The 230,686-nt window shown below is 49.3% G+C and carries 225 protein-coding genes, 1 tRNA gene, 1 other RNA gene and 2 riboswitches (1 of these 229 cut by a window edge); of the genes, 105 read left to right on the forward strand and 122 right to left on the reverse strand.

The features are described 5' to 3' along the window. Positions 1-68 precede the first annotated feature (68 nt). The 9 genes from ABE504_RS23075 to ABE504_RS23115 all read right to left on the reverse strand — a co-directional run bounded on the left by ABE504_RS23075 (position 69) and on the right by ABE504_RS23115 (position 10,746). The gene (locus ABE504_RS23075) at positions 69-1,781 is read right to left on the reverse strand and encodes a hypothetical protein (RefSeq protein ID WP_430093195.1); all 1,713 of its coding nucleotides are present in this window, start codon (positions 1,779-1,781) and stop codon (positions 69-71) included. A 38-nt stretch (positions 1,782-1,819) separates the two neighbouring features. Beyond that, entirely contained in the window at positions 1,820-3,118 is a 1,299-nt protein-coding gene (locus tag ABE504_RS23080; protein ID WP_430093197.1) for an efflux RND transporter periplasmic adaptor subunit, read from the reverse strand. A 12-nt stretch (positions 3,119-3,130) separates the two neighbouring features. Continuing rightward, a complete protein-coding gene (locus ABE504_RS23085; RefSeq protein WP_430093199.1) occupies positions 3,131-6,262 on the reverse strand; it encodes an efflux RND transporter permease subunit in 3,132 nt (1,043 codons plus the stop codon). Between the two features lie 114 nt (positions 6,263-6,376). Continuing rightward, positions 6,377-7,771, reverse strand: coding sequence for a HAMP domain-containing sensor histidine kinase (locus tag ABE504_RS23090; RefSeq protein ID WP_430093202.1), 1,395 nt, complete (start codon positions 7,769-7,771; stop codon positions 6,377-6,379). Beyond that, positions 7,768-8,445 (reverse strand): response regulator transcription factor, encoded by a 678-nt coding sequence (locus ABE504_RS23095; RefSeq protein WP_430093205.1) that lies wholly within the window; start codon positions 8,443-8,445, stop codon positions 7,768-7,770. The genes ABE504_RS23090 and ABE504_RS23095 overlap by 4 nt, the downstream gene beginning before the upstream one ends. A gap of 46 nt (positions 8,446-8,491) precedes the next feature. Beyond that, the gene (queC, locus tag ABE504_RS23100; protein WP_430093779.1) at positions 8,492-9,190 is read right to left on the reverse strand and encodes a 7-cyano-7-deazaguanine synthase QueC; all 699 of its coding nucleotides are present in this window, start codon (positions 9,188-9,190) and stop codon (positions 8,492-8,494) included. Positions 9,191-9,247: 57 nt separating this feature from the next. Then, positions 9,248-9,928: a 7-carboxy-7-deazaguanine synthase QueE gene (locus ABE504_RS23105; RefSeq protein ID WP_430093208.1), complete on the reverse strand. Its 681-nt coding sequence runs from the start codon at positions 9,926-9,928 to the stop codon at positions 9,248-9,250. After that, complete coding sequence (queD, locus tag ABE504_RS23110) at positions 9,928-10,401, reverse strand: 6-carboxytetrahydropterin synthase QueD (protein WP_430093211.1); 474 nt, start codon at positions 10,399-10,401, stop codon at positions 9,928-9,930. The genes ABE504_RS23105 and queD overlap by 1 nt, the downstream gene beginning before the upstream one ends. An 87-nt stretch (positions 10,402-10,488) precedes the next feature. Beyond that, positions 10,489-10,746, reverse strand: a complete 258-nt coding sequence (locus ABE504_RS23115; RefSeq protein WP_430093781.1) for a hypothetical protein — start codon at positions 10,744-10,746, stop codon at positions 10,489-10,491. A 220-nt stretch (positions 10,747-10,966) separates the two neighbouring features. On the opposite strand from ABE504_RS23115, the gene ABE504_RS23120 reads away from it, so the two are divergent. Continuing rightward, positions 10,967-11,596, forward strand: a complete 630-nt coding sequence (locus ABE504_RS23120; protein ID WP_430093214.1) for a nitroreductase family protein — start codon at positions 10,967-10,969, stop codon at positions 11,594-11,596. Between the two features lie 66 nt (positions 11,597-11,662). On the opposite strand, the gene ABE504_RS23125 is transcribed toward ABE504_RS23120, so the two are convergent. Then, complete coding sequence (locus ABE504_RS23125) at positions 11,663-12,757, reverse strand: hypothetical protein (protein ID WP_430093217.1); 1,095 nt, start codon at positions 12,755-12,757, stop codon at positions 11,663-11,665. Positions 12,758-12,910: 153 nt separating this feature from the next. Between ABE504_RS23125 and ABE504_RS23130 the strand changes: the two genes are divergently transcribed. Beyond that, positions 12,911-12,997, forward strand: coding sequence for a YjcZ family sporulation protein (locus ABE504_RS23130; protein ID WP_241243089.1), 87 nt, complete (start codon positions 12,911-12,913; stop codon positions 12,995-12,997). Between the two features lie 56 nt (positions 12,998-13,053). Here ABE504_RS23130 and ABE504_RS23135 read toward each other — a convergent pair whose 3' ends face one another. From ABE504_RS23135 to ABE504_RS23165, 7 genes are all read right to left on the reverse strand, one after another. Further along, the gene (locus ABE504_RS23135) at positions 13,054-14,508 is read right to left on the reverse strand and encodes a glycosyltransferase (RefSeq protein WP_430093220.1); all 1,455 of its coding nucleotides are present in this window, start codon (positions 14,506-14,508) and stop codon (positions 13,054-13,056) included. Beyond that, positions 14,477-16,318: a hypothetical protein gene (locus tag ABE504_RS23140; protein WP_430093223.1), complete on the reverse strand. Its 1,842-nt coding sequence runs from the start codon at positions 16,316-16,318 to the stop codon at positions 14,477-14,479. The genes ABE504_RS23135 and ABE504_RS23140 overlap by 32 nt, the downstream gene beginning before the upstream one ends. A gap of 118 nt (positions 16,319-16,436) precedes the next feature. Beyond that, positions 16,437-17,237 carry a Cof-type HAD-IIB family hydrolase gene (locus ABE504_RS23145; protein WP_430093226.1) on the reverse strand — a complete coding sequence of 267 codons (801 nt, stop codon included), beginning with the start codon at positions 17,235-17,237 and terminating at the stop codon, positions 16,437-16,439. A 46-nt stretch (positions 17,238-17,283) separates the two neighbouring features. After that, complete coding sequence (locus tag ABE504_RS23150; protein WP_430093229.1) at positions 17,284-24,321, reverse strand: CARDB domain-containing protein; 7,038 nt, start codon at positions 24,319-24,321, stop codon at positions 17,284-17,286. A gap of 16 nt (positions 24,322-24,337) precedes the next feature. Next, positions 24,338-25,381 (reverse strand): S-layer homology domain-containing protein, encoded by a 1,044-nt coding sequence (locus ABE504_RS23155; protein ID WP_430093232.1) that lies wholly within the window; start codon positions 25,379-25,381, stop codon positions 24,338-24,340. A 210-nt stretch (positions 25,382-25,591) separates the two neighbouring features. Beyond that, entirely contained in the window at positions 25,592-26,344 is a 753-nt protein-coding gene (locus ABE504_RS23160) for a pseudouridine synthase (protein ID WP_430093235.1), read from the reverse strand. Between the two features lie 3 nt (positions 26,345-26,347). Then, positions 26,348-27,880, reverse strand: coding sequence for an RsmB/NOP family class I SAM-dependent RNA methyltransferase (locus ABE504_RS23165; RefSeq protein WP_430093238.1), 1,533 nt, complete (start codon positions 27,878-27,880; stop codon positions 26,348-26,350). A 153-nt stretch (positions 27,881-28,033) separates the two neighbouring features. On the opposite strand from ABE504_RS23165, the gene ABE504_RS23170 reads away from it, so the two are divergent. After that, complete coding sequence (locus ABE504_RS23170; protein WP_430093241.1) at positions 28,034-28,543, forward strand: thioredoxin family protein; 510 nt, start codon at positions 28,034-28,036, stop codon at positions 28,541-28,543. A gap of 69 nt (positions 28,544-28,612) precedes the next feature. Here the strand turns inward: ABE504_RS23170 and ABE504_RS23175 are convergent, their stop codons facing one another. The 8 genes from ABE504_RS23175 to ABE504_RS23210 all read right to left on the reverse strand — a co-directional run bounded on the left by ABE504_RS23175 (position 28,613) and on the right by ABE504_RS23210 (position 36,772). Continuing rightward, positions 28,613-29,029 (reverse strand): DUF309 domain-containing protein, encoded by a 417-nt coding sequence (locus ABE504_RS23175; RefSeq protein ID WP_430093244.1) that lies wholly within the window; start codon positions 29,027-29,029, stop codon positions 28,613-28,615. Between the two features lie 3 nt (positions 29,030-29,032). After that, the gene (locus tag ABE504_RS23180) at positions 29,033-29,830 is read right to left on the reverse strand and encodes a GTP pyrophosphokinase (RefSeq protein ID WP_430093246.1); all 798 of its coding nucleotides are present in this window, start codon (positions 29,828-29,830) and stop codon (positions 29,033-29,035) included. Between the two features lie 25 nt (positions 29,831-29,855). Continuing rightward, positions 29,856-30,950, reverse strand: coding sequence for a quinone-dependent dihydroorotate dehydrogenase (locus ABE504_RS23185; protein WP_430093250.1), 1,095 nt, complete (start codon positions 30,948-30,950; stop codon positions 29,856-29,858). Positions 30,951-31,101: 151 nt separating this feature from the next. Further along, on the reverse strand, positions 31,102-31,935 hold the full coding sequence (locus ABE504_RS23190) for a PRD domain-containing protein (RefSeq protein ID WP_430093253.1): 834 nt from the start codon (positions 31,933-31,935) through the stop codon (positions 31,102-31,104). A 17-nt stretch (positions 31,936-31,952) separates the two neighbouring features. After that, the gene (locus tag ABE504_RS23195) at positions 31,953-33,395 is read right to left on the reverse strand and encodes a PTS transporter subunit EIIC (RefSeq protein ID WP_430093784.1); all 1,443 of its coding nucleotides are present in this window, start codon (positions 33,393-33,395) and stop codon (positions 31,953-31,955) included. Positions 33,396-33,537: 142 nt separating this feature from the next. Continuing rightward, positions 33,538-34,377, reverse strand: a complete 840-nt coding sequence (locus tag ABE504_RS23200) for a carbohydrate ABC transporter permease (RefSeq protein WP_430093256.1) — start codon at positions 34,375-34,377, stop codon at positions 33,538-33,540. 40 nt (positions 34,378-34,417) lie between these two features. Continuing rightward, a complete protein-coding gene (locus ABE504_RS23205; RefSeq protein WP_430093258.1) occupies positions 34,418-35,305 on the reverse strand; it encodes a carbohydrate ABC transporter permease in 888 nt (295 codons plus the stop codon). A gap of 102 nt (positions 35,306-35,407) precedes the next feature. Next, positions 35,408-36,772, reverse strand: coding sequence for an ABC transporter substrate-binding protein (locus tag ABE504_RS23210; protein WP_430093260.1), 1,365 nt, complete (start codon positions 36,770-36,772; stop codon positions 35,408-35,410). A gap of 362 nt (positions 36,773-37,134) precedes the next feature. On the opposite strand from ABE504_RS23210, the gene ABE504_RS23215 reads away from it, so the two are divergent. Further along, positions 37,135-37,278 carry a hypothetical protein gene (locus ABE504_RS23215; RefSeq protein ID WP_164716666.1) on the forward strand — a complete coding sequence of 48 codons (144 nt, stop codon included), beginning with the start codon at positions 37,135-37,137 and terminating at the stop codon, positions 37,276-37,278. A gap of 160 nt (positions 37,279-37,438) precedes the next feature. On the opposite strand, the gene ABE504_RS23220 is transcribed toward ABE504_RS23215, so the two are convergent. From ABE504_RS23220 to ABE504_RS23250, 7 genes are all read right to left on the reverse strand, one after another. Continuing rightward, on the reverse strand, positions 37,439-38,977 hold the full coding sequence (locus ABE504_RS23220) for a L,D-transpeptidase family protein (protein ID WP_430093265.1): 1,539 nt from the start codon (positions 38,975-38,977) through the stop codon (positions 37,439-37,441). Positions 38,978-39,107: 130 nt separating this feature from the next. Then, positions 39,108-40,727, reverse strand: coding sequence for a stalk domain-containing protein (locus tag ABE504_RS23225; RefSeq protein WP_430093268.1), 1,620 nt, complete (start codon positions 40,725-40,727; stop codon positions 39,108-39,110). 30 nt (positions 40,728-40,757) lie between these two features. Continuing rightward, positions 40,758-42,617 carry a FecR domain-containing protein gene (locus ABE504_RS23230; RefSeq protein WP_430093271.1) on the reverse strand — a complete coding sequence of 620 codons (1,860 nt, stop codon included), beginning with the start codon at positions 42,615-42,617 and terminating at the stop codon, positions 40,758-40,760. Positions 42,618-42,639: 22 nt separating this feature from the next. Next, the gene (locus tag ABE504_RS23235) at positions 42,640-44,490 is read right to left on the reverse strand and encodes a CHASE2 domain-containing protein (protein WP_430093274.1); all 1,851 of its coding nucleotides are present in this window, start codon (positions 44,488-44,490) and stop codon (positions 42,640-42,642) included. Positions 44,491-44,657: 167 nt separating this feature from the next. Further along, positions 44,658-44,891: a ferredoxin gene (locus tag ABE504_RS23240; protein WP_126141398.1), complete on the reverse strand. Its 234-nt coding sequence runs from the start codon at positions 44,889-44,891 to the stop codon at positions 44,658-44,660. 65 nt (positions 44,892-44,956) lie between these two features. Next, on the reverse strand, positions 44,957-45,460 hold the full coding sequence (mobB, locus tag ABE504_RS23245) for a molybdopterin-guanine dinucleotide biosynthesis protein B (protein ID WP_430093278.1): 504 nt from the start codon (positions 45,458-45,460) through the stop codon (positions 44,957-44,959). A 6-nt stretch (positions 45,461-45,466) separates the two neighbouring features. Next, positions 45,467-46,765: a DNA polymerase IV gene (locus ABE504_RS23250; RefSeq protein WP_430093281.1), complete on the reverse strand. Its 1,299-nt coding sequence runs from the start codon at positions 46,763-46,765 to the stop codon at positions 45,467-45,469. Between the two features lie 222 nt (positions 46,766-46,987). Between ABE504_RS23250 and cimA the strand changes: the two genes are divergently transcribed. Then, positions 46,988-48,607, forward strand: a complete 1,620-nt coding sequence (gene cimA, locus ABE504_RS23255) for a citramalate synthase (protein ID WP_430093283.1) — start codon at positions 46,988-46,990, stop codon at positions 48,605-48,607. A 48-nt stretch (positions 48,608-48,655) separates the two neighbouring features. Here cimA and ABE504_RS23260 read toward each other — a convergent pair whose 3' ends face one another. Next, positions 48,656-49,249, reverse strand: a complete 594-nt coding sequence (locus ABE504_RS23260; RefSeq protein ID WP_430093285.1) for a TlpA disulfide reductase family protein — start codon at positions 49,247-49,249, stop codon at positions 48,656-48,658. A gap of 132 nt (positions 49,250-49,381) precedes the next feature. On the opposite strand from ABE504_RS23260, the gene ABE504_RS23265 reads away from it, so the two are divergent. Next, the gene (locus tag ABE504_RS23265) at positions 49,382-50,686 is read left to right on the forward strand and encodes an MFS transporter (protein ID WP_430093287.1); all 1,305 of its coding nucleotides are present in this window, start codon (positions 49,382-49,384) and stop codon (positions 50,684-50,686) included. Between the two features lie 38 nt (positions 50,687-50,724). Beyond that, on the forward strand, positions 50,725-51,153 hold the full coding sequence (locus ABE504_RS23270) for a Mov34/MPN/PAD-1 family protein (protein WP_430093290.1): 429 nt from the start codon (positions 50,725-50,727) through the stop codon (positions 51,151-51,153). Here ABE504_RS23270 and ABE504_RS23275 read toward each other — a convergent pair. From ABE504_RS23275 to ABE504_RS23285, 3 genes are read right to left on the reverse strand one after another with little or no spacing between them, the layout of a single operon-like run. After that, a complete protein-coding gene (locus ABE504_RS23275; RefSeq protein ID WP_430093293.1) occupies positions 51,147-51,881 on the reverse strand; it encodes an exonuclease domain-containing protein in 735 nt (244 codons plus the stop codon). The two genes, ABE504_RS23270 and ABE504_RS23275, sit on opposite strands and share 7 nt — an antisense overlap. A 43-nt stretch (positions 51,882-51,924) precedes the next feature. Next, positions 51,925-53,001 carry a DUF294 nucleotidyltransferase-like domain-containing protein gene (locus tag ABE504_RS23280; protein WP_430093295.1) on the reverse strand — a complete coding sequence of 359 codons (1,077 nt, stop codon included), beginning with the start codon at positions 52,999-53,001 and terminating at the stop codon, positions 51,925-51,927. A 37-nt stretch (positions 53,002-53,038) separates the two neighbouring features. After that, the gene (locus ABE504_RS23285; protein ID WP_430093297.1) at positions 53,039-54,427 is read right to left on the reverse strand and encodes an ammonium transporter; all 1,389 of its coding nucleotides are present in this window, start codon (positions 54,425-54,427) and stop codon (positions 53,039-53,041) included. Positions 54,428-54,742: 315 nt separating this feature from the next. Between ABE504_RS23285 and ABE504_RS23290 the strand changes: the two genes are divergently transcribed. After that, entirely contained in the window at positions 54,743-55,183 is a 441-nt protein-coding gene (locus ABE504_RS23290) for a MerR family transcriptional regulator (RefSeq protein WP_126141408.1), read from the forward strand. A gap of 21 nt (positions 55,184-55,204) precedes the next feature. Next, positions 55,205-55,894: a zinc metallopeptidase gene (locus tag ABE504_RS23295; protein ID WP_430093300.1), complete on the forward strand. Its 690-nt coding sequence runs from the start codon at positions 55,205-55,207 to the stop codon at positions 55,892-55,894. Positions 55,895-55,947: 53 nt separating this feature from the next. On the opposite strand, the gene ABE504_RS23300 is transcribed toward ABE504_RS23295, so the two are convergent. Next, positions 55,948-56,832: a LysR family transcriptional regulator gene (locus tag ABE504_RS23300; RefSeq protein WP_430093302.1), complete on the reverse strand. Its 885-nt coding sequence runs from the start codon at positions 56,830-56,832 to the stop codon at positions 55,948-55,950. Positions 56,833-56,940: 108 nt separating this feature from the next. On the opposite strand from ABE504_RS23300, the gene tpx reads away from it, so the two are divergent. Beyond that, entirely contained in the window at positions 56,941-57,459 is a 519-nt protein-coding gene (gene tpx / locus ABE504_RS23305) for a thiol peroxidase (RefSeq protein WP_430093304.1), read from the forward strand. Positions 57,460-57,510: 51 nt separating this feature from the next. Here the strand turns inward: tpx and ABE504_RS23310 are convergent, their stop codons facing one another. Both ABE504_RS23310 and ABE504_RS23315 read right to left on the reverse strand, forming a co-directional pair. Continuing rightward, the gene (locus tag ABE504_RS23310; protein ID WP_430093306.1) at positions 57,511-57,900 is read right to left on the reverse strand and encodes a DUF1499 domain-containing protein; all 390 of its coding nucleotides are present in this window, start codon (positions 57,898-57,900) and stop codon (positions 57,511-57,513) included. Between the two features lie 163 nt (positions 57,901-58,063). After that, the gene (locus tag ABE504_RS23315) at positions 58,064-59,416 is read right to left on the reverse strand and encodes an Nramp family divalent metal transporter (RefSeq protein WP_430093307.1); all 1,353 of its coding nucleotides are present in this window, start codon (positions 59,414-59,416) and stop codon (positions 58,064-58,066) included. Positions 59,417-59,706: 290 nt separating this feature from the next. Here ABE504_RS23315 and xylB point away from each other — a divergent pair, with 290 nt between their 5' ends. Beyond that, a complete protein-coding gene (xylB, locus tag ABE504_RS23320) occupies positions 59,707-61,230 on the forward strand; it encodes a xylulokinase (RefSeq protein ID WP_430093787.1) in 1,524 nt (507 codons plus the stop codon). A 52-nt stretch (positions 61,231-61,282) separates the two neighbouring features. On the opposite strand, the gene ssrS is transcribed toward xylB, so the two are convergent. The 3 genes from ssrS to ABE504_RS23335 form a co-directional block, all read right to left on the reverse strand. After that, a non-coding RNA gene (ssrS, locus tag ABE504_RS23325) (6S RNA) lies at positions 61,283-61,464 on the reverse strand. Positions 61,465-61,515: 51 nt separating this feature from the next. After that, positions 61,516-62,394: a YesL family protein gene (locus ABE504_RS23330; RefSeq protein ID WP_430093310.1), complete on the reverse strand. Its 879-nt coding sequence runs from the start codon at positions 62,392-62,394 to the stop codon at positions 61,516-61,518. Positions 62,395-62,749: 355 nt separating this feature from the next. After that, a complete protein-coding gene (locus ABE504_RS23335) occupies positions 62,750-64,339 on the reverse strand; it encodes a DEAD/DEAH box helicase (protein ID WP_126141415.1) in 1,590 nt (529 codons plus the stop codon). Positions 64,340-64,627: 288 nt separating this feature from the next. Between ABE504_RS23335 and ABE504_RS23340 the strand changes: the two genes are divergently transcribed. The 6 genes from ABE504_RS23340 (at position 64,628) to ABE504_RS23365 (ending at position 68,858) form a co-directional block, all read left to right on the forward strand. Continuing rightward, positions 64,628-65,164 carry a DUF4178 domain-containing protein gene (locus ABE504_RS23340; protein ID WP_430093312.1) on the forward strand — a complete coding sequence of 179 codons (537 nt, stop codon included), beginning with the start codon at positions 64,628-64,630 and terminating at the stop codon, positions 65,162-65,164. Positions 65,165-65,216: 52 nt separating this feature from the next. Beyond that, on the forward strand, positions 65,217-65,894 hold the full coding sequence (locus ABE504_RS23345; RefSeq protein ID WP_430093315.1) for a DUF4247 domain-containing protein: 678 nt from the start codon (positions 65,217-65,219) through the stop codon (positions 65,892-65,894). Positions 65,895-66,045: 151 nt separating this feature from the next. Next, on the forward strand, positions 66,046-66,870 hold the full coding sequence (locus ABE504_RS23350) for a YitT family protein (protein WP_430093318.1): 825 nt from the start codon (positions 66,046-66,048) through the stop codon (positions 66,868-66,870). A gap of 124 nt (positions 66,871-66,994) precedes the next feature. After that, positions 66,995-67,189, forward strand: a complete 195-nt coding sequence (locus ABE504_RS23355) for a hypothetical protein (RefSeq protein WP_430077101.1) — start codon at positions 66,995-66,997, stop codon at positions 67,187-67,189. A 121-nt stretch (positions 67,190-67,310) separates the two neighbouring features. Next, positions 67,311-67,538, forward strand: a complete 228-nt coding sequence (locus ABE504_RS23360; RefSeq protein ID WP_430093320.1) for a Sec-independent protein translocase subunit TatA/TatB — start codon at positions 67,311-67,313, stop codon at positions 67,536-67,538. Between the two features lie 144 nt (positions 67,539-67,682). Then, positions 67,683-68,858: a putative glycoside hydrolase gene (locus ABE504_RS23365; protein WP_430093323.1), complete on the forward strand. Its 1,176-nt coding sequence runs from the start codon at positions 67,683-67,685 to the stop codon at positions 68,856-68,858. A gap of 72 nt (positions 68,859-68,930) precedes the next feature. Here ABE504_RS23365 and ABE504_RS23370 read toward each other — a convergent pair whose 3' ends face one another. Further along, entirely contained in the window at positions 68,931-75,374 is a 6,444-nt protein-coding gene (locus ABE504_RS23370; RefSeq protein WP_430093325.1) for an Ig-like domain-containing protein, read from the reverse strand. A gap of 237 nt (positions 75,375-75,611) precedes the next feature. Here ABE504_RS23370 and ABE504_RS23375 point away from each other — a divergent pair, with 237 nt between their 5' ends. Next, positions 75,612-76,565, forward strand: a complete 954-nt coding sequence (locus ABE504_RS23375; RefSeq protein WP_430093326.1) for a D-2-hydroxyacid dehydrogenase — start codon at positions 75,612-75,614, stop codon at positions 76,563-76,565. A 339-nt stretch (positions 76,566-76,904) separates the two neighbouring features. Here the strand turns inward: ABE504_RS23375 and serS are convergent, their stop codons facing one another. From serS to ABE504_RS23400, 5 genes are all read right to left on the reverse strand, one after another. Next, positions 76,905-78,221, reverse strand: coding sequence for a serine--tRNA ligase (gene serS, locus ABE504_RS23380; protein ID WP_430093328.1), 1,317 nt, complete (start codon positions 78,219-78,221; stop codon positions 76,905-76,907). Between the two features lie 290 nt (positions 78,222-78,511). Beyond that, positions 78,512-79,480, reverse strand: a complete 969-nt coding sequence (gene pfkA, locus ABE504_RS23385) for a 6-phosphofructokinase (RefSeq protein ID WP_430093331.1) — start codon at positions 79,478-79,480, stop codon at positions 78,512-78,514. Positions 79,481-79,526: 46 nt separating this feature from the next. Next, positions 79,527-80,552 carry a tetraprenyl-beta-curcumene synthase family protein gene (locus ABE504_RS23390; protein WP_430093790.1) on the reverse strand — a complete coding sequence of 342 codons (1,026 nt, stop codon included), beginning with the start codon at positions 80,550-80,552 and terminating at the stop codon, positions 79,527-79,529. Positions 80,553-80,586: 34 nt separating this feature from the next. Beyond that, complete coding sequence (locus ABE504_RS23395; RefSeq protein WP_430093333.1) at positions 80,587-81,228, reverse strand: hypothetical protein; 642 nt, start codon at positions 81,226-81,228, stop codon at positions 80,587-80,589. 28 nt (positions 81,229-81,256) lie between these two features. Further along, positions 81,257-81,571 carry a hypothetical protein gene (locus ABE504_RS23400; RefSeq protein WP_430077109.1) on the reverse strand — a complete coding sequence of 105 codons (315 nt, stop codon included), beginning with the start codon at positions 81,569-81,571 and terminating at the stop codon, positions 81,257-81,259. A gap of 164 nt (positions 81,572-81,735) precedes the next feature. Here ABE504_RS23400 and ABE504_RS23405 point away from each other — a divergent pair, with 164 nt between their 5' ends. The 3 genes from ABE504_RS23405 to ABE504_RS23415 all read left to right on the forward strand — a co-directional run bounded on the left by ABE504_RS23405 (position 81,736) and on the right by ABE504_RS23415 (position 85,077). Further along, positions 81,736-83,061: a multi antimicrobial extrusion protein MatE gene (locus ABE504_RS23405; protein WP_430093336.1), complete on the forward strand. Its 1,326-nt coding sequence runs from the start codon at positions 81,736-81,738 to the stop codon at positions 83,059-83,061. Positions 83,062-83,090: 29 nt separating this feature from the next. Continuing rightward, the gene (locus ABE504_RS23410; RefSeq protein ID WP_430093339.1) at positions 83,091-84,272 is read left to right on the forward strand and encodes an MFS transporter; all 1,182 of its coding nucleotides are present in this window, start codon (positions 83,091-83,093) and stop codon (positions 84,270-84,272) included. A 157-nt stretch (positions 84,273-84,429) separates the two neighbouring features. Next, positions 84,430-85,077, forward strand: a complete 648-nt coding sequence (locus ABE504_RS23415) for a nitroreductase family protein (RefSeq protein ID WP_430093341.1) — start codon at positions 84,430-84,432, stop codon at positions 85,075-85,077. A gap of 57 nt (positions 85,078-85,134) precedes the next feature. Here the strand turns inward: ABE504_RS23415 and ABE504_RS23420 are convergent, their stop codons facing one another. Further along, positions 85,135-87,354, reverse strand: coding sequence for an MMPL family transporter (locus ABE504_RS23420; protein ID WP_430093343.1), 2,220 nt, complete (start codon positions 87,352-87,354; stop codon positions 85,135-85,137). A 110-nt stretch (positions 87,355-87,464) separates the two neighbouring features. Here ABE504_RS23420 and ABE504_RS23425 point away from each other — a divergent pair, with 110 nt between their 5' ends. Next, positions 87,465-88,082: a TetR/AcrR family transcriptional regulator gene (locus ABE504_RS23425; protein WP_430093345.1), complete on the forward strand. Its 618-nt coding sequence runs from the start codon at positions 87,465-87,467 to the stop codon at positions 88,080-88,082. Between the two features lie 162 nt (positions 88,083-88,244). On the opposite strand, the gene ABE504_RS23430 is transcribed toward ABE504_RS23425, so the two are convergent. Beyond that, positions 88,245-88,442 (reverse strand): cold shock domain-containing protein, encoded by a 198-nt coding sequence (locus tag ABE504_RS23430; protein ID WP_126141432.1) that lies wholly within the window; start codon positions 88,440-88,442, stop codon positions 88,245-88,247. A 127-nt stretch (positions 88,443-88,569) separates the two neighbouring features. Next, positions 88,570-89,286: a methyltransferase domain-containing protein gene (locus ABE504_RS23435; RefSeq protein ID WP_430093348.1), complete on the reverse strand. Its 717-nt coding sequence runs from the start codon at positions 89,284-89,286 to the stop codon at positions 88,570-88,572. Positions 89,287-89,509: 223 nt separating this feature from the next. On the opposite strand from ABE504_RS23435, the gene ABE504_RS23440 reads away from it, so the two are divergent. From ABE504_RS23440 to ABE504_RS23460, 5 genes are all read left to right on the forward strand, one after another. Next, a complete protein-coding gene (locus ABE504_RS23440; RefSeq protein ID WP_126141434.1) occupies positions 89,510-89,755 on the forward strand; it encodes a hypothetical protein in 246 nt (81 codons plus the stop codon). 302 nt (positions 89,756-90,057) lie between these two features. After that, the gene (locus ABE504_RS23445) at positions 90,058-90,894 is read left to right on the forward strand and encodes a TerC family protein (RefSeq protein ID WP_430093350.1); all 837 of its coding nucleotides are present in this window, start codon (positions 90,058-90,060) and stop codon (positions 90,892-90,894) included. A gap of 85 nt (positions 90,895-90,979) precedes the next feature. After that, positions 90,980-91,162 carry a hypothetical protein gene (locus ABE504_RS23450; RefSeq protein ID WP_430093353.1) on the forward strand — a complete coding sequence of 61 codons (183 nt, stop codon included), beginning with the start codon at positions 90,980-90,982 and terminating at the stop codon, positions 91,160-91,162. Positions 91,163-91,430: 268 nt separating this feature from the next. Then, positions 91,431-93,221: an oligoendopeptidase F gene (gene pepF, locus ABE504_RS23455; protein ID WP_430093356.1), complete on the forward strand. Its 1,791-nt coding sequence runs from the start codon at positions 91,431-91,433 to the stop codon at positions 93,219-93,221. Positions 93,222-93,285: 64 nt separating this feature from the next. Then, a complete protein-coding gene (locus tag ABE504_RS23460; RefSeq protein ID WP_430093359.1) occupies positions 93,286-93,603 on the forward strand; it encodes a LapA family protein in 318 nt (105 codons plus the stop codon). Between the two features lie 4 nt (positions 93,604-93,607). Here ABE504_RS23460 and ABE504_RS23465 read toward each other — a convergent pair whose 3' ends face one another. Further along, positions 93,608-94,417, reverse strand: coding sequence for a DUF92 domain-containing protein (locus ABE504_RS23465; protein WP_430093362.1), 810 nt, complete (start codon positions 94,415-94,417; stop codon positions 93,608-93,610). Positions 94,418-94,596: 179 nt separating this feature from the next. On the opposite strand from ABE504_RS23465, the gene ABE504_RS23470 reads away from it, so the two are divergent. Further along, positions 94,597-95,760, forward strand: coding sequence for an HD domain-containing phosphohydrolase (locus ABE504_RS23470; protein ID WP_430093365.1), 1,164 nt, complete (start codon positions 94,597-94,599; stop codon positions 95,758-95,760). Positions 95,761-95,834: 74 nt separating this feature from the next. Further along, complete coding sequence (locus tag ABE504_RS23475; RefSeq protein WP_430093367.1) at positions 95,835-95,981, forward strand: hypothetical protein; 147 nt, start codon at positions 95,835-95,837, stop codon at positions 95,979-95,981. A gap of 291 nt (positions 95,982-96,272) precedes the next feature. Here ABE504_RS23475 and ABE504_RS23480 read toward each other — a convergent pair whose 3' ends face one another. Continuing rightward, complete coding sequence (locus ABE504_RS23480; protein ID WP_430093369.1) at positions 96,273-96,899, reverse strand: fumarylacetoacetate hydrolase family protein; 627 nt, start codon at positions 96,897-96,899, stop codon at positions 96,273-96,275. A gap of 20 nt (positions 96,900-96,919) precedes the next feature. After that, entirely contained in the window at positions 96,920-98,212 is a 1,293-nt protein-coding gene (locus ABE504_RS23485) for a CapA family protein (protein WP_430093370.1), read from the reverse strand. A 152-nt stretch (positions 98,213-98,364) separates the two neighbouring features. On the opposite strand from ABE504_RS23485, the gene ABE504_RS23490 reads away from it, so the two are divergent. Further along, positions 98,365-99,132, forward strand: a complete 768-nt coding sequence (locus tag ABE504_RS23490; protein WP_430093792.1) for a metallophosphoesterase family protein — start codon at positions 98,365-98,367, stop codon at positions 99,130-99,132. Between the two features lie 81 nt (positions 99,133-99,213). Next, positions 99,214-99,435 carry a hypothetical protein gene (locus ABE504_RS23495; protein WP_430093373.1) on the forward strand — a complete coding sequence of 74 codons (222 nt, stop codon included), beginning with the start codon at positions 99,214-99,216 and terminating at the stop codon, positions 99,433-99,435. A 138-nt stretch (positions 99,436-99,573) separates the two neighbouring features. Here ABE504_RS23495 and ABE504_RS23500 read toward each other — a convergent pair whose 3' ends face one another. Beyond that, positions 99,574-100,209: an O-methyltransferase gene (locus ABE504_RS23500; RefSeq protein WP_430093375.1), complete on the reverse strand. Its 636-nt coding sequence runs from the start codon at positions 100,207-100,209 to the stop codon at positions 99,574-99,576. A 137-nt stretch (positions 100,210-100,346) separates the two neighbouring features. Between ABE504_RS23500 and ABE504_RS23505 the strand changes: the two genes are divergently transcribed. Then, the gene (locus ABE504_RS23505) at positions 100,347-101,486 is read left to right on the forward strand and encodes a THUMP domain-containing class I SAM-dependent RNA methyltransferase (RefSeq protein ID WP_430093378.1); all 1,140 of its coding nucleotides are present in this window, start codon (positions 100,347-100,349) and stop codon (positions 101,484-101,486) included. Between the two features lie 96 nt (positions 101,487-101,582). Here the strand turns inward: ABE504_RS23505 and map (ABE504_RS23510) are convergent, their stop codons facing one another. The 5 genes from map (ABE504_RS23510) to ABE504_RS23530 all read right to left on the reverse strand — a co-directional run bounded on the left by map (ABE504_RS23510) (position 101,583) and on the right by ABE504_RS23530 (position 106,834). Further along, positions 101,583-102,329 (reverse strand): type I methionyl aminopeptidase, encoded by a 747-nt coding sequence (gene map, locus ABE504_RS23510; RefSeq protein WP_430093380.1) that lies wholly within the window; start codon positions 102,327-102,329, stop codon positions 101,583-101,585. A 96-nt stretch (positions 102,330-102,425) separates the two neighbouring features. Next, positions 102,426-103,109: a Crp/Fnr family transcriptional regulator gene (locus ABE504_RS23515; protein WP_430093383.1), complete on the reverse strand. Its 684-nt coding sequence runs from the start codon at positions 103,107-103,109 to the stop codon at positions 102,426-102,428. Positions 103,110-103,135: 26 nt separating this feature from the next. After that, positions 103,136-104,248: an HD-GYP domain-containing protein gene (locus ABE504_RS23520; protein ID WP_430093386.1), complete on the reverse strand. Its 1,113-nt coding sequence runs from the start codon at positions 104,246-104,248 to the stop codon at positions 103,136-103,138. A gap of 284 nt (positions 104,249-104,532) precedes the next feature. Continuing rightward, a complete protein-coding gene (locus ABE504_RS23525; RefSeq protein WP_430093389.1) occupies positions 104,533-106,005 on the reverse strand; it encodes an amidase family protein in 1,473 nt (490 codons plus the stop codon). A 418-nt stretch (positions 106,006-106,423) separates the two neighbouring features. Next, on the reverse strand, positions 106,424-106,834 hold the full coding sequence (locus ABE504_RS23530) for a hypothetical protein (RefSeq protein WP_430093392.1): 411 nt from the start codon (positions 106,832-106,834) through the stop codon (positions 106,424-106,426). A 193-nt stretch (positions 106,835-107,027) separates the two neighbouring features. On the opposite strand from ABE504_RS23530, the gene ABE504_RS23535 reads away from it, so the two are divergent. Further along, complete coding sequence (locus ABE504_RS23535) at positions 107,028-107,282, forward strand: hypothetical protein (RefSeq protein WP_430093395.1); 255 nt, start codon at positions 107,028-107,030, stop codon at positions 107,280-107,282. Positions 107,283-107,343: 61 nt separating this feature from the next. Here the strand turns inward: ABE504_RS23535 and ABE504_RS23540 are convergent, their stop codons facing one another. From ABE504_RS23540 to ABE504_RS23560, 5 genes are all read right to left on the reverse strand, one after another. Beyond that, positions 107,344-107,469, reverse strand: coding sequence for a hypothetical protein (locus ABE504_RS23540; protein WP_430093398.1), 126 nt, complete (start codon positions 107,467-107,469; stop codon positions 107,344-107,346). Beyond that, positions 107,459-107,851 carry an SMU1112c/YaeR family gloxylase I-like metalloprotein gene (gene gloA2 / locus ABE504_RS23545; RefSeq protein ID WP_430093400.1) on the reverse strand — a complete coding sequence of 131 codons (393 nt, stop codon included), beginning with the start codon at positions 107,849-107,851 and terminating at the stop codon, positions 107,459-107,461. The genes ABE504_RS23540 and gloA2 overlap by 11 nt, the downstream gene beginning before the upstream one ends. A gap of 72 nt (positions 107,852-107,923) precedes the next feature. Further along, complete coding sequence (locus ABE504_RS23550) at positions 107,924-108,838, reverse strand: exopolyphosphatase (RefSeq protein ID WP_430093403.1); 915 nt, start codon at positions 108,836-108,838, stop codon at positions 107,924-107,926. Between the two features lie 104 nt (positions 108,839-108,942). Next, positions 108,943-109,248: a hypothetical protein gene (locus tag ABE504_RS23555; RefSeq protein ID WP_430093406.1), complete on the reverse strand. Its 306-nt coding sequence runs from the start codon at positions 109,246-109,248 to the stop codon at positions 108,943-108,945. 102 nt (positions 109,249-109,350) lie between these two features. Beyond that, positions 109,351-109,443, reverse strand: a riboswitch (cyclic di-GMP riboswitch). Between the two features lie 121 nt (positions 109,444-109,564). After that, on the reverse strand, positions 109,565-110,788 hold the full coding sequence (locus ABE504_RS23560) for an MDR family MFS transporter (protein ID WP_430093408.1): 1,224 nt from the start codon (positions 110,786-110,788) through the stop codon (positions 109,565-109,567). Between the two features lie 183 nt (positions 110,789-110,971). Here ABE504_RS23560 and ABE504_RS23565 point away from each other — a divergent pair, with 183 nt between their 5' ends. Continuing rightward, positions 110,972-111,862: a TIGR01777 family oxidoreductase gene (locus ABE504_RS23565; RefSeq protein ID WP_430093411.1), complete on the forward strand. Its 891-nt coding sequence runs from the start codon at positions 110,972-110,974 to the stop codon at positions 111,860-111,862. A 66-nt stretch (positions 111,863-111,928) separates the two neighbouring features. Continuing rightward, positions 111,929-112,426, forward strand: coding sequence for a glutathione peroxidase (locus ABE504_RS23570; protein WP_430093414.1), 498 nt, complete (start codon positions 111,929-111,931; stop codon positions 112,424-112,426). Positions 112,427-112,471: 45 nt separating this feature from the next. On the opposite strand, the gene ABE504_RS23575 is transcribed toward ABE504_RS23570, so the two are convergent. After that, complete coding sequence (locus ABE504_RS23575) at positions 112,472-112,696, reverse strand: DUF1450 domain-containing protein (RefSeq protein WP_430093417.1); 225 nt, start codon at positions 112,694-112,696, stop codon at positions 112,472-112,474. Beyond that, complete coding sequence (locus ABE504_RS23580) at positions 112,696-112,998, reverse strand: iron-sulfur cluster assembly accessory protein (protein WP_430093420.1); 303 nt, start codon at positions 112,996-112,998, stop codon at positions 112,696-112,698. The genes ABE504_RS23575 and ABE504_RS23580 overlap by 1 nt, the downstream gene beginning before the upstream one ends. A 215-nt stretch (positions 112,999-113,213) precedes the next feature. On the opposite strand from ABE504_RS23580, the gene ABE504_RS23585 reads away from it, so the two are divergent. The 5 genes from ABE504_RS23585 to ABE504_RS23605 all read left to right on the forward strand — a co-directional run bounded on the left by ABE504_RS23585 (position 113,214) and on the right by ABE504_RS23605 (position 118,650). Then, positions 113,214-113,573 (forward strand): winged helix-turn-helix transcriptional regulator, encoded by a 360-nt coding sequence (locus ABE504_RS23585; protein WP_241242808.1) that lies wholly within the window; start codon positions 113,214-113,216, stop codon positions 113,571-113,573. Between the two features lie 38 nt (positions 113,574-113,611). Continuing rightward, positions 113,612-114,361 carry a type I methionyl aminopeptidase gene (gene map / locus ABE504_RS23590; RefSeq protein ID WP_430093422.1) on the forward strand — a complete coding sequence of 250 codons (750 nt, stop codon included), beginning with the start codon at positions 113,612-113,614 and terminating at the stop codon, positions 114,359-114,361. A 14-nt stretch (positions 114,362-114,375) separates the two neighbouring features. Continuing rightward, the gene (ytvI, locus tag ABE504_RS23595) at positions 114,376-115,488 is read left to right on the forward strand and encodes a sporulation integral membrane protein YtvI (RefSeq protein WP_430093424.1); all 1,113 of its coding nucleotides are present in this window, start codon (positions 114,376-114,378) and stop codon (positions 115,486-115,488) included. Positions 115,489-115,677: 189 nt separating this feature from the next. Continuing rightward, complete coding sequence (locus ABE504_RS23600) at positions 115,678-117,924, forward strand: FAD-dependent oxidoreductase (RefSeq protein WP_430093426.1); 2,247 nt, start codon at positions 115,678-115,680, stop codon at positions 117,922-117,924. 546 nt (positions 117,925-118,470) lie between these two features. Then, the gene (locus tag ABE504_RS23605) at positions 118,471-118,650 is read left to right on the forward strand and encodes a hypothetical protein (RefSeq protein WP_430093428.1); all 180 of its coding nucleotides are present in this window, start codon (positions 118,471-118,473) and stop codon (positions 118,648-118,650) included. A gap of 130 nt (positions 118,651-118,780) precedes the next feature. On the opposite strand, the gene ABE504_RS23610 is transcribed toward ABE504_RS23605, so the two are convergent. From ABE504_RS23610 to ABE504_RS23635, 6 genes are all read right to left on the reverse strand, one after another. Next, the gene (locus ABE504_RS23610) at positions 118,781-118,996 is read right to left on the reverse strand and encodes a hypothetical protein (protein WP_430093430.1); all 216 of its coding nucleotides are present in this window, start codon (positions 118,994-118,996) and stop codon (positions 118,781-118,783) included. 113 nt (positions 118,997-119,109) lie between these two features. Continuing rightward, a complete protein-coding gene (locus ABE504_RS23615) occupies positions 119,110-119,985 on the reverse strand; it encodes a M14 family metallopeptidase (RefSeq protein WP_430093432.1) in 876 nt (291 codons plus the stop codon). 176 nt (positions 119,986-120,161) lie between these two features. Further along, positions 120,162-120,971 (reverse strand): glutamate racemase, encoded by an 810-nt coding sequence (racE, locus tag ABE504_RS23620; RefSeq protein WP_430093433.1) that lies wholly within the window; start codon positions 120,969-120,971, stop codon positions 120,162-120,164. 107 nt (positions 120,972-121,078) lie between these two features. Further along, a complete protein-coding gene (locus ABE504_RS23625) occupies positions 121,079-122,053 on the reverse strand; it encodes a polysaccharide deacetylase family protein (RefSeq protein ID WP_430093435.1) in 975 nt (324 codons plus the stop codon). Positions 122,054-122,142: 89 nt separating this feature from the next. After that, a complete protein-coding gene (locus ABE504_RS23630) occupies positions 122,143-122,562 on the reverse strand; it encodes a disulfide oxidoreductase (RefSeq protein WP_430093436.1) in 420 nt (139 codons plus the stop codon). A 52-nt stretch (positions 122,563-122,614) separates the two neighbouring features. After that, a complete protein-coding gene (locus tag ABE504_RS23635; RefSeq protein WP_430093438.1) occupies positions 122,615-124,645 on the reverse strand; it encodes a glycoside hydrolase family 15 protein in 2,031 nt (676 codons plus the stop codon). A 172-nt stretch (positions 124,646-124,817) separates the two neighbouring features. Between ABE504_RS23635 and ABE504_RS23640 the strand changes: the two genes are divergently transcribed. Together ABE504_RS23640 and ABE504_RS23645 are read left to right on the forward strand one after the other, a co-directional pair. Then, positions 124,818-125,492: a helix-turn-helix domain-containing protein gene (locus tag ABE504_RS23640; protein ID WP_430093441.1), complete on the forward strand. Its 675-nt coding sequence runs from the start codon at positions 124,818-124,820 to the stop codon at positions 125,490-125,492. 193 nt (positions 125,493-125,685) lie between these two features. Next, positions 125,686-126,819 carry a phosphodiester glycosidase family protein gene (locus tag ABE504_RS23645; RefSeq protein ID WP_430093442.1) on the forward strand — a complete coding sequence of 378 codons (1,134 nt, stop codon included), beginning with the start codon at positions 125,686-125,688 and terminating at the stop codon, positions 126,817-126,819. An 82-nt stretch (positions 126,820-126,901) separates the two neighbouring features. Here the strand turns inward: ABE504_RS23645 and ABE504_RS23650 are convergent, their stop codons facing one another. Beyond that, a complete protein-coding gene (locus ABE504_RS23650; RefSeq protein ID WP_430093445.1) occupies positions 126,902-127,237 on the reverse strand; it encodes a YtxH domain-containing protein in 336 nt (111 codons plus the stop codon). A 7-nt stretch (positions 127,238-127,244) separates the two neighbouring features. Beyond that, positions 127,245-127,697 (reverse strand): DUF948 domain-containing protein, encoded by a 453-nt coding sequence (locus ABE504_RS23655; protein ID WP_430093447.1) that lies wholly within the window; start codon positions 127,695-127,697, stop codon positions 127,245-127,247. Between the two features lie 228 nt (positions 127,698-127,925). Between ABE504_RS23655 and ABE504_RS23660 the strand changes: the two genes are divergently transcribed. Both ABE504_RS23660 and ABE504_RS23665 read left to right on the forward strand, forming a co-directional pair. Further along, positions 127,926-128,561, forward strand: coding sequence for a bifunctional 4-hydroxy-2-oxoglutarate aldolase/2-dehydro-3-deoxy-phosphogluconate aldolase (locus ABE504_RS23660; protein WP_430093795.1), 636 nt, complete (start codon positions 127,926-127,928; stop codon positions 128,559-128,561). Between the two features lie 160 nt (positions 128,562-128,721). Further along, positions 128,722-128,967 (forward strand): hypothetical protein, encoded by a 246-nt coding sequence (locus ABE504_RS23665; RefSeq protein ID WP_430093450.1) that lies wholly within the window; start codon positions 128,722-128,724, stop codon positions 128,965-128,967. 142 nt (positions 128,968-129,109) lie between these two features. On the opposite strand, the gene ABE504_RS23670 is transcribed toward ABE504_RS23665, so the two are convergent. Next, entirely contained in the window at positions 129,110-129,742 is a 633-nt protein-coding gene (locus ABE504_RS23670; protein WP_430093452.1) for a helix-turn-helix transcriptional regulator, read from the reverse strand. 159 nt (positions 129,743-129,901) lie between these two features. Between ABE504_RS23670 and ABE504_RS23675 the strand changes: the two genes are divergently transcribed. The 6 genes from ABE504_RS23675 (at position 129,902) to ABE504_RS23700 (ending at position 136,250) form a co-directional block, all read left to right on the forward strand. Next, positions 129,902-130,576, forward strand: a complete 675-nt coding sequence (locus ABE504_RS23675; protein WP_430093455.1) for a response regulator transcription factor — start codon at positions 129,902-129,904, stop codon at positions 130,574-130,576. Next, on the forward strand, positions 130,573-132,399 hold the full coding sequence (locus ABE504_RS23680) for an ATP-binding protein (RefSeq protein ID WP_430093457.1): 1,827 nt from the start codon (positions 130,573-130,575) through the stop codon (positions 132,397-132,399). The genes ABE504_RS23675 and ABE504_RS23680 overlap by 4 nt, the downstream gene beginning before the upstream one ends. Before the next feature lie 105 nt (positions 132,400-132,504). Then, the gene (locus tag ABE504_RS23685) at positions 132,505-133,173 is read left to right on the forward strand and encodes a GDSL-type esterase/lipase family protein (RefSeq protein WP_430093459.1); all 669 of its coding nucleotides are present in this window, start codon (positions 132,505-132,507) and stop codon (positions 133,171-133,173) included. 31 nt (positions 133,174-133,204) lie between these two features. Then, positions 133,205-134,611: an MBOAT family O-acyltransferase gene (locus tag ABE504_RS23690; protein WP_430093461.1), complete on the forward strand. Its 1,407-nt coding sequence runs from the start codon at positions 133,205-133,207 to the stop codon at positions 134,609-134,611. 26 nt (positions 134,612-134,637) lie between these two features. Continuing rightward, positions 134,638-135,786, forward strand: coding sequence for a DHHW family protein (locus tag ABE504_RS23695; RefSeq protein WP_430093797.1), 1,149 nt, complete (start codon positions 134,638-134,640; stop codon positions 135,784-135,786). Then, complete coding sequence (locus ABE504_RS23700) at positions 135,783-136,250, forward strand: DUF4358 domain-containing protein (protein ID WP_430093463.1); 468 nt, start codon at positions 135,783-135,785, stop codon at positions 136,248-136,250. The genes ABE504_RS23695 and ABE504_RS23700 overlap by 4 nt, the downstream gene beginning before the upstream one ends. Positions 136,251-136,355: 105 nt before the next feature. On the opposite strand, the gene ABE504_RS23705 is transcribed toward ABE504_RS23700, so the two are convergent. Beyond that, complete coding sequence (locus ABE504_RS23705; protein WP_430093465.1) at positions 136,356-136,787, reverse strand: DUF86 domain-containing protein; 432 nt, start codon at positions 136,785-136,787, stop codon at positions 136,356-136,358. A 313-nt stretch (positions 136,788-137,100) separates the two neighbouring features. On the opposite strand from ABE504_RS23705, the gene ABE504_RS23710 reads away from it, so the two are divergent. Beyond that, entirely contained in the window at positions 137,101-138,156 is a 1,056-nt protein-coding gene (locus ABE504_RS23710) for an acyltransferase (protein WP_430093467.1), read from the forward strand. A 20-nt stretch (positions 138,157-138,176) separates the two neighbouring features. Here the strand turns inward: ABE504_RS23710 and ABE504_RS23715 are convergent, their stop codons facing one another. Together ABE504_RS23715 and ABE504_RS23720 are read right to left on the reverse strand one after the other, a co-directional pair. Then, positions 138,177-140,192: a hypothetical protein gene (locus ABE504_RS23715; protein ID WP_430093470.1), complete on the reverse strand. Its 2,016-nt coding sequence runs from the start codon at positions 140,190-140,192 to the stop codon at positions 138,177-138,179. A 158-nt stretch (positions 140,193-140,350) separates the two neighbouring features. Next, a complete protein-coding gene (locus tag ABE504_RS23720) occupies positions 140,351-141,016 on the reverse strand; it encodes a tetratricopeptide repeat protein (protein ID WP_430093472.1) in 666 nt (221 codons plus the stop codon). A gap of 107 nt (positions 141,017-141,123) precedes the next feature. Between ABE504_RS23720 and ABE504_RS23725 the strand changes: the two genes are divergently transcribed. After that, complete coding sequence (locus ABE504_RS23725) at positions 141,124-141,387, forward strand: hypothetical protein (RefSeq protein WP_430093473.1); 264 nt, start codon at positions 141,124-141,126, stop codon at positions 141,385-141,387. Between the two features lie 34 nt (positions 141,388-141,421). Here the strand turns inward: ABE504_RS23725 and ABE504_RS23730 are convergent, their stop codons facing one another. Next, on the reverse strand, positions 141,422-143,245 hold the full coding sequence (locus ABE504_RS23730) for an ABC transporter substrate-binding protein (RefSeq protein ID WP_430093475.1): 1,824 nt from the start codon (positions 143,243-143,245) through the stop codon (positions 141,422-141,424). Positions 143,246-143,359: 114 nt separating this feature from the next. Between ABE504_RS23730 and ABE504_RS23735 the strand changes: the two genes are divergently transcribed. Then, positions 143,360-143,509: a hypothetical protein gene (locus tag ABE504_RS23735; RefSeq protein WP_430093478.1), complete on the forward strand. Its 150-nt coding sequence runs from the start codon at positions 143,360-143,362 to the stop codon at positions 143,507-143,509. Here the strand turns inward: ABE504_RS23735 and ABE504_RS23740 are convergent. Continuing rightward, positions 143,487-144,002, reverse strand: a complete 516-nt coding sequence (locus ABE504_RS23740; RefSeq protein ID WP_430093480.1) for a VanZ family protein — start codon at positions 144,000-144,002, stop codon at positions 143,487-143,489. The two genes, ABE504_RS23735 and ABE504_RS23740, sit on opposite strands and share 23 nt — an antisense overlap. A gap of 13 nt (positions 144,003-144,015) precedes the next feature. Further along, a complete protein-coding gene (locus ABE504_RS23745) occupies positions 144,016-144,303 on the reverse strand; it encodes a hypothetical protein (protein ID WP_430093482.1) in 288 nt (95 codons plus the stop codon). 145 nt (positions 144,304-144,448) lie between these two features. On the opposite strand from ABE504_RS23745, the gene ABE504_RS23750 reads away from it, so the two are divergent. Continuing rightward, a tRNA-Ala gene (locus ABE504_RS23750) sits at positions 144,449-144,521 on the forward strand. 179 nt (positions 144,522-144,700) lie between these two features. Here ABE504_RS23750 and ABE504_RS23755 read toward each other — a convergent pair. The 11 genes from ABE504_RS23755 to ABE504_RS23805 form a co-directional block, all read right to left on the reverse strand. Next, positions 144,701-145,888: a tyrosine-type recombinase/integrase gene (locus ABE504_RS23755; protein ID WP_430093485.1), complete on the reverse strand. Its 1,188-nt coding sequence runs from the start codon at positions 145,886-145,888 to the stop codon at positions 144,701-144,703. Between the two features lie 49 nt (positions 145,889-145,937). Then, positions 145,938-146,294: a DUF2538 family protein gene (locus tag ABE504_RS23760; RefSeq protein WP_430093488.1), complete on the reverse strand. Its 357-nt coding sequence runs from the start codon at positions 146,292-146,294 to the stop codon at positions 145,938-145,940. Positions 146,295-146,489: 195 nt separating this feature from the next. Then, positions 146,490-146,672: a helix-turn-helix domain-containing protein gene (locus ABE504_RS23765; protein ID WP_430093491.1), complete on the reverse strand. Its 183-nt coding sequence runs from the start codon at positions 146,670-146,672 to the stop codon at positions 146,490-146,492. A 106-nt stretch (positions 146,673-146,778) separates the two neighbouring features. After that, positions 146,779-146,988 (reverse strand): helix-turn-helix domain-containing protein, encoded by a 210-nt coding sequence (locus ABE504_RS23770; protein WP_430093493.1) that lies wholly within the window; start codon positions 146,986-146,988, stop codon positions 146,779-146,781. Between the two features lie 291 nt (positions 146,989-147,279). Further along, entirely contained in the window at positions 147,280-147,609 is a 330-nt protein-coding gene (locus ABE504_RS23775) for a hypothetical protein (protein ID WP_430093495.1), read from the reverse strand. 26 nt (positions 147,610-147,635) lie between these two features. After that, a complete protein-coding gene (locus ABE504_RS23780) occupies positions 147,636-147,944 on the reverse strand; it encodes a hypothetical protein (protein WP_430093498.1) in 309 nt (102 codons plus the stop codon). Between the two features lie 214 nt (positions 147,945-148,158). Then, entirely contained in the window at positions 148,159-148,287 is a 129-nt protein-coding gene (locus ABE504_RS23785) for a hypothetical protein (RefSeq protein WP_430093500.1), read from the reverse strand. 485 nt (positions 148,288-148,772) lie between these two features. Next, positions 148,773-149,462, reverse strand: coding sequence for a hypothetical protein (locus ABE504_RS23790; protein ID WP_430093502.1), 690 nt, complete (start codon positions 149,460-149,462; stop codon positions 148,773-148,775). Between the two features lie 264 nt (positions 149,463-149,726). Beyond that, positions 149,727-150,185: a DNA N-6-adenine-methyltransferase gene (locus ABE504_RS23795; RefSeq protein WP_430093504.1), complete on the reverse strand. Its 459-nt coding sequence runs from the start codon at positions 150,183-150,185 to the stop codon at positions 149,727-149,729. 237 nt (positions 150,186-150,422) lie between these two features. Continuing rightward, a complete protein-coding gene (locus ABE504_RS23800; RefSeq protein WP_430093506.1) occupies positions 150,423-150,800 on the reverse strand; it encodes a hypothetical protein in 378 nt (125 codons plus the stop codon). Continuing rightward, entirely contained in the window at positions 150,797-151,231 is a 435-nt protein-coding gene (locus ABE504_RS23805; protein WP_430093509.1) for a hypothetical protein, read from the reverse strand. Before ABE504_RS23805 ends, ABE504_RS23800 begins: the two co-directional genes overlap by 4 nt. Before the next feature lie 527 nt (positions 151,232-151,758). Here ABE504_RS23805 and ABE504_RS23810 point away from each other — a divergent pair. Beyond that, positions 151,759-152,340: a recombinase family protein gene (locus tag ABE504_RS23810; protein WP_430093511.1), complete on the forward strand. Its 582-nt coding sequence runs from the start codon at positions 151,759-151,761 to the stop codon at positions 152,338-152,340. Further along, positions 152,333-153,382, forward strand: a complete 1,050-nt coding sequence (locus tag ABE504_RS23815; RefSeq protein ID WP_430093514.1) for a hypothetical protein — start codon at positions 152,333-152,335, stop codon at positions 153,380-153,382. Before ABE504_RS23810 ends, ABE504_RS23815 begins: the two co-directional genes overlap by 8 nt. Positions 153,383-153,469: 87 nt before the next feature. On the opposite strand, the gene ABE504_RS23820 is transcribed toward ABE504_RS23815, so the two are convergent. From ABE504_RS23820 to ABE504_RS23830, 3 genes are all read right to left on the reverse strand, one after another. Continuing rightward, positions 153,470-153,922, reverse strand: a complete 453-nt coding sequence (locus ABE504_RS23820; protein WP_430093516.1) for a hypothetical protein — start codon at positions 153,920-153,922, stop codon at positions 153,470-153,472. Positions 153,923-154,025: 103 nt separating this feature from the next. Continuing rightward, entirely contained in the window at positions 154,026-154,820 is a 795-nt protein-coding gene (locus tag ABE504_RS23825) for a DUF2971 domain-containing protein (RefSeq protein ID WP_430093518.1), read from the reverse strand. A 1,823-nt stretch (positions 154,821-156,643) separates the two neighbouring features. Next, complete coding sequence (locus tag ABE504_RS23830) at positions 156,644-157,918, reverse strand: tyrosine-type recombinase/integrase (RefSeq protein WP_430093521.1); 1,275 nt, start codon at positions 157,916-157,918, stop codon at positions 156,644-156,646. A 151-nt stretch (positions 157,919-158,069) separates the two neighbouring features. Here ABE504_RS23830 and ABE504_RS23835 point away from each other — a divergent pair, with 151 nt between their 5' ends. Together ABE504_RS23835 and ABE504_RS23840 are read left to right on the forward strand one after the other, a co-directional pair. Continuing rightward, the gene (locus tag ABE504_RS23835) at positions 158,070-159,221 is read left to right on the forward strand and encodes a hypothetical protein (protein WP_430093524.1); all 1,152 of its coding nucleotides are present in this window, start codon (positions 158,070-158,072) and stop codon (positions 159,219-159,221) included. A gap of 285 nt (positions 159,222-159,506) precedes the next feature. Then, the gene (locus ABE504_RS23840) at positions 159,507-159,848 is read left to right on the forward strand and encodes a hypothetical protein (RefSeq protein WP_430093526.1); all 342 of its coding nucleotides are present in this window, start codon (positions 159,507-159,509) and stop codon (positions 159,846-159,848) included. Between the two features lie 301 nt (positions 159,849-160,149). Here the strand turns inward: ABE504_RS23840 and ABE504_RS23845 are convergent, their stop codons facing one another. Further along, positions 160,150-160,623, reverse strand: coding sequence for a JAB domain-containing protein (locus ABE504_RS23845; protein ID WP_430093529.1), 474 nt, complete (start codon positions 160,621-160,623; stop codon positions 160,150-160,152). Positions 160,624-160,845: 222 nt separating this feature from the next. On the opposite strand from ABE504_RS23845, the gene ABE504_RS23850 reads away from it, so the two are divergent. After that, positions 160,846-161,898: a hypothetical protein gene (locus tag ABE504_RS23850; RefSeq protein WP_430093531.1), complete on the forward strand. Its 1,053-nt coding sequence runs from the start codon at positions 160,846-160,848 to the stop codon at positions 161,896-161,898. 144 nt (positions 161,899-162,042) lie between these two features. Here ABE504_RS23850 and ABE504_RS23855 read toward each other — a convergent pair whose 3' ends face one another. The 4 genes from ABE504_RS23855 to ABE504_RS23870 form a co-directional block, all read right to left on the reverse strand. Beyond that, a complete protein-coding gene (locus ABE504_RS23855) occupies positions 162,043-164,229 on the reverse strand; it encodes a stalk domain-containing protein (protein WP_430093533.1) in 2,187 nt (728 codons plus the stop codon). A 63-nt stretch (positions 164,230-164,292) separates the two neighbouring features. Continuing rightward, complete coding sequence (locus tag ABE504_RS23860) at positions 164,293-164,949, reverse strand: hypothetical protein (RefSeq protein ID WP_430093535.1); 657 nt, start codon at positions 164,947-164,949, stop codon at positions 164,293-164,295. Further along, entirely contained in the window at positions 164,946-165,236 is a 291-nt protein-coding gene (locus ABE504_RS23865; protein ID WP_430093538.1) for a hypothetical protein, read from the reverse strand. The genes ABE504_RS23860 and ABE504_RS23865 overlap by 4 nt, the downstream gene beginning before the upstream one ends. Before the next feature lie 56 nt (positions 165,237-165,292). Continuing rightward, positions 165,293-166,045: a stalk domain-containing protein gene (locus tag ABE504_RS23870; protein ID WP_430093541.1), complete on the reverse strand. Its 753-nt coding sequence runs from the start codon at positions 166,043-166,045 to the stop codon at positions 165,293-165,295. Positions 166,046-166,454: 409 nt separating this feature from the next. Here ABE504_RS23870 and ABE504_RS23875 point away from each other — a divergent pair, with 409 nt between their 5' ends. From ABE504_RS23875 to ABE504_RS23900, 6 genes are all read left to right on the forward strand, one after another. Further along, complete coding sequence (locus ABE504_RS23875) at positions 166,455-166,907, forward strand: helix-turn-helix domain-containing protein (RefSeq protein ID WP_430093545.1); 453 nt, start codon at positions 166,455-166,457, stop codon at positions 166,905-166,907. A 595-nt stretch (positions 166,908-167,502) separates the two neighbouring features. Next, a complete protein-coding gene (locus tag ABE504_RS23880; RefSeq protein WP_430093548.1) occupies positions 167,503-167,955 on the forward strand; it encodes a hypothetical protein in 453 nt (150 codons plus the stop codon). 287 nt (positions 167,956-168,242) lie between these two features. Further along, entirely contained in the window at positions 168,243-168,419 is a 177-nt protein-coding gene (locus ABE504_RS23885; RefSeq protein WP_430093551.1) for a hypothetical protein, read from the forward strand. Positions 168,420-168,699: 280 nt separating this feature from the next. Further along, positions 168,700-169,275 carry a DUF6037 family protein gene (locus ABE504_RS23890; RefSeq protein ID WP_430093553.1) on the forward strand — a complete coding sequence of 192 codons (576 nt, stop codon included), beginning with the start codon at positions 168,700-168,702 and terminating at the stop codon, positions 169,273-169,275. A gap of 41 nt (positions 169,276-169,316) precedes the next feature. Next, positions 169,317-171,014 carry a site-specific DNA-methyltransferase gene (locus ABE504_RS23895; RefSeq protein WP_430093555.1) on the forward strand — a complete coding sequence of 566 codons (1,698 nt, stop codon included), beginning with the start codon at positions 169,317-169,319 and terminating at the stop codon, positions 171,012-171,014. Then, on the forward strand, positions 171,011-173,719 hold the full coding sequence (locus tag ABE504_RS23900; protein ID WP_430093557.1) for a DEAD/DEAH box helicase: 2,709 nt from the start codon (positions 171,011-171,013) through the stop codon (positions 173,717-173,719). The genes ABE504_RS23895 and ABE504_RS23900 overlap by 4 nt, the downstream gene beginning before the upstream one ends. Positions 173,720-173,767: 48 nt before the next feature. Here ABE504_RS23900 and ABE504_RS23905 read toward each other — a convergent pair whose 3' ends face one another. Further along, entirely contained in the window at positions 173,768-174,307 is a 540-nt protein-coding gene (locus ABE504_RS23905) for an ImmA/IrrE family metallo-endopeptidase (RefSeq protein WP_430093558.1), read from the reverse strand. After that, positions 174,304-174,654: a helix-turn-helix domain-containing protein gene (locus tag ABE504_RS23910; protein ID WP_430093561.1), complete on the reverse strand. Its 351-nt coding sequence runs from the start codon at positions 174,652-174,654 to the stop codon at positions 174,304-174,306. The genes ABE504_RS23905 and ABE504_RS23910 overlap by 4 nt, the downstream gene beginning before the upstream one ends. A 187-nt stretch (positions 174,655-174,841) precedes the next feature. On the opposite strand from ABE504_RS23910, the gene ABE504_RS23915 reads away from it, so the two are divergent. The 6 genes from ABE504_RS23915 to ABE504_RS23940 all read left to right on the forward strand — a co-directional run bounded on the left by ABE504_RS23915 (position 174,842) and on the right by ABE504_RS23940 (position 180,014). Continuing rightward, positions 174,842-175,009, forward strand: a complete 168-nt coding sequence (locus tag ABE504_RS23915) for a hypothetical protein (protein ID WP_430093564.1) — start codon at positions 174,842-174,844, stop codon at positions 175,007-175,009. A 209-nt stretch (positions 175,010-175,218) separates the two neighbouring features. Then, complete coding sequence (locus ABE504_RS23920; protein WP_430093567.1) at positions 175,219-176,166, forward strand: CBASS oligonucleotide cyclase; 948 nt, start codon at positions 175,219-175,221, stop codon at positions 176,164-176,166. Positions 176,167-176,181: 15 nt separating this feature from the next. Further along, positions 176,182-176,688: a hypothetical protein gene (locus ABE504_RS23925; protein WP_430093569.1), complete on the forward strand. Its 507-nt coding sequence runs from the start codon at positions 176,182-176,184 to the stop codon at positions 176,686-176,688. 5 nt (positions 176,689-176,693) lie between these two features. Further along, positions 176,694-177,872 (forward strand): ATP-binding protein, encoded by a 1,179-nt coding sequence (locus ABE504_RS23930; protein WP_430093572.1) that lies wholly within the window; start codon positions 176,694-176,696, stop codon positions 177,870-177,872. A 6-nt stretch (positions 177,873-177,878) separates the two neighbouring features. Continuing rightward, positions 177,879-179,366, forward strand: coding sequence for an alpha/beta fold hydrolase (locus ABE504_RS23935; protein ID WP_430093575.1), 1,488 nt, complete (start codon positions 177,879-177,881; stop codon positions 179,364-179,366). 93 nt (positions 179,367-179,459) lie between these two features. Beyond that, a complete protein-coding gene (locus ABE504_RS23940; protein ID WP_430093577.1) occupies positions 179,460-180,014 on the forward strand; it encodes a hypothetical protein in 555 nt (184 codons plus the stop codon). Positions 180,015-180,317: 303 nt separating this feature from the next. On the opposite strand, the gene ABE504_RS23945 is transcribed toward ABE504_RS23940, so the two are convergent. Next, complete coding sequence (locus ABE504_RS23945) at positions 180,318-180,719, reverse strand: VOC family protein (RefSeq protein WP_430093580.1); 402 nt, start codon at positions 180,717-180,719, stop codon at positions 180,318-180,320. A 112-nt stretch (positions 180,720-180,831) separates the two neighbouring features. Here ABE504_RS23945 and ABE504_RS23950 point away from each other — a divergent pair, with 112 nt between their 5' ends. Both ABE504_RS23950 and ABE504_RS23955 read left to right on the forward strand, forming a co-directional pair. Then, positions 180,832-181,644, forward strand: a complete 813-nt coding sequence (locus tag ABE504_RS23950; RefSeq protein ID WP_430093583.1) for a glycoside hydrolase family 16 protein — start codon at positions 180,832-180,834, stop codon at positions 181,642-181,644. Between the two features lie 9 nt (positions 181,645-181,653). Further along, positions 181,654-182,223, forward strand: a complete 570-nt coding sequence (locus ABE504_RS23955) for an SF0329 family protein (protein ID WP_430093586.1) — start codon at positions 181,654-181,656, stop codon at positions 182,221-182,223. Between the two features lie 179 nt (positions 182,224-182,402). Here the strand turns inward: ABE504_RS23955 and ABE504_RS23960 are convergent, their stop codons facing one another. Further along, positions 182,403-183,110, reverse strand: a complete 708-nt coding sequence (locus ABE504_RS23960; protein ID WP_430093589.1) for a transcriptional regulator — start codon at positions 183,108-183,110, stop codon at positions 182,403-182,405. Between the two features lie 278 nt (positions 183,111-183,388). On the opposite strand from ABE504_RS23960, the gene cysC reads away from it, so the two are divergent. Together cysC and ABE504_RS23970 are read left to right on the forward strand one after the other, a co-directional pair. After that, positions 183,389-183,985 carry an adenylyl-sulfate kinase gene (gene cysC, locus ABE504_RS23965; protein WP_430093592.1) on the forward strand — a complete coding sequence of 199 codons (597 nt, stop codon included), beginning with the start codon at positions 183,389-183,391 and terminating at the stop codon, positions 183,983-183,985. A gap of 68 nt (positions 183,986-184,053) precedes the next feature. Next, the gene (locus tag ABE504_RS23970; protein ID WP_430093595.1) at positions 184,054-185,364 is read left to right on the forward strand and encodes a glycosyltransferase family 2 protein; all 1,311 of its coding nucleotides are present in this window, start codon (positions 184,054-184,056) and stop codon (positions 185,362-185,364) included. Positions 185,365-185,385: 21 nt separating this feature from the next. On the opposite strand, the gene ABE504_RS23975 is transcribed toward ABE504_RS23970, so the two are convergent. The 6 genes from ABE504_RS23975 to ABE504_RS24000 form a co-directional block, all read right to left on the reverse strand. Next, positions 185,386-185,589, reverse strand: coding sequence for a hypothetical protein (locus ABE504_RS23975; RefSeq protein ID WP_430093598.1), 204 nt, complete (start codon positions 185,587-185,589; stop codon positions 185,386-185,388). 12 nt (positions 185,590-185,601) lie between these two features. Beyond that, positions 185,602-185,991, reverse strand: a complete 390-nt coding sequence (locus tag ABE504_RS23980) for a hypothetical protein (protein ID WP_430093600.1) — start codon at positions 185,989-185,991, stop codon at positions 185,602-185,604. 51 nt (positions 185,992-186,042) lie between these two features. Continuing rightward, positions 186,043-186,648, reverse strand: coding sequence for a hypothetical protein (locus tag ABE504_RS23985; protein ID WP_430093603.1), 606 nt, complete (start codon positions 186,646-186,648; stop codon positions 186,043-186,045). Positions 186,649-186,766: 118 nt separating this feature from the next. Beyond that, on the reverse strand, positions 186,767-188,521 hold the full coding sequence (locus tag ABE504_RS23990; protein ID WP_430093606.1) for a glycosyltransferase: 1,755 nt from the start codon (positions 188,519-188,521) through the stop codon (positions 186,767-186,769). Next, positions 188,518-189,576: a glycosyltransferase family 4 protein gene (locus ABE504_RS23995; protein WP_430093608.1), complete on the reverse strand. Its 1,059-nt coding sequence runs from the start codon at positions 189,574-189,576 to the stop codon at positions 188,518-188,520. Before ABE504_RS23995 ends, ABE504_RS23990 begins: the two co-directional genes overlap by 4 nt. Before the next feature lie 22 nt (positions 189,577-189,598). Next, complete coding sequence (locus ABE504_RS24000) at positions 189,599-190,351, reverse strand: sulfotransferase domain-containing protein (protein ID WP_430093610.1); 753 nt, start codon at positions 190,349-190,351, stop codon at positions 189,599-189,601. A gap of 196 nt (positions 190,352-190,547) precedes the next feature. On the opposite strand from ABE504_RS24000, the gene ABE504_RS24005 reads away from it, so the two are divergent. The 7 genes from ABE504_RS24005 to ABE504_RS24035 all read left to right on the forward strand — a co-directional run bounded on the left by ABE504_RS24005 (position 190,548) and on the right by ABE504_RS24035 (position 196,722). Continuing rightward, a complete protein-coding gene (locus ABE504_RS24005) occupies positions 190,548-190,958 on the forward strand; it encodes a hypothetical protein (RefSeq protein WP_430093613.1) in 411 nt (136 codons plus the stop codon). A 169-nt stretch (positions 190,959-191,127) separates the two neighbouring features. Next, positions 191,128-192,114 carry an SDR family NAD(P)-dependent oxidoreductase gene (locus ABE504_RS24010; RefSeq protein ID WP_430093615.1) on the forward strand — a complete coding sequence of 329 codons (987 nt, stop codon included), beginning with the start codon at positions 191,128-191,130 and terminating at the stop codon, positions 192,112-192,114. Positions 192,115-192,141: 27 nt separating this feature from the next. Further along, entirely contained in the window at positions 192,142-192,840 is a 699-nt protein-coding gene (locus tag ABE504_RS24015) for a sugar phosphate nucleotidyltransferase (RefSeq protein WP_430093799.1), read from the forward strand. Continuing rightward, positions 192,837-193,799: an NAD-dependent epimerase/dehydratase family protein gene (locus ABE504_RS24020; RefSeq protein ID WP_430093620.1), complete on the forward strand. Its 963-nt coding sequence runs from the start codon at positions 192,837-192,839 to the stop codon at positions 193,797-193,799. Before ABE504_RS24015 ends, ABE504_RS24020 begins: the two co-directional genes overlap by 4 nt. Before the next feature lie 16 nt (positions 193,800-193,815). Continuing rightward, positions 193,816-194,910, forward strand: coding sequence for a non-hydrolyzing UDP-N-acetylglucosamine 2-epimerase (gene wecB / locus ABE504_RS24025; protein ID WP_430093623.1), 1,095 nt, complete (start codon positions 193,816-193,818; stop codon positions 194,908-194,910). Beyond that, the gene (locus ABE504_RS24030; protein WP_430093625.1) at positions 194,900-195,889 is read left to right on the forward strand and encodes a polysaccharide biosynthesis protein; all 990 of its coding nucleotides are present in this window, start codon (positions 194,900-194,902) and stop codon (positions 195,887-195,889) included. Before wecB ends, ABE504_RS24030 begins: the two co-directional genes overlap by 11 nt. Beyond that, on the forward strand, positions 195,886-196,722 hold the full coding sequence (locus ABE504_RS24035) for a dTDP-4-dehydrorhamnose reductase family protein (protein ID WP_430093627.1): 837 nt from the start codon (positions 195,886-195,888) through the stop codon (positions 196,720-196,722). Before ABE504_RS24030 ends, ABE504_RS24035 begins: the two co-directional genes overlap by 4 nt. Positions 196,723-196,883: 161 nt before the next feature. On the opposite strand, the gene ABE504_RS24040 is transcribed toward ABE504_RS24035, so the two are convergent. From ABE504_RS24040 to ABE504_RS24050, 3 genes are read right to left on the reverse strand one after another with little or no spacing between them, the layout of a single operon-like run. Further along, positions 196,884-197,129 (reverse strand): hypothetical protein, encoded by a 246-nt coding sequence (locus ABE504_RS24040; RefSeq protein ID WP_430093630.1) that lies wholly within the window; start codon positions 197,127-197,129, stop codon positions 196,884-196,886. 31 nt (positions 197,130-197,160) lie between these two features. Beyond that, positions 197,161-198,168 carry an HD-GYP domain-containing protein gene (locus tag ABE504_RS24045; RefSeq protein ID WP_430093632.1) on the reverse strand — a complete coding sequence of 336 codons (1,008 nt, stop codon included), beginning with the start codon at positions 198,166-198,168 and terminating at the stop codon, positions 197,161-197,163. A 37-nt stretch (positions 198,169-198,205) separates the two neighbouring features. Further along, positions 198,206-200,074 (reverse strand): DUF342 domain-containing protein, encoded by a 1,869-nt coding sequence (locus tag ABE504_RS24050; protein ID WP_430093634.1) that lies wholly within the window; start codon positions 200,072-200,074, stop codon positions 198,206-198,208. Positions 200,075-200,222: 148 nt separating this feature from the next. Continuing rightward, positions 200,223-200,313, reverse strand: a riboswitch (cyclic di-GMP riboswitch). Between the two features lie 209 nt (positions 200,314-200,522). Between ABE504_RS24050 and ABE504_RS24055 the strand changes: the two genes are divergently transcribed. Both ABE504_RS24055 and ABE504_RS24060 read left to right on the forward strand, forming a co-directional pair. Further along, entirely contained in the window at positions 200,523-200,885 is a 363-nt protein-coding gene (locus ABE504_RS24055; protein ID WP_430093637.1) for a helix-turn-helix domain-containing protein, read from the forward strand. Between the two features lie 43 nt (positions 200,886-200,928). Further along, on the forward strand, positions 200,929-201,594 hold the full coding sequence (locus tag ABE504_RS24060; protein WP_430093640.1) for a hypothetical protein: 666 nt from the start codon (positions 200,929-200,931) through the stop codon (positions 201,592-201,594). 51 nt (positions 201,595-201,645) lie between these two features. Here ABE504_RS24060 and ABE504_RS24065 read toward each other — a convergent pair whose 3' ends face one another. Together ABE504_RS24065 and gdhA are read right to left on the reverse strand one after the other, a co-directional pair. Beyond that, positions 201,646-202,575 carry a VOC family protein gene (locus tag ABE504_RS24065; protein ID WP_430093642.1) on the reverse strand — a complete coding sequence of 310 codons (930 nt, stop codon included), beginning with the start codon at positions 202,573-202,575 and terminating at the stop codon, positions 201,646-201,648. A gap of 158 nt (positions 202,576-202,733) precedes the next feature. Beyond that, a complete protein-coding gene (gene gdhA, locus ABE504_RS24070; protein ID WP_430093643.1) occupies positions 202,734-204,116 on the reverse strand; it encodes an NADP-specific glutamate dehydrogenase in 1,383 nt (460 codons plus the stop codon). Positions 204,117-204,264: 148 nt separating this feature from the next. On the opposite strand from gdhA, the gene ABE504_RS24075 reads away from it, so the two are divergent. Further along, positions 204,265-205,167: a LysR family transcriptional regulator gene (locus ABE504_RS24075; RefSeq protein ID WP_430093645.1), complete on the forward strand. Its 903-nt coding sequence runs from the start codon at positions 204,265-204,267 to the stop codon at positions 205,165-205,167. 35 nt (positions 205,168-205,202) lie between these two features. Here the strand turns inward: ABE504_RS24075 and ABE504_RS24080 are convergent, their stop codons facing one another. After that, positions 205,203-206,114: an SDR family oxidoreductase gene (locus ABE504_RS24080; protein WP_430093648.1), complete on the reverse strand. Its 912-nt coding sequence runs from the start codon at positions 206,112-206,114 to the stop codon at positions 205,203-205,205. 94 nt (positions 206,115-206,208) lie between these two features. Here ABE504_RS24080 and ABE504_RS24085 point away from each other — a divergent pair, with 94 nt between their 5' ends. The 5 genes from ABE504_RS24085 (at position 206,209) to ABE504_RS24105 (ending at position 210,462) form a co-directional block, all read left to right on the forward strand. Beyond that, complete coding sequence (locus ABE504_RS24085) at positions 206,209-207,171, forward strand: helix-turn-helix transcriptional regulator (RefSeq protein ID WP_430093650.1); 963 nt, start codon at positions 206,209-206,211, stop codon at positions 207,169-207,171. A 90-nt stretch (positions 207,172-207,261) separates the two neighbouring features. Continuing rightward, positions 207,262-207,684: a VOC family protein gene (locus ABE504_RS24090; protein ID WP_430093652.1), complete on the forward strand. Its 423-nt coding sequence runs from the start codon at positions 207,262-207,264 to the stop codon at positions 207,682-207,684. Positions 207,685-207,710: 26 nt separating this feature from the next. Beyond that, complete coding sequence (locus ABE504_RS24095; protein ID WP_430093655.1) at positions 207,711-208,160, forward strand: SRPBCC domain-containing protein; 450 nt, start codon at positions 207,711-207,713, stop codon at positions 208,158-208,160. Positions 208,161-208,621: 461 nt separating this feature from the next. Next, complete coding sequence (locus ABE504_RS24100; protein ID WP_430093800.1) at positions 208,622-209,650, forward strand: ATP-binding cassette domain-containing protein; 1,029 nt, start codon at positions 208,622-208,624, stop codon at positions 209,648-209,650. After that, a complete protein-coding gene (locus ABE504_RS24105) occupies positions 209,647-210,462 on the forward strand; it encodes an ABC transporter permease (RefSeq protein ID WP_430093658.1) in 816 nt (271 codons plus the stop codon). Before ABE504_RS24100 ends, ABE504_RS24105 begins: the two co-directional genes overlap by 4 nt. Positions 210,463-210,520: 58 nt before the next feature. On the opposite strand, the gene ABE504_RS24110 is transcribed toward ABE504_RS24105, so the two are convergent. Further along, positions 210,521-210,946 (reverse strand): NucA/NucB deoxyribonuclease domain-containing protein, encoded by a 426-nt coding sequence (locus ABE504_RS24110; protein WP_430093803.1) that lies wholly within the window; start codon positions 210,944-210,946, stop codon positions 210,521-210,523. 191 nt (positions 210,947-211,137) lie between these two features. Here ABE504_RS24110 and ABE504_RS24115 point away from each other — a divergent pair, with 191 nt between their 5' ends. From ABE504_RS24115 to ABE504_RS24130, 4 genes are all read left to right on the forward strand, one after another. Further along, the gene (locus ABE504_RS24115; protein ID WP_056616564.1) at positions 211,138-211,296 is read left to right on the forward strand and encodes a hypothetical protein; all 159 of its coding nucleotides are present in this window, start codon (positions 211,138-211,140) and stop codon (positions 211,294-211,296) included. 131 nt (positions 211,297-211,427) lie between these two features. After that, positions 211,428-211,967 carry a cupin domain-containing protein gene (locus tag ABE504_RS24120; protein ID WP_430093660.1) on the forward strand — a complete coding sequence of 180 codons (540 nt, stop codon included), beginning with the start codon at positions 211,428-211,430 and terminating at the stop codon, positions 211,965-211,967. Positions 211,968-212,083: 116 nt separating this feature from the next. Beyond that, complete coding sequence (locus ABE504_RS24125; protein WP_430093663.1) at positions 212,084-212,332, forward strand: hypothetical protein; 249 nt, start codon at positions 212,084-212,086, stop codon at positions 212,330-212,332. Positions 212,333-212,346: 14 nt separating this feature from the next. Further along, complete coding sequence (locus ABE504_RS24130; RefSeq protein ID WP_430093666.1) at positions 212,347-212,700, forward strand: hypothetical protein; 354 nt, start codon at positions 212,347-212,349, stop codon at positions 212,698-212,700. Positions 212,701-213,040: 340 nt separating this feature from the next. Here ABE504_RS24130 and ABE504_RS24135 read toward each other — a convergent pair whose 3' ends face one another. Beyond that, positions 213,041-214,297 carry an MFS transporter gene (locus ABE504_RS24135; protein WP_430093669.1) on the reverse strand — a complete coding sequence of 419 codons (1,257 nt, stop codon included), beginning with the start codon at positions 214,295-214,297 and terminating at the stop codon, positions 213,041-213,043. 1 nt (position 214,298) lies between these two features. Beyond that, positions 214,299-214,748 carry a MerR family transcriptional regulator gene (locus ABE504_RS24140; protein WP_430093670.1) on the reverse strand — a complete coding sequence of 150 codons (450 nt, stop codon included), beginning with the start codon at positions 214,746-214,748 and terminating at the stop codon, positions 214,299-214,301. A 156-nt stretch (positions 214,749-214,904) separates the two neighbouring features. Here ABE504_RS24140 and ABE504_RS24145 point away from each other — a divergent pair, with 156 nt between their 5' ends. The 5 genes from ABE504_RS24145 to ABE504_RS24165 all read left to right on the forward strand — a co-directional run bounded on the left by ABE504_RS24145 (position 214,905) and on the right by ABE504_RS24165 (position 218,337). Further along, positions 214,905-215,309, forward strand: a complete 405-nt coding sequence (locus ABE504_RS24145; RefSeq protein WP_430093672.1) for an Rrf2 family transcriptional regulator — start codon at positions 214,905-214,907, stop codon at positions 215,307-215,309. Between the two features lie 71 nt (positions 215,310-215,380). Then, a complete protein-coding gene (locus ABE504_RS24150) occupies positions 215,381-216,487 on the forward strand; it encodes an AbrB family transcriptional regulator (RefSeq protein WP_430093675.1) in 1,107 nt (368 codons plus the stop codon). Positions 216,488-216,514: 27 nt separating this feature from the next. After that, positions 216,515-217,096 carry an isochorismatase family protein gene (locus ABE504_RS24155; protein WP_430093678.1) on the forward strand — a complete coding sequence of 194 codons (582 nt, stop codon included), beginning with the start codon at positions 216,515-216,517 and terminating at the stop codon, positions 217,094-217,096. Between the two features lie 164 nt (positions 217,097-217,260). Further along, positions 217,261-217,854 (forward strand): TetR/AcrR family transcriptional regulator, encoded by a 594-nt coding sequence (locus tag ABE504_RS24160; protein WP_430093680.1) that lies wholly within the window; start codon positions 217,261-217,263, stop codon positions 217,852-217,854. Positions 217,855-217,893: 39 nt separating this feature from the next. Further along, positions 217,894-218,337: a DoxX family protein gene (locus ABE504_RS24165; RefSeq protein ID WP_430093683.1), complete on the forward strand. Its 444-nt coding sequence runs from the start codon at positions 217,894-217,896 to the stop codon at positions 218,335-218,337. Between the two features lie 103 nt (positions 218,338-218,440). On the opposite strand, the gene ABE504_RS24170 is transcribed toward ABE504_RS24165, so the two are convergent. Beyond that, a complete protein-coding gene (locus tag ABE504_RS24170; RefSeq protein WP_430093806.1) occupies positions 218,441-219,244 on the reverse strand; it encodes a class I SAM-dependent methyltransferase in 804 nt (267 codons plus the stop codon). A gap of 262 nt (positions 219,245-219,506) precedes the next feature. Beyond that, complete coding sequence (locus tag ABE504_RS24175; RefSeq protein WP_430093685.1) at positions 219,507-220,940, reverse strand: hypothetical protein; 1,434 nt, start codon at positions 220,938-220,940, stop codon at positions 219,507-219,509. A 595-nt stretch (positions 220,941-221,535) separates the two neighbouring features. Here ABE504_RS24175 and ABE504_RS24180 point away from each other — a divergent pair. From ABE504_RS24180 to ABE504_RS24205, 6 genes are all read left to right on the forward strand, one after another. After that, positions 221,536-223,323: a cache domain-containing sensor histidine kinase gene (locus ABE504_RS24180; RefSeq protein ID WP_430093688.1), complete on the forward strand. Its 1,788-nt coding sequence runs from the start codon at positions 221,536-221,538 to the stop codon at positions 223,321-223,323. Next, complete coding sequence (locus tag ABE504_RS24185) at positions 223,301-224,905, forward strand: response regulator (RefSeq protein ID WP_430093691.1); 1,605 nt, start codon at positions 223,301-223,303, stop codon at positions 224,903-224,905. Before ABE504_RS24180 ends, ABE504_RS24185 begins: the two co-directional genes overlap by 23 nt. An 89-nt stretch (positions 224,906-224,994) precedes the next feature. After that, positions 224,995-226,359 carry an ABC transporter substrate-binding protein gene (locus ABE504_RS24190; protein WP_430093694.1) on the forward strand — a complete coding sequence of 455 codons (1,365 nt, stop codon included), beginning with the start codon at positions 224,995-224,997 and terminating at the stop codon, positions 226,357-226,359. Between the two features lie 145 nt (positions 226,360-226,504). Then, positions 226,505-227,407 (forward strand): carbohydrate ABC transporter permease, encoded by a 903-nt coding sequence (locus ABE504_RS24195; protein ID WP_430093696.1) that lies wholly within the window; start codon positions 226,505-226,507, stop codon positions 227,405-227,407. An 18-nt stretch (positions 227,408-227,425) separates the two neighbouring features. Beyond that, on the forward strand, positions 227,426-228,307 hold the full coding sequence (locus ABE504_RS24200) for a carbohydrate ABC transporter permease (RefSeq protein WP_430093699.1): 882 nt from the start codon (positions 227,426-227,428) through the stop codon (positions 228,305-228,307). Positions 228,308-228,403: 96 nt separating this feature from the next. Continuing rightward, on the forward strand, positions 228,404-230,686 hold the 5' portion of the coding sequence (locus ABE504_RS24205; RefSeq protein WP_430093701.1) for a family 16 glycoside hydrolase. It continues 144 nt past the right edge of the window; the window shows 2,283 of its 2,427 coding nt (coding positions 1-2,283); it begins with the start codon at positions 228,404-228,406; the stop codon falls past the right edge of the window.

Here is a 230,686-nt window from a genome sequence, read left to right on the forward strand (position 1 = left end):
CTGTGAGGCGCACTGAAAAAAAGCTCCGAAGCCACAGCGTACATGTGGTTTCGGAGCTTTTTGCGGTTTTATTTGATGACTTTTACGAGACGTTTCGCCGTACCTTCCGGTGTGTCGATCGTTTCGTATACGTTCACTGTGAACGGATAGCTGAACTGCTCGGAAGAAATGTTGGATGCATCCAATACCTGCTGTCCGGAGATCAGCTTGTTGACGCCTGTAAAGGTTGCATCTTTCGAACCTACAACACGTCCGGCATTGTCGACAATCTCAAAACGAAGCTTGGAGAAGTTGTTGTCGACGACGACATTCTCTTGCTGCGTGATGTCCAAGTCCAGACGGAATTTGTACGTGTACATCAATTGAGCCGTCGTTTGCGTGCCCACTGTCACATCGTTGAACTTGAGGTCAAATGGATACAGCGAGATCACGCCGTCCTTCTCTTCGTCCTGCAAACTTGTTTGAAGCGCCGCAATCGTCGTTGTATAAGGCGCTGCGGATTGCGCATCAAGCAGCTTCAGAGAGAAGTTCGTCCCTTCCTCCGACTGTGGCACGATGAAGGAGTAGCTCACCACGTAGCTGAGGCCCGGATTCATCGTTGCCGTCACATTCGCTTGGCGGCTTCCGGTATAAGTCACGCCCTGCGCATTCGTCAGTTCCGTCTGGAACGTCGGCGTGTTAACCGGAGAGGTGCTGGTGTTCGTCAGCTTGAATTTCGCTACCGCCGTTTGATAGCCTTCGCCTGGATTCTCATGCAGGTGAAGTTCCATTAAGGATACTTGCGTCGTTTTGTCTACGACTTTGGACAAGCTGTCGAACGGGATCGGCTGGCCGATCGTGTAGTTCGTCGCAACAGCCCCGCCTTGCGCCGTCGGCCATGGGAAAGCGAGCTTGCCGGTCGCAATGATGGCTGCCTGGCCGCTGTCTTTCGCCACGTAGGTGTCTGTCGAAGCGACAACCAGGTTCGTCAGGTCCGCGCCGTTCTCCAATTGAATCGCGTAGTGCACATAAGCTTGGCCGCCCGCTTCCAGGGTCACTGGAGCTGTCTCCGTGCGTTTGCCTTCAAAGCTCTTATCCGCGGACAAGCCGTCCACGCGGAACGAAGGCACTGTTTCCCGGCCAGCGCCCGGATTGCTCACGAGCAGCGTCACCAAAGCAACGCGGCCTGTCGCTGTGTTCTGGATCGTCGCCTCGGTCTGCTTGTATGTCAGACCGGAGTTCACGCCAGGAATGGCGAACGCGTCGCCCCACGCCAGGCTGTCAATGCCCTGCAGCGCGGAGCTGCCCGTGCCGCCGTACCATACCGATGGCGTCGCGAGTGCAAGCAGCGTCGTTTCTACCTTCGGATACGTGTACAAATCCACGTTCACGAAGGACACTTGCGAAATCGCGCCGATCTCCTTCGTATCCACGGTGGATACGTAGACGAGCTCGCCGATTTCTTTCGGCTGCAGCGACGCTTTGTTCGCTGCGCTCGGTTTGAGCGTATACGTCAGACCGTTCGTCGTCTGCACGCGCAGCTCATGCTCCGGCACGCGGTTCACTTGCGTGCCGCCGTTATAGAGGCGCACCGTGACCGCGAGCTGGGAGCCCGTTGCGGTTGGCGTCGCGGAGACGCTCTTCACCGCGGCGCGAATGTCGCTCGTCAGTCCGTAGTTCACGGACGGTGCCGAAGTCGCGGTGGAGGCGGCGTCAGCCGCCCATACCGCTGTACCGCCCTGCACGATCATTGTCCCTAACACGATCGTCGTCAAAAGGGACTTCCAAGGTCTTTTTTTCATGTAGTTATACTCCTTCGTATAAATTCTAAGCAGATTCCTTATTTCGCTGCCGGTGTTGCGGACGGCTGTGCGGAAGCTTCCGTGGTGCCGACTTTCTGTCCGTCTTTCAATGTATTTTGGCCGGAGATGACGAGTTGATCGCCTTCTTTCACACCCTCCAGCACTTCCTGTTTGTCGCCATTGATGCGACCGAGCTTCACTTTACGCTTCGCATATTGATCGCCCTGCTGGATGAACACGAACGTATCGGACGCTTCACGAATGATGCTCAGCGTCGGAACAACTGGCACCTTCTCTTCCGATTCCGTAGTGAGCTGCACCATGTAGCGAGTGCCTGGTTGCAATTGGTGATCTGTATTCGGTACGGCAAGCTCCAGTGTATAGGTTTTCGTAGCCGCACTCATAATTGGGGCCAAGTAGCTGATTTTAGCTGTACCTTTCTTATCCGGTGTGTTCGGGTTGTAATACACGAGCTCCTGCTTGCCTTTGACCAATTGATAGTTGTTTTCAGTCAATTCCGTTTTAATTTTGATCGGATCGATTTCTTGCACTTGCGCCACTCTGCCTGCCGCGGCCGATACCGTTTGGCCAACCACTACGTTAAAATCCGTCAATACGCCGCTGCCCGGCGCCTTTACTTCATAGTTGTCGAGCGAACGTGTCGCGTCTTCCAGATTCAATCTTGCGGACTCGGCTTGCGTTTCCGCTGCGGCGATAGAATCCGAGTTATCGAATGCGGAAAGCTTCGATTGTGCAGAGTCATAGGACATCTGTGCATTGTCCAGCGCCTGCTTCACTTGATCCACTTGGCGTTGTGTCACCGTGCCCGCATCGAAATCGTTGCGAGCTTTGTTATAATCCTGCTGCGCATTTTGCAGCGCCGTTTGTGCGCGAGTTATCGCGTCCGTCAGATCTTTGCGGTTGTTGACTTTGCTGTCTCTCGCTTGTTGAAGCGATTGCTGCGCGCTTTTTAACTGAAGCTCGCTTTTCCGCTGGTTTGATGCCGCATCCGTATTGTCGATGACGAACAAGACATCGCCTTTTTCTACGTAATCGCCTTTTTTCTTATTCACTGACATCACTTCGCCGTTGGCTTTCGCAATGACGTCAAGTGCAACGCCTGCCGTCACATCGGCCACTTGCTCGATCGGGGTCGAAATCGTCGCCTTTTTCACTGCTTCGACTTTAATTGGCTTTGGCGTCAGTTGAACCGTTGCCTGCGTGCTTGCCCCCGGAGCCGAGCAAGCGGATGCCATCAGCGCCACGGCGGTAACAACCGCCATGACCCCCATGCCGCGATACCTGAATCGATTGTTTCGCAAACTTTTGCTAATCATCTATGTGCCTCCTTATACCTCTACCGAGCTTGTAGTCATTTTATCGGCTTTTTTATTCCGCTTGAACATACGGCCTATGCGATTTTTCACACTGTCGATCAATTCGTACACAATTGGCACGACGACAAGCGTCAGAACCGTGGATGTGATCAGACCGCCGATGACCACGACGCCAAGGCCTTTACCAATTAAGCCTCCCTCGGCGGAAATGCCAAGTGCGAGCGGAAGCAGTGCCATGATCGTTGCGCCAGCCGTCATAATAATCGGACGAAGACGAACTTTACCTGCTTCAATCAAAGCATGGCGAACCGTATAGCCGTCTTCGCGCAGTTGCTGCGCACGGTCGATCAACACGATCGCATTCGTCACGACGATACCGATCAGCATGAGGAAGCCAATCATCGAGGTGACCGTAAGCGGCTCTCTGGTGATGACAAGGCCGAGCAAACCGCCGATCGCCGCAAGCGGCAAGGAGAACAGAATCGCGAATGGCGCCCCGGCGTTGCCGAAGGCAAGCACCATGATCAGGTACACGACGAATACCGCGGCCGCCATAGCAACGAACAATTGCGTAAAGCTTTCAGTCACATCGTCCGAAACACCCTCGACTTTCGTCGTAACGCCTTCCGGAAGTTCCAGTTCTTTCAATTCTTTGGTCAGCTTGGCGCTGACAGTCGTTTTGTTTTTATCGTTGATTTTTGCGGATACTTTAACAAGCTGGTACTGATCTTCCCGATTCAGGGAAACGGCCCCTTGCACTTCAGCTACTTTCGCAACTTCTTTCAGGTAAACGGTAGAACCATTCGGACCCGAGAGCGGAATATCACCGAGTTTACTCAAGGAATCCTTATCGGATTTATCCAACGAGACCGTCGTGGTATACGTCAGATTGTCAAACTTCAGATCGCCCAGGTTTTGCTTCTGAATCCACAGGCGAGCCGTGTCTCGAACCGAAGCTGCGCTCAAGCCGTAAGCCCGCGCTTTGCTTTGGTCGACCGTAATTTCAATTTCCGTCTTCGCGTCGCTCAAGTTATCCTCGATGTTCGTCAGCTCCGGATAAGTTTTCAGCTTTTCCTTAACCATTCCCGCTGCTTTTTCCAGCTGAAGCTGATCATCGCCTTGCAGCGTATAGGCAAAGTCTGTGGAGGAGACACCGCCCATATCGCCTTCCATCGATTTCGGAGTAACCTCGGAACCGGCTGGCAATTCAGAGAGCATATACGTTTTCACTTGATCCTTGACTTTGTCCGGATCAACTTTATCGTTAACTTTGACGAATATTTGCGCCGCGTTCGGCGTTCGGCTATCTTTACCTGTTTCCACCGTACTGCCGGAATATCCAACTAATGCTTCCACAAAGGTGAAGACGGGTTCGCCGTTCGAATCTTTTAGATCAAGCAGCGTGCCTTCAATTTCCTTCGCCTTGGCGTCTGTCGCGTCAAACGGCGTCGCATTCGGCAGCTTAAGCTGGAAGTACATCGTCTGCGATGCCGCCGACTCAGGAAGGAAGGCGACAGACAGGAACGGGATCGTCCCCCCGATGGTCACAACGAGAATGACAAGGGAAAGAAGAAGCGTTTTAATCCGATTTTTCAAGCTCCACGTCAATACGCGCTCATAGAACATGGTGAGCTTCGTCGGTTTCGTTTCATCATGATGCCCTTTGCCAGGCTTGCTGTTCAGCACGAGCAATTTAGCGAGCATCGGAATAACCGTTAAGGCTACGATTAAGGAAGATAAGAGTGCACAAGCAATCGTTAAAGCAAACGGTCGGAAGAAACCGCCGACGACTCCGGTAACGAGGGCGAGCGGAGCAAATACCCCGACCGTCGCCAGCGTTGACGACGTAATCGCCATGGACACTTGTTTCGTGGCCATCAGAATGACAGATTCCTTGCGCTCCTGTGCTTTCTCCAGGGAAGCGTAAATATTTTCAATAACGACAATCGAGTCGTCCACGACCCGCCCTACGGCAATAAAGATACCGCCCAGCGTCATCGTGTTCAGTGTCAGATCCAGCTGCGACATCAGCAGCAGCGTAATCAGGATGGAAAGCGGAATGGAGACGAGCACGATCAGTGTCATTCGCACATTGCGCAAGAAAATGAGAATCATCAGCGAAGCCAGAATTGCACCGACAATACCTTCGCGCACAAGCCCTGAAATGGATTCTTTAATTTGGTCCGCGCTGTCATACGTGTTCATGAAGGAAACGCTTGGAAGCGTCGTTTTCCAATCTTCGATTTTCTTGTGAATCGCATCCGAGAATTCTACTGCGTTCGCGCTGCCTGCTTTATACAAAATCAGCCCGATGGCCGGCTTGGCATCCAAACGACCGTTGTACGTATTCTCCGTAATGGCTTTTACTTTCGCCACTTGATCCAGCTTGACAATATCGCCTTTCGGCGTTGTAATTTCCAACTGTTGCAATTCGTACAAGCTGGAAATATCGCCTGTGACACGAGTCATTCTGTCATTGCCGTCAATCTGCACGGAACCGATCGGCGTTTTGGTTACAGCCGAGTTGATCGCGTTGCTTAGCAGCCCCGGCGACAAACCGTACTGATTCATCGCGGTGGCATCAAGCTCAATGTCGAGCGATGTATCCCGGGCCCCGATGATGTCCATATGGTCGATCCCTTTAATGCCTTCCAGACCAGGCTTGATCGTATCTTTGAACGATTTGTCCAGTTCCGTCTGGCTTACACCTTCGTTCGCGAAAGCGACGAGATAGTTCGATGGGAACGATGCCGCGCCAAACGTGGAAGCCTTAGGTGCTCCCGCGGTAGCCGGCAAGGACACTTCCTGCAGCAGGTCCTGTACCTCCTGCTTCTTCTTATCGATGTCGACGTCTTGCTTAAATAAGATGATCACCATCGAGAAGTTGTCGCTGGACGTCGACTGCATCGAATCCAAATCTTCGATGTTGGCCAGCTTTTTCTCAATCGGTGCGGTAATTTCGTCCATGACGTCCTTAGGCGCACCTATGTAGGTGGTCGTAATCGCAACGACAGGGAAGGAGACATTGGGCATATTCTCTTCCTTGAGCTGAGTCGCTGAATACAAGCCGCCCACGAACAGCATGATCATCATGATGATCAGAGCCGCCACGTTCTTCATGGAAAACTGAGTAAGTCGGTTCATTCCTGTGCTCCCCTCAATAAATTGTTTGTAGGTTTAAGATACACGTCCAATATGAACCCAATATGAACAAAACAAAAAAACTTGGCAAACAATCGTTCGCCAAGCGCAAAATTGTTATTTTTTTGCCATAAAGTTCGTGACCGGCAGTACAATGAGAAACACCGCACCTTTTCCGGCTTCGCTCTGCACCTCGATGGTACCTTGATGCATATCGATGATCTTCCGCACAATGGCCAACCCCAAGCCGCTTCCGCTGTCCCGCTGCCGAGCTTGATCCACTTTATAAAAGCGTTCAAAGATTCGCCCTTGATCCTCTTCGGGAATGCCGATGCCATCGTCGTGAATCCATACCTGAACCCGGTCGCGCAGCGGCACCAGCTTGACGTGAATTTGCCCGCCAGGCGGCGTAAATTTGATCGCATTGCCGATCACATTCGTCCACACCTGATTGAGTTGATCGGCGTCGCCGGTGATTTTGACCCGCGGCAGCGCCAGATCGATGTCCAGATCTTTCGCCGACCACTGCGGCTCGAAAAAGACGACAATGCGCCGAAGCTGCTCGTCCAAATCGAACACCGTCGGATGAAACGGATGATGCTCCGATTCCAGGGAAGCCAGCTTGAGCAAATTTTCACTGAGCCGCGACAGCCGCTCGCTTTCCCTCTCGATAATCTCAAGGTATTGCTTTCGACTCGTCTCGTCGATCTCCGATTCCCTGAGCGCCTTAGAAAAGCCGCGAATCGAGGTAAGCGGAGACTGAATCTCATGCGACACGTTGGACACAAAGTCCTGCCGCATCTGTTCGAGCTGCTTCAGCTCGTTCGCCATATGATTGAAGCTCTCTGCCAGCTTGCCCAGCTCATCCTTGTTGTTCACTTTCACATTCACGTTAAAATTGCCGCGCGCTAGCTTCTCCGTCGCCGCGGTCAGTTTCTTGAGCGGGTTCACCAGATAGCGCGAAGCGATCAGAATGAGCAAGCTGCCGATCGTCAGGACAATGATGAGCACGATGGTAATGATGAACTGTACCTGATTCTTCATCGACTGGGTGAAGTTCATCTGGATAAAAAGCCCAAAATGCTGCCCATTCGACTGGAGCGGAACGCCGACCTTCAGCGTGTTGATCGCCCCGACGTGGATCGAGCCGTAGTCGAGGCTTTTGTACGTGTTGCCTTGCAGCACCCCGGCAATCTCGGAAGGCAGGATGCGCGGCCTCCCCTTATTATCCGTCGGGATCGGACTAAAGGCATTGCCCTCGCTGTCAAACAGCGTAAACAAATAGTTCTCGTTCAACCGGTTGGAACTGGTGATGAACGAACTCATGTTTTTGGGTTGCACTTCTTCGCTGATTGCTACAATTTGTTTCCCCATATTCAGCATTTCCTGTTGAAATTCAGAGGAAATGACATTTGTAAAAAAGTATGTCGCAAGAGGAAACGCCACGAGAATAGAAGTGAGCACAATGGCAAGAAACGTCAGGACGACGCGAAAATACAGGGATTTGATCATGCTTTAACCTCTAATCGGTACCCAAGTCCACGGATCGTCTTGATTTCGAAATCCCCGGTTAGCGGCTCGAAGCGTTCGCGCAATCTTTTGATATGAACATCGACCGTCCGCTCGTCGCCTTCGTAATCCATTCCCCAAATCTGCTCGATGAGTTGCGCACGCGTGAAAATTTGCCCAGGATGGCCGGCCAACTTGTACAGCAGTTCAAACTCCTTGAGCGGCAAGCTTGTCCGCACATCGTTCATCTTCACATCGAGAGTCGTCCGATCAATCATTATCCCCCCGAGCGCAATCGTCTGCGACGTGTTAATGCGATACCGCTTCAGCAGCGCTTTCACTCGCATGACCAGCTCAACCGGATCAAACGGCTTGACCAAATAATCGTCCGTTCCCAGCTGGAATCCCTTGACCTTATGGACGGATTCGCTCTTCGCTGTCACCATGAGCAGCGGGAGATCCGCGTAGAGACTTCTCAGCTCCCGGCACAGTTCCCAGCCGTCCATATGCGGCATCATCACATCCAGCACAACCAGTTCCGCAGGCGTCGTTTCCATCACTTGCAGCGCTTCCCTGCCATCGCTCGCTTGCAGCACGTCGAGACCTTCCCGGTCCAAATAAATCCGGATCAGCTCCCGAATATCCGCATCATCGTCCACGACCAAAATTTTCGTCACGGCTGTTCCGTCTCCCCTTTACAACCTATAAATGCGTGAACTTCCACTATAAATATGGAATCGGGTCCTTGGCGCCTGCTTCCTCAAACCCTTTCAACCGCAGGCGGCAGCTGTCGCATACCCCGCACGCCTCGGCTTGGCCGTTGTAGCAGGACGTTGTCAGCTCATACGGAACGCCGATTTTGAGCCCTTCTTCAATAATACGCGCCTTCGTCCAGTCAATGAGCGGCGTTTCGATCTTAATGCCTTTGCCTTCGACACCCACCTTTGTCGCCAGTTCAATCACTTCTTCCACTTTATGAATGAACTCCGGACGGCAATCCGGGTAGCCGCTGTAATCCAGCGCATTAACCCCTATGTAAATTGCACTGGAACCCGTCACTTCCGCGTACGAAGTCGCAATCGATAGGAACAGCAAATTCCGCCCCGGCACATACGTGACTGGGATTTCATCTGTTTGTTCACCTTCCGCCACATTCGGCACGTCGATGTTGTCGTCCGTGAGTGCGCTCCCGCCGAAATCGCGCAGGAAGTCGAGCTTAATGATTTTATGCCGCTGGGCCACGCCGTAATGCGCCGCCACTTGCTTCGCATTTTCGATTTCAATTTTATGGCGCTGCCCATAATCAAACGAAATCGGATACAATTCGTATCCCGCTTCTTTGGCAATGCCCATGCACGTCGTGCTGTCGAGACCTCCGCTTAGAATTACAACCGCGCGTTTCTCGCTTACTTGTGCGCTCATTCTCGCCACCGCTTTCTTTTTTTCTGTATTCAAAAGAGGACCCTTGGGCCCGCGCGGCTATACACCGCGCATGGCCGGATCCCAGATAATCTTATGCAGCTGCATGTTCAGCTTTACTTTCGACAACCCTGCGCTCAGCATCTTCTCGACGAGCTTGTGAGGCGGCATTGTCTCCCAGACCGGGCTGAACATCGGCAGCGCCTTCGTCGGATACGCCTCCAGCACGTCGACCGCCGTCTGAAAATCAAGATCGCTGCCGATGACGAACTTCAGCTCGTCCTGCTCGCGCAGCAGCGCGAAATTGCCCGTCAGCATCTGCTCCGTCTCGCCCGAATCGGGCAGCTTGTAATCCATGATGTACCTCACCTTCGGGGAGGCTACTTTGGCGATGAACGGCGCCAGGTCGATCGCGCCGTTCGTCTCGATGTGCAGGTCGTCGACCTGCTCCAACGCCGCAAGCGCCTCGACGAGGGCGAGAGACTTCTCTCCGTACAGGAGCGGCTCGCCGCCTGTCAGGCAAATATGCCGGGAGCGGAACGTCTGTACCTTGCTGACAATTTCAGTAATGGTCATGACGTTCTCCGCTTCCGCCGGGGGGTAGCTGTACTTGGTGTCGCACCAGGTACAGCGCAGGTTGCACCCAAAGAGACGGACAAAGATTGTCGGGAACCCGGCACGGGTTCCTTCGCCCTCGACCGTCTCAAAGATTTCTACCATCGGAATGCGATAATCCTGCATTACACGTCCTCCTCCATCATCGCGCGCGTGATGGCGGCGTAGCTGGTCGGCGTTTCCCACAGCCGAATTTCCTCCAACTGGATGTTCGGGTGCACCCCTTCATCCAGCAAACCACGATGGATTTCTTCGTACATCCAGACGACCATATTCTCAGCCGTCGTATTCATCGGCGGCAGCACTTCATTGAGATAGCGATGGTCGAGTCGATCGATAACGCGTTGTTTCGCTATACGTTTGATATCTCCAAAATCGATTGCAATTCCCCGGTGATCCACTTTGCCGCGCATAATCACCTGGAGCTTATAGGTATGTCCATGCAGACTTTTACATTTTCCCTCGTAACAATGCAAATGATGCGCACTGTCAAACGTAAACTCCTTGGATACCAAAACGGATTTATGGTGATATTTCAATTGATTCTCTTGGATGTCTCGTCCCAATCTCTGAATATCGCTTGGGATATCGTAACTCATTTCTTATCACCTCATTCATTCAAAAACAGCACTCTACATTATATCATAAAATGAGCGCTTGTCACCTGGCTAGTGTTAGGAAAGCATTTAGCGCCTGCCGGCCTGACGCCAGTCCAGATGACTTCTGATCTCCTGCATCCGCTCATTCTCCCCGCGCAAATCGGCCTCGATGTCCGCCGTCAGACACTCAATCTGCTGCACGACCGAATCGGGCAGCTCCACGTCCTCCAGCGACTTTACAATATACAACAAGCATTGAAGCGTTTCTTCCATGAGGTTCTTTTTCTTCCCACTCAAGATCACTTCCGTTAGAAAAATGAGGTGATTGAGCTCCTTCTGCGTCATCTTCAAGAGGGACCGCCCCTTTCTCATGTTCCATTATCCAACATTTTCCGACAACACGAAAGTGTCTCTTGACAGTCAAAACTATAACATTTATTATTACAGTAATTTGTTATTTATTTTAATACAGTTGTACTTCGATAAGCATTCCAACGTTTACCCCGCATGCGAATGCTTTTGCGTTATCATACTAAAAAAAATAAAATTCCGTGGAGGGAATACCATGCGTACACAAGTTCAAAATGAAGTCCTAAAAGTGTTGGAAGAGCGTCACTCCGTCAAGCAATATCAAGCTGGCCACCAAATGCCGAAGGCCGATCTGGAGCAACTGTTGACATCTGCCGCGCAAGCGCCATCCGCTTGGAACCTGCAGCACTGGAAATTCCTTGTGATCGACGATCAAGCCCACAAAGAAAAGCTGCTTCCAATCGCTTACGGTCAAAAGCAAATCGTTGAAAGCTCCGTTGTGATCGCGGTGCTTGGCGATCTCGAAGCGAACAAAAATGCTGAGCTTGTCTTCGGACCAGCCGTTGAAGGCGGCTTTATCCCGCAAGCCGTGAAAGATACGCTCGTTTCGCAAATCGAAAACGTCTATCAATACCCGCAAGTCGCTCGCGACGAAGCGATCCGCAACGCGTCTCTGGCGGCTATGAACCTGATGATCGCAGCAAAATCGCTTGGCTATGACACTTGCCCAATGGGCGGATACGACGCAGCGAAATTCGTTGAAACGTTCAACGTACCAGCTCGTTATGTGCCTGTTATGTTGATCAGCGTAGGCCTTGCTGCTACGCCTGCAAGACCGTCCGGCCGTTTGACACTCGATCAAATTACAGTAGCAAACACGTTCTAATTCATTATTCGAAAAGGCATGGCGCTCGGAGCCTGAGGTTCCGTGAGCCATGCCTTCATTATTTGATTAATGCAATTGTTCCGTTTCAAACAAAATTTCATCAATCAGTTTATTGCGGTAAAGCATGGACACATTGAACGTTTCATACTCTTTTTCCTTATCCAACTCGTCCAGCAGAAGTGTCGCAATCAATTCCCGATCATCAGGGCTGCCTGGCTCCCGAAAATCTATAAAGCCTGTCAACTGCCTGGAACTGACGTCAACCGTTGCCGTTCCTATCGGCAGACTGCCATTCGATTGTTCGTAAATTTCATAGGTCAACGTATCCCCATCATCTCGCGCGAGAACGATGGAATAATCGTCGCGGTTCGGCAATACATCGAACTCCTCGTCGGCTTCCATTTCGTCCGAGAGGTCCAGCACATCCAGATGCGTCAGTTCAATCGTGTCGATTGTTTCCCCGTTATACATCATATGGAACACAAAAGAGTCCGTTTCGTCCTCATTGAAATCGGCGACAATCAGCTCTGTCACGAGATCCATTTCATCCTCAAACGGATCGAAGCTCCAGGTAATATCCCCGATCACTTCCGAACCGTACAACCGCAGCGAGGCTTCCGCGACGAGATCCGCTTCCCGATCGTAGATTTGATACTCCACGTGGTTGCGCGATTCCCCAACAATCACAAGCTCGTACCCTTTGTCCTGCTTGTGCTGCTGCAGCATCGACCATTGGGTTTGATCAGCCGATTCTTCCTCATCGATCATGCTGAGCGGCGCATCATCATCCACCCAGTCGTACTCGATTTGCTCTTGAAAATTTTCATAAACGCGCTCCGCCAGCTCGCTCTGCTCGGTTACTGGCTGTATCACATGATCTGTCGCAATGACAAAATCATAGTCGCTGCAGTTCGCCGTGACCTCGCATTGGTCTATGTTCAGCGCATCCACCAAATTTTGCACATACGCTTGCACCCTATCATAGACATCCTGCTTGCTCTCTTCCGCAATCGACTGCTGCTCCAGATGAATCGAGCCTTTCATACGATCCGATTCCCTGTAGACTAGCGTTAACGTACCGACAAACTCCCCATTGTACAGTATATCGCAGACTTCGCCGCCTGCTGTTTTCAGGTCGGGTGTAAGGCTAATATCGGCCATGGCACTGACGCCTCCTCTACAGATCTAGTTCTTCATTCGTAGAATGTCCCAATTTCGTCCAAATTATGAGCAATCAGGATAAACGTCTATACACTTCTGCCCTTTCTCACATATCTTAACGTATACCAGCAACCAGAAAGGAGGGAATACGCTATGTCAGCAGGTGTAGGTTACTCCGCAGGAGCAATCTTGGTTCTTTTCATCTTGCTCGTAATCATCTCCAGCGCATTCGTACTCTAATCCTTCCAATGTAAAAAGAAGATCCTTGCCGGCGAACGATGCTGGCGGGATCTTCTTTATTGAGCGCTATCGTTTAATTTCCGCCGTTCCGCTTCAATGTCCTCCAGCTTGCGGAGAACTCGCTCGGACGAGCCCGGAACCTGCTGCACCTTACTCCATACTTCCTTGGCTTTCGCCAGTTTGCCGGATCGGTGTGCGATCTCCCCAAGCGCCGCGGCCGCTTTCCACTCCGCAATCTGATAGTCGGGACTGACGCTTCCGCGATATTGCGGCAGAACCTGCAGGGCTTGCTTCAACTCTTTCTCCGCTTCTTGCATCAGAGCATTCGCTTGCTGCATCTTGATTTGGGCTAGCAGGTAATGGCCATCCGGAAAATCCGGCGAATCCGCGATCAAGAGTCGGCAATATGCCTCCGCTTCGTCGATTTGCTTCTGTTTCAGCTTGATTTGAATCAACAAGCGATACACCTCCGACAGCCGGCCGAACAGCGGCGTCTGCCGCGCCGTTCGTTCCGCTTCCAGCAGCACCGTCAGCGCCTCTTCCTCCCGCTTTGCAGCCAGCAGTTCCCTGCCGAGAAAAAGCAAATGCCCCGGATTGTTCGGCTCGTCATGAACCATCTGAGCAAGCAGGCGCAGATTGCGCTCCAGCTTGCCTCTGCTTTGCACAACGGACGGCTCATAGCCGTTGTGGTCCAAACGGATGCGGACGGCGCGCCGGTACGTGTCGTCCTGGAACACACCTGCGGCCGTCCCCACCTGCTCGTGGATGCGGCCGTAGTACCGCAGTCCGCGCTGCGCGGGAAACATGCGGACTTGCGAAAAATCGTGCCGCACCGCGCCGTTCACACGGTTCAAATGCCACACATGCAGCGCCGCTGGCACCGGCAAGCTGTGGAAGATCCCCGCGACTTCGCGCACGGCCGGCACATCTGCCGGCAGCAGCGCCTCATCCGCGTCCACCCACAACACCCAGTCGGACTGGATATGCACCAGTCCGATATTTCTAGCCGCCGCGAAGTCGTCCGACCAGGTGATGCGAATCACCTTCACCTTCGGGAATTGCGCGGCGATCTGCGCCGTGTTGTCCGTGGAGGAATCGATCACGAGGATCTCATCCACGGCGCTTTGCAGCGCGGCGATGCATTTCGCAATGTTCGCCGACTCGTTATAGGTGAGGATGCCTGCGGCCACCGTCACCTGAGGCACTTGCAGCAGCTCCGCGATATGCGGCTGCACCGGTGTCGCAGGCAGCTTGCCGATGTTCTCAAACATCGACGCCACCCACTGCGCCTGCGGATCCAGCAACCACGCCCGCTCCAGCACCCGCTGCGCCGACGTCGTCTCCTTCTGGAGCAGCAGCGTCTCGCCGAGCATCACCCAGAGCTGCGCGTCAATCGGTGATTTGGAGATGGCAAGAAGCAGAGCGGACTCTGCTTCTTGGAGGTTGCCTTTTTGGATGAGGGAGATAAAGGGCTGGTAATTAGTAGGTATTTTCTTTTGTGAAGGGTACATAGTAGACACGAGCTCCATCGTTTGGATGTAGAACAATCATAACGGTAGTTCCTTCTGGTGCATTAATTGAAACAGCACCGGACGTCTCGAATAAGATTTCATTTCCGTAAAGATCATCGATGACGGAGATGGCGTCGTTATTCAAAGCATATCCCCCTTCTACATAAAAGGAATCTAACGTATCTGGATAAAGATCTTCAAAACGAATTGAACTTGTAGACAATCCATATGCGTCCAGAGGTAGAGGCACGACTTTAAAGTTAAAGTCATCAAGATACAGTTTTGAACCATCCATACTATGAGCGTAAACTTTAACTTTATTCTCAGTAGCATCTGTCGTTGTTGGGGCTACGAACTTGATCGTATTAAATTCATACACCGAGCCTGTGACAGAAGATGTACCTATCGATTGAATATCTGAATTGTTCACGATAGCCCCCTCACCGAAAGCCGCATCGACATTAAGGACAAGTGAGCTTGTCTTTTCAGGGTCCTGAAGATCAAGGGATTGATACATTGAAGTTAGCGCTGGGAAAGGCTCTGTTTGATCAGGCTCTAATGCAAAACGTTCAATGTCGACAGTTACTTCAGTTGGTGTGTACATGTGCCTAGAATCATAAGCCTTAATCTTTTTAATCTTTTGAACGGTTCCATAAGTATGAAATGTATCCCACGACCACGATAATTTTGAACTATCCAAGCTATAGTTCTTTGAAATAATCGAAGTCGAACCTGAGGGCATTTCTTCGACTTCAACATCATACATGATGTAATCCTCTTGATCATCTATAAATACATCATCCAAATCGATCTCTGAATTATTACCCAGGAACATTTTATTTCCATTACCAGCATTATAAAAATGATTAGCCACCACATTGTTCGGATTCAAATGCGGCGCCGTATTGCCATCCCCTAGTACCGTTACAGAAAAAGTTGCGGAATCCGCTATGCCGCCATGATCATCCCAGACCACTAATCTAAAATAACTTGTTCCTTCGTAATCCCCGTATATTCTCCATTCGGATCCAGCGCCTTCGCTTCCATCATAGATCTGAGCGCTATCGTTGTACTGACCGTTGGAATCAGGGATTGGAATAAAGCTAACATATAACTCGTCACCATCAGGATCTGTAAAATAATTGCTAAGATCACCAAGTTCCAACTCATCAAAGAGCTGAACATTAAAGTTGGCAGGCAGGGAATGCCCTGTATTCAACTGAGGCGCATGATTCCCAGCCATTTGATTACGAAGAAGATCCGGTTTAATCCCACCCATCAAACTTTTGACAGAGTCAGCAGTCGTAAAGTCGCTCGGAGAACTGACCATTTTCTTGATGACATCAGAGATATCATACTTCCGTTCTGGAACGCTGCCGCTTACGACCGTTACTTGAAATTGATCTTCTTCATAGACCATATGTTCAGTTTCATCTAAGCCAACGGAATACTTCACTGTGAAAGTTGCCGTTCCTGGGGCAATAGGATGAATTTTAAGCAAACCTTCAACATCATACCCAGGCTCATTGATGGCAACATCTGTATTATCGCTTTCCACATTAAACTCAAAATAACGGGCATTCGGATACAATTCATTCAAATCAATGATTGCTTGAGAACTTCCCAATGAAACCGTCCGATCACCGAGCACGTCAGAGTCGAAAACCGGATATTCCGGGGGATAAGACTCATTTGCATGTGCAAGTTCATATGTAGGTTGAAACAATAACGGCGCAACTGCCATCGCCGAACTTACCAGTACCGCCGCCGCTTTCTTTTTACTCGTGTGAGCTTTCCTACCTTTACTCAAAAGGAATCACATCCTACGTCTAGTATTCTTCCTTTCATTCTATCATAGGCCATTCTTCCTAAAAACCCCTCTAACGACAAAAATCCTCAAAAAGCGAGGATTTAATCGAAATTTTAGATTACAAACAATATTTTAATAATGCTTCGTGCACGCCGTCGTCATTATTCGAAGCCGTGACCCAATCTGCTGCTGCTTTAACAGCCTCCGGGGAATTCTCAACCGCGATACCAACGCCTGCAAAAGCCATCATTTCCAGATCATTGTAGTAATTCCCGATAGCAATAATCTCGTCCGGTTCAACCTTCAGCGACGCAGCAAGTGCCTTAAGGGCATTCCCTTTATTCGCCAAAGGACTCATCACATCGATAAATAAATCACCGCTGCGGATCATGCGTAAAGAGCCGTATAACTTCTGATCCTCCCACTCCTTCTGCACACGATCCAACACTTCCGGCTGGCCAAAAAGCGTAAATTTCACCAGAGGCAGAGACAATTCCGAGACGCTGCTCACCAGCTTGGGACTAATGAGGAATTTCTCGTACATCTCTCTCTCATATGCCCCTATACGCTCAATATACATATTCATCGCCGTGCACACGTCAAAATGGATCCCCTCGCGCCTAGCATACGCCAGCATCGGTTCAATGTCTTCAACAGCAAAAGTAAACTCATTCACAATCGTCTGTCTATGCTCATCGGCATGCAACGTGACAGCGCCATTATGTGTAATCATCGTGCCTTCGAGTCCCAGTTCCTCCAGAATTGGAAGTGTACTGGCCGGAGCTCTTCCTGTACAAAGTACAATGCTGCAACCTTGATCATAGACAGCTTGGACCGTTTCAATCGTCCGTTCACTCAGAACGTGCTCGTCATTCAATAGAGTACCGTCAACATCCAACGCGATTAATCGAAAGCTCAACCTTCCTCGCTCCTTTGCTCGCTTCTATCGACCTATTGTACCATATCTATTGAACACGATGAACACCGACAGACTCATAGACATTTCCAATGATGTCGATTGGGATGTCCTCTGTTTTCACAACACCGTTGCGATATCGAATTCGAAAATGAATCGTTTGCAGACCATTCGGCAATCCTTGTGTGAAAGATTGGAGCCTGCTATCATACAATTCCCCTTGGAATAGCGTGCTATCCCCTGGAGATACTTGGAGCTGTGTCATTACAAACAGCGAATGCCCATCCAGCCCCACCGTGTCCAACCAGGCCGTCACCTCATCCACAGGCGCTGGCGCACTGCGACTCGTTAACACCAAAACTTCCCCCGAATAAAATTGCTTCGGCACCGCTGCCGTTTGATGCCCGCTCTGCTCATGCAGCATCCGCCACTGCTCCGTATACGTCACATCCGAATGAATCGTAAGCGGCAGAACCTCTATCATTTTGACCGCTGTATGCGAGAGTCTGCCGTCAGAGGCCGTTAGCGAAACCCGATAAAAACCAGGCAAGGAGAACCTATCCGTTATATGTTCAGTGTTGTACATGTTCACCGAGCCGTCTGGCCGTTCAACGGTCCACGCATACGTCAAGGCATCACCATCCGGATCCACAGCAGCATTGATCACATGGACGTCATCCCCCTCCCATACCGGCTGAGGCATCCAACTAAAATCAACAATCGGCGGCCTGTTAATCATGAACCAGGTTTGCTGGGAATATTCGGACCAGGCGCTGCCGTCAAATACGCGGACTCGGACGCGAAGCTTTTGTCCCGCCGGAAGGTCCTGTGTGGAGGTCCATTCGCCAGCACCTGAAATGGAACCTTGATAAAATTGTCCCGTATCAACGAGCATGATGTTGTTCGCTTCATTCGTAATTTGCAATTGAAAATACGAGAAGGTCGTAGCCGGATCGGGATCGGTTTGACTCCACCTAAAAATCGGTCTTAAAGAATTGAAAACCGTAGGATTGGTCTCCGTTCCATTCGGCTCAATCATCGTCGCCACTGGTGGGCTGTTATTCGTAAACCACCCCGTATTTGACCAATCAGACCAATAGCGCCCATCACTCACTTTAACTTGAACCTGATACGGTCCAGTTTGCTTGACGAGATATCTTAAAGGCCAATACTCAACCGATTGCATCGTCCAACTGTTCGCGGTAGTTTGAAAGGAACAGCCTGTCCAATAAGATCCATCACTTTCCCAATAACAACCATGCGCATAGCTTCCACTCCCGATAGCGTCATATTCCAAACCACCTGCATAATATGCCATTTTAAGCTGATTGCCAAACTCATCCAATATGCGGTATTGATAACTCGTATAGATCGTAGGAACATCCGGATCGGATTGATTGAAGGAAAGTTTTAATAATCCGTCTGTTATTGTTGTTGGATTCGATTGAGTCCCGTTAGGGAATGTAATCTGAGCAGACGGGGGATACCCACTCCGCATATATTTCTCAGACCATTCAGACCATGCTCCCTTTTCATCTTTCACCCTCACTCTGATCTTGTAAGTCCTTGTGCTGTCTAGAGGAAAGTTAACCTGTCTACTCATAGCCACGACGTTACCATCTGACTTCAAATCAGTAGTTCCTGTAATGATGGAAGATTGGCTTACCCAGAACCACTGAGGGTTTGAGTAATAATTATAATAGTAATATTGAATTTCAAGCTCGTATCCCGTTATCACGCTATCAGCATCAAAGTCTACAGCGTTCCATGTGAGTGTCGGGTTCGCCGCAGGAGCACCAGAAGGATTTTCGTATGTCCCCGTTGGATTGGTTAAATCAACATGCGGCACATGATTTTCAGGAGCGGCATTTAACCAAATAAAGCTTTCCGCCCAATCCGACCACGCTCCGTATTCGTCTTTTACCGCGACTCTAAACGTATACATCCCCATCTCTTTCACACGACCAATTAATCCCGAGTTTGTTGTGCCATCAGGCATCGTGTACTCGTATCTTCGATCAACAATCCCCTTCGTCGTCGCGTAATTAATCCCAGTCGCTTCTGTTGAATATGTCCAAGGATTTAACCATCTATCAGGGTCGTGACTTTGAGAATCATCACACGTCACAGCATAATAAATATCTTGCGTACATGAGATTTGTGCAATCGGTCTGCGGTGAATAAGGACGTTTCGGGAATAAGGGTCGGAATCGGACTGATACATAGCGAAAGTCGAATCTGGAAACGCATATCCTGTTGGCGCGGGATCATCCGTCCCGATCAGCGTCATTTTATATACGCCAACTTTATCGAGAATCTTTACAGGTTCGCCAGTAACCGTTTGGTTATTAAACATGGATACACCGCTGCGTCCATCACCCGCATCTAAAAATTTCGTCACATCCATATGCTCATATTTCCACTTCTCTTTGGACTTGATTTCCGGATCAGTTTCGGGATCTTGGAAATCGGTCGTATAAGTAAGTGCTTCTCCGGCAATTCCCATGTCATCGATTTTGTTGTTATCGACAATAGGGACCTTGACAACAACATTGCGAAAATGAGAGCCATAAGCACCAATGAACGCACCATACGTACCTGAATCGAACGTTGTATCTGTGACATCAAAAACAGGATTAGCTCCCATTCTGACTTTAATCTTTGAGCCTCTTACTGAAACTTTGAAGTTAGTGTAATCTGTGGTATTCAGATTGATGACAGTATTGCGAAGTTCAGTCCTAACTCCATTAACAATTTTTGATAGCGATAAACGGTTCGAATTAAATTCCAGTCGATACATGTTGTTATTATTCTTCGCTCTGAACAAAAATCCAGAAGGTGTGTTTTGACTATAGTTCGGTGACATTTGGGCAAAGTCGAAATAATAATCCGCATCCGTGATATCGGTATTCTTTTTCATTGTCTGACCAGTTTCGTTTTCAGCATAAGCAGGCGTAGATGTTACATTCCCTTTGATCGTATAGTAATAATACTTTTCATATGAGCCTGTATAATCATCTTGATAAGAATCGATATAACCGCCAGAACTACATGGACTGCAAGATTGCCAGTGGAGATTATATCGACGGTCTTTAAAATAACGCTCATGCACAATCATATAAAACTCGCCGTTTGCCCCGAACCCAGCGCCATCAATGGATATCTTCTTATCGATGTACGTAACAGCATATGTATGCTCGTTATATACCCGAGTTCCTGCTGTCGTATACTCCGCAAATTTCGTCGCATATTTATCCATCACTACGATTTTATTCAAACCATCAACGACATAAATATACCCATCCGCGGAAGTAACAAATCTTATGTCCCTCATGTATGTTCGTCCTGTGTTCTCGACCCCTGTCAGATAATTCCCATTACCGCCTGTTTGCCTCTCGTAATCATCCCAATTGCATGTTCCAAGATCAAGCCGCGTAGTAACACCCGAATGCTTGTTGTAAGATGTCACATAATTTGTGACAGTACCTTTTGATGTTGAACTGTAGTTACTTGTAGTACTACTATTACTCCAAGATGAGCTTGTTTGACTTTGATCACTATGACCGATTACAACAACGTCATCGTCTTCATATGTTGCCCCATACATATTCGGTCTGACAATCGCTGGAGTTGGTACTTCTTGTCCTGTTTCAACGTCATACCATTTCGATGTATCAGCACAGCCATAATAACACGCCGTTCCAAACAGAATATCTGGAAGTTTGATCTTTGTTCCGTCATCATTGATTTCCATACGTGTAGGCACTCCGACCTCAGATGGGGTTTTAGCCAATCGAAGATAAGAAATAACATCCCACATAGATGAAACGAAACTCTTCGTCCACGATGGCGACCCATCCGCGTTCTTCCTTGAATAGTCACACCAATATTTGTAATAGGAGGAGTCATCATCGCTATAGTAATAACTCCTACATGCGAGTTCGTATGTACCGCCTTTCGCATCCATATACAAAAAGTTCCCAGGATTACTTGCAGATGGAATTGTGCCTTCATAGGAATCAAGGCCATAGTTTATGGTCGTTGATGACGGATATGGAACCCCTGTGTAAGGATTTACTGAGTTGCCCAGATAATCAGAAGGCGTCATCTTCACAGTCAAACCGCCAAGAGTTGCAACCCCTGATTTTCTTCCAAGATACTGCGACCCAAATAGTTGCGGGACATAAAAGCTATGCCCTTGATCCATACCTAGCGTTACCACTGTAGGCGTGAATACTAAATTCGTCGCAGGGGCATTGAAAGGATTTTTTCCATAGTGTGACGTGAAGCCTTTCGTTATTGAATTGTAGGTGAATCCGATATTCTTGACTTTATCCAAGTTGGGATTATTTAAGGTCGACCCTTGCCAATCTTCACCAAACGCCATGAAGGGTTCGGATTCATTTGTTGTGTTAAACAAAGGAGGCTCAGGATTTGCACTTGTCACGGAAAATGTCATTTCTGGGGAATCATTCATGATATTAATTGTGAATTGTTTGGTATCCGTCAGGCCCCAATCCTCAGTCGTCTTTACGGTTACGCGATATTTTCCGACCTTCGCAGCAGGCAATGAGGTGTAACCGCCGACCGTTATCGGGATACCAATTAACGCATGCTCATCGAAATTCCCGTCATTATCGCTATCGTATTGATAACTTACTTGCGTCGAAACGATAACATCACCATCAGGACTGTACGACATATCCTTGAATCCAACATTTCCCCGAACACCGATAAGCGGAAGGTTGATCAATGCAACAGGAGGTTTATCTTCTACGACATTAATCTGTTTCACCGCTTTATTTTCGGGCAAATTCATTACGCCGTAATTGTCTTTCACTTCAAGCATAATGGTTTCAGTCCCAACATTCGGATAAACAGTCAATTTGTTTGTCCAAAATTCCTGCGCAATTGTCCTGTTCTTTGCAGGCTGACTGCATGCGCCATTAATTGCATTGGCTGACAGCGGCCTGTTTTGTACTACGCGGCTTGGAACGTTGATGCAGGGGACAGGTTCTGGACGTATGATGTTGATAGTGGCAGTCTTTTCCGTGCATGCCCCCTGCTGATCGCACATTTTGGCATAGATTGTGTGGTCGCCAACCGTGTTCGGAGCAGTCAGCCAGGTTATTTTGTCATCTCCTTTGTTCCATCCTTGAGACGGAAAACTTTGAATCCAAGTACTAGAACTTTTAGCGAATTCCCATTCGAATGTGACGAGTTCATCGTCTGGATCATAATGATTTGGCGGGACTTCCGGCAAAAGTCTAACGTTTAGACGATCGCCCACAATGGCATCGGGAATCGGAGTTGTGCTGTAGTAGTCGTTATCGGCGAACCAGCCGATCTGAAAATCGGGAGGGCGGTTAGGAGGGGAATTGCCAATGGTAAAATTGCCTTGGGTAAACGTCGAAATGCCGCCACAGTTATCTTCCAGCTTGTAAGCAATATCGACGCGCCCGCTGTGGATGTTCCCAGGATATTGAAGATATCCCATCATGCCATATTGGAAAATAGCGAAATCTTGAATCGACGTGCTGGATAGCGTACTCCACCCGTATTCGAAATACTCGCCAGAGGCTTGCGTTAGAATGAATTTACCTCGAACAGGTGTACAGCTATTCGGGATCGTCCAATCAGCTTTGACTACGTTGTTGTCTTTCCATGGAATGCTTTCCTTGTCGGCACTGGTGTGGCCGATGTAAGATCCTGTTGGTGAACAACTAGAATCCGTGTTCACGGGGACATTCAGCGTGTTATTCGAAGTGCTCATTTCAGAAATAGAATTATCAGCATTCACAACCAGTGTAAATGTTTTGCCGGAGCTGCCGAAAGTATAGTCAAATGAACCGCCATACCCTGGACCGTTATAAACCCCGTTTGAGAAAGTTTTGGTGGAGATAACTGTTCCATCTGCTCGAATTTCGACTTTGACAGGCGTTCCTGAAGGAATGTCAGCGCCGTTATTTTTGAAAGAGTAGTCGAAGGTAACTTTTGTGTTGGGTTTGATGCAGGATGCGCTGGTTGTGATGCTTGTAGGGACGAGATCGGGTTTAACAGAGGGTTCGGTTACGACGTCGATGTAGGAACTGTATTTGTAGGTGGTTCCTCGCCATTGAGCGTTGGCGAACATGAAATAATTCCTAGTGATGCCGTAAGGTTTGTCACCAGCGGCTTCCTCGTAAACCCCATCCTCTTCTTTCAGTGTATCATCCAGAAGTTCCCTAACCCTAATTAAACCCTTGTTGCTATTTCCCATTCCCCATGAGAAAGGTATTGCTTTCGGGGTCTTATCTGTTGGTGTCGCATCATAAATTTTGATGGTGTTAATTTTGTCACTATCAGTAAGATTTGCGCCTGCTCCATTTGGTTGTATTGCGCTCGCATTTTCATACCATGCGGTTGGAGGTGTTACTTCATAAGCCGTTGTCACTGCCCACCCGATTGCGTTATAATCAGGGAAATTATCAATTCCCTTAGAATATCCGCTGTACGAGAATTGATATCTCAAATCCCCACCATTTAGTTCACTAGAATATTTCGTTTTTGTAGTGGTTTCTTGGTATCTAGCCTCATCCGGAATTAACCCTGGATACTGACTTTCGGGATTCCCTTTGAAAGTCGAAGAATCAGCATCGAACTCAAGCGCTTTGGTCGCCTCACCTTTATGCGCCCACACTTTACCGTTAGGATCACGATAGATATAATGACCAGGTTTAGCAACGGATTGCCCAAAGACCGGTGTAGACGCTCCAGGAGCATTTTGAATTTTTAGGATAGAACCGGCTAGGGATGTGAAGGATGTTCGATCCGCACCATTTAATGTGTATTTCGGTGTTCCAACAATCGTCCCAGACACATACTTCGATAAATCCAGATCCAATGACTTCGCGCTAGATGCTGAATACTGAGGGTCAATATCACTCAATTTCCCGGCTTCTGAAGGATTCGAAAAATCTACGTAAATTCTCATTGTTGTTTGTGTTGCCGCATTCACATCTGTCAGATCTATAAACGGATAAAATAGCTCATAAGTGAGCAGGAATAGAAATAACCGCGTTAACGAAAAAAACACATGTTTTTTCAATGGTCATCACTTCCCACTATTTATGAATTCCCAAATCAATTTGTTGTTCATAAATGCTGTAAGAAATTTTACCGTCCATGTGTGCCCGCAAGTAGTAGTCCGAAATCCAGCCAATGTATTCTGCGGGTTTGTCATATTTAACCAACCCCGGAAATTTATTCACGGCTCTTACGGTTCCTTTGGAACCAAGCAAACCAATCGTTTGCATCGTGTAGAAATTCCCACTCGTATCCGCTGTAGAATCCACCAACACCCTAATTTGAGTGGCAATAACGTAAGTGTCTTCCAACTTAACAAACGGCGGTTTCAAAGCCAAATCAATCAAGTTAAAATTCGGATCCGGCTTCATCGGATCAATAATAATAACCTTCTCAAACTTGACCTTCACACCCTGCGCAATCGGAAACCACTTACCCAACGCATCCGTTGGCTCCATCCCCACCATCGACTTCATATTCGTCCCCGTCGACGCAATCTCTGCAGCAGCAACCGCCGATTGATCCACAGGCAGCACCTCACCCTTCCGCTTCGACAACACCCGCTCGACAATCGTCACTGACTCCGCACGAGTTGTAACCCCTTCCTCGTCCAAGTCTCCGTTGCTCTTCCCCTGGATCAGCCCCATCGACGTTGCTTCCAGCATCGTCGCCTTGGAGTTAATATCCACGGCGTGAACAGACACTGCAGCCATTTCCGAGCGCTTGATCGGCTCGTTCATATCACTCGTGCTGAATGTCCCCCACAGTATCCCCGCGTCTTTCATGCTTTGCACATAGGGAGCGTACCAGCTGCCGCTGCCTGCATCGCCATTTTTCACGCCGATGGCAACCGAAATCATTTTAATAAATTCAGCCTTGGTCACTTGGTTGTCAGGACGAAACGACTTGTCTTCGAAGCCATCCACATAACCTTTCGTCACGGCATTTTCAATAGCGGCCTTCCCCCAGTGAGCATCAATATCTGTGAGTTTCACTTTACTAGATTCGCCATTCGTGACAGCCGTGCCCGCGAGGATCGACGTAATCGCAAAAGCAGCAGAAATGGACAGCACTTTCTTCATTTTCGAATTTCCCCCATAACTTTACAATTTAATAGTGATAGTATCTCATCTAATTCCATCGCCGTCTACCATTTACATCCATTATTTCCAGGCAAACAAAAAGAACCACCTCTCCCTCGAATAGCGATCTACACGAGATAAAAGCGGTTCTTCCGCACAAAACAATCTATCATTTTCTATAAACTACCATATTCCATCTTAGTTTGTAAACTATTTTTGTGCCTCATGGGCAGTACGAAGTGCTTGTAGTTCATCCGAAGAAAGCTCCCGGGACTCACCTAGCGCCAATGACGCGTCTAATTGCAGAGGCCCCATGGAGATTCTTTTCAGATAAACGACCGTTTTGCCCACCGCTTGAAACATGCGCTTCACCTGATGAAACTTCCCTTCCATAATCGTCAGTTCAATTTCGGAAGGAATTCCAGCCGCGGCGTCACCTGTTTTCAAAATAACAAGCTCACCCGGCAGCGTCTCATACCCGTCATCCAGCGTCACACCAGCGGCAAACGCTTCGCGATCCGCCTCGTTCACTTCCCATTCCACGCGGGCAAAATATGTTTTCGGCACGTGCTTGCGCGGCGAAAGCAGATTATGCGCAAGCTTTCCGTCATTCGTAAGCAAAAGCAGCCCTTCCGTGTCCTTATCCAGACGGCCTACCGGAAAAACCTCAAAAGGCACATAATCGTCATCGAGTAAATCGACGACCGTTCGGTCGCGGTTATCCTCCGTCGCGGACACAACGCCCTGCGGTTTGTTCATCATCAAATATACGAATTCCCGGTATCGGACAGGCTCGCCATTGACCGTAATCTGATCACGCTCCGGGTTGACCTGCATCCCGCTGTCCTTCACGCGCACACCGTTCACCTGAATCGCGCCTTCCTTTGTCAGACGCTTCAGCTCTGAACGGCTGCCCACGCCTACATGCGCGAGAATTTTATCTAATCGCTGTGTTAACTTCACAGTTTACGTCCACCTCCATGCCGGCGGGTATTCGTTTTTCAGAATCCCGTCGATCCACTTGCCCCAGCCTACGGGATGCCCATCCAAACAGACAAGGCAGTAGCCTTTGGCTGCCTGTCCCTCCTCGCGGAGAATTTCATCCTCCGCGACCTCCAGCGTCTCGCCCCGCAAATAGCGCAGGGCGCGCGCATCGTCCAAAGCCAAGCGCAGCACGCGCTTGGCCTCACCACCCCGCAGTCCCAGCGCCAGCGACTGGGACGGCTCGAATCGGCCGCGGTGCAACGCGCCGATGTACCAGCCCGGCCGCACGACCTTCAGTCCGTGCAGCTCCGGCAACCCCAGCGGCGACAAATACGCGTAGTCGCCGTAACACACGAGCCGCCCAGGGGCGAAGGGCTCGCCGCGCAGCAGCTCGCCCGCGAACGCCTCCAGCGGCTCCAGGCTCACTTCCGCGCGGGCTGGCGCCGCCGCGCGCCCCTTCAAACCGCCGCGCCGATCGCGGCGGCCGCCTCCACCCGGCTTCACCGCCAGTGAAGCCGAATCCGCCTCCACCGTAACCGCGCCGCCATCCACCGGCGCGCCCCCGCTATCACCCGCGCCCCGCCGCCCCAACACGGCGACATAATGCCCCTCGCCGCGCAGCTTGTGCGGCCACAGCCGCCCCGTGCCGGCGACAGCCGCTCGCGCTTCGCCGCTGAACTCGCCGGGACACCACGGCTCGCGCAGCCACTCCGGCCGGCCCGGCGCAAAGCGATCGATCGGCACGACATAGAAATCGTCGTGCTTGTCCAGAAACGCCGCGATCTGCGCCTCATTTTCCTCCGGCGAGAACGTGCAAGTCGAATAGACGAGGCGTCCGCCCGGCGCCAGCATCGCTGCCGCCTGTCCGAGCAGCTCCTCCTGCATCCGATTATACATCGCGATCGTATTGCGCTCCCAATAGATCGCCATCTCCTCTTCCTTGCGGAACATCCCTTCACCGGAGCATGGCGCATCAATGACGATTTTATCGAAATAGTCGCGGAAAGTGACCATCAATTTCTCCGGCTTCTCATTCAGAACGATGCCGTTGCGTACGCCGAACAGCTCCAGATTGCGCACCAGCGCTTTGACGCGTTCCGCGTTAATATCGTTGGAAACGAGCAAACCTTGCCCCTGCAGCTTCCCTGCGATCTGCGTCGACTTGCCGCCAGGCGCCGCGCACAGATCCAGCACTTTATCCCCGGGCTGCACGTCCAGCAAATCCGCCGGCGCCATCGCGCTCGGCTCTTGGATATAATAAAGCCCCAAATGATAATACGGATGCTTGCCCGGACGCTCGCCTTCCCCGTAATAAAAGCCTTCCGCAGCCCAAGGAACGGCCTCAAGTTCGAAAGGCACGGCTTCCGTAAAATCCGAACGCTCTATTTTCAAAGGATTCGCTCTCAACCCATACGCCCGCGGCTCCTCGTAGGAAGCCAGAAACTGCGCAAACTCCTCTTCGCCGAGCAAATCTTTCATTTTTTCCACAAATGTATCGGGTAAATGCTTTGTCATGTCAATCTCTTCGCTTTCTATTCAATATTCTTAACGTATTATAGCCGAGTTGTCACCAAACAGCCAATTTTTTTGCCAAAAAGGGAAAGGATATGCTACGCTTCTCATAGAAATGCTCACTATAAACTAGAAAAGAAACATGAGGTGCATATCGTGAAAAAACTGCTTATTTATTTAGGCATCGTCGTCGTGTTATTCGGAGGTCTGTATTTCGTCAATCAGCAATCCACCAAATCGTCGGATAAGGCGAACGAAGGAAATCCATATGGGGTCGCCGCATCCAAACTGAATCCGGAAACCGTGAAACAACTGACCGATCCGAATTATCAGAATTTGATTTTGCCGAAAGACCTGGACCAACGCCTGAAAAACAAAGAGACGTTTTTCCAGTATTACTACGCATCCACATGCCCGCACTGTAAAGTAACGACGCCTGTGCTCGTGCCGCTGGAAAAAGACCTTGGCATTGATGTGAAACAATTCAACCTGGAAGAATTCAAAGACGGCTGGGATAAATACAAAATCGAGTCCACGCCAACCATCGTTTACTATAAAGACGGCGTCGAAGTGGATCGCATTGTCGGCGGTGTGCCGGAAAACGGCTCCACTGGCGGCAACACACCTGAAATGTTCAAAGCCTTTTTCCAAAAATACAAAGGGTAAGCCGCTTTCTGCCCAAACAAAAGGACTTCCATCACCATCTCTGGTGAGAAGTCCTTTTTTCCTGCCTTCCTAGTGATCCTCCGGCTCTGGAGGGCTCTGCCGCACATCCTCGATCAGCCCCATCAACGCCTCATCCAAGACCACAATGTCCAGATCATAAGGAGCAAACGGTTCCGCTTCGATGTTCCTCAAGCGACCGAGATACTCACTGCTCTCCTGTAGCAACCGCCCTAAGTCAATTCCCAGTATTTCACTAGGAAATCCTTCTAATTTGTCAATGCCCGCGCTAAAAAGCTTGATCGAACCGCTGACGTTGCCGTTGCCATGATGATAAAGGCCTACTGCGACCTGCAGCAGACCTTGATACAGCGGATTGCGGCCTTCCTCGAGCCACAACTCCTCCATGACTTCATGGCATTCGAAATAGTCGCGCAGATCGTTGAAGTAGTATAGAAACAAAACGTACAAGCGATCATAGCTTGTCATCGATCAGTTCGAATCTCCTTTTTTCGCTCTGGACAGCGCCGCTTCCAGGTCCGCCGCCAGCTCGCTCAGTCCGACTTCCGTCTCCCAAATTTCATTAAAGCGCAGTTGGAACTGTGCCGCTTCCCGCACCCGATGGTAGAAATATAGGGCTTGAATATTGCTGAGCACGCGGTTGACCAGATTGGAGTTATCTTCGAACATCAGCTGGGAAGCAACGATTTCCCCGCGAATGTTGGACATCTCCTGGTCAAGAATAAACGCAGCTTCAGCCGCCCTGCTCAGGCGTGCTCTCACATCGTCCGGCAGTTGTTCTTTATATTTATAGTTCAGCGAGTGTTCAATCGTCGCCCAGAAGTTCATCGCAAGCGTCCGAATCTGAATCTCGGCCAATATCCGCTTCATCCCCAACCCAGTCTGAACCGGATATTCAATAATGATATGATAACTCCGGTAACCGCTCGGCTTTTTATTCGTTATATAATCCTTTTCATAGAGCACCGTCATGTCCTGACGTTCCCGAATCTGCTCAGCCAGCGTGTTGATGTCCTCAACGAATTGGCACATGATACGGATGCCTGCAATATCTTCAATGCCCGATTCCAGTTGATCCATCGGCACGCTCAAGCGCTTTGCTTTTTCCAGCATGCTCGAAATTTTTTTGACACGTCCTGTAACGAACTCGATCGGCGCATACTCTTCTCTGCTCTTGAGTTCGCCGCGGAGCGTTTTAAATTTCACTTTCAATTCCTCTACCGCTTGTTCGTAGGGCAGTAAAAATCGTTTCCAGTCTCGTCCATCCATCCTGTTTCCTCCATTCCGAATGAAGTTAGATCGAATCTACGCCTATTGCCTGGGAAATATGAGTGAATCCGTCACGCTTCAAAAGCTGCTGCAAGCCTATATTCATGCGGTTCAAAAGGCCTGGACCCTCGTAAATTAGCGCCGTGTAAACCTCAACCAGACTTGCGCCTGCGCGAATTTTGTCGTAAGCGTCCTGCGCGGTGAAGATCCCGCCGGCCCCGATAATCGGCAGTTGGCCTTCCGTCAACTGATAGACGCGCCGAATAACCTCCGTCGAGCGCTTCGTTAAAGGTACCCCGCTTAGACCGCCTGCCTGCTCGCGATTCGGATGGGTGAGTCCTTGTCTGCTGAGCGTTGTATTCGTGGCAATAATGCCCGACACGCCGCTCTCTTTAATGATGTGTACCGTGAGTTCAATCTCCTCGTCGGTCAAATCCGGCGCAATTTTCACAAGTACCGGCTTTTCTCCATAACCTTTGCCCGCTTGCAGCTTCATCTCTTCTGTAACCGCCGCCAGCAGCCTCCGCAAATCGTCTCCATGCTGTAAATTACGCAAGTCCGGTGTATTTGGTGAGCTAATATTGACGACGAAGAAATCGCCATATGTATATAGATCGCGAATGCAAATGCGGTAATCCTCTTCAGCCTGCTCGTTCGGCGTGACTTTGTTCTTACCAATATTGACGGCAACCGGAATGTCATGCCGGCCTGTTTTCTTAAGGTTGGCCGCCATCTCTGACGTGCCTACATTATTAAACCCCATGCGGTTAATCAGCGCCTGATCCGCCGGCAGTCGAAATAACCGCGGCAGCTCATTGCCCGGCTGCGGTTTCGGCGTAATCGTCCCCACTTCCATGAACCCGAACCCGAGTTGGGAAAAACCTTTCACCGCTTTCGCATTCTTATCCAGACCGGCGGCCAGCCCAACCGGATTGTTAAAGCGAATTCCCCACAATTCCTGCGCCAACTCCTGCGTGTGCGGCACACCGTACATCGCCTTCAGCAGCTGCTTCCCGCCAGGAAAATTCCCCACCGTACTCAGACCATCAATCGTCAAATGATGCGCCTTCTCCGGATCCATTTTAAATAAAATCGGTTTTGCTACGTTCTTATACAGCATCCTCTGCACCCCGTCCTCTGCATACTCTAATTAGACAGTTTATCCCACAACGTCGAAATATGCAATCCACGCAGGGACCCATCTGGATTTCCACACAAAAAATCCCTGCTCCATAAGGCGGCAAGGACAGGATTGACTCTCTATATCACCACTACGCTTCGGTTCGCTGCAGCAGCCGTTCCAAATGCATCGTCAAGTAGCCCGTTTCATCGTCCGGCACTTCCGTCTGCAAGCTGTCGCTGAGCATCAGCGATAACACTTTCGCTTTGACATACGTATCGCCGTACTCTTCTTGGATCTTCTGCAGCAGCGAGTTTTGCAGCGTTTTCCCCTGCTTCACTCGCTCAATGACACCCTTCAAATGCGAGATGAAACGGAGCGTTGAGAACGAATCGTCAAAGCAGAAGCCCAGCTCCTTCGCCGACTCGATCGTTTGCGAGACAACCCGGACCACGGCCAGCGAATCCGAAGCTTTTTCCTTTTTCCGCGCGCTGTTGAAATGCATCGTCAGGAACGCGACTTCATCCTCCGGCAGCTTCACATCGAGATTCTCATTGAGGAACTCCACTGCTTTCTTCGCGACCTTATACTCCTCCGGATACATATACCCAATCTCATAGGCAAAAGGATTCGTAATGAAGATACCGCGCTTCTGCCGCTCCACCGCAAAGTTAATGTGATCAACCAGCGAGGCATGGATCGTTTCGGAGAAATCGCCTTCCAGCATGCTTTGCGCGTAGGCGATCACTTCCTCGGTGATTCCGATAATTTTCACATCGACCGCATTCAGAATTTGCTCGTAATTTCGGAGCACTTCCGACGTATGCAGCAGAAATTCCTGCTGAATCTCTTCTTCGTTAATCGGCATACCCGGCGTCCGCTTGAACCCGATCCCTTTACCGAACGCGATGGAATTTTTGCCCGAACTTAAGTGCGCCATCACGACGTTATGGGATAAAACATGAATAATCGTCCGTTCAATCATAAGACACCTCCACAATCTTAGGCTTGTCCTGATTTGTCCTTTGTACCTTGCAGCATCGGTTTGATGCTTTCACGAATCTGCTCGGACTCCGTCCCGAACACGACATGAACGTTGCCTTTACCTAACCGGATAACCCCAATGGCCCCCAGATCTTTCAGTTCTTGATCCTTCACCAGTTGATCTTCCTTCACCAGCAGGCGAAGTCTCGTAATACATGCATCGATCGAGACAATGTTCGCAGGTCCGCCGATATGTCTTAAAATCGTTTGCGGCCGGCTCTCTGCAGGAGGCGCATCATTGGCCTCTTCTTGCTCCTCCTTGGCAGCTTCATTCTCCTCTTTACTCAGTTTTAAAGGGAAGAAATGCATGTACATTCGGAAGGTCGCATAGTACAGCGCAAAATAGATCAAGCCGATAACCACAATCCAGATCGGCTTTGCTGCCGAGTGCCAATTCAAGACAAAGTCAATGAATCCGGCTGAAAATCCAAACCCCATTTTAACCTGCAGCATATTCATAACCAGCATCGAACAGCCGGTCAGCACGGCATGAATGACATACAAGCCAGGTGCGACGAACATAAAAGCGAATTCAATCGGCTCCGTGATGCCCGTCAGAAAGCTGACTAACGCTGCGCTGAGCATGACAGGCGCCATGATTTTCCGGGTCGAGGCCGAAGATGCGCGAACCAACGCCAGCGCCGCGGCAGGCAGTCCGAACATGAACACGGGATAGAAGCCCGTCATGAACATTCCCGCGGTCGGGTCGCCGGCAAAAAAACGGCTGATGTCGCCATGCACCAATTTGCCAGCCGGCGTCACAAAATCACCGATCTGAAACCAGGCGATATTATTGATCACATGATGCAGCCCTGTTGGGATGAGCAGGCGATTCATGATCCCATAGATGAAAACGCCGATGTTACCGTTTTGCGTAATCCACATCCCGATTGTCGAGATGCCGCTTTGCAGCGGGGGCCAGATGAACCCCATGATCACCCCAAGCACCACCATGACGACCGAGGTAATAATGGGGACGAATCGTTTGCCGCCGAAAAAACCGAGCGCGCTGGGCAGCCGTATATGCTGAAATTTATTGAAAAACAATGCGGTGAGCATGCCGACAAGCATACCTCCGAGCACACCTGTATCCAATTGATCTCTGGAATTCGGACCTAGTTGAAAATGCTGAAGAACATTATTAAACACGAGATACCCCACCGCTGCCGCGAGCGCCGCAATGCCGTCTCCTGAAGTGAGTCCGATGGCAATGCCAATCGCGAACAGGAAGGGCAGATTATCAAAGATTGCGCTTCCACCAAGCTCAAAAATTTGAGCGACATGCGTGAGAAACGAGTTGTCAAAGGTCATTTTACCGATTCGAAGCAGAATGGATGCCGCCGGCAGCACCGCAATGGGGATCATTAAAGAACGCCCCATCTTCTGAAACATGTACATGATTCGCATGATGTCTCCTGTTAAGCCCACAAGGTTGGCCGTTTCCTGTTTGCTTTTTCTAACCCCATTATAGTAGAAAGAACACCTTCCCGAAAGGATAAATTCCTCTAGGCTAAGGTGTTTTTTCTATGCATCCCCGTATCGTTTATTTCACAGCGCCCGCTGTTATGCCGCTTGCAATTTGCCGTTGGAAGATGATATACACAATCAGCGTAGGCAGTGTCGTAATGAGGAGTCCCGCAAAGAGAGGGCCCCACTCCACACGGTACTGCATCTCGGCCTGCATCACGGCAAGACCGATCGGAAGCGTATATTTGGTCGGCTCATTCGTCAAGACAACCCCTAGGAAGTATTCGTTCCAGTTGTTGAGCATATTCGTGATCATGACCGTAATCAGGCCTGGCTGAGACAACGGCAGCATCACGCGAAAGAACGTACCGTAATGGGAAGTGCCGTCAATAATCGCCGCTTCTTCAATTTCCTTCGGCAACGATTGGTAGAAGCCGACGAGCAGGAAGATCCCGAACGGCAGATTGAGCGCCGCGTAGACTAAGATCAGCCCGCGCCACGTGTTGATCAAATGCAGATCGTTCAGCAGGAAGAACAGCGGAATCAGGGCAAGCGCAAACGGAATCATCATAGACGAGATGTAGATGGTATAGAGAATTTTATTCCCTCTAAAATTGTACCGGGCTAAAATATACGCCGTCATCGCGGATAAAATCATCCCTAGAAGCGTACTACCCGCGGTCACAATAATGGAGTTCATAAAATAGGTGCTGAAGTTGTACTTGCTCCAGACATAAGAGAAGTTCGACCAAAGCAGCGGGAATTTCGGCAGCGCCCAGGGCATATTCAAGAAAAATTGCTCGTTATTCTTGAGCGCATCTAGTAAAGTCCACAGCAGCGGATACAGAACGGCTACGCTCCAAATTATAAGAATGAGCCAGACAATCGTTTTGGCCAGCGGATTTTTGACAGTCATACGGTGGGTCCCCTCCTCGGTAACAATGTCGCTGATGGCACTAATGCATTTCGATCGTTTCTTGGCGCATAATACGCTGCAGGACGAGTGTCGTAATCAAAGATACGATTAAGATGAGTACGCCAATGGCCGCTCCGTAACCGAAATGATACTGTTGAAAAGCCATCCGATACAGGTAAGATCCCATCACTTGCGTCGTATTGTCAGGTTGTCCGCCATTCGTCATCAACTGAACGATCACGAACGAACCGTTGAGTGTTGTGATCACAATGTTCACAATAGAAACTTTAATCTGCTCCCAGATGAGCGGCATGGTAACATGGCGGAATTGCGCCCATTGACCCGCTCCGTCTATATTAGCTGCCTCGTAGTACGATGCAGGAATATTCACGATTGCGGCAATCATTAAAATCATGTAGAAGCCGATCCCTGCCCAAATCGTCGGCGGCAGCAGCATCCAGATCGTATGTTGGGGAAAGCCAAGCCAGGCAATATCCACTTTTTCACTCGTAAACAAAGAGAGAAAAGCATTCAGAAAACCGATCTGCGGATTATAGATGAAGTTCCACAGCACACCGATAACGACAACGGAAATGACGTTCGGAATAAAGAAAATCGCCCGGAAAAAGCCGGTGCCTTTGACTCTAAAACGGGTTAGCGCTACGGCAAAGAAAGTCGCTAAAATCATGATTCCGATGACCTTCCCGACCACGAGGAAATAATCGTTTCCAATCGCTCTCAGGACAATCGGATCTTTGAACAGCTCTTTAAAGTTGTCGAAACCGATAAACTCACTGTTCTCCGACATGCCGGACCAATCATAGAACGATTTCTGCAGCGCTTGGATGACCGGATAAATGGTAAATACGCAAAAGAATATAAAAGTCGGAATGATGAATGAAGCGATGAACAAATTCCGTTGCCACATTTTTGAGCTGGTCCTCATTCTATCTTCACCGTCCTATCATTAAAATGGCGGAGGCACGAGGGCCGAAGCCCCCGATGTTCTCCGCGCCGCTCCATTCAGTTCCTATTTCTTTTGCTTCGCTACTACGTCAGTCACACGTTTTACCCATTCTTCCGGCGTAATGGTGCCGATCGTCAGGGCGACAGACGCATCTTGCATCGCCTTGTCTACGTCAGCCGCGAAGGAAACCGTAGGCACAACCACTGTGTCCGGGGAGGACAAGAATTTCGCAGCATCTTTAACGAAGTTAGGTGCCTTGGAGGAAGAAATATCACCTTTCACGTTGGAAGGCGCACCACTCAGCTCAGCCCATTGGGAAGCTTGCGTTTTGGAGAAAACGAATTGCATGAACGCTTTAGCTGCATCTTTGTTTTTTGCTTTTTTCGCGATAGCAAAAGTCGCCGTCGATGTATTTGCTACTACTTTTCCACCTTTATCTTGCGTGATGGATGGGATAAAGCCGAAGTCGAATCCGCCTGGAACGTCTTTCGCCATTTCGTTTGGCAGCCACAGACCGTTCGGAATGAACGCATCTTTATGTTGCAAGAACAAGGACTGGGAATCCGTGTGGTTGATTTGTACGGACGCTTTGTCGATGAAGCCTTTGTCGCGGATCTGAACGATTTTGTTCAAGCCTTTGATAATCGCAGGGTTTTTCCAAGCGTCCAGGTTGTTGCTTGCCATGTCTTGCAGCAGTTTGTAGTCGTTGTTGTTCGCGGATACGATGGCTGGCAGCAGCACCGCACCGTTGATGTAGTAAGGATATTTCCCTGTGTGGATGAACGGGTTAATACCCGCAGCTTTGATTTTGTCGCTTACCGCCAAGAACTCTTCGAAATCTTTCGGCTCAGCCCAACCTTTATCTTTGAACAGCGCTTTATCGTAGAAAATACCCCATGAGCTCATAACGAACGGAATGTTGTAAATTTTACCGTCAAACTCTTGCGGCTTTTGCGCGAGCAGATCAATGATTTTTTCGCCGTCTACGTTTTTCGCGTCCTTGATCCAGTCGGTCAAATCTTCCAGTTGGCCGTCCGTAACCATTTGGCGGTCGAACAATTCAGGACCGTCGATATATACGAAATCAGGTGGGTTCCCAGCGATCCAACGGGGTTTCATTTGCTCGTTGATTTTCGGTCCCGCACTTTCTTTAATTTTCAGATCAGGGTTAGCCGCTTGGAAATCGGCAATGACTTTTTTCCACCATTTATCGCCGTAACCGCCGACAAAGTATTGGATTTCGAAATCGCCGGTTAGCTTTTTCGCGCCAGCCGGAGTTGCCGTTACTGCTGTTGTTGCTGCAGCGGTCGGTGCTGTCGATGCTGCCGGTTTTGTGGATTCCGCAGGTGTAGAGGAATTGCCGCAGCCTGCTGCCACAAGTACCATGGATGTTGCCAAGCCGATCGTTGACCATTTTTTCATGTTCATGTGCTCATTCTCCCTTTTTTAATAGATCTGTTTGGTTAAGGCGAAGCGCTGGTTTCGGATAATGGATCCTGAATCGTGTGGGCGATCAACCCCTTTCAAGGAAATTGGGAAAAATAAAAAGGGCATAGTTATAGAAGAGGACTTGCATCTCTTCAATAACTAATGCCCTTACGGTAACATGTTATTAAAAATGACATATTCAATTGAATTATTGCTTTCGCGTGATTAAATCTTACGATAAGTTGACATGTTCGTCAACACTTTTATTTTTTCTTCCCTCTAAATTCATTATTCTAGAAATGGCTTCTCCTATGATATGATAGGTATAGCTCGTTTAATTCTAATGAAGCAGGTGAAAGCAAATGACCAAACGCAAACCTCAAGCCATCGCAAGAAACAAGCAAGCAAACAACGAAATCAACAAGAAAGCCATCATTTGGACGAGCGCTATCGTCGTTGTTATCATTGTTGCGATGTCTTTACTGATCATTTTGGACAAATCATAGAAACAAAATGATTGTTTTGTTCACATTTTGAATTGTAATCGCTTTCTATTTCTTTGTCAAGATTAACTACACAATTTCCGTTGTAACCCATTACAACGCTGGCTTCTTATGCAAACAGCCTCCGCGAACCCCTAATTGACAGGGCTGCGGAGGCTATTTGTTAATCCAGCCATTTATACGTCTTGCCGGGGTTATCGTCCTTCGTCTGCAACGGTAAACCGAACGCAGATTTCGGATCTCCTCGCCCCGCTCCCTGCCCTTCCCCTTCGCCAGGCTGCGCAGGCGGCAAAATCCCCTTGCCGATGGTGACTTTCGTACCGTGCGGCACCATATCATACAATTCTTCCACATCCGCCTGCTGCATGCGGACACAGCCATGCGACTCGTCCTTGCCGATGGAGGACGGCTTGTTCGTGCCGTGAATCGCATACAGGGTATCCGATAACGTCATGCCGCGGCTCCCGAAGTCGCCGTTCGATTTCCCGTTCGGATTGCGTACCTTCTCGCTGATCACAAAATCACCTAAGGGCGTTTTATCGCCGCCCAGACCGACAGGATAGCGGCGCAAAATAAACGTGCCGCTCACCAAAGCCAGCTCATGCTTCTCCGTATCGATGAGAATGCGCAAGGGCTCCTTCAGCGGGGCGGTTGCCGCCTTCGGCTGCCCGCTGCTGCTGGTGGCCTGCGATTGTGGCGTTGACGCCGCCGCAGACGGGCTTCCCGCGTCTTCCGCGAGTACATCGAAAGGGAGGGAACCTTTCGCTTTGGCCAGCTCCTGGAGCCCTTTCAGCGCCTCAGGGAACGCCTCCCTCATCTTGGGCGACATACCGGGCAAAAGGTTGTTCGGGTACGGCTGACTGAGCTGCTCGGGCTTGTCCGGCAGAGCGCCGTTCCGCGCCGCATAAGCCTCCATGGCGCTCTGCAGCACTGCGGCGTTCTCCCGCGCCTGCATCCAGGCCTGAATAGCCGGCGTAAGCGACGTGCCATCGGCGAGCTGGCAGTCGCACACCTGCGGCTGGTACGCGCTTAACGCGAGCGCGCCGCCGCCGTCCGCCTGGGCGACGCTCACCAGCGGCCGCACGGTGCGGTGCCACTCGCGCCACTTGCCGTCCGCGCTGTCCGGCGCGCTCATAATCACCGCCTTGCCCCCGTCCGTTCCGCCGCCGGTAACAATTTGCTGCAGCTTGTCGCCCCACTTCGCGTCAGCATAATACAAGACCGGCCTGTCCGGGCGGGCCGTCGCCCCAGCGACCACGGCTGCTGCAGTTGGAGCTGGGCTGGCGTCCGGCTCCGCCGCTGCGGGCAAGTCGCTCGACGTTGCAACCTCTTTCCCCGCCGGCACCGCGAGCAGAAACAGCAGCGCAATCAGCGGCAGCCATCGCGCTTTACGGCCTCGCTTGCGTTCCATTGCCGCCGCATGCCGCTCAATGGCGGCAGCTTCCTGGAGCGCGGCTGTGGGCAGCGGCCCGTCGATGGAAATTTTTTGCCGCTCGAACGCTTCATAAATTTCGCCAGCCTGCGCAAAGCAATAGTTCGCTTTCGCGAGCTTCCCCTGCGCTGTATATTCTCTGCCCAGCAAATACCAGGCCATTTTATTATCTGGATGCTCTTTCACGTATTTCTTTAGATAGAGCGGATCCTCAATCGGATTATGCTGAAAAAAACGGGCCAACTGCTCATTGCGATTGCGCTCATTCATGTGAGGAGACCTCCTATCTCAATCTCACCTTCCACTTTTTAGTATCGGCATTTCATCCGCAATGTTGAAGAGAAAAAGGAAAAGCCCGGCAAGAGAGCTCTCCCGCCAGGCTTCTACAAAAATCATCTTGTTATTGAATCGCCGATTTCGTGCGTAAAATTGCTGTATGATGCGGTGCATCCCACTGCACATCCAGTCCGATCTGCTCCGCAAAGAAACGGATCGGCACAAAAGTACGATCTTGCTTCACATACGGCGAAGCATCGGTAGCCACTTCTTTATCGGCTGTGCCTTCCCGCTTCACCACAATGCCCGTTTCTCCAATGGTCAGTTGAACCGTTACACCATCCTTGGACAACTGTACCAACTGCTTGCCGGCTTCTTCCGCGTATTTCACTTCATAGCCAAACGTCTCGCTGATTGCACGTACCGGCACCATCGTGCGGCCGTCCACAATCTCTGGCTGCGCATCGAAGCTCAGCAGCTTCGTGCCGGTTACCACCTTCACCTGCGCATCGGTCGTCACTTCTTCCGGCAAGCGATACGGTGCAATTTTTCTAATTTTATTATTCAATTCGTCCGCAACAACGAGATTGCCCTGCTGCGTGATCATCACATCCGTCGGACTGTAAAATTGCGCAGCCTGTTCAACACCGTCCGTCTCCCCGGTTTGCAGTGTACCGGAAATCGTCGTGACCTGCCCGTCCAATAAATAGCGAATCGCATGATTCAAGCTATCCGCGATCAGAAGACCGCCTTCCGAAGTAACGGCAAGCCCTTTCGGGAAATCAAACATCGCTTGCAGCGCTGCGCCGTCCTCGTAATCGCCGCCGGCATACAATTCATTTTTCGCATAGAAGCTGCCGGAAACGGACGGCGTTGAGCCCGCAATCGTCTTCACTTGCCCCGTCTTGAAATCAATGTAGCGAATCCGCTGATTGCCCGTATCGCTGACATAAAGATTGCCCAGGCTGTCTAACGCCAGCCCTGATGGTTCGTTGAATTTGGCGGAAGCTAACGCGCCATCTTGAAACTCACCGGCGAAAGAAGCTTCGCCGGGACGAATCTGAATTGCGCGCGCCGAAGGAGCGCCAATTGTTGATACCGTGCCATCCGCTGTAATTTTGCGGATCACATGATTAAGCGTATCGGCCACATATACCGTGCCGTCCGCCGCAACGGCCACATCGCTGGGCCTGTTGAAGCTGGCGTCGGCGCCCTTGCCGTCTTTGCTGCCAACCAGGCCGCTGCCCGCGAACGTCGTCACATTGCCGGCCGTGTCGATTTTCCGGATCGCATGGTTGCCCGAGTCTGCGACAAATACATTGCCATTCGCATCCACAGCAAGCCCTGTCGGCTCGTTAAAGAACGCTTTCGCACCTGACCCGTTGACCAGACCACCGACCGGGAAACCCTGGTTGTTCAGCACAATGTCCAGCTCAGGACCAGCAAACGTGCTGACCTGACCGTTCGTGATTTTTCGAATCGCATGATTGCGCGTATCGGCAACAAGGATACTGCCATCCGGCAGCTGTGCGACGCTGCCCGGCGCACGGAATGCCGCGATCTGCGCACTGCCGTTCACATTCTGAAAGTCACCGATTCCCGCAAGCGTAGTAACGTCAGCCATAATTTGGCCTGTGCTCGTTTGCAGCGCATCGTCCGACAAGCCGTCCGCCAATACGCTCGAACCGCCAATCATCGTCGCAGCCGCAACGGAGGAAACGAGGAGCTGTTTTAAATATTTCATAGGTTTCTCCTTTAATCGTAAAATCGCGAATTAGACGCCCTGATTCTGGAATACATCCGTCGGGCTTACAACCGGTGATATACTCGTTACGGGGATTTCAATATTTTGAACATTCGTTCCATTTTTTCTTACGATAACCAGTTTACTTACTTTAATTTGATTGCCGCCCCAGCCTCCCATGGGAATCGTGACGAGATGTTTGCTGCCCGTGAAACCGATATTTTGACCATTTGCTAAATTCGTGACCGCATACACTAACTCTTGCGTATTGTAATAACCTTCTTCATATTCATAAGGTTTCAAATAGTCTGCACTAGATTCAGCGACAAAAATATTGCCAAGTCTTTGGGGTTCATCACGATTCAGCCAAATGCCGCCATCGTATTGCAAATGAACTTCTACCCCAAAAATATCATTAGATCCTGTAAAATCACTCAGGTCAATGCCTAGATCGAAATAGGTATGAAGACCACCTTCACCCGTTCGATCTGATAGCAATGTAGTTGTCAGCTTAACGCTCGGCTGAGTCTCTGAATCTGGATTCTGGGATCCTGAACCTCCACTATCGCTTGGACTCGTCGGCCCTGGGTTTGATACTGACGCAGGCGGCGACGTTGTCCCATCCTTCGCATTATCATAATCTTTCTTCTCTTTCTCCGTCATCGAAGCTTTCAGCTTCGCTTCCGCCTCTGCTTTTGCCTTGGCCTCCGCTGCCTTCTGAGCCTCTTCTTGCTTTTTCTTCTGCTCTTCCAGCGCTTTCAACTGGTCAGCCAGCTTCTGCTTCGCATCTTCCAGCTTTTTCTCAGCTTCTATTTTCTTCTGCAGCTTTTTCTCTTCCAGCGCTTTCAATCTTTCCTGCTTCTTCTTCTCCAGCTCAGGATCTACCCCTGCCGTTTTATCGAGCGGCTGCACTTTATCCAAATCGATTTTCTTCGATGCGTCAGTAATCTTCTTATTCGTTTCCTCGATGATTTTATTCAAAGAGTCTTTCGTAATTTTTTGCTCTTTCAGCGCTTCTTTCGCAACGTTCCCGACAAGATTGTCGAGATTTTTCTTCACTTTATCCAGATCTGCCTGTGACTTCACGCTAAGCGATGTATTGTCGCTTGTGGACTTGCCTTCGTTCAACTCTTTTTGCTTTTGAGCGATAAATTCATCGTTTTCCTTATCGATCTCCGCTTTGTTTTTAATGAACTCCTCAAGTACCGAAGGGGACGCTTGTTTAATGAAATCCTCCAAATCAAGGAATTCGACTTTTGCATCCAGATCGTCGGCCTCATCTCTGGAATCCAACGTGATCTGCTGTGTCGGATACAAATAGGCAACGCTCTCTTGCTGATCGTTTGCATCATTGGTTCTCACTGTCGTCGCTGACACTTTCCCCGCGCCTACAGCCATTTTAATATTACCGGTAACCGGATCAACCGATACGTAAAACTGTGTACCGCGAACCCCCATGACCGCGGTCGGCGTTTCCACCTCGAACTCGTCGTCGGAGCCGGCCAGCGATTTGACCTTTACCCATAACGAGCCTGCCCAAACTTTCAACTTGGACTTTTTATTACCGTCAGCCGTATTCAAGTCGGATACGTTCAGTTCCGCATTGTCACCTAATGTAACATCGGCATCGCCATTACTTAAATTGAGCGTTACCGAGGAATCGTCACCGGTGTAGATGGTGTCCCCTTGATTCAAGCTCATGCTTTCGTAAGCGTCGTACGTTTTGGAGCCGCCGCCCTTCTTGACCGTCACATCGCCGGAAAGCGATGCAATAATGGCGACGCGAACCGTTTTGGCGTCTGCGGGCTTCGCGAGCACAAAGGAAAATACACTGAGCATCAAGCTTAAGCTCAAAAAGAATGATAGCAAAGACTTTCTGGTTACTCTCACGTTCCTGCCTCCTTTAATCTCTTTATGATAGATGACCTAACACTTCATAAACGGCCACCGGCTTCTCTTTCCCTTTGACCTTGATTTCACCGATGGACACGATATTGAACTTATCTTTCACACGTTCATACGTCTGTTCACTGATCAGAATTTGCCCCGGCTTTGCGTTGGACTCCAGTCTCGCAGAGAGGTTCACCGTATCGCCGATCGCCGTATAATCCAGCCTTAAGCCTTCCGATCCGATGTTGCCGACGACAGCCGGACCGCTGTTAATGCCGAGGCCGAACTTTACGCCGATGCCGTAGGTATCAATCAGCTTTTGCTCCAAGATGTTCGCCTGCGACTTCATTTCAATCGCTGCGCGAACCGCCATTTCCGGGTGGTTGTCGAATTCGATCGGCGCGCCGAACATAGCCATGACACCATCGCCGATAAACTTGTCCAACGTCCCGTTGAATTTAAAAATCGCCTTCGTACAGACATCCAAGTATTCATTAAGCACCTGAATGACTTGCTCAGGCTCAAGCCGCTCCGACATCGGCGTAAAGCCCCGAATATCAACGAAAATCAGCGTAATGTCCTTCCGGCTCCCCCCGAGCTTCACATCCTCGCCCGATTGAAGCAGTTCATCTACAACGGATTTTGAAACGAAGCGGCCGAAAATGCCGGTGACCCGGTTGCGCTCCTTCCTCTCATCCAAGTAATGGCTCACAATCGACCAGACATAGATCGCGACAAGCGCGAACTGCGGATAGACGAGCGGTGCGAATGTAGAACCGACTGTATATAAGATCAGCCAGATAATGCCATAGACTACGAATAAACCGATAAAAATAAAGAGAGCCGCTTTTCCTTTGTACCGCTCAAACAAGTAGATGGCCAGAAGCGCCATCACAAGGATGACAGCGGCGCCTGCCGGTTTGGACATGTCATTGTAGAACTTGCTTTCCAGCAGCGTTTGGATCATGTTGGCGTGAATCTCGATTCCGAACATTTTCACAGAGGAGATTGGCGTCGGATACTCGTCCTGCATCGCCGTTACGAAAGGTCCGACCAGGACGATGCTGCCTTCGAGCGGAAGCGGCTTCGCACTATTGAGAACATCGATCACCGATAACAGCTCATAGCCAGTTGAAGCGTCCACTTCTTGTCTTGGCGTCGTGAAAAATTCCGTTGTAGCTTGATTTCTATCATTCGTCGGAATCGTTTCGCTGCCGCGCAGCCATTTGCCGGTAGCCTCATCGCGGCTTACTTTCTCGTCTTTCCCCAAAACCATATTCGCCAAAGCTACACTAAAAGCAGGTATGTATTGCCCTTTCTCGTCCGGCAGCCCAACCGGTAATTTGCGGGCTTTGCCGTCCTTATCCACAAATACGTTAATATGGGCCATTTGTCCTTTGTTAGTTGTTAGTGTGGATGCGGGGTAGTCGATCCGCTCAGGAATCAACTCGCCTGCTTGCTGCTGCTTGGAAGGGTAATTAATCTGGATAGGCAAAATAACATTGGCATATTTCGCTAACACATCCGCCAGCGCTTTGTCATCTGCGGGGTCTTTTGAGGGTTCAGCCAGCACAACGTCGATGCCGATGGCTGCTGCGCCTGATTGCTCAAGCTTCTCTATTAACTGCGCATAGACTTTGCGGTCCCATGGAAACTTACCGATGGCCGCAAGCGATTTCTCATCAATTTTCACAATTTTGATGCGATCGTCCGGCTGCCGTTCATCTACAGATTTGGCTTTCCGAAGCGAATCCTGAAGTGGGCCCTCCACAAAATAAAACAATCCGCTCACAGTCGCCGTGTAGAAATATGTCGATAGAACTGCAATCAGAAGTCCTACCGCCACGGTTTTCAACCATTTCTTTTTACCCATAAGGCCCTCCCAGTGTTTACTAGTTTTATTGTAAGATGGGAGCCTTGAAATGGCAATAAAATGTTACAAATTTCACGTTTTTTTTGCAAAAAAAGAACCCGCCTCCTCAAATAGGTTGCGAGCTCTTTCGACATCATGTGGCAGATCACATAACGCAGCAGGATGATTTAGTTAAAAGGGGAATCAGCAACTTTAATAGAATCCGTAGGGCAGCCGTCTTGTGCATCTTGCAGATCATCGTACAGATCTTCAGGAATCTCAGTTACCCCTTTGTTGCCGTCACCATCAAAAATAACTTCAGCCAAACCTTCATCGTCGTAATCATAGATGTCTGGAGCTGTAGCCCCGCACGCGCCGCAAGCGATGCAAGTATCTTTATCAACGAATGTATACTTTGCCATGTTTCTACTCCTCCTCAAATTATCCTCAATGTAAAATATAATATAAATGCGGACAAAGTTCAAACCTAAAAATTTGTTAGCCCTACGTACATTTCAATAAAATCGGCGATTCCGTGAACATCGTTTATATTCATCACAGGGCCCTTAAAATCTCCCTCCCCTAGCGACGCATCCAGTACAACGGCAATTGGTTCCGAGTCCAGCACATCAAGAATACGCCCTTGTTCTATCGTACGAAAAACGGCGATCTTTGGATGCTTGTCTCGCTTAAATCCTTCAATAAGAATGATATCGGCGTCCGCATGCACCTCGATCTGCTCAGCTAGACTCGGTTCTTCTTTCCGCTCATACGTACGGACAGCATCAGGGGAAATCGTGACGACTGCCGAAGCTCCGGCCTTCATGAAGCCGGTTGAATCCTTGCCCTCGGCTTCTTTATAATGTCCATGTGCATCATGTTTCATCACAACCACACTCCGGCCGCGCCGCGACAGTTCAACAACAAGCTTCGCAATCAATGTCGTCTTGCCGCTGTTTGAGAATCCGGCAAAGCCCACGTAATTTGCCATCTCTTATCACTTCTCCTCATCCTTATGCAGCGGATTGTTCCGCAAATGATCCATCTGCAGCGAAGTGCCGCGCGCCTTGTGGTTGCGGATCATCGCCGACGGGTCATTGCTCAGCATCCCTGCCGTCAGAATCGCATTCTCGCCGAACTTATCGCGCAGCCCATCCATAATCCGATTCAAATTCTCCTTCTTCGGCTGCTTCTCGTAATCAAACAAATCCAATTGCACATAGGTTTCTTCCCGGGCGCTCAAGCTTTGCAGCGTCACACCCAGCAGCCGGACGGGATTGCCTTCCTCCCAATGATGATCATAGAGTTGGCAAGCCGTTCGATAGATATCGTCCAAATGCTCCGTAGGTGACTGCAGCGTGAGTGAGCGCGTAATCGTCCGCATCTCCGGATCACGGATCGTGACGACGACGGTCTGTGTCATTAGCTCCTGACGCCGCAATCGTCTTGCCACTTGATCCGCCAAATTGAGCAGCACGCGATGAACCTCCGTCCGGTCCGTATAATCTCGTGGCAGCGTCGTCGTATGCCCGATCGATTTGCTCTGCTCATGCTCGGGATTGACCAGCGAGTGGTCGATCCCGTTCGCCGACAGCTTCAAATGCGCGCCGATGATGCCAAAATGCTTTAATAACAGCGCATCGTCCGCCTTGGCGAGCTGCCCTAAAGTCAGGATGCCCAAACGGGTCAGCTTGTCCGCAGTTTTACGGCCGATACCGTATAGATATTGGCACGGCTTATCCCAGAATACCGTCGGCACATCGCGAAGCCGGATCACAGAGATACCATTCGGCTTTTTCATATCCGAACCCATCTTGGCCAGGAGCTTATTCGGCGCGACGCCGATCGAGCAAGGCAGACGCAGCTCCATTGCAATCCGCTCCTGAATTTGGCTCGCAATCTCAAGCGGTGTACCGAATTGCTTGGACCCCGTAATATCCACGAAGCATTCGTCGATGGACATCGATTCTACCAGCGGCGAATAGCTGTACGCGATCTGCATGAACCGCCTGGAAAACTCGCGGTACAAGTCAAAATCAGGTCGGATCAAGATCAGATCCGGACATAGTTTCAAAGCCTGCCGCACCTGCATGCCGGTCTTGATGCCAAGATTCCGTGCCGCATACGACGAGGTTACAATAATGCCTCTGCGCAGTTCCACGCTGCCCGCGACGGCAATCGGCTTTCCTTTATATAATTCAGGCTCTACCGCCTCATGTACTGAACAATAAAACGCATTCATATCTATATGTAAGATCACGCGTCCTTGTTTGGGATAATGGGAATGAGCGGTCATGTTCGCCTGCCTCCTCTCACCGAGAACTCCTTCCGACCGAATGTAGACAAGATCAGCATACCGAAAAAGCCCAGGGCAAGCAAACCTAATTTGGCCTTAGCGATGTCCTTCCTGCCACATTTATGATATAATCGTAAATTATACATTAGCGGAAATCGCAACTTTCAGATTTTTGTGTGATTTACCCACGCACTTTCCCAGCTTTTGAAGGAGGAACCACCTATGCCAACATCAGTCAAAATCTTCGACACCACCTTACGAGACGGAACGCAAGGAGAAGGCATTAGCTTGTCTGTTGAAGATAAAATCAAAATTGCCCGCAAGCTCGATGAGCTCGGGGTTCATTATATTGAAGGCGGATGGCCGGGCAGCAACAGCAAAGATATTGAATTTTTTGAACGTACGCGCACGATGACATTCAAGAATGCCAAAATCACAGCGTTCGGAAGCACGCGTCGCAAAGATTCGAAAGCTTCCGAAGATATTAACCTGAACCGCTTGGTTGATTCCGGCGTTCAGGTGGCGACGATTTTCGGGAAATCGTGGGATTTTCACGTGACAACTGCGATTCAGACGACACTCGAAGAAAACCTGAATATGATTTACGACTCCGTTCAATTTTTGAAAAGCAAAGGGCTCGAGGTCATTTATGATGCCGAGCATTTCTTTGACGGATACAAAAATAACGCGGAATATGCGCTGCAAACGATTTCCAAAGCGCAAGACGCCGGTGCGGACTGGATCGTACTGTGCGATACGAACGGCGGGTCGCTGCCAGGCGAGATCGCTCAAATCGTCGGGACCGTGAAAGCGCACGTCTCCACGCCAGTCGGCATTCACGCGCACAACGATTGCGAACTTGCAGTAGCTAACAGCCTGGCGGCCGTACAAGCCGGAGCAGGTCAAGTGCAAGGTACCATCAACGGCTACGGCGAGCGCTGCGGCAATGCCAACCTGAGCTCCGTTATTCCGAGCTTGCAGCTCAAGCTGGGGTACTCCGTCCTTACCGACGATCAATTGAAATCACTAACCTCGGTATCTCGCTACATCAGCGAGATCGCGAACATGCACATGCCGATCAACCAACCGTTTGTCGGCAATGCAGCTTTCGCACACAAGGGCGGCATCCACGTGTCCGCAATCCTGAAGGATGCGAGCACTTACGAGCATATTAAGCCTGAGCTGGTCGGGAACAAACAGCGCGTTCTGGTTTCCGAATTGGCAGGCCAAAGCAACGTATTAGTCAAAGCCCAAGAACTCAACCTTGATTTCGATCGCGATCCTCAAAAAACGAAAGAAATCATCGAGAAAATCAAGGAAATGGAGCACCAGGGCTACCAATTCGAAGGTGCGGACGCAACGCTCGAGCTGATCCTGCGCGAAGCATTCGAAGGCCTGGAGGAAATTTTCACGCTCGAATCTTTCAAAATGCTTGTTGAAAAAACAGCCAATCATGCGGTCGTTTCCGAAGCCATCGTGAAAGTCAAAGTGCATGGCGAGACGATCTACACTGCCGCGGAAGGCAACGGTCCGGTCAATGCACTAGACAATGCGCTTCGCAAAGCGCTCATTCAATACTACCCGGACATCAAGAACATCCATCTGTCCGACTACAAAGTGCGCGTCCTCGACGAGAAAGACGCCACAGCCGGCAAAGTGCGGGTGCTCATGGAGACAACCGACTTCAACTCCACTTGGAATACGCTCGGCGTTTCCAGCAACATCATCGAAGCGAGCTGGTACGCGCTCGTGGACAGCTTGCGTTACGCTTTGCTCGGGCGTACGCGCATCGAACGCGAAGACAAAGATCAACTCGAACAACTCGGCGTGGTTAATCATTAACGCCAAAAAGCTGCAAGAGCCCTTAACCAGGGCCGCTTGCAGCTTTTTTTATGACTCGGCAATCAGCTTCGCCAGTTTCTTATCCAGCTCCTTCGCGGACAGGACATGAATCACCTCGCGGATGACACCATGCCGATCAATGAGAAAACTCGTCGGAATTGCAATCACCGAGTAAGCGTCGGCATTTTTCCCTTCCTTATCGAGCAGCACCGGGAATGGGTATTGGTACGTGTCGACGAACTTTTTAATGTTGTCCATTTTATCGCCCGGTGTGACATTCACCGCATACAAGTCAAACTTTCCTTGATACTTCTTGTAGACATTCACCAAGTCCGGCGCTTCTTCTTCACACGGCCCGCACCAGGAAGCCCAGAAATTCAAGAAAAGCGGCTTATCCCGCTCCCCGCCGACAGCAAACGATTGTCCATCCAGCGATTGCAACGTAAACGACGGCGCCAGTTCATTCACCTTCGCCGCTTCCTCCGCCGTAAGCGTCTTCTGATTCATATGCTGCACGACTCGATAACCAATCAAACCTATGACAATAACCAGTATGGCTATACTTATGATTTTCTTTTTCAAGCGTTCCGCCTCCCAGGATGCATGGGCGAGCAGTTCGCCGTCAGGCGAACGACCAGCCATTTCTTCTATATTATCTCCAAATCGGTGAAATTTCCAACCCGGATGTTCAGCCCTGCCTTTCCACGCGTATGCTTTCACCTAATTTGGGTAAAGTAAATCTGCGCATTTATGCAGGAAAGGATGAACATCTCCATGAAACAAGCCACTCTAAAGCGAAAAGGATTTGGCGCAGCAGAAAAAAAGAAAAGCTATGCGCAAGATACCAACTCAAGCGACAAACAAGCCTCCTCCGGGAAAAAAGGAAGCCTGTGGCAGTATCTTGCCTTGGCTACCATCCCATTGGTGCTTGTGCTGGGCAATTCCATGCTCGTGCCCATACTGCCGGATATGCAAGACCACATGCACATTTCCCGCTTTCAGAGCTCCCTAGTCATTACCTTGTTTTCGCTGTCAGCAGGCATCATCATTCCCGTTTCCGGCTACTTATCCGATCGTTTCACGCGCAAAGCGGTCATCATTCCTTCGCTGATCGTTTACGGCGCAGCCGGTGTTCTCGCGGGTCTCGGTGCGGTGTGGAGCTCATATGGGATTCTCATCACCGCTCGTGCCCTGCAAGGCTTGGGTGCAGCCGGAACAGCCCCCATTGCCATGGCGCTCGTCGGCGACATTTACAAAGGCGGCGAAGCGAGCAAAGCGCTCGGTCTCATCGAAGCTTCCAACGGCATCGGGAAAGTCGTCTCCCCTATTCTCGGCTCGCTGCTCGCAATGCTCACCTGGTTCGCGCCTTTTTTCGCCTTTCCGATCTTCTGTCTGCTCGCGCTTCTAGCCGTTATTTTCATGATCAAAGAACCCGCCAAAGAGAAGGAAGCCGAGCCGCTCAAACAATATCTGAAAGAAATCAAGTCCATTCTGGGGCAAAAGGGACATTGGCTGCTTCCCGCTTTCTTTGCCGGCGCCGTCACCCTCTTCATCCTCTTCGGCGTCCTCTTCTATCTTTCGCAAATTTTAGAAGAGAAGCCTTACAACATCGATGGCATAAAAAAAGGACTGCTGCTCGCAATCCCTCTGCTATGTCTCGTCATTACCTCTTATACAACCGGAGCGAAAATCAAACAAAACGGGACGCTGATGCGTATTCTGATGAATGTCGGCCTCGGGCTGATGATCGTCTCGCTTACTTGTGCGATTTTTGCGAACGGGAAGCTCGCGCTGCTCATCAGCTTGCTGTCGCTCAGCGGCATCGGCACAGGCCTTTTGCTTCCCTGCTTGAACACGCTCATCACCGGCTCCGTACAGCGCGATCAGCGCGGCATGATCACTTCCTTGTACAACAGCCTGCGCTTTATCGGCGTTGCCTTCGGCCCCCCGCTGTTCGGATGGCTCATGAACAAGTCTCATGCGACGCTATTTATCACGGTCGTCTGCCTAGCCGCGCTGATGTTGACACTCGTCTTCTTTTTCATCAAACCTCCTGCACAATTGAAGCAAGAAGCATGATACAATAGAACTATCTCGCATGGAATGGGGGCAGGGTCATGCTTATTCAGTTGAAGGAAGACCTGTACGATCATCTCGTTGCCTATAGCCGGGAAACATTTCCCGAGGAAGCTTGCGGCGTCATTTTCGGCCGTCCGGCAGAGCACGATGCAGACGTCCTGTATGCTACGACGTTCTTCCCCTTGCCGAACATGGCCGAGCAGCCAACTCGCGAGTTCGCCATTGATCCGATGGACATACTTCCTTTTCTCAAGCCCGGCCCTACCCCTTTAATCGGCTTGTTCCATTCACATCCATCTGCACCGCCAATCCCGTCCTGTCAGGATTTGCAGACACTTTGGCACACCATTCCCACCCACTGGATTCTATCGCTCCAACACAAGATAGCACCCGAACTGCAAATTTACCAAATAAAAAAAGCCGCCTCAACCGAATACCGCAAACTTTCGTTTGCTCTCGGTCAATGATGGCTTAAGAGGGCGTAGAGATCGCCAAGCGTATCTACGTTGCGAGATTTAATTTCTTCCATAAAACGCGACCACAGCTGCGCCGTCATCAGCGCGTCTTCGAGTGCATGATGGCGCACGGTCACAGGAATGTCGTAGGCATGAAGCAGGGAATCCAGGCTCAAATTTTTACGCTTCGGCATGAGCCATTTGGCAATCATCATAATATCCAGCACCCGATGAGACAAGCTGACTTTGGACGTGCGCCACAGCGCGGAGTTGAGAAAGCTTTTATCATGACCCGTGGCGTGAGCCACCAGAATCCGCTGCTGCACAAATTCCAGAAAATCGCTCAACGCGCCGATCAATTCAGGCGCTTCGCTTGCCATTTCATTCGTAATGCCCGTCAGTTCGACGATATCATCAGGAATTTTCCGTTTCGGATTGACCATCCGGTAGAACGTATCTTGCGTCTGCACTTCCCCGCCAATGACCGACACCGCACCGAACGAAATAATCTCATCACCGTTATACGGCGAGAAGCCGGTCGTCTCCAGATCGAAGACAACAAGCTCCATGGAATGAAGCGGTATCTCAAACAGCGAATCCTTTCTCTGTTCCCTCAGCATTGAGCGTATAAAAGCCATCTGCTGCGCGCTTTGCACATCGAACATAGAAGTCAGCGCAGGGGTTAGTCCCCCCATTTTATACAGATGCCACATACGTCCTGCAGGACGCATATCTTTCATGCGAGTCACCTCTCCCCACATCACATACCGATCCGTCATCAACCTAACCTTTTTCTCTATAGGATTCGATGGATTTTGTTACGTATTTTTGTAATTCCACGCCTGTGCGCAAGCATTGTTTCAACATCTGCCGTGTTTCTTTCGTAAGCTGCTCCGCAGTCAATCTTCCCCTCGTCGTATACTTCTCTTCTTCCAGTTGAAAAGGCGTTGCATTCCGCAGCTGTATCGCCGTTCCGAACGCCGTCTCCCACTCTCTCGTCAGCGGTTCCGCGACAACCCCCTGCTCTCGCAGCAACCGAATACGCATCATCGTGGACGACTCCGCAATCCCAGCTTGCATGGCTAGCAGCCGGATTCCATTCACAATTGGAATATACGCGCCGTATTTAATATCAAACCCGCCTGCATCCTCTCCATATCGCTCTGTAATCAACTGCCCGAAAATGCCGAGCGAAATTTTGTGACGCAGCGTATTGGACAACAAATTGCCCAGAATCGCAGGATGTTCGGCAATATACGTAAGCATCATAGACTTCAAACGATGAACAAGCCGCGGCGCACCGTAAATACAGCGAATATCAGCCAAAATCAGCAAATATCTCATATTTTCCCAATTCGGATCCGCCAACCATTCCAGCGTCATCGCGCGATAGCCCGCTTCCGATTTACGCCATTGCGGGTTGCTTGACACCACATTCCCTTCGCATGGCGGATAGCCCAGAACATTCAAACCGTGCAGAATCAAGGTGACCAGCCGGCTAAAATAGTCCTCAATCGCCTCCTGCGGATGCATCTCGCTGTCAGCATAGATCAGCCCGTTATCCTGATCGCTCCAAAGCGTCTGCTCACTGCGTCCGCCGCTGCCCAACAAGAAAAAGGCGTATTCGACGGGCGGCTTCCCCAGCCCCTCCGCTTCCAGCATGCTTTCCGCAAGCTCCGCTGTGCGCATGATAAAAGCGTCGTGCACAAGATTAATCCGTTCGCCCAGTTCAGCTGTATAAGACAAAAGGAGATGCTCACGAAACATCTCTTGTACTTGATCTCTGGCGCACCTCATCTCATCGAATGCTTCCGCTTGATGAATTCGTGCCAGGATCGGTTCCAATGAGAGATGAGTCATGTTGCATCTCCTTTGCTCTAGTAAAAATGTAGGATCATTATAACGTTACACTGCCGTTTTGAGCCGCTTTTTTCATTTGCTCAGGATAGCCGTAGGAACCGTGCTCGGAAAGATCCAGACCGATAATCTCTTCTTCTTCCGTAACGCGAAGACCTACAGTCGCTTTCATGATGCCCAAAATGATGAAGGAAAGAATGAGTACGAATGCAAGTGCGCCGAATACGCCTAGCGCTTGAATGCCAAGTTGGTGCAAACCGCCGCCGTAGAACAAGCCAGCGCCACCTACGCCTACTTTTGCGGAAAGTTCAGGTGTTGCGAAGAAACCTGTGGACAGGGTTCCCCAGATACCCGCGATACCGTGTACAGAGAACGCGTAGATCGGATCGTCAACGCCTGCTTTTTCAAACCATTGCGCTGTGAAGAAGGTTACGATACCTGCCACTGCGCCAATCACGATGGCTGCCCAAGTGTCTACGAACGCACAGGAAGCTGTAATCGCAACAAGCGCTGCAAGCACACCGTTCAGCATGCTAGGAATATCCGCTTTGCCAAAGTACATCCAGGAGATCACAAGTGCCGCAACGCCGCCGGCCGCTGCCGCCATATTCGTCGTCAAAGCAATGTAACCGAAGAAACCATCATTCATTGCACTGAGTGTACTGCCTGGGTTGAAACCGAACCAGCCGATCCAGAGGATGATAACGCCGAGTACGGACAAAACTTGGTTATGACCCGGAATCAGGTTAGGCGTTTTATCTTTATTATATTTACCGATACGCGGTTTAAGCAAGATCGTCGCTACGAGCGCTGCAGTTGCGCCTTGCAAGTGAACGACAGTCGAACCTGCAAAGTCCTGCATGCCCAATTTGCTAAGCCATCCGCCGCCCCATACCCAGTGAGCAACGATCGGGTAGATCACGACAGTGAATAGAATACCGAAGATGAAGTACACCGGAAGCTTCGCTCTTTCTGCAAAACCGCCCCAAGCAATCGCCAGGGATACACCGGCAAACGCTAATTGGAACAAGAATTTAATCCCGATTGGCACATCCGAACCGGAGAGGGAGCCGAATGCTGCTGCCGCTTGATCTTCCAAGCCGGTAACGAAGAATCCTGTTTCTCCGAAGAAGGCGTTGCCGTCACCGAAAGCAAATCCGAATCCTACCGCCCAGAAAGCAATTGCACAAATACCGAAAGTCAAAATGGTTTTACCGGCAACGTGACCGGCGTTCTTCATTCTCGTTGACCCTGCTTCCAAAAGCGCGAAACCGGCTTGCATGAAAATAACCAGGATCGCTGCCAGCATAACCCATACGGCGTCGATCGCGCTTTGCAGCTGCGGTGCTGTCGCATCATCTGCAGCAAATGCAAGCGTAGGGAACAATAAAGACATCAAACCAAAAGCTAACAAAAACTTCTTAACCATTCGACCACTTCCTTTAATGTTAGATTAAATAACATATAATGAAACTCTTAATGTCATTATATACAGGTTATATGGGTTTGACAATAGGATTTTCGTTAATAAAATGAAAAAAACGAAAAATAACCTGACATGAAACAGGCATAATTCGGTTTTGGCCACATACAGACCTCCAATTACGCCCCAATCTTGCCATATTCCCATGTCAGGTTTGAAAAGCATCACGTTTGACTGTATGGTTTAGAATCAGTTATCATGTGTATATATAGAAGCAAAGCTATTCATCATTATCCGCTGGAGCAGAGGTGATTCTTACGCATGAAGAATGAGAAGCTATATAAAATAGGAGAACTCGCGAAGCTTGCTGGTGTCAGCCCTCGCACCATTGATTACTACACAAAGATGAGCTTGATTGAACCTGAGACCAGATCGGATACGAACTATCGTCTCTATAGCGTTGAAACTTTGAATCGTCTTAAACGTATTGAATCAATGAAGAACGAGAAATATACCTTAGAAGAAATCAAAATGAATTTGCAGCAATGGAACAAGGTGTCTGCGGACGATACCGTGAGAGATAAACTAACATCTCTCCAGCTTCATCTGGACCAGTTGATGAAAGAAGCCAAAGAATTAAGCCCGCTCATCCAACAACTGAAGCCGAATCAGGTGAAGAAATTCGCTCGTATCCTGACCCAGCCGACAGCCGCCTGCATCGAAGCACTGATTGTTCTTCTTGGTAAAAATCCGTTCTCATAATGAATGACGGAGGCAGGTCACATGTTCTTTCACCCGATGGATTTTCTCATTATCATCGCATTCGCCCTTTCTTTATGGGCATCATTCCGAGTGCGGGGAACGTTTAACAAATGGTCTGAAGTTCCCGTTTACTCTGGAATGACGGGCGCACAGGCTGCACGCCGCATGCTGGATGCTAACGGTCTCTATAATGTTCCGGTCGAAGCCGTCCCTGGCGCGCTGACCGACCACTACGACCCGATGTCCAGAGTCGTGCGTTTATCCGAACCCGTGTATTATCAAAACTCGATCTCGGCCGTCGCTGTTGCTTGTCACGAAGTCGGGCACGCCGTTCAGCACGAAGTGCATTACCCGATGCTCGTAGCACGCCACAAGATGTTCCCGGTTGTGAACTTCGCTTCCGGTATCGCGCCAATCCTGATTCTGGCCGGCTTCTTCTTCCAACAGCTGCCTTGGCTGCTTGGACTCGGCATCCTGTTCTTCTCTTGCGCGGTTGCTTTCCAACTGATCACACTGCCCGTTGAGTTCAATGCAAGCTCAAGAGCCCGCGATATGATGATCGCCGAAGGCTTCATCACCAATGAAGAAGAGCGCGGCGTCGCCAAAGTACTCAATGCCGCAGCGTTAACTTACGTTGCCGCGGCGCTCATTTCCGTCTTGGAACTTCTCAAGTACATCATGATCTTCACAGGCCGGAACAATGACGAATAACAGAAAAGCTCTCCGCTGTCAGAGGCCGTAAGGCACTCGCAGGGAGAGCTTTTTTATTGAAAATAATCGTATAGAAAGCGGCGGAACACTTCCGCTACAAGCGGGAGTTTTTCATCCTTCCGGCAGATCAGACCTACCGTTCGCGTTACTTGCGGGTCGGTTACCCGGATTTTCACCGGCTGCATCTCTCCGCTTTCAACAAGCGCCATCGAGGGCAGCAGGCTGACCCCCATGCCCGCGGCAACCAGACCGCGAATCGTATCCGTCTCTTCGCCTTCAAATTCAATCTTTGGCACGAACCCCGCCTTAAGACAAGCCTCCATCACAATCGTCCGCAATGTGTATTCTTCGCTGAACATGACGAAAGATTCATTTTTCAGCTGCTCCAGACGAATCGAGGTGTACTCCGCCAAAATATGATTTTGCGGGATAATCGCATACAATTCTTCCGTCAGCAGAATTTCCCCTGTCACATGCTCATGGGTCTCCGGAAATGGCGAAATAAACGCCAAATCGATCTCTCCCCTGGAAACATCGCGAATCAACGAGGTATACGTCCCTTGCCGCAGCCGAAATTTGACGTTGGGATGATTTTTTTTAAAGGCAGCCACAACCGCCGGCAGCAAATGAATCACAAGGCTGTGTGGAAAGCCAATTCGAATTTCTCCCGCTTCCGGATCTAGAAATTCATGGATCTCGCCGATTGCGCGCTCCAGGTCGGTCAGAATGCCTTCCACCCTGCTTAGAAACAAATGCCCAACAGAAGTCAGATGGACATTCCTCCCCTTTTGCACAAACAAATCGACGCCAAGCTCCTCCTCCAACAAACGAATTTGCCGGGAGACCGCAGATTGCGCGACGTGCAGCTCTTCCGCCGCTTGCGTAACATGCTGTTTTCTAGCTACTTTCACAAAGTACTGCAATTGTCTTAACTCCACGTTCCGAATCCCCTGACTGGTGTTCACCCTGATTGGACAACGTCCACTTAAAAAGATTATAATAAGAAAGTTGTTATTAGCTTGGATAAATAAGGAGGAAATATGCAAATGGCACAAGAGCGTACTGGCGTTGCTACCCTGAAAGGCAATCCAATTACATTAGTTGGACCCGAAATTAAAGTAGGAGACAAAGCTCCTGACTTCAAAGTAAACAAAGACTTGATGAATCAAGTTTCCCTCGCCGATTATGCAGGCAAAGTGAAGCTGATCAGTGTCGTTCCTTCTTTGGACACAGGCGTTTGCGACGCGCAAACTCGCCGCTTCAACGAAGAAGCAGCTAAACTGGGCGAGAACGTGGTTGTTCTTACAATCAGCGTTGATCTTCCGTTTGCACAATCCCGCTGGTGCGGAGCTGCAGGCATCGACAAAGTCATTACATTGTCCGATTACAAAACCAAGTCGTTCGGCGAAGCTTACGGCGTACTGATCAAAGAAATTCAACTGGACATGCGCTCCATCTTCGTCATCGATGCGAACGATACCGTTCAATACGTTGAATACTTGGCAGAAATGACCAACCACCCGAATTATGAAGCTGCGGTTGAAGCCGTTAAAGCTCTGGTATAAGGCTGGGCACAAATAAAACAGCAAGGAGGCCATGCTTCCCTGCTGTTTTTGTTATTCAGCCACTTTATGAGCGGCGAGCTTGCGATCCAATTGTTTATAAATATCAAGAATGGTTCGGTAATTCGACCCAAGGTCTCCCAACGAGCCGCGGGAAGCCGAATATATGTCAACCGCTGTTTTCACCGGATTGATAGCGATTACCGTTAAGGTAACATCCTGTGTCCTTCCTGTCATCGTCCTGCGTTCAGCAATAATTTCTCCAACGTTCGGTACTTCATGAAGCAGCTTGTACCCCGGTGTTTTCTTCAGTACGGCCGTTATTTCTTCCCACACTTGGTCCTTAGACAGCTTGTAATATCTCGTTTTAAGCAAAGGATCTCTGGCTTTTTCTCCAGTCGTTTCATGACTACGTACTAATCCGATTAAAGTTCTCTTTAGCAAAAGCCCTTTCCCCCTTCATTGAAGTGCATGCCACGGCTTGCCATATTAACACTAACTTCTATATTACCACTGATTACGGCTGAGAAAAAGGGGAAAATAAAAATCGGAGGTTTCTCCCCCGATTTGACAAGTGCCGATGGTTTCATTTCACAGAATTTTCTAATTAGTTTCCAGAAAAAGTGCCGATCAACAAATAAATGTTTAAACAAGCAATGACAATCGCGACAACCCAACTAAGAATTGACATCCACCGCGGTGAAACAAACTCGCCCATTTTCTTGCGATCAGAGGTAAACTTCACTAGCGGAATAACCGCGAACGATAATTGGAGCGACAAGATGACCTGGCTCAAAATAAGAAGATCCGTAGCGCCGCTCTCGCCGTAAATCCCAATGACGATCACCGCCGGAATAATAGCGATCAAGCGCGTAATCAGCCGGCGCAGCCAAGGCGCCAACCGAATGTTCAGAAAGCCCTCCATCACGATCTGGCCGGCAAGTGTGCCGGTAAGTGTGGAGTTTTGACCGGAGGCGAGCAGGGCGACCGCAAATAGGATACTAGCCGCGCCGGTGCCAAGCATAGGCCCGAGTAAGTGATACGCGTCCTGAATTTCAGCCACTTCTTTGCCCGCGGAATGAAAGGCAGCTGCGGACAAAATGAGAATCGCGGCATTGACGAACAAAGCAAGCATAAGCGCTACCGTGGAATCTATGGTCGCAAACTTGATCGCTTCTCTTTTGCCTTCCGACGTCGGTTCGATTTTGCGCGTTTGAACGATCGACGAATGCAAATACAAGTTGTGCGGCATCACCGTGGCCCCGAGAATACCGAGCGCAATGTAGAGCATCGCTGGGTTCGTGACAATTTCCGTCTTAGGAATAAACCCTTGCGCTACTGCGGCAAATTCCGGTCTGGAGAAAATCATTTCCATCACAAAGCAGAAAATAATAAGTACCATCAAAGAAATAACCATCGCTTCAATGTAACGAAAGCCGCGCTTCTGAAGCATTAGGACGAGGATAACGTCCAATGAAGTCAGAATCACCCCGTAAATAAGCGGAAGTCCGAATAAAAGCTTTAAAGCAATCGCCGCACCGATGACCTCGGCCAAATCGCAAGCCGCAATCGCCAACTCGCACAAAATCCATAAGGCAAACGAGACCGGTTTACTATAATGATCCCGGCAGGCTTGCGCCAAATCGCGACCCGTTGCAATGCCAAGACGCCCAGCTAAAGCTTGCAATAAAATCGCCATCAAATTCGATATTAAAATGACAGAAAGCAAGGTATATCCAAATTGTGAACCGCCGGCTAAATCCGTCGCCCAGTTGCCCGGATCCATGTATCCGACCGCGACCAGATATCCCGGTCCGACGAAAGCTAACAGTTTACGGAAAAATCCTGCCTTCTTCGGAACCTTCATTGAACTATGCACTTCAGGAAGACTGGGCATAGGAGATTTCCTTCTCCAGCCCTTCGGATCCTGTTCAGGCTGCTTTTTCACTGCAACTTCCATCTTCGTAACCTTCTTTCTCATACGCAATAATGTTGAACTAGGGAAACTTTTAATTGAAGTATACTACATATCCTCATATTATGCTATAGGTAAACACTTATGTGCATAAGAAATTATTTTTCCCTAAGGAAAAACTTTGGACAACGTCCACCTTTGTTCACAGCAGGCTTTCTTTATAGCGAAAAAGAATGACACAATGGCATAAAAGTATGTTATACTTTGTATATTCAATAAACAAACAAAGAAAATATAAATGAGATCGCTGGGAGGATTTATCATTGTCATACTTCATGGGCTTAGATTTGGGCACATCCGCCATCAAATGCATTCTTATCAATGATGAAGGCGCTGTCATTGATTCTTATTCCGTCTCTTATCCACTCTCACAGCCAGAACCTGGCTGGGCCGAGCAAGATCCGGAAGACTGGTGGCAGGCGACCATTGCCAGTATCCGCGGCCTGCTCGAGCAATCGCAGGTGTCTGCGTCCGACATCGCCGGCATCGGTTTCTCCGGCCAGATGCACGGCTCGGTCTTCCTGGACGAAGCGCAGCAGGTCATCCGGCCTGCGCTGCTCTGGTGCGACCAGCGCACGGCGGAGCAGTGCGCATACATCGAGGCGACCGTCGGCCAAGCCGAACTCGGCCGCCTCACGGGCAACCGGGCGCTGACGGGCTTCACCGCGCCCAAGCTGCTCTGGCTCCGGCAGCATGAGCCGGAGCATTACGCTCGCGTTCGGCACCTGCTGCTGCCGAAGGACTACGTCAGGCTGCGCCTGACGGGCGCGTTCGGCATGGACATGGCCGACGCCAGCGGGACCTTGCTTCTGGACGTCGCGTCCAGAAGCTGGTCTAACGCCGTCTGCGAGCGGTTGGACATCCCGCTCGCCTGGCTGCCGCCGCTCTACGAGAGCGGCGACATCGCCGGCCGCCTGCTGCCTGAGGCGGCAGCCTTGACCGGCCTCGCCGCCGGCACGCCGGTCGTGGTCGGCGGCGGCGACCAAGCGTGCGGCGCCGTCGGTGTCGGCGTCGTCCGTTCCGGCATCGCCTCGGTCGCCCTCGGCACGTCCGGCGTCGTCTTCGTGCACGACGACACCTATCAAGTCGATGAAGCGTACCGGCTTCATTCGTTCTGCCACGGTGTGCCGGGCAAATGGCACCGTATGGGCGTCATGCTGGCGGCCGGCGGCTCGTTCCAGTGGTGGCGCAACCATTTTGCCCAGGAGGAAATGGCCCGCGCCGAGCGCGAAGGCAGGGACGTCTACGAAATATTGACGGCCGATGCGGAGACAGCGCCACTGGGCAGCGAAGGCCTGCTGTTCTTACCGTACTTGTCTGGCGAGCGTACGCCGCATCCGGACCCCAAAGCGCGCGGCGCCTTCATCGGGCTCAATCTGCGCCACGGCAAAGCGCATCTGACGCGCGCGCTGCTGGAAGGCATCACGTTCGGGCTGCGCGACTCCCTGGAACTGATCCGCGCCTCGGGCATTGAAGTCAGCGAGCTGCGCGTCAATGGCGGCGGCGCCAAAAGCCCGTTCTGGCGGCAAATGATCGCCGATATTTTCGGTATCCCGGTCGTGACGGTCAACTCAACGGACGGTCCGGCCTACGGCGCTGCGATCATGGCTGCTTCCGGCGTACTGAACAAAGACATCACAGAGCTCTGCGACGCCTGGATCCAGGTGACAAGCCGCACGGAACCGAATCCTGCCAATCAGGCCAAATATGTAGTCTATTATGAACTGTTCCGCGGCCTTTATGGCACACTGCAGAGCACGTTCCACCAGCTTAGCGACTTGGCAGAACAGGCTGAATAAAATAAAAAAGAGGTTGAACGGGCGATGTCCCATTCAACCTCTTTTTTATACGAAGAAACCCGCGCATGCCGTCCGGTTTTGGTGCTTCAAACCCGCTCTCGCAGGTGGGTGTCCGCAGAAACGCATTTGAGGTCCCTTTTCGAGGGCATGTCAGCCGCGCTTCAATATAGGTCTCCCTAGAAACAGTCATTGGTTTAAAACAACTGAAAACCGTTACGTACACCGCAGGATTCTTCTGTGTAGTCTCATTATAGATCCAACTGGTCTAAGAATCAACCGGTAGGATTAGTTTCTATTGTTGTCATTCTCTTCTTTTTTATGCACGTTGCCATCAACAATGTCAGCATCGGACTTCTCAATGGCATCAACTTCGCGGTCTTGCCCTGCTTCAGCTTCAGCTTCCGCTTCTGCTGCCTCAGCCTCAGCTTCAGCCAGGCGCTGCTGCTCTTTCTCTTCCAGCTCCTGCTGCTTCATTTGCAGCTTTGTAAAGCTGCGGTTAAACTGCCAGAAGGAGAAGGTCGCCACAATGCTGCCCATAAAGAAAACAACAAGGAAGAAGTTGAACTTTGTGACGCAAATGTACACAATCAAACCATTACAAATCAGCAGCACAATGGAGTTGATTGGATTGCCAATCGAAATCAGAACGGAGTTCTTGATGATTTGGAAAATTTTCATATGCAGATGAACGATGATTGAGAAGAAATTAAACAACGAGATGATCATAATAATCGTGAAAGCAATGAACAGCACCGCCAATATTTTCAGCGAATTGCCCTGTTTCAAATAGAAGAAGTAGTTCACGCTAATAATCGTGAAAACAAGCACATAAAAGATACCGCCAATCATGCTCTGTACGTAGTTTTCCTTATAGCCGCGGAAAAACGTTTTGAGCAGCGACACATCTTCTTCGCCTGTCACCCATTTCCTTGCAACAGCGAACATCGCAGTTGTTGCGGGAAACAACGTAAATGGCGTCAATGCGCCGATAGGCAACAGCATGGTTTTAAGTGCATCCGGATGCTCATTGAGGCTAACAAGCCCCATAAAGAATAAAAAGAAAACCGGTATCGAACAAATGATCCACAGCAGATTAATAACCGAGAATCGCATAATCCATTCGGATATTTTGTATAATCCACCCATTACGCCTTTAAATTCCAAACTTCTTCCTCCTTTAAGCGTTTCCATTTCGGAAAACTTTCTACGTTGTAATGAATCGATCATTTGCGGACTTGTCCTATTTGCCTTACGTTCCATTATAGCCTATTTTCGAACAGATAGGTAGACGTCTAGTCGTTCTAGGTTTTTTTTACATAGGATATATTGTCTAGTCGCACTACCCCCACATCAATTTCAGGAGGTTGATCGTATGTCTTATGCAGGCGGAAATACAGCAGCAGCAGTTTTGGTTCTCTTTATCCTACTCGTGATCATCACTAGCGCATTCGTATTCTAATTGCGATATGATAGGAAGAAGGCGGAGATCTTCGGATCTCCGCCTTCTTTTTCTTCAAGCTTATTTGCTTACAAGTGTATCTTCACTCTTGCGAGGCGCTCTGGAGCGATCGCGGTTGCCGGAGTAGTTGCTACCATATTCACGGTTTTTGGAGTAAGAACTGCCGCCGCCTTCACGGCTGCCGTACTCACGGTTGCCGTCTTTACGCGGATAGCGGGAACCTGAACCGCCGGACCCGTAACCGCCTTGACGACGGTCGCCCGAACCGGAACCGTAGTTGCCGCCTACGCGACGACCGGAGCTGCGCACATCGAATTTTTTCTTTCTTGCACGAATCGGATCTTCCGGTGTAAGCTCGATCACTAGATCTTTCTTGTCGCCAGTCAGCAATTTCATCGCTGCGGCAAGCAGATTCACGGAATCGTACTGCTCTAACAATTGAATGGCAAGGCCTTTGAATTCGGAGTGCTCTTCTTTTTGAAGAAGATCCAGAATACGCTCAGCCGTCAATTTTTGTTTGCCTTCGATCGCTTCCGCCAAGCTAGGCAAAGGTTTTTTGTTGATTTTGTGACGCGTAACTTTCTCGATGAAATGCAGGTGGTCGATTTCACGAGGCGTTACGAACGTCCATGCTGTACCTTCTTTACCCGCGCGGCCTGTACGACCGATCCGGTGTACATAGCTTTCTGGGTCTTGCGGAAGGTCAAAGTTGATAACGTGGGTCACACCGGATACGTCGAGACCGCGCGCCGCGACATCCGTCGCAACTAGGACGTCGATGCTGCCGTCACGGAATTTACGCATAACATTGTCACGTTGGTTCTGAGACAAGTCACCATGCAAGCCTTCTGCTGCATAGCCTCTTTTTTGCAGAGCTTCTGACAATTCGTCAACGCGGCGCTTCGTACGACCGAAGACGATCGCAAGATCAGGCGCTTCCATGTCGATCAGACGGCTCAACGCTTCAAATTTTTGTTTCTCGTGCAATTCAATGTAAGCTTGCTCGATTGTCGGCGCGCTCACTTGTTTCGGAATAACGGAGACGTGCTCCGGATTGCGAAGGAATTGTTGTGCGAGACGTTGAATGTTCGCAGGCATTGTTGCGGAGAACAGCATCGTGTGACGCTCTTCCGGTACCAGCTTCAAGATGGATTGGATATCATCCATGAAGCCCATGTCCAGCATTTCATCTGCTTCGTCCAAAATAACCGTTTGAACATCGTCGAGTTTAATCGTTTTGCGGTTGATATGGTCAAGCAGACGACCAGGGGTACCGATGATGATTTGCGGTTTCTTTTTCAGTGCGCGAATTTGTTTGACGATATCCTGTCCGCCGTAAATCGGCAAGGAACGGATGCCTTTGAAACGGCCGAGCTTTTCGATCTCTTCCGCAACCTGGATGGCAAGCTCCCGTGTCGGACACATAATTAAAGCGGAAATACGCTCTTCTTTAATATTGATTTTGTTGACCAGCGGAATGCCAAATGCCGCCGTTTTCCCGGTACCGGTCTGGGCTTGACCGATGAGGTCGCGTCCTTCCATAGCAAGCGGAATCGTTTTTTCTTGGATTGGTGTGGATTCTTCAAACCCCATCTCCGTGATCGCACGCAAAACTGATGAGTCTAAACCAAACTCTTGAAATGTTTTCAAATAAATTCAATCTCCTTTTGTACAGGGCAGGCTAATGCCTTGTATCTTTTTTACCCTTAAGTACGACTTCCTATCCTTCTCTATAGTTTCATTGTGGAATTCACTTTCGATTACAAATCTTCCATGATCCAACAGGCCGTCCTTAAGAACATCTAAAATATTATAGCACAACTGAAATACACATTACCAGTGGCTTCTTTCTTATGTGGGAAACGAAACCGAATGAATAAGTGAAACGTAGTAAAGGGGAGAACAATAAAACGGAACAAGTAAGGGAGAGTTAGGGCCATGTCGATTTTCAAACGTGTCAGCAATATTATAAGAAGCAATAAAGAAGTCCCCGCGCCTGCGCAATCCGGCAGTCCGCTTGAAGATGCCCGCGTAGGCGATATTATGAACGTCGATCTTGAAGAGTATGTGATTACCGGAAAAGTCATTTATTTCGACCGCGGTTTCGCTCCCCACCGCTACGCCTATTATTTGCAGAGCGGCAAAAACATGCAGTGCTTGATTGTCGAGAAGGGACGCACGCTCGACTGCTTCCTGTGCGGTTTCCTGGAAGGCGCGCTGGATGATCCGAACGATGTACCTACGACGCTCAATTTGGATGACGACGCGACGTTTGAACTCGAATTCCACCGCAGTGACGTAACCCGTACGGAAGGAAATACCGATTTCCGCAGCGGTGACGATGTTATTTTCTGGCGCTATTTTGGCCCCGATCAGCATTTCTTCTTCCTGCAATGGCAAGACGGCAAATTCGTAGCGATGGAAGGCGAGCGCACACCGGGCAATCAGATCAAATTTTTAAAATCGACGCTTTAATTACGTTATGCTAGGACCGAATACCATGTTCCGGAAAGGAGAAATCGCGACTATGATGAAGAAATGGACGGCATGGATTTCCTTTCTGTTGATCATTGCACTTCTCACCGCTTGCGGCGCGGACGCCGGGAAATACGTCAGAGACGAATACCCGCTCGTCAGTGTAGACGGCAAGGGAACCAATATGTCTAAAGTCTACGAAGTGGACGGGAAGAAAGTCCCGGCGGTTGCCACCGAACTCGCAGCGAAGGAATCCCCCAAAGAAAAGAGCAAGGAATCGGAAGACCAGATGTTCCTTGTTTATAACGATAAAGTGATCAACTTGCAAAAAGATCCGAGCAACGACAGCAATACCCTTGTGCAGATCGATACCATTGAGTACGCCAAATCGCATTATGACTCATCTTTTCTACAAGGCTACTTGACAGCGACGCTGCTGCAATCGATCTTCGGGGGCGGCTGGAACAACAACCGCGGCAGTTCGTACGATTACCGTGGCTACACCAAGTCGCCGTCCTACACCGCGACGCCCTCTACCGGCTCTTCCACCGCCAAGAAGCCGACGACATCGGACCGGACGGGGAGCTTTACCAGCGGAGCCGCAAATCCAAGCTCGGGCAGTTCGTCAACGACTCGCAAGAACGACGGTTCCACCCCGAACAAGGTGACGAAGCCTTCTGTAAGCAAGCCGAGCACTTCGAAGAAAACTGGATCGTTCAAGCGCCGGTAACGCGCGACCGCCAAGCTGTTGTCCATTGCAATGGACACAGCTTTTTTTCTTTTTCCAGCTTTATTAACCACATGTTAATTAATTATTGAAGTTTTCCTCAAATGAATTATACTTGCATTATGCTGCATACTATTTTTAGAGGTGATTTGGTTTGAAAAAAGCGCTGGATGCCGCAATCGTTCTCGTTGGCGCATGGCTTGTCGCAGTTGGCTTCAACCTGTTTTTGATCCCCCACCAACTGCTTAGCGGCGGAGTATCCGGGGTCGCTATGCTTGTTGGCTATTTTACGAATCTCAACATCGGCTTTCTTTATTTATTTTTCAATCTGCCGCTTATGATTTGGGGAATGATTTCTATCGGTCGCCGATTCATTATAATTAGCGTCATTTCCGTTATCCTGACCACGTGGATGATGCAAATTTTGCCTATGACGGCTGTCGCTAAAGAACCGATGCTCGCTGCGGTATTCGGTGGCGTGCTGATTGGCATCGGCAGCGGGATTACACTTCGCATCGGCGGATCAAGCGGCGGCTTCGACATCGTCGGCTCCCTCCTGACCCGAAAGTTCGATTTCCCTTTAGGCACAGTTCTATCCGCGATGAACGGTATCGTGATTGTTGTACTTGGCTATTACAAAGACAATTGGGATCTCGCGCTTTTTTCCATGCTGGCGATCTACATCTCTGGCAAAGTTGTCGATACGGTACATATCCGCCATGTTAAAGTGACGGCCTTCATTGTAACCAAAAACAAAGACGCGATTATCGAGCATCTCCTGCAAATTCCGCGCGGCGTTACGTTGATTAAAACAGAAGGCGCTTATACCAAACAGCAACATGATATGTTGATGACCGTCACCACGCGCTATGAGCTGGCGGAGCTAAAACGAATTATTAAGCAAAGCGACCCGAAAGCGTTCGTCAATATCGTTGAAACGGCCGGTGTTGTCGGGGAATTTCGAAGACCGAAACATTAATTGCCGAAACGCCCCTTTATTCCAACTGGTTTTGTGATATAATAAACGTAATTTCATATAGTTCTGGCTTTCAGCGATGTAATTCAGGCGTAGTTCTTATTCTAATCTCTCGATTGGAAGGGTGATGCTTGTGGAGACAGTCAAATTATCCAGGATTGTAATGAAATTAACACCGGAGTTGTATCCTTCTCTTACCAGTTATGAACTGGAGTCGGAAATCGTACTGCAGTTTGGTATTGAATCGCTGGATGCCGAAGATGTTATGGAAATTATTCAATTCAGTATTACCGAACACCATAAGGACGCCCTGTACCACTAGGGTGTCTTTTTTTGCATGCAGCCGGCCAAAAAAATTATTAAGTTTGTAATAAATAGGCTGTATAGATTTTACTCTCGGCGTGATATAATGGTCATATGATTAAATAATGGAGGTGTCTTGTATGGGAGCATTATCTCCTTGGCACATCATTCTCATCGCGATTGTCGCCCTGCTGTTGTTCGGTCCGAATAAACTTCCAGAGCTTGGCCGGGGTTTCGGTAAAATGTTTCGGGAATTCAAAGACGCTACAAACTCAAACAGCGGCAATTCGACAGCTGAAGAACTGCCTGCTCAATCTCGCAAAGAAATCAATCCTGACGTCGCAAGCGCGGCTGCACAGGACAAGTAATCCGAAGACACCTGAAGGCAAATCGCTTTCAGGTGTTTTTTTCTGCAAAATTTTACAATCCTCTACAATTTCCCTCTGTGCGTAATTTCAAGCTTGGCTTATAATGAAAGCTAGAAACAAAGATTGGAGAGGACTCATCACACCATGGATATTTTACTCGCTTCACTCGCCCTTATTCTGGGCAATGTTAATGCCGCTCACCCGGATGCTAATTTTGATCAGCTTGTTCAAGCTTCTCTGCAAGCAGATAAAGCAACCGCCATCGTCCAGCCCGCAACGCCTGCACCGAATGCCGATCCACTGGATCCTGTGAACAAGCAAGATCCGCAGAAAGACGCACCAATCGTCAAAGGCATTTATGCCACAGCGCACAGCGCGGGCGGCTCCCGTCTGACTACGTTGGTGAAACTCCTCGACGATACCGATCTGAACTCCATGGTTATTGACGTCAAAGACGATTGGGGATATATCACCTGGGAAACCGGCAATCCGGAACTGGACGCTATGGGGACCACACAGAAAATTATCGGCAACATGCCAGGACTTATGTCTACCTTGACCGAGCATCAAATTTATCCGATCGCCCGGATTGTCGTATTTAAAGATACGGTGCTAGCCAAACAGAAACCGGAATGGTCCTACGTGAACCCTGACGGCACGCTGTGGAACAACGGCAAAGACAGCTTCGTGAACCCGTATAACAAAGATGTATGGGATTATAATATCGCCGTCGCCAAGGAAGCGGTCAAAGCCGGTTTTAAAGAAATTCAGTTCGACTACGTGAGATTCCCGGAAGGCTTTGAGAAGCGCGCGGACATTCTCCAATATACGAAAGACGAGCGCACGCGCATCCAAGCCGTTGCAGCCTTCGTTAAATACGCCAAAGAACAATTACAACCGCTTGGCGTTCGCGTCTCGGTCGATATTTTCGGCTATGCCGCATCAGTTCCTGCCGCGGAAGGTATTGGCCAGGATTTCGAGAAAATCTCGCAAAACGTCGACGTCATTGCCCCAATGATTTATCCGAGTCATTACAGCACTGGCTGGTTCGGCGCGAAGGTACCTGACGCTGCTCCCTATCAGACAATTAACGGCGCCTCCAAAGACATCGAGAAAAAACTGACGACCATCGACGCGAAAGGCTGGAAGCCGGTCGTGCGGCCGTGGATTCAAGATTTTACGGCATCTTGGGTGTCAGGTTATATCAAGTACGGCAAGCATGAAATCGAAGAACAAGTACGCGCGCTGAAAGAAAACGGCATAAACGAGTTCTTGTTATGGAATGCAAACAATAATTATACGCCGAACGTAAATTACTAAACGGACTCATTATCTCTAAAAAAAGAGACCACCTCCTTCGTGCGAGATGGTCTCTTTGTGTGCTGCTTAAAGCTAGATGCCCAGCGCAGTCAGCAATTTGTAAATCATCGCGGCTGCTTCGCCTCTCGTCGTTGTTTGGCCCGCGCGGAAAGTGCCATCCTCATAACCATTCAGGATGCCCGCAGACAGAGCGCTATCGATCGATGGCTTCGCCCAGGACGGAATGTCCGAAGCGTCCTTCAGGCTCGGTGCTTTGCTCGTCAAACCGGTGGTGCCGTTTCCGTAAATTTGCAAAGCTCTTGCCGTCATCACGGCTGCTTCTGCTCTCGTGACGGAAAGATCGCCTTTGAAGCTAGTTGCGCCGGCTTCCTCGTAGCCTTGAATGAGGCCCGCTTCCACGGCGGATACGATGTACGGCTTCGCCCAAGTCGGGATTTTCGCTTCATCCGAGAAGTGCGTGTCACGGGAAGCCGCTTCACTACCCAGAGCCGAAACCAACATCTTGGCAAATTCAGCCCTTGTTACGGTTGCGTCCGGTTGGAAGTTGCCATCCGGGTATCCAGCTGTGACATTCATCCCAGTGAGTCGGCGAACGTAGCTTCCTGCCCAATGATTCGCCATATCCTTCATTACAGTCGGTTCATAGGAGAAAACAGCGAACTTGGTGAAGTGATCGACACTCACTTGGATCGTTCCATCTTCCTTTACGGTTCCACCAATGAAGATCCAACGCTTTTGGCTTTCGTTATAATAGTACACGGCCGGCCCGCTCCCCGGCTTCACTTGCTTGGCATCGTAGACAAACGAGAGCTGGAGCGGCAGCGAAAATCGATTGCCCGTCGTACTTGACAGTTCGAAAATCGGGCTGACGGATTGAAGATCGCCATTCGACGGAAGCTGGTCCGGTTCGACGACCGTGATCCGCATTGTCCCTTTTGAAGATACGGCTCCCGCAGGAATTTGAATCTTTACTCCACCTTCCAGCTCCAACTGCTGGCTTGCTTCCGGGCTTACATCTGTTTGCTGTGCCTTGCTATCTAAGGCTGGTGGCGTGCTTTCTCCGGCAGGAGTTTCCTGCGATGGGCTGCCTCCGTCGTCGACAGATCCTCCGGGTTCGGATGAATCGTCATCGCCGTTGCCGCCGTTATCGCCTCCGTTGTCGCTCGCCGGAAGTTGTCCCGATACGTCGAAACCGGTAAAGGCGTTGTAGGTCGCCTGGATGCCATCTGTATACAAGCCTGTCTGGGCTGGCCTGTTTTCGAAAGGATCTACGGCGTTAAAAATCAGATTGTTGTTCACCCAAACGTAGATTTTCCCCTTCGACCGAACTACCTTGTAGAAGTTTTGTGCACTGATCTCTTCGCGTAAGGCGAAGGAGAACGGGCGATTCAACTCTGAAGGCACGCTCAGTCGAAGCTGACTTGTTTTTACAGGGTCGGTAAAGTTGGCAACATGATAATCGCCTTTACCCTTGTCTTGATAGGTGAACGGCACAGCGTTCCAACCGTCCTTCTGACTGTCGAACTTGAAATCTGCCGAGTTCGTTTGCGGCAGTTCAAAGTTCTTGTTCATGTACGCGAACAGACCGTTGAACCACAGAATTTTCGCCGACGAAATTTTCGCTTCCGCACGCAGATCGTAAACATACTCGCGCTGGCCATTTTCTGCATAGTTGCTATGCCCATAGATCGTATCTCGCGCCGTAGGAGCGGAAGACATGATTTCCTCCTGGCCATTCACAACCTTGCGCAGTTCGAATTGGTTCGTGGCATAATTCGTACTTGCCGTCACGTAGTTCTGGTCGTCTACATACTCAAGTATGACGCCCGCTTTCCCATTCTCTGGCAAAGCCCCCGTGTTCACATTGACCGAAAATTCATGCCCGAGCGTGCGATCGCCCTTGACCGTGAGCGCTTCCCCAGCCGCAGGGGACTGCAAGCCTTTCTCGGATACCGACCATGCGTCATTCCAACCGTTGATATACGTCCCGTATTCACTCCAACCGGTTGTCACGGTCACGTTATCCATCCGAACGTTCGCCTTGTTGCTGATTAAGCCGATTTGACCCGGAGCTGCCATCGCTTGATGCTCGAACACTGGCTGGTCGTCGTTAAGGGTGTAGTGATCCAATTCCGCAAACAATTTGGACCCGTTTTTGTATATCCTGAGCGTATGATATGGCTCCGCAAAGTCTTGAGCACGCGGGTCATCGGACAGGAAGGCAAACGTCGACGGCAAATCGGTGACTGAACTTTGGGAAACGCCGCCGATGCGGGACTGGACGACAAGCTTCCGGTCATCGCGGTCAATCAATACATTCACATAGTTATTCTCATCCTGATGCCAGGCAACAATACCCGCTTGCCCTTCATCTCCAAAATCCTTGTCATCGAATCGAAGATTAGCTTCCACAAACACGTTTTCCGCTTCGTATCCGTTCAGCAGCATTTGTTTCGAATCGCTAGGCGCGTTAACATACAACGCCTCGTTATCGATCGATACACCGTCGGCGTTCGGAATTTCATAATGCTGCAAGCTGGCTTCCGAATCGAACCTGTCTTGGAAAGTTGGTGTCCAAGCCTCCGGATGAATGCCTTCCGAATCGTAGGAGGTTGGTCCGTCAACGACCATCTCTTGATCCCAGAAGTAGACACGATCCTTCCCTTGCCCTTCATCACTGTTCCAAAAAGCTTTATAGGTGACCCAATCCTCAAAACCATTCGGCCCCTTAATCATATTCGGCTGCGATGGTCCGATAATGTCGGGTTCCACAGGATGTCCATTCGTATCATACAGACCAAAATCCAGATGGTAGTAATTCAGCGGGGCTCCGCCATTTTTGCTGATCTCTACGGCAATCACATTCTCACCAGCTTGAAGTAAATCAGCGGGAACTTCAACCATTTTGTAGGCTCGCTGCTGACCACCGAATGTGTAGAAAGGCTTGCCGTTCACATACAGCTTTCCATACCCCTCCAGACGATAGCGAAGGACCGTAGTCTCCGGTACGTTATCCAGCTGGAAGGAACGTTTCGCCCACATGGAGGCTTGACCGCTCGGGTGCGCCCAAATCTCAGATGGCGCCGTTTTCCCGTTGTTGACAATGGTCGGAATTTTCCCCGTTCTCGTATCCGGCCAGCCGAAGCCGCCCTCCCCGGTCATCCATCCGTTTGTAGATGAGCCAATCGTGTTCCAGCCCGTCCCAGGTGCGGTGAAGGTATATTGATATGGCTGGCTGCCATGCTCTGCTGTCGGCAGGATGACGTTGTATTTCAGGAGCAGCCCCTCAATATTGCGCGCCAGCAGCTTGCCCGGATATTTGGAATCGTTCGTAATTGTATCGTAGCTATCGGATTGCGCTACCCCAGTCTCATAAAGTCCTGTTTCCGGGAACATCTGATTGCCCACGTACAGCATGTAATACTCGCCATTATGGTAAAATAACTCCGGTCCTTCGAAATTGACAAAGTTCACATTGGCCCAGTGGCCCTTCTGTGTATGAACCGTTTCAATCGCTTTGCTTCGGCCCGGATTGCCCTTCTCATTAAAGAAGGATTGCACATTCCAAAGCCATGCACCGGCATTCGCCGGCTTGGCTGCCCCGGTATTAGGGTCCACCTCGTCCGGATTTACCTTGCGCAGCAAGATTAAATCTCCGTTTGCCGCAACGAATAATTGAGGGTCAATCCCATCATCAAACTTCTTATCCTTGAGGGCGTACTCGAAATTCGGCGACGTATTCATCTTGCTAGGGTCCCCGTAGAGCAATGAGGTCCCATTGTAGATATAGAACATCACCCCGTTATGGAAAAATAAATCGGATGCGCCTAATTCGTTGTGATCGGCTGGCGTCACTGGCGAGGGCATCGTACTCGGGTCATTCGAAATTAACCGATACGGGCTTTCCCAGTGAATCATATCCTTTGAACGATAGACATTACCGAGCGTACCGGTTCCCATCGCATAATAGTAACCGTTATATTTCTCGATCGTTCCGTCATAGAGGGTAGCCTTCTTGCCAAGCTCGGACCCTGAATAGACTCTGAACAAGTTATCTACTTTCTCAATGGCGGAAGGGCTTACCGTGACTTCACTGCTTGCCGAAAAGCCTCCGTCCTCCGCTGTTACCGTAATGGATGCATTGCCCAATCCAACAGCTGACACCCAGCCGTTCCCATCAACCGTTGCAACAGAAGCATCGGAGGTTGACCAGGATACATTTTTATTCGTCGCGTTCTTAGGCCAGATGACGGCTGCTAACAATTGCGTCCCCCCCACCGCTAACTCAACTTTCGAGTGGTTCGGAGAGATCGTCAAGACCGAGATCCCCTTAACTGTCACAACCGCAGAAGCTGTATGAGCGCCATCTACTGTCGTTGCGGTAATCGTTGCTGTACCTGGCTGAAGTGCTGTAACGACACCCGTTTCGTTCACCGATGCGATCGTCGGGTTGTCAGAAGACCAATTCACGCTCTGGTTCGTCGCATTCGTCGGTGTGAATGTCGTTGTTAAAGCCTGTGTCGTTCCAATCATCATCTCTGCTGCCGCAGGGGTAAGACCGACCTCCGTTACCGGAATATTCTCAACGGTCACACTACTCTGAGCCGTGTATTCCCCATCAACCGTTGTTACAGTGATGGTCGCCGTTCCTACCGATCCCCCTTGCACAGATGCCTTCAGGCCACCCTTCGACATCACCTTCGCAATGGATTCATTGCTGGAAGTCCAGATCAGATCCTGGTTCGTTGCGTGCTTCGGGAAAACCGTTGCCGTCAGCTCCTGCGTAAGGCCAGCCCCAACCGTGACCGCAGCTCGATCCAGACTGACGCTTTGCGGGTGGACGGCACCAAGGATAGGCTCGACAGCCCCATTGTACAAACGGACATCATCGATAACCCCGTTAAAATAGGCCCCGGTCGACGGTCCTTCGAAGGCGTCAACAGCGAATCTCGCACCGATCGCCCCTTCATTGGCCGCTGCGGCAACTTTATCGAAAGACGTCGTGGTTTCTTTCGCCAATTGTCCGTCTAGGAATAGCTTAAAGGATTTGTTGCCAAATGAGACGGCTACGTGATGCCATTGGTCCGCACCAGTCAGCGCTGTGGAGAGAATGACGCGATCAATAGCAGGCTTGTTATTCACAATCGCTGCCTCCAGCTTGCCGCCATTAATTTGAATCGCCAGCCCTGCACCGTTGCCTCCGCGCTCAAACAACACCTGTCTGGTGTTCAAATCTGTTGGCTTGAACCACATTGCAGCGGTGAAGGCGGAGAACTCATCTCGCAAGAAGGAGATTGTGCTTGTATTGAGTTGAATGATGCCTGTCAATCCATTGAAGGAGAAGGCGCCTCCGTCAACACCGCCCTCTGGCAACCAAGCGCCGACAGCGCTTACAGAATGATGCCCGTTGCCGGAGGAATCCTCTGCCACTTGCTTGCCGTTATTACTGAATGGCGCGTCCAGCTTATACCACGCTTCCATTCCCTCGAAAGGCATGGAGATCCGCGCCGGAAGCACAGTGACTACGCTTTCTGCTGTATAATTCCCATCCTCCGTTGTCACGGTTACGATTGCGTTCCCTGCCTTTTTTCCTTCGACCGCTGCTTGTCCTGAATCATAAACAGCGACCGTCACGACGGATTCATCGCTGGACGTCCAGGTGACATTGCGATTCGTCGCGATCGACGGCTGGAAAGAAGCGTCAAGATACACCGCCTCGCCGACCGTCGTGGTCAACCGCGGTTTGCTCAAGCTGACCCCAGTCGCTTCGATCGACGGTGTAACCGCTTTGTTGTACAATCGCACATTATCAATCATTCCGTTGAACCATGCCCCCGTCTGGCTGTCCCCACCGAATGCATAAACCGCGAATTTAGCGCCGATAGCCGCTTCATTAAGCGCCGTGTTCACTTTCGTAAACGGCACAGTTTTCGTGGCGGCGACTTTCGCATCCAAGTACATCGTGAACACGCCGTTGTTGAACGTAACCATCACATGATGCCAAGAGGAAGTATCCGTAAAATCGACCGACATGATTCCCCTCACATCGGCGCTTGCAACGGCGGCCTCCAGCTTGTTCGCATTCAATTGAATGGCCATACCGGATGCATTGCCTCCGCGTTCGTACAGCACCTGCAGCTTTTGCGTGTCATTGGCTTTAAACCATAACGAAGCGGAATGCTCCGTGAACGCATCTTTCAGGTACGATCCCGCCGGATCCGAGCCCAGATTCAACTGAATCAGATCGGAGGTGCCGTTAAAAGATAACGCTCCGCCGTATACGCCGCCATCCCCGACCCAAGTGCCGCTTGCACTGATCGAATGATGACTATTGCCAGATGCATCCTCAGCCACATTCTTGCTGTTCAGTTCATAAGGCGCATCCAGCTTGTACCAAGCCAGCAATCCTGGCTCCCCGCTTTTTTCCAAAGCATGTGCTTTGCCCCCCGGCATAGCGCTGCAGGCAAGCGCGATGATGAGGATAAATGCGAATAACTGCCGTAAGTTCTTGCTCAAGTTGCCCCTCCCCCAAAAATATGAATATTGCCTCACGGAAGAAAGCGCTTTCCGATAAGCTTTTTTGATTATAGTCTTTGACTTCCCCCTCGCGGATTCCAATAATATGACATTCCACTCTAAATTTTTGACTTTTCGCCGCAGGAAGACTCGCCTATTCCTATTAGGCAGATACAGGGCAGCGGTTTACATTGGATTTTGTTTTCCCTATGATAGAAGTAGAAGGAGTGATCAGCTGTGAACATAGTTGCTTTAACAACGATGGATTTGACGACGATGACGGAGAATATGCCGCAAAACCTGAAGGAACGCTGCCACTTCAAGTGGTTTGCGTCCTCCAAGGAAGCAGGTTCCGCGATTGAAGAAGCCGATGTGATCATTACCGCAGGCCGCATGCAGCCTGAGCTGTTGGCCCGGGCATCGCGCGTCAAATGGGTGCAGACCATTTCCGCCGGAGTCGACAAGCTGCCGCTCGAGGAACTGGCCAGACGCGATATTATCGTGACGAACGCCAGAGGCGTACATACGATTCAAATGAGCGAGTTCGCCCTCAGTCTGATGCTGCAATGGGTGCGCAGAGCGAATCAATTGCATGACAACCAGCAGGAAAAAGTGTGGAATCATCTCATTACGTTCGATGAATTGCACGGCAAGACGCTTGGCATTATCGGCGCTGGCGCCATTGGCGAAGCGGTGGCCAAAAAGGCAAAGGCGTTCGACATGCAGGTCATCGGGCTGAACCGATCCGGCGCGGCGAACCCTGCCTTTGACACGACGGTCAGCGGCGAAGACGGACTGCAGACGCTGCTCACGGAGAGCGACATCGTCGTGCTGCTGCTTCCCAGCACGGCCAAGACGCGCGGCTTCTTGACGAAAACGCACCTGGCGCTGCTGAAGCCGAGCGCCTTCTTGATCAATCTCGCGCGCGGCGATGTGCTCGACGAGGAAGCTTTGATCAGCGCGCTGCAGGAAGGCCGGATCGCCGGCGCTGCGCTCGATGTCTTCGCGACCGAGCCACTGCCGGAAGCATCGCCGCTTTGGAGCATGCCGAATGTAATCGTCACGCCGCACATTGCCGGCGCCTCCGCGCAGTATGCGAAGCGCGTGTCCGAGATTTTTTATCACAATCTTGCGGCCATGCTGGATGGCGGCGAGATGATGAATGTGGTGAATTTGAAGGAAGGCTACTGAGTCGGACGGACGGCCAGAGCGCGAGAAGACCAGGAGGCTAACGGTTGCCACAGTGGCTATATGGCTGCATACGCCTCCATTTTTGATCTAGCGGTTGCCACAGCGCTTATTTGCCATCTTTCCTCGTAAAATCGTGCCATTCCAAACAAATAGCCGCTGACACGACCGTTACAATTTGAATCGCCGCATTTGGGACGATATAAGCTCTGTCATAACCGTTAGCCGCGGCAACGATGGTTCAGAGCCTGGGACAGTAGGCATCTATCTGTTAGCATAGTGCCATAATTGTACAAAACCCCGAGCCTACGCGAAGAGCGCGAGACTCGGGGTTTTGTACGTTTACGCGCGCTCAGCAGCTCTAGTCGCAGCTTGAGCCGCTGGCGCCGGAATCTCCGCCAGCCCTCGCATGTACGGCCGCAAGGCCTGCGGGATGTAGATCGAGCCGTCCTCGCGCTGGTGATTCTCCAGCAGCGGAATCAGGATCCGCGGCGAGGCGACCGCGGTATTGTTGAGCGTGCAGCAGTAGCGCAGCTCACCGTCAGCGTCACGGTAGCGGAGCTGCGACCGCCGCGCCTGATAATCCAGCAGCAGCGACGACGAATGCGTCTCGCCGTAAGCGCCGCGGCTCGGCATCCACGTCTCGATGTCGAACTGCTTGTAGTTTTTGCTGCCCATATCGCCGGTGCAAACGGCGACGATGCGGTACGGCAGCTCCAGCAGTTCCAGCAGATGCTCCGCATTGCCGGTGATTTCCTGGAGCATGTGCTCCGCCGCTTCCGGCGTATTCTCGCACAGGACCACCTGCTCGACCTTGGCGAACTGGTGCACGCGATACAACCCGCGTACGTCGCGTCCGGCCGAACCCGCTTCCTTACGGAAGCAGTTCGACACCGCCGCGAGCCGGATCGGCCCTGCCGACAGGTCGACGATCTCGCCGGCGTAGTACGAGACAAGCGGCCCCTCCGAAGTGCCGACGAGCCATTTGTTCTCCTCCAGCTCATATGTCTGATCCCTGCCGGCCGGGAAGAAAGCCGCATTCAGCAGCGTCTCTTCCCGCACCAAAAGCGGCACGTCCATAACCGTGAAACCGCGGTCTGTAAGCACATCAATCGCAAGCTGCTGCACCGCCCGGTGGAGATGCAGCCCCATGCCCTTCAAGTAATAGTTCCGGCTGCCCGCGACCTTCACTCCGCGCGCCACATCGATCATGTCCAAAGCTTCACCGAGTTCCAGATGGTCGCGCGCCTCAAATACAAACTCCGTCTTCTCTCCCACGACCTTCACAACCACGTTGTCCGCATCTGTTGCACCGATCGGCGTATCCGGCGATGCCAGATTCGACACGCTAAGCATGAACTGCCGATGCTGCTCCTCTGCCGCAGCGAGCTCCAATTCATATCCAGCTAATTCTGAATTCCATTCGCGAACCTTCGCCTTGAGAGCCTCCGCCTCCTCAACGCGCTTGGCCTTCAGCAGCTCGGCAATTTGCCCCGTCCCGCGATTACGCTCCCTGCGAAGCTGCTCTACCTGCTGCTGCAGCCCCCGGCGCACTTCATCCACGCGCAGCAGCTCCTCCACCTGGCAAGGCACGCCTTTATGCCTCGCCGCTTGCTTCACTTCCTCCACATGCTCTCGAATCCATTTGATGTCCAACATGCTGTTCACCGCTCCTCGTTATCGAATTTGTCTGAAAAAGACAAAGAACGCCCTCAGTCCGATTGGGACGAGGAGCGTTCTGCTCGCGGTGCCACCCAATTTGATGACTAACAGAATGTCAGTCACCCGCTTGGTTCCGCGATAACGGGCGGTGCCGGTCTATTTAGAGAAAGACCGCTCAGTCTTTCCGATCATAAACGTCTCCGAGTTGGATGCTCTTCATTGACCTGATGCCGATTTGTAAGTTGAAAGTGATTATAGCGCAGCCTCAACTGAAAAGCAATAGGCCATTATTGGGACAACCGGCTTGCCAAATCGTACAGTTCCATGTTGAACGTACGTTTTGTGTTCACAACCAAATCGATGTCCGTCGCTACGAGTTCCCCTTTGATAACACCGCATCCCTTGGAGGAGTCGCCTTCCATCAGCTTGCGCACGGCGAAGTCGCCAAGGCGGCTTGCCAGAATCCGGTCATTGTGCGTCGGCGTGCCGCCGCGCTGAATATGGCCAAGTACTGTAACACGCGGCTCGATGCCATTGTTTTCGGTAATTTGCTGCGCGATGCCTTCGCCTGTACCTGCGCCCTCAGCTACGAGAATAATACTGTGGCGTTTGCCGTGGTTGAAATTATCCTTCATCCGCTTCGCCACTTCTTGAATATCGTAAGGCACTTCAGGCACGATAATCGTTTCCGCACCGGACGCAAGCCCTGCGTACAGCGCGATCTCGCCGCAGTGACGGCCCATAACTTCCACAACCGAGGAACGCTCGTGGGATGTCATCGTGTCGCGCAGCTTGTTAATCGCGTCCACGACGATGGAAACCGCCGTGTCAAAACCGATGGTGAAATCGGTAAAAGGAATATCATTGTCGATCGTGCCCGGAAGTCCCATCGTTTTAATGCCCAATTTACTAAGCTTGTTAGCCCCTTGATACGAGCCGTCGCCGCCGATGACGACCAGGCCGTCAATGCCGCGTTTGCGCAAATTCTCGGCGCCGAGCTGCTGCCCTTCGGGCGTCATAAACTCCTTGCAGCGCGCCGTTTGCAGCACCGTGCCGCCACGTTGGATAATATCGCCAACGCTGCGCAGATCCATTTTGCGAATATCGTCGTTGATTAAGCCTTGATAGCCGCGTTGAACGGCATACACTTCAAGACCGTGGAACAATGCGCTTCGCACAACCGCCCGAACGGCTGCGTTCATCCCCTGCGAATCTCCTCCACTCGTAAGTACTGCGATAGATTTTACTGCTGACATCTAGTTTTCCTCCTCCAAATTCTCTCCGCCGACTTCAAGAGTAAATTCAAGTTGTCGTACGTATAAACATGCTATTGATCCAGAAAAACAACCGGGTTAATGGGCTATTTTTCATTAGACGCTTGGAAATTTGTTTGACCTGCTGTTGGGAATTTACTTTCGGATCGGATAAATACAGCGCCAGCAAGCCCTCGATTATCATACGATGAAACCTCGGATGTTCCAAGAACAAAATCTTACTGCGCGCCTCCTCCACGATAAAAGCGATACGTTCTACAGTCGTATCCAGCGAATCGTAATACGTGCAGAAATTCAAATCCCCGCCCTCGATATCCTCCTCTTGATCGATCAGATAGTCGAGCAAGATGTGCAAACCGCACACATACGGAAAATACGCTTCGCGAATCGCCTCAACCTGATCGTCCCGCAGGTCCGGATCGCATGCCGAAAGGAACAGCATGAACATGCCCAGCGTCGAGCCCGTGGCTGCAGCAAATTCATTCCATCCGATTTGACGATGCTGATGATGATGCAGATTCCACCACTGCTGAAGCTCAATCTCCCGCAAGTCTTTGCGGATATGCTTGTACACCTGCAGGTCGCAGTAAAGCCCGACAAACTCTCGCACCTGATCCGCCACTTTAGCATAGGACGGCATCTGGGCGATGCATATCTGGCATTTGCGCACGAGGTCGGTCAAATAACCGCCATCTTCCTTCTCCTCGCGATAGGCGTAGTAATCATGAATCGGCTTAGCCGGATCGACCGCATCCAGCATCGACTGGTGCAATTGCCGAAAATCCTGCGGATCCAGTGACGTGCTGCGGTCACATAAATTATCTAAATAATCGCTGATCGTCTGGAAGGCAACGATAAGCGGAATTAATATATGGCGCATCGACAAATGAGCGGCCGCATACACCGCTCCGCCTTGACAGTGGAATTTTTTGGAGGCGATACTCGCCAAAGCCTGCGTACGAAGCTCGGCGTCCGGTATCGCGTCTGCGCGAGACTGCCAGCCCTTAAGCTGCTCGCTCACCTCAGGCAAAATGTACCGATACACACTAATCATTAACCGAATGGGACCACGCGGAACCTTTGCCTGGCTACGTATATGATTTTTGTCCAATTGCTTCAAGCCAGCTTCCTCCACAACTTTGTTCGTAACAATAACGCATAAGCAGCTGCATTTCCGATTGTTGAATCTGTTTCAGCCATGCGTCCACAGTCTCGTTCTGCACGAGGGAAACCTGCAGTTCGACAACATCGATAAACACGCAAGGGTTCCAAACCGGCGCCGTAATCAATACTTCCAGCTTGTGACGCAGCGCTTCGTTCTCCAACTCTTGCAGATCTTTGACTGATAGACGTTCCCGCACACACTGGCTCAAGCTAGAAAAAATAGGATGATGGCCGACATCGTTAAACCAATATTTCGCGTTGCTGTAGTCGCCTTCCATGCGATGCATCAGCGCATGCCAGTAGCTGCCTGTCGCATTCGTAATATCCTGGGCGATCGTATGCGATTTGTCCAAGCTCTCGTTCATCAGAAAAAGACCTGCGATCAGCGCCTTGCCAAACAGCAAACCGTCCGGCTTTCCCTGCGCCAACTGTTCCGGGTTCAACGCCTCGATGCGCGCATCCATTGTTATATCCCATTCCTCGATCGGATACAACGCAGGCACGTGCTCCAACAGCGGCTTCAAGATCGTGTCAATCCAATTATTCCCATCCTTGTTGCTCTGCATGCAGCAGGACTCCCTTCATAGGCAATCATTAATGGTGGGTTTTCGCTTCCAAATCCTGATTGATTCGGAACCACAAATGAAGATCGTTGATCATCGAGGCGAGTTCGGCAATTTCGGAATTTAACGCACAGGACGTCAGGAAATCGTCTTCCACGTCCAGCTTATTTTGTTTGTCAATAATAATCGCTTCCAGCTTCTGAATACGGTCAGGAATGCGTCCGCGAATTTGTTCCCAATGCAACAGAATATCAATACGAACAGCCGGAGCATACTGCTCCCACTCCATCTCCAGCGCGGGAAGATCAATGCCAAGTCTGTCATCGTACTGAAAGTAATTGTTCATTCCCAAGCCTCCTTGCAAGTAAAACAAAACTGCACAGAAAAAAGTTCTTCTTTTAAATGTATCACTTCGCCACTTAGGTTTCCAGTTAAAATTGTATGTCAACCGCATTTCATTTTCTGATATACTTAGTAAATGTTTTGTAAACGTGAAGGAGTGCGATTTGGATGACCGCTAAGCCCGCAAATGTTCCACTCTCCTGGAGACAGCTCATCTCTTTTTTCCTCCCCCTCGGTCTGTCGGCAACCCTTGTGACGCTTTCGCACGTCATCATTAACAGTACCTTGGCGAGAGCGGACAACTCCGAAATTGTCATCGCCACCTACGCCATTCCGCTCAGTCTGCTGGGTCTGACAGAAAAACCCGTCGTACTGCTGCGGCAAGCCTGCTCCGCGCTGGTGAGAGACCGCGTCTCTTTCCGGGCCATGGGCGCCGTCAGTGCCTATGTCTTCGCCTGCATCATTCTGCTCGGCCTTACCCTATGCTACACGCCTGCGGGCGAATGGGTGTTTCTGTATTTCTTCGGCGTCGAGCGCGAGCTGCTAGCGTCAACCTTAAGCGTCTACCGCATCTTGATGTATGTCAGCATTTTTTCCGGGCTCCGCTGTTTGTTTCACGGCATCATTATTTTCAATATGCGGACCAAATGGCTGACGATCGGCATGGGCGTACGCATCATCGCCATGTATCTGCTGTCGCTCTACTTCATCACGACGGATCAGGTCACAAGCGGCCGAGTCGGAGCCGTTATTTTTATGTTCGGCATGATCATCGAGGCGGCGATCGCCATTTGGGAGGGCACCAGCCTCCTGCGCAAGGTCATTCCGGAGAAAGCGCCGAACCATGCAATTGAAACGAAGAAGCAGATTTTCAGCTTTTATAAACCGTTGCTATATTCTTCGATCATTGCCGTCATTATCGGCCCTTCGATCAATGCGATTTTAGGAAAAACGGCGAATGCCCACCTCGCCATCTCGTCCTTTGCGATCGCTGGATCGTTAACACAGCTAGTGATGAGCTTCTTTTCCTATATTCATCAAATTGTATTGAACTTTTACCGCAAAGATGCCCGGAAGGTCAGAAGGTTTATTACGATGCTCAGTCTGATTCCCGGAACCCTGATCGCGATTCTGGCCTATACGCCCGCTGGTCCCTGGTTCATGACGCACATCATGGGCGTAAATCCCGAGCTGCGGAGAGCGAGTCTGGAGGCTTTGCGGATTTTTATGATCATGACGCTGGTCTTCCCTTGGCTTGATTATATGAACGGCATCGTCATGCTGCGCAGCGAAACGAAGATCATGGTTTTTTCCCAATCTGCAAATGCTACCGTTACGCTTTGCGCGTTATTCGTTGCGATTGCAACCATTCCCGGCTGGAACGGGATGATCGGCGCCTTCGCCCAATCGATCGGCATGCTCGCCGAATTGGCCGTCGTCACCGTCGTCCTGCGTAGAACGACAGGGCCGCGACAGCCCGGTCTGTCCGCTTAACTACACCTTGAAAACGAGTGAGTGAAATCATGACTGCACACAAACATAGCCAGACGAACGATCTGCTGCTTCGCATGTTTACCTTTTCCTTTTTTATGACCATGGGGATCGTCGTGACGTTCTTCCCTTTATATTTCGACTACAAAGGCTACTCCAAGATTCAGATCGGCCTGCTCTACGCCATCGGCCCGCTGATCGGCATTGCCACGAACCTGCTGTGGGGCATTCTGAGCGACCGTTTCCAGACGGTGAAAAAGATTATGGTCATCCTGCTGATCGGTCAGCTCGTCACAGCTGTGCTTGTATTTACGGCAGGCTGGTTTGCGCTGCTTTATGTATGTTTGGCGGCGTTCTTCTTCTTTCAGCAGCCCGTCAATTCCTTGAATGACAGCCAGGTGATGCTGAACATTCGAGCCAACGGTAAAAGCTACGCGTCCTTCCGCGCCTGGGGCTCCATCGGCTTCGCCTTCTCCGCCGGCGTGTTCGGCGTTCTGCTCCGCGTGTACGGCACGGGACTGACACCGGTACTCTGTTTCATCACGATCTCCTGCTCGCTCATCATTGTGCTGCTGGTGAAAGACGTGCGCGAGGGTGGCAAGAAGGTGGCGTTCAGCGGCATGGTAAACATCATTCGCAACAAACGGTTCCTTTGGTTCCTCGGCCTGATCGTCATTATGTCGGTCTCCCATCGCTGCAACGACGGCTTTCTGGCGCTCTACATGCGCCAGCTTGGCGCCTCGGATTCGCTGATCGGCTACGCCTGGATGGCATCGGCCTTGAGCGAAATTCCGATCTTCTTTTTCCTGAGCAAGCATGGGCATCGCTTCAAGGAGATTCCGCTGCTCATTTTTGCCGGCGTGATCTATACGGTTCGATTTTTATTCATGGGCCACATCCACAATCCCAACTGGATTCTAGGCGTTCAACTGCTGCACAGCCTGACGTTCGGCATCTTTCTTTTCACCGCGAACCGCTATTTGAGCCAAATTATACCGGACGAGTACCGCTCGTCGGGCCAGGCGATTTTCGCGGTTGCCTGGTCCAGCGTCGCAGGACTCATCAGCGGGATGCTCGGCGGTTGGATTTTCGATCTTGCCGGCGGGGCGACACTCTATACCTTTGCAGCTGTGTTGTCTATCGTATCTACGCTTGGCTTTGTGGCGACTCATGTGTTCCAGATCGACGAGAAGCTCGCCGGAACATCGCGCTGATCGGGAGCGTCTTAGCGGCGCATCGTTTGGCAGCCGGTGGGTATTCTACGGGAAAGGCAGTTGTGCTCGTTTTCGAAAGCCCCTATAATAGGATATAGTCTTAGGACTTACTAATAATAGATTGACTAATAGAGCAGCAAAGGCAGGTACACGATTCATGACGTATGAAGATTTTAAAACAGTCGTGCTGGAGCGCCGCAGTGTGCGGAATTTTACCGAGCAGGAAGTGTCCGTGGACGATATTCGCGAGATCATCGACTGCGCCCGGTTTGCGCCAAGCGACACGAATTCCCAGACTTGGAAGTTTATCGCGATCCGAAATACAGCGAAAATTAAACATATTGAACAGTTGACCTGGGACCAGCTTCACCTGCGCGCCGCCGCAGCGGAGGAAAAAGGACTTTCTCGCGAAGCGCGCCTCCTGGTCAAATCGTTCGGCCCTTACGCAACGGCTTTCTCCGATGCACCAGTGCTAATCATTTGCTTGGCAACGCCGTACGAGTCCAAATTCCGCGAGCGGATCTTCGATCCGATTCAATTGGTGGACGATCACGTCTGGGCGGAAGAAGGCATCAAGAGCTCGTGCCTCGCCTCTCAGAATTTGATGCTTGCCGCGCATGCTAGAGGCCTCGCGACTTGCCCAATGACAGGCCCTGTGCTGCTTGCGCAAGATCAAATCCGTGAGTATCTGGACATTCCAGCGGAATTCCAGATCAATATGGTGATTGCCCTTGGGCATCCGAAAGAGCGTCCAGGCAAGCTGGCGCGGAAAGAAATCGACGATATTTTGGAGATTATTGACTAAATGAACAAGAGTTGCGCGCAAGGTACTTACGTACTGTTGTGTGCAACTCTTTTTTTACTAGCGGTTTGTTTGCGGTACGGGTGTTTCCGCTTTCCCCGGCCAGAACGCCGCCCTGCCCAACAGAATTGTAATCGACGGCACGAGGAACGGTCTGACGATGAACGTGTCCAGCAGTACGCCGATGGCGCAGATGACGCCGAACTGCACAAGCACCTGAATTGGCAGCGAAGCCAGCACAGCAAACGTTCCGGCGAGGATGAGTCCCGCAGATGTGATCACCGAGCTTGTCGAGCTGACACCGAGTCGAACCGCCTCTTTCAGGCCCAAGCGGCCGCGCTCCTGCCAGATGCTCGAGATCATGAAGATGTTGTAGTCTTCGCCAAGCGCGACCAGAAAAACGAAGGCGTACAGCGGAATAAGGCCCTGAATAGCCGATGTATCCATGAACTGGTGAAGAATGAGCCACCCCGCACCTAACGCGGAGAAATAGGACAGAATGACCGTCGCGATCAGATAAATCATCGCAACAATAGATCGCAAGTAAATAAGCAGCAGCAGTGCTATCACCGCTATGACAATCGGAATGACGATGCGCGTGTCGCGCTCCACGACGGTTTTCGTATCATACTGCGCGGCGGTCTCTCCGCCTACCCACAGCTTCGGCGCGGCGATTCCCGCTGCGGCAAGCTTCTGCTCCACGGCGGCGCGAATCTCGGGAACCCGATCGATGATCTCGAGATCATACGGATCCTGGTTAAAAATCAGCTCATACGACTTGTAGTTGGCGCCCTTCTTGCTGTCCACAGGACCGCTGACCGAAGCGGCGTAAGGCAGCGCGGCCAAAGCGCCCTGAACATCGACGGACTTGCCTTCCGTGTCCACGATGACCTTCATCGGAGCGAGGGAGCCTGGCGATACGTGATCGCCCAGAAGCTGGAAGCCTTCTCGCGACGGCATCGTGGATGGGAACGACTCCAGAATGTTATACGTAAACTTGATCTGCGGCGCAAAAGAGGCAAGCGCGAGCAAAACAAGCAGGCTGACGATGAGAACGCTTTTCGGCTTCTCGGTCACGATGCGACCGAGTGCGGCGCTGAAGCGTCCGACCGCCTTTTGCTCCCGAATTCGCTTGCCCTTCTTCCTCTCCTTCTCCGCCCGCATGTCCGGCGTCAGCGGAATGAACGGGAAGAACGAGACCCGGCCGATGATGGCGAGCAGCGCCGGAACGAGCGTCAAGGAGGCAATCGCCATAATGAGAATGGCCACACTGAACGGAATCGCGAAGCGGTGATTCGAACCGTAATGGGCAAAAAGCAAGCCCAGCAGCGAAACGATGACTGTAAGTCCGCTCATGCCGATGGCGCCGGTTGATCCCGCGAACGACGCTCGCAGCGCGCTGTAGGGATTCCGCTCCTGCAAGAGCGCCTGCCGGTAGCGTGCGACAAAGAACAAGCAGTAATCCGTCCCTGCGCCGAACAGCAGCACCGTCATGATGGAGATCGACTGCGCATCGACAGTAATCCAGCCTAGCTTGGCAAGGAAGCCAAGTATCGGAGAAATGATGCCGTACGCAAAGCCGACGCCGATCAGCGGGATAATCGCCAGAATCGGCGAGCGATAAATGAGGATGAGCAGGATCAGCACGAGCAGAACCGTCGCCATCATCAGTGCGAAGTCCGCGTTCTTAAAAAGCGCCGTCGCATCCGTCTGAATGCCGACTGGGCCGGTGATGCGCGCAAGGAGGCCGCTATCCGTGACTGGGGCAGCGAACGGGTCCGCTCCCAGCTGGGCGGCTGCAATTTCCTGCACCTTCTTGAGGCCCTCTTGCAGCACCTCCGTTTCGGTGCCTGCCTGGAACGACACCGGCAGCACGAACAGCTTGCCATCCTGCGAGAGCATGCTTTTCAGCGCCGGGGCCGGCATCTGATGCAGCGGCGGCACCCCTTGCTGCGCCTCAAGCGGCTTCTCGGTAAGCTGCGCGGCGACCTTCTGAATCCCCGCCAAATCCGGATCGGTCAGGCCGCCAGCCCGATACCACACAACGAGCGCCGGCACGCCCTCATTGCTCGGAAAATGCTCATGCATGAGCTCCGTCGCTTGCAGCGACCAGCTATCCTCCGGCAGCTGACGGGCTGCATTGTTTTCCTGCGAATTGACGTTGGGCAGAAAGACGGATAAAATGCCAGTAAGAATAATCCACACGGCGAGGGTAATCCATTTGCTGCGGCGCCCTGCGAACAGGGAGCCGACTTTGCTAAACAGCGGTGTCTCGTGCATCGCGCTCAATCTCTCCTATAACGTCAATTTATTCATCATACGTTTAATTATATATACTGGATAGTTAATTAATCAATAGACTACGCATGTCTTTTTCAGGAGTGACCATCATGAGCCCAAAATCCAAACCGCTCGGCAGACCTCGCGTCTCCGAAGGCGACATTCCGCTGCGTCAAAAAGTTTTGCAAACCGCCATCCCGCTCTTTCTTTCTCGCGGCTTCGAGACCGTGTCCATGGACGATATCGCCAAAGAGTGCCAAGTCACCAAAGCGTCCGTTTACTATTATTTTCCCTCCAAGTCAGATCTGCTGACCGCTTCGATGATCCTATTGATGGACAACGTACGGCGTGCCACCTTACAGCGATTGAGCAAGCCCGCCCCACTGCGTGAGCGCTTGATTGACATTGCGGAAGCCCATCTTAAGGCGATCGACTTCGATCTTCATTCCTTCATGCGCAAGATGGAAGCGACGCTGTCCGAGGAGCAGATGCAGACGATGCGCAAAGCCGAACAGGGCATTCTCGACGCGCTGGAAGCCGAATTTGCCAAATCCGCCGCATCCGGCGAGATTGGCCCCGTGAACAGCCGCATTATCGCGCGTGCTTACACGTCACTGCTGATGATGGGGCACGCCCGCGACGCGGACGGCGCCAAAATGTTCCCGCACGAAAGCGAAGCCGCCGTGCAGATTGTCGATATTTTATGGCGCGGCTTGTTTCCCGCCTAGCGCCTTCCCTCCCGCACAGAAGCCTCTTCGTTCTTTCCAATGGAAAGGCGGAGAGGCTTTATTTTACAATTCAGAAACAAAAAAGACAGTCCCGGACGAACCGGAAACTGCCTTATTTGCTTGTGCTATGACACTATTTATAAGTAGGGAGCCCCTTAAATCTTATAATTTAATGACGTTAGCTGCTTGAGGACCACGGTTACCTTGAGTGATATCGAACTCAACGGATTGGCCTTCTTCTAATGTTTTGAATCCTTCGCCTTGGATTGCGGAGAAGTGAACGAATACATCGTCGCCGCCATCAACAGAAATGAAACCGTAACCTTTTTCTGCGTTGAACCATTTAACTGTACCTTTCAAGTGAACAACCTCCTAAAAATATCGCCATCTATGACGAATAAGGAAATTATACCATTACCAAGGAGATAAATCAACGAAAATCCCGCTGAGAAAAAGCTGAAAATTGTTGATGTACCAACGTTTTCCACTAGCCAAGCCGCGGTTTCGATATGCTCAAAAATTGATGAGAATTTGGTAAAAACGGTAAGTTTGCTTCCCCTTTTTGAGCAAAAAAGCCATTCATCGCAAGCGCCTCAAGTAGATCCGCCAGGCGGGAATACTCCTCTGTTCGGAAGCTGAGCAGCGGATAAATCCGCACTTCGCCCCCAGGCTTGCACACCCTGAGCAGCTCCTTCACAGCCGCAAGATGAAATTCGAAGTCAAACTGTGCCTCGTACAAAAATAAAAAGTGACTGCACAGCACCAAATCAAAACTGCTATGTTCAAAAGGCAGTTCAGGAAGCGCCGCGGCATAATACCGCTCGGCCTGATCGCTGCTTTCATAATCCGCTAAAAACCGCTCAAGCGCCGCAATCCTTCCGGCTTTATGGAGCTGAACGGAGCCGTAATACGTCCAGTCGTAGACGTCTGTCAGTTTTTCCATTTTGGCCGCGACGACTTCGATCTCCGCTCGGCCGTGTGCCTCAATCTCATCTGCCGACATCGCATAAAGCGGGTCCGCCGCCTCCGCGAAGATGCCTGCTTGCCGGGCATCCGCCGTGAATGACGATGCGCCTCCAGCGACATCAAGCACACGCTTGCCGATCAAATTCTCTGTCTGCAGCATGAACATTTTCTCATATTCCGCATACGATCTTGACGTCATGGCGACGCCTGCCTGCTCATAAATACGTTTCATTTCCATTGCTCATCTCTCCTCATCTCAGCTCTACGGTTCTCTGCTCATCTCGTCTTGCACTTCCCACCCCTTGCTTCGCTTCAAAGCAACTTGGAAAGGATTAGGAGGATTTTAACATGCGCAGGTGCGGGCCGCAACCCCTTTTTTTCTCGCCGGCCGTTTGGAAAAACGGTCCCGTTTATGGTACGATGTCAAGAAGCGATCCCACTTATAGAAACGAGGAATACCGATGGCGAATCAACCTTTCAAGAAACATACGATCTATAAAAAAGATAAATGGAACATGCTCAACGTCGAAGTGCAAGGCTCCAAAATTGTGCTGACCGAAATTTCCGACCAATGGGGCGAAGAATGCCATACCTTCATCGGCCGACCGGCCATGATGCATTGGGCGAACGAACGATTTGCCCCAGACAAATTCGATGGCACTGAAGAAGAACGTCAAGCGATCCTGGACAACTTAAAGGCGCTCTAATTCCGATAAAAAAAGTTATGTTACAAAAGCGAACATGTATTGACTTTATTTCCGATCCATGCTTATAATGAATTCATAATTTCATAGCACCACTCCAAAGGGGAGTAGCTGGTACAATAAAGTCGTCAATTCGGATCCTCATCAGGTCCCGGCTTTATTGGCAACGATACCGTTGTTAGCAAGACCTTTGCCAATTTCAAGAAAATTGGTGAAGGTCTTTTTTGATGGAAATGAGCCTTCACCGTGCAGTTCGCGGGTAGGCTCATTTTTTTATCAAAACTTTCGTAAGGAGCGTGTTTCACATGGATATCTTGTCCACCGGTTTTCTCTTCTCTCTGCTCAGCATTATTCTGATCGATCTGGTTCTCGCAGGCGATAACGCGATTGTGATCGGAATGGCTGCGCGCAACTTGAAAAAGGAATCGCAAAAGAAAGTCATTCTCTGGGGTACTGTCGGCGCGATCGTCATTCGGGCGGCAGCGACCATTCTCGTCGTCGGGCTCTTAAAAATCCCAGGTTTGCTCCTCGCGGGAGGCATCCTGCTCCTCTGGATTTCGTATAAACTGCTCACCGACAAGAAAAATCACGATACCGTCAGCGCAAAAGACAATATATGGGCCGCAATTCGAACCATTATCATCGCGGATGCGGTTATGGGTATGGACAACGTCATCGCGGTAGCCGGTGCGGCGCACGGCAACTTCCTTCTCGTCATCTTAGGCTTGCTGGTCAGTGTACCGATTGTCGTGTGGGGCAGCACCTTATTCATTTCTTGGATCGAGAAATATCCTTGGATCATCTATATTGGCGCAGGCGTCCTTGTTCTTACTGCAGGTAAAATGATTACGGGCGACAATCTGACACACGCGTTGTTCGAAGGCAATGCCATCGCAAAATGGACGTTCATCGGACTTCTGATCGTGCTTGTCCTGGCCGCAGGCAACTGGTCGAAAATGATCGGCTACCAAGTGAAAGTAGGCAACAGCGGGGAATTGACGCTCCCGAAAGAACTTAGTGAGGAAGCGCAAATTGCGGAGGAAGACCGCTACACCGTCAAAATGGACGCGCGCGGCAACTACGTGCTCGTCAAAGAAGACGGCGACGACGCTCCGAACAGTACCATGCAGCATGCAGGATAAAAAGGGTTTTCACCTTTCTACAGCGAAAAAGAGTAGCATGCGCCCCTAGACGGGCGTCATAATCTAGTGTAGAAGGATGATTGACATGGCCGATTCCGGCTCGATTCTTACGTTTGTGATCGTTTCTTTTTGTCTCGCGATCATTCTGATTATGAAAAAGGATACGCTGCCTCCGCAGATGAAGCGCTATCTGGCTCTGCTCGCCATTGTTATGGTATCCGTGTCCTTCTTCCTGATTCTGTTCAGCTTCTTCCGATTGGGAACGTGAATAGACTTCCTTCCAGCTTTTTCATATAATATTCATAATTGAAAAGCAGAACGGTCATACTAGGGTGAAAACCATGTTAGGGGAGTTATGGGAGCGCAGGGCTTCCGTCCCAGCTCCCCCATGGGCATATGCCGGGAGCGTGACCGTATTGCGATTACTCTATGTAACTGCCGCCGTGAGCCTGCTTTTCAGTTCGGTTCCCACTGCGGATTTACACGCAAAGGATAGCAGCTTACCCCCATCTCAATCGACGAACAGGAGGGCTCCGATGACTCAACTATTGGAACGCAAACAAGTACCAGCCGAGCACAAATGGAAACTGGAGGATTTATACGCCGACCAAAAGGCTTGGGATCAGGAATTTCAAAGCGTCAAAGATTCGTTAGGCAAGATCAGCGCCTTCCAGGGCAAGCTGACGGATGCTGCCGCTGTGAAGCAAATTTTCCAGCTCGAAGATCAAATTTCTCTTAAGACAGAGAGACTTTATGTGTATTCCAACATGAAACATCATGAAGATACAGCCGAGCCTACCTATCAAGCGCTGTCGGATAAAGCGAAGAAAATTTCGGTCGAAGTCGGCGAAGCGCTTTCGTTCGTTTCTCCGGAAATTTTGAGCCTCTCAGAAGAAAAGCTGCAGCAGTTGGTGAATGACCCTTCCCTTGCCTTTTACAAAAATACGCTGGAAGAAATGATTCGTCAGAAGCCGCATACCCTTTCGAAAGATCAGGAAGCGCTGCTTGCGCAAGCCGGCAACATGGCCGGTGCGCCGAGCACAATTTTCGGCATGCTGAACAATGCGGATTTGAAGTTTCCGAAAATCAAAAACGAAAAAGGCGAGGAAGTCGAGCTGACACACGGCAGCTACATTCAGTTCCTCGAAAACCGCAACCCGGAAGTGCGCAAGAACGCTTTTCACGCGGTGTACCAAACGTATCGCAACAATCGCAACACGATCGGTGCAACGCTTGCCGCGAACATCAATAAAAACATTTTCTATGCCAAGGCCCGTCATTATCCATCTGTGCTCGAATCCACGCTCTTTGGCGATAACATCAAAAAAGAAGTGTACACGAACCTGATCGGCACGATTCACGACGCTCTTCCGCAGCTTCAGCGCTATCTGAAACTCCGTAAAAAGCTGCTGAAGGTTGATGAGCTGCACATGTATGACCTGTTCGCTCCGTTAGTGGAAGAGTTCAAAATGGACATCACCTACGCGCAGGCGAAGGAAGAAGTCATCAAGAGCTTGGCGCCGCTTGGCGAGAACTACTTGAAGATTCTCAAAGAAGGCTTTGACAACCACTGGATCGACGTGTATGAAAATAAAAACAAACGCAACGGCGCGTACAGCTGGGGCGCTTACGGCACGCATCCGTACGTCCTTCTGAACCACAAGGACAATCTGAACAGCATGTTCACGCTCACACACGAGATGGGCCATGCGATTCATTCGTATCTCTCCGACGAGAATCAGGAGTACCGCTATGCGCAGTACACGATTTTCCTGGCGGAAGTGGCTTCTACGCTGAACGAAGCGCTACTGATGGATTACTTGCTCAAACGCGTGACGGATCCGAAGGAAAAGCTGTACCTGCTCACCTACTATGCGGACCAGTTCCGTACGACGGTGTTCCGTCAAACGATGTTTGCCGAGTTCGAAATGATTACGCACGAGAAAACGGAGCAAGGCGAGTCCTTGACGCCGCAGGATTTCAGCGACATCTATTACGGCTTGAACAAACTGTACCATGGCAACGACATGGTTGTTGATCAGGACATTGAGATGGAGTGGGCTCGCATTCCTCACTTCTATAACAGCTTCTACGTGTATAAATATGCGACCGGCTTCTCAGCGGCTACAAGCTTCGCGAAGCAAATTCTCGATGAAGGCGCGCCGGCGGTCGAGCGTTATCTGGGCTTCCTCAAAAGCGGAGGCAGCGACTACTCGCTTAATATCTTGAAGAAGGCAGGCGTGGACATGTCTACGCCGGAGCCGATCAAGCAAGCGATGAGCGTATTCAGCTCACTGCTCGATCAAATGGAAGAACTGACGAAGTAAAGTTCGGGGAAAGGTTGAGGGCGGATGCTTTCAACCTTTTTTTCTAAAGAAAGGAGTGATTGCGATGAAAATCCAAGGCATGCTCATTGCCGGTTTAATCTTTGCACTCATAACAGCCGTCTTCGCGGTCATTAACGTCGAGCCCGTGAAAGTGAATTTTCTGTTTGCGGAGACGTCGACGCCGCTCATTCTTGTCATTCTGACCTCCACCCTGCTTGGCGGCTTGATGGTGGGCATGTTCGGCATCGTGCGCGGGTACAAGCTGCAGCGGAAAGTCAAGCTGCTCGAGAAGCAGCTGCTGGAAGCGCAAAAGCCCGTCCCCGCGGAAACGGAGCCTGCTGTCTCGCAGACAGAAACCGTTCAAACGGAAACAGGCTCGTAGCCTTTTAGAACAAGAAGCTAAGGCCTAGACAGATAAGCCCTCCGACCAGCGATGAAAGGGCGTTCACCGCATCGTTGGTCATGAACCGCAGACCGCGGATCTGGCGGGCCTTGTGTCCGCAATGCACCGACTTTTCCACCGTTTTCCCGCAGCGCTCGCAACGATACATGACTTGGACCGTTGCCCCCAGCACAGAATCGGTGAGCGAGCCAAGCAACCCGGCAACAGCCCCAAGAAGAACATAGAAGATCCAACCGTGCGTAAAATGCTCCACATCTCCCCATCTTCCAAGAACGCCTCCGATCCCACCGATGAACGCTCCGCCCAGCAAGGATGCTGTCAAGCCAAGCCTGCTAACCCCGCCGGAAGTTCCTGGCGCTACTCGCTTGCCGGTCAGAATAAACCTCGGCTCCCCCTTGCTCATGCCTCCGATTTCCGTCGCCCAAGTATCGCTGTTCACCGTCGCCATCACGCCGAGGAACAGAAACCACCATCGTTCGCTAGGCCATGCGGCGTTCGCTATGCAGACGAGCAGGCCAAGCCCTCCGTTCGCCGCCACCTGCCCCCAGTCCCGCCTGCTGCCTTTGGCGTAACCTTGCTCCGCTTCCTCTTTGCGCTTCGCCTTTAGCTTCGAGAGTAAACTGGAGGAAACGAAGAAGGCGATCAGCGTACAGAACCATGCAGCGCTGACCAGCCCACACATGGCGGTGCCGAGAACGACAGCCGCGAGCGCGCCCGAAAGGGAGAGCGATTTTTTCCAATAAGCGGCGGCGGCAATACAGCTGCTGCCCGCAAGCCCGATCAGCCACTCCAACTGCGCTCCCCTCCTTTTTTTAAAAACTGACTATTCTCACTGTCCCTATTGTAGCATAGACTGCCATCGTTCTTTTAGCCCGCGAAAAACATAGGCATTTCGACTCATTTCGCCAATTTCTCACGCCAAATTTCCCCATTCTGTGGTATCATAAAGGGGATGAACGATAGGAGGCTGCCATGGAGCTAGATCAATCCCAAGCACATTCCACTCCCAAGAGGGATCTGGAACCAGAGGAAATGCTGCGCATTATTTTTGAATATGCAGCCAAAATCGCCAACGAACGAACGTTGGAGAACGTGCTGATGCTCATGGCGGACATGGGGCGTGCGATGATCGTATCCGATCGCTGTACAGTCTGGCTGCTCGATAAGCACAAGGATGAGCTGTGGTCCAAAGTCGCTCACGGACTGGACGAAATCCGGATTCCAAGCTCCGCAGGGCTTGTGGGCTATTCGGTGATGAATGATCGGGCCGTTTTTATTGACGATGCCTATACGAATGAAGAATATAAATCGTTTTTGGAACATGGCGCGCTGCGCACGGATCAGCAAACCGGCTACCGAACCCAGGCCTTGATGGTGATCCCGTTCAAAAATAGCGAAGGCGAAATTATGGGCGCCTATCAGGCGATTAATAAATTGACGGCGAGCGGACAATTTTCGGCGAAAGATATGGAGTACTTGACGCTTGCCGCGTCTTACGCCGGAAAATCGCTGGAATCCGCTCTGCTCACGAATGAGATTGAAGAAACGCAGAAGGAAATTATTTTCCGCATGGGTGAAATCGGCGAGAGCCGGTCCAAAGAAACCGGCAACCACGTTAAGCGGGTAGCGGAGTACTCCTACCTGATCGCGCTGGGACTTGGCCTTGGGCAGGAGGAAGCCGATCTGCTCAAAATGGCGTCGCCGATGCATGACATCGGCAAAGTGGCCATTCCCGATGCCGTGCTGAACAAGCCAGGCAAACTGACGGACGAGGAATTCAAGCTGATGCAGAATCATACTGTAATCGGCTACAATCTGCTTAAGAACTCCTCTAGGCGTATTTTGAAAACGGCCGCACTCGTTGCTTATGAGCATCATGAGAAATGGAACGGCCGCGGTTATCCGCGAGGCATCAGCGGCGAGGACATCCATATCTATGGCCGCATTACGGCGATTGCAGACGTGTTCGATGCGCTTGGCAGCGAGCGGGTGTACAAGAAAGCGTGGGAGCTTGACCGCATTCTCCAGCTATTCCAAGAGGAGCGCGGCCAGCATTTCGATCCCACGGTTGTGGACGTCTTTTTCGAGCAGCTGCCGGCGATTCTTCGCGCAAGAGAAGAGTATGCGGACGTGTGATGCGGAGCACTTAAATGTAAACCTAGCGAGGGATCGCTAGGTTTTTTTGCGTCGCTGCGACGAGTGGTGGACGAGTGGCGCAAGCATGTGGTGCAGACGGCGCAGCGAACATGCGCGGGCCGCGGGATGAGCTGGGCGGGCTGTTTCGCAAACTGATGCGAAAACGGATAGCTGGACTGCTGCCCAGGCTGATGCGTAGATCGCTCCACAGCCATCGCTAACGGTTGTATTGAGGCTGTCGATTAATTGTNNTCGAAAAATCATATACATTCTGCGTGTGTCCGTTCATGGATAAAGCTGTCCACAGTTAATCGACAGCCTCGCTTCAACCGTTACATCCTGCAAGGCGCCGCTTTTGCAGAAATAAGCTCTGTGAGAACCGTTACACGTACCACCGGCCTCCAAACGCACCGCATACGGATCCTAGCACGATGATAAGCATTGCCCTCCCCGCATAACAAAAAAATCCCCTCCAAAGGATAAGTCTATCCCCTCGGAGAAGATTCTTTTGCCTACATCGTGACGGTGAATGCGCCGAACGATTCCTCGCCGAACAGCAGTTCAAGGCGGTCGCCGCTCTGCACAGGCCCTACCCCTTCCGGCGTGCCGGTATAGATGATGTCGCCTGGCCCCAGTCCGTAATGCTTCGCGATATAATCCACGATCGTCTGCAAATCAAAAATCATGTTGCCGATATTGCCATCCTGCACAATGGTGCCATTCAAGCGAAGCTGGAAGTTGCGCTCCGCCAGCTTGGCCGCACCCGGGAACGGTCGCCAGTCGCTAAGCGGCGCGGAGTTCAGGAAACCTTTGGCCGGCAGCCACGGCTGGCCTTTCTTTTTAATCACACTCTGCACGTCGCGCAGTGTAAAGTCGATGCCGAGCGCATAGCTGTCCACCAGCGCATCCACGCTCGCTCCGGCTTCATATGACTTCGCGATATGTAAAACAAGCTCCGTCTCATAGTGAATCTCGCCCTGCCCGCTTGGCAGCGCCAGCGCTTCGCCGTTCATCGGCGCCAAGGCGTGCGTCGGCTTGGTGAAAATCATCGGCTGATCCGGCACGTCGTTGCCCAGTTCTGCCGCATGCGCGCGATAGTTGCGCCCTACACAGTAAATGTTGCGAATTGTTGCTGTCATGTTGTCTGATCTCCTTTAGGCTATTTCAAGCTGACATTGCCGCTCCCGTCGACTTTCGCGCCAATCGAAATTTGGCTGAGCCGCGCAAACAATTTGGCTCCATTCTCCGGGCTCATCGGCGTCGGCAGTGCGTATGTCGTTAAAATCGGCGCTACGTGCAGATTGCAGCCGCCCGCTTTGGTGCAGGAAGCTTCCAAAATGGCCGAATCCCACGTCTTCTGATTTTCATTCGTCGTAAAAACAAAATTGCCGAGGCTGTATGCGATCCATTTGCCTTTGTACTGCTCAAAGCCTTGCAGCACGTGCGGATGCCCGCCTACAATGAGATCGGCGCCCGCATCAATGTAGCGATGAGCGAGTTCCTTCTGGTACTTGTCTGGCGAATCCTCCCGTTCGACGCCCCAATGCGCAATGACGACGACGAGATCGGCGTTCGCTTTTGCTTTTTGAATCGCGTCCACCGGTACTCGGTAATCATACGTTTCGGCGACGCCGGGATGATTCTTGCCCGCCTTCCAAGACGTGTTCGGCACCACGCGGCTAAATCCCAGAAAAGCAATCCGAACACCCTGCTTCTCCACGATAACCGGCTGGTAAGCTTCTGTAGCATCCTTGCCGGCACCGACGCGACGTATCCCAGTTTCATCAAGCGAAGCCATCGTATCCAAAAATGCTGACTCGCCGTAATCCATAACATGATTATTCGCCAGATTGACCAGATCAATGCCCGCGTTTTTCAGAGCCGTCAAGGCCTCAGGTGCAGACCGATACGAGTATTCTTTATCTTGCGGCGTTCCTCGGGTCGAAATCGGCGTTTCCAGATTGGCAATCGTATAATCGGATTTCGTCAAATCTTCTTTCACATTTGTAAAAGGATAGTCGTATCCTTTTTGCTTTACAATATCTTCGACTTTGGAGGCGAACATGACATCCCCTATGAAGGATAGTTTGACCTGCCCGCCAGCGCCGCTTCCACTCGAGACTGTGCCCGTTGTTGCAGAAGGCGATACTGCCGCCAGAGGCGGATTCGTTCCGATCGGAGTCGAACTCGGACTTGTACTCGGCTGGCTGCTGGCTGCCGGCGTGCTCGTACCTGAATCGGTCGGCAGAGGAGAAGCACTCGCAATCGGCGAAGCCGCAGACTCGCTGTCTTCCACGGAGTTCCCTTTCGAAGTCAAATAGGAAGCCCCCATACCAACGGCAAAACAAAGCACGGCGGCAACAGTCAGCCCGCCTAACGTGCGCCAAGGCAGCTTTTTGCCGGTTGTGCGATTTTTTTTCGGTTTAGTGTGACGTTCTCGTCTGGATTCCAATGGACAACCTTCCCCTTTCCCCCTACAAATTATAACAGAACTCGACTTTGTTGGGTAATAGTCAGCATGTCACATTTTCAGCCGGCCGTCTGTATGGTATAACAGAAACATCACGTGGACACGGAAACCGATGGACAGGAAGGATTATGACTTTGGAAAAAATCGCGATCATTTCAGATATTCACGGCAATCTGCCGGCGCTGGAAGCCGTGCTTGCCGACATTCGACATAGAGGCATCTCCCGCATCGTTTGTTTGGGGGATCTAGTGGGCAAAGGCCCCGATTCGGCCGCCGTTGTCGATCTGCTTCGCGCAACGTGCGAAACGGTCGTGCAGGGCAATTGGGATCTCGGCATCACGCTGCCCCAGGATAAGCCGGCCGGGCTGTGGCAGCAGCAGCAATTGGGGGCAGAGCGGCTGCGCTATTTGCAAGAGCTGCCGTTTTCGGTGGAATTTTGCTTGAGCGGCAAACGATTTCGCCTCTTTCACGCCTCCGCTGTCAGCGTCTACCACCGCGTTAAGCGCAAATCACCTAAGAAGGAGCGGCTCGCGATGTTCCACAATACGGAGATGACCGGGGATGGCCCGCTGCCGGATATTGTCGGCTATGGCGACATTCACATCCCCTACTTGCTGACGATGAAAAATCCGTCCGAAGATCAGGCGCCCGCCAAGTCTCACGAGGGGCTGATGCTGTTCAACGTCGGCAGCGTCGGGGTTCCTTATGACGGCATTCCGCAGGCTTCTTACTGCATCGTCGAGGGAGTCAGCGACTCCGCCATGCCCCCCGCCGGCTTCAGCATCCAATTCGTGCGCGTCCCCTACAATATTGAGCGGGCGGTGCAGCTGGCCTTCGACGCAAAGATGCCGGATCGCGAACGCTATGAACTTGAAATCCGAACCGCTATCGTGCATAAGTAACCCCCAGCGACCTAACCATTTGTGGAATATACTGCCAAATTATGATAGAATAGAAAGACTATCTTAAAGCGAGGGTCTTGGATGAAGCTGAACTGGCGGAAAATCTTGTGGATCGTGGTTTGTGCGGAACTGTTGTTTATGTATTGGAACACCGTCGAGACGATTAGCTTTCGGAAGCAGCAGGCCAATGTGAATAAAAATAAGGTGCCAGCTGCGCCGCCGGTCTCGCAGGTCCAACCCAGCACGACGCCATCGCCGCCCAACTGGGATGCAGCACCCTTGCAGCTTGCGCAGCACTCCTAACAAAGATAAACGCCTCCACCGTCCTTTCATGGACGAGAGCGTTTACTGATGGCATAGAGCCACTTCGAGGAAATACTTTCCGATATGCTAATAAAGCCCCGTTGTCGCCATTGTTTTGGCGGGAACAGGGCTTCTTGTTTATTTCACGCGCGCCAGCGCCAATCCATCGTAAGCAGGCAAAATCGTACTTTCCAGCCGCGGATCGGTTGCGATTCGCCGATTGAAGGTGCGCATCGCTTCGACGGACGCTTTGGTCTGTTTCGGATCGACTACTTTGCCGCGCATGAGCGTATTGTCGCCGGCAATGATCGCCCCTGGATTCGCGAGCGAAATGGCGAGTTCCAAATAATTCGGATAGTTCACCTTGTCCGCATCAATGAAGAAAAAGTCAAAGCGCTCTCCTTGTGCGAGCAGCTCCTGCAAATGCGTCAGCGCTTCGCCGATGCGGTACTCGACTTTTCCGCCCAAACCGGCCTCAGCCACATTGTACTTCGCCACGTCGGCGAAATCCTGCTTGAGTTCAAGCGAAACGAGCTTGCCATCCTCCCCTAAGCCGCGAGCCAGACATATGCCGCTGTAGCCGCCCAGAGCGCCGATTTCGAGCACCCGCTTCGCGCCGATCATACGCACCATCATCGTCAACAGTCTGCCGTACCCCGGCGCTATCGAAATCTCCGGCATGTTGTTGGCGCGAATCGTCTCCTCTACGCGGGCTAATGTCGCATCCGCTTCGTAAAGTCCTTCCATATAGCTTTCAGGTGTTATCGTTTCCATCGTGTATCTCCTCCAAAATGGCTTGTCCAGCCGCGATAGCTGCAACTCTCGTTTGATGTGGCAACCTTTTTGTCCTATACTTGTTAATTGTATGAGTTTTCTGCGCGTTGCACAACCAGGATGGAAGGAAAGTAAAAATGTCCACACTTATTGAATTGCTTGCTACCTGCCCGATGGGACTCGAAGCCGTCGTCGCCCGCGAAGTTCGGGACCTCGGCTATACGGATGTTACGGTTGAAAACGGGCGTGTTCGCTTCTGGGGCGACGAGCTGGCGATCTGCCGGGCGAACCTGTGGCTGCGGACGGCGGACCGTGTGCTTATCTTAATGGGCCAATTTAAAGCCACGACGTTTGACGACTTGTTTGAAGGCACCAAAGCGCTCGCTTGGCCGGACTGGATTCCGAACGACGGCGAGTTTCCCGTGCAAGGGCGCTCCCATAAGTCTCAACTGTCCAGCGTCCCCGCCTGCCAAGGGATTGTGAAGAAGGCCATTGTTGAAAAAATGAAGAGCAAATACGGCACGGAATGGTTTCCCGAGCATGGCGCGCGCTACGTGATCGAGGTTGCGCTGCTGAACGACATCGCGACGCTGACGCTCGATACGACGGGGCCGAGCCTGCATAAGCGAGGCTACCGCAAGCTCGTCACCGAAGCGCCGCTGAAGGAGACGATGGCGGCTGCGATGATTCTCCTCAGCCGCTGGACTGTCGATCGTCCGCTCTATGACCCGTTCTGCGGGTCCGGGACGATCCCGATTGAAGCCGCGATGATCGGCTGGAACATCGCGCCAGGTCTGCGCCGCAGCTTCCCAAGCGAGGCGTGGGGCCGTATCCCTCGCCGCCTGTGGGACAAGGCGCGGGATGAAGCCTTCGACGTTGTGAAGGACAACGTCCCCCTGCACATCGCCGGCAGCGATATCGATCCTGCGGCGATTGAAGTGGCGGAGGCAGCCGCCAAATCCGCGGGCCTCGCCAAACAGTTCCCGCTGCGCGTGGAACCGATTGAGAAAGCTCGCCCGCGCGGCGACTATGGTTGCCTGATCACGAACCCGCCGTACGGCGAACGGCTGGGCGAAGCCCGCGATGCCGAGCTGGCGCTGCGCCAGCTCGGGGCGCTCACGACGCCAATGCCGTCGTGGAGCCTGTTTATTTTGAGCCCGGAGACGAAGCTCGAGCAGTACTTGAACCGCCAAGCGGATAAGAAGCGGAAGCTGTATAATGGGCGGATTGAGTGCAATTTATTTCAGTACCTTGGCCCATTTCCTCCGCGGAGGTAACGGCTTTCACTAAAAACAGCAGCAGCTACGACTGAAACGAGAGTCATAGCTGCTGCTGTTTTCTTTCCATTCACTCTAATGCTTGAGCAAAAGTTGTTATGCTACAGTCACGATGATGGGCCGGGACTTTGTAATGATTATCGTATGCTCGTGCTGTGCCGCATAGCCGTTGTTAGGCACACGTAGCGTCCACCCATCCGCTTGTTCGACGACATATTCTGCCCCAGTAGATAGAAATGGCTCAATTGTAAGGACCAACCCCTCTGTTAATACACGTGTATCGTACTTGTTATAAACAGGGAGTATCTCTTCGGGTGTCTCATGCAGCGCTTTCCCAATACCATGACTGCACAAATTCCCAATAACTTGGTAGCCGCCTTTCGCAGCTTCGATTTCAATGATCCTTCCGATTTCGTTCAATTTAACCCCATGTTTGAGTGAAGAGATGACTTTCATCATCGTCTTGTGCGTGTACTCACATAAACGCAGCAAGGATGGATTGTAGGGAGGTATCAGAAAAGAATGCCCCGCATCCGCATAATAGCCTCCCAATTCTGCCGAAACATCGATGTTGATTAAATCGCCAGGTTGAATGATTCGGTTTCCCGGTATTCCGTGCGCTACGTCATGGTTAATACTAATACAGGTGTTGCCAGGAAAATTGTAAGTTAATTTAGGTGCCGATACAGCACCATGCTTTTTCAGAAACTTGCCTCCGATATCATCGAGTTCCTTTGTTGAAATGCCAACACGTGTGTGACGTTTCATTTCATTAATCGTCATTGCAACGACTTTGCCAATTTTCTTCAGACCCTCGATATCGTTGTGGGATCCAATCGTCATAAAAGCCCCCCCTTTTTTTCCCGCATATCCTTAGTTTACTCATCTGAAGAAGAAAATTCCACTAGGCCGCACATCCACGGCGGCAGTTTTCGTATATTATCGAATTTCACCTCTGATCGCTTCTATGTTGCGAAGTGTAATCAGCTTTTTCTCTATTTGAATGTATTCGTCGTCGAGCAGCTCCTGCAGGACTTTAGTAACGGACTCGCGCACGGTACCTATCATGTTGGCGATTTGCTGATGGGTCAGTTTGACATTGATGAGAAGTCCGTCCTGTGTCGGGATGCCGTGCTGCTCGGACAGCCGGAGGAATGTCTTAATCATGCGGGAACGAACGCCGAGGAACGTCAGATCATAGATTTGCTCGTTCGCCTGACGAAGACGATCCATCGTGGTTTCCAGCAGCTTGAACAACAGTTTTGGGCTTTTCTCTAGATATTGGCTGAAGACGGAATGCTTCAATACATAAAACGTACAGGGCTCAAGCGTCTCAGCCGTTGCCGAACGGGTCTGGACCTTGCCGATCAGGGACATTTCACCAAAAAAGTCGCCGTCGCGGAACAATGCGAGGATGATTTCTTTGTATTCGTCCAACCGGTATATTTTGACCACACCAGACTTGATCAGAAAAAATTCGCCGCCCTCATCGCCCTCGAGAAATAAAATGCTGCCTTTCTTGACCCGTTTCTCGGTAAATAATGGAGCGAGCCCTTGCAAGTCTTCCTCGTTGAGCTGTTGAAATAAGGGGACATTTTGGAGTAATGAAATGATGGTTTTCATCGTTTTTCAACTCATTTCGGTCATAATTAAACGACCAGCTGTTCGCCCACTTCCTCGATCATCACATTCAGAGCGCGCGATAGATCGACTTCGTGGGGGTCTTTGAGCTCGATGCCGGATGCGGTTCTAAGTATGCGGACGACAGGCCGCTGCATACTATGGGTGTTTAAGCGTGAGACGATTCCGGATTCTCCTGTGCTGAGGGAAACACTCAGGCCTAGTGGATAAATCGCGACGTTATTCCGAAACAGCTTGACCATTTCTATATCGTACAGTTTTCCTGCGTTGGCGTAAAGAATTTCTAGCGCATGATGCGGTGGAATGGCATTGCGGTAATTGCGGGTATGAACCATCGCGTCGTAAGAATCGAGGATACCGATCAATCTTGCATAGGGATGAATTTGATTCCCTTTCAAATTGAACGGGTACCCGCTGCCGTCGAGGCGCTCATGATGCTGCAGCGCGCATTGAGCGGATAGAAGAGGGATACCAACTTCATCTTTCAACATTTGAAACCCATAGAGCGCATGTTTTTGAATTTCCATGTATTCGTTCGGCGTTAGCCCGGCTTTCTTCTGCAATAGCTGCAGCGGCAGTTGTACACTTCCCACATCATGGAGGAGAGCGCCAAGCCCGATCGACATCAGATCGTCGTTGGTGTAGGTGCCTTGCATAATCGCAAGCTTTGTGGCATAGATGCACACATTCATCGCATTTTGGCAGAAGTGCTGCTCCATGTTCGATGCCGGCATCAAGTTCAATGTTGTCAGCATGACGGCATCTTTTTTACGATACTGAAGGTCTTCGATGACGCGGGACATCGTCTCGAGAAACAACTTGCCGAACGGGACAAAACTATCATTCCCAAACTTAACGGTCGGACTGAATCTCTCGAACACCTTCCCAAGCGAGTTTCGCAGCTGCACCCTTGTTTCTTCCTGGATTGGATCTTCGATGTGAATGTCGTCAGTTCGCGGATCTTCAATATATAAATAGTCTATACCGAGCTGACTAAGCTTCTTCAGCATACTGGAGGTAAGCTCGACCCGGAATCCGACCAGCACTTGCCCCTCATCATTAAAAATTGCTTTTCCCAGTCTATTGCCGGGCTGACACATTATCGTTGGAATAATTCGCATTGGTATAACGACCTGCCTTTTCTATCAACTTGCACATCGTAAAAATAAGTCTAAAGCCTCTGTTTGTCTGGCATTGAACTAATTATTTTATGCTTCGTCGATTATTATGGCATACCTTAGTCGCTAATTTCTGTGAAACAAGTAACAGTTAGCAGTTAATTTTAAATAAAGGTTAGATTAAAAGATACTAAAGTCCTGGAAATGATGAATCACTCATTACAACAAGCGGCAGCCAAGACTTCGATAATCCTAGTCTTAACTGCCGCTGTTTTTATTTGAGTCCCTCACAATTCGGGCGCCCGCCGAACGTGAGTCGCCTGCTCGAAGCTATACGCCAGGCTGATTAATGTCGGTTCGCTCCAAGCCCTCCCGGAAAAAACAACCCCGAATGGCCCCCGTGTGGAGTCCCCATCCGCATCAAGAACACCTTGTTCCGAATAACCGGCAGGCACCGTAATGAGCGGATATCCTAATCGCGCAGCGATATACATGCCGTCAATATCACCGGGCAGCATGAGCGCATCTAGTCGATGAAAATTCAGCGCGTAGTCAATCCCTTGCGTCATCGCAAGATGGTTGTACTCCTGTCGTTTGCGCAGATAATCCGCTTCGTTTAATGCATTTTGTTCCGAGCGGATTAAATTCGCTTGACCATACTTTAAAGCCGACGCCGCATGCTGCTCATTGTAGGCGATCAGCTCTTGAAGCGAGTGAACAGGAACGTCAGGATGCAGCTTAGAAAGATACTGATTTATGCCCGTTTTAAATTCATAGCAAATCACATCATTGTTCCACGGTAGTTGTTCCACGTAAAGATCCACAGGATCAATTACGGTCGCGCCTTGCGCTCGCAGAACAACAATCGCATTTTCCATGATGGTGAGGCGCTCTGGATCCAACTGCCGGTAATAATACCGAGGAATGCCGATCCGGGCTTGCTTCAGGAAATCAGGGTCAAGATAGGATGTATAGTCATGAGAAGTGTGCTGCGGGCTTCCCGCTGTTGCCTTATCGTTATCATCTGTCCCCGCGATGGCCCCCAGAAGAATCGCAGCATCTGCAACGCTTCTCGCCAGCGGCCCCGGCGTATCCTGACTAACCGAGATCGGGATAATCCCGCTGCGGCTTGCAAGCCCTGCCGTGGGCTTAATCCCGACGAGCTCATGCTGACAGGCCGGGCCGATAATCGATCCCGCAGTCTCTGTCCCGATCGCCGCTGCCGCGAAGCCGGCTGCCGCCGCTGCAGCAGATCCTGAACTTGACCCGCTGACAAAGAACTCGCCAGGCCCATACGGATTCAAGACCTGGCCCCCTCGGGAACTATACCCCGCCGGCATGTGATCCCCCATGAAATTCGACCATTCCGTCATATTCGTTTTGCCGAGCAGAACCGCGCCAGCGGCGCGGAGTTTGGCCACGATGAAAGCGTCCGCGCCAGCAATGGACTCTGCCAAAGCTAGTGAACCCGCGCTCGTATGCATGCGGTCGTGCGTATCAATATTATCCTTGAGCAGGATTGGAATGCCGTGCAGCGGCCCGCGAATGCCTGTGTTATGCCGTTCGTGATCAAGCTTCCTTGCGATTTCAAGGGCATCGGGATTGATCTCTAAAACCGCGTTAAGCAGCGGGTTATACTTGCGAATGCGTTCGAGATAGGCGTGAACAAGATCCTCGGACGTGCATACTCCCCTTGTCATCGCCTTTTGCATAGTATGTATATCAGCTTCGTGAATCCAATCGTTCAAGTTCGTTCTCATGTTCGGTAGAATCCCTCCGGTAACGTTCTTTTTCAAATATCCGTTACCATGGTAGCATGTCGGAATGTCCAGAATATAGGGAAAGTTTCGTTTAAAATGAGAACTATTTCTCTAATTAATTTGGACGCGTTTCCGCCGAAAATGCCTGTTCTTCATCCACCGTTCGGACGCTTAATAGTTGACCGCTCTTATTGGCTAGCACGATCTTGAATTTCTTACCATCGGATGCTTTGAAAAACCGAAACCATATCTTCTGTCCATTTTTTAAAGGGACCACAACAGCTTGCTCTGTTGCTCCTGTTTCAACGCTAGAAATGTCAACCCGTACTGCCTCAGCATGCTGAACGGCTTCCGAATTCTGAATGAGCCCGAACAACAAAGGAAAAGGCGTTCCCTTCGTACTAAATCATCATCTTCTTCATCTTCGATTCCCTCCGCGACTTCGCAGAACTTTTCTGCTTCTCAGCAGCACGAGCAATAGAACGATATGAAAAAGCAGGAAAAGGTTAACCCCCATGTAAATATAGGTCAATTTCGTTCTTGCCAGCCATCGGTCGACGATGTAGCCAGAAACGGCATACTTGTGAACATAAGCCTCCAACTCTGCATCATCATTAAACTTCGAACGGTTGAGCAGTGGAAATTCGATCGCGTCGCTGATCGCCAGCGGCGGATAATATTCTACCCAAGCTTGATGCATCCAACGGTCGGTTTTGTACCGGAAGTCACCTTCCAAAGCTCCGTAACTCCATCGAAAATAGGCCAGCACATTCATCAGGATGATGCACACGCAAAGCGTGTATAATATCAGCTTCTTTTTATTCAACATCGTTCACCTTCTTCGTTTTTGGCATCCCCCGTCTCTTTAACATTCATCAGAGATCACCTAAACTGGTATTTTTAGAAATCATAACCCATTTCCCCAATGAATTCATCCAAAAAATTACATTCGCAAATGAAGATAAACCGTTCCGCCGTCCTTTAAGGACGGTAGTGTTTGCGAATAGCCCGGAGTCGCTTCAGTGCGTCAGCGGCTTGCTCAGCATCCTGACGCGAACCAAGAAAGCACGGTTCGTGCAGCAAGCCTGCAAATCTGCAGGAATTCGCCTCCTTCCTCCCTGTTCAATGAAAATGCCTGCAAAAAAGCAGGCGTTTGCGGAAAAAATCCTCTATTTGAGCAGTTTCGGCCAAAAAAACTGCTTTATCGCAGGTTTTTTGCTGAAAACGCCATCTTCGCAAAAAATACCTGCCGTTTCGCAGGAATCAGCCTATCCTGATCTCTACCTCTCCTACATTCCCATAAAACATAAAAAAGCGCCCCTCCCCGGGACGCTTTCCTTATTTCCATATCCAGTACCCAATGAGCGCCCATAGCGGGAGCGAGATCAGCACACTCCACAAACAGCCTTTGGCAAACGCCTGCTTGGGCTCATTCTCCGCACGCTCGTACCGGTCATCCGGCATATTCGACCAGCTCCAGCGGCAGTCCATCCGGATCTGCGAAGAACGTATACCGGTCGCCGGTGACGGGATCGATGCGAACAGGCTCGACCGAGATGCCTTTGCTTTCCAACTCGCGGACACTTTCGTCCATGTTATCGACGGCAAACGCAAGATGGCGCAGGCCGCGGGCTTCCGGTTGGTTCACACGCTTCGGCGGATCCGGGAACGAGAACAGTTCGATCTGATACGTATCTCCTATCGCCAAGTCGAGCTTATAGGAGTCCCGCTCCGCCCGATATGTCTCGCTCACTACCTCAAGCCCAAGTATATCCACGTAGAAATGCTTGGAACGCGCGTAATCGGAACAAATAACGGCGACATGATGGATGCGATTCAGCTTCATCCGCGCACCTCCTCACTTCATACAAAAGCCGCAATCCGGCGCAATCCCGTCCTGCGGCTTCTTTCTTCTATTTTAGCCTGCTTGCTGCATCGTTTCAACGATATTCTTCAGAACCTCTTCCGCGCGCTCGTAGTCGACCTGGCACGTTCCCGCTGCCTCATGGCCGCCTCCGCCGTGTTTCAGCATCAGATCGCCGATATTCGTCTTCGCGGTCCGATTGACGATACTGTGTCCACAAGCGAACACACAATTCATCTTATTCCGCCCATCTACAATCCAGATCGATGTGTTTTGCTCCGGATACAGCGCATACACCATGAAACGGTTACCCGGATAAATCGTTTCCACGTCGCGCAGGTCCGTAATAATGACGTTGCCTTCCGTCCGCGTATACGTCTGCAGCATATCCCGATACAGGCTGTCCAGTTCAAAATACCGCTTCACCCGCTCCTGCACATCCGGCAGCTGCATGATCTCGTCCACCGACTTCGTCGCGCAGTGGGCTACAAGCTCCTCCATCAGCTGATAGTTGCTGATCCGGTAATCGCGGTAACGCCCGAGGCCTGTGCGGGCATCCATAATGAAGGAGAGCAAATCCCAGCCGCTCGGGTTCAAAATATCGTCCCGAGAGAATTGCGCAGAATCCGCCTTGTCCACGCCAGCCATAATATCGTCAATGTCGCCGAACGTTTCGCGGCCGCCGTAGTAATCATACACGACCCGCGCAGCGCTCGGCGCGATCCGCGTCTCGCCTTTAAATGCGACGGCCTCGCCCATCCGCTTAAGTTCGCTGGAATGATGGTCGAACCAAAGCCCGCAGCCCGGCACGTACGGCACGTTCGCCAAAATGTCGTTCTCATTCACTTCAATCAAGCCATCCTGCATATCCTTGGGATGTACAAACTTCATTTCGTCGACCATGTTCAGCTTCTTGAACAGCATTGCGCAAACCAGCCCGTCAAAATCGGAACGTGTAATTAATCTCATGCTCCTGCATCCCCTTGTTTAGTCCTTTCGAACTATATTTTCATGTGACCCATTATAACAGGTTGGGTCGAATGGTGACAACGAGAAAAAAAGAACAGCCCGCCTTAAACCGGCCGGACTGCTCTCATTTTGGAGGACATGCATTGGTACAGCTTCGTTAAAAATCCTTCGATCTGCGACATCGGAGGCATTTTCACCGACAGCTTGACTTCGCCTTTCCAGTAGAAAATCAGGATGCTGTTCGTTCTCCCGTGGAACATTTCAATATCCCAACACGCTTCTTTGAGCGAGTATTCGTCCCGGTCGATCATAAGTTTCGGTCCGTCCGTTGACGGTACCAACCGGGCCACATGGTTCCCGCAGAGGGAAGTAACTTTTTGTTCTTCTTGCAATGTACCTTTCGCTTCCATGAAGCTGTAGCCTCCCATTCCTTCATCTCGTGTCCGCTTATAAACCGAAAAACCCCACCGTAATGAACCGATTGGAGGGCTCTGCATGTGGTTATCCAATCGTTCGGCGGCTGGCTGGCTGTTCTCCCTAGGCAGGAGAATGAAGCCCCTGTAGCTTTGCGTCGCTGGCTTTCGCCAGTTTTGCCTTTGTCGCGACTTTCATGTGAATCAAGCAAAAAAATAACAAAAAATTAATGCTGTTTTCATCTACATTTAAGGATAAGGGATGTGGATTTGAAATCGAATAGTTCACTGGAACTATTTTTTACTTATTCTATCATAAAAACTCTAATTTCGACGCCATTTTTGTTTTTCTTTGTCGTTTCGTGCCCTGATAGTAGAAAAAGCTGCCGCTTAATGTCAGGATCGTCATGATGAGGAACAAACTCTTTCCTCCGTACGCCACGAGCAGAAAGCCGCCGAGCCATGGCCCCATAAAATGACCGAGGTTGTTCAGCGTTTGGGCCCCGTAGTACGTGCCGCGCATATGCTCAGGCGCTAATTTGTCAATGAGCATATTGCCAGCCGGATAGTTCAGGATTTCTCCGAATGTAAACACGATCATGGAGAGCCCGAGCCAAATCAAGCTGTGCGAGAAAGCAAAGCCGACGTCTCCAAGCGCAAACATAATATTGCCGACCACGACCGCGGTAAGCGGCGAATATTTCTCCGCCCATCTGCCCAGCGGAATTTGCAGCGCAATCACTGCGATCGCGTTAACGCTCATCAGTACAGCGAACATTTGAACACCATTAGCAAAGTCTCTTTCCAAGTACTGCGACAACGTCACCATGACCTGCGAGTAGCCGATTGCCCCGATAATCCCGCCGACAATATAGTAGCGGAACGTCACATCTTTGCGAATGACCCCCAAAGCGGAGCTGAAAGTCACCGGCGCTTTCTTTTCGCCTTCAATTTGCTTGATGCCAAATTTGATCAACAGCATATACAGCGTAACCGCATAAACGAAATACGTGATACCGGTTAAAAGGAAAGGAAGCGAACCGTTCATCGTCGCAAAAAACGCGCCTAGCAGCGGACCGACCGCAACGCCGACATTAATCGCCATATAGCGGAGAGAGAACACTTGGCGCCTTTTCTCCGGCTCCGTCAAATCCGCCATAAGCGCCTGCGAAACGGGCTCGTAAAACGAGCGGCACAGACCGTTCAACATATTTAGCAGCATGAACAGCACAGGATTCGTCACCAAGCCGAAGCCCAGAAAGACGACCGCCCAGCCGAATAGCGCCGCCAGCATGATAATCCTCCGACCGAAGCGATCGGACAACGTGCCGCCAATAAAGCCGCCGAGTGTGCCTGCGAGCGAGCCCATCCCGATAACAACGCCGATCATGCCGACGCTCATCGTCGAGTGCTTGCCTAGATAGATGGCCAGAAAAGGCAAGCTCATGGAAGAAGCAGCCCGCGCCATGACCGTACCGAGGATCAAAGTATGTACAATGGGATGATAAGATTTTAAAAAAAGCCGTATACGATCCATTACGCTGACTCCTCTCGCTGCATAAATTACCTTCGGTCAATTAATGAACGCCGAAGTCCAATTATACACGAAAATGCGCAGAACGTGTCCTATTTTTTATGGCAGCCGATTTCAAGAAATGTTCCCTTTTGCGAATGGAAATGTCTGGTGTATTGCATTATGATGGCCATAGGAGGTGTTGGCATGAAAATCGCCATTACAGGAGGCAGCGGTTTTATTGGCGGCCGGCTTATCGCTTATTTGCAGGAACAAGGCCATGAAGTTTGGAACATTTCCCGATCAGCTGCAGCAGTCCGCCCAGGTGTACAGACGGTGACTTGGGACGAGCTGGCACGCTCGGCTGCAGCTCTCGCAGGCGTAGACGCCATCGTCAATCTCGCCGGAGAGTCGATTAACCAGCGTTGGACGTCTAGCGCCAAGGAGCGTATCTTGCAGTCGCGTCTGCAAGCGGCGGCGCAGATTGCCTCGCTCGTCGAGCGCTTGGACCCGAAGCCGAAGGTCGTCGTGAACGCCTCCGGCATGTCCATTTACGGCACGTCGGAGACGGCTTCTTTTGACGAGAGCAGTCCGCACCAAGACACGGATTTCCTATCGCATGTCGTCCAGGCCTGGGAAGACGCCGCGGACCACATTCAAGGCACACGGGTCGTCAAGGTGCGTGTCGGACTTGTGCTGGATCGAACCGAAGGCGCCCTTCCCAAAATGCTGCTTCCCTACAAGCTTGGCGTCGGCGGGCCTATCGGCAGCGGCAGACAATGGATGTCCTGGATCCATATTACGGATATGGTTCGTTTAATTGTCCATTGTATCGAAGATGCAACGATCGCGGGGCCCGTTAACGCCACCGCACCGGAACCTGTGACGAACCGCGATTTCAGCCGTGCCTTGGCCAAAGCGCTGCACAGACCGAATGCCTTCCCGCTGCCCGCGTTTGTGATGAAGCTTGCGTTCGGTGAGCTATCCGTCCTTCTCCTGGAAGGCCAACGCGTGTTCCCCAAAGTGCTGCTTGATCATGGCTTCCGTTTCACTTATACGACCATTGACACCGCGTTCGCCGCTATTTTTAAAAAATAACTTCCTTTTTTGATGATGATTGTGTACAATTAAATTGCGAGAAATCATTGAAAAGGATGTGTATTTATGAGTATCCACCAATTTAAAGTGACAACGATTCGCGGAGAAGAGAAATCGCTCGCCGATTACGATAATCAAGTGCTGCTCATTGTAAATACCGCCACCAAGTGCGGGTTCGCTCCACAGTTCAAGGGCTTGCAGGAGCTGCATGACGGCTATCAGGCGCAGGGATTCTCCGTGCTTGGCTTCCCTTGCAACCAGTTCAAGGAGCAGGAACCGGGCAACGATGCTCAGGTCGAGCAGGCTTGCCAGCTGAATTTTGGCGTTAATTTCCCCCTGTTTTCCAAAATCGACGTAAACGGACCGGACGCGCATCCGCTCTACAAATATTTGAAGCAGCAAGCTTCCGGCCTCTTCGGCTCCGGGATCAAATGGAACTTCACGAAGTTTCTCGTGGATGGCGAGGGCCGTGTGATCAAGCGCTTCTCGCCGACAACGCCGCCGCGAAAAATCGAAGCGCACATTCGTAAATTGCTGGCGAAGAACCCTGCTCACGCCAAATAAAAAAAGCTGTCCCTGCAGTAACCAACGTTACCTGGGACAGCTTTTTTATTTTTTCACATATTTCTTCGCTTTCTCAATCGCTTCGTCTTCCGTTGCGCCGGTCACGTAGCGGCCGTTAATAAAAATAAATGCATATCTCTGGCAAGGCCCGCAGTACGATTTACAGCCAACTTTGACTTCCGTCTCCGGGGCAATAGCCGCCAGCTTGGACAGCGTCGTTTTCACCTTGGTGTGCTTACACTTATCGCAAATCCGTATGTCATTGCGCATTAGTGATCCCCGTGATTCCCCTTGCTTGGGTTCGTGATCATGAAGCCTTCTTCCGGCATGTAGAAATAGTCGATGCGGATACCGTCCAGCAGCGGCTCGCCTGAATCCAGCAAAACGTCGATCCCTTTATCCGTGCTCACGACAACGTCATTATCCGTTTTATCGTCAAGCCCCAGACCATAATGCGCATGATCGCCGTGTTTGTGCGTCACTTGCACACGAACCAGCAGGCCTTTGTTTTCTTCTTTGTCGAGCTCCAATTGAAGTACTTTCGCTGCGTTACGAGAAATTTTGACATTCATATGTACACATCTCCTGAAACGATAAATTTTATTTTCTATTGTAAATAATCCGAGGAACGAAATCAACTCTTGTCGATCTATGGGATTGCATTGCTAAATCAAGGATCAAACTATAAAATACATAGTAGTACGACAAACTCAAATTAAGTTCAGATTGGTAACTTACTTACCTTCGCGTAAGTACCCACCTCTCGAATAGAAAGGAAGCGATTTCCTTGTCAACCCTTGAAAATGAGAAAGTAGCGCCGCTGAGCAATTATGTGCCCAAAATTCCGAAAGAAATCGAATGCTCCATTGAACGCACACTCGAAGTCATTGGCGGCAAATGGGCTTTCTTGGTATTGCGCGAGCTGTTCTGCGGCACGAGACGATTCGGTGAGTTGCAGCGGCAAATTGCCGGCATATCGCCCAAGTCACTGACTGACATTCTCCGCCACTTGGAAGAGCATGGGGTATTGGAGCGTACAGCCTTCCCAACCGTGCCTGTAACGGTCGAATATACGTTGACACCAAAGGGCCAGGATTTGCATCAAATTATTAAAGAGATGAAGCTATGGTCCGCCAAATGGACATAATGAGCTTTTGAGGACTTATCTACAAGGAGTTGGACTGCATGATTACGATTAAAACGAAAGAACAAATTGCAGCGATGGGAAAAGCCGGCCAAATTCTGGCGGATTGTCATAAAGAAATCGCGAAAATGATCCGTCCCGGCATCACATCCTGGGAAATCGATCAGTTCGTCGAAGGCTTCCTGGCAAAGCACGGCGCGACGCCAGAGCAGAAAGGCTACCATGGCTACCCGTACGCGACGTGCGCTTCGGTCAATGATGTCATCTGCCACGGCTTTCCGAAAAAAGAACCGTTGAACGACGGCGACATCGTCACCATCGACATGGTCGTGCGCATCGACGGCTGGCTGGCGGATTCCGCCTGGTCTTACGCGGTAGGCAACATCTCGCCGGTGGCGGAGAAGCTGCTGCGCGTGACGAAGGAATCACTTTACAAAGGCATCGAGATGGCCGTTGTGGGCAACCGAATCGGCGACGTCTCTCACGCCATCCAAGTGTACGCGGAGTCCCAAGGATTCTCCGTCGTCCGCGATTTTATCGGGCATGGTATCGGCTCGGAGATGCACGAAGAGCCGCAGGTGCCGCACTACGGCCCTGCCGGCAAAGGCCCTCGCCTCAAGGAAGGCATGGTGTTCACCATCGAACCGATGCTGAATGTCGGCAAATACCATGCCAAAGTAGATGCGGACGGCTGGACAGCCCGCACGGTCGACGGCTCCTTGTCGGCGCAATATGAACACACGATTGCCATTACAAGCAATGGTCCGGTCATTTTAACTGAACAATCCTAAATGGAGGCACATGAATGATTTCTTTTTACAAGAAATATTGGCGAACGGTATTTGACATTGCGCTCATCGTTCTCACGGTCTATCTCTTTATGCTGCTATTCAGCTACCTGTACGCCATTGCGACGCCGATCTTTCTGGCTCTGGTCATTTATATGATGATCGAGCCTTTGGCTCGGTTCCTGCATCGAAAAGGGATGCGCAAGTCCATCGCCTCGGCGATTTCGACGCTCCTTTTCGTCCTGATTATTCTCGGCGCTGTCGCCGGCGCCGCGGTTATTTTTACAAGCCAAATCCTGAGCCTTGCGAACAAGATCAACGAATATCAGGCTATTTTCAACGAACAATTCGTACATAGACTAAGTGAACTCAATGAGCAGTTCCAGACGCTTCCGCCGGATGTGATCGCCAAAACCAAAGATTACGCGGGACAGCTTGCCGGGAAAGCCTCGCAGCTAATAATCGCCTTCCTGTCCGGCCTGGTCGCTTCGCTGACTTCGTTCTCCACATTCATGTTCAACTTCATTGTCGGCATCATTCTGGCTTACTTCCTAAGCATCGAGATTGAGTCCTGGAAAAAACTGGCGAGCGATAAAACGCCGAACACCTTCAAAGCGGCTTTCTTTTTCCTTAAGGAAAACGTGGTCAAAGGTATTGTTTCCTATATTAAAGCACAAGCCAAGCTAATCTCAATGACGTTCATCGTCATTTTTATCGCGCTGCTCGTGTTGAAGGTCAATAACGCGTTCTCGATTTCCCTGCTTGCCGCGATTTTCGACGTGCTGCCGCTCCTCGGGGTCTCAACGCTGTTCATCCCTTGGATCGTCTACCTGTTCATCGTCGGCAACACGACGCTCGCAATTTGGCTGAGCGCGGTGCTGCTCGTCGTCATTCTCGTGCGGCAAATTATGGAGCCCAAAATTACAGGCGAATCGCTCGGCGTATCGGCTTTTACAACGCTGGCGTTCATGATCGTCTCGCTGTCGCTGTTCGGCGTAGCCGGCGTCATCCTGTCCCCTGTGCTGATTATCCTGATCAAAGCGCTCTACACGCAGGGCTATTTGCAGCGATGGATCCGCAAGCCGGAGAATGAATACACGCCGGGCAAGCTGCCGTATACGGGGCCTTAACACTGCCACTGCAAGCTCTTGATTTTTTTGCCTTTGCGCAAAGAGATCAGAGCTTTTTTTATTGCTCACCATATTCTGCAAAAAAGTGAAATTAAGTATATGCCATTTGTAACTTACTGCATGTTAAAAGAAAAACTTCTCCTCTACAATGAAAGTATATATAAACTATTCATCCCCGAGGTGCTGAATATGAGAAATGAAACCATTTTATCCGATATTACTGTCATCGGCGGAGGCCTTGCCGGCGTATGCGCAGCCATTGCAGCCGCACGATTAGGCCAGACCGTCTCCCTCGTGCAGAACCGCCCTGTCCTCGGCGGCAACGCCTCCAGCGAAGTGCGCGTCTGGGTGTGCGGCGCAACGTCGCACGGCGTACACCGCAATGCGCGGGAAACCGGCATCATGGGCGAACTATTCGTCGAGAATCAATTTCGGAACATTGACGGCAACCCTTACTTCTGGGATCTCGTCGTCTTGGAAAAGGTTAAGGCGGAGCCCAATATCACGCTCTTCCTCAATACGGACGTCCATGAAGTGGATGCCTCCGGCGATGAAGACAACCGCACCATTCATGCGGTCACCGGCTGGATGATGGGCTCTGAGCGCCGTATCCGTTTCGAAAGCCGCATGTTCCTCGACTGCACCGGTGACGGGCTGGTCGGTTTTCTAGCCGGCGCGAAATACCGGATCGGGCGCGAAGCGCAGTCCGAATTCAATGAAGAATGGGCGCCGCTCGTCCCGGACGACATCACACTGGGCAGCACGCTGCTGTTCTACACCAAAGACGTCGGCCGTCCGGTCAAATACATCCCGCCCAGCTTCGCCAAGGATATTACGCAGACGACGATTCCGATGCGCCGCGTAATCCGCAGCGGCGACAACGGCTGTGCTTACTGGTGGATCGAGTGGGGCGGCGAACTCGACACCGTGCATGACAATGAGCGCATTCGCGACGAGCTCTCCTCCGTCATTTACGGCATTTGGGATTACATCAAAAACTCCGGCCAATTCGACGCCGAGAACCTGACGCTGGAATGGATCGGTTCTATTCCGGGCAAGCGGGAATACCGCCGCTTCGTCGGCGACTACGTGCTCAATCAGAACGACGTGATTGCGCAGCGTGAATTCGAAGACCGCGTCGCCTTCGGCGGCTGGTCCATCGACCTGCACCCGCCGCAAGGAATGTACGCGACGGAAAGCGGTTCAAAGCATATGCATATGGACGGCAGCTACCATATCCCGTTCCGTTCACTCTACTCCGTCAACGTGAACAACATGATGATGGCGGGCCGCAACATCTCCGCTTCGCACGTGGCCTTCGGCACGACGCGCGTCATGGCGACCTGCGCGGTCATCGGTGAAGCCGCCGGCACGGGCGCAGCCCTCGCCGCGGCGAAGGGCATCACGCCGCGTGAGCTGTACAGCACGCACCTTGGCGAGCTGCAGCAGACGCTGCTGCGCCAGGACGCGTCCGTCCTCGGCGTGCGCAACGAAGACGAAGCCGACCTCGTGCTTCGTGCTGAGCTGAGCGCGTCGAGTGTTCTGACGCAGCTCGCGCTCGAGAACTCGGCGGGCACGCTCCCGCTCGAGAAGCACATCGGCCTCGTCGTGCCGGCAGACCCGGCGATCGACGGCCTTGAGCTGCTGCTTGATGCCGCGCAGGCGACGACGTTGACCGTCGAGCTGTGGAGCACCGGCAAGCCGCAAAACTATGTGCCGCACACGCGGGTCGCGGCAGTTGAGATCGCCATTGAGGCCGGTTCCGCTCAATGGGTGAAGGCCGATCTCCAGTGGCAGCCGGAGGTGCCGCAGAATGCGTTTATCGTTGTGCGCAGCAACCCGGACATTGCCTTGCACGTATCCGACAGGCCGCAATCGGGCGTGCTGCTCTTCCAATACAACGCCGCGGGCGACACCGCCGATTTCGGCGATATGCATCACACACAGCCCGTCATCGACTGGAGCCAGCGCGGACTTGTCCGTAAACCGATCTGCTTCCGTCTCGCATCACCAACGTCTGCGTTCTTGCCGAGCAAAGCGGCAGACGGCTTTAAGCGCCCATATGGCGGCCCGCACCTCTGGTCATCGGCAACCTTCAGGAACGGTGGCGAAGAGTGGCTGGAAGCGAGCTGGAGCGCGCCACAGACGATTCGTACGGTGCATGTGACGTTCAACGATGACGTTAATGAGGATTTGATCAACCTGCATCATCATCGTACCGAGTTCGAGGCGATACCGGAATTGGTGCAAAGCTATGCAATTCAAGCATTGACAGGCTCCGAATGGCAGACGCTTGTGGAAGTGAACGACAACCATACGCGTCACCACGCGCATGAACTGCCTCAGGCTGTTACGGCCAGCAAGCTGCGCATCGTCGTCACGGCGACAAATGGCGCGCCGCATGCCGAGATTGTCGAATTGCGCTGCTACGCCTAAGCGAAATTTATAAATATATTTCGCTAACCTGACAACATCCCGCCCACAAACTTGCCGCTCTACCCGGTCTTCCTCGGGGGCGGCAAGCTTTTTTTGTATTCAACACCTCCATCCTGCTCCCCCAGCTTCCCTCCCCGCCGCGCCTCAAATGAACTGGAATTTCTCCATTACACTTTCGCATTTTCGGCCAAATCGAGGGCCTGAACTGGAATTCCTCCATTCCATTTGCCTGTTTACCTACCTTTCACCGAAAACGACTGAAATGGACTGGAGCTTTTCCAGTTCAGCTGGCATCGAAGCCGTTTCCAGACGAAATGAACCGGAGCTTTTCCAGTTCATTTCCACGCCTAGCCACAAGCATGTATAAACCGTCGACTTTAACACCACAATAAAAAGGAGAACTTGTCTGTTTTTGCTAGAAAATAATTAAGCAAAATTCAAAAATAGGCACGTTTTTCTCTTGCGTAACCTTACATGGTGTGTTATATTAAAAGTGCGTAAGATCAAGGTTTTCACTTCAAAAAGTTGACATAGGAGTGATGAAAAATGGCTAACAGCAACGTTCAAATTCCACACGGCGAAGAAATTATTCACGTGGAAATGACTATTAAGGAAGCGCTTGCATTGACAGGTGCCAAATTTAACGCCAACCACAAGCTCGAGACCGACGCGATCAAGAAACTCAAACAATCCATTGCCGATAGATTAATTGCGCCTAACCATTAATTATTCGGTTCGGGCAGCACGTTAACGGAAGCACCGTTCCAGTCATCTGGACGCGGGGCTTCTTTTTTATTTACCGATATACGGATATGCCAAAAAATCCGCTCCCCGGCCAAGGTGCGGATCTTCCGTCTCAATGAATTTGCTTGCGCGTCAAAATGCAAGGAACACCTTTGCCCACGGCGCCGGGCTCCGACATTTTTTCCAAATACCTCATACCTCTTGCACAAGGTGTCTTGCAGACTGCACACGTCGCAGACTCTACAATACGCATCGTATACTGTATACGGCTGGAAGGTTCCTTCTTTTTCTTCGCCGCCGCTTTGCCTTTCCCTTTCGGTGGTGCCATCGCCTACGCCTCCCTCTCTGCTTCCTTCTCCAGTATATGAAGGCCAGGCTGAACGGTTCATTGGGCGCAGGCGCAACTTGCGGCATCTTGTCTTGGGGCGGCACTGCCGCGTTCTATATCTCCATTGCCGTCAACAGGATTGGAGCCAGTTCGTCATACAGCTTGGAAAATGTCTCGATCGGCAGCGGATTGACGCCGAATCCGATCTCCACCGTGAAGCCGGGCCGCCGGAATTGCTCGATGAACCAATCCTTATAACCCGCATCGCTCCCGGTCAATTTCACGGCCTCGTACCCGCTGGCCATCGCCAGGCGATCCGCCATACATTCCGACTCCGCCGGCTCATAATCGCGGTAATTCCAATAAATTTCCCGGCCCTGCGTGTGCAGCGCGATGACAAAGTCGAAGCTCTGGCTGCTCGTAAAAGCGGCCAAAGCGGCCGCCTCCGGCTCACTGAGCGGCGCTTCGCCGCCGTAATCGCGCGGTCCCGGACGATCGTGCTCGCGCCGCGCCTTCTCTTCCTCCCAGTGCGCCGGAAACTGATCGTTCAGGTCCACGCCGCGAATGTTCGCCTTCCAATGAATAACATCCTCGGAGCCTCCGTTCCATTCCAGCAGCTGCTCATAATATGGATGCTCCGGCGTCAACCCTTGCAGCACCAGCTCCACACCGTCGGGATTCACCATCGGCACGACCCAGAGGGTGTTGTCGGCCAGCAGCCGCCGGATGTTGCTGCCCCGCAGCGCCGTTCCCCGCGCATAAGCGCAAGCCGTCTCTTCCACGAACTGCATCAGCAACGGCGTCGTGATCCATTCGTTGGCATGCATGCCGGCATTCACATGAATGCACCTTGCTCCGTACCCGATCCGGAGAGCGTAAAGCTCCCGGCCCATGACGCTTTTACCGATCGTTGCGACTTGCACGAATGGATATATTTTGTTCAGCCGATTAAGCTCGCTGCTCAGCCGTTCATATCCGTATCCCAGCATTCGGACCACCTCACAGGCTTTCTTTTGGTAAAGTTATGCATATGCCCCAGCGCTGGAAAACATGCGGTGACGCCTGTGAAAAGCAGGCGCCCGCAAACGAAAAATAGACCCTGCCGGGTCTATTTCTTCCAATCAAATATCTATGTCGGCCATGCTGCTATCCCCGACTCTGGCCATTACAGGAACTGTGGAACCTGCCAGACGAACGGCATCATCGCCATTTCTTCCCGAAGCCAGTTTTGTGCGATTTCCTTGAAAACAGTCGGTTCCCCGCTGCAGAAAAACTGATGCACCGTCAGTTGGTCGGCGGGCGCCAGCATGTTTCTCTGCTGCAGAATCAATTGAATATCCCGCACCGTTTCATCCGCTGAAGAAATCAGCGTCACCTCCGGCCCCATCACACGCGAGATGGAGTCGGACAAAAACGGATAATGCGTACAGCCCAAGATCAGGCAATCGATCGGTTTATCTCTCAATTGAAACAAGGATCGCTCTACGATCGAACGCGCATTGCCCTCGCTAAAAAGCCCTTGCTCCACAAATGGCGCAAGCAGCGGGCACGCTTCGCTGTAGACCTCAACCTCCGGCGAAATCGATCTGAGCGCTTTCTCGTACGCTTTGCTGCGGATCGTGCCATCCGTTCCGATGACGCCGACGATGCCGCTTCGCGTCGATTTGATCGCGGCTCTGGCCCCTGGCGAGATCACGCCGATGACGGGGATGGACACACGCGCGCGAATATCCTCAATGGCGACGGCTGTCGCCGTGTTGCAGGCAATGACAATCATTTTAGGCTGGAATTGCAGTAAATAATCGACGATTTGCCTGGTAAACAAGCGAACCTCGCCTGCTTCTCGCGGACCATATGGGCTTCTAGCGGTGTCGCCAAAATAGATGACTTTTTCATGGGGCAGCTGTTTCAACACTTCTTTGACTACAGTTAATCCTCCGACTCCGGAGTCCAGTACGGCTATCGCTTGCTGCACACCTATCCGCTTCCTTTGCCGGTCATATTAGTTAACCACATGGATAGAATATGTGCGGCCAAGCTGAAAGGTACCACGGATACATCACCAGATTTGCGCGCAACTCATCACGATTTTGGCTGAATCTCGCTGACGACGCCGAATTCGTAGCCCCTTTTTTTGATTTCTTTGATGATGCGGTCAAGCGCTTGCATATTCTCTTCGGAGCCTTGGTGCATCAGAATTACATTGCCGTCGTGCAGGTTGTTCATAATGTCGTTGTAGGGATCGTCAGGTCCGTTCGCACGCGGCTCCCAGTCGCGCATCGCAGTCGACCAGAACACGGAGGTATACCCCATGCCCGAGACAAGATCCAGCACATGCCGATTGTACTTACCATACGGAAAGCGGAAGTATTTCTGCACGTCTTGTCCCGTGATTTGACGGTACATCACCTCAAAATCGGTAATTTCTTTCCGAATCTGATCGTCGGACAATTCATTGAAATCCGTATGCGTCATCGTATGATTCGCCACCAAATGCCCATCGGCTACGATTCGTTTCAAATAATCAGGATTTTTCTTAATGTTATTGCCGGTAATAAAAAAATTCGCCTTCACGTTGTTCTCTTTGAGCGATTTGAGCATGAGATCGACCTCAATGAGAGGCCCTCCAGCGTCAATCGTCAAATAGACCTTTTTGCCCGTGCCTACCCACACCGCTTTCTGATCGGCGGTAAATGTCTTCGTTTCATGTGGGAAATCCGGCACTTGGCCCGTTTTCTTCTTCATATAATACCAAGAGAGCGGTTCGCGATCGGCGGAGACCGTTTTCGGCTTGGCTGATGCAGGCGGAGCTGTCGGTTTCGGCGTTGCTGGAGTTGGCGTTGGTGTCGGCGCAACAGTTGGTTGAGGCGTTGCGGTTGGCAGCGGTGTCGGCGTGGAAGCCTTAGGCGTAACTTGCGGCGTCGGGGCAACAGGTGTCGGTACAGGACTCGAAGAAGGAGTCTCTGCGTTCGGTAACGTCATGGAGATGTCTGCACAGCCGACCAGCGTTAAACTTAACGTGATCAGCAGTGCAGCTTGTTTGGCCAGGTTGGTCATAAATGGCAGCACCTCTCGATAAGATCTGTGCCACTACTTTCGACAGCGCCTGACATTTTCCCTGCCTATTCGTGGAAATCGGCTTGTTTTTACTTCGCGGCGCGATACGTGAGGATTTGCAAAACAATAATAAGAATAAAAGCGGTGCCTGCCAGCATCGGAATCGTAATCCAACCGAGCCAGTTCAAATAGTCGGTGTCGCAGGCGATCGGCCCACAGCCCGTGCCGGTTTCATGGAAGACGCCTTCCTGCAGCAGCACGTGATAAATCGAGATGCAGGCGCCCCAAATCGCCAGCGGCAGCACGTAAATGGCAACCTTGAAATCTTTGCGCACGGCGGCGATCCCGAGAATAATGGCAAGCGGGTACATCAGAATACGCTGGTACCAGCACAATTTGCAAGGCGCCAAGTGCATAATTTCAGAAAAATACAAGCTTCCGAGCATCGCAACGAGCGCTACCAACCAGGATAGGTGCAGTCCGTTGCTGCGCAGCCAATTTTTCGACATGAATCATCGTCCTCCTCGTCCCTTCCATTATAGAAAAATAGGGAAAAGAAGTCTACGCGCGCAGCACAGTATCCTCGCTCGCATCCGTCATAGCGCCGGTTTCTTCCGCGCCTTCGAGCCTTTTCATGGCCGCCAAGTATTCCTGCGTCACTTTGACGAACGAAGCGTGAGACCACGTGAGCGGCGACACGGACAACGGCGCGCCCGAGAACGGATGCACCTGCTCCGCCAGGATGCCCGTCGGCAGCGCATGCTTCATCGCCCAGCGCATTAGCGCTTCCGCTTCTTCCAGCATCTGCGGCGTCGCTGTGCAGGCGATGATCCACTCCGCATACCAGAGCGTGCAGATGAACCAGGGATTGCCCGGCACCTGCCGCGTATCCTGCGTCACCTGATGGTAATAATCGTTCTCGTAGCGGGCGATCCCGCCGATGGACGTATGCACCCACAGCTTCTCCCGCAGAAGCTCCATCGTGGCGCTCATCCGCGGGTCGTCCTGATCCACAAGGCCAAAATCGAACAGCCCGTACATGCTCATATCGAGCGTGTAATCCGGCTCGTACGTTTGGCGCTCGTAGTTCCAGTACAGTGCACGCACAAAACGCTGCTGCGCGTCGTCGTACAGATACGCGTCAGCCGCCTTTCTCACCTGCGCGGCGATATCGCCATAGTACAGCGCGCGGACACTGTCGCCGTGATAATCGGCGAATTGAGCGGCTGCCTTGAGGCCTGCGTATACCGCGGACACCGTAAACGCCATCACGCCATAGCGCTCTTCCCAGAGGTCGTAGGACGGCAGCGGCAAGCCCGATGCGTCCCGGTAATGCGCGAGAAAATCCCCTGCCGGCTTCACAAACGCCTCGTAATCGTGCGCTGACTGCGCGAGCGTGCCCGCCAATCGGTGGTGGTGCCACAGCGTGTACAGGACGAGTGCGGTTTCGTCCTCCTGAATCGCCAGCTGCTTTTTCCCCTGCCCGTCAACCCACGGGTGCCAGCTGGAGCCTGCCGAGCCGTCCGGATTGTACTTGTGCATCAAGTAACCTTCTGGCGTCAGCTCCTTAACGCAAAAGTCAAAAAACGTCCGCGAAAGTTCATGAAATCCCGCACGGTCGAGCGCATGCGACACCAGTGCGCCGTCCCTTGGCCACATATAGGAATACGTGTCGCGGGCGAATTTTAAAATATCGGAGTCGTTGGCGGCGACGATCGCCCCGCGGTTATCGATATTCGTGCGGATCGTCAGCAAGCAGCGTTTGTAAAAAGCCGCCATATCGGGCGCGAGCCGCGACAGCTCATGCGCATCCCGGTTGGCCCAGCCAGCCCAATAGAGACGCGTCTCCTCCAGCATTTGGCCCGGCGTGCGCTCGCGCACCTGCTGCTCGGAGCTGCCGATGTCTTCGCGGGATTTGCCGAAGCAAATCCAGAACCAGCCCTCCGCTGTGCCGTTCGGTGGCAGCGTCACCGTCAGCTCGATCACACCGTCGACCGAGCCTTGCGCGATCGGATTGCCTTCGAGCCTGCCGTCCTCGGCATCACGCCACGTGCCTTCGAGGCCGTGAATTCGCTTTTGCCCCGTCGCATAGCCGCTCGGTGCCGCCTGCTTCGCGCCTCCGCTCTGGCAGGACAACGACAGATAACGGTGTCCTTTATAGAAAATCAGCGAGCGCAGCTCCGGATCATAGTAGATCGTATCCCCGACCCCGTTCCCGTACAGCTGCAGGTCGAGATGAAAGTATAAGCGCAGCTCCCGCTCCTTGTCGAGGCGGTTCTCCAGCGTTATTTTCCGCACAAAAATATCGTCGCTATGCCCTACCCCGTCCTGAATGACAAACTGAAGTCCATAACGATTATGGGCGCAAGTTACCCGGGTAACAAGGGAATCTTCCTCGTAGGCCAGTGCTTTGACAACCTCCGAATCGTCGATCCAGAAGAAGCCTTCCGCACTCCATATACCAAAATGTGAAATTTGATCGCTGGATTGATTCTCCTGCCCTACTAAAGGATAATAGATGTCACGAATATTATAAACGTTATCGAAATTCATCAGCACATTGCCGTTGCCGATCGGTAAATCTCTTGCCATACGACCGCCCCTTCTTTTCCATCTGCGTACACTTAATGTCTCATCTAGCTTATGGAAATATGCACTAATGAGGGGAGCCGCCGGTAAACGAGGAAACTGCCGCCTTTCATCAAAGCAACCGTTTCTATTTTTCTGAATTTCCATTACAATACTGATATACGGAGGGATAACGATGAAGCAATTTGAAGGATTCGGAAAATTTTTGGAAAGCTTGCGGGGGAAAATGTCCTTGCGCGAGGCCGCGAACAAAAGCGGACTTTCCCACGCCTACATCAGAGACTTGGAACTGGAACGCAACCGTTCAACGAATGAAAAAATTAAGCCTTCGCCCGTTACTTTAAAAAAACTGTCAGAAGCCTATAAATTTTCCTACACCGAACTGATGGAAAAGGCAGGCTACCTTGAGCATACAGAGCTGTCGGATACACCGACCAACGAAAAACTCGACCATATTCCGCTGTCGGATATCGTTTATATTGAAATCAGCCCAACGGAGCTGAAATTCCACACCCGGCTTGGGCATCAAGTGGTCAATATGAAGTCGCTGCTGGATTTTGTGCATTTTCTGGACAAGCTTGAAGAGCACGGGTTTAAGAAAATGGACACGGATTTATTCGTCAACCTGACGCAGGTTCAGAAATATGTGGAAAAAGAGGGCAAGCTATACTTCGATCCGCTCGGCATTCACAAAAGCGTGACGATCGCCGCCTCCCGCCAGAAAAAGTATCACGATCTCCTTGTTCGCAGCGTCGCTGCAAATACAGGCGGAGCCATCCCGCTGCCGAACGATCGCGGTTCCTTAGACGCGCTTTTCCAATCATCGTCCCGTAATCTGTCGCAAAATTAACTGAGGCTGGTCGTTCGCCCTGGTCGTCAGCTCCGCTGACTGCTCGGGTATGCGTCCTACCTGACGGCGAACTGCTCTCCCATGCATCCCCGGAGGAGGAAATTTCAGTCAAAAACTGAAACTTTCCTCCTTCTTTTCCGTCTAGTATAGGAAAGGCGCAGTTATTTTTTGAGAGAGAGGAACGATTGGATACATGGCAGTACAACAAACGACCGCCCGGCAAGCCTCGCTGCCCTCAAGGACTCGGCCTAAGAAACGTTCCAAAGGCCTGCTCTTTTTCATGTATACGCTGCTCACCTTGACGGTGATAGGCATTGCCGGGTTGGGGTGGTTTTTTCTAAGCACGTCAGGCTCGAATGTTCGATATATGATGGCGGATACGCTGATCACGACACAGCACCGCGACTGGGCCAAATATTTAATTGGCTCCGATGAGCTGCAGAAGCGCGTTGAAGCGTACTGGAAAAGATTTGATGAAATGGGCGAGGAAAAGGATAAAGGGCTCGTGAAGCTCGACACGGATCCGCCAGTTTCGGCGGTTTCGACGGTAGAACTTCCGCCCAAGAAAGAATTGGTTACGATCGAGCCGATTTCCGGCCCCAATTTTAAAGGCCAACTGGTCACGATCTCCGACCCGAAGAAGCTTCGCATCGCCGTTCCGGATAAAGCCGGCAAAGGCGAGAAAGTGTCCTCCATGGTCAAACGAACCGGCGCCATTCTCGGCGTGAACGGTGGCGGCTTCATCGACCCGAACTGGGAGGGCAACGGCTTTCAGCCGGAAGGCATCGTCATGTCCGGGGGCAAAATCTTCTATAACGACCGGGGCATGAACGGCACGGTGAACGTGGTCGGCATCGACAAGGATGGCCGCATGATCGCCGGCAAGTACAAAGTTTCCGAACTCGTCAGCATGGGCGTCCAAGAAGCGGTCTCCTTCTCTCCGCGCTTCATCGTCAACGGCGTCGGCCAGATCAAGAACCAGGCCGACGGCTGGGGCATCGCACCGCGCACTTGCATGGCGCAGACGGAGGACGGTTCGATCCTATTCGCCGTGATCGACGGCAGACAGACGCACAGCATCGGGGCGACGCTCTACGATATCCAAGAGATTTTCCTCGCGCATGGCGCGATTACGGCGGCGAACCTGGACGGCGGTTCCTCGACGGTGCTCGTCCACAACAACGAGATCATCAACAAACCGTCCAGCGAGTACGGCGAGCGCTACTTGCCGACCGCATGGCTGCTTTTCGACCACCCGGAGACCGCGCCGATCAAGAACGTGTGGGAAGGGCTCGACATCTCCAAGATTGACCCATCCAAGTGGTAATAAGCTGAGAAAAGGGAAGCCCGTGCAAGCGTAATGCGTTGCATGCGGACTTCCCTTTTTTGTCTGCATTAAGGGGGGCCGATTAGCGCCCAAGAATAACCAAATCCTCGGCTGCCTCAGACGCCTCGATGTCGTCGATTTCTTCCGCTTCTTCCGTGGAGGCGCCTCGCCATGAACGAACGGTTTCAACAACGTTAACCGCCGTATCCTTCGCTTTGCCGACCAAATCAACAGTTGTTGTGGAGACAGCCTTTGCCGCAGCTTGCGTTTTTTGACTGACGGATTGCGCGCCTTCGGCAATATCGCTGCGGAGCTCGCGGCCCGATTTTGGCGCAAACAGCAAGGCCGCTGCCGCTCCGAGTACCCCGCCTACAACCGCGCCGATCAGAAGCTCTTTACCTTTTTTCTCAGTGGACATGTGAGATTCACTCCTTAGTGTCGTTTTTCGCATTCCGATAGCTCTGCCACCTCTGCCACAGCTCGTAGCCGGTCGTTGCCCATTCCATCGCGTCTTGAATTCGCCGGTGGTGGTCGCTGACGACTCTCTCCGCCCCTGCAATCGACGTTCGGAGCTTCTTCGCCGTATACCCCAGCGCAGCGGCCACGTCGCCCATTGCCTGCCCGGCTTTCTCGACGGACCGCACCGCCGGTTCCAGCGCAAGCAGTTGCTGATCCACGTCCTGCGCCAGCTTTCCAACCTGCTGCATCAACTGTTCGGCTTGTGCGGTCGCAGCGGTGACGGACGTTTGAACGTTATCCGCTGTACGGCCTAAGTGCTGCAACGTGCTTCGTGCCGTAATAAACAGCCGAACCGCGAACACCACAAGCACAATAAACGCAGCAGCCACAGTAACCACGCTGACCTCGATCCAAGACATGACGGACACCTCCTGCAAGCTGTGAATGATGAGGGCCACGAATTCACAAGTCGGATGACTTGCTTCGTGATCACAAGACGACCGCTTCTAGACGAATGCCTATGAATTACTACAGTATAGGTAAGTGGAGCTTGTTTTGACACAACCGAATTGGAAAAATTTCAGGAACCTGTCATAATAGACGAAGGACAATCTGACACCAGCCTGGGGGAATGCGAAATGGCAACAATGCAGCGCGAGCAAGGAATCAAAGAAATCGAACGTACACGAATCATCGCGATTGTGCGGGGCGTTAAGGAGCAGCACATTGTGGGCGTAGCGGATGCCCTGTTTGAAGGTGGCGTTACCGTTATGGAGGTTACGTTGAATACACCTGGGGCGCTCGACATGATTGCGGGCTTGCAAGCCCATTGCGGAGAGCGGATGTACATCGGCGCCGGCACGGTGCTGGATCTGGACGATGCCAAGAGAGCGGTTGCCGCAGGCGCTTCCTTCATCGTAACGCCGAATCTCGACGAAGAGGTCATTCGTTGGTGCAAAGCGGAAGAAATCCCGATTTTCCCAGGCGCGATGACGCCGACCGAAATCGTGAAAGCTTGGAAAGCAGGCGCCACTGCGGTTAAAGTATTCCCGAGCGCAAGCCTCGGGCTGCCGTATATCAAGGAATTGATGGGCCCGCTGGACCACATTCCGATGATGGCGGTTGGCGGTGTGACGGAAGGCAACATCAAGCAGTTTTTGGACATCGGCTGCTACGGCCTCGGCATCGGCGGCTCACTGATCAACCTCAAAGAGATCGAAGCCGGGAACTTCGCCTGGGTTAAGGAGAAGGCGGCAAGTTTGCTTGGAGCTGCGAGGGGTTAAGCTGCGGGGTTGAGACAGTGCGCCTAGATTAACGGTAAGAAGATATATTTCCTTAACTACTCAGATACCAGAGGCACGAAGAGTTGTGCCCCCTCAGCGTGGAAAGCACGATGAACTAGCATGTATTAGTAGGGTAATTTTCGGCGTTGGGCATGGGTGCGTGAAACCAAGAAAGCCTTCGGCTGGAGCAGCAAACCTGCTAAAAAGCAGGAATTATTCGCTTTCCCCTCCTGATTCGAGAGATTCCTGCAAAAAAGCAGGAATTTCCAATGAAATTCCTTTTTGGAGCGAGTTTCGCCTAAAAAAACTGCTTTATCGCAGGCATTTTGTGAAAAGCATCTTTATTTTGAAAAAACCTGCCTTCTCGCAGGAATTTTCTTTTCCTCTTCTACAAGAAGCTGAGTAGCAACGTATTTCTTCTTCAGCAAGTCAGGAGCAGTGGTAAATTATGCGATTTACCTGTAGGTTCTGCAGAAAACAGGATTGCAGCGTAACGTGATATACCTAATTCATAAAAGACCATCCTCCGTATGACGGAAGATGGTCTTTTATGAATTAGGGCGAATAATATAGACGCATTTGTTAGCACCTTTGGCCAGGCAGGCCGTCCGCTCAACGGAGGCGTCCAACAAATTTTGAAACAAGGCCAGTTCGCATTGACACGCTTGCTGAAATGTTCCGGCCACTTTGGAAATCGGGCAGTTATGCTCATTAAATTCGAACGTCTCATCCTCACGCTGCGACCACTCGACCATATAACCGTTCTCGTTCTGAATAGCAGCCAATTCCTCTACCCGCTCCTCAAGCGACTTTCCAGACATGCGGGGGAGATAACGTGCCTCCAGCTTCCCTTGACGGCCTTCAAACAATCGTTCGATTTTCTCATGCCCTTCGTCCTCGAGCAGCTCATCGAGCAAATCAAGCGTAAGCTGCAAGTATTTCTTGGGAAATAAATCATCCGCCTGCGGGGCGAGCGTGTACACATTCGTCGGACGGCCCATCGCTTGGCGAATCAGCTTCGCTTCAAGAAAGTCGTCCTTTTCCAGTGCATGAATATGCCGCCTGACCGCCATTTCAGTAATTCCGAGCTGCTTGGCAAGCTCCTGTACGCTTAATGAGCCTTGCGTTTTGAGCATGGAGAGAATCATTTTGCGCGTAGACATTTCTAATGTTTCACTCATGCTCTCACCTGCCTCGGAATTTGTGTTGGTCTCATTTTACCGTATCGCGGGAGATATGTAAATCGAGGATCACTGGGAATGCCCTGTCCCGCAGTTAATTGAGGCCCCCACTTAAACATGGTAACATCGTATTTATACATCGAATCAAGGGGGGATAACATGCCGAAAACGATCTTGATCGTGGAAGACCAGCAAATCCTAAGGGAAATCATGAAGGAGTATTTGTCGGATGAAGGATACCGGGTGCTGGAAGCGGGCGATGGGAATCAGGCTTTGGAGCTGTTTCAAGCGCATGAAGTCGACCTGATCATTCTGGACATTATGCTGCCGGAGTTGGACGGATGGTCTGTCTGCCGTCGGATACGCAAGACGTCAAACGTCGCCATCTTAATGTTGACCTCCCGTTCGGACGAAGACGACACGCTGTTAGGATTTGAGTTAGGTGCGGACGATTACGTTGTCAAACCCTGCAGCCCGCCCATCCTGCTGGCGCGAGCGAAGCGGCTGTTGGAAAGTCGGCAAATCCGTGAATCGGGGAACACACTATCCGGTGGTGCGATCGTTCTCCATCTCCCTTCCCGAACGGTCACGATTGACGGAGAACCTTGCATTTTGACGCATACGGAATTCGAAATTTTGGCTTGCCTGTTGAACAACAAAGGTATCATTCTCACAAGAGAGCAGCTCATCACGAAAATCTGGGGCTACGACTTCGCGGGTGATGATCGTACGCTCAGCAGTCATATTCGAAATTTGCGCGCCAAGCTGCAGGAGCATGCGAGAATGATCGTCACTGTCGTTCGTTCAGGCTACAAATTCGAGGAGCAGACATGAGGAAGAGCATCGTCATCAAGCTGTTTCTGCTGACGGCCGGCTTATGTATGATCCTGCTCGCAGGCTTATTTGTCGGACAAACTGTGTTTTTCAAACAATATTTCGTGCATCAGAAAGTTAGTAACGTCCAGAACGCCCTCCAAAGCGCTTCCCAAGAAGATTGGAAAGATGTCCGGGACGCTCGAACCGCGTTTCAAAACGAACAGCAATTTTATCAAAAATATAACACCTGGATCGCTCAATTAGACGCCGAGGGCAATCTGAAATATACGGACAACTTCGAAACGGAGGTGCGATTAGAGAACGCCGCGAACGCTCCCGCCCTTGCTGGCCAAACGATCACCATTCCCCTGTACATGATGATGAATGTGGAAGACTTGAGAGGCAGCAACCCGCTGCGGCCTGACTTCTTCGTCACCCCGGGGAACCGCATCGCCATCGAAGGCATCCTCATCAACAATCGATTGTTCCCCCAGCGGATTGGAAGAAACGCGTCTAATCTGCGGGAGGAAAACCGGTTGGAAAATGGACAGCTCGTCCGTAAGGAGTACGAAATCGTCCCCAGGTTCAGAAGTCCGAGCGAATATCACGAGCGTTACCCGACTGTGCTGGTATATGGTACCGTTGAGCAAGTCCGGACGCCGGAGGGGGCGGACGAGCCCCGGTATACGAACCATTTGTTATTGGAACGGATAAAGACGTTTCAGGCTAATCTGCTCTACGGAGATTCCAGCGAAAACATCGATACTGTCATGGATTACGAAGAAAACAACGTCCCTTATAAAATATTCGTGAAACGCCTGACGGACCAGACTGGAGAGGTCGAGTATCTGTTTGCCATGAACTCGCTCCAACCTGTGAACGAAGCGGTGGCAGTGGCACGCCAATATTACGGCTACGTCGGGTTAGGCACGCTGATGCTCGTTCTGCTGGCCTCTTTTTATTACGCCCGTCGCATTGCCCGTCCGCTGCTCCGCATGAACGATGCGACGCAGAGAATGGCCAAGCTGGACTTTTCCACTCGAATTCCGGTTACGACCGAGGACGAGATCGGCAACTTGTCCCGCGGCATCAACGAGCTGTCGGGCTTGCTGAATGCCCACATCGTCCGGCTCGAACAGGATATCAAACAAGAAAAGCGGCTGGAACAGACGCGAAAAGAATTCATCGCCGGCGTATCGCACGAATTGAAAACTCCGCTCAGCGTCATCGAGAACTGCCTGTATATTCTGAAAGACAAGCCAGAAAGCCCGAAGCGAGGGCACTACTTCGCTGCCATGGAAGACGAAGTGAAGAAGATGAACCTGCTGATTACAGACATGCTGGAGCTTGCAAAATACGAATCCGGCACTTATCAAATGGAACTGGTTCCATTTCGTATCGACGCGGTCCTGGAGCGAGTGTGTGGGAAGCTCGCTCCTGCTATCAACGACAAGCGGCTGCGGCTGCACAAAAATTTCGTCCCTGTCGAAGTCATCGCCAATCCGCTGCGCATCGAACAGATCATCGTGAACTTCATGACGAACGCGATTCGCTATACCCCGGAAGGCGAGAACATTTTCATTGCGACAATCGAAGAACGGGAAACAGTTAGGATATGCATAGAAAACAAAGGCACCCACATTCCGGACGATCAGATGGAAAAAATATGGGACCGTTTCTATCGCGTCGAAGGCTCTCGTCATCGTTCAACCGGCGGCACAGGGCTCGGTCTTGCGATCTCCAAGCAAATTTTAGAACTGCATGAGGCACGTTACGGAGCAACCAATACCGAAGATGGCGTCCTGTTTTATTTTGAATTAAATAAGAAGACGAAAACGTAGAACTTCAAGTTCTGCGTTTTTTCATTTTATCTGCATGTCATCTGCATATGATCTTTATCTCCATTACGTAACATTCCCTTTGAGGAAAGAAAGGGGAACTGAATCATGTCAAAAAAATGGTTGGGAATGCTGCTGATAGGAACTATCGCCTTCTCGCTTGCAGCGTGCGGGGATCAAAACAACAACGGACAAGCTCCAGCTTCCACGGCTTCGGAATCAGCGGCGGGTTCGCCGCCGTCTTCGTACGAAGCGCTGTATCGGACAAGCGTGTTTTTCGGGGATTCGATTACGGAAGGGCTGTCTTATCACGACGTGCTGAATGAGGAAAACGTGCTGGCCGGCGCAGGAAAAACGGCGGAATTCGCGCTGCGAGACATCGACACGCTGGTCGGACGAATGCCCGAGCGGGTGTTCATCCAACTGGGCTCGGACGACATCCTGTGGCCGACGGATGACCCGCAGACGTATTCGCTGACGCACTACGCCCAATTGATCGACCTCATTCAAACAAAGCTTCCGAAAACAGAGATCACGCTGCTGTCCGTTACCCCGGTGACAGCCGACGCGGAGAAAGCGGAGCCGCGCTATCGAACGATCGGGAATTACAATGAAGGACTCAAGGCGCTGGCCGCCCAGGAGCAGGTCGGATACGTCGATCTGTCTCCGCTCGTCGCCGAACATTCAGATCTGTACGACAATGATGGTATTCATTTCAAGGCGGCGTTTTATCCGCTCTTGCTCGATAGATTGAAGAATGATCAGACGGCGCGATGAGCGCCAGCAGCTTCCCGGGAGGTAACGGACATTGGTATTCAGCAGCCTGATCTTTCTGTTTCAATTTTTACCTGCCGCTCTGCTCGTTTATTACGCCTCGCCCAAGCGGCTGCGCAACGTGGTGCTGCTCACCGCGAGTCTCATCTTCTACGCCTGGGGCGAGCCACTGTATATTTTCCTGATGATCTTCGCCACCGTCTTCGATTATGCCAACGGTCTCCTGATTGACAAGTTCAGACATCGAAAGGCGATTGCGAGAACAATCTTCATTGGCTCCCTCTCCGGCAATTTGGCGATTCTGTGCTTTTACAAATATGCCGGGTTTATTGTCGACAATCTGAATCGGCTGTTCCACCTCCAACTGCAGGCTGCCGATCTTCCGCTGCCAGTTGGCATTTCTTTTTACACGTTCCAAACGATGTCCTATGTAGTAGACGTCTACCTCGGCAAAACAGCCGCACAGCGAAATCTCGCCGCATTCGGCACCTATGTGGCGATGTTTCCGCAGCTTGTTGCCGGTCCGATTGTCAAATACGGAGAGGTCGCTCGGCAGCTGGTGTCGCGCAGCGTGACACTGGAACGGTTCGGCGAAGGCGCGGAATGGTTCATTCGGGGTTTGGCCAAAAAGGTACTGCTCGCCAACCATATCGGAATGCTATGGACAAGTGTGAAAGCCGGGCCTGTGGAAGACGTGAGCATGCTGTCCGCCTGGCTTGGCATTGTGGCCTTCGCATTCCAAATTTATTTCGACTTCAGCGGCTATTCCGATATGGCGCGAGGGCTCGGCAAAATGTTCGGCTTCGAATTGACGCCAAACTTCAATTACCCGTACATGTCCCGAAGCGTGACGGAGTTTTGGCGGCGCTGGCACATTTCGCTCGGCTCCTGGTTCCGGGAATATGTCTATATTCCGCTCGGCGGCAACCGGCTGGGTCTTCGCAAGCAGCTGCGGAATTTGCTCATCGTCTGGTTTCTGACCGGATTGTGGCACGGAGCAAGCTGGAACTTTGTCGTCTGGGGTTTATATTTCGGAGTGCTCGTGACGATCGAGAAGCTGTTTCTTCTGAAATGGCTGCATCGTTGTCCGCGTACGACAGGCCATCTCTACACGCTTCTGGCCGTCATCGTCGGCTGGGTATGGTTCGAATTCGACAGCCTGACCTCGGCGTGGACGTTTATCGGAACGATGTTCGGCTTCGCCGCGCATGGCTGGGTCGACCGTCAGGCGCTTTACAACCTGTCGACGAACGGAATCCTGCTTGCGCTGGCAGCGCTGTGCGCTACGCCGTTTCCGCGCAAGATGGCATCACGTCTTAAGATCAAATGGCGCCTGGGAGGTGCGGTAGCCGTTCCGGCGCTTTACTTCGCCGCATTGCTTCTGTCGACGGCTTACTTGGTCGAAGAGACATATAATCCATTCTTATATTTTCGCTTTTAAAGGTAGTTCAAAGAGAGGAGATCGCCATAATGGGATACGACTCGAAGCGCAGGTCCCTTACGGGCTTACTGCTGCTGGGCTATGTCGGTGCAATGATTGCGGCGAATGTTCTAATACCCGATAAGCCCTTCTCGGAATCGGAAAATCGGGTGTTGGCGGAGCGCCCTTCCTTCTCACTGCGTTCGCTGCTGTCGGGACATTTCACATCCAATTACGAAAGTTATACATGGGATCAGTTCGCCTTCCGGGACGCCTGGGTCAGAGCGAAAAGCGATGCAGACCGTCTTTTAGGCGTGAAAGAGAGCAACGGCGTCCTCCTGGGCAAGGAAGGGTACCTCATGGAGACGTACACGTCTCCATCGGATGCGGACCTGGAGGACAGAGCCCGTGCCCTTCGAGCTTTCGACCAGGCCGCACCCGGTATACGCAAATATGTCATGCTGGCGCCCACTGCCGGCGCGGTGCTTGCGGACAAGCTGCCGGCATACGCCCCCGTCGACGACGAACGGGCCGATCTGGATCAGGTTCGCCGGATGCTGCCGCAATCTGTTCGCTTCGTGGATGTTTATTCTGCACTGGCGACCGAGCGGGAACAACCGATTTTCTATAAAACCGATCATCATTGGACAACCGAAGGCGCTTACTATGCCTATCAGGCGCTTTGCAGCCAGCTGGGGATCATTCCGCAAGGCGAAGCTTCGTTCGACATCCGCCAAGTGACGGATGAGTTCTACGGCTCACTCTTTTCGAAAAGTGGGTTTCGCCGCCTGCAGCCCGACCAGATCAACCTTTATTTGCCCAAGGAGCTCAGCAAAATTAAGGTATCGTACGTGGACGAAGGTCGCATATCGGATTCTTTGTACGAGATGGACAATCTTCACAAGAAGGATAAGTACACCGTCTTTCTCAATGGCAACCATGCCCTGATCCGGATCACAACGGACGGTCCCGAGAACAAAAAGCTGCTGGTGGTCAAGGATTCGTACGCCAACAGTTTGATCCCGTTCTTGACGAAGCACTACGGCGAGATCGATGTCGTCGATTTACGGTATTACGACGAATCCATCCTGAAGCTCGTGCAGGAACGTCAATTCCAAGACATGCTGATTTTGTACAATTGCAAGACCTTTTTTGAAGATCCGTCGATTTTGAACTTAACGGAGGGAATGCCATGAAACAACGAAGGATTATAGCGCTTGCTATCGCGGTGGGGATTTTGAGCGGATGTTCCGAGCGAGGCGGAGCTTCTGAAACGCTAACTGCCTTGGAAGTAAGCGAGCACATTCAGCAAACGGCAAAGTTAAGCGAGATGCAGCAAAGGGATGCCAAGGATCTGCAAAAGCTGTACCATATTGAGGCGGGCGATGTGGAAGATTTTGTTCTGTATACGGCTTTATCGAACGTCCAAGCGGATGAACTCGCCGTCATCAAAGTCAAGGATACGAGCGAGACTGAAAACGTCATGAATCAAATCCGGCAAAGGATTAAGACGCAAACGGTCAAATTCAAGGACTACCGCCCCGTAGAGTATGACTTGATCGAAAAGAATGTGTTGAAATCAAAGGGGCGGTTCGTTTTCTTCGCCGTTTCTAGGGACGTCGATCAAATGGACCGCGCGTTTGAAGAAGCTGTGAAGTAAGCTGCACGAAGGCCAAAAGCCGGGTTCAATTGAACCCGGCTTCTTGCTGCGTTTACCGTAACTGAGGAGATTCTTTACGATTCGAATCAGTTCAGTTCTGTTTCGCTATGCCAACTCACTTTTAATAAACGCGGCTACGCTTGTTTTAAACTCTTCAAATGCGTCCGGCAGCACCGCCATCAGCGGATGCAGCTCCCCGCGCTCCAGATCCACAAAGTCCTGCACCAGCGGCTTTCTTAGCTTTACCAGCTGCAACAGCGTAGCGGTCAGCGTCTCCGAATACGCCCCTTCGCCGTGAACGATTTCCACAATATCTTCATACGAGCTCGCATCCCGTAAAATAAACGCGTCGATCAGCAGACTGCCGACATCCGTTACCGTCTCGATGGCCAAATGGAGCACACGCTCCTGAGCCATCTGCCAGGCCAAACTAGGCGTGCCTTGCTGCCACTGGGCGACGACCTCGCAGCTTGTCTCCGCCAGTACGTTTAAAAAAGCGAGTCGATTATTAATTTGTTCATGGTTAATAAAATACATGGCCTATCTCCGTCCTCTTTTCCGCCATTTCGTCCATACCATCATCGCAAAAAATGTCACAATGACTAAAAATATGAGTAAAACCGCCTGCATGACATATTCATAGCTCATTTTGCATTCACCTTGACTCTCTCCATATTCTTTTCTCAGTTTAGCGTGGGCGGCTGGGAGCGTCAAGTTAACTCCGGCAATCTTCAGCACTTTCCGCCGTTGTTCTGTTCACAGGTTCGTGATACATTTTTAAGAGATTGCTAGAAAACGACTCGACCGCACCGCTTGCCTGCCGAAGTTGTACAAAAGGAGATTGCCCTGCATGGCTGCCAAGCCGAAACTGACTGAAATCGATTATTTGCGCGCACTCGCGATTATCGCTGTGCTCGTCATTCACGGCACCGCCGCCGCAACGCTGCTTCCCTCAGGAAGCGTATCCCAGGCTGTATTTTTCTTGATCAACAAAGCGTCCTTGTTCACCGTTCCCCTTTTTATCTGGATTAGCGGATTGGTGTTGTTTTATACGTATGGCGACAGATGGAAGCCAGGGATGGCGCGTGAATTCTGGTGGAAGCGGCTGCGCAAAATTGCCGTTCCCTACGTACTCTGGTCGCTGTTCTACTATGTATGGAATCAATGGATTTATCATGGTACCGTCCGGTTCGATCTGTGGTATTTCGTCAAGCTGCTGCTCTCGGGCAACGCCAGCTATCATTTGTACTACATGGTGATCATTCTGCAGTTCTATGCCGTGTTCCCGCTGCTCATGGGCCTTGTGAAAGCCCACCCGTGGATGCAAAAGGCTTTGATCCCGCTCGGCCTCGGGATTCAGGCAGCCGCTTACGTCTGCCACCATTGGGTGCATCCGCTGCCAGAGTACGACTCGCTGCTGCTCGGCTACAGCACGTATTTTTGCTTCGGCGCCTATGCGGGCCTCCGCTATGGCGCGGTGGCCGCCTGGGCGAAGCGGCGGCACGCGTGGGTGCGCGCCGCGGCCGTGCTCGCGGGCGTACTGTTCGCCGGCGGGCTGCTGCTCCAGCAGCGCGGCCGGGTTGCCCTATCAAGCGCGTGGTACGAGCTTGATCTCGTACTGTACGCCATGGCCGTGCCGATGGCGTGCCTGCCGGCTGCGCGCGCGCTTGCGGCGCGCACAGGGCTTGTCGCCAAAGGCGGGGCGGCGCTCGGCGCCGCGTCCTTTGGCGTGTACTTGGCGCACCCGGCGATCCTCACCCTGTGGGATCGCCTGGCGCCGGAGCCAGACGCGCAGCGCTGGCTCTACAGCGCGCACACCGTGGCCGCGATTCTCGTCGGCCTAGCGGGTGCGTATGCGCTCGCGCGTGTCTACGCGAGCGCGATGCGCAAAGCAGCCCGGCGCTAGACGGGCTGCACAATGCCGCATTACCCTTTGATCACGTCATGCATGTGACTGTAAATTTCTTTATATTTTTTCCCGTTGCCCGCATAGTTGTCCGAAATCGTACCGCAGGAAGTGCCAAATTTCCCCCAATCGCTGTCACGCTTCGCTTCGACCATATCGATAAACGGCTGGACAACCATATCGCCCAAAGAGAATTTTAAAATTCTCAGCTGAACCAAAGCGTTTTGATGATCCTGATAATCGGACAACAATTGAATGATCTTTTTATCGTAATTGAACGCTGACATTTTATTAAACTTTTCAATGCGTGGACCATAATCCTTCATAAACTTGCTGCTTTTATATTTCTTCTGATTTTTGCGCAGATGCTTATAGGTGGTACTCTTGCCGCGGGTTTCAAAATCTTTGTATTCGGTCTCGCTTCGCATCTCATCTTCCATGACTTCCTGGCGATACGGGGTCATGGGAATATTTTCGTAATAATCAAAGTTAGTATGATCGAACATTTCCGTAGTTTGCAGTTGCTCCATCGATTTGCCGTAGGATTGATCCGTGGGGATCGGCTCTAGACCGAAGGCGTTGCGTTCGTTATTCGCAAAACCAATGGAGCTCTGCAGCGCTCTATCCCGTTCCTCTCGTGCCTTGACAACCAGCTTTAATAAATGCCTCGCAGTTTCCTCAACCGCTTGCCGCTGTTCGTGTTCTTTCTCAAGCGCAACTTTAACATCAGACAATAAATTGCCGGCTGCGGGTGCCTGATGAATAAGTTCGAATAATTTTTGAGCCTCAGCGAAAATACCCTGTAACCGGAGATGACGCTCTTTCGGGGCATTCTCCAGCGCCCAGTCCAAATCCTTGGCAATGACATAATCAGCCAACTGATCCTTCGTACTGAGATCTTTCAGCGTTGCGCTTTCCGTCTTAATCACTTCATTCGCTTTCTTCTCGTTGTCGCTCACGCTGGCCGACTTCATAATCGAAACAAGGCTCTTGGACAACTCATCTTGCGGAACGTCCAGAATCGTATCGGAAATCCCCATTTTATCAAGCACCGCTTGAATTGGCTTCATCACGGCTGCTGCAGAACTGAGATCATCCGTGTTGGTCAGCACCACTTCTTTACGGGCGACTTTGGACCACGCGGCTGCGTGATCGCGGTCCCATCTGTTGACGCCCTTACCAGATTTGGCCGGATTTTTCTTCAAGCTGTCCTTCCCGCCTTTAAAATAGGAGGGGGGCGGTATGTCTATATTCACATGCCCATGTGTCCCCGGCACCTTTCCTTTGGTTTTGGGGTCCAACTGGTACCAATCACATTCAAACGCGGACGTATACCATAAATTTCTGGATTTTGTGTCCTGGGCCTGCTTGGTTTTCACCTCATATCGCACCCAGCCATGCTGATTGTTGACGATGTCTTTAATTTTTTCCTCCACTTCATCGGAATGTTTCTTGTTCGCGACTTGGGGGATGGCGGCTAAGTTGCGAACATCATTTCCCGGCCCTCCCAAATTTTCGTTCAGCAAATGACCGGCTACGTAATCCATTTTACCTGAATTGCGCTCCATCTTTTTCCGCTTATCCGCCCACTTGCCCTTCGCGCCTGGTGTGCTCCCAAGCGGATGATCGGGGCCAAGCGGATCCGCTACCATTTTTACACCGTCATCATGGTCGGCGGCGTCCCATTCCACCTCTGTTTTCCACTTTTTGCCAGACCCCTCAACTTGGGCTTCATACCCAACAGCCTCGTTGTCGCCATCAATCTCGGTTTTGAGCGGCATCCACCGTCGATGGGTATCTGGCGGCAAGATCTCGTCATATTTGACAAGATCCCGCTGAATGACCGGCTTACTGGCTTGCAGCAGTTGCCCCACTGCCCGATTCCCAATGGTTCTTTGCAGATACATGCCGGTTTGGGCAGAAAGGGTTCGGCCGCTGCGTTCCGCAAAAGGGCTTGTCAGAGACTCCCCCGATTTACATTCATCTTCTTGCTTACGACCTGTTGGCTTTCTAGAACTCTCAGCATGTCCGATCACGTAAAAACCTCCATTTTACCGGCCGCACACATACACAGCTCGCCTCATCATTTACCTCTATCGTACTGGATATTTCTGGATATGTAAATCATAGGAAAAGCCGGCAAACCTATTCGTTTGCCGGCTTCTTCGCCTTGTGCATGTGTTGTATGGCTATGCTATTTGAACCGCGCGAGCCAGGCCCAGCGACGCTGCTGGCGGCGGCTATAGCGGGGCAAGCCGCGGTAAATATCAAGCGCTTCGCCGAAGGCGCGCTTCGCGTCATCCTGGCGGCCGAGCTGCTGGTACAGCTGGCCGAGCCGATAGTACGCTTCGACGGACGACGAGTGGACGTCGCGGAACTGCTCGAGCAGGCGCACAGCCCGCTCCGGCGCTTGCTTCGCCAGTGCCTCGCCAAGCTGGAGATAGGCTTCGCCATATTTGACGCGCGGATTCAGATTGACCGCTTCTAGCATGTATGTCTCGCCTTGCGTGAGATCGCCTGTTTTGAGCAGACACAGCCCGATTTCATAATGGACATCCGCGGAGTCCTGCATCATCGGCAGCGCGCCTTTCAAGAACGGGAGCGCTTCCTGATATTTTTTGCGTTCTATCAGAATTCTCGCCAGCTCCAGCTTCGCCGAAGTGTTATGCGGATTGGCATGAAGATCTGCTCTCAGCCTCGCAGCACGGCGGCTTAACTGAAACGGCTTTGTAAGATTCGGCGTCAGTCCAACGTATCTTCGATCCAGGAAATACAAAATTATGAGAAGAATCAGAAGTGCAAGAAACGGATTCCCAACGATGCGCCACAGTAAGCCGAATAGTAAAACTTTGAGCAACATTGACATTTCCTCCTTTCAACTTCCTAATACTACCATATTATGCGGGTGATGTTCATCTTTCTTGCGGGATGCTATAATAGAAAGAAAAAAAAGGGAGTCTTCACCACATGAAAGAATCACACAAGGACATTTGGCTAAAAAGAAAACAGCTAGGCAGATCCAAATATTTGGTCCTTTTTGGACTGCTGCCTTGGGGACTTGGGCTAACCGTGATCACAAGCCTCATTGAACTCATCAGCTTTCATCAAATTAATCCCGTCTGGGTCCCGGCGCGATTGGTCTTGTTCTTCTTTATCGGCTTTTTTGTCGCCAATGCCCGTTGGCAAGCCATGGAAAACCGTTTTGAATCCAATTCGCAACAACGACCTTAGGGTCGTTTTTTTATTAGCCCTCGACTCACCAGCCTTAACCTGTCGGCGTGAACCATATTTTCCGAAAATCAACCCATCCCAAATCGTTAATGCTGAGCCCTTTGACCGAATCATGGTACGTCGTTTGCTGCGAACGGTGCAGTACGAAAAGGAACGATTTGCTCGCCTGAAGCTCCTCGACCAGCTCGTGCAGCAGCGCAATGCGCATTTCCTCGTCAGGAACCATCATAATGCGGTCGATCGCCTCATCCACCCGCTTCTTCTCCACCGGCTCTAAATGTGCACGTACGTAACTGTTGGCTTCTTTGAGCGTTTGGATGATATGCAAGTCATAATTGCTCTCCATACAAATGTGGTAAAAGATGAAATCCGCCTCATTCACGACTTCCAGTTTCATCATATCCGCTTCGCTGCGAACAATGATGTCTACAGGAATCCCCGCTTTGCCGCTTTGCTTGCGGATCCATGCCGCATCCTCCGTGTTATTCCCATACACATACATTCGGAGCCGTTCTCCTTTGTAACCGATCTCAGCTAGCAGCCGCTTCGCCCGTTCAACATCCGTCTGCAAGGCAGGCCCGTAATCCATGTTTCGATCCGGCAAAAAGCTCCTCGCGGGCGCCTCCCGAAAGCCGCCCAGCTCCTGAATCATCCCTTCCCGATCCAGAATCAGATTGATCGCTTGACGGAACGCCAGCTGCCGCTGCGGCCCTTGCCGATTCTGATTAAAGGTGAGCAGACTGCAGCCCATAATCGACTGTTTGATCTGATGCCACTCCGCGTCTTTGCCGACGGCTCCGACCGGCTTCTGATTCGTCTCCATATTGACCAGCACTTGCACGCGCTCCCAGCTTTGCTGCGCCTCGGATAACTCCATAGGGAGCCGCCAGAGCTCAATTTGATCAATCTGCGGCCTGACGCCAAAATAGCTGTCAAATGCGCTCAGCTTACAGATATAGTCGTCGTTGCGCTCGAGGCGGAACGGTCCTGTCCCGATCGGCATGCGCCCGAAAATGTCCACATGATCTTTGTAAATCTCCTCAGGGACAACCGCCATGGAGGAATGCGCCAATTGCTGTAAAAACAGCACATTGGGTTGCTTCAGCTCGATCGTGAGCGCGTACCGATTCAGCATCGACAGCGACTCGATCCCAGCCGTCATCCAGCCTTGGCAAGCGGCTTCGCCCATTTTTTGCAAACGTTCCAGCGAGTACAGCACGTCCTGTGCCGTCATTTCCCGGCCATGGTGAAACAATACCCCTTTGCGCAAATAAAACGTGTAATGCAGACCCTCCCTACTAACTTGCCAATAATGCGCCAAATGGGGCTCAATCACTTTCTTTTGCGAATTGTACTGCACTAACGTATCGAAGATCTGGTTCATCATATGAAAATCGAACGCATAGAAGCACTGCGCCGGGTCCAGCGTCACGATCCATTTGTACACGGGAAAACGCAGTGTGTCCTTGAGTCTCGTCTCATGCTCTACCGTCTTATAGCCAAAAAAGCCGAACAACCACTCCACAAAGGAGTCCTGCAATGCTTCTCCCTTGCCAAGTTGGTGGATCAGCTCGATCGATCCTTTATAGTCGCCACTGCTGGCCAATTCCATCGCTTGCTTGGCAATCATATCCTCTGCGGATACGAGGAACGTCAGCTCCGACACATTGCCTCGCCCGCGTCCCGGTTTCCAGGATATCCATTGCTGCTCGCACATTTTTTTCAGCAAAAGCTTCACATTTCGTGTAGAGCAATACAATCTGGCTGCGATTTCTTCCAGCGTAATGGCCTGCGGTTTGTGCTCGATACCATGTTCAAAGCTGGCTCTCAGCTCAAGAAAATGATTCAGTATTTGCATCGCTCAACCTCCTGAATAAAAGGGGAAATCATTGAAGTGAATTATACACTTTTTGTTCCCCTTATTCTAGTTGTAAACTAAACACATCAGGAAATGAAAGGAAGTTGAAATCACATGCAACCTACAGACCTTTATGTATCGGAAAAATTAATGGAGTGGCAGCAGCAGGATTTGGCGAGCACAGCCGCCGAGCACTGGAAATGGAAAGCCGTCCGCAAAAGAAAAGTATACGTCCTCTTAGCTAGCCTGCTCTTTTGGCTGTAAGCCTTGTTTTGCGGCGCATGACGAGCCACACGATGGCAACTGCCAAAAGAATGCCCACCGCATCCACCGCGACATCGATCGGGTGCCCTGTTCGATCTTTTACGAACGTCTGATGCCACTCATCCGTCGCCGCATAAACGATAGAGATTAGGAAGGAGGTGCCTAACGCCATGTTCAGTCTCAACGGCTTCGCCAAACAGGCAATGGACCACAGCAGGGCCAGAAGCGCATATTCGCTGACATGCCCTGCTTTTCTTATGAAAAATTCAATCGCATTGATCGGATCCTGCCAAGAAATCCATTGACCGTCATAATGAAAAGACAAATGAGGAAAATGTTTGAGCTGCTGCTCGGAGAGCTTGGATTCGAGGAAAGGCCGAAGGCTTTGCTGCTGGTACGTTTCCGCAGACTTCATATAAATAAACGCCATCCATAAGAGCGCGGCTGCTAGAAACACATAGAATACCGCTTTGGATCCGACTTTCTTCGTCATGTCCGCCCTCCATCTAGCTGTTCATTTTCTTGCGGATGCTGAACAGCGCGAAAAATTCAATCACCATCACATTCACGGCTGATACCCCGTAGAACGCCATCCCGAACATCATCTGGAACTTGTCCGTCGTAACCGACTTCCACCAGAACGCCGCCGCCAACGTCAGCACAATATTCAAGACTGTCGTCACCCAAAAGGAGAAGCCCAGCCGATTCGTTTTACGCATGAGGCCTACGCCCAACACGAACGGAACTACGAAAGCGATCCCCAAGAAAACCCAGTACAACACTGCATTCGACACCTTATCTTCACTCCTACGAGAACGATAGTTTATGTTACTAGGTTAGCATGAATCGGCGCCGGAAAACAACGTTTGCAAAAACGGACTTGACTTGTCTTCAACTGTGCCTGTATAATACAAAAAGTCGGCATCACGACAACGACATGGGGCCTTAGCTCAGCTGGGAGAGCGCATCGCTGGCAGCGATGAGGTCAGGGGTTCGATCCCCCTAGGCTCCATAATGAAGAACCCTTGTATATCAAGGGTTCTTTGCTTTTTTATGAATGTTAACGAATCGTCATTAAACCAGTCTGGTAACAATTCGGTAACATATGGTAAAATAATACTCATGAATACGAGAAATAATCAGCAATAACAATGAGATAATAAAAAAGAACAAGCCCAAAGCCTGTTCTAGTTATTTATCGCTTATTTCATCTCTGAATTTCTTTAGCACTGCCTTTTGCATACCGGGCAACAAGTGTGAATAAATATCCAACGTTACTCGTGTGGAACTGTGACCTAATCGGAATGATAAGGATTTTATGTCTGCACCGGATTTGACACTTAAACTTGCGTGACTGTGGCGAAGTTCATGGTATGTAACCCGTGTTACTCCAGCCTTATCTATGATTCGATATAAGCTGCGTCTTAAATTGCTCGGATTCATTGGCGTTCCAATATTGGTTGGACAGACCAAATTCATGTCTTGATAAAGATCACCAGTGAGCTCTTTGTCCTTTTCAATCCGTCGCTTTTGGGCTCTAAGGACTTCAACTATTTCTTCATCAATTTCCACAGGGCGCTTTCCTGCATCCGTTTTCGTTCCATCGCTGACAGCGCAATCGTCTTCCTCATGGTCAAGCGTGCGAACAATGTAGATGACTTGATTATCTAAGTCAACATCACCCCATGTCAAACCAAGCGTTTCAGCCTGCCGTAAGCCGCAGAATATGGCGAGATAAACTGCACAATATATCTGGTCTCCTTTTGCCGCGTTTAGGAATAAATTAACTTCGTCCGGCTTTAGAATATTGTGGTTAGCTTGTTTTGCCTTGGGGGATTCGATTTGCGATGCGATATCGCGAGGGATTCTTTCATCACGGTAGGCTTGAATTAATGCCATCTTTAATACTTTATGTGTATCATGGACAGTTCGGCTAGATAATTTCTTGTTAGTAGTGACTTTCTCTTTGCCGTTGAAAATTACTTTATTTTTCTTTTTGAGCGCCCTATAGAAGTCATGAACATCATCCTTGGTTAGATTGAAAAGCTCAATATGTCCGATTTCTTCGATAATGTGCTTAGCCCGATCTGTGTAAGATTGAAGTGTCTTCTTCTTAAGGCTAAGTTCCTTATCACCAAGCCATTTTTCAACCCATTCCTTTAATGTAATTTTTGTTGGTTTAATGTACTTTCCTTTCATTTGTTTATCTTTTGTATCGATTAAATCTTTATAGGCGTCCTCGGGATTTGAATAACTCTTAGATTTATCTTGTTTCCTTTTCCCTGTTTTGGGGTCGGTCGTTGAAATTAAAAAATAGTATGATTTCGTCTTTGTATCCTTGCGTTCGTATACGCCTGGGTATTTTTTCGTTCGTGCCATGTTATAATTACGCTCCCAATTAATTTGTATGTTTCTTTGCGTTCAGAGTTCAAATTTCTCCACGCCGGATCTTGCATGCTTGGATGAACACCTCGAACAGCTCGAATCCCCAAGTGCCTAGCGAGAGATACAAAGAGAACTCATCGAAATTGTTGTACAAATGAATTCCAGCCTGAACCAATTGCCGATAACCGTTCGAAAGTCCTGATTTGTCACAGTTCTCGTCAAAGAACCAGTCAAACGGTCCATTTCCATCAATTACGGGATTTCCGTTGCAATAGTGATAGATAACCGGATTTGAAACGATGTAAAAGCCTGTTTGATATTCCTTGTCCACGGTTGCAATGGGGTATTTCCCGAGCAAGAAATTAAAGTTACGTTCATGTTCTTCGTTTACAAAGTACATTTTGATTCCTCCATATTGTCTTTTTTTTATTACCTGACTTGCTAGAAGTCAGGGTGCACTCTACACGTTTCAAAACGAGCAGAGCATGTGCCACTGCGAAAACAGCGGACAATTGAAGCGGTTTTGCATATGATATCTGGGAAAAGTGACTTGTCAATAAAATTTCCGTACCCGCATTAAAATGCTTGAAAGTCATTAAGAATCCGGTCCATCAAACCAGTCCAGAAATGTTTTTTTGCTAATAAAAATTCTTCGACCGGCTTTAACAGTAGGGATTTTTCCGTTTTTGATAAGCTCATAAGTCTGTATTCTGCCAATATTAAGAAAAGATTTAATGTCTTCTGCTGTCATTTGCTCGGGCAGTTCATTGCGATCCATTTAAATTCCTCCTATAAATTTTATGAAAAGGCAGCAGGAATGCTGCGGGAGTTATCTTTATTAGTGGTGGACTTCCCCCGCAAGGAGGGAAGCCTTCAGCGAAATATTAAGAAGCTTCCGTACCTTCAAACCATTTCAAGAAGCCCTTTTTACTGATGCGAATGCTTCTGCCGATTTTAACGCTGCGAAATTGTTCCGTTTTGATTAATTCGTATGCCTGTACTCTTCCAATATCAAGAAACGATTGTATGTCCTCAGCCCTCAATACCTCGGGCAGTTCATCAGGATTCATATATTTTTTGCTTCTTCTTGCCATTACTTTTTTTCCTCCACATTGAAAATTGTTCAGATGTTTAAAATTGAAGCTGATTGTCTTGCTATCTCTTTGATAAATGAATTTGGTTCTCCGTCTGACCTGTACCAATATCGATTTTCAGGGCAGTCTTCTTTGGAAAATGTAACGGGAATAATATTTGAACCGTCTCTGTAGATTGTTATCTCGTATCGGGACGGATCGTTCTCCAACTTTATAGCCAGAACATAATGCATTGTCTTTTTGTGCTGATAGTCGGCGGTAATTCCAGCGCTTGTTATTTTCATTTGCACCTCATACGAAGAGTAATTGGAATCTAATATCTGGATGATGGATAGCTTTTTGAATCAGTTCTTGAAAATATAAGAAGCTTCCGTCACTCCCGCCATCCTTCCAAACTAGGTCAAGTTTCATTACGAAAGGTAATTCAGCCGTAGGCTTTGGATGTGGCTTAAACAGAGCAATGGGAACCGGCTCTTTATTTTTTCCTTTTCGGAGTAACAGGAAATACATGTCGGTATTATCAAGCTTGACTTCAACAGCTATATTTAATTTACTTGGAGGCAGCGAGAGCGCCTCTTCAAACGGGTTTGGTTCTACAAGGTGAATGTTTTTTATATTCATATTGCTTTTATCTCCTATATATTGATCTAATTAACTTGATAGCGTTTAGTGATGTCATATATTGAGCGCCGTATATGGTCATCTTTCATCAGCTTTGCAAGGATCTTGAAATATCGCCATTCCTCATCCTCGCCTATCTCTGCAACGTCATATTGACCGTTGACAATGCTACCGCAGTTTCCTGACTCTACTGGATAGCCTTTATACTTAATGATGTAGAAGAAGTGTTCGCATTCGCAGTTGTCGCACAAGTAGTGAATTTCAACGAAGATTCCCTTTCGATGCGTTTTTGCCTCAATGAATTTGCCATGATTTGCTATGGTGATGTTACGCATGGTTCATGTTCCCCTTTATTTTGATGGTATTTTGAGTTGTGAGATTAAGAAGCTCGGAGAATCTAATGTTTTACATAAGTCTTTAGATATTCATCTCGAAAAATGGTTGTCCATTCAATCAAATCGTCAACGTCCTCATGATTGTGAGCAAGCTGAGTCCATGTTGAAAGAATCCTCTCCGATGGGGTGTATTTGTCATACTCAAAATCGATAATCAGCTTCTCATCTTGTACCGAAAGTCTGGCGTTACTAAATCTTGTTCTTCTTGTTGGAAATGCCGAGTCAAGTGATCAGCAAGCTGTTCTAAATCATTGAATTGATTGAATGTTGTTTTTGAAGTCATGTGAGTACCTCCGAAATTTGTTGGTTGATATATTGTCCTCGCAAGAGGAATTGTGATTTTGGCTGTTTTTCAAGCGTTTTTGCGCACAAAAAAACAGACCTGGAGTGCTCCGGGGAACATCGAAATGGTCTGCTCATGAGTTAGAACGCACGTAGATATAGAAGAAAACAGAGTCGTCATGTAGGTAGGCAAATATACAGCCAGCCCTACAGCTCGGGTTATCTTTATCTATAAGTTGCGTGTAATAATTTCATGATTGCTGATCGCAACAAGCGATCAGGTGACGATTTCGTTGTCCTATTCGGAACAACTTCAGGTCTGTTTAAGCCTCTTTTCGTTATAGGATCACAGCGCGTAGCTCGTGTCAAAGTTAATGTTGTATTGCTTACATGGATATAATAGCAAATCCGGGAAGTCGAATTCAAGGGGGGTTAGGAAAGGCTGTAAAATTTTTATGTATTAGCTGCCGCATGTGTACGGCAGCTTTATAGCACTTGTAAATATGGATTACTGCAGCTTTCGCTTAATAGATTTGTGTGTAATTGAACCCGGAGTCGAACTTCTGGAAGTTTTATAAGTCTTCGCAATATCACATACTCGTACCGCTCAGCTACTCGTTTTTTTTCATATCGATAAGATGGATGATACCCCTTTAAATTTAAAGAAACATATCCATATGCCCGCCATTTGTCTATTCTGTACTCAATTTTATATGGGGTGTCATGTCCTTTGAGCTGTACTACACAAGAGAGGGAATACCAATCACCCATTATTTCATCCTCCAGAACTTGAAGGTCCATTATCTCAAAGTTCTTGGTTTTTTCGATTTTTCCAGCTGCCAAGTCATATTCTTCCTCGATATCATGATTGGTTATGGCGATGCATTCCCCCTCATCACCGGACCAATGAGCAAAAATTCCCTCAACACTATTGATACCTTCGATGATCAAGTTCGGATTGCCGCTCCATTTTAGGTACAGGCGACCGCGATGAAAACCATTAGAAAATTCATCCTGCCTAGTGTAAAAGCAGTAGTTGATATATCCTTTCTCCTCCATCTTGTAGTATCCATCACTCGGGAAAAACACAAAATTTTGCCTTACACGAACACCATTTTTTTGAATGGCACGGAATGCCTGATTAACTTGTTCTTTTGTAATTAGAGCTTCGAACATGAAATTGTATCTCTCCTTTTGTTTTTGAACAATTGATATTTGATTTCAAAAAAATTATTTGAACGCATTCCACTGGGTGGTATTAGCATGATTATCTCTTAGGAGTGGAGCAGATGGGTAGAAGTGGGTCTTGGAGTATATTTCTGATTCACAATCCATAGGTAATTTATATTATAAGGTGTAGAACTTCCGGCGCTAGGCGGGAAGCCTACGAAAATGAAGTGAGCCGTAAATTACGGCAAATAGTAATTGATGGTTGTATGCTTACATGGCGCTCAGTGTACCAATCCTTGCCCCTGAACCGAAAATGACGACGGCACTACCAAAGGGAGCCACATTCTTGGCATTACCGAACTTTAACCGACCTTTTACAAATCGAATTTCGCCCTTCATACAGTATTCATGCCAGTATTTTGTATCCGGTCTTACCGGGAGCAAGCAGACGACCGTTGCGCCTTCAAGAGAAGTGTCATAAGCTTTCTTTATCCATTCCTGTACTGTACGACCGTAGGGTGGATTCATCCATATACTTTTGGCATCTTTTGCCCAATCTTGCTTTAAGCCGTCCATGCTTGGTGTATAGAATTTTTTGCACTTGGTGTTTGATGGCAAGGCGCAAACATCAAGTTCAAAATCAAACTCGTCATTCAAACGATCAAAGAAATCTTGTGGGGTTGCCCACATATCGGTTTTTGATGAAAACAATGCTGGATTAATGCTCATGCGTATTTTTCTCCTGTGAGATAATTTGGAAGCAACGTCCATGTTGCTTGTGTTCGCATGATTTTCTTTTAGGAGTGGAAAAATGGGTTGAAATATGCCCTATGGTTCATGATTTGCAAGGCATATGCCCGGTAATAGTTGATTAACGTTAGGAGTGTAGAATTTCCAGCGCTGGGCGGAAAGCCTACGGAAATGGAGTGAGCCGCGTAGCGGCGAGAAGGGAAAATAAAAGATTTCTTATTTAGTTGGAATTGATTTTGTTACTCGATTAGAGAAAGTACCGTCCATCAATGCTTTTAAGCGAATAGAGTGAAAAATTTCTGTCCTCATAGCTTCTCTTTTGCTTCCATCATTAAATCGGCAATAGCCTTTGAAGTGATGTTTATCGCATAATTGGCACTTTCTGCGTTTCTCGTTAGGGAAGAGTACCGCATCTTGTTTTATAAGTCTCCCAAACTTAATGCTATCCATGCTCATTCCCCGAGTATCCTTCTGAAGAACGGTGAGGTAGAGCCCACCCAATTTATCTGCTATTTCAATTTCCAGCTTAATCTTGTTGCGTCCTGCTCGGTGCTTGTCACGCACTCGAACGTATAATATATTTTCTACGTTCATAGATTCGACAATCCCTTTCTGAACATTAGCTCGACTCCGTGAACATATGAGGTTAGCCCGTACGTCTTGTGTTTTTCAAAAAACTTGATTGTCCTAACTAGTGGGAAGACTTTAAACTGAGAGCCATCTGGAGATGTATGTTCGAGATAGTAATCCCATATCTCGTCCGCTTCAGTTACCCACGTTGCGTTATATAGCCTTGCTATTGTCTCGCCAAGCAAAAAACCAGTCAATGCTACTGTGACGGCGAGGAGAGGCTCATTTGCTTTCTTGATATCCTTAATAAGCTTAATTTGTTTCTTTTCAAGTCTGGTGATGTTCACTAGCGAAAACTCTTGCGGTAAATTGAAAACATCGAAATAGCTTGCCCCTTTTTCTTGAAATAATTTGAAAAGTTCCTTGTATTCGTTTAAGTTGATTTGGTTGCTCATTTCAATCATTCTCCTTTTAGGGTTTAGAATATTTTATTCGGCTTGGTTTTTCACGCAGCCAACGTTACCATCGCATCCTAGTTTTGTAGGGTAGCAGGTTCCACAGGGTCGCAGTGGTAAGCGTCCGCTTCCGTTTCTTAACGAGACAATCTACTTGTCTTGTTAAGGAACGAAAGCAGCTTATTCAGATTTCAAAGAACAAAAAGAGGCAGACTACTAGTGGGTGGAACCACTTCGTAGTCTGCCTCTGTTGCATTCCTCTTTGAGGTAGTGCGGGCAGGATGTAGTTAATTAAGTTGTAAAAGTATATTAGCATGGTCGATTATGGTAGTCAACAACTTTTTTATAACCTCTTTGACTTATCCAATAACGGTCGATTACGGAACCCTCTGCTCTGAAATATGAATCCTCGATTTTCAAGCTGATTACAGCCTCTTTTCTCGGTAGCAAAAACAACGTCCCCCGGAAAATATATGAAGGGATTTTGTTCCCGCTGCTCAACTCCTTAAACAGGAGGTGAGAATAATTTGAGCAGATTACTTGGATATGCTCGAACGTCAAAACGCAGTCAAGATTGGTCGCTCCAACTTGATGCGCTTATGAAAGCAGGGGTTCAGGATAGAGATATCTTCAAGGAGAAAATTACAGGTAGCCGCAAGGATCGTCCCGAACTGGATAAGCTGCTTGCTTACGCGCAGCCAGGTGACACCATTGTAATTTGGAAGCTTGATCGGATGGGAAGAAGCCTTCGGCACCTGATGGAATTGTCCGATTACTTCAAGGAGAACAATATCAATTTTGTTTCGCTGAAGGAGAACATTGATACCACATCCGCTACCGGTAAACTAATCTTTACTATATTAGCGGCATTGAGCCAATTTGAACGCGAAATGATCATCGAACGCACATATGCCGGACTCGAAGCGGCAAGAGCTCGCGGCAGGGTCGGCGGCAGAAAACCGAAAGATACAGAATCGATTGAGCTTGTGCTAAAGCTCTATAAGAGCAAGGAATATCCGATACATGTTATCACGAAAATGACCGGAGTGAGCAAAACAACGATTTACCGATATTTGAATCGGGATTATAAGGGGGGAAATCATGAGTAAATCAAGAAGAAAGAAATCAGAAGAAGAATTATTAAGCGAAGCCATATTAAAGGGGACATTGACCAACGAATACGGTGAACCTACTAAAGTGCTGATAACATTAGATGACGGTGACAAGCGAATTATCAGCAAGGTTGCTGAGAAGAAACGACGTGAACAGGCAAGACGATTTTTCCAAAGCGACTCGCCAGATTCTCGCGGGAATTTCATTCAGCTCATTCACGAGGCGAATGACCAGCTTCATAAGCGCAGTACAATCATAGAAACTAAAAAAGATAAGTGGACGCTGCTTCATGATAAATACGTGATGATGCTGATACCTTTCGCTGATCGTACTCGCAAAGGGCTGCTTGTAGATATAGAAACACGCAATCCGCTAAATGGTGCGGACATTGCGAAACGGCTGAATGTAACAATAAATGCCGTTCAGCCGATACTCAAAGCATTGGTAAAGCATGGAGCGTTGCTTGAAGTGAAGGCTCCGAAGAATCAGAAGCATTACCAGTTCAACGACGATATCTTCAACATGAAGGGCAGATCGCTCTTGAAAGACGAGCACTTCACGAAGATATTCCAGCTGACGTTAAGTCAAATCTTAGAGAAGCTAAGCGGCAACGAAATCGGTTTATTACGTGTATTGGCAAGCAGATTCCATTATCAGTCTTACTATCTCGTAGATAACCCAGATATAGATTTGCGACAGGACAAGTCCCTAAGTTTCCAGCAAAACTTTGAGAAACACGGCTCAGCACTCTTCGAGGGTTTAACATTTCTAAGCATGTCAGAAATAATGCGATTGGCAGAAATTCAGCATTCCAATACACTGCTAGACTATATGTACCGATTAAGAGATGCGGGAGCTATTCATATTAATGAAAGAAGCAATGGCTTGCGTGGGAAGAAAAAGAGAGTCAAACGTTTCATACGAGTGAATCCGAACTTGATGTATCGAGAACGTGGGAATTTGGATCAGTTACTTGTGAAATTTATGCTTGCTGACTTCGATTTGTTTAAATTTAAGGGCGGCGAAGATCAGTTCTAGACAATCTCCTTTATCAAGTTAATATTAGCTAATATAACAAAGGACCTCACCTTTTTTAGTAAGGTCCTTTGTTATAAGTTTTATGATTTATTGGAATTTTTCCCAAATATCCGAATCTCTTAATTGACTTAACTCTAACTCAACATCTTCATGTCTTGAAGCAATCTTGATCTTCTGTATTTCTTCAGTAAATTTTTTAACAAACTCTTCTTCATCTTTGAATTGTTCGCCGATAGGAAATTGTTTGAATTCTTTATTATGGTTTTCAATCGTAATAAATAAAAATGCCCTATCATTCCCATTCTCTCTCACAGGCACAATAAATTTTTTATAAGCGGTCCATATGACTTGAGCTACAGTAACTATTGAAGCAGTTGATAGAATAATTTGCCAATCAATTGCTGCATTAATCACCATTCCAGGTCTAGGTGATAGCTTATATATCTCAGATTCAGGTAGCTTTTCGCTTAAGAAATCTAATAGCTGATCATTCGAGACTTCCTTATTTACATTGGCTAAAGCGCCTTTAAGAATGAGCATTGACGTTCTCCTGTTCAACTTATTTTAAAAGCTAGAAATAAAGTGCTGCAATTAAATTAATGTAAGACAATTATCCTTATTAAGCAAAGGAGATTCGCTATTGTTAGATTTCCAAAACTTCGAATTCGTATGACCTAATATTGGGTTGAATCAACTTGTACATAGGGCAATCAAACATTATTTTCAAAGAATTGGCTATAGACTTATATTCCTTGCAATTTAATCCAAAATATATTGCAGACGGACTGACAGGGCATTTATGTAAACCACTCGTCTTAGTCTCTGCATTCAACATGATTCTCCATTCTTTTTCATAACTCCAACTCTTATGTTTAATTTGCATTAAAAAATAAAGTAAATAAATTCGCATATCAGGGGTCTCTTCAAATGATAATTTGATTAGATTACTTATATTATAGCGATTCTCTTCGTAAGCGACGGGATATAGTTGTTTAGAAAAATCGACTTCTTCACTGAGTTTGCTAAAATCATATTCAACGCACATGCCTTGATGATTATTTGCATAATGTGCCCACATTGGCATATTGAAAAGTTGCTCTGAGAAGCAACTGATTTGAGTGCGATCCCTAATCGAATTTAGAGCACCATCAACGATTTCGTTTACTGAGTGTTTTTTTATTGTATCATTTGGTAGTTTTTCTTTGAAAAATTTGGTAAGTTCAACTTCATCCCAATAAACGCCATAACAATCAAAAGGGTCGTTAAGTGATGAAGGCGTAGAAAACCAGATTTCATTACGTAGGAGAGTATTTATTCTTAAATCATCGAACGGTTGGAATTTATAAAGTTTATTAGGCATATTTTTTTGTTTACATTTATACGCTTCCGCCCTTTTACCATCAAAATACAGTTTGAAAAAATCGTTTGTCCACTCCATTAGCTTCGCCCCTCTAAAAAATAGATATGTACTCACCGCCCCGATTTTACTCAATTTGCTTGGTGACATGAGCATGTTTTTATTCAAAATGCTGTGTGACTAATTCAAAAGCTTCAGCCGTTGAAGCCTACAGCAGCAACACATTCAAAAATGTCGGTCGCTTGTTCCTTCTTTATCTTCATCCTGCTTACTTTCCATTTTTGATAATATCTTAGTATTTAACGACTTTCAATGGAAAGCTTTAAGCTATTCTGTTCTGTTTGATATTTTTAGACTTGTGGATATAGAAATTCTATCCGCTTGTATTAAATGCAGTTACTATTGCTGAATTGTTCATTTGTTAAAGCTTGGTACATGAAACATTGACTCTGTAATAATTGTTGCAGAGAGGATCGTAACTCTGTAAGCGGCTTAGACCACGCCCCATTGGGGCACCGCCGCTAAATGCTGTGCCTCACGGCACGTTTAAGGGCAAAACCTCGTCTGGTAAAGGTAGTTCAAAAGCAAAATGAAAGAGCCGTAAGACGTGCTTCTCTCGAAAGAGTTTGTTCCGAAGTATCTTGAAACCTTGATAAAGGCATGATCTGCAAAAATTACGGATCACAAAAACGACAAGCGTCATAATCATAACGCTATTGATCGGAATCTTGCGGTATACAATTGCTTATACGTAAAGCAGCCTAAACAACAGTGTCTAAATATCAGTGGCAGCAAATTAGCCTACAGCTATTGCTCCAGAATGCGTTTTTCGGTTTTATTGGATACCAGACAGGTTTTTACTTAATAGGGTTTAAGATGTTTTTCAGTGCAAAGTATCCAAGATGATTAATGTGCTTGCTGACGTAACAGGTGCTAGAATAAATGACACTTGTTTCTATAGCCACTGCTGCTGGCTCTGGGGATGTATGATTGTTGGTTTTTAGGACTATTGCAGCAAGATATATTGGCATGAGCTTTCAAAACTCTCCGATCGCATGCTGCGAACGATGTAAGCTGGTTTTATGTTTTTGGCGTGTTTCGAGCAGTTTACAGGCTCAAGGTATTAGCATTACATAGAGGAATTGTATATGAGGCGTTATTTCCTAAGTCCCAAACTGTCTTGAACTGTTGTAGAAGGCAGTTTGCACTTAACCAATTACCGGACGAGGTTTTTCTTGTAAATGCTTTTGAAACTGGTGAGCTGAGCAGACTACCCCTTTACAAAGGATAGAAAAAGCTAATACATGCGGCTTCAAAACCGTATGTCGCTTCTCATTATTGCGCCGATTCCGTTAAAGAATCAAGCAGCCCAGGTCTCGCTTTACCTGCCGTCACCGAAGACGCACAATAACCTACCTGCCAAAAGGCACGAGGACGGGATATGCTTCATCAAAAAAAGCCTGTTCATTACAGGCTGAAATTGACTAATGCTCTGGGGAAGCTAATCCCTATATCACAGGGGAATCAACGTTTCGGCTACACCAACAACACAGCTTGAATACTGCACTGTTGACAACACCCCTTTTGGGGGTGGGCGCTTCACTTTGACGGGTGAAGAACAACGTCGCGGAGCTGGACGGGGAACTCTCAACATGGTTTAACGTCTTTTCTCTTATCTTATTGCCTACCAATAAAATAAAGGCACACTGCCAGTTATATGTTGTCATATGTCGGGGCATTACAAGGGCGTACCATTTCTCAAGGGATACTCCTTCGCGGTTGGGGCAGTTTGTTTACTGCTTTGTCCCTTAGCGACTAGAGGGAAGTTTTGGGTTCCATCTCCTGTTATACAAATGAATAAGCCGGATAATAGTTCGTTACATCATTATTTTGAAGTTTTTTGATTAATCCTTCTTCTCATGTAAAAAATTTGATCCGCGCTTGTATGGACAGACCTTGTCATTACGGCTGTGACCTAAGAGCTGCGTGAGATATTGGTTTTGCAGCCATCGAATTTGCTTGGTTGCCAGAAATTTTGAAGTGTACTTCGGAGTTTTGATACTGCCCCGATTTACAATCGGGTTGAGTCGGGGATCAACAGACACAAATTCCATAATGGAATCGATAAGCTGCTGCTTGCTGTATTTTTGCAATCGTCGCAGTTGGTACTCTAATCCAGCCTTCCGAAAATCGTGAGCAGCGCAATATTTTACTTTGCCGTAGGCTGCACAGCTTTTAATCAAGCCGCGAACTTGCTTCTCAGACATGCGATGACCCCAGATATTTGTTTCCTTGTTCGGAAAATATCGTTCCAGCAGTTTTAGCTTCTCAATCAGAAAATCAGGCAGCGGAATCATGCGCGGACGATTATTTTTGTTCTGGTTCTTCTTGTTCAAAAAAATGCACTTCTTCTCGAAATCAATCTGGTCAAATGAGATTCGCAAAAGTTCTGAAATGCGCGGTGACCCGCCATAAGTTAGAAGTTCCAGCATTGTTTGCTCATAAATGCTGTAATGCTTGCCCGCTTGTTTGATAATCACTTGTGCTTCACGCAAAGTATAACCCGTCCCGCCTTCTCGTCCTCGGCGGCGCTCAGCTTTTCGAGCTATCGGAATCATCGCGTTATGCTTCTCGTTTACCAAGCTTGAAAAACTACGAATGCCAGCTTTTTGTCCTGATTCTGCCATCTTAGAAATTGCACTTACATACGCACTGATTGTTTTCGATGAGCAGCCACGAGAAATAAGTGAATCGATGTAAGCTCCAACCATCTTCGGGCGTATGTCCCGCAATGATTTGACGTTGTTATGGTTCTCGTAGCAGAATTTTAAAAATGTTCGGCAACTCTTTTTGTATCTATCAAACGTTACTGATGACCAAACCCCTTCAACTCGGAGATTCCAATTGTTGCCTTTACGAGCATCACGTTTTGTCGGCTTATTTGCCGCTGCTCGGCTCACTTTCGAGTTTGCGACCATCACTCTATCGAGATCGGCATGTAAACAAATCAGTTCATGCCGCTGTTTGCTGCTTAAATGGTTGATTCTTCGTTGCTTATCGCTTATTTTTGTCTTACCCGCTTGCTTCCCACGCTTCTTCTGACCGCTAAAATGCTTGCATTCATAGCTTGGCTTATCCGACAAAGCGCGGTGAAGCTTTTGTATATCTTCAATGCTCACTCAGATCACCTCCGTAGTCGGAGGGATTATAGCAGGTATTTTAATGTTTAGGGGAAAAATAAAGCATGTTGGAACAATATGAGCTAGGATATATAATAGTAATTACTTTGATCTTGTTTATAATCACAATCTTTTATAAGGGCTGAACTTGATGATTAATGTATATGAGGATGATAAAATAATTAACGAATATCTCAACAGAGTTCTAATCACTCAAGTTGGAATGTTTATCGAATTTGCTAGTAACCTTGAATTTGAAGATATCTACGCCGAAGCATTCCCTCTACACTTAAGGAATAAGCCAGAGTATTGCCTTGCAAAATTAAACCAATTGAATGAGTTTTTGATTGATTCTTTTCTTCACGATGTACTTCCATTGGATGAATATATCATTTACAATATCTTAGATTTCATGAACGAAGCTCTAGATTCTGAGGAAGAGGTAAATATTCTTGAGAACGAAAGGAATAAATTTGTTGCTCTGAAAAAACCATTATCACAGGAGTCTGTTAATTTAATACACCAACTAGATAGCATCAATCAAATCATCGGTTTCATTTTTGAAGATATTGATTTTTTAGACGTTGGTTCATTATTCCAGTGTTTTATCAGAGATCCAAAAAACTTTCAAAAGTTTTTCCATGTAGACTTAGATTTATATCAAGAATTAATGCCGGATGACATAAAGCAGAAATATCAAGAAATCAAACGTGATCTATATTCACAACAGATTAGCGTTGATTCTAAACCGTATGTTAACTTTGAGTCAAAGAACCAATTTATTATTTTTATTCGAAGCATTATGGAAAAGTTCACATTTTACGTAACTCATAAAAAACTTTATAAATTAATTAACAGTGATGAGAAAAAGTTTAGTGAAAAAGAATTCCAAATTTTGTTTGGGTTCTACTTAGAAATTTCCTTAAGAGGCTTTGATTTGGACATTTCTCCGGAAACAGATACTGGAAGAGGATTAGTTGACTTCAAAATAAGCTGTGGCAAAAACTATAGAGCGTTAATTGAATTCAAGTTAGATACTAATTCTAATCTTGAAAAAGGAATTGATTACCAATTGCCATTGTATCAGCATGTCACAAATATTGATTATGGAGTTTATTCAATCGTCTGTTTCGATGATAAATCATACAATAGGAATGAATACTTTCGAAAAAAAGCTGCAGAATCCTCCGATAAATACAATGTATGTATAGAATATTTCTGTATAGATGCAAGAGATAATAAGAAATCTGCATCAAATGCAAAAAACGATAATGATATGCAAATTAAGGAGTTCTCCGACTAAACTACTTATTGTTGATGTATTGCAAATAACGCCTTAGCAAGATCATCCCCCCTCTACCTGCCTAATGATTTTGTATCGTTTACGACGATACAAAATCAACGCCAGATAAAGGGGGCTTTACAGGCTACTGTCGTTTCACGACATTCGCCTGCACATGAAGTCAGCGGTCAAGAACCGCTGACTTCATGTGCTTGTAAACCTTTCTTTAAAGGCAAATCAAAATATAACGAAAAAGATTAGCAATTCCAAGTCATGTTTTTAAATAATATTAGGGGGCGCGGGATTATGAGCACAATTACGGTTAACATCAATTTTTTGCAATTTGGTATTATATTCTCACTTATTTACATCGGCTTTAGATTTCTGGGGATGTTTGTAAAACTTCCAGTTGGCGAAGGATGGCTAGCATTCTTCAAGACATGCTCTTATGGACTCTTAGCTCTATTCATATATAGGTATTGCACAGCAAAGCAATTGACTGAGGTTCCTATAGTAGATGCATTTACTTTTATTTTATGCTGCTTGGAATGTTCAGGTAATTTCATTGTTTTTCTGGAATCTATTAAAAATTACTTCTCACCTATTTTTTCATTGTTTAAAAATGAAAATGATGATTACTCACGGTAAATTAGCGCTTTGCCAAAGTAAAATGCGACCATCACTGGTACGCATTTTTGTTTATATTTGACCGGATCTTTTCGAATAACAGCCCAATACTACACTTTAAGCTGCACAATATTGCCTTATAATTTCTTCGATATTTGTCGCATCACTAAGCTGTTTCATGGTATTGTAATTCATCCAATTAACACGTCGCTAAAGCAGGAGATTCCAATCTCCCATATTTACAAACCGTTGCTGAGCAACGATTAACGCGGCGTGGTGACCGAAAGTGTTAATCAAAACTTAGAAATTACAACACAATGCATTAAATAAAGCCGTTTTCCTTCATGCTGTAGAAATTTGAATCCCCAATAATGATATGATCCAAAAGTTCAATTCCAAGTATTTCTCCGGCTTCTTTTAACCTGTTTGTGATCATCAAGTCCTCAGTACTACTTTGTGGGCAACCACTTGGATGATTGTGGAAAATCACGACTGACGCGCTGGAGCTAAGAATCGCCAGCTTGAAAACTTCACGCGGATGCACAAGACTTGCATTAAGACTACCGATGGATACCACATGGATGGCATTGACCTTATTTTTGGTATCTAGCGTAATTAATCCACAAATCTCACGGTCTGCATCGCCAATAAACGACTTGGCTAAACGCATTACATCGTTTGGACATTTGATCGTACGTGTCTCGAATGGAAAGCTCGCTTCCTTGACGAGTTTTAGACTAACTACATCTAAACGCTTCATTCGAGTTATCTTTTCTTTTGCCTCTGTAAGTTGCATCTCTTGCAACCTCCCTGTATGGATTTTTATTTTCTTGGCTTGCTTGGCTCGAATACTAAGATAAGAGCAACACTTATAACAGTTGTAAAACCGTTAAAGCTTGTTCAAGGAACAATTTAAGCTAAATAACCGGATCATTATAATCCCATTTTTTTACATGTCAACAAAAAATAAAAATTGTTGACAGCCCTTCTTTTTCTCCTATAACGGAGTCAAAGGATGGTGAACAATATTAAAAAGTTTATTGAGGAGATGACACTTCGTGTCTGTCCAAAGCTGGAAATAAGGGAATTTACAATAGCAGAGGAGACAATGCGCAAACCGATCATTGAGGAAGCAGACTTTCGACCTAATTTTGCAAAGGAATATTTAGAGCAAGGGTTCGTTGAATTTCCGATCTATCGAACTATTACAATTGCTCCATTGAGTAGAGGCGGTAAATTCTGCGACTATACAGTAAAGAGACTTGGACTTGGAAATCTGGTGGAGATTACACAGAGCTATGGGGATTTGGAGATTAATCCTCAGGACAGTCGATATCTAAAACGAGCATGCCAGTATGAGTCAAGGGTTTTCCGCTTCTGTTACGATTACAATGAGAAGCGCTTTAAACTGGAGAATAACTCTGAGCGTTGGGAGAAATTGCTTGATGAAGCAATGGAGTGGCTGTTTCATGAAGAGGTAAATAAAGCATTATGGGGATTCATTGATTTTTACCATGACTTTTGGATTGAACGTGAAACGTTCAATTACAAGCGTAAATTGACCCCTATAGTCACCTTACTTGACTTGAAGGAGTTCTGCCATTACCTCTGGCATCAATGCGCGGAAATGGTTGATTATTTTACGATATTGAGCATGTTCGGTGAAATTTCGGATTCCGAGAAGGCTGTTCTAGTAGAAATCGTGACTCGACTACAGTCTGAGGTGGACGACTTGCATATGTATTTGAATGCTCAAGTATTTATTCATGAAAAGCGATTAGACGATTTTTATCTTGATCATGAACATAATCGTAGGGTACGAAAGCTTGAAGAGACAATAAAAAGAGCAATGAAGCCAGGATTCTATGTTGATCCAACTAAGCAGGAGCTTTACCGGAATGTCGGACAATATTATGCATCAATGAAGCCAACCAAAGACTTTTTCAATGCTGAAACGATGAAGGCACTTAAGGAGCGGCTTGTTCGGCAAGCCCAAAAAGCGCTGCTGATTAAGGGTACGACGGAAGTTGAGTCCTTTGATGATCTACAGTTTATTTTCTTAGACCTGTAAAATCGGCTACCGCGCTAGACACTCAAAGTCTGGAATTCGACTTTTCGGTCCAGCTTTGGTCTGATAGAAATACCCACTTCACAATAATGTATGTGAGGTGGGTATTTTTCACTCATACTATGAAACAAACCTTATTACTCCTGATTATTTAAAGAAAAGACCTGTTGTAAAACCGCCTACAACATCGATTTTCCCGTAGCCAATTCCCACTTCCTTTAAGTCGGGATCCAGTAAGGTTTCTTTCTGCCTTGACCAAAAACTAAAAACACTTACTTCATTTTTAGATACAATCTTTTCTAGATCATCTGTGCCTAAAGGATCACTTCTAAATTCAATAAGAGAAGTGGGCTCGATTAGCTCCAGAACAGCGCTATAATCTTGTTTAGATGCAATTTCTTGCAACTCTGATGAATCTGTGTGATTACCGTACGTATACCTTTTACTAAACCATTGTTGGCTAAGTTTCGATGCTTCACTCGAAGCTTCATCATTCCAAACAAGCCTATTTAAGCCGTTTTCTTCACGTAACGCATTGATATGATCAAGTAATCGTAATTCTTGTCGGTAAATCAGTTGATTTTTCATGTCATCTGTCAAGGCTTTTGAAGCCAGTGGCTGTTTCAAGCTGATCTCTACTGATTTTTCATATGTATCGATATTTGCTATGCTGTTCCATAACTGCTTGCGGTTCTTGCCAGAGCTAATCCCGAAATTATAAACGCTTAAGCCATCAGTATTCATACGCTCCATTTCCGCTGGAACATCTGAGCCGGAAGCATTGATTTGAACCAAGTGATCGTTATAGAATAATAATCTTATGAACCGATTGAAATCCTGGTTATACACCCAGAATTCACCATGATCAAAAACGGAGTACTCTTTACGGTTAGGTTCCCCCAGAATCTTGCTTACTTCACTTGGTGTTGAATTAAGTACAATTCCATATACCCCGTAGTTTGAACTAGCTGGCGTGAGTGGGGATTCGGGAAGTACATTAATCGCCTTTTTGGGAAGTGTATATTTGCTGCTGTCTGAATCTTGAAATGCGTTATTTCTAGACAATTCCATAAAAATCCTGTGATGCGACGTTGCTAATCCAATGCCACTGTAGTTTGGACTTAGCACCAAATTATTTGTGTTCCAATATTTAAATTGGTCGAGGTAGCTAAAAGGTAAATCCACAACCGCCCAATTTTTTCTTTCCAAAAACTTGCCTTCAAGAAATTCTTGATCAAACTCACTCGCTTTTTTTCGCGCTTTTTCAAGGGCGCTTGCATCCTGCAAAAAAGATGGCATGCCACGACTTGCACGCTCAGCATTAATAAATCCATAAATTAGCGTTGTAATATCATCATCAGATAAATTCAAGCGTTCTATTGCAAAATCCATGCCTCTTTTATTTATTAAACTGATTGCCGATACCAATATCTCTCCGTTCTGGTCAACCCCGTATACTGTTGCATCGGATTGATCTAACAGTTTCTTGGCTTCAAAGTAATCAACACCTTTTGTGATGCCATAGTAATTAAAGTTCTTTGCATTCGAGTAGATAAAATTGGACTTCCCTGAGTAATCAAAAAAGATTTGCAAAAAGTTATTATAATCGTTGTTATAAATCCACCAAACGCCATTTCCTGATTTTGTCCATAATTTTAAATCAGGTTCCCCCAGCTTCTGTGCTATCTCCGAATAATGTTGATCTAGATGAACACCGAATATCCCATTGGAGATCTGCTCGTATTCAGGGGATGATGGCTCGAACTTTTCAGGCTTTTCCCCCAAATAAATACTTTTGGAATCATGATCCCAACCAATTGGCTGAGAGAATTTTTGGCTTACATAACGCACCGGCACATAGGTTGTCCCGTTATAAAGCATGGCAAGCGGTACATAGGCATCACCGTCATAAAAATATCCTGATTTATCTTGCTGATCCAATTGTCCATCAAAATAAAACGCTGTCGGATACAATGTCACTTCAATTTCTTTATTTAGGCTGCTCTGCGCCTTTTGTGGACCAATCACAATGTCTTGTAGAGATAGCTTTTTCATTTGTGCTGGTCGTTGACCAACAATAACGGAACGTGTCTCTTCATCCCAATTTATTTGTTTGCCCATCTTCTCCGAAATATAGCGAATAGGCAAGTAACTTGTGCCCTGATAGTTGATAACTAGCGTTTTATCGTCCGCTTTTTGCTTGTCTACGTAGAATGACACATTAGAGTAGAGCACCACATTCAATTTCTGTGTCTCGCCTGCGGCATAAACTGATACCGGTGTGGTGATGATTAACATGGCTAACACCATGAAAATTGTAAGAAGTCTTTTCATTTGAATTGTTACCCTCCATTTTTATTGTCTGACTCCGTTTGTTCCTCAAAATTTTTATCCTTTTTAGTTGAGGTCATCCACCTCTGACTGCAACCTTGATGCTTCTCGCCGTGCCGAAGCGGCTTCGGCACGCGCGGCATTTGCTGCTGATTCCGCAGCCTCTAGACGCCCCACAACTTCTTCATGCATCCGCTCTTGTTCATATAAATTCAGGCATTCCTTCAGTGTCGAAGCGCGCTGATTCATCACGTATTTTTCTAATTTCTCTATAATAGTAACCTTCCAATAATCCTCTGGCACGAACGACGCTGTCAGTTGTTTGATGGCACTTTCCAAGCTAGCTTGAATTTCAGTAAGTCTGCTAGCCTTTACGCACAGGCGCCGCGACATGATTGCTCGCTCCAGGGATATACTTAGCCATAAAAAGCTGCCGACATGGAGGACGACAAGATCGGTCGCGACCAGTAAAACATCCACGTTTTGCGGTAGATTCAGCGGCTCAAAAAAGGGAGTGAACAGCAGTTTATCAGAATAATGAATCAGGACATGCGATATGCCGGTTTTAATAAACGCATAAATCCATGCGGCAAGACCGAAAATGGTCACAGGTAAGTTAAACGGCTTTTTCAAAATGCTGCTGTATTCTTCGGCATAATCCGTAATTCGCTGTATTAACGCCTTCGTCTCTGTTAGCCCTTGAAGTAGCTCATCTGAACTCATTTTTCTCCCCTCCCAAACCGGATAACAAATCTGCTGATCATGTAGCAAACCACATGGTTAGCGAACAGCCAAAAGAGCATGGCTAAAAATTCTTTAGCGGTATGCATGCCGTAGCGATGATCCAGTACGATTGCAAACTCGATACAAGCTAGTATGAGCGCTATTAAAGGCATAGCCTTCAGCATCATCAAAGGACCGAAAAAAAGTGTTTGAAAAATGGGAACTTCGTTTTGAATTTGCTTTATCAGCCGGTGCCTTGGTAATTCATATGTCAGGCTATTTTTCATGTACTTCTCCTTTCTTAAAAAAAGCCACCTCGAAATCTGAGGCGACTGGTTTGTGATTAATTAATGAACTTAGCATCTAGAAGCCCAATTGAAGAAGCGCTACTGCAAAACCCACCAACACTAACGACTACTTTTACTTTTAATGCACCGGTTAAATCAACGGCTACTTTAATTGGTTTCGAAATATCGGATGAAACACCGCCGGAGTCATAAACGAGTTTTTCATCAGCATAGATTTTGATCTGACCGATATTATCCGTTTTAGGAAGCTTATTCCATCCAGAATCCGGAGCAATAAAAGCTTCAAAGCTTTTATATTGTCCATTTGTCAGATATTCGTAAGTCACTAGATCAAGCATTTTAGCAAAATTGCAGGAGTATGTTTTGTACGTATATCCATGTGTAAACTGAACGCCGGTGTTTGTGGTAAACGAAGCTGCCTGCTTCGCATATTGATTCGAATCGTCATTGTAAATGTTCTTGTATGTATGTGTTTTCATTTCTTCCATGTAGGTAACTTGCCCTTCTTTTGGCTTCCCTACGTAAATCGAAGTCGTTGGTCCGTCATAGTCTACCTTTTGTCCTAAGCTTTCTGCAACGAAGCGCAGCGGCACATACGTGGTTCCATTGTAAATAAATCCTTGTTGATCGTCCGGTGCCATTTTCTCTATACCGTCAAAATAATATTTCAGCGGCTGGAAAAACACCTCAATGTTGCTAGAGCTTGCCGCAAAACTGATACCACTAAAAAATAATGAACCAGCCAAAAATGATGCAATCAAATGTTTTGCTTTAAACGTCTTATTCATTTACTTTGACCTCCAAATTATCATGTAGTTATCCTTCTTCTTCAATCCCTAGTGCCTTTACAACGATTTCTCGGTACTTTTTGGCTGGTCTCGCGCCTGTGATTAAATTGGATAGTCTGTACTCGGGTATGTTCTCTTGCTCACATAGCTCTCGTCGTGTCATCTTTTTCTCCGCCAATTTCTCGATGATCTTCCAGCCTAGCGGTGTTATCTTTGGCTTCTGTGACACAACAGATCACCTCCATAGGGTTTAACTGATTGTCTGTTGTGATATAATGATAATTGGCATTTTTGTTGCCGATCTGATCTTACTAAATTAATTGAGCACAGTCAATATAAATATTTAATTAAATTAGCGATGTGGAGCTATAATCATGTCTGCATTAAAATAACTTAGTGGAGGCTTGAAATGGATAAAGCAAACGAAGAGAAGTTGAAACATGAGATTGGAAGACGGGTACATGAATTGAGAACAAAGCGCGGGGAATCGATGGATACTTTCGGAAAGTTAATCGGAACGAATTCGCCTATGATTAGCAATATCGAAAATGGGAAGAGCATTCCTGGCGGAGTTATTCTGCTTAACATGGCTAACGCCTGTAATGTATCTATTGACTGGATTCTTAAAGGTGAGACTCCCAAACAAGATGAGCTACGTGAAGAAGTAAGAAGGCATATTTTTTTTAATCGGCATTGGCAATTTTCTTGCCGTTTAAGTAACAACGATATGAGCGAAGAAAATCATAAAGTGTTAAATGCGGTATTTTCTTTGTTGGAAAACATTCAAGACTTGTGTCACGAGGAAATTGAACTTTTAAGTGTAGTTGCTTCGAAGATGAAGAAGAATAACGAGAATAAATAAAAGTGATAAAATTAATCACAAAATAATTTCAACTTTTTTTCTGAAGACATGTAACTTTTTTTGAATTCTTGCGTTTATTAGAGTGCAAGTGAAAATAATACCATCTTATATAATGAGATCGCCGCGTTTCGCGGCGCACGGTGGCTTCCAATCTGGGGCTGCCGTTTTTATTCCAGAAGTAAATAAACCTAATGCAAAATAAAAACAAAGGGTTGGTAAAAGCGGTGGACTAGAACCCCCAACAGTAGCTCCTGTAAAGAAGAGGAAAATTGGATTCAACAGACTTTGGGAAGAATTGCAAGATTACATCACTGACTTGGAGCAAGATTCAAATCGCTCAAATACATAGATCACGAACAATCAGAATATCACGAGGAGCAATATGAAGCATATGGACACATAGCCGCCTATATGAATCGAATAATGGCTGAAATAACATAGAAATAGTAACTTGCCGCTTTCGCGGCGCACGGTGGCTTCCAATCTGGATAGCTGCCGTTTTTATTCCAAGGATAAATCACCCAAGCAAGGTTGTAATCCGGTAAATTGAGCAATGAAATGGAAAAAAATAAAATGATATGGAGAGCGATGAACGATGACAAATTGGGTAAATGTGGCTGGGTATAAAATTGATAATGGTCAAGTGTTTGCAACACTTGCCTCACACACAAAAGTTGGAGCTTATATATTTGTTACCGAGAATGAAGATGAAGAAACCGTTGAATATCAAATTGATCCGAAAACTAATAAACTCACTGGTTATAATCTGCACGAGGAGGAAGAGCTTGAAATCGATGCGATGGCAAGCGAGGAGCTGCTTGACTTTATACTCAACCATGAGGGAGTAAAAATGACAGCGAATCCTAAATGGGTCGATGTTGCCGGGTACAAAATCAATGACAACAAAGTGTATGCCCTTACTGTTTCATACGGAGAAGTGATTTATGACAGTACGACAGGTGATACTACTGAGACTAGGAAGAACCAAGATTATCTTCGTATGAATTCCGCACATTTGAGGATAGTCAGGAAATTAGTTACTCAGTAAATCCAGAAACATTCGAAATTACTCGCTGGAATGCGCTTCATCCCCTTGATCATACGAGTATGGGAGTCGCTAATGAGGAACTTAAGAGTTATCTCTTGAATCACCCAGAGGTTAAAGAAAGATTAGCGAAACTTGCGGACTAACTGTCTGGCTTAGATCTAATGAATCTTTGATACAGCGCGTTATCCCTCTAGGTACAAATTAATAATTGAAACGAATAAGCGCAATGTTTCCTTGGTGGCTGCACTTATTCATTTTCTACTCTCAAGGATGGACGGTGAAGCTCAATGAAAGAATTGAGTAAAGATGAAGTACGGGAAATCGTTCTAGAGGTTGTTGATGAACTAAAGCTTAAGGAGATTTATATACCGGATGTAGTTCGCAGTGCAATTTATATAGCCGTTGGAGAAATTACAGCTTGGGATGAAAAAACTTCCTTATATGATGATGAGATTGATTTATAAGCTGATCCCTCTTGGGGGGAGCTACGCCCTTCGTGGCTTTTTGATGAAGATTACGAATATAAAGATCATTTTGACACGGTTGAGGAAGCTGTGTACAGCGGTGCGAAATCCATTCTTGAACAACAATGTGAAGGAGAACAGAGGTTAGAGAAACAGTTAACGATTGTACGTCCTGCTTATGTGGGTCTTTTTTCCTATGAAAGCAGGAAATTGGAAGACAAATGTCGAAATCATTATGATTAAGTCGTAATATATTGCTATTGATACGAGGTGAATCGAAATGAAACTTGACGGAATCGTTTCTTTATATAATGATATGCGATTATCTAACCTTAACAGGTATAGATTTGGTTTTACATACAATAACGTTTCCTTTGATGTCTTCTTCTTTATAGATGAGAGTCCCTATAAATTAATGTTTGGTGTGAAGGCGGAAAACTTCTACTTTGAATTGGATGTAAAAAAAGGGTTTATTATTGACCCTACGCTTGAACGTGAAAAGTATTCTGAATTATGCCGAATACTCGGTTTGCGATATGATGAGACTAATAAGTTTAAGCCGATATATTTCTTTACTGAGTTTAACAAAAAAATTCCACAAAAAGCTGATAAGAAGAATACTCCCAAACCACATGAAATAGCAGTTTATCGCAAAGATGTGGAAGAAGCTGATAAAATATATTTTATGGGCTGGCTTGATAACACAATCAACGGTAAAAAATTTACTACAAAAAATCTTGAAAAGACAAGGTTGCTATTGGGAAAAGATGCTTATGTCCAGTGTAAAGCAAAGAATGTAAGCAGTAGATGGACAGATGATATTAATAAAGCTCAGGAAGTTACCTTAGATTTCTGATAAACGCGTTAAACAAGATGACTACATAATAGAGGTGCTATATGAGCAGCAGAAATAAGTTAGAATTAACATGGGTAGGGAAAGACCAAGAACCGCAGCTCGAACCACGAATTCTATTAGAAGACACTTCGAAATCCTACGGAACAAACCCAGCAAATATATTGATACACGGTGACAATCTACTCGCATTAAAAGCTATTGAGCAAGAGTATTCTGGCAAGATACAGTGTGTTTATATAGATCCTCCATTTAATACTCAACAAGCTTTTGAGTATTATGATGACGGTTTAGAGCATTCAATATGGTTATCAATGATGAAGAGTCGGTTACAGTTGATTCATAAGCTTTTGCATGAAAGCGGCTCGTTATTTATACACATAGATGATAATGAATTGGGTTATCTTATTGCCATTACAGATGAAATATTCGGTAGAAAAAATCGTATATCAGTTATAACTTTTAAACAAAGCTCTGTATCCGGACCAAAAGCAGTCAATCCAGGCTTAGTTACCACCTCAAGTTTTATTCTTTATTATGCGAAAGATAAAGCCCACTGGAAATCAAATAAAGTTTATGTACCAGTGAAAAGAGACGATAGGTATAACAAATATATTACTAACTTTAACGAGCACTACAGTAATTGGAAGCTCGACAATCTAAGGAATGTCATCGCTGATAAATATGGGATAAAGCCGACTCAACTGAAAACTAAATTTGGTGATAATTTAGAACATGAAATTGAAAGTTTTGTACTAGAAGATCCTAGACGAATAGTTAGGACTGCTAGGGTTGCCCCAAAAGATATAAATCCCGAAGCTAGAATTCAATTAGAGAATTCCAGGCTCCATCCAAATAAAGTGTTTAGATCTGAAAGAGAAAACAAAGACGATTATTACTTCTTAAATGGGGAACAACTTGTATTTTATTCCACAAAAACAAAAGAAATTGACGGTAAATACATTACTGGAGAACCAGCTTCAACAATTTGGGATGATCTCTTGTCAAATAATCTACATAAAGAAGGTGGTGTATCCTTTCCAAATGGTAAGAAACCAGAATTCTTGATTAAACGAATCTTAGAGTTATCTACTCAAAAAGGAGATTTAGTTTTAGATTCGTTTGCTGGTTCAGGCACTACTGGAGCTGTAGCGCAAAAGATTGGACGTAAATGGATTATGATAGAACAAGGAGAACATTGCCATACACATATATTCCCTCGCTTAAAAAGCGTCGCCGATGGCGATGATCAAAGCGGCATAAGTAAAGCGGTAAATTGGCAAGGTGGCGGTGGTTTCCGATATTTCCATCTCGCTCCAAGCTTGTTAAGTAGAGATAAATTTGGCAATTGGATTATTAGTGAAGAATATAATGCTACCATGCTTGCAGAAGCAATGTGCACTCATAAGGGATTCAAATTTAAGCCAGACGACTCATTTTATTGGAAACAAGGGCAGTCTACTGAACTGGATTTCATCTATACAACAACTCAATTAGTAACACGCGAAATCGCAGATCACATCCAAAGTCAGATGACGGTGGATGAAACGGTACTGGTTTGCTGTAAAGCTTATACTGTGAATCCAAATGACTATCCGCAAATGACATTCGAGAAAATTCCAACGTCTATCATAAAACGATGCGAGTTTGGAAAAGACGATTATAGTTTAGACATTGCAGAAAATCCACAAAAACACGGTACAATTGAATTAGACTCGTCTGAACAGGGGGACAGTCAATGAATCGTCATGTAAACTCAACTTCAGCCCGATTAAGCTTACGAAAGCCCCAGAGGGATTCTTTGGAAATTTTAGCAGAACTGCTTGTTGTTCTAGAGCTTGGTAAACATACTTCTGAATCTTTGCTTACTCAACTGGAAAACACAAAAGCATTGTATCCTTCCGTTACGGATTTCGAGCGGGATTTCCCTTCCCTATGCTTTGCCCTGGCTACAGGAGTTGGGAAAACAAGGTTAATGGGGGCTTTTATATCATATCTGCATATTGCCAAGGGTATGAAGAACTTTTTCGTTCTCGCCCCAAACTTGACAATCTACAACAAATTGATAGCGGACTTCACCCCAAATACACCGAAGTATGTTTTCAAAGGGGTCGCTGAATTCGCCTCAAATCAGCCCATTATCATTACTGGTGATAACTACGAAGATGGTATGGGGGTTCGAAAACAAAGCATTTTTGGTGAAACAGAAGTCCATATCAATATTTTTAACATCTCTAAAATTAACTCGGAAGTGCGTGGCGGCAATTCGCCGCGCATTAAGAGATTGCAAGAATACATTGGACAAAGCTATTTTGAATACCTCTCTTCACTTCCCGACTTGGTGCTTCTGATGGATGAGTCGCATCGCTATAGAGCTTCTGCAGGAATAAAAGTTTTGAATGAATTAAATCCGGTATTGGGTTTGGAATTGACGGCAACTCCACAAGTCGAAAGCGGCACCAAGTCTATTCCATTCAACAACGTCATATATAGCTATCCTTTACATAAGGCAATGGAAGACGGATTTGTCAAAGAACCAGCGGTAGCTACGCGTGAAAACTTTAATGCTTCACAGTTTTCCGAAGAAGAACTGGAAAGGATCAAGCTAGAAGACGGTATTCTTGTCCACGAAGAAACGAAGGTGGAACTGGAGATTTATGCTAGGCAATATCAGCAGCCTATAGTTAAACCGTTTGTTCTTATTGTCGCGCAGGATACTGATCACGCGCAGCAGCTTCTGCAAACTATTCAATCTGATTCCTTCTTTGAAGGAAGATACAAGAACAAAGTCATTACGGTTCATTCTAACCAGCGCGGCGAAGAAAAGGACGAAACGATTCAGCAGCTCATTGCTGTTGAGAATCCAAGCACCGCGACTGAGATCGTAATTCATGTAAACATGCTAAAAGAAGGCTGGGACGTAACTAATCTGTATACGATCATCCCCCTTCGCGCTGCGAATTCCAAAACACTTGTAGAGCAATCGATTGGGAGAGGGTTACGACTTCCTTATGGTAAACGTACAGGAGTGAAAGCTGTTGACCGCCTAACGATTATTGCTCATGATAAGTTTCAGGATATCGTCGATGAAGCAAACAATCCGAATTCCATTATCCGCAGCGGTGTAATAATCGGAAAAGATGTTGCTATAGAGCAAAAAAAGGTTATTGCCGCCCCGCCAGCCATTGAAGAAGTTGTGGCAAAAGCTGTTGAAGAGACAATCGTGAAAGAATTTAATGATACATCTGGTACAGAGCATGTAAATCGCGATAACCCGGTTGTACAATCGAATATTCAACAGATTACACATTTAGTGCAAACAAAGGTTCAGCAGTTTGAATACCTTTCTTCATCCAAGCAATTGGAAGCTCCAGAAATCAAAAAGCAGCTTGTACGCGAGGTACAGGCAGCATATGTTCATACTGAACTGGATTTATTCCCAGCACAGCGAGAAGAGATGATTGAGAAGATCGTTGAGATTTTCGTTGAGAAGACGATTCAATATAGCATTGATATCCCTAGAATTATTGTCCAGCCTGTTGGTGGTCTCCAATGGGGATATGAAGATTTTGATCTAAATGTCAGTGGCATTAACCTGTTGCCCGTAGATGACCATATTTTGATCCAGCATTTGCGGACAAGCGAGCGCGAAACCCTGCAACGATACGAGAATGATTACTACGAGGATCGGCTTGAAAACTATCTAGTATCTGTATTAGCCGAGTATCCCGATGTATCTTATGATGAGCATACGGAACTGCTTTACAAATTATCAAGCCAACTGGTGCGGCATCTTCAAAGCTATTTATCGGATGATAAGCAAGTACGTAACGTTCTCCTATACAATCGTTCCAAGCTTGGTGAATTCGTTCATGCTCAGATGAAGCAGCACTACTTCGCAAAAGCCGTTGATTATAAAGTCACGATTCCAAAAGGCTTCGAGACTCTAAAGAATAATTACTATACATCAGCCTCTGAAGAAGGAGTGCGCCTATTCAGGGAACCTGTACATGACAAAAATCGAATTAGAAGCATGGTTTTTGGCGGCTTCCTCAAGTGTCTGTATAAAGAGCAGAAATTTGATTCAGATAGCGAGCGGCGATTTGCTGTAATTTGTGAAAATGATCCAAACGTCGAGAAATGGTTCAAGCCATCGATGAATCAGAGTCATATTAGGATTTATTACAGCCATAACTCAACGTACTACCCTGATTTTGTTCTGGAGACTAAAACAAACAAATACATCGTTGAGGTTAAAAAAGAAAGTGAGATTGCAAATGATGTCGTCCAAGACAAAGCAAAGGCAGTAGTGAAGTGGTGTCAACATGCGACTGAACATGAATTACAGAATGGCGGGAAAGCATGGTCATATTTATTGGTTCCGCATAGTGAAATTCTGGATAATATGACGATTGAGGGATTGAAAGCACGATATATCATCCAATAAAGAAACGGTGCCGCTACTTACGCAGCGGCACCGTTTCTTTATTCCATTTTATGACATTAATCCTAATTTCCCCAGCCTAATTAATAATGCTTGTTTACTAACCTCAAATAGTTTCGCCAACTTATCAATATGTTCATCATGATCTGATGACAAATCAATATTATATTCAAGCTCAGAAATAGCTTTTTTTATTAGGTCTTCTGGCATAAGTAAAGCAGCTGCAAATGCATTTGCTTCAATTTCTTGTGTATCTTGACTATTTGTGTTATCTGTTAACCGAAAATTAACTCTAAAATTTGCATCGTTGTCTACATGCAACTTGTTACCTTCATGCATAGTAAAATGACCAATTTCATGAGCTATTGTAAATCTCTTTCTAGTAGGTGGATGAGAGGAGTTCACCCCAATAACTACGTTTTGTCCATCCCTATATAAAAGACCCGAAATAGCATTGTTTTCAAAAGGTTGTTGTACGACAGATATATTTAAGCTTATTGAAATACTTTCAACATTTATCGGATAATCATTAATGTTTAATTTTTCGATTAATTGATATGCTTTTTTTTCAGCCCACTTTGAACGGTTCATTTTTCTCCCTCATTTTTTATTCCCTTCTTGATAACATCTAAGATCCAAGAAAGTTGCTCCTCTGTGAATTTATCTTGTTCCAAAAGAAATTGAATATTGTCATTTTCGTCTTTCTCTAACTCGTTAATAGAAGGCAATAATTCTAAAATCTCAAGATTAAGTGTAATTGCCACTTGGTAGAGTGTATCTAGTTGAATCTTTTGTCTACCTAATTCAATATTTGCAATGGAGGATCTCGTCAGTCCAACCTTCTCCCCCATCTCTTCTTGTGTCATATTAAACCGTTCACGATTGATCCGTATTCTCTGTCCGATTACTGCATATAAGATATCTTCTACATTCAACATTAATTCACCTCTTTTTTCTGCCTTTGTTTTTATAATACTTTACTGTTTTGTGAAGCGAAAGATTTTTTTCTCTTTTTGTATTATGCGACAAACATTTCTATTAGTTTTTAATAAAATATTATCACATTGACAAGATCCCGATTGGATTATATTCTAGTATTATCCAATTTGAAAGGAGGAAAACCGTATGGCTAAAAACAGTAACCAAGGATATCGCATCGGAGCAGTTAAAGGTCGAAGTCAAGTCCAAACTCATAGCGGTCACTGGGTTGAAAGAGACCGAACTACTGGACAATTCATTAACATGAAAACCAGCAGTAAAGCGCCTTTTAAGGGTGTAACAAGAGAAAAATGAAAAACAAGCTAAAGTGGTGGCACACCTTAGCTTGTTTTTCATGTTCTTTGATAACTGAATAGATTTGAAGCATAAAGACAGAAGGTATAAGCTTGGGTGGCACCAAGCCAATACATATGTATAACTCTGATTGTTATTATATGTACGACAAAAATACCTAGAATCCTTCTGTTTTTACAATAAAACTTTCGAAAGAAGGATGAACTTATATGCTTTTTTCCAATACGGATCTAAAAATATTCGCTGAGAGTCACATTAACGTTAAAAAGGAAAAGGTTGATGAATATCGCGAGCAAGTGAATCGTCTCCGCAATAAATTGGCTGATTATTTAAAAGATAATCCAGAGTATGGCTTAGTTAAGATGCTGCATTCCGGTTCAGTCAGGAAAGGTACTGCGCTGAAGACGCTCAATGACATGGATGTAGCCGTTTACGTTAAACCGGAGGCTGTCGATGAAGATGACGAAAGCGATGTTCTGGAGTACGTACGCCAAGCATTGATCGAAATTTATTCTAAGCATAATATGAAGCCCGAGCAATTCACCATCGGTCACCACTGTGTTAAGGTTTCTTTTAAAGGCAGCGGATTAGATGTGGATGTGGTTCCCGTTATCCCAAACGGAGAAGCGGATGATCGTGGATACCTCATTACAAGAGACACCGGAGAGCGAGTGCTTACATCTATTCCTCTGCACCTGGAATTTATACGTAAACGCAAAAGTGATAACGCGAACTTTGCCCAAATGGTTCGCATTACGAAATGGTGGCGGGATCAGCGAGATTTTAAATTCAAGTCATTCCTTATCGAACTCATTTGGGCTCATATCGCAGATACCGAAGGTATCGCTGATGAAATTGTACCGGCTCTAAAGCAATTCTTCCGATACATTATTAAAACTGATCTCAAGAGCAGCATCATCTTTGAGGATAACTACAAAAAGTCAAAAGTTACGTTGTCTCCAACTGGTTCCAATATCTTTGATCCGGTGAATCCTGAGAACAACGTTGGACAAAGCCTCGACGATGCTAAGCGGGAGCGAATTGTTGACGAAGCAGATGACGCGCTTGGGTACCTGACCCATGCCGAACAGGCATCGACAAAGGGTGTAGCCATCAGCAGTTTAAAACAAATCTTCGGCACGTCATTTTCGTTTTAAAGAGGAGGAAGAACAATGAGTTATTCATATACCCGGACCGATACTCAAACCGTCACTTATGCTAACGTACGTGCCGTAAACGATAAAATTATCGCTGACTTAGAATATGTGCTAACACTATATCCGAGCGTATTCACAAAGGATCGCCTGGGAAATTGGAAGCATGATTTTTATCATTGGATGTATAACGGATATATCAGCACAATCCAGGTTCAATTTCATAAAAACGGAGCATGTTTCTATGAAATTAAATACGACATTAAAACGGATGGATCCATCAATAATGATCAAAACACGGGACGGATTCGTGGAAATCTCGATGGAGCTACCACAAGTATTGTCGTCACTTGGACGAATAAGTGGATGTCTTTAACGCCTGAAGAGCAGCAAGCTTTTTACAAGTCGCTAAAACAGCCTTGGGGACCGGTCGGAAAAACCAATTATGCCACTGGACTCATTGAAAAAACGGACAAGCAATATTCAAGTGGCTCGTTTGGCGTGCAGCGCTCAATCCTAGGGTGATTTATATGCGGATAACCTTAGTAGATGACCTGAAAAGGCACTGTGGAGAGGTCGAATGTGATTTTGATGCGATTATGACGCAAGCGGAACAACTGGGCGGAGATATCTTCGCCAGTTCCGTTTCAATATTGGAAGAGCACATCGGCTTCGCGATCACGGAATCATCGAAAGTCGATGTCCATAAATACTTGCGTCAATTTATGGCGATGGGCGAATCGAAGGCGCAATTACTCATTCAGATTAAAAATAATGATAAGAAAACGAGGGACAAAGCTGTGCTAGTTGATATCACCTCTACAAGTTTTGAAGAAGTTGTCACCTTTCCAAATAAACAGTACCAAGAACGATTTGAACGGCTAGTAGGTCTCGATGCGCTAAAAAAACAAGTGCAAAAGGAAGCAGCTGTTTTGCTTGCTCCTGAGCTTCTGCAAAGGTGGAGCAAGCAGCACCATGGAGTCGAGCTTTCTGCGCTTCGCGCTTTTCGTGACCGATATCCGTTTATGATCTTTGAAGGAGATGTGGGAACTGGAAAAACTGAATTTGCTGAAACGTTCGGTGCCTCGATTGCCGATGCTATCAATAAAAAAGTGACGCTTGCTCGAATGAGCATGAAAAGCAGAGGTAACGGCGTCGTAGGCGAGATGAGTAAACTAATATCCAAAGCTTTTCAGGATGCTAAAGCTATCTCAGATAGTTCAAAAGCGCCAGTTATTTTGCTTTTAGATGAAGCGGACTCTCTTGCGCAATCTCGTGAGGAAGCGCAGATGCACCATGAAGATAGAGCAGGAGTCAACTCTCTTATTCAGGGAATCGACCATGTACGGGACGCTTCAAATCCGATATTGGTTGTATTTTGCACCAACCGCTCTCAAGCAATTGATCCGGCAATTAAGCGCCGCGCTGCTGTCATCCATACATTCACACGCCCAAATTTAGAGCAGCGCTTGCATGTGTTCCAAAGTCATTTTAAAGAGCTCAACTTGCGACCCGAGCAGCATATGGAATTAGCCGAATTATCCGGGGGGATTGAAGGTAGAAGCTACGGATTTACGTATTCCGACCTTATCACTCGCGTAATCCCGCAAGCGGTATTTACCGCATTCCCGGATTCAAAGATAACGTTTGAAATAATAAAAAATATGGTGTTGCAGCTTAAGCCGACTCCGCCGTTTAAAGAAGGGTGAGACAAAATGGGGGGCAAAAAAGCGGAGCTTATTTCTAAGATGGATAGACAAAGAAAACATGCAGTGATTTTTGTTCATGGGCTGCACGGGGATCCTGAAGGTACCTGGAGACAAAGCAAGAAGTCTAAAACGTTGCCGGAATTATTGGCGTTGGATGAAAAACTGAATGCCATTGATGTGTACAGCTTTGGGTATCCCAGCAATCTTGTCGTTAATTATGATTTTAGAGAAGTAAGCAAGATCCTACATTCCGAAATCAAAGCTCATCTTACCGCCAAAGATATTATTTTTATTGCGCATAGTATGGGCGGTTTGGTTGTTCAACAATATTTGATTGACCAGTTTGAGCAGTTCAATACTACAGCAGTAAAACAAGTACAAGGTATTATCTATATGGCGGTCCCTTTTGATGGATCTTCTAAAGCAAACATCGCTTCTTGGTTCGTACCTTATCATAAGCAAGTTAACAGTTTGATCGCAAATAATCCTCTGCTTCAGGATCTAAGAGAGAGTTGGGTCAAATATGTTTTCCGTGGCGGACAAGAAAATCTGCCGGATGCAATTCGGTGTACGATTTCACAGCTTGCTTTGTATGGAGCACGCGATTGGATTGTATCTAAGAAATCAGCTTCGCCCTTTCATGTAGGTGCGGAAGTAATAGCATCTGATACGGGACATAAGGATATTTGCAAAATTGACCAATTCAGTACCGAATACAAGCATATTAAAAAATTTGTTTTGGATAATATCACAACCCAAATAACATCTATACCAATGATTGTCCATGTTTATGGGTGGGACAAGCAAGGCTTTAAAGAAGAGCCCCACTATCCGTTAGATTGGACAAAGTATTTTCAAATTTCTGCTTCCTCGCGCATATTGCCGAGTCAAGATATTTGGGCGAATGAAATTCAGCCACAGATTAATTTTGTATCAAAAGAGTGGTCCGAGAAGTGGGCAAAACAGGGCGGGATTGTACGTGTATATGCAAAATTATGCCTTACTGGCGCTCTGCTTTTGGGTTCTCGATTGTCTTTTACTAAGGGGGTAAAATTGGAAGTAGAGCATTATGGGCAAATCTGGTCTGGGGATAAAGATGATCCAAGCTATACTGTAAGACCCATATATATGCCTGGCAACTCGTCGGAAAGTAAGCGAGCTGTATTAATCCTTAGTGTAACGAAAGATATTCATAGCGAAGTGGAACAACATTTAGGTTCCACGCATTCGAAATTTAAAAAGATAATTAATTTACTGCCGGCGACCGGACCGGGACGCGACAGTGTGGGAGACAATAAGCAGGCTCTTTCATTCGCAATCTCGGTTAAAAATGAGATCGAGCAACTGAAAAGTGAAGGAATCAATGAAATTCATTTGTATTTAAATACACCGTTAAGTGTTGCGTTATTTGTTGGTCATCGATTAACCGCATCATGTCCAATACAAACGTTTGAATTTAATGGAAGTGGTTATGTTCCTTCATGTCAAATATAATTTGATTATAAAACCAGAAGGATACCCTTTTGGTTTTTTTCTTAATTCGAGAAATACCTTTAAGGGAGATTATTACAAATAACAGGTGAGAACATGATACAATTACTAAAATTCATTGTCATTCGGATTTTTGGAAGATCTTTTGATGCTGTCGGACTTAGTATCGTCATTAACATTCTATTCATAGGTTTAATTACTTTATTGTTTGGATTTGCCCCACTTTTACATCTCCCCCTTATTATAATTTTTCTGTTAGATTTATCATATTTATTTAGAGCAGTATGGTGGGTGAAAAGGGTAGGGAAAAAAGAGGAGGTACTTGGTTACTTAAGATTTGACAAAACGATAGAAATTCATATAGCAGCTTTAAATTCACCGATTACTTTCCAAAGAAAGCTTACTCGTACAATACGTTATGCCCAAAAGAATGGTTATTTCCTAGAATATACTTCGGGTTATATGACTTATGGTAAAGTTATTCGAAAATTTGGGGATGCTGTCATTTCTATAAAGACACTTGGAGTTTTAGGACAAATATGGAGCGGAGGACTTGCTTCTACTTTCACTGGTAAAGATTCGAAGTATAACGTAGCTCATCCTCTTAAAGTTCTGTTAGACCCAAGAAAGCTCGGTAAATTTCAAAACTGAAAAGTCGCCGACAGAGAATATCGCTCTCGATTTTTCGGTAACAACGCGGTAACAATCCGGTAACAAAATACCGATAATGCCCCGGATTTAGCGATAACCCGAGATAATGGAAAACGCCGAAAACCCAGACGGGACAAGGCATCCAGGACTTTCCGATAACCAGCGATAACGGGTTGATGAACCCTGGCAGCGATGAGGTCAGGGGTTCGATCCCCCTAGGCTCCATACGAATAATAACAACCATCCACTTGGATGGTTGTTTTTCGTATGACCCGTAACCCAGGGGCTCGCCCCCTCACCATTTTATGCAGGATTCACCGCAAAAATAGAATGAACATTTCCTTCCGGATCGCCGAAGAAGCCGGCCGTATGCCCCCAAGGCTTGATTTGTGGAGCTGTCACGTCAATGGCTCCCTTCGAAACGAACTCATCGTACAAGGCGTATACTTGATCTGGCGAATCACATTGGAAATTAAGCTCGAACGCTTGTCCTTTGCGACTTTCCGTAAAAGAAGAATAGCCATTGGTATTGTCCGCCATTAATGATTTGGAGCAGATGGCTAATCTCACGCCAGCATTGTTAAATTCTACGTAATGCTCCTCTTCGATAACAATTTCAAATCCCAAGACTTCCTGATAAAACCGGGCCAAGCGAGAAACATCATCAGCTAATAAAGTAAGACCTTCCAGCTTTACTATTTTCATTGCGTACCACTCCTCCAGTCATTTCCAATAATTATAGAACGTTTGTTCCATACCATACAATAGACATGTTATACTATTTATAGAACAGATGGATGAGTTGGAGGCATGAACGATGAACAATTGTGATTTTCCAAGAAACGATCTAGAAAAGGTTGGCTATAGCTTAGTGTTTCATGATGATTTCGATACGGACGAGCTCGACCGAACGAAGTGGTTGCCTTACTATTTACCTCAGTGGAGCAATCGAAAGCACTCAGCAGCCAGCTACACCATAGCTGATAGCCAACTCATTCTTCAAATAACGGAAGACCAATTACCGTGGTGCCCTGAATTTAATGGAGATGTGAAAGTAAGCAACCTCCAAACTGGTGTTTTTTCTGGGCCCTTAGGTAGCAAGCATGGTCAACACAAATTCTCAAGCGACTGTCTTGTTCGAGAAGAACAACCGGGCACACAGTTATTTACTCCGCAGTATGGATATTTTGAATTACGGGCAAAAGGTGTTGGGAGTCCTAACAATGTTTGCGCGTTTTGGATGATTGGTTTCGAAGATCTTCCGGATCGATCAGGTGAAATCTGTCCATTTGAATTAAAGGGCTGGCATGTTGAAAATGGCACGTGTACGTTAGGCTTTGGCATCCATCCATTCGGCGATCCGACGCTGGAAGAAGAGTTTTTCGAGAAGCCGTTTGATATCGATCCGACGAAGTATCATATATATGCTGTCGATTGGACGGAGCACGGCGTGGAATTTTATATCGATAACAAACTTATTCATCGTTCCAAGCAATCACCGCAATATCCGATGCAATTGATGCTGAACATTTATGAGATCCCCTCATCAGAGAGTGGTTCTAGTACTGCGCCTGTATATCCTAGTGAGTTTGCGATCGATTATATTCGTTGTTATGTTACTAAACAATAGGAGAATATCATGTCCTGGAGCAAATTAAAGCAGCAATTGGAGAGCTTTCTCAGTCCTTCGTTACAAGGGAAAGTGGAATACCGTGCAACCGGCTATCGTTATTTGCCCGATAAAGCAGGGATTTGTTATATCGCGGTTGATAAAAAAAATATACTGAACATGAGCGATGCGACTACCGTCATCAAATGGTATCAATCGGAGCAGGAAATAAAAAATGACGCGAGCATCGATATTCCGATCAGCCATGAACAAATCGAAGCTGTAAGAATGAATACGGAGGGGAAAATTCCGGAAGATCGTTTAATCGTAATTGCGCGAAGCAGAGTAATCTCCGAGTTGGCCAAAGAACTTTTGGCAGCACAGTCTTCCCTCAGTAAATCCAATTTTATGACTGCAGCTACTAAGTTTTTATCCTCATCTATTGAAGAGAGCATCGAAAGCAAGGATATATTATTGAATATTTTGGCATTGATGGACAGGCGAGTTGGGAAAAAGCGGATTGTAAACATGTCCGAAAAAATCAAGCTAAAGCATCCGGCTGTGCAATATTTTTTTGAACTGAGGCTTCGTACGTTTTAAACTAGCAATGATGAGGTCAGGGTTTCATCCACGCGGATGGAGCCTAGCGTATTTAGAGGCTCCTTTCATCATGCGGACACTAAAGACCGTTAGCATCGATTATTCGAAATTCTGGCCTTCATACGGTCATTAGTGTCCGTAGGCGAAGGAAATGTCGAAGAAAACCCTGAATACTTCTTCTAATGGTCATTAGTGTCCACAAACTCAGTGAATACGGCTTTATTTTCGCTCTTATGGTCAAAATTGACCACTTGATAGGTCCGATAGCGCTGCTGTTCATTGTGAACAATTAATACATTCATTTCTACAAGCTTGTCTAGTATACGTCTCGTCTGTCTTGTGGAGCGATTCAAGTGCAAGGCAAGTTCATCGGAGCGAAAAGGCCGAATGGCGCCGCGGGCAAACCGCAAAGTCTCGGCTTCAATCCAACTAAGCGAATGATGGGTTGACATAGACACAAACTTGCCGACAAAGGACAAAACCATCTGTCTGATAACTTCCGGCTCTTCCTCGATGGATAAGTAGGCCACAGGCAGGAACAGCCAATCTCCCAGCACGAGGTGCGCTTGTTTCTTGCATAAATCCTTGAATCTCCATGATTCGATATCTCTGGCGTGCGATCGGTAACCGTGGATTTCGATACAACCTCTGGCTCCGCCGGGCATATAGGCTAGATCCAGATAACGACATCGGTTGCCATAATCACGAACCTCCCATTCCGCATACAAATGATTAAAGTTACCTATGGCTGGATACCAGATCGTCCTCAAAAACTCCTTCGTGCCATGCCCAATCTCCTTTTGTAGTATTTCGCGTCTTCTCAGATTTTTTTCTACAGCAAGTTGATCATGAAGCCATTGATTCAGCTTGATCTCAAAAACACTCATCAGTACTCCCTTCTTTCGGTCCGGAAAATTAAAATGCCGCCTTGATCCGGAATCGCAAGAGACTCCCGATCAAAGCGGCATGTGCTTCACGCCAATACATAATTTTACATTAGTATATTTCATGCGTTCAGCTTTAGCAATAATTTTTAATATTTCAATTATCCGCACAAAATCTAGCACTTTCATCTACTAATCCCGGAATCATAGGGAAATCTGACCAGAACCTCGCATTCCTTTCAAACATATACTGGAGTAAAACAAGCTAAGGGGGAAACCTCTTGTCCAACAAACATATTAGGTGGCAGCCTTCCAAACTTTCCAAGCAGGAAAGGCAAGGGCTGAACGCGCACAAAAGCGGTGTGCTGTGGCTGACGGGGCTTTCCGCCTCAGGTAAATCCACGCTCGCATATGAAGTGGAACGAATGTTATTTTCCCAGAATGTGCGTGCCTACGTACTGGACGGAGATAATCTTCGTCATGGCTTAAACGGCAATTTGGGATTTTCTCCCGAAGACCGCAGCGAGAATATTCGAAGAACGGCAGAAGCGGCTAAGCTTCTTGTCGACGCGGGGATCATCGCCATCGTTGCCTTGATTTCGCCATATCGGGCCGATCGGGATCGGGCGCGCGCCCTGTTCGCCCCTGGCGAATTCATCGAAATTTTTGTAGATTGCCCTCTGCAAATTTGCGAAGAACGCGATCCTAAAGGATTGTACGTGAAAGCCAGGTCCGGCGCGATCGAGAGCTTTACCGGCATTACAGCGCCTTACGAGGAGCCGCTTAAGCCGGAGTTGACGATTCCCTCCTCCAGGCAATCCCTGCAAGAATCCATCTCCCAGATCCGACGGTTTCTTATCGAGCATCAAATGATCTAACGCAGGCACCAGCCCCTCATCATTCGCATAGAATATCAGTATCATTGTGGAGGATGGGGGCTGGGTCTATGCTCGTGTTTGTACTCGAATCTTCCGATCTGGCCCGGGCCCATGCGACGAAAGCCAATCTTGCGTACGTCGCACCGGAATGGAACGTCCAATTCGTGCCGGCCGGAAATGCCGAAGCATTGAATGAGCAGCTGCGAGACTATGATCTCCCTTTTTTTATCACGCTGCAGGCTGGGGATTTGCTGCACGAATCGTTCCTCCCCGAGCTTGCTGAACGCCTCGAAGCGCTGCCTCAAGACAGCGCCGGCATTATCTATGAACGCGGGAACCCTGAATTCCCTGACGCGCCGCTCGTTTGGCGAACGCACGCTGTACAATCGATGGGCTTCCCTTTTTTCCCTGCAAGCGATCGTTTACCTTTTGATACGTACATGCTGCACGATACCATGTTTGCGCTGAGAACCCGCTGGACCTGGCTGTCCGTCTCCAGCACATGGTGGAGCCCGCATATCCCCTATGTGCCGAAATGGCAGAGGAAGCAGGAAGAATGGGAATTAGTCAAACCGATTCTGGAAGCTGCCCTCCCCTCGGACGTTGATGTGGCAACCCAGAGAAAAGCGAAGGCTTCACCGCAAATCAGTATTGCACTATGTACTTATAATAATGCCGATTATTTGCTTTGGTCGATTCGAAGTGTGCTTGCACAAACAACCGACGATTGGGAACTTATCATCATTGATGATGCATCAACCGATCTCACGCAGACCAAATTGGCATACTTGCGGCAAGATCCACGCATTCGTATATTTACGAATCCCGTGAATCTTGGCAAGTCGCATTGCTTAAACTTTGCGCTGTCTGTCTGCCGGGCTCCATGGCTTGTGGAGCTTGACGCCGATGATTGGCTTCCTCCGAAGGGGGTCCGGGCTCTGCTTGACAGCGCGCAGCAGACAGCACCGGAAACGTCGCTTCTCTATGGCGACTACTTTGAGTGGACGGAACGAGCCCGCAAAGGTCTCATCTTCGGAGGAATCCGTAAAGCGCCTGCGGTCATCGAGGCGAACGATTTGCTGCGCAGAGCCCTCCCAGTGGCTCCCCGCTGCTACCGCGTTGCGACGCTTCACAAGATCGGCGGTTGGTCCGTGGAAGCTCCTTACGAGGGAAGACTATACGAGGACTTTGAAATCATTGTCCGGCTTTCCCAATCTTCCGCATTCCGCTACATTGCTAAACCTCTCTATCATCGGAGGATTCGCGCATCAAGCATTACGCATCTGCATTCGGAGAAGTATGCCGGGTGGAGGAATTGGATGGAACGTGGCGCTCCCATTCATCAGGGGGACGAAGGAGACGTGCCGCCTTCCTCTTGATCCTATCCCTCGATTTGCGGCTTAAGCATTGATACGCACATATTCTACTTCGTCCGCTACGATTGTTACCGTTACCGGTGGGCTGTAATAGTACGTATTATTCATTTGAACTGTAAAAATACAACCGTCTACCGATGTTAATTGCCCCACAATGGGAGGATTCGTCGCAAAGTAGATTTCAACCGTTCGACCGATAAAACTCGCCAGTAAATCTGCGAATGACATAGTTTCTCCTCCTTATATCACTGTCTGGATACTGTATGCCGGAATAAGGAGAATATCTCCCGACGGCTCTAGAAGCTCAACGACATTGGAACCGATAAGAAGTACCAACCCGCTCACAGTGCCCGCACCTGTCTGGATCGTTACCTGCGTATTCAAACGTCCATCTAATGCAGCCAATGGATGACAGCCGGGAGTTGACTCGCGCATAAGAATATATGTCGTTACGTTTGAATGGCCGTCGAAATCCCGCACATAGAATCCTGCTTCGATTAAAGACGCCAGAACCGGCGCAAGCTTGGCTCCGACTTCAAGTCCAGGAAAAACCAACGTCGCGTCAAAACAGTTAATGACAGCACGCTGCGTAGCATAGCTGTTACCAGCTATAATGACTACAATATCCATCTAGTATTGCCTCCTTCTAACCTTCTAAGGGTTGTTGTCACTCCGGTCTAACTACAACACAGGTTCAACAGGTACGAAAGGTCTAAAACCGATAATGTGGCAAATCGAGTAAATGGCGACTTGACCCTCCGCATTCCCCGTTGTCGGCCGCAAGATTAATGTCGTTTCACCAACTCTCTCCACGATGCCAATTCGGTTAGGCGGCGATCCACCTGAGCCCTCACCACTTGACGTGAACAATTCAACTTCATTGCCCCTGTACTCCTTCAGCATCTCTCTCAGCTCTTCCACGCAATCGTCATCCGGGAGATCAACTTCCACCTTGACTTCCGCTTTAGGTGCTTCCACTTTGACATGCACATCAGGTGCTTCCACTTTGACATGCACATCAGGTGCAGGCGTCTCTACGTTAACGACAGGCGGAGGCGTTGTAACGTGCACATCAGGCGGATTGGTTTGAACGTTGACTGTTGGGGGAGGCGTGGTTACAAAAACTTCGGGAGCTTTCTGCTGTTTGCAAATGACTTTAACCGTCTTTCTACAATTTTTCTTTACAACTTTGCAATGCTTTCTTTTGCCTCTCTTCTTCGGACAACAAATCTCTTTACAACCGACACGACTTTTCTTTACCTCGCAGCCTTTTCCTGAACGAGACATAGCGCACCTCCAAGGTTTTCCATTTCACCAATAAATTTGGTTTTGATTACACTGCTATACTACTCATAGGAGTAGACCCTCGTCCTAGACACGCACCTAAAAATATAAAACTGGGTTTCTATCGCGATGAACGGATCTCGTTAATAGCTTTTTCAAAGGCATTTACACTGCGCTCCCACGTCCATTTCGCAGCCTCCGCTTCCCCCGCTGCTGCCAATCTGCGTCTGAGTTCCCCGTCTTCAATCAAACGGCCAACATCCAACGCCAAGCGGTTCTCATACCGGTAAGACATCAAACCGTTTTGTTCGTGACGGCAGTAATCCATATTGCCGCCGTTATACGTCGTCACAAGCGCAGCACCGCATCGCATCGCCTCGAGCCCCGGCAGAGAAGCCGAATCATAAGTCGAGGAATTCACAAAAATATCCATTTCATTGTAGTGATAAGCCATAGCTCCATCATGACCAGGAGTCAAATAACGGAAATTCGGATGGCTCGCTTTAATCTCCTGCAGCATGGGAGAACTCTGAAACTCCTCAGGCGGAGACATAAGAGAAATCCGTACATGCGGATACCGGGCTTGCACAAGCTCCAACTGCTGAATCAAATAGTCCTGCTCCCGGTGCCAGGAATAGCCGCCTTCCGGCCTGCGCATGATTGCAGCAATTTGCAGTTGCCCCTGCGTGCCTCGAATATGCATGTTTTTAAACGCCGTGCCGACACCCACCGGCACAATATGTGCCTGATGCCCGTGATTCAGCGCAATCAGTTGCTTCTGCCAGTCGGAGAGCACCACGATATGTTTGGAAATATGGTAAGTGGGAAAGGAGATATGATTCTCAGGCAGAAAAGAAGGTTCATAGCACAAGCTCAAGCGGATATGCACGCCTTTCCCGTTTAAGCTGGCTTGATGTGCGGATGGGACAATCGTATAAAAGTTGGAAACAATGACATCAGATTTGGGATAATCGCTTTCTTGGATGGCATATGGCTGTTTGGTGCGAATAATTTGAGCATTGACGCTGTAGCTCAACGTGCCGGTCGGAGGCATCAAAACAATGACGTTATGGCCTTTGGCCGAAAGACCGTTAACCATCTCCGCCAGCATGCGCTGAGCCCCACCAATACTTAGGGTGATTATCGGAAAAGTGATAGTCAATTTCTCTCTATTAATCAAAGTTTCCAGATCCCTCCGATAGGTAGACTGCACAAGATGAATTTCTTTCACGATGTCACTTTCATGCTTGCGCGTGCCCATTTCCTGATGAACACGATAACGGACGAGACTTTCGTCCAAATAGTGAAAATCAAACTTTTTCATCACCCGCATCCATAGGTCATAATCCTGCGTATATTTGCGGGACTCATTGAAATAGCCCGTTTTTTGAAAAACGCTCATGTGCAGCATGACCGTACAGCCATTGATAATGCAGCCTTTTTGCATCGTTTTGAAAAACTCCATCTTCGTGGGGCAGCCAATGCCGGAAGGGCCTCCAAAAATGCGCCCTTGCTCATCCATGTGAACATACGATGTATAGCTGACTTTAGCCCCTCTCTCCTGCATAAAAGCCAGTTGCCTCTCCACTTTGCGCGGTTCGAACATGTCATCGGAACTCAGCCAAGCAAAATAGTCTCCGGTGGCACGCTTAATGCCGGCATTCAGCGCGCTGGCTGTGCCGCCGTTTCCTTTTTCCACATAACGAATTCGCCCCATATACGGATCTAGCTTCTCCACATGCTTGGTTGAGCCATCATTGACAACAATGATCTCAATATTGGGATACGTTTGTCCAAGCGCGCTTTCAATAGCTGTGTCGACATAAGCGCAGTTGTAGAAAGGAATGACAATTGAGACCTTTGCAGCTGTATTCATTCTTCGAACACCTCCTTTCTTAGGGTATACGTAGTGTGACGCTTCCTCACGATTTCCTCCAGGGCATTCACCATATTCCTTTCAAAAAGGGCTTTGGTTAATCGTGCCGCACTCACGCCGCCTCCTCGAGCAAGCTTATCCGCAAGCGGCGGATCCGATAAAATGGCGCATATGCCTTGGGCAAGCCCTCGGGCATCTTTCGGCGTCGTCACATAGGCGCTTTCCATATGCTTGCAGAAGTCCATGACACCGCCGGAATTCGTTGTTACGACAGGTGTGCCGCAAGCCATCGCCTCCAGTGGAGGCAGCGAGAACGCTTCGAACCACGAGGAAGCGACAAATACATCCGCCGTGCGATAAAGCTCCGCCATTTCGAACTCATCTTTTGGACGAAAAATGCGTTCCGGAATGTCAAGCTGACTTAGCGACATGATGCCGTCCGGGCAAATCAGATAGACGATATAGTCACCTCGATATTCATTCTTTATTATCTCCATAGCGCTGAAGAAATCGCTGAAACCTTTTAATGCGTAATCGCGCGCATCCCTAGCAATGTACAGGATCACTTTAGATGAAATCTTGTCAGGAAGCGGTGCAATCTTCGGCCCTCGCGGGCGAAACACTTTCGGGTCCACGCCAAGAGAAACGACGGTGCTGCGGCGACCAGAATGCGCATATATCAATTGGTCCAACCAGCTGGAAATCGAGATGACCGGCACACCTTGGGAATACGTCCATAAGGCCGCTTGACGGTCGGGTGCCCAGAGCGGCTCGAATCCGAGGCTTAATCGAACCGTTTGCTCCGGCCAGGCTTCGAAAGCTGGTTGAAACGTCGTGTAGAAATTCGTCAACACGATGTCACCATAAGGGATATATGCCCTGTCCAATTTCGGAACAATCGTCAGTTTGCAGGGAATGTTGTACTTCACGGTGGCGGTTTGCGGAATGACAATCTCGACTTCATGCCCTTTGCTCGTCAGCGCGCCAGCGATGTCGACCAATACTTTACAACCACCGCCAATATGAAGATCTGCAGCAGGGATTACGGTTTTCATGTCCAACCTCCACTTCTGCCGGTTATGACCAATCCATATTTTTTTCATAACCGGTTTGGATTAATATGTCGCCAGCCACGCTTTTGAAAGCCGCTGTCACTTCGTCATCGAACTCACCTCTCCAACCTCCAACAAGTCCTTTGCGGAACGTAAATGAGCGATCGCTGTTGATGTTGGCTTCCATAAGACTCGTAAGCTGGTCGAGCGGCAGCGGCGGCACGCGGTCCTTCCATAGAAATTCGGCGATGTCAGCGATCTTTTTCCTTCGAAGTTCTTGTGAAGTCATCAGTTCTTCGTATGTGACAGTAAACACACCTGATTCGTGCAACCAACCTTGGAATACACCGAACCAATTTCGAATATTCGGGTACTGGCCATAACCGTTAATGAGCAGCAAATAACGTTCCTTTTGGGTCTTGAGCGCACGCAACTGCTCATACAGCGGATAATGCGGCAGCTTGTCGAGAATGAAATACGTCAGTGACACGAGCACATCCCGCAAGTCTCTGCTCATAAAAATCGTCTTCAATCCGGATTGACGCAGCAGCGAAGCCCATTCTGTTGAGTAGTACACATGTCCCATATACAGCTCACCTGGAGCTGCCTTGCTCAATATGGAGGCATGCACAGGCAAATCCTGAGCTAATCCTTCATAGAATACGTAGGGATTCATGCTTGAACCCGGCAATCCTAACAACAATTGATTGAGGAGATTCGTTCCGCTCTTCGGAACTGTATTCAAAAAGATGGCGGGTCTGGCATTGTGTATGTCCATGCAGGGCGGTACCTCCCAATATTTATTTAAAAATAGATTATGTGCCGCTGTACCGAATTGACCCCTCAATGCGTCTATTTCCCGCCGTTTAATTGGGAAAACGATCCATTTTCCTCGCCCCTTTTTTGGAAAAAACAGCTCCCACACAAGCGAAGTTTCTAAAATTTAATAGCATATAGCAAAAGGAGGTGATGATATGACAGCCATTTTTAGTATAGGGACAAGCGTTCCTGGTGCAACAAGCGGTTCTCTAGCCCGTACGGTTACAACAACACCTATCACACTCGCCCAATTCGGTCTGGCGATTCCGCAAGGCACCAATCGCGTCATCCTAAACGCTACAGTAGGTGTAACCTCCACGGTTTTGGCACCCGTCTTGCTGTTCAACATACTGCGTGGCAACGCCGTTATTTTCTCGTGCAGAGAGGAAGCCCTCTTAAGCACAGGGCAAGAGCTCACACTCTCCTTCCAAGCGATTGATACAAACGTTCTCGCAACCTCCAACCAAGGCTATACATTAAATGTTCAGTTGGAAACGGGCCTATTAGTAGGCGCAACAGTTACAGGTCCGGTCACTTTCTCCGGTATTTCCTACACGTACCCATAGCAAACCGGCTGCCCTGGAAGATCCGCTGAGATCTTTCGTGGCAGCCTTTTGAATTACATAATGATCACCTATTTTCAACGATAACAGTTCCCGAATGGGGGTTAGTCCACTACTTCCAAGTCCTTTGAGAATAGACTGTAACCATATGTTGGAAGGAGTGATAGTTTTCATGGTGCAAGGAAAGCAGGTTCTAGTTACAGGCGCTGCCGGATTCATAGGTAGTCATCTCGTTCATCAGCTAGTTGCGGAAGGAGCAAGCGTCAGAGCGTTCATCCGATATAATTCAACGAATACACGCGGATTTCTCGATCAGCTGCCTACAGACGTTCAGAAAGAAATTGAGGTCATTAAAGGTGATTTACGCGATCCGCACGGCGTTTATCGTGCGGTCAAAGGTACCGATACGGTTTTCCATCTCGGGGCATTGATCGCGATTCCCTATTCGTACCAGCATCCGACGGATGTCGTTCAGACCAATGTGATCGGCACGCTAAATGTAGCCCAAGCCGCCCTCGAACTAGGCACCCCGCGATTGATCCACACTTCCACCAGCGAGGTATATGGCAGCGCGCGCTATGTGCCGATGGATGAAACACACCCACTGCAAGGGCAATCCCCCTATTCGGCCAGCAAGATCGGCGCAGATAAAATCATAGAAAGCTTCTACTGCTCCTATTCGCTGCCAGCCGTCACCGTTAGACCCTTTAATGCTTATGGCCCCCGACAGTCCATGAGAGCCGTCATCCCTACCATCATCAATCAAGCGCTGCACCAGCCTGAAATTGCGCTTGGCAACCTCACTGCGACCCGTGATTTCACGTTCGTGGAAGATACCGCCAGAGCTTTTATTTGCGCAGCTTCGCATGAGGCCGCTATCGGTCAGACGATTAACGCCGGGTCCGGCGCCGAAATCTCCATCGGTGAGCTAGCTCAGAAGATTCTACAAATCATTGGCAGGGATATCCCTGTGCGGCTTGCAAGCGAGCGGGTGCGGCCGGAGAAAAGCGAAGTGGACCGACTCTTCTCGGAAAGCAGCAAAGCCGCCGCTCTCATTGGATGGCAGCCTTCCATCTCGCTGACGCAAGGATTAGAGCGGACGATTGCGTGGATGAAAGATCACCCTGAGCTGTATCGTCCGAATGAATATGTCGTATAAGGAGTGAATTCTGTGGAAGCCGTAATTATGACGGGAGGCAAGGGAATGCGTATGGCACCTTATACCAAGGTGCTTCCAAAGGGGTTATTGCCCATCGGTGAACAGCCCATTCTCGAAATTATTGTCAAACAGCTCCGAAATTATGGGTTTACGTCCATCACCATGGCATGCGGTTATTTATCGGGGCTCATCCAAACGTATTTCGGAGACGGCAGCTCCCGTGGTGTTTCGATCTCTTATTATGTAGAAAAAGAAGCGCTTGGCACCGTAGGGCCCATCAGATTGATCGAACGAAGATCCGGCCCTTTTCTGCTCATTAATTGCGATGTCTTAACGACGCTGGATTTCGCCCAGTTCCGGGATTTTCATCTGACGGGCGGCAGCATACTTACCATCGCTTCGCAAAAAAGAGGCATTCCTATTGAGCTTGGTGTGCTGGAAACCCAGAATGAGTATGTCACCAACTTCATAGAGAAGCCAACCCGCTCTGCTTATGTCAGCATGGGCATTTATATGATGAATCCGGAAATCGCCGATTATATCCCGGCAGGCAGTTTTTTCGATATACCTGATTTGATTCATCAGCTCTTGGCTGCGGGGGAAAAGGTGCGCCATTACGAAAACAATGACTTCTGGCTCGATATTGGCCGTCCTTCGGACTATACGCGAGCGAACGAAGAGTTCGGTAAGCTGAAGAGCCTTCTGCTGCCCGGTGAACCCGTATGACGCAAGCTTCCCCGCTCGTCCTCCTCACGGGGGTTAACGGGTTCGTTGGACAGCATATGGCCCTCCGCTTGCTCGAACAGGGCATGGATGTGGTTGGCATCGGACGCCGAGCTTTCTGCGAGCTGCAACATCCGCATCTTGCCTACATCTCCGGGGATATGGCGCAAGAAAGCTTTATCAAGCAATTGGTCACCCGGCACTCGTTTACGTACATCATCCATCTGGCCGGGGCCAACGATGTGAGTGCCTCCTACAAAGATCCCGTTTCCGTGATGGAAGCGAACGCATGGTGCACCTTGCAGCTGCTGGAGGCGGTACGAACAGACTCGACTTCCGGACTGCAAGGATTTCTAGCCATAGGAACCGGCTACGAGTATGACTTGGAAGCTATACCCGCTGCTCCGCTCGCGGAAACAGCTCAGATGCTGCCTGCCAGTCCGTACGCCTGGAGCAAGCTGATCATGGCCTCCATGGTCCAGATGTACGGCCGTGTGTATGGCATTCCCGCGCTGCTGGCGCGAACGTTTAATTTAATCGGACCCGGCCCTGCCACCGGTGTCTGTGCTGTCCTCGCCAAACAAGTGGCGCAGATGGAAAAGGGCCTCCTCCCTCCCGAACTGCGCGTCGGCAATACGACCGTTCGGCGAGATTTCCTCGACGTGCGGGATGCGGCGGATGCCTACCTCGCCCTGCTGCCGTTAGCCTCGTCCGCCTCCGGCAGCATCTACAACGTTTGCAGCGGCACGGCTGTTCCCATCAGCGCCATCATTGATCTGCTCAAACGCTGCGCCAACATTCCGTTCGAAGTAACCGTCGACGAACGTTTGATTCGCCACTCGGAAGCGGCAGTCGTTCAAGGCGATAACGCGAAGCTGCGCCAAGCGACGGCTTGGCAGCCTGGCATCCCGCTCGCCCAGACGGTGCTCGATACGTTGAATTACTACCGAAGCCTGGTATGAAAAGGAGTTTTACGCCATGAAGATCATGACGGTTCTTGGAACGCGTCCCGAAATTATCCGGTTAAGCTTAGTCATCGCCAAACTGGACCTTTTGGCCGATTCCCATATCCTCGTTCACTCCGGTCAAAATTATGACCGTTCGCTCAGCGACGTTTTCTTCGATGAGATGGGCATACGCCCTCCGGACGTTCACATCCGCCTGGATGCGAGTACGATCGGTGAGCAGATCGCTCAAATGTTCGTTGAGGTCGAAAAGGTTATCCTGCGTGAGAAGCCGGATCGCATGCTCGTGCTCGGCGATACCAACAGCGCCCTGACTGCCCTGATCGGCGAACGGCACGGAATTCCCGTCTATCATATGGAAGCCGGAAACCGCTGCTACGATACCCGCGTTCCGGAAGAAATTAACCGCAAAGCCATCGATGCGATCTCGACGTGCAATATGCCGTATACGCCGGGCGCGCGTGAGAATTTGCTGCGCGACGGCGTTCCCGCTCAGCGCATATGGATGACCGGCAATCCAATCTATGAAGTGATGGAGCATTATAAGGGAAAAGCGTTAGCGAGCCGTATCTTGGAAGAGCTCGGCCTGCAGGCCAAAGGCTATATCCTCGTCACGACGCACCGAGCCGAGAATGTTGATCATGAAGACCGGCTGCGGCAAATTATTGAGGGACTTGGGCTCGTTGCCCAAGATACAGGGCTCCCAGTCATCTGCAGCACACATCCCCGCACGAAGGATCGTCTGAATAAGCTTGGCATTGCCGCCGCTAACCCGCTTATTCGCTTTCTATCCCCTTTCGGATTCTTCGACTTTCTGAAGCTGCAACAGGAAGCCGCTTGCGTCATTACCGACAGCGGTACCGTGCAGGAAGAAAGCTGCATTCTCGGCGTGCCGGCCGTGACGATCCGCCAAAGCACCGAACGGCCCGAGACGCTGCTGTGCGGCAGCAACCTGCTTTCAGGCCTTGAACCGCAGCGCATTGCCGCCTGCGTGAAACTGATGATGCAGTCTCAGCATACATGGACGCATCCCGAAGGTTATCTGGATCCTCGTGTATCCAGCAAAGTAGTCAATATTGTATTAGGAGGTCAGAGTTATGTTTCATAACCAAACCATTCTCATTACGGGAGGAACAGGTTCTTGGGGGCAGGAGCTAACCCGCAGCCTCCTGCTGGAGGGACCGAAGGAAATCCGTATATTTTCGCGGAATGAATTTGCGCAAGTTAAGATGCAGCGAGACTTCGGTTTCCATCCGGCGCTTACCTTTCTCATCGGCGATGTTCGCGATCCGCAGGCCCTTGAGGATGCGTGCCGGAACGTCGATTACGTCTTCCATTTAGCCGCACTGAAGCATGTCCCGATCTGTGAAGCCCAACCGGACGAAGCGCTCAAAACGAATGTGCAAGGAACGGAAAACGTCATCCGCGCCAGCATTCGCAGCGGCGTCAAGAAAGTAATTGATGTCTCGACAGATAAAGCCGTCGATCCGATCAACTTCTACGGCATGACGAAGGCGCTCGGCGAGAAGCTGATGGTCAGAGCCAACGATCTCAGCCAGACAACCCGGTTCGTCTGCATTCGAGGCGGCAACGTGCTCGGCACCAACGGAAGCGTCGTGCCTTTCTTTAAAAGCCGTATCCTGCAAGGCGAGGACCTTCCCCTTACCCATATGGATATGACCCGCTTCTTCCTTACCCTTTCCGACGCCATCGGCCTGCTGCTGCGCGCAGCCAAAGCGGCGATCGGGGGCGAAACGTTCGTCATGAAGATGAACGCTTGCGGTATCCTGGATTTGGCCGAAGTGTTAATGGAACAGCTTTCCGACGGCCCGCTGACAGTCAGGGATGTCGGCATCCGCCCCGGCGAGAAGCTGCATGAGGTTCTTATTTCCGCCCACGAAGTCCCCTTTACGTATCAATATAATGAAACGTATTATGTCATCCTTCCTACCAATGCAGCTCACACGCTCAAACGCCATTACAGCCATCTCCCCAAAGCCGACTTCACGCAGTACGCCTCCAACGATTCATTGATGACGAAGGACGAGATTCTGGAAATGCTTCAAAAAGGAGGATTTCTCTCTTGAAATTGCTCATCATCGGGAGCCAGGGCATGGCCGGACATATGCTCAAAGACTACTTCTCCCGGCAAGCCGGCTATGAACTATGGTCGACGGCGCGGACCTCCGATCCGTTCGACTCTCGCTCGGTATCCCTCGACGTCCGCGACGACACTCATCTGAAGCAATTGCTTGGCCAGATCCAGCCCGATGCGGTTATTAATGCAGTCGGCTTGCTGAATGACGAGGCCAGGAGCCGGCAGACCGAGGGCATTTATGTGAACAGCTTGCTTCCTCATCTGCTGGCCGAATACGGGCAGCTGTTCGGATTTCGTCTCATCCACATTTCAACGGACTGCGTCTTCTCGGGCTCGCGCGGGGATTACACGGAGTGGGATACTGCTGATGCTTTATCCGTCTACGGAAAAACCAAAAGCCTCGGGGAAGTAGCCGCCCCCCATGCGCTTACCATCCGCACCTCGATCATTGGACCCGAGCTCAAACCTGGCGGCATCGGCCTATTCCACTGGTTCATGCAGCAAAAAGGCGATATTCAAGGATACAGCCAGGTGTTCTGGAACGGCGTCACTACGTTGGAGCTAGCCAAAGCGATCGCGTGGTGCTTGAAGCGCCCCATTCACGGCCTCGTCCATCTGGCCGGCCAGCCAAAGCTGTCCAAACACGAGCTGCTGCTTCTGCTGCAGAAGCAGTTCCAGCACGATGCGGTTACCATTCACGCCAATGCCGATATGAAGTCAGACAAGAGCCTCGTCTCTACCCGCACTGACTTTACTTATCCTGTTGCGCCTTATCCGCAAATGATTGCTGAGCTGCATGCGTGGATGACGCAGGCGCACTAGCTTTTCGTCTCATTGCCCTTGCAAACGCGACACGCACAAAAGAAAGCCTAGTCGTTGAGTTCGCTAGGCTTCTTCTGCGTTGCGTGAAGAAAACTGCGCTAAATGAATCTTGTGGGGTGACAGTGGATGATGTGTGTGGAGGGAATTAGGAGGAATAAGTATTAGATGTAAGAAACGCCATAATGGAAACTACCATCAGCGAACTCTTCCATCCATACAACGTGCCCTTGTACGGATATATCTTCGCCATGAATGTTGCCTGAAAACTGATAGATCATGTCTGAGGATATTGGCAAGCTCACTCCAAGCGAAATGGACAGCCCATCGGGACCAATATCCCAAACTTGAGTTACCGCGTATCTGACTGAAGCAGGCTTGCCCTTGATACTAACGATGGTTAATTCCATTTCTTTGCTCTCCATTAGATTCTCCGAATCATCAAACGATGCGTTCCAAATGGATCGATTGATTCTTACTTAAGTCAATATATCTGCCATTCACTTCAACAAGAGGATGAACGGGGTCATCAGAGCTGACCATTATAATTTTCGCTTCGTATCCGTTGGATAGAATAACCTTGCTCCCAATCAACATATCCATAATTCGTTTGATGAAACATAGCGTTGTTGAAGCCTCCAGCGCTCCATACGCATTCGCCGACATCTCTCGAAGAACCCTGTAAAATGGAACCGGGTTTTTATAAACACGCTTAGAGATCATGGCGTGGAAAACGTCGGCAACGGCAATGATTTTACTGTGCGGATCTATGTCATCCCCTTTCAGCCCATAGGGATATCCGCTGCCATCTTCGCGTTCATGATGTTGAAGCGCAACAAGTGCTTGCCTGTAGGGAATCCCCGTTGTGCATTTAATTAATTCATAACCATAAACCGTGTGATTTTTTATTTGAGCAAATTCTTCATCTGTTAATTTCTCCGGTTTGTTAATGATCCCGTTAGGTATTTTCACCTTTCCAATATCATGCAAGAAAGCTGCAGTCGTCAGTTCCCGCAGTTCTTGTTCATCAAGCCCCTTGGCTTTGCCAATTAATCTCGAAATAAGGGCAACTCCAATACTGTGTCTGTATGTATACTCATCATGCTGTTCCAAATGCGTCAAAATATGTTGTAGCTCTGGGTGCATACTCATGTCGGTTACAATAGGAATGATTCGCTCTTGAAGATGGTCAAAAGGAATTTGTTCAGTCGTTCGCACTTTATCGAAAACGATCTTGATTTCTTGGATTGAAGAATGAACAAGATGTTGAATCGACACATGTTCGACGTCATCCTCGTTTAACGTAATTTTTTGCTGAAGGAGCATTTCAATGTCTTTTCGTGTAAGATTCGATAATGCAGGGAGGACCAGTACGCCCAAGCTGTTATATATATTTTTGTTTACTCGAAAACCAACGTAATGATCGGGACTAAGACCGCTTTCATTCAAACGATTCACCTCTTTCTCGAACTGTATTTGTAAATCCTTAACTTCTTTTCCTCATAGTACTCGAGTCAAAGGTCTTATTTTCAACGATGTCATAAATGTCAGTACAGTATCTTCCAACGCATACTCGACCGGCATACATTTTTTTTACATTTATTTGCTTCTTTGCTTTAAGTAACGTATTCACCCCCGTTTGTCCGCCGACAATTTTTGCAGAGATAACCCCACCAGCTTCAAGCGTAGCACCTCGACAAACCGCAAGATCATGTTGAAAGAGAATGTTTCCAGCCGAGTATAAATCACTTAAAAGGACGCCATCCCGCTGAATGACGATATCTCCATTTGATTTTAGTTCACTGTTATGGCATTGGTTGATCAAGATTTGCACTTTCTCCTCCTGCATTCGTGCTACCTCTTGGTGCGTTTCACAAAGCAAGGCAAGGAAACTCTGAAAGAAGCTGTACGTAGCCGTTTCAAGCAGTTTTGCGGGTTGGAAAAATATTTGCGACATTTCCATCAGCTTTTGATATTCTTCCTTTTTTATATGTTGAATGTTTGAGATAACAGACAGCAACTCTTTAACAGCGACAGGCATCTCTTTTAATTTGCTTTCCATCAGTATGAGCACAATTTGCCCGAAACGAATGGTTTGTTGTCTCGACTCGAGGGCTTGTTCAAGCAATCTAGCGGCAGCCAGCAGCTTTTCGATATGCTCGCTTAATATTTTCGAGTAATTGTACAAACGATTGAACATAACGCCAAAATATCCCGAATACAATTTGCTTCCTAACACGTTTCCACATACATGAATACTGCCAGTTGCCGTAATCGTAGCATTGTAAACACTGCCATAAATATACACATTGCCTAGTGATTCAACGATCATGCTGTCCGTTACGTTCCCGTAAACGATAATATCTCCTGAAAAAACGATGTTTCCGGTTTCGATATTAACATCCCCCGGAACGATGTATGACGTCGAAATATCAAAAGTCTTAATGCTATTTCCAGTGATTCTTGGTCTGCCTTCTTTCTTTGCAATAATCTCTCCATTAGGGGTCAACTCAACATTCGATTTGACGACTACAAAAATATCTTTTGGAGGTACGGGCATGATGACATTGCCATAAACATCGTAGCCAGGAATTCCATCAACCATAGGAATCTTTCTTGCAATCCGGTCCCCTTTGTTTACAGAAGGAATCTGCAAATGATTTCGAAAATCAACAGAGCCCGCAATTTGGGAAAATTGCCGTTCAACCTGTTCTGAAAAGTAGACTTCCATTTGCGCATCTTTACCGGCAATCGCATCTTTTCCTTTTGCAACCAAAATAGGTCGATATGTCGGCTGCGCCAATTCTTGATGAATAGCAGCATAGTCCAAATTTGATCTAATGGATTTTTGCTCAAGTATCGCAATAACATCGCCCAAATGAACCGTCTCTAATATAGTATTTGTATCTTCTTCTGCTGTAAGGATAATGCGAGATAAGGGCTCTGTATTAACAAGTCGCAGTGCGTATCGTTCCTTAGAATATAGATGAAAATACGCGTGCAACTTATCATCGGTGACATGAATATTAAATAGGGCCTTTTCAGTAATGTCCCAATGAATGTGATCCGATGAAGAAACTGTGGCTTCCGATTCAACTTCAACATCATTAATGATTAATTTGACAGGAGCAATTACGCTAATGATGGGCAATTTCCCGCCATCTATGGGGTCATGAACGATAATTTTACGCTCTTTTACTTGTGCCCAGCCATCCTGCATTAATGTACGTTCATGTACTTCTCCATTTTCTTCTGCATCTCTCTTCTTTTCAGTTACTGTGTCAACGTCAAGTTCCTCTAGATCGAGTTGCTTGATTAGAAGTGTCAATTCATTTTCAGTAATCTGTTTTTTCATTGAAAACATTCCTCCGAAATATGTCGAACAGCGTCTATTCCATTCATCTTTTCCATGTTATGATCAATAATAAGCAAGTCGGGGCTTTTCTCCCCCTTAAAAAAACAAAAACATCATCCGAATGGATGATGTCGAAATGGACATCTAATTCGGCGGCTTGGCGACCATAGAGCACAACAACTCTCCTTAGGTCCATAGCTTTGCGTCCCTTTCTTTCAAAAGGTTTGCCTTTATCGATAGGATAGAATTTTCATAACGGTAGGTATTTATGACTATCTAGAATAATCTAAAACACCTATTTACTTATAATATCACATTAATTATATTCACAGAACGCAAACTTTTCAATAGTTTGTCACATAATGGTGAATTATTCCAGCGATTTGTAAGTTATATACTTATAAGGAAAATTTCGAGTGTAATTTTGTAAATAGGAGGCACGGGAACCATGACGTTTCAAGAACGATTGCGGCTCGCAAGAAAGAAGAAAAAAATGACAATGGAACAGGTTGCAGAACAAATTGGCGTAGCCAAAAGCACCTATGCCAATTATGAGTTAGGCTATCGGGAACCAAGTGTCGCAACCATACAATCACTTTCTGTCGTCCTAGAAACCTCCGTTGATTATTTACTAGGTGTTACAAACAGTGAGCATTCGAATCATCTTGAAACGAACGCAAAGATCTTATTGCAAAATGAGCAACTACATTGGGACGGAATTAAATTAGAAGAAGAGGATTTAAAATCGATTCGGGATTTTTTGGAGCATGTTGTTAGTGGAAGGATAAAAAAGCAATCCTCAACATCCTGATGATGAAAGAGATATAACACGCATGATCTGATAGGAGTACGAGATGGATACCGAAGAGAATGACTCAAAACCTTTATCTGAAAGCAATATCGTACATATCAATACTCATTTCCTCACAAAGCAAATCAAACTTCTATTAAAAACCTTAAACCCTCAAATCAAAAGTTCTAACTTAAATGCACATTTCTATCAATTAATTCAAACCTTGATTACACAATCTGAGTTTCTAACGTTCGACCTTCAAATAAAGATGAAAAATATATGTATAGACCTTGAAAAATGCATCTTGAATTCAAAGGTATCCATCGTTTTCTTCGACTATACGGAACAAAGGGTTACACATTTCGTTGCTCCAAGTTTTACCGAAACTCTCCAAAACTTTCTTCTTCAGTATAATCAGTCAAATCAAAAAATGAGCACACTGCTTGACTACAAGATTCGGGTTAGTAATATTTCCAAAGATAGCAGATGGATACCTTATTATCATCACTTCGAAAAGCTTGGAGTAACATCATGTTGGACAATCCCCATTTACAGAACTCCGCAGATTATATGTGCATTCGCCATCTACACGAGCACTTACAAAAATCCCATTAGCAAAGAACTCCATTATATTGATGAGAAAAAGCATTATTTCAATGAATTGATCTGTGCGTATCCCGCTGATTTCACTTCGCATTGGATGAAGGGGGCCGCCAGAACGGACTAAAAGCTTTGGTTTCCAGCGGCGCAAATGCTGTTACGGCAGTCAGGGCTGCGACTACCTCTCTATATACACCTTTTGTAATTCCGCGATGTCGAACTTCTTCATCTTCAAGAACGCTTCCGTGACGCGGGCGCGCTGTTCTTGAGAACCCTCGGTCAGCATCTTGTCCATTGCCACGTGAGAAATCTGCCAGGAAACACCGAATTGATCTTTGACCCAGCCGCATTGCTCCGCCTCAGGCACGTGGGAAAGCTTCTCCCAATAGTAGTCAATCTCCTCCTGCGACTCACATTGAACGAGAAGTGAAACAGCTTCATTGAATTGAAACTTGTGTTCGTACGCGCTGTCCATCGCCGTAAACCAGGTATTCTCGAGCATAAAATCGGAGAACATCACCGTTCCTTCTTGATCCGGTCCTGGGCCAGGGCCATACCGTAGAAGAGTGCCAGGTTTGGAATTCCGGAAAACCGACAGATAGAACTCACGGGCCGCCTCCGCCTTTCCGCAGTTGCTTCCTACAAATAACATAGAAGGGATAATCGCAGGACGCGGCTCTCCTTCAGGATTCGTCAGCATAAGCTGCCAGGAGACACCGTATTTGTCCTGGATCCAGCCATACTTTTTACTGAACGGATACTCGCCAAGCGGCATCAGGGCCATCCCTCCATCGGACAGCTTGTTCCATACTTCATCGAGCATTTCCGCCACATGGCTGTCCCGAGATGGATCGAAATTGACGATAAAGGAGATTGTAGGATTGATCTTAAAGTGCGGGCCGGCAGAGATAGCCATAAACGGCTGACCCCAGACTTCGAACGATACCAAGTCACACTCTCCTGAAGGTGTTTCATACAAAACCGTAGAGCTAGTGATGTGGGAATTCGGAAATACAGCGCAATAGAACTCCGCGGCTTCTTTCGCTTCCTTGTCAAACCACAGATGCGGCGTGATCGATGGCTTGCCTTGCTGGACATCAGTTGTCAAAACGAGTTCCTCCCTTGGAATAAAGTTTCTTCCTTATTTTAACATAGAATCGGATAAATACAAACAAACGTTCTTTTCTTCACAAAAAAAACCGCCTCAATACACCTTCGTTCTTCTGAACAAGGGCATATCAAAGCGGTATAAGCTACTTATAACTCCTAGATTCCTTGCGCGATCATCGCATCCGCAACCCGGACAAAGCCGGCAATGTTGGCGCCGACAACCAGGTTGCCGGGAATGCCGTATTTTTCAGAGGCTTCGACACACTCGCGATAAATATTGTGCATAATCGTATGCAGCTTCGCATCGACTTCTTCCATGGTCCATGACAACCGTGCGCTGTTTTGTGCCATTTCCAAAGCGGAGACGGCTACGCCGCCGGCATTTGCTGCTTTCGCAGGAGCAAACAGCACTTTATTTTCCAAGAAAATATCGATCGCTTCTAAAGTAGAAGGCATGTTGGCTCCCTCGCCGACAGCTTTTACGCCATTGCGGACAAGCAGTGCAGCGGACGCTTTGTCGATCTCGTTTTGGGTTGCGCATGGCAGCGCAATATCGCAAGGAATCGTCCAGATCCCGGAACAGCCTGCTGTATAGACGGCATCTGGATGTTCAAGGACATAATCGGAGCAGCGTTTGTTCTCTACTTCCTTCAAGCGTTTAAGTGTTTCCAGATTAATCCCGGATTTATGATAAATATAGCCGCTGGAATCGCTGCAAGCCACGACTTTAGCGCCAAGTTGCTCAGCTTTTTCAATCGCATAGATCGATACGTTGCCCGATCCGGATACGACGACTGTGCTGCCTTCAAAACCGAGGTGCCCTGCGTTCTTGAGCATTTCATCCACAAAATAAACACATCCATAACCTGTTGCTTCTTTCCGGCCCAAGCTGCCGCCATAACCGATGCCTTTACCGGTTAGAACGCCTGCTTCGTGCGCCCCGACCATCTTTTTGTATTGCCCAAACATAAAGCCGATTTCTCTCGCACCGACACCGATATCGCCTGCTGGAACATCCGTATCTGCGCCAATGTGCTTGCTAAGCTCCGTCATAAAGCTTTGGCAAAAACGCATGATCTCCAGGTCCGATTTGCCTTTCGGATCAAAGTCCGCACCGCCTTTGCCGCCGCCAATCGCTTGGCCAGTCAAAGAGTTCTTAAGAATTTGCTCAAAACCCAGAAATTTAATGATACTTGCGTTAACCGAAGGATGGAATCTTAAGCCGCCTTTGTAAGGCCCGATCGCGTTGCTAAATTGAACACGAAATCCACGATTCACTCTAACCTTTCCTTGATCATCCGTCCAAGGAACCCGGAACGAGATGATGCGGTCTGGCTCGACCAAGCGATCGAGAATGGCGTGCTGAATGTACTTGGGATTTTGGGCAAGTGCAGGAACGAGCGAGATGAATACTTCTTGAACAGCTTGATGAAATTCAATTTCATTGGGGTTGCGCTTTTTGACTGTCTCAAATAAAGCATTGACGTAATTCTGTGCATCTTCCGCGTGCGTTTGTTCGATTTCTTGTAGTAGACTCATGGGTAGACTCCTTTATATGTTAAAATTGCGAATAACCATTTCTCTTTTTCTGCCTATTAGTATAATATTATTATTTAATAATTGATCGCTTCAATATTCAGATAAGATAAAGTTAATGCGTTTTGCGCATGAATAGGAGGTGAGTCCCTTGGAAATCAGGCAAATGCGGTACTTTTTGGAGGTTGCGAAGCGGGAACATGTGACGGAAGCCGCCAACGCCTTGCATGTCGCGCAGTCGTCGGTGAGCCGGCAATTGTTCAATTTGGAAAGTGAGCTAGGGGTCGATCTGTTTATTCGCGAAGGTCGGAGGGTTAAATTAACGCCGATCGGAAGGGTTTTTCTAGCGCGGGTCGAGCAAGTACTGAAGATGATCAACGAAGCCGAGATCGAAGTGAAGGAATATTTGGAGCCGGAAAAAGGCGTCGTCCGCATTGCGTTTCCCATCAGCCTGGCCGCCCATGTGCTGCCGACGGCGATCTACGCCTTTCGCAAAAAATATCCGGAAGCCAAATTCCAGATGAGGCAAGCCTCCTATCGGGATTTGATTGATGGCGTGATCAACGGCGAATTCAATCTTGCGATGATTGCACCCTTGCCCGAAGAGGAGAAAAAAATCAAACAAAAACTGCTGTTTACTGAGCAAATTGTTGCCCTGCTGCCCTTAAACCACCGGCTTGCCGGGCGCTCCAGCATCCAGCTGCGAGAGCTCAAGGATGACCCGTTTGTAACGCTGCCTGAGGGGACGATTTTTCGGAAAATCGTGTTGAATGCTTGCAGGGCACTTGGAATTACACCGCATATCGCTTTCGAAGGCGACGATATTGATGCGTTGAAAGGGTTGGTTTCGGCGGGACTTGGCGTAGCACTCATGCCTGAGGTCACCTTGGTGGACAACATCCCGCATTCGACGGTAAAAATACCGATCGTTGATCCCGACGTGACGCGAACGATCGGAATCATCTGCCCGACGCAGCGCAAACTGCTGCCTACGGAGCAATTATTTTTCCAGTTTTTGTCTGGTTTTTATAAGGAGTTGTCGTTTAAAAAGTAAAGCCCGCAGGGAAACACCCCACAGGCTCATCTTGTTTACTTGTATCCGCGAACGTCCGCGGGTTTGTCTGCCTCGACGACCTCGACCAGATACCGCATGCAATCCGGCCGAGAGCCGTCGACATCCGTGAAGCCGTACACTTGTGCAAGCCCGCCGCTGGACAGAGATTGACCGTTCCAACGCCCGACTTCGGGATCTCCCGCTAGCGCGGCGACCGCGCGCCCTACAAACCGCGGTGTCTCCGAGATCACAAAATGCGGCTCATCGGCCGTCGCATCCCGCCAGGTGGCCTCCGTCACCTTAAAATGCTCGAGCATGATTTCCGAGCGCATCCATCCCGGCGTCAAGGCAACCGCCGTACAGCCATGAGGCTGCACTTCTTGGGCCAAGGCCCAAGCCAAGCGCGCAATGGACGTTTTCGCTTGATCGTAGAACACCGAGATCCGGTAATGCGTCTGATTGTATTCGGCGGTGCCGTCCGTCATTTCGATGATGAGTCCATTCTTGTTCTTAATCAGCAGCGGCAGCGCATAGTGGCTTGTGATGATATGCGTATCGATGGCCAGTCTCAGCATGCGCAAGCCCTTTTCCAACGAGTGCTCCCAGATCGGGACGTTCCACTCCGCCAAATACTCGGCGCCCCAAATATCGTTGACGAGAATGTCGAGTCGCCCCTGCTCTTGCTCGATCCGCTTCACCAAAGCTTCCACCTGCTCGGGCACCAGATGGTCGACCTGAACGGCAATCCCTTGCCCGCCAGCTTGCGTAACAAGCTCTGCGGTCTCTTCAATCGTCTCCGGCCGATTGTACTCGGAGCGCGCCGCGCGTGTGGTCCTCCCCGTGACATAGACCGTTGCCCCGGCTGCTCCCAGTTCGATGGCGATGCCTCGACCGGCTCCCCGCGTCGCGCCTGCGACCAGAGCGATTTTGCCTTGTAAAGGTTTCATTCCAATAACGCCTCCTCATTTTGAATCTTGTCTCATTGTACGCTATAATGACGTCATCTTTTGTCATATATGAATCAGAAAAAAGGTGATCCTTATGAGAGCTGATCGGCTCGTGCGCATTATGGTGCTGCTTCAAAATAACGGCCGAATGACGACCCGGGAGCTGTCTCGCGCGCTGGAAGTGTCCCATCGAACGATTCTGCGCGATATGGATGCGCTTAGCTCATCGGGCATCCCTGTTGTAGCCGACCGCGGCAAAACAGGCGGATGGCGGTTGATGGACCATTTTCGAAGTCAATTGAGCGGTCTGAAGCTGGACGAGATGAAAACCTTGTTCATCCTGCCCTCTGAGAGCATGCTGGAGGATCTCGGCGTTCAAACCTTTGGCATAGGCACCCGGCAGAAGCTGCTGGCCGCCTTGCCGAGTGCAACGAAGTCGGAAGCGCGCCATTTTTTAGAAAAAATCTATATCGATACCGGTACATGGAAGCCCGCCTCAGATAAAAGCAAAGCTTTAACCATTGTTCAGGAAGCGCTGTGGGCGGACCGCAAGCTCAAGCTGGTCTACCAAAAAGCCGACGGCACCTCTTCCTCCATCACCGTAAGCCCGCTGGGATTAGTCCTGAAAGGGAGCGTGTGGTACCTCGTCGCGTTGAATGAACAAGAGGAATATCGCAATTATCGTGTATCGCGAATTGTTCAGGTAGAGGCAGCTTCCGAAGGTTTTGCAAGGCCGGAAAGCTTTCATCTGGCTGAGTACTGGAAGATGAGCAAGCTCGCTTTTTCGGAATCGCTGCCCGTCTTTCATGTGAAAGTTGTCGCTGCACCCGAAGTCGTAAGCCGGATGACGTTTACGGATAAGTTCATCGTAAAGGTTACGGAGCAAGCAAGACCAGATGACGGTATGCTGGACATCACGTTGAGCTTCCATACGGAGCAAGAAGCCGTCCAATATGTACTTGGGTTCGGAGGCGCCGTGAAACTGATAGAACCCTCGCGCTTGATCCCCCTCATTGTTCAACAAGCCCTTGCCGTGATCGGCATGTACCACTCATAGATTCGCGATGCAGGAGGCTTGCTCCTTGGCGGACTTTGGACCCTTATGCTAGAATGGAAAAAAGTAGAAACGAAGGAGGCTTGCGCTATTATGAAACCGCGTATCACCGTGCTTACGCTGGGCGTAGACGATTTGGAGCGGTCGCTCCGCTTCTATCGCGATGGGCTGGGACTGCCCACGGAAGGCATTATCGGCCAGGAATTCGAGCATGGCGCTGTTGTCTTTTTCGACCTTCATCAGGGTCTAAAGCTCGCACTTTGGAACCGCCGCGATCTCGCTCACGAAGCGAAAGTGCCTTTAATGGCGCCAAGCGCAACGGAAATGACGATCGGCCATAACGTCAGCAGCAAAGCGGAAGTCGACAACGTCATGGCGCAAGCCCGCCAAGCGGGAGCGGTCATCATCGATCCGGCTCATGAAACGTTTTGGGGCGGGTATGGCGGACATTTTCAGGATCCGGACGGGCATTTATGGGAAGTTGTCTGGAATCCGGCATGGGAGAACGCGGATTAAAGCATAGAGGGAAAGCAGGGATTCGCATGACAGCCAATTCGGAAGCGCAAGCAGGTAAAATTGTCGGTAAAACGGCCGCCGCCGGTTTTCAGATCGGGGTTCGACGGACGCTGCCGATTTCCCCCGAGCAAATGTGGTCTTTTCTCACGTCGTCGGAAGGACTGGCGTTATGGCTGGGACAATTCCCTGAACCGCTGACGATTGGAGTTGGAGAGCCTTTCGCATCCAGCCAGGGCCTGACCGGGAAATTCACGGTCGTGAAACCCGCGTTGCAAGTGAGGCTCAAATGGCAAAAGCCCGAGTGGTCCAAACCGTCCACGCTGCAAATTCGTCTGCTCTCCGACCGACCGGATAAGACGACAATTGCTTTTCATCAGGAGCATCTGGATAGCGCCGAAACACGGGAAAGCATGAAACTGCTCTGGGAAGACGTGCTGCAAGCCATCGAGCATAAAGTGAAGTTGATAGACGGCTAGAAAGATAATAGACATGTGGATATGAACACAGTCCTTGCGGCTGTGTTTTTTGCATGAAAGCGCAAGTTGGAAGGAGTGATGGCTTCGTTTCGTTCCTTCTCCAAGTGTGGGATCTCACCTGCAAAATATACAGGTAATTTCCCCGTTAAGGACCAAAATACCAAAAATCCTGCAAAACCTACAGCAAAATTGCGCGATCTGGGATTTTTTCCTGATATACCGGTGTGTAAGCGACAATTTACCTGTATGAAATGCAGGATTCTTCACAAAACTCGCCTAATTTTCTAAATTTGATGTAAGAAATGCAGTTAATCAAACTCCGCGATAGAATCGCTCCTTGCCGCCAACATATACGCCCTCCATCAACGAAGCCCAAGTCGCTCAATTATTGTCCCCCGTTTATATTCAGTTTAAAAATGTACGTTACGATCTCCTTATCAATTCGAGCAGGAGGAACAATGATGGAACTTCAAAAGAAAAAAGCACTGGCACCGAATAACGGCGACCTGGCCGTTGAAGCACGCGGGCTAGTCAAAGTATTCGGCGACAACCGCGCCGTCGACGGTGTCGACTTGAACGTACGCGCCGGTTCGATCTACGGCGTGCTCGGCCCCAACGGCGCCGGCAAAACCACGACGATCCGCATGCTGGCGACGCTGCTGCGGCCGGACAGCGGCTCGGCCCGCATTTTCGGGCACGATGTGGTGAAGGAGTCCCAGATCGTGCGCCAATTGATCGGGGTCACCGGCCAATACGCCTCGGTCGACGAATCGCTGAGTGCGACCGAGAATCTGATTATTTTCTCCCGGCTGCTCGGACTTGGCCGGGCGGAAGCCAAACGCAAGTCTGCGGAGCTGCTTGAGGAATTCGGCTTGACGGAAGCCGCGAAGCGTCCGCTCAAAAACTTCTCCGGCGGGATGCGCCGCCGCCTGGATCTCGCGGCGAGTCTGATCGCGCAGCCGCCGCTGATCTTCCTCGACGAGCCGACGACGGGGCTCGACCCGCGCACGCGCTCGCAGATGTGGGACACGATCCGCAGGCTCGTGAACACAGGCTCGACGGTGCTGCTCACGACGCAGTACCTCGAAGAGGCGGATCAGCTCGCAGATCGGATCGCCGTGATTGACCGCGGCCACGTCGTCGCGGAAGGCACGGCCGACGAGCTGAAAGCGTCCGTCGGCACCTCGTCGTTGCATCTGCGCGTGGAAAGCCCGCTGGATATTGTCGCGGCGAGAGAAACCGTCGAGCGCATCCTGAACGTGCCGTCCACCGTCACCGCGGAAGCGGCCAAAATTACGGCGCCGATGGCGGACGCCGATCTGGTCACCGACCTGCTGATCGCCCTGCGTGAAAAAGGCATCAAGCTCTCGGAAATGAGCGTGCAGAAACCGACGCTGGATGAGGTCTTTTTAACCATCACAGGCCATGGCGTCGAGAAGGATTCCGCAAACAGTCAAGCATCAAAAGAAATGGAGGCTGCCCAAGCATGAGCCAATCCGCTATGAAATCCGGTGCTGCCGGACCACTGAAGAACCATACCAGCATCCGGCAAACGATCCGCAATTCGTTCACCATGGCGTATCGGGGTATTTTAAAAATCCGCCGCACGCCCGAGCAGCTGTTTGACGTGACACTGCAGCCGATCATTTTCACCTTGATGTTCACTTATATTTTCGGTGGTGCCATCTCAGGCGATGTCGCCAGTTATCTGCCCGTCATTATCCCCGGCATTCTCGTGCAAACCGTCATCGGCACTTCTATTGTGACCGGCGTACAGCTCCGAGAGGATATGGACAAAGGCGTCTTTGACCGCTTCAAATCGCTGCCGATCGCCCGAATAGCTCCGCTTGCCGGGGCGCTGCTAGCGGATACAGTTCGTTACACCATCGCAACCGTGCTGACGTTCATCATGGGCTACATCATGGGCTTCCGGCCTGCAGGCGGCATCGAATTCGTGGCGCTGTCCGGTCTGCTCGTCATTTTCTGCTCGTGGTCCGTTTCCTGGATCTTCGCTTTCTTCGGCGTCATCGCCCGTACGGCATCCAGTGTCCAAGGGATTTCGATGCTGGTTCTGTTCCCGCTGACTTTCCTGTCCAATGCGTTCGTGCCGGTAGAAACGATGCCGAATTGGCTGCAATTTTTCGTAAAAATCAACCCGATCTCGCACGTCGTCTCCGCCGTCCGACAGCTGACCAGCTCCGGCACCGTAGGTTCGGATCTTGTGATTTCCCTGATCGGCGCCATCATCATTGTCGCCATCTTCGCCCCTATCACTGTGCGTGCCTACATGCGCCGCACCTAATGAAAAAATCCCTCTCGTGAACATGAACCATTCGTTCTTGTCCGCAAGAGGGATTTTTTCATTTCACAATGATTTTCACCCTTGTGCCGTTCGGATACGGCTCCAATTGATTCGAAATCCAGGAGCCCGCGCCCCGATTATCCGACGGTGTGACATACTCTATATCCGCACCCGCGCCGCCCTCGGCGCACATCGCCATGGGCCATTCGTCGCGGTCGTAGCCTTTTTTGGTCGGAATCCCTTTTAACGATAAATCCCGATTGTGCTCTGCGCCTTCCCGATTAATCGTGCATTCCGACGATTCTCCCCGCTCAATCGCCGACTTGATGTGCTCACCGGTTTCCGGATAACGATCCTTAGGGAACACCAGCGTCACGACATTGCCTTGCTCGATCGCAGGCTGATTCTGATTCGTCCCGAACTCGGAACGCACCCAGTAAACCGCCACGATCAGAATGATCACAAGCAGAAGCCATCCGGGCATTTTCACACGCAAACGCACACGCTTCAACGCATCTCGCCTCCTCATCTCGCTGTCTTTTTCATTATACTTCCAGAACAGGAGTTCGCCAAGTCTGTCTTCATCGCCAAATGAATCGGTATGTCGGTATGAGAAACGTCCTCCTGCGGCAAACTAACCTGTCTTGCCAAACTTCAACCTAAGGAGTGTTGTTCATGCGTGAAGGATTGATACCCGCTGTATTAGGAACCGTCGTTTCTGCATCCGGTGCGACAATGCTGAAAAGCAAGTATAAGCTTCTTGGCGTCGGGGTACTCGGCTTTGGTGTAGCCCATGTGATTCTCGGGGCCATCGACCTCGTCGAGCACCGCTAAGTTTTGGTGGGATTGCGTTTCAACGGATTGTCGCTCCTTTGCCTGATCGGCTGCGGGAGTGGCAATCTTTTTCATTGGATTGTTTCCCGCGGGAAAATCTATTATAATTGTGCGATTACGAGATTAAAGGAATGAATAATCGCATGTTGATGACGAAACCCGACTACTGGATCGCCAAGCTTGACCTTGAAGCGCATCCCGAAGGCGGCTACTACAAGAGAACGTACCAAGCTGAGGAACGCATAACGGATCGGGAGTTGTCCGTGCAATTCAAGGGCACCCGACTGCTGTATACGAGCATTTACTTTTTGCTAGAGTCCAAGGATGTCTCTCATTTTCACCGCTTACAATCGGACGAGCTCTGGTACTATCATGCCGGTAGTCCGCTTACGATTCACGTCATTCACCCGGACGGCGTCTACGAAAAGGTCAAGCTCGGACTCGACCTCGAGCACGGCGAGCGCCCGCAGTACGTCGTGCCGAAAAATTCGATTTTCGGCTCTTCCGTAATGGAACCGGACACCTTCTCGCTTGTCGGCTGCATGGTGTCGCCGGGCTTTGATTTTCAGGATTTCGAATTGTTTGCGAAAGAACAATTGCTCGGTTGGTACCCGCAGCACCGCGAGATTATCGAAAAGCTCGCGTACGACCGGGTGCCTGTGATGGTTTAGAAGTTTACAGCTTGGCTTCGTGCGAAGTATACTGAAGGAAAGACGAAGAACGTCCTGCACACCCATGTTAATTCATGGGGGCAGGGCGTTTTTTTATTTTCAGAGGAGGAACTTTGATGGAATTTGAATTAGCGCATGAAGCATTTGTGAAGAAGCATGTGGAAGCGAGATCCGGGGAGCGCAAAGGGCGGCTCGAACGCGGGCATCGGGAGGCTGAAAAGCTTTTCTGCCGTGAGGTTGGTGGCCGCTGCGGGGGCAGTTCGACAACCTTCATCCGGAATTCGAAGTACTGGATTGGCGCGGTCGTTCATTTTTTTGTCCCCACGTTCGTGACATGGACAGGCAATCTTATTGTTATGAGCTGAATCGGGAAACGTTTTTGACCGCCATGGGGTACCGCGTTATTTCCTTCGCCTACGATGACGTGGCGCATCGGCCAGAACTTTGTGTATCGCTTTTGCGCATGGTGCTGAGCTACTTTCAAGCTGACGGCACGCCGCAACAACTTCAGGAAGCCGTTGAACGCGAAGCACTCCGTTTAGCTTACCGGCTTGCCCGCCCCTTACGCCCGATTGATGTCGAACAACATCTTCACGTCGGTCACCGCACCGCAGTCAAAACACTTCAGTCGCTTTGCTCCAAATCGTTACTCTCCCCCGTGGCAGGACCCGGCGGTAAACATGTTGTTCGTTATGAGCTCCGCCAGCTTGCGAGGAAAGGGTTGTGGCTGTAGTGAGCGAGAGGTACAGCTTTGAGTATGAGCGGGTGGCGTATAGACAAATTAGTGTTTGCGGTATGCGGAAATGCCTGCGATAAGGCAGGAATTTGCTGCTACAGAGGCCGTTTGAAGCAGAATGCCTGCGAAAAAGCAGGCTTCTGGGCTATATTCAGGCTGCCTGGGCTCATTCTCAAAAAATAACTGCCTTATCGCAGGCTTTCCTCAAAATCGAAGCTAGTATCGTAAAATTCCTGCCTTTTTGCAGGAATGCGACTCTTGCTGGGAGGAATGCGGTTCATGCTAGCCAAAATACCTCCATAGGCTTCATCTTGCCCATGGAGGTATGTGCGTGTAATTAATGGCCGCCGGCGTGATCGACGTGCTGCAGGTGCTTTTTGTTCAGCCAGATGACGATCACGGCTAGCACGACGAAGCCGCCGCCGATATAGAACGGCGCATGGAAATTGAACCATTCCGCGAATTTCACGGAAAAGTAAGGGGCCAGCGCGCCGCCGATGAAGCGCAGGAAGCTGTACGCCGCGGAAGCGGTTGGACGCTCGACAGGCGCGGCGTTCATAACAGCTGTCGTAATGAGCGTATTGTTGTTGCCGAGGAACAGACCGGCTGCAATAACCATCGTTACGACAACCGCTTTTTCCGTCGTCCAATAGCCCATCGCAAACAAGGTAACGGCGAAGAGCAGTAATTGAATGCACATCGCTTTAATCGTGCCTTGTTTCTTTTGCAGCGTCGGTGCTGTAAACACGGAGGTAAAAGCCAAACATAGCCCCCACCCCAGGAACACGTAGCCGAGCCCGTGCACATCCATATGATGCAGATGGCCGAGCACTAACGCCGCGTACACCAGCAGGGTGAAGAAACCGAAGTTATACAGCATCGCACCCAACCCGAAAACAAGGAGCGAACGGTGCTTCAACGCGCGGAACGGGTCGAGCAAAGAAGCTTTTTTCTTCGGCACGCCGGCTGCAGCCGTTGGCGCGTTAGCAACTGCCGTTTTACGAGGCATCATAAAGAAAATTGCGCAGAAGGCGATCACCATCAAGCAGGCAACGCCGTAGAACGGCGCCCGCCAGGAGATGGCGCCCAGCTCGCCGCCGAGCAGAGGCCCTACGGAAATGCCGAGACCGACGGCAACTTCGAATAAAATAATCGATTTCGCCACACCCGCACGGGAGAGGGAAACGAGTCCGGACAATGCTGTTGCCACGAAAAAGGCATTCCCTAGGCCCCAACCTGCGCGAAGCCAGGCTATTTCCGTAACGCTGCTTGCGTTACCGGCAAGCGCCGAGAATAAAGCGATAAGGACGATCCCGCTAAGGAGCATATTTTTGATCCCCAGCTTGGATGAAATAACACCTGTCACCAGCATGGCGACGGCCATCACAGCATTATAACTTGTAAAAAGCATCGTCAATTGGCTGTCTGATGCATGCAATTGATCCTTCATCATCGGCAGAATCGGATCGACGAGGCCGAGCCCCATGAACGCGATAATACTCGCGAAAGCGATCGCCCAAACGGCCATCGGTTGATTGAACATAGACGTGCTGCGCGGTTGCAGCGATCCCGAAGATTTTTGTGCGACTGACATGTTAGTTAGAATCTCCTTTTCTAGGTGTAGTTTGCAGCTGGACAAGTCCGTTCTCAATCCGCGTCGTCATCTGATCCAGCTCTTTGCGGAATTCTTTCAAAGTCTCCAGCTTCTGATCGACCATTTCGATCTGTTGAGATACAATGCGCTTCATTTCCAGCAGTTCCTGCTTCTTCTGCTCTTGATCTTCGACATTCAAATACGTTTGCCGATGATTGAGCAGTTCCTCACGGATGGCAACGAATTCCTGGATTTCCTGAAGGGTGTAGCCCAAGACATCGCGTGCCTTCATAATCTGCTGCAACCGCTCGATATGCTGCCGTGTATAGAGCCGCATGCCTCCTTCGCTTCGCTCCGGCGCCATGAGCAGCCCAATCTCTTCCCAATAGCGAATCGTGCGTTTCGTCAAACCGCATTCTTTTGCCACATCATCAATTTTAAAAGTATCCATGTGTAACTCCCTTCCGCTCAGCATTTGCTACGTTTTTAATATTAACTCGATTTAACGTTAACGTCAACGTAAACTTTCGCTCATGGTTTGCTTCCTCAGCTAATTTGTGCTAAAATCAGCACATATATTAACTACACAAAGGCAGGTCGATCCCGCTTGGCACAATTAAAAAGGTTCGGCTTCGGCCTGCAAGCGCTGATCGTGCTTGCCATCCATCCCGACGAGCAGCTGTCCAGCTCGGAAATGGCGGATCAGATCCGCTGCGAGCCGACGGCGCTTCGTAAAATTTTATCCCAATTGCGCGAGGCGGATATGATTGAAGTAAGGCAAGGCCGAACAGGCGGCTACCAGCTCGCCAGACGTCCGGATCAAATTACGCTTATGCAGATCTATGCTGCGCTCCATGATGAGGAACCGATCTGGGATCGCATGCTGGATACGACGGGTGACCATCTTTTCGGTCAAAAGGTCAATCACGCTTTTCAACAGCTCATGGGCGATATTAATACGCAGGTAACGCAGATTCTCGGCACATATACATTAGCGAACCTGATTGAGTAAATTTTTTTCACCTAAATTGTGCAAATTAATTCACAGTTTATTTACAAATAGGAAAGAAGGTGCTCCTTGCCATGAGCCCCAGAATTCAGCAAGCGGTCAAAGTTCTGACCTCCCTCGCTACTGCACTGCTTGGCGGCTATGTATTCCGCTTGCTGCACATCCCCATCCCCTGGATGCTGGGACCGATGATCGCCGTCCTGATCGGCTCAAGCATTTTCAAAGACCGTTATCGCTGGCCTGGGCAGTTCCGCAATGTCGCTTTGGGCATCGTCGGTTACACGATCGGCCTTTCCCTAACCGCTGCCGCGCTGCATCAAATGGCCATTCAACTGCCCTCTATGATCGGGATGACCGTGCTCTTGATGCTGTTATGCGGCTCGCTCGCCTATCTGGTTTCCAAGCTGTCCGGCGTCAACTTCAAAACGTCGCTGCTCGGCAGCATTCCAGGCGGACTGACGCAAATGGTCATTTTAGCGGAAGAGACCGAGGGCATTAACCTAACGATCGTCACGATTACACAGGTGATCAGGCTCATGATGATCGTAGTATGTGTTCCGCTGCTCGTGTTTAGTCCAATCATGGGGAACCATAGATCCGACGTGGCGGCGGCGGTCGCCTCTGCATCCTCCTCCGCGACGTGGAGCGGCTTGTTCCCGAACATTTTGCTGTTCGCCGCGGTAAGTGCCGCTTGCGCCCTGCTGGGCGATCGGATCAAATTTCCGACCGCATTTTTCCTGGGGCCGGCTCTCGGCACAGCCGCCTTGCAGCTGCTTGGCGTGCACGGTCCGCCGCTGCCATCCCTCCTCATCTGCGCCGCGCAGGTGATGATCGGTGTTAACGTCGGCCTGATGCTAAAGCCCGGCCAGCTCGATCGCAAGCTCCAAACGATTTCGCTCGCGATCGTCTCCGGCCTTTTGTTGGTCATCGGCTCCTTCGGACTCAGCGCCTTGTTCGCGAGCTTACAGCCGGTCACCCAGTCAACCGCCCTGCTCAGCCTGGCTCCCGGCGGGATGGATCAAATGGGCATTATCGCCCATGAAATCGGCGCCGATCTCTCGATTGTTGCGGGCTATCAGGTGTTTCGAACGTTCTTTATTTTCTTTGCGGTGCCGCCGCTTCTGCGGTTGTTTTTTAAATATAGTGCTTCCCAACGGGCGCCTCGTAAAAACGCAACTTAAATCTATCGTAAACGGAGGAATTCACCCATGAACCCGATTCAACTCGATTTTCAAAAAACAGCGCTAGTCATCATCGACCTGCAAAAAGGCATCACCCGCATCCCTGGCGCGCAGACCGTTATTGATAAAGTCGCGCCGATTGTCAGCCTTTTTCGGGAACAGGGCGGCTTTATCACCTTTGTCAATGTCGATTTCCTGGATGGCCGCGATCGCTTGGCGCCTATCACCGATCTCCCTGCAGCAAGCGGCGCGCCTTCGCTCCCCGCAGATTGGGCGGAGTTCGTGCCGGAGCTTGGCGTGACCAAAGGCGACCATATCGTCACGAAGCGCAATTGGGGCGCCTTCTTCGGCACCGACCTGGACGTGCAGCTGCGCCGCCGCGGCATCGATACGATTGTGCTGTGCGGTATCTCCACCAACATCGGCGTTGAGACGACGGCGCGCGAAGCGTTCCAGCACGGCTATAATCAGATTTTTATCACCGACGGCATGATAAGCACTGCGCAAGAAGAGCACGACGCGACGTGCAAATTCATCTTCCCGCGGATCGGCAGAAGCAGAACCTCTGAGCAATTCCTTGCGGAAGTTGCTGAGAATGCGGCGAAATAAGAACGCAAGGCTGCACGCGTCTATACAAAGCTGCCAGGAAGTCGAATTTTCGGCTTTCCGGCGGCTTTTCTTTTTACTCGTAAGCATCATATTTCACCATTTACAAACCGATGGTCTGTTTGTATAATGAGCATATCAACTCCATTTGAAAGAGGACACTCATCATGAAGAACGAAGAACGCCGCGAACTGACCACTGGTCGCTTGCTGACCGCCGTCAAACAACTTATCGCCGAAAAAGGCTGCGAAGCGCTGACCATGAAGGACCTCATGGAACGATCAGGCCTCTCGAAAGGCGCTATTTTCCATTATGTCAAAAGCAAAGACGAGATTTTCGCCTGGGTGCTTCAGGAACGGCTTGAATCTACGAACGAACAGTTTCAATCCGCGGCCGAGCAGGAGCCAGCTACCTTTGAAGGGCCTATGCAGCGCATTGCGAACGGCATGATGTCGATTACAGATCCCGGCGATGTCACCAACAAGGTGTTCATTTACCTGCTCGGCAAAGAAGCCGATCCCGCGGTGGCGGAAGCACTGCAGCAATTTTATGAGCAATCCATCCGGTATTCTAAAATGTGGATTGTCGCAGGCCAGCAGCATGGCGTCATTCACGCCTCGTTGGACGCCGATGAGACCGCCGAAACCTTCGTCCTGCTTACCCTTGGACTGCGCGTCCGCTCCATGCTGCCGATCGGCCGAAGCGCCGGGATTCTGGCGGAAAAGCTTTCAGGATTTATGGCGCGCATCTTGAAAGCGTAAACGCGAGCTTCCTACCAAATAATCAAGGAGGAAATTGAAATGGCACCTTTTATCGCATTAGTCTCATCGTTCATCCTGTTCCGCTGTATCGGCTGGCTTGGCGCAGGCTATTTCGACAATTGGCAGCACGCGCTGCAAGCCGCCGTCGCTCTGATGCTGCTGCTGACTGCCTCTGCACATTGGGGCAAAAGGCGGGCAGATCTCGTCCGCATGGTACCGCCGACTTTTCCGAATCCGGCCTTGATCGTCACCGTGACGGGCCTCCTTGAAATTGCCGGGGCTATCGGCATCCTGCTGCCCGCCCTTTCACTTGCGAGCGCGCTCTGCCTCGTGCTCTTATTTCTGGCGATGTTCCCCGCCAACGTCTACGCCGCCAAACATCGCCTCACCATCGCCGGCAGCCCTGTGCCCCGGCTGTTCCTCCGCACCGTGCTGCAGCTCGTTTTTCTCGCTGCCGTGGTGCTGGCTTCGCCGCTGGTGTAGGCGCGCGGGGCAGGGGCCGGGGAGTCCCCCTTTCCGCGAACAAGCGGCAGTCCAGGACTTGAAAATATCCTAGACTGCCGCTTGTTTATGGAACGAACAGATCCTATCGTTTTCTTGCCTTGATGACAAAAGTGACAGGAAGCATCTTTGCTTTTTGGGCAAAATCGCCGCTGCGTGATTGCATCATATCCTCATCGGATTCCTCAATCATTTCCTCAATGACAAATCCGGCTTTTGCCAGCGCGTTCACATAGGTTGATAGTTTACGGTCCGATAAGGCCAGCGTACTTCCGTCAAGAGATGCCGAATACCACGATTCATCGAAATAACATTTTTTAAAAACAAGCCTGTTATTTTCTGCAGCAACACATTTGTGTATAGGGTGAGACCAACTGAAAATAAATGCGCCGTCTTTTTTTAGGTAAGCAGCAATCCGGCGAAAAGTACCCTCAAGGTCTGTTGCCCAGCCTATGGCATAAATCGAATACACAAAGTCGAAATAGTCACCTGGTATGCCGCATTCTTCTTCCATCGGAGAACAGATCAATCGAGCCGAAAGACCTCGCTCTGTCAAACGTTGCTTCGTCTTTTCGATTTGATTTTCTGAGATATCCATTCCCCATAGTTCAGATGCATGGCGTTCCCCCAAATATTGCAAAGATTGACCGCTTCCGCAGCCGATTTCCAGCAGCTTTTTTCCTGAGACATCGCCAAAAAGCTGGCACTTCTCTTCTGAGACAAATGCGCCATACAAAGGAAGGGCGGTTTCTCCTAAAACATCGCTCCCTTTTGTATCCCAAAATAAGCTATTTGTTTCATGCACAACACGCTTATCCATGTCAACCGAGATGGCGCCAACCTCTCCACCACCTATAATGTTTGTTCGATAAACAGAATTCTTGTCCATGCCGTCGCACCCCAAATCCAGTTTTTTCAACGTCTCCCCTCCTTGCGGAACTGTATGCCGCTATTTCGACGAATGATTCAGCTTTCCGCCAGAAAGCGGAACGAGGTGGCCTTATTTCGGCCCCCAGACGTCCATTTCACCCAAATATGTGCAAATAAAGCCTTCTCGTTCCGCTAGAGGCACAAATGCGCCGAATCCCTGCAAATAGCGTTTCTACGTTCCTCTTGCCTTAAAAAATGCGTCCCCCCTGACATGCCAGGTCTTACATCGGCGTGGGCTTCCGCCCTTTGCCATACACGCTGGCAAACAAGAACGTCGCCAGCAGTTGCAGCGCACCGACGATGTAAAACGGTGCGACCATCCGCCCCGCGTCGATGAATTTACCGAATGCGCCGGGCCAGAGCACTGCGCCCAAGCGAAGGATGACATAATTCATCTTCACGATCAGGGAGCGCTTGCCGCGCGGCGCCTCTTCCATCAGCATCGCAGTCCGGTTGCCGCGCGTCCCGAGGTTGCAGGCGGTGCAGCCGATTTCCAGCAAAGCCGCCACCCAGAACGATGTCGTCCACGGCAGGGCCAGCAGACAGGCAATCGCCAGCAGATGCAAAATGACGACCACGCGCACGGTGCCGATCTTCTCCGCATGTTTCGGCGCCAAGTACGACCAGCCTCCCGCTGCGAGGTAAGAGAGGCCCATGACGACGCCGATCCAGCCCGGCGACGCGTTGAACCTCACGGCGAACCAGTACGACGTCATCGTACTGGTCAGGCCTCCGGCAATGCCGCTGAGCTGTGTCACCAGCTGTTTAAGCTCCTCCGCCGTCCTCGCATCGCCTGAAGCGCCGGAACGCCTGACCAGCAGCCGCAGATTCGGAATCAGCAGCAGGACGAGAAACAGCACAATCGGCGCATACAGCGACACTTCGTGCCAGCCGAGGCGCCGAAACAGCGCGAACAGGCCGCCGATGACCAGCGCGCCGAGCACCAGACCGGCGAACAGCGCGAAGTCGTTCGCCTTCTTGCCGACCGCCGGCTCCGCCTGCGGAGCAGCCGGCGCTGGCGCTTTCCGCTCGCCGCCCTGCAGGCGGAGCAGCAGAACAATGCTGCCCGCGCTAAGCGCGACGAGCAGCAGGAAAATCGGCCTGTAGCCGCTGGCGCCAGGCAACAGGCCGCTCCACACCAGGTGCAGGCAGGCCAGCAGGCAGCCTGCACCCAGCCCCGCGCAGCTTAGCAGCGCGTTCGTGTGATACACATGACCGGTCTTCTTCCGGTCATACGCCGCCAGCCAGCGCCGCTCGATCGGCGCCATCGGCCCGCCCGTGCCGGCATGACCGCCGCCGAGGCCGGACAACATGAACGCAGCGTCGAGTACGAGCTGCTGCGAGAAAAACACCGCGAGCACCGCGCCAAGCAGGACGAGCCCTTCAAACAGCAGCAGGCATCGCTTGGCGCCAAGCAGCCTGCCGAGCTCTGCCGTGAACAGCGTCAGCCCAGTTCGCAGCAAGCCTGCGAGGGCGAGCACCGTGCCGATCGCGCCCCCGCTCCACCCTAGCTCCTTCAAGAACAGGGAGATGTCGACCAGCGCCAGCCCTTGTCCGACGCTGCGCAGCAATGTGGCGAGCTGAAGGCGCTGGACGTCCTTATGCGGACCAAGCCATGTGGAGAGCAAGCTCGATTTAACAAGAAGTTGGGACATAACTCTTCTCCTTCATCTAGGAATAGGATAAGTTCAGCTGGCAACACAGCCGCTTTTTTATTCATTTTAAGTACAAATCTTGCGAATATCAATCATAGGCGAACAGCACATTCATCCTCGCCAAAGCGCACCGAAGCAATGCCTGCAAGAAAGCAGGAATTTTCCGCAAAAATGGCGTGTGCAGCCAAAAAACCTGCGATAAAGCAGTTTTTTTGGCCAGGTTCTCTCAAAAAGAGGGTTCTCGTCGAGAATACCTGCGCAATTGCAGGCATTTCATGGAATCAGTAGCGGGAAGAGGAAAATCCCTACTTTTCTGCAGGCTTCGATACCAACGGCAGAGTCGGGGTCAAATAGCCTCTCTCGCTCCGCTCGCACACTTGCTAAACTGGCATAACGTTGCTTCGTATACCCAGGAGACCTAGGTAGTTACCTTCCCTCTCTTTTTCCCTCTCGCAAATTCTTTGCTCTTTCCGTCATTTTCTTTGTTCTTTCCTCCCCGTTTCCATGCACGCCTAGCGTCACCGGGGTTCTCGTTGTATGATAGAAGCAATTCCTCTCTCTGGGAAAATTCCATGGAACGGTGACCGCTATGCGAATGCTGCGCAGCCCACTCAAAACTTTGCGGGGCAAGATTCTCGTGTCCCTGTTCTTGCTGATCATTCTTCCCGTCGTCATCATTCTGTACCGCTTCTATAAAAATTCGGAACACATCGTACAGGTGCAGCTGAACCAGTCCAATCTTACCGCCGTTACTCAAAAAGCGAGTACGATGAACGACATGGCGGTTCGCATGATTTCCGCCTCCGCGTTGATCATTAACGATCTCGAAACGGAAAAGTTTTTGAAAGATCCGCCCGACTGGTCCGATAACTATATCAACTTCCAACGATTGACCAACCTGCAGCAAAAAATGTCCAACGTCAAAGACCTGCTTCTCGACTATTCGACGTATATCGGCATCTACGATAATCGGGGCTACACGCATACGACCTGGTCGGCCGTCTCCAAGGTGGACCCTCTGGATTTCGCCAAAGAAAGCTGGTTCGCTCCCACACGGGAGCACAGCGGCTTTCCGTACTGGTCTGTCCCGTATACCCTCCAAACCGGCGCAACAAGTACGAATCTCGTTTTAATGACGAGGCAAATTAATGGCACGTATTCAAGCAATTACGGAACGTTTTTTATCGGCGTGCCGATCTCGGTTTTCTTCTATTCCGCTTCCGAGCTCGCGAGCCAACAAGCGGAAGGCATCACAACCCTGCTGTACGATGACCAACAGCGGCTGCTGTTGGGCCGGACGAGCAGCAATCAGGCGCTCGCAGGCGCTTCGCTTCAGAACATCCGCACGAACAGCAGCGGCATGCAAGAGATTACCGTGGACAACAAGGTGTATCTGGTCAACGACGCCTATGTGCCTCAGCTCGGCTGGCATCTCGTGCAGTTCATGAATCAAGCGGACTTCGCCAAACAGCTTAGCCGGGAAAAGGACAAATCCATTACGTGGATTATGGCGTGGTTTTTGCTTTTTGCCATTGCTTTCATTATTCTGATGCTGCGCGTCACAAGTCCGTTCAAGCAGCTTGCCAAATCGATGAACAAAGTCGGAAAAGGCGAGTTCAATACCTCGGTGCAGATCAAGGGCGAGGACGAGATGGCGATGCTCGGCAGCAATTTCAACAAGATGGTGCATCATCTGCAAAATCTCATCAACGACCTGTACGACGAGCAGCGGCGCAAACAGAAAGCGCAGTTTCAGGCGCTCCAGGCGCAGATCAATCCGCATTTTCTGCTGAATACGCTGAATTCGATCAAATGGATGGCCCTCCTCTCCGGCGCCGAGCACGTCAGCGAGATGATTACGAAGCTGGGCAAGCTGCTGAATTTTACGATGCGTAATGAACAAGAGTTTGTCACGCTCCGGGAGGAGCTCGATTATTTGCAGGTTTACCTGAGCTTGCAGGAAATCCGGTATCATGATCAAATTACTTTCTCTTATACGATTCCCGAGCCGCTTCTGGACTGCGAGATGCTCAAATTCACCCTCCAGCCTGCGGTTGAAAACAGTATTCTTCACGGCAACCGCTTCCCGCTTCATATCGAGCTCGTTGCCGAGGAGCAAGGCGATCGGCTTCTGATCTCCCTGCAGGACAACGGCGTCGGCATGAGCGAGGAGAAGATTCAGGAGGTCGAAGCGACGCTCCATCAGCCTCACGCCAAATTCAGCGGCATCGGTATCCGCAACGTGAACGAACGCATCAAGCTGCACTACGGCAGCCAGTACGGCATGCAAATTTCGAGCAAACCGGACGAAGGCGTTCATCTTCAATTAATGCTGCCTATGAAAAGGAGGGATGCGGAGCATGCGCATCTTGATCGTGGATGATGAAATTTTGGTACGCATCGGACTCAAAACGATTATTCCCCGGGACCAGGACGATTTCCAGGTTATCGGTGAAGCGGCTAGCGGCTTGGAGGCGCTGCAAATCCTTGAAGCCCAGCCGTGCGACATTGTGCTGACCGACATTCGCATGCCCGAAATGGACGGGCTCGCGCTGCTCAAGGAAATTCGCGAACGGTGGCCGCATATCAAATGCCTGATCTTGTCCAACCACCACGATTTCGCCTATGTGCAGCAGGCGCTGCGCCTTGGCGCTGTGGAATACGTCACCAAGCTGGAGATCAACCCGTCCGAGCTGATGGCGAAGCTGCGCACACTGCGCGAGCAAATTAGCCAGGAGCGGCAAGAGCAGGCGGCGCTGACCAAGCTGGAGCAGAAGGTGAACGAATACAGCAGCGAAGTGAAGGAAAAGCGCCTGCGCGAGCTGCTGCTGGGCCATGCTACACGGAGCGAGATTGAGCAAATGCGCCGGGAATTCAAGCTGGAGCAGTTGGAGGCCCCGCTTTCCGCGGCCGTCGTGCAAATCGAGAAATACGACGAGCTGACGCAGAACAACCGGTTTCAAAGCGACCGGCTGCTTTCGTATACGGTCAAAAATGTGCTCAGCGAAATTTTGAAAAAATACGACAACGGCGAACTCGTGGAAATCGAGGGCGGCAAATTTTGCATTCTGACGGGCAAACGCGATCCGAATATGCTTGCTGAAATGCAGCATGCGGTGCAAGCTTTTCTGAAAATTATCGTCACGATCGGCGTCTCCCCCGCCATGACGGATACCTTCGCGCTTCATGAAGCGTACGATAAAGCCGACTGCGCGCTGAGCTACCGCTTCTATTATGGGCGCGCCTGCATCGTGCAGTATGAGGAACTCAAGCTGTCCGCTGCTCCGGCCATGGCGGAGCCTTGGGACGAAGAGGAATGGTCGAAGCTCATCGATGCGCAGGATGCGGAAGGCATGAAGAAGCGCATCTTAACGTGGACGGCGTCCCTCATGCAGCAAAGCGCGCTTCCTCCCACCGTCGTGCGCGAGCAATGGCTGAGCCTGCTTCATCTGTTCGCACGCAGCTTGAAAGCGGACGGCGGCGACATCTATTCCGTGACGCTGCACGAGCAGCAGTACCCGTACCACGTCATTCGCACAGCTGAGACGCTGCAGGATCTCACCGACTGGTTCGTCGGCTGGATTCCGGTCTTTCTGGCCTACAAGCGCCAGCACGGCAAGGAAAAGCTCCGCCCCGAGATTCAGATTGTGATCAAGCAGATTTTGGAAAACTACAATTTCCCGCTGAAGGTAGCGGATTTGGCGAGCACGGTCGGGTACACCGAGAACTATTTAAGCATTCTTTTTAAAAAGGAAACCGGCAAAACGATCACGGACTACATGACCGCGGTACGGATGAAAAATGCGCGCGAGCTGCTGAAAAATCCGGACTATAAAATTTTCGAGATTTCCGAGATGATCGGCTATGCCGACCCGAACCATTTCTCGCGCAGCTTCAAGCAAATGGAAGGCATGTATCCGACCGAATTCCGCAAGCTCTATTTTGGCGGACAGCGAACATCATAGAATTATGCTTACTTCGTAAAGAATACTCCGTGTTCATTTGGAAGCGTATGGATTACGATGACATTACCAAAAGAAAAGGGGATGAACACATGAAGAAAGCACTAGGATACAGCGCATCACTTGCTCTTGCTGTAAGCGTTTTCCTTGCAGGATGCTCCAAAACGGAACCAACACCAACCACCTCCGCGGCGCCGGCAGCGACGTCAGCAGCTACTGCAGCGGCAACGTCAGATCAAAAGCCGATCACACTGAAATTCTGGGGAGGCGTTCCGCCGGAAAGCGGTCCGCAAGAAGCGGTCGATAACTGGAATAAAGCGAATCCGAACATCAAGGTTGAGTATACACGATTTGTAAACGACGATCCCGGCAACTTGAAGCTTGAGACGGCCTTGTTGTCGAATACGGATGCGCCGGACATTTTCATGAACTACAGCGATGCCAGAATCACGAAGCGTCAGGCAGCCGGTATGGCGGAACCGCTCGACGATCTGATCGCCAAGGTGGGCTTTGACGTCAACGGCATTATCGGTGCAGAAAACATCAAGAAATTCCCTGACGGCAAATACTACTACCTGCCAGCCAACAAAAACGTCGGCGCTGTCCTCTTTAACAAAAAAGCGCTGGACGCATCCGGAGAGAAATTGCCGACAGCCTGGACTTGGGACGATTTTGCAGCGCTTGCCGCTAAGCTCAATAAAGGCGATATGAAAGGCACGATGCTCGATCCGGCCCTCGCCTCCTTCGGCGACCTTGTTCTGCAAACCGATAAACCGCAAGATTGGTTCATTACGGCTGACGGCGCATCGAACTTCAACAGCCCTGCCTTGAAGAAAGGCTTGGAGATGCAGCAATCGCTCGAGAGCAAAGGCTTGATGATGAAATACTCCGAAGCCGTAGCGGGTAAAATTACAGTGCAAAACGAACTGCTCACCAGCAAAGCGGCCATGGCGACATCGGCAATTTATATTATCCGCTACATTAAGGATACGAAAAGCTTCCCGCATGACTTCAAAGTTTCGTTCGCGCCGATCCCGCAGTATAAAGCAGGCGGCAATGTCAACCCCGGCGGCGGCATGGGCGACTATATGTCCATCAACAAAAACAGCAAGAACAAAGAAGCGGCCATGAAGTTCATGTCCTGGTACTTGCAAGAAGGCAACATGTCCATGGTGGCGGGCGGACGCATTCCAACGAACAAGAAAGCCGATCCGGCCAAAATCGCCTCCATCCTCATCGGTGACGGGAAAGATCTGATCGACGAAGAATCCTTGAAGGCGCTGCTCGCTGGCAGCTACACGTTCCCAACGTCCTACAACGTGCCGGTGCCAACCGAACTGACAGCGGTGTACAAGGATGAGATGGAGAAATATTTGCTCGGCGCCCAGCCACTCGACAAAGCGCTGGAAACGATGAAAAAACGCGCAGACGAAACGATCAAAGGCGCGAAAAAATAGCTTTGATTTACGTAAACCTCCGGGCCGATTCTACCCGGAGGTTTTTCAATGAAAATGCAGAAACGGGCATGAATATGCTATGGGTTTTCACTTCTATGCTTGGTAAAGTTAAGGTATCAACAGTTCAGGAAAGGGTGTAAGGCTTATGAAACCATTCTGGCAGACGTCCAAGTTCAGGGAAAACCTTGCCGGTTATCTCTTCATTTTGCCCAACTTCGCGGGGTATCTCGTGTTTATCCTGCTGCCCATTCTATTCAGCTTGTATCTCGTGTTTGTCGATTGGGAATATCTCAAGGGCTTCGCAGGTATTGAATGGGTCGGCTTGGATAATTTTAAAGCGCTTCCACATGATCCGAAATTTATTAAGGCGCTGCAAAACAATACGATTTTCACAGTCGTCTCTGTCCCGGCGTCCATTATTCTAGGACTGCTGCTTGCCGTCATTTTGAATAAGTACGTGTACTTCAAACAAACCTTGCGGACACTGATTTTCCTGCCTTATGTCAGCTCGCTCATCGGCGTCTCGGTCATCTGGAGTATCATGTACCGGGCTTCCAATGGGCCGATTAACCAATTCCTTCACGCGATCGGCATTCAGAATACACCGGGCTGGCTGTCCAGTCCCAAATCCGCGCTCATCGCCATTATTATCATGTCCGTCTGGGTTACCATCGGATACGCCATGGTCATTTATCTGGCAGGCTTACAGGGCATTTCCAAGGATCTGTACGAAGCATCCGAGATTGACGGCGCGTCAAACGTTCGGCAGTTTTTTCAGATTACGGTCCCCATGCTGACGCCGACGACGTTTCTGATCACCATCACGCTAATTATCTGGTCGTTCCAGGTTTTCGGTCCCGTCGCGGTTATGACGCAAGGCGGTCCGATCGATTCGACCATGGTGCTGTCCTATCACATCTTCCTGCTCGCCTTCCGCTTCTACAAAATGGGCTATGCGGCTACCGTTTCCTGGGTGCTGTTTGCGATTATTTTCATCATTACGCTCATTCAATGGCAGAGCCAAAAACGCTGGCAGCAGCACTTCTAAGCAAAGGAGCGATTCCTCATGGCAACATCTTATTCTATCGAAACAACCAAATCGGCTTCCCTGGCGAAACGCAAGGGCTGGAGCTTGTGGATAAAATCGATCATGACCGTCCTATTGTTCGGCTTCGCCATCCTCATGATCCTGCCGTTCCTCTGGATGATCTCCACCTCATTTAAAATTAACGGAGAAGTGTTCAATTATCCGATCGAATGGATTCCGAAGACGTGGCATTGGGAAAATTATCAAAAAGTGTGGGGCGGCACCGATCCGTTTTATATTTTTTACTGGAATTCCATCAAAATTACCGTGATTACCGTAGTGGGCAATCTGTTCACCAGCGCCATGGCCGGCTTCGCCTTCGCCAAAATCCGCTTTAAAGGCCGCAACTTCCTGTTCCTGCTGTATTTGTCGACGATGATGATTCCGGGACAGGTGCTGCTCGTCCCCCGCTTCATCCTGTTCGATCAACTGCATCTGATCAACACGCATACATCGCTGATTTTGCCCGGCCTCTTCACCGTGTTCGGAACGTTTCTGATGCGCCAATTTTTCTCCTCGCTGCCGAACGAACTGCTGGAAGCCGGCCGTGTCGACGGCGCAGGCTACTGGCGCAACTTCTGGCAAATCTGTCTGCCGCTCACAAAACCGGCGATTGTCACGCTGCTCATTCTGTCGTTTACGTGGCACTGGAACGATTACGAGAATCCGCTGATCATGCTGCGCGATAAATCCCTGTACACCATTCCGCTCGGACTCACGAGCTACGTAGAAGAATTTGGTACGAATTATGTCCTGATGATGGCGGCTTCCGTATCGGCCCTTGTGCCGGTGCTTATCGTAGTCGTAATTTGTCAAAAATGGTTTGTCGAGGGGGTGGCCAGCTCCGGCTTGAAAGGATAATTGCGTTGTAGAGAAGGATCACAATTGCACCAAGGCACATTAGCCCCTGCATGGAGAGAAACCCATACGCTAATTGATGTCCAAGGAGGCTGACTGATGATTTCCTTCCGCAAATGGTTCACACTGCTCCTCGCCGCCGTGCTGCTGCTTGGCGCCCTCCCTGCCCACCGTGCAGAAGCATCAAGCACGGCTGTCGTGCCGATCGACTGGAGCGACTTCACCGCTGGCAATCCCTCTGACAGCAATGCGCTCCGCGTCCGCACGCTGCTGCTGAACAGCAACAAATACGCCCTAACGACGTGGTGGACGAACAAAGGCTATGCCGCGCAAAGCGGCACGTATCTGACGTTCGGCGGCGTCGATGAGCCGAATATCCGCCCACCGGCCAGCGAAGCGCTTGCGCTTGCGATTTCGCTCAAGACCGGCGCCTATGACGCTTCGGCCACCGGTGTCACGCAAGCGAACGCGTTGGCGATCGCCAAGAAGCTGACCGCTTCCCTCGCCTACCGGCACAAAGTGACGACCGCGTCCGGCTGGGGCAACGGCTGGCAGACCGCCTTCTGGGCGTACTTGGCCGGGACGGCCGGCTATATCCTCTGGGACGACTTGTCCGCGACAGACCGCGAATACGTGCGCGCGATGGTGGAGTACGAAGCGAATCGTTTTAACTCCTACACGGTCCCTTATTACCGCAACAAATCCGGCACCATCATCTCCGCCGGCGATACGAAGGCGGAAGAAAACGCCTGGAACTCCTCCCTGCTGCAGCTCGCTACGGCCATGATGCCCGATCACCCGAACTGGTCCTTGTGGATGAACAAAAACATCGAGCTTATGGTCTCCGCTTACTCCCGTCCGTCCGATACGACAAGCACGCGCGTGCTTCACGGCCGAACTGTCGCTCAATGGCTGAACGGCTCCAATGCCAATGAAGACGGCACCGTGGTCAACCATAACATTATTCATCCCGATTACATGACGTCGATTACCCAGCTGTTTAATGCACCGCTGCTGTATACGCTCGCAGGCAAGCCAACGCCGGAAGCGTTCCTGTTTAATGCGGACGTTGTGTACGATTCGCTCGTCGACTTGAATTTTGCTTCTCCTCCCTACGGCTCTCCAGGAGGCACGATTTATGTGGACGGCTCGTCCAACATTTATTACCCGCAGGGCAATGATTGGGGTACAATGCGGCGCATGCAGTTCGCTTTTATCGATGCGACGGCCGCAGCGTTTGGCTTTGACACACTCGCCAGCCAGAAGGGCAGCTATTGGGAGCCCTACCATGCCCAAATGGTGCTCGATATGCAGAACCGTACCGGTCATACCGATGGGCATACCTATGAGGCGACCGCGGAGGACACGTATGCCGGGCGCGAGGAATGGATTGCGCAATTTGCGGGCCGGGATTATTTGACGAAGTGGATCATGGGGCAAAATAAGTACACGCTGACAAATCAGACGTATACGGTACCTTCGGCTCCCGCTCCAAGCGATCCGTTTCATTATGGCTTCGAGGACGGCACCGCCGCAGGATGGACGCCGGTGAATGGCACGTGGAACGTCGTGACGGACGGCGCGTCCAAGGTATACAAACAGACCGCCACGTCTGGCGAAGCGCTCTCGGTTGCCGGCGACAGCTCCGCATGGCGCAATTACAGCCTCGAAGCGACGATGAAGCTGTACGATAGCATCGCGAACAACGCCTCCGGCATTGTCGGCCGCTATGCGGACAACGACAACTATTATTTGTTCCGGCTCACGACGACGGGCAAGGCGCAGCTGTATCGGAAATCTGCCGGCACGTTCACCTTGCTTCAGGAAACGGCGATGACGGTCAGCACCGGCACGGCCTATACGTTGAAGCTCGTGATGAACGGCAGTGCTCTTTCCGGCTATGTGAACGGCGCGCTGAAGGTGTCCGCCAGCGACAGCACGATTTCGGCAGGTCGCATCGGATTCCGTACGTATAATCAAACCGCGAGCATCGACAATGTCGCGGTCGAGCTGAGCCTACCGTACGCGGATAACTTTGAGGACGGGGATGGCTTTTCATGGACGCCGACCACAGGCACGTGGAACGTTGTGACGGACGGCAGTTCCGTCTACAAGCAGACGGCGACCGGCGGCGAAGCTGTGACGGTGACAGGGAACAGTGCCTGGAGCAACTATGCGGTTCAGGCGAATGTGAAGCTGTACGATGCTCTTTCTTTTAATGCGTCGGGCCTAATCGCCAGGTATCAGGATGCGGACAATTACTATTTGCTCCGTGTGACCACGGATGATTTCGTCCAGCTGTATCGAAAGTCCGGCGGCACGTTTACGCTGCTCCAGGACGCGCCGCTGACCGTGAACACGGGTACAACGTACACGTTGAAG

Origin of the sequence: Paenibacillus oryzisoli (genome assembly GCF_050467285.1) — a bacterium.
GTDB classification, from domain to species: domain Bacteria; phylum Bacillota; class Bacilli; order Paenibacillales; family NBRC-103111; genus Paenibacillus_E; species Paenibacillus_E oryzisoli_A.

Excerpts from the sequence above, each read along its gene's own strand:
- ABE504_RS23075 (WP_430093195.1), bottom strand. The coding sequence starts at position 1,781 with ATGAAAAAAAGACCTTGGAAGTCCCTTTTGACGACGATCGTGTTAGGG.
- ABE504_RS23080 (WP_430093197.1), bottom strand. The coding sequence starts at position 3,118 with ATGATTAGCAAAAGTTTGCGAAACAATCGATTCAGGTATCGCGGCATG.
- ABE504_RS23085 (WP_430093199.1), bottom strand. The coding sequence starts at position 6,262 with ATGAACCGACTTACTCAGTTTTCCATGAAGAACGTGGCGGCTCTGATC.
- ABE504_RS23090 (WP_430093202.1), bottom strand. The coding sequence starts at position 7,771 with ATGATCAAATCCCTGTATTTTCGCGTCGTCCTGACGTTTCTTGCCATT.
- queC (WP_430093779.1), bottom strand. The coding sequence starts at position 9,190 with ATGAGCGCACAAGTAAGCGAGAAACGCGCGGTTGTAATTCTAAGCGGA.
- ABE504_RS23105 (WP_430093208.1), bottom strand. The coding sequence starts at position 9,928 with ATGCAGGATTATCGCATTCCGATGGTAGAAATCTTTGAGACGGTCGAG.
- queD (WP_430093211.1), bottom strand. The coding sequence starts at position 10,401 with ATGAGTTACGATATCCCAAGCGATATTCAGAGATTGGGACGAGACATC.
- ABE504_RS23115 (WP_430093781.1), bottom strand. The coding sequence starts at position 10,746 with ATGACGCAGAAGGAGCTCAATCACCTCATTTTTCTAACGGAAGTGATC.
- ABE504_RS23120 (WP_430093214.1), top strand. The coding sequence starts at position 10,967 with ATGCGTACACAAGTTCAAAATGAAGTCCTAAAAGTGTTGGAAGAGCGT.
- ABE504_RS23125 (WP_430093217.1), bottom strand. The coding sequence starts at position 12,757 with ATGGCCGATATTAGCCTTACACCCGACCTGAAAACAGCAGGCGGCGAA.
- ABE504_RS23130 (WP_241243089.1), top strand. The coding sequence starts at position 12,911 with ATGTCAGCAGGTGTAGGTTACTCCGCAGGAGCAATCTTGGTTCTTTTC.
- ABE504_RS23135 (WP_430093220.1), bottom strand. The coding sequence starts at position 14,508 with ATGTACCCTTCACAAAAGAAAATACCTACTAATTACCAGCCCTTTATC.
- ABE504_RS23155 (WP_430093232.1), bottom strand. The coding sequence starts at position 25,381 with ATGAAGAAAGTGCTGTCCATTTCTGCTGCTTTTGCGATTACGTCGATC.
- ABE504_RS23165 (WP_430093238.1), bottom strand. The coding sequence starts at position 27,880 with ATGACAAAGCATTTACCCGATACATTTGTGGAAAAAATGAAAGATTTG.
- ABE504_RS23175 (WP_430093244.1), bottom strand. The coding sequence starts at position 29,029 with ATGACAAGCTATGATCGCTTGTACGTTTTGTTTCTATACTACTTCAAC.
- ABE504_RS23180 (WP_430093246.1), bottom strand. The coding sequence starts at position 29,830 with ATGGATGGACGAGACTGGAAACGATTTTTACTGCCCTACGAACAAGCG.
- ABE504_RS23185 (WP_430093250.1), bottom strand. The coding sequence starts at position 30,950 with ATGCTGTATAAGAACGTAGCAAAACCGATTTTATTTAAAATGGATCCG.
- ABE504_RS23190 (WP_430093253.1), bottom strand. The coding sequence starts at position 31,935 with ATGATTGAACGGACGATTATTCATGTTTTATCCCATAACGTCGTGATG.
- ABE504_RS23200 (WP_430093256.1), bottom strand. The coding sequence starts at position 34,377 with ATGACTGTCAAAAATCCGCTGGCCAAAACGATTGTCTGGCTCATTCTT.
- ABE504_RS23205 (WP_430093258.1), bottom strand. The coding sequence starts at position 35,305 with ATGTGGCAACGGAATTTGTTCATCGCTTCATTCATCATTCCGACTTTT.
- ABE504_RS23210 (WP_430093260.1), bottom strand. The coding sequence starts at position 36,772 with ATGAACATGAAAAAATGGTCAACGATCGGCTTGGCAACATCCATGGTA.
- ABE504_RS23215 (WP_164716666.1), top strand. The coding sequence starts at position 37,135 with ATGACCAAACGCAAACCTCAAGCCATCGCAAGAAACAAGCAAGCAAAC.
- ABE504_RS23220 (WP_430093265.1), bottom strand. The coding sequence starts at position 38,977 with ATGAATGAGCGCAATCGCAATGAGCAGTTGGCCCGTTTTTTTCAGCAT.
- ABE504_RS23225 (WP_430093268.1), bottom strand. The coding sequence starts at position 40,727 with ATGAAATATTTAAAACAGCTCCTCGTTTCCTCCGTTGCGGCTGCGACG.
- ABE504_RS23235 (WP_430093274.1), bottom strand. The coding sequence starts at position 44,490 with ATGGGTAAAAAGAAATGGTTGAAAACCGTGGCGGTAGGACTTCTGATT.
- ABE504_RS23240 (WP_126141398.1), bottom strand. The coding sequence starts at position 44,891 with ATGGCAAAGTATACATTCGTTGATAAAGATACTTGCATCGCTTGCGGC.
- mobB (WP_430093278.1), bottom strand. The coding sequence starts at position 45,460 with ATGGCAAATTACGTGGGCTTTGCCGGATTCTCAAACAGCGGCAAGACG.
- ABE504_RS23250 (WP_430093281.1), bottom strand. The coding sequence starts at position 46,765 with ATGACCGCTCATTCCCATTATCCCAAACAAGGACGCGTGATCTTACAT.
- cimA (WP_430093283.1), top strand. The coding sequence starts at position 46,988 with ATGCCAACATCAGTCAAAATCTTCGACACCACCTTACGAGACGGAACG.
- ABE504_RS23260 (WP_430093285.1), bottom strand. The coding sequence starts at position 49,249 with ATGGCTGGTCGTTCGCCTGACGGCGAACTGCTCGCCCATGCATCCTGG.
- ABE504_RS23265 (WP_430093287.1), top strand. The coding sequence starts at position 49,382 with ATGAAACAAGCCACTCTAAAGCGAAAAGGATTTGGCGCAGCAGAAAAA.
- ABE504_RS23270 (WP_430093290.1), top strand. The coding sequence starts at position 50,725 with ATGCTTATTCAGTTGAAGGAAGACCTGTACGATCATCTCGTTGCCTAT.
- ABE504_RS23275 (WP_430093293.1), bottom strand. The coding sequence starts at position 51,881 with ATGAAAGATATGCGTCCTGCAGGACGTATGTGGCATCTGTATAAAATG.
- ABE504_RS23280 (WP_430093295.1), bottom strand. The coding sequence starts at position 53,001 with ATGACTCATCTCTCATTGGAACCGATCCTGGCACGAATTCATCAAGCG.
- ABE504_RS23285 (WP_430093297.1), bottom strand. The coding sequence starts at position 54,427 with ATGGTTAAGAAGTTTTTGTTAGCTTTTGGTTTGATGTCTTTATTGTTC.
- ABE504_RS23290 (WP_126141408.1), top strand. The coding sequence starts at position 54,743 with ATGAAGAATGAGAAGCTATATAAAATAGGAGAACTCGCGAAGCTTGCT.
- ABE504_RS23295 (WP_430093300.1), top strand. The coding sequence starts at position 55,205 with ATGTTCTTTCACCCGATGGATTTTCTCATTATCATCGCATTCGCCCTT.
- tpx (WP_430093304.1), top strand. The coding sequence starts at position 56,941 with ATGGCACAAGAGCGTACTGGCGTTGCTACCCTGAAAGGCAATCCAATT.
- ABE504_RS23315 (WP_430093307.1), bottom strand. The coding sequence starts at position 59,416 with ATGGAAGTTGCAGTGAAAAAGCAGCCTGAACAGGATCCGAAGGGCTGG.
- xylB (WP_430093787.1), top strand. The coding sequence starts at position 59,707 with ATGGGCTTAGATTTGGGCACATCCGCCATCAAATGCATTCTTATCAAT.
- ABE504_RS23340 (WP_430093312.1), top strand. The coding sequence starts at position 64,628 with ATGTCGATTTTCAAACGTGTCAGCAATATTATAAGAAGCAATAAAGAA.
- ABE504_RS23345 (WP_430093315.1), top strand. The coding sequence starts at position 65,217 with ATGATGAAGAAATGGACGGCATGGATTTCCTTTCTGTTGATCATTGCA.
- ABE504_RS23355 (WP_430077101.1), top strand. The coding sequence starts at position 66,995 with ATGCTTGTGGAGACAGTCAAATTATCCAGGATTGTAATGAAATTAACA.
- ABE504_RS23360 (WP_430093320.1), top strand. The coding sequence starts at position 67,311 with ATGGGAGCATTATCTCCTTGGCACATCATTCTCATCGCGATTGTCGCC.
- ABE504_RS23365 (WP_430093323.1), top strand. The coding sequence starts at position 67,683 with ATGGATATTTTACTCGCTTCACTCGCCCTTATTCTGGGCAATGTTAAT.
- serS (WP_430093328.1), bottom strand. The coding sequence starts at position 78,221 with ATGTTGGACATCAAATGGATTCGAGAGCATGTGGAGGAAGTGAAGCAA.
- pfkA (WP_430093331.1), bottom strand. The coding sequence starts at position 79,480 with ATGTCAGCAGTAAAATCTATCGCAGTACTTACGAGTGGAGGAGATTCG.
- ABE504_RS23390 (WP_430093790.1), bottom strand. The coding sequence starts at position 80,552 with ATGATTAGTGTGTATCGGTACATTTTGCCTGAGGTGAGCGAGCAGCTT.
- ABE504_RS23395 (WP_430093333.1), bottom strand. The coding sequence starts at position 81,228 with ATGCAGAGCAACAAGGATGGGAATAATTGGATTGACACGATCTTGAAG.
- ABE504_RS23400 (WP_430077109.1), bottom strand. The coding sequence starts at position 81,571 with ATGAACAATTACTTTCAGTACGATGACAGACTTGGCATTGATCTTCCC.
- ABE504_RS23405 (WP_430093336.1), top strand. The coding sequence starts at position 81,736 with ATGACCGCTAAGCCCGCAAATGTTCCACTCTCCTGGAGACAGCTCATC.
- ABE504_RS23410 (WP_430093339.1), top strand. The coding sequence starts at position 83,091 with ATGACTGCACACAAACATAGCCAGACGAACGATCTGCTGCTTCGCATG.
- ABE504_RS23415 (WP_430093341.1), top strand. The coding sequence starts at position 84,430 with ATGACGTATGAAGATTTTAAAACAGTCGTGCTGGAGCGCCGCAGTGTG.
- ABE504_RS23420 (WP_430093343.1), bottom strand. The coding sequence starts at position 87,354 with ATGCACGAGACACCGCTGTTTAGCAAAGTCGGCTCCCTGTTCGCAGGG.
- ABE504_RS23425 (WP_430093345.1), top strand. The coding sequence starts at position 87,465 with ATGAGCCCAAAATCCAAACCGCTCGGCAGACCTCGCGTCTCCGAAGGC.
- ABE504_RS23435 (WP_430093348.1), bottom strand. The coding sequence starts at position 89,286 with ATGGAAATGAAACGTATTTATGAGCAGGCAGGCGTCGCCATGACGTCA.
- ABE504_RS23440 (WP_126141434.1), top strand. The coding sequence starts at position 89,510 with ATGGCGAATCAACCTTTCAAGAAACATACGATCTATAAAAAAGATAAA.
- ABE504_RS23445 (WP_430093350.1), top strand. The coding sequence starts at position 90,058 with ATGGATATCTTGTCCACCGGTTTTCTCTTCTCTCTGCTCAGCATTATT.
- ABE504_RS23450 (WP_430093353.1), top strand. The coding sequence starts at position 90,980 with ATGGCCGATTCCGGCTCGATTCTTACGTTTGTGATCGTTTCTTTTTGT.
- pepF (WP_430093356.1), top strand. The coding sequence starts at position 91,431 with ATGACTCAACTATTGGAACGCAAACAAGTACCAGCCGAGCACAAATGG.
- ABE504_RS23460 (WP_430093359.1), top strand. The coding sequence starts at position 93,286 with ATGAAAATCCAAGGCATGCTCATTGCCGGTTTAATCTTTGCACTCATA.
- ABE504_RS23470 (WP_430093365.1), top strand. The coding sequence starts at position 94,597 with ATGGAGCTAGATCAATCCCAAGCACATTCCACTCCCAAGAGGGATCTG.
- ABE504_RS23480 (WP_430093369.1), bottom strand. The coding sequence starts at position 96,899 with ATGACAGCAACAATTCGCAACATTTACTGTGTAGGGCGCAACTATCGC.
- ABE504_RS23495 (WP_430093373.1), top strand. The coding sequence starts at position 99,214 with ATGAAGCTGAACTGGCGGAAAATCTTGTGGATCGTGGTTTGTGCGGAA.
- ABE504_RS23500 (WP_430093375.1), bottom strand. The coding sequence starts at position 100,209 with ATGGAAACGATAACACCTGAAAGCTATATGGAAGGACTTTACGAAGCG.
- ABE504_RS23505 (WP_430093378.1), top strand. The coding sequence starts at position 100,347 with ATGTCCACACTTATTGAATTGCTTGCTACCTGCCCGATGGGACTCGAA.
- map (WP_430093380.1), bottom strand. The coding sequence starts at position 102,329 with ATGACGATTGGATCCCACAACGATATCGAGGGTCTGAAGAAAATTGGC.
- ABE504_RS23515 (WP_430093383.1), bottom strand. The coding sequence starts at position 103,109 with ATGAAAACCATCATTTCATTACTCCAAAATGTCCCCTTATTTCAACAG.
- ABE504_RS23520 (WP_430093386.1), bottom strand. The coding sequence starts at position 104,248 with ATGCGAATTATTCCAACGATAATGTGTCAGCCCGGCAATAGACTGGGA.
- ABE504_RS23525 (WP_430093389.1), bottom strand. The coding sequence starts at position 106,005 with ATGAGAACGAACTTGAACGATTGGATTCACGAAGCTGATATACATACT.
- ABE504_RS23530 (WP_430093392.1), bottom strand. The coding sequence starts at position 106,834 with ATGTTGAATAAAAAGAAGCTGATATTATACACGCTTTGCGTGTGCATC.
- ABE504_RS23540 (WP_430093398.1), bottom strand. The coding sequence starts at position 107,469 with ATGCCGGATGACCGGTACGAGCGTGCGGAGAATGAGCCCAAGCAGGCG.
- gloA2 (WP_430093400.1), bottom strand. The coding sequence starts at position 107,851 with ATGAAGCTGAATCGCATCCATCATGTCGCCGTTATTTGTTCCGATTAC.
- ABE504_RS23550 (WP_430093403.1), bottom strand. The coding sequence starts at position 108,838 with ATGAGATTAATTACACGTTCCGATTTTGACGGGCTGGTTTGCGCAATG.
- ABE504_RS23555 (WP_430093406.1), bottom strand. The coding sequence starts at position 109,248 with ATGGAAGCGAAAGGTACATTGCAAGAAGAACAAAAAGTTACTTCCCTC.
- ABE504_RS23560 (WP_430093408.1), bottom strand. The coding sequence starts at position 110,788 with ATGGATCGTATACGGCTTTTTTTAAAATCTTATCATCCCATTGTACAT.
- ABE504_RS23565 (WP_430093411.1), top strand. The coding sequence starts at position 110,972 with ATGAAAATCGCCATTACAGGAGGCAGCGGTTTTATTGGCGGCCGGCTT.
- ABE504_RS23570 (WP_430093414.1), top strand. The coding sequence starts at position 111,929 with ATGAGTATCCACCAATTTAAAGTGACAACGATTCGCGGAGAAGAGAAA.
- ABE504_RS23575 (WP_430093417.1), bottom strand. The coding sequence starts at position 112,696 with ATGCGCAATGACATACGGATTTGCGATAAGTGTAAGCACACCAAGGTG.
- ABE504_RS23580 (WP_430093420.1), bottom strand. The coding sequence starts at position 112,998 with ATGAATGTCAAAATTTCTCGTAACGCAGCGAAAGTACTTCAATTGGAG.
- map (WP_430093422.1), top strand. The coding sequence starts at position 113,612 with ATGATTACGATTAAAACGAAAGAACAAATTGCAGCGATGGGAAAAGCC.
- ytvI (WP_430093424.1), top strand. The coding sequence starts at position 114,376 with ATGATTTCTTTTTACAAGAAATATTGGCGAACGGTATTTGACATTGCG.
- ABE504_RS23600 (WP_430093426.1), top strand. The coding sequence starts at position 115,678 with ATGAGAAATGAAACCATTTTATCCGATATTACTGTCATCGGCGGAGGC.
- ABE504_RS23605 (WP_430093428.1), top strand. The coding sequence starts at position 118,471 with ATGGCTAACAGCAACGTTCAAATTCCACACGGCGAAGAAATTATTCAC.
- ABE504_RS23610 (WP_430093430.1), bottom strand. The coding sequence starts at position 118,996 with ATGGCACCACCGAAAGGGAAAGGCAAAGCGGCGGCGAAGAAAAAGAAG.
- ABE504_RS23615 (WP_430093432.1), bottom strand. The coding sequence starts at position 119,985 with ATGCTGGGATACGGATATGAACGGCTGAGCAGCGAGCTTAATCGGCTG.
- ABE504_RS23625 (WP_430093435.1), bottom strand. The coding sequence starts at position 122,053 with ATGACCAACCTGGCCAAACAAGCTGCACTGCTGATCACGTTAAGTTTA.
- ABE504_RS23630 (WP_430093436.1), bottom strand. The coding sequence starts at position 122,562 with ATGTCGAAAAATTGGCTGCGCAGCAACGGACTGCACCTATCCTGGTTG.
- ABE504_RS23635 (WP_430093438.1), bottom strand. The coding sequence starts at position 124,645 with ATGGCAAGAGATTTACCGATCGGCAACGGCAATGTGCTGATGAATTTC.
- ABE504_RS23640 (WP_430093441.1), top strand. The coding sequence starts at position 124,818 with ATGAAGCAATTTGAAGGATTCGGAAAATTTTTGGAAAGCTTGCGGGGG.
- ABE504_RS23645 (WP_430093442.1), top strand. The coding sequence starts at position 125,686 with ATGGCAGTACAACAAACGACCGCCCGGCAAGCCTCGCTGCCCTCAAGG.
- ABE504_RS23650 (WP_430093445.1), bottom strand. The coding sequence starts at position 127,237 with ATGTCCACTGAGAAAAAAGGTAAAGAGCTTCTGATCGGCGCGGTTGTA.
- ABE504_RS23655 (WP_430093447.1), bottom strand. The coding sequence starts at position 127,697 with ATGTCTTGGATCGAGGTCAGCGTGGTTACTGTGGCTGCTGCGTTTATT.
- ABE504_RS23660 (WP_430093795.1), top strand. The coding sequence starts at position 127,926 with ATGCAGCGCGAGCAAGGAATCAAAGAAATCGAACGTACACGAATCATC.
- ABE504_RS23670 (WP_430093452.1), bottom strand. The coding sequence starts at position 129,742 with ATGAGTGAAACATTAGAAATGTCTACGCGCAAAATGATTCTCTCCATG.
- ABE504_RS23675 (WP_430093455.1), top strand. The coding sequence starts at position 129,902 with ATGCCGAAAACGATCTTGATCGTGGAAGACCAGCAAATCCTAAGGGAA.
- ABE504_RS23680 (WP_430093457.1), top strand. The coding sequence starts at position 130,573 with ATGAGGAAGAGCATCGTCATCAAGCTGTTTCTGCTGACGGCCGGCTTA.
- ABE504_RS23685 (WP_430093459.1), top strand. The coding sequence starts at position 132,505 with ATGTCAAAAAAATGGTTGGGAATGCTGCTGATAGGAACTATCGCCTTC.
- ABE504_RS23700 (WP_430093463.1), top strand. The coding sequence starts at position 135,783 with ATGAAACAACGAAGGATTATAGCGCTTGCTATCGCGGTGGGGATTTTG.
- ABE504_RS23705 (WP_430093465.1), bottom strand. The coding sequence starts at position 136,787 with ATGTATTTTATTAACCATGAACAAATTAATAATCGACTCGCTTTTTTA.
- ABE504_RS23710 (WP_430093467.1), top strand. The coding sequence starts at position 137,101 with ATGGCTGCCAAGCCGAAACTGACTGAAATCGATTATTTGCGCGCACTC.
- ABE504_RS23720 (WP_430093472.1), bottom strand. The coding sequence starts at position 141,016 with ATGTTGCTCAAAGTTTTACTATTCGGCTTACTGTGGCGCATCGTTGGG.
- ABE504_RS23725 (WP_430093473.1), top strand. The coding sequence starts at position 141,124 with ATGAAAGAATCACACAAGGACATTTGGCTAAAAAGAAAACAGCTAGGC.
- ABE504_RS23730 (WP_430093475.1), bottom strand. The coding sequence starts at position 143,245 with ATGCAAATACTGAATCATTTTCTTGAGCTGAGAGCCAGCTTTGAACAT.
- ABE504_RS23735 (WP_430093478.1), top strand. The coding sequence starts at position 143,360 with ATGCAACCTACAGACCTTTATGTATCGGAAAAATTAATGGAGTGGCAG.
- ABE504_RS23740 (WP_430093480.1), bottom strand. The coding sequence starts at position 144,002 with ATGACGAAGAAAGTCGGATCCAAAGCGGTATTCTATGTGTTTCTAGCA.
- ABE504_RS23755 (WP_430093485.1), bottom strand. The coding sequence starts at position 145,888 with ATGGCACGAACGAAAAAATACCCAGGCGTATACGAACGCAAGGATACA.
- ABE504_RS23760 (WP_430093488.1), bottom strand. The coding sequence starts at position 146,294 with ATGTACTTTGTAAACGAAGAACATGAACGTAACTTTAATTTCTTGCTC.
- ABE504_RS23765 (WP_430093491.1), bottom strand. The coding sequence starts at position 146,672 with ATGGATCGCAATGAACTGCCCGAGCAAATGACAGCAGAAGACATTAAA.
- ABE504_RS23770 (WP_430093493.1), bottom strand. The coding sequence starts at position 146,988 with ATGGCAAGAAGAAGCAAAAAATATATGAATCCTGATGAACTGCCCGAG.
- ABE504_RS23775 (WP_430093495.1), bottom strand. The coding sequence starts at position 147,609 with ATGAATATAAAAAACATTCACCTTGTAGAACCAAACCCGTTTGAAGAG.
- ABE504_RS23780 (WP_430093498.1), bottom strand. The coding sequence starts at position 147,944 with ATGCGTAACATCACCATAGCAAATCATGGCAAATTCATTGAGGCAAAA.
- ABE504_RS23785 (WP_430093500.1), bottom strand. The coding sequence starts at position 148,287 with ATGACTTCAAAAACAACATTCAATCAATTCAATGATTTAGAACAGCTT.
- ABE504_RS23790 (WP_430093502.1), bottom strand. The coding sequence starts at position 149,462 with ATGTTCGAAGCTCTAATTACAAAAGAACAAGTTAATCAGGCATTCCGT.
- ABE504_RS23795 (WP_430093504.1), bottom strand. The coding sequence starts at position 150,185 with ATGAGCATTAATCCAGCATTGTTTTCATCAAAAACCGATATGTGGGCA.
- ABE504_RS23800 (WP_430093506.1), bottom strand. The coding sequence starts at position 150,800 with ATGAACGTAGAAAATATATTATACGTTCGAGTGCGTGACAAGCACCGA.
- ABE504_RS23805 (WP_430093509.1), bottom strand. The coding sequence starts at position 151,231 with ATGAGCAACCAAATCAACTTAAACGAATACAAGGAACTTTTCAAATTA.
- ABE504_RS23815 (WP_430093514.1), top strand. The coding sequence starts at position 152,333 with ATGAGTAAATCAAGAAGAAAGAAATCAGAAGAAGAATTATTAAGCGAA.
- ABE504_RS23820 (WP_430093516.1), bottom strand. The coding sequence starts at position 153,922 with ATGCTCATTCTTAAAGGCGCTTTAGCCAATGTAAATAAGGAAGTCTCG.
- ABE504_RS23825 (WP_430093518.1), bottom strand. The coding sequence starts at position 154,820 with ATGGAGTGGACAAACGATTTTTTCAAACTGTATTTTGATGGTAAAAGG.
- ABE504_RS23835 (WP_430093524.1), top strand. The coding sequence starts at position 158,070 with ATGATTAATGTATATGAGGATGATAAAATAATTAACGAATATCTCAAC.
- ABE504_RS23840 (WP_430093526.1), top strand. The coding sequence starts at position 159,507 with ATGAGCACAATTACGGTTAACATCAATTTTTTGCAATTTGGTATTATA.
- ABE504_RS23845 (WP_430093529.1), bottom strand. The coding sequence starts at position 160,623 with ATGCAACTTACAGAGGCAAAAGAAAAGATAACTCGAATGAAGCGTTTA.
- ABE504_RS23855 (WP_430093533.1), bottom strand. The coding sequence starts at position 164,229 with ATGAAAAGACTTCTTACAATTTTCATGGTGTTAGCCATGTTAATCATC.
- ABE504_RS23860 (WP_430093535.1), bottom strand. The coding sequence starts at position 164,949 with ATGAGTTCAGATGAGCTACTTCAAGGGCTAACAGAGACGAAGGCGTTA.
- ABE504_RS23865 (WP_430093538.1), bottom strand. The coding sequence starts at position 165,236 with ATGAAAAATAGCCTGACATATGAATTACCAAGGCACCGGCTGATAAAG.
- ABE504_RS23870 (WP_430093541.1), bottom strand. The coding sequence starts at position 166,045 with ATGAATAAGACGTTTAAAGCAAAACATTTGATTGCATCATTTTTGGCT.
- ABE504_RS23875 (WP_430093545.1), top strand. The coding sequence starts at position 166,455 with ATGGATAAAGCAAACGAAGAGAAGTTGAAACATGAGATTGGAAGACGG.
- ABE504_RS23880 (WP_430093548.1), top strand. The coding sequence starts at position 167,503 with ATGACAAATTGGGTAAATGTGGCTGGGTATAAAATTGATAATGGTCAA.
- ABE504_RS23885 (WP_430093551.1), top strand. The coding sequence starts at position 168,243 with ATGAAAGAATTGAGTAAAGATGAAGTACGGGAAATCGTTCTAGAGGTT.
- ABE504_RS23890 (WP_430093553.1), top strand. The coding sequence starts at position 168,700 with ATGAAACTTGACGGAATCGTTTCTTTATATAATGATATGCGATTATCT.
- ABE504_RS23895 (WP_430093555.1), top strand. The coding sequence starts at position 169,317 with ATGAGCAGCAGAAATAAGTTAGAATTAACATGGGTAGGGAAAGACCAA.
- ABE504_RS23900 (WP_430093557.1), top strand. The coding sequence starts at position 171,011 with ATGAATCGTCATGTAAACTCAACTTCAGCCCGATTAAGCTTACGAAAG.
- ABE504_RS23905 (WP_430093558.1), bottom strand. The coding sequence starts at position 174,307 with ATGAACCGTTCAAAGTGGGCTGAAAAAAAAGCATATCAATTAATCGAA.
- ABE504_RS23910 (WP_430093561.1), bottom strand. The coding sequence starts at position 174,654 with ATGTTGAATGTAGAAGATATCTTATATGCAGTAATCGGACAGAGAATA.
- ABE504_RS23915 (WP_430093564.1), top strand. The coding sequence starts at position 174,842 with ATGGCTAAAAACAGTAACCAAGGATATCGCATCGGAGCAGTTAAAGGT.
- ABE504_RS23920 (WP_430093567.1), top strand. The coding sequence starts at position 175,219 with ATGCTTTTTTCCAATACGGATCTAAAAATATTCGCTGAGAGTCACATT.
- ABE504_RS23925 (WP_430093569.1), top strand. The coding sequence starts at position 176,182 with ATGAGTTATTCATATACCCGGACCGATACTCAAACCGTCACTTATGCT.
- ABE504_RS23930 (WP_430093572.1), top strand. The coding sequence starts at position 176,694 with ATGCGGATAACCTTAGTAGATGACCTGAAAAGGCACTGTGGAGAGGTC.
- ABE504_RS23935 (WP_430093575.1), top strand. The coding sequence starts at position 177,879 with ATGGGGGGCAAAAAAGCGGAGCTTATTTCTAAGATGGATAGACAAAGA.
- ABE504_RS23940 (WP_430093577.1), top strand. The coding sequence starts at position 179,460 with ATGATACAATTACTAAAATTCATTGTCATTCGGATTTTTGGAAGATCT.
- ABE504_RS23945 (WP_430093580.1), bottom strand. The coding sequence starts at position 180,719 with ATGAAAATAGTAAAGCTGGAAGGTCTTACTTTATTAGCTGATGATGTT.
- ABE504_RS23950 (WP_430093583.1), top strand. The coding sequence starts at position 180,832 with ATGAACAATTGTGATTTTCCAAGAAACGATCTAGAAAAGGTTGGCTAT.
- ABE504_RS23955 (WP_430093586.1), top strand. The coding sequence starts at position 181,654 with ATGTCCTGGAGCAAATTAAAGCAGCAATTGGAGAGCTTTCTCAGTCCT.
- ABE504_RS23960 (WP_430093589.1), bottom strand. The coding sequence starts at position 183,110 with ATGAGTGTTTTTGAGATCAAGCTGAATCAATGGCTTCATGATCAACTT.
- ABE504_RS23970 (WP_430093595.1), top strand. The coding sequence starts at position 184,054 with ATGCTCGTGTTTGTACTCGAATCTTCCGATCTGGCCCGGGCCCATGCG.
- ABE504_RS23975 (WP_430093598.1), bottom strand. The coding sequence starts at position 185,589 with ATGTCATTCGCAGATTTACTGGCGAGTTTTATCGGTCGAACGGTTGAA.
- ABE504_RS23980 (WP_430093600.1), bottom strand. The coding sequence starts at position 185,991 with ATGGATATTGTAGTCATTATAGCTGGTAACAGCTATGCTACGCAGCGT.
- ABE504_RS23985 (WP_430093603.1), bottom strand. The coding sequence starts at position 186,648 with ATGTCTCGTTCAGGAAAAGGCTGCGAGGTAAAGAAAAGTCGTGTCGGT.
- ABE504_RS23990 (WP_430093606.1), bottom strand. The coding sequence starts at position 188,521 with ATGAATACAGCTGCAAAGGTCTCAATTGTCATTCCTTTCTACAACTGC.
- ABE504_RS23995 (WP_430093608.1), bottom strand. The coding sequence starts at position 189,576 with ATGAAAACCGTAATCCCTGCTGCAGATCTTCATATTGGCGGTGGTTGT.
- ABE504_RS24000 (WP_430093610.1), bottom strand. The coding sequence starts at position 190,351 with ATGGACATACACAATGCCAGACCCGCCATCTTTTTGAATACAGTTCCG.
- ABE504_RS24005 (WP_430093613.1), top strand. The coding sequence starts at position 190,548 with ATGACAGCCATTTTTAGTATAGGGACAAGCGTTCCTGGTGCAACAAGC.
- ABE504_RS24010 (WP_430093615.1), top strand. The coding sequence starts at position 191,128 with ATGGTGCAAGGAAAGCAGGTTCTAGTTACAGGCGCTGCCGGATTCATA.
- ABE504_RS24015 (WP_430093799.1), top strand. The coding sequence starts at position 192,142 with ATGACGGGAGGCAAGGGAATGCGTATGGCACCTTATACCAAGGTGCTT.
- ABE504_RS24020 (WP_430093620.1), top strand. The coding sequence starts at position 192,837 with ATGACGCAAGCTTCCCCGCTCGTCCTCCTCACGGGGGTTAACGGGTTC.
- wecB (WP_430093623.1), top strand. The coding sequence starts at position 193,816 with ATGAAGATCATGACGGTTCTTGGAACGCGTCCCGAAATTATCCGGTTA.
- ABE504_RS24030 (WP_430093625.1), top strand. The coding sequence starts at position 194,900 with ATGTTTCATAACCAAACCATTCTCATTACGGGAGGAACAGGTTCTTGG.
- ABE504_RS24040 (WP_430093630.1), bottom strand. The coding sequence starts at position 197,129 with ATGGAATTAACCATCGTTAGTATCAAGGGCAAGCCTGCTTCAGTCAGA.
- ABE504_RS24050 (WP_430093634.1), bottom strand. The coding sequence starts at position 200,074 with ATGAAAAAACAGATTACTGAAAATGAATTGACACTTCTAATCAAGCAA.
- ABE504_RS24055 (WP_430093637.1), top strand. The coding sequence starts at position 200,523 with ATGACGTTTCAAGAACGATTGCGGCTCGCAAGAAAGAAGAAAAAAATG.
- ABE504_RS24060 (WP_430093640.1), top strand. The coding sequence starts at position 200,929 with ATGGATACCGAAGAGAATGACTCAAAACCTTTATCTGAAAGCAATATC.
- gdhA (WP_430093643.1), bottom strand. The coding sequence starts at position 204,116 with ATGAGTCTACTACAAGAAATCGAACAAACGCACGCGGAAGATGCACAG.
- ABE504_RS24080 (WP_430093648.1), bottom strand. The coding sequence starts at position 206,114 with ATGAAACCTTTACAAGGCAAAATCGCTCTGGTCGCAGGCGCGACGCGG.
- ABE504_RS24085 (WP_430093650.1), top strand. The coding sequence starts at position 206,209 with ATGAGAGCTGATCGGCTCGTGCGCATTATGGTGCTGCTTCAAAATAAC.
- ABE504_RS24090 (WP_430093652.1), top strand. The coding sequence starts at position 207,262 with ATGAAACCGCGTATCACCGTGCTTACGCTGGGCGTAGACGATTTGGAG.
- ABE504_RS24095 (WP_430093655.1), top strand. The coding sequence starts at position 207,711 with ATGACAGCCAATTCGGAAGCGCAAGCAGGTAAAATTGTCGGTAAAACG.
- ABE504_RS24100 (WP_430093800.1), top strand. The coding sequence starts at position 208,622 with ATGGAACTTCAAAAGAAAAAAGCACTGGCACCGAATAACGGCGACCTG.
- ABE504_RS24105 (WP_430093658.1), top strand. The coding sequence starts at position 209,647 with ATGAGCCAATCCGCTATGAAATCCGGTGCTGCCGGACCACTGAAGAAC.
- ABE504_RS24110 (WP_430093803.1), bottom strand. The coding sequence starts at position 210,946 with ATGCCCGGATGGCTTCTGCTTGTGATCATTCTGATCGTGGCGGTTTAC.
- ABE504_RS24115 (WP_056616564.1), top strand. The coding sequence starts at position 211,138 with ATGCGTGAAGGATTGATACCCGCTGTATTAGGAACCGTCGTTTCTGCA.
- ABE504_RS24120 (WP_430093660.1), top strand. The coding sequence starts at position 211,428 with ATGAATAATCGCATGTTGATGACGAAACCCGACTACTGGATCGCCAAG.
- ABE504_RS24125 (WP_430093663.1), top strand. The coding sequence starts at position 212,084 with ATGGAATTTGAATTAGCGCATGAAGCATTTGTGAAGAAGCATGTGGAA.
- ABE504_RS24135 (WP_430093669.1), bottom strand. The coding sequence starts at position 214,297 with ATGTCAGTCGCACAAAAATCTTCGGGATCGCTGCAACCGCGCAGCACG.
- ABE504_RS24140 (WP_430093670.1), bottom strand. The coding sequence starts at position 214,748 with ATGGATACTTTTAAAATTGATGATGTGGCAAAAGAATGCGGTTTGACG.
- ABE504_RS24150 (WP_430093675.1), top strand. The coding sequence starts at position 215,381 with ATGAGCCCCAGAATTCAGCAAGCGGTCAAAGTTCTGACCTCCCTCGCT.
- ABE504_RS24155 (WP_430093678.1), top strand. The coding sequence starts at position 216,515 with ATGAACCCGATTCAACTCGATTTTCAAAAAACAGCGCTAGTCATCATC.
- ABE504_RS24160 (WP_430093680.1), top strand. The coding sequence starts at position 217,261 with ATGAAGAACGAAGAACGCCGCGAACTGACCACTGGTCGCTTGCTGACC.
- ABE504_RS24165 (WP_430093683.1), top strand. The coding sequence starts at position 217,894 with ATGGCACCTTTTATCGCATTAGTCTCATCGTTCATCCTGTTCCGCTGT.
- ABE504_RS24170 (WP_430093806.1), bottom strand. The coding sequence starts at position 219,244 with ATGGACAAGAATTCTGTTTATCGAACAAACATTATAGGTGGTGGAGAG.
- ABE504_RS24175 (WP_430093685.1), bottom strand. The coding sequence starts at position 220,940 with ATGTCCCAACTTCTTGTTAAATCGAGCTTGCTCTCCACATGGCTTGGT.
- ABE504_RS24180 (WP_430093688.1), top strand. The coding sequence starts at position 221,536 with ATGCTGCGCAGCCCACTCAAAACTTTGCGGGGCAAGATTCTCGTGTCC.
- ABE504_RS24185 (WP_430093691.1), top strand. The coding sequence starts at position 223,301 with ATGCGCATCTTGATCGTGGATGATGAAATTTTGGTACGCATCGGACTC.
- ABE504_RS24190 (WP_430093694.1), top strand. The coding sequence starts at position 224,995 with ATGAAGAAAGCACTAGGATACAGCGCATCACTTGCTCTTGCTGTAAGC.
- ABE504_RS24195 (WP_430093696.1), top strand. The coding sequence starts at position 226,505 with ATGAAACCATTCTGGCAGACGTCCAAGTTCAGGGAAAACCTTGCCGGT.
- ABE504_RS24200 (WP_430093699.1), top strand. The coding sequence starts at position 227,426 with ATGGCAACATCTTATTCTATCGAAACAACCAAATCGGCTTCCCTGGCG.